This is a genomic window from Acidocella aquatica (assembly GCF_030160635.1).
GTDB classification, from domain to species: Bacteria; Pseudomonadota; Alphaproteobacteria; order Acetobacterales; family Acetobacteraceae; genus Acidocella; species Acidocella aquatica.
Window position 1 is genome coordinate 112,182 of record NZ_BSOS01000007.1, and the last position, 189,814, is coordinate 301,995.

The window sequence follows — 189,814 nt, forward strand, 5'->3', positions numbered from 1 at the left end:
TAGGAGAGCGCCATCACCAGCGTCAGCCGGGTGTTATTCGCCGTTTTCGCCTCGGCGGCGGCCAGTTCTCCGGTCAAATTCGGGCCAAAGCGCTCCCGCTCGCCGATAATCTTCAGGCACACGCCCTGCTCATGCATCTCATTCAGTTCGCTGCGCAGATAATGCTTCAGCAAAAAGGTCAGGTCCGCGACCTCTCCCGGCGGGCGCTGCCAGTTCTCCGAGGAAAAGGCGAACAGCGTGAGATAGCGCACCCCCTGCGCGATCGCCGCTTCCACGATGCGGCGCACAGCCTTCGCACCCTCCCGGTGGCCCGCGACGCGCGGAAGAGCGCGCGCGGTAGCCCAGCGCCCGTTGCCATCCATGATGATCGCCACATGCTGCGGGACCGGGCGTGGTAAAAGATCCGGCATCAGACTTGGCGGATGTCCTTCTCTTTTTCGGCCAGGCTGGCGTCGAGGCGCTTGATGTACTCATCCGTCAGCTTCTGAATCTGCTCCAGCCAGTCGCGCTCATCGTCCTCGCTGATCTCGTGTTTCTTCTGCAGCGCCTTGGTCTGCTCCATGCCATCGCGGCGCACGCCGCGCACGGCGATGCGCGCGTTCTCGGCGTATTTGGCGGCGGTCTTGGCCAGTTCGTTGCGGCGCTCCTCGGTCAGCATCGGCAGCGGCACGCGCACCATCTGGCCGTCGGGCTGCGGGTTGAGCCCCAGCCCGCAATCGCGGATGGCGGCAACCACTGAATTGACCATGGAGCGGTCCCACACCTGCACGGTGAGCATGCGCGATTCCGGCACGGCGACGGTGGCAACCTGGTTGATCGGCATCATCTGCCCATATGCCTCGACCTTGATCGGGTCGAACAGCGCCGGGCTGGCGCGCCCGGTGCGCAACCCGCCAAACTCGCGGCGGAGGGCTTCCAGCGCGCCATCCATGCGGCGGGTGAGATCAGCTTTAAGCGCGGAGATATCGGCGGGCATGTGTCAGTCCTTACTGGTTCGGTTCCACGATCCGGGTGAACAGCCCCTCGCCGCGCATCACGGCGGCGAAGGCTCCTGGCGCATGGATGTTAAAAACAATGATCGGCAGCTTGTTCTCGCGCGAGAGGCTGATGGCCGAGGCATCCATCACGTTCAAATCGCGTGACAGCACGTCCAGATATGTCAGCGTCTCGAAACGCTCGGCATTTTTCACCTTGCGCGGATCGGCGGAATAGACGCCGTCCACCTGCGTGCCCTTGAGCAGCGCGTCGCATTTCATCTCGGCCGCGCGCAGCGCCGCCGCCGTGTCGGTGGTGAAAAACGGGTTGCCGGTTCCGGCGGCGAAAATAACCACCCTGCCCTTCTCCATATGCCGCTCGGCACGGCGGCGGATATAGGGTTCGCAGACCGAGGCCATGGGAATCGCCGACTGCACCCGAGTCGGCACATCGCGCTTCTCCAGCGCTGACTGCATGGCCAGCGCGTTCATCACGGTCGCCAGCATGCCCATGTAATCCGCCTGCGCCCGGTCCATGCCGCTGGCCGCCCCCGCCACGCCGCGGAAGATGTTGCCCCCGCCGATCACCAGCGAAACCTCCACCCCCATGGCCACCACATCGCCCACATCAGCGGCGATGGCGTTCACCGTGTCGGTGTCCAGCCCGTATTCCCGCTTGCCCATCAGGGCCTCGCCGGAGACTTTGAGCAGCACGCGCTTATATTGAGGGATCGAGGTCATGAAACATCCATACAGGTGAGCGGCTTCTAAAGAAAAGGGGCGGTCCAGGCTAATTGCCCGAACCGCCCCTGATTAGTCCAGCCGGGAGTAGACTTAAACCCCGGCCGCCGCCGCGACTTCCGCCGCGAAATCGGTGACTTCCTTCTCGATGCCCTCGCCAAGGTGGAAGCGCACGAAACGGGTGATCTTCGCCCCGGCCTTCTCGACGACAGCCTTCACCTTGCTCTCGCCATCATGCACCCAGACCTGCTCCAGCAGCACCACATCCTCGTAGAATTTCTTCACGCGGCCTTCGACCATCTTCTCGATGATGGCTTCGGGCTTGCCTGACGCGCGCGCCTGGTCGGAGAGCACGTTCTTCTCGCGTTCCAGCGTCGCCGGGTCCACCTCGGCAATGCTCAGCGCCTCGGGGCGAGTCGCGGCCACATGCATGCCGATCTGGCGGCCCAGAGTCTCAATCGCCTCATCCGCCTTGCCCGACAGCCCGACGATCACGCCGATCTTGCCCAGGCCCGGCTTCAGCGCGCCATGAATATAGGCCGCCGCAACGCCACCCGGCACTTCGATGACGGCAACGCGCCGCACGGTCATGTTCTCGCCGATGGTGGCGACCAGATGCACGATCTCCTCGGCAACGCTGCGCCCGGTGCCGGGATAAGCGGCGGCCTTCAGGGCCTCCACATCCTCACCGGTCTCCAGCGCCAGCTTCGCCACGGTCTCGACGAATGCCTGGAAGGCCTCGTTGCGCGCCACGAAATCGGTCTCGGCGTTGATCTCGACCATCGCCACCTTGCCGGGGGCCATGGCAACACCAACCAGGCCCTCAGATGCCACGCGGCCGGATTTTTTGGCGGCGGCGGAAAGCCCCTTCTTGCGCAGCCAGTCGATCGCGCCCTGAATGTCGCCATCGCTCTCCACCAGCGCCTTCTTGCAATCCATCATGCCGGCGCCGGTTGTCTCGCGCAGGTCTTTCACCAGCGCCGCGGTAATTTCAGCCATGTTTTTGCTCCTTAGATCAATATGCGATTAGCTTGAACCAGAAGGTTCGCGCTAATCGTATGAAATTGATCGCTAAAATATAAATTTAACATTCATCTAAAAGATGAATGTTAGGCTTGAACGGAAGACTCAATGGGTTCCGGCAGCGCTTCCAGGATCGGCTCGGCGGCGGCGCCAAGATCAACCCCCGAAGACCCCAGCTCGGCGCTGATGCCATCCAGCACCGCGCCGGAGATCAGGTCGCAATACAAAGTAATGGCGCGGATCGCGTCATCATTGCCCGGAACCGGGAAGGTAACGCCCGTCGGGTCAGAGTTGGAATCAAGGATCGCGATGACCGGAATGCCGAGCTTGTTGGCTTCCTCAACCGCGAGCTTCTCCTTGTTGGTGTCGATGATGAACAGGATGTCCGGCAGGCCGCCCATGTCCTTGATGCCGCCCAGCGCGCGTTCCAGCTTCTCGCGGTCGCGCGTCAGGTTCAGAATTTCCTTCTTGGTCAGGCCCTGGACTTCGCCAGCCAGCATCTCGTCCATCTGGCGCAGGCGCTTGATGGAGCCGGTGATGGTCTTCCAGTTGGTCAGCATGCCGCCGAGCCAGCGATGGTTCACATAATACTGGCCGCAACGCTGCGCGGATTCAGCCACATAATCAGCCGCGGCGCGCTTGGTGCCGACGAAGAGCACGCGGCCACCGGCGGCGGTCACGTCGCGCACCTGCTTCAGGGCGCGCTCAAGCAACGGCACGGTCTGCTGCAGGTCGATGATGTGCACCTGGTTGCGCACGCCAAACAGGTAGGGCGCCATGCGCGGGTTCCAACGGCGGGTATGATGCCCGAAATGGACGCCCGATTCGAGCAGATGACGCAGGGAAACTTCAGGTAATGCCATGGCAAAACTTCTCCAAAAATCCGGTTAAAACCTCCGCAGGGCTGAGCCTCTCAGCACCGGACCTAAGGGAAAACCCCAGGATAAGCGCCCTGCGTGTGAATTATCGGCACCATGCCGACGCGCGGCGTATCGCAAATCACCCGCCAAATTGCAAGCCACGCGCGCAAAAAAGGGCTGAACCGCGCGGTCCAGCCCCTTCTTTTGGCTTAAGCCTGGGCGCGCGGGCTTAAAACAGATAGCCCACGCCAGCGCCGACAACAGTGGGGTCGAGCTCGGTATGCGCGCCGATCAGCCCGTTATCCACATGCGTGCCGGTGACGATGAAAATCTGCTTCACGTCGACATTGGCGAACCAGTTGCCGGCAATCGGCACGTCAAACCCGGCATCCAGCGCCGGGCCAATGCCCGTCGACAACCCGCCGAACTTGGTGATGCCCGCCGCCGCATGCTGGTTATAAAAGAACGCCACGGTCAGGCCGACACCCGCATACGGGCGGATGCCATCAATCTCCGGCAGGTGATATTGCAGCGTCACGGTCGGCGGCAGAACCCAGGCGCTGCCGACCTTGGCGTCCAGCGGGCCGGTCACCTTCACATTATGCCGGCTGGTCGCCGCGATCACCTGCACCGACCACTCCGGCGTGAAGAAATACGAGCCATCGAGCTCGGGCGAGATGCCGGAGGAAACGCTCACATGCTCATTGGGCACAACAGTGTTGCCCACCCTGACAGCACTGTTCAAATCCTCGGGGATCACCCCGATTAAACTGACATGCACCATTATGTCGCCAGCCTGATAGCCGGTCGGCTGGCTGAAATAGCCCTGCGCCGCGGCAGGCGTGACCATGGCCGCAGCCAAAAGGCCCGCAAGGCCCAGGCGGAATGAAGTTGTCATAGCATAGTCTCCCAGTTTTATTGACGATAAGCCTGGGTACGACGCCTCACTTTTCTGAAATTTGATATTAATCAAATGAGTCAGGCGTCCATCGCATATCCGTCCTGCGCAACGCGCACAAAAAAGGGGGCGATTGCGCGCCCCCTTTTAAAAAATTCTTAAAAAATAACCAGTTACGCCAGCAGCGGCCCCCAGGCCGGGTCTGATGCATAAGAAGGCGTCGGCACCAACCTCTCGTTGAAACCATCGATGCCGATGGTCACCAGGCGCGAGTCATGCCCGTCAGCGGTCGGGGTCGAACGGGAGAACATGACGACGCGGCCGTTCGGGCAGAAGGTGGAAGCCTCCACCAGGAAGCCCTGGGAGAGAATGCGCTCGCCCGAACCATCCGGCGCCATCACGCCGATGGTGAACCCGCCGACATCGCTGCCCCAGAACGTATAGCTGATAAGGTCGCCACGCGGCGACCACGCGGGCTCGGCATACCGGCCCGCGCCAAAGCTGATCCGCTTAACGCCCGAGCCATCGGCATTCATCACGAAAAGCTGCTGATTACCATCGCGGTCGGAGTTGAAGACAATCTGCGAACCATCCGGCGAGTAACAGGGGGTGACGTTGATCGAGGAGGAATCGGTCAACTCAACCATGCCGCCCCCGCTCAGGTCCACCTTCACAATCGCGGCCCCGCCATTGCGCGAGACCGACATCAGCAGCGAATTGCCGTCCGGCGAGAAACGCGGGCCGATGGTCAGGTCGCCATAGGAGCCGATCATCCGCTGCGAGCCTGTCTGCAGGTCGAACAGATAGACGCGCGGGGTGTTGCTCTGGAAGCTCACGAAGGCAAGCTGCTGGCGCGTCGGGTTATATTGCGGCGAAAGCGCCATAGAGGAGCCGTCAGTCAGGAACTGGTTGTTGGCGCCGTCGTAATCCATCACCGCCAGGCGGCGTATCCGGCTGGTCACCGGCCCGGCCTCGGAGATATAGGCCACCCGCGAGTCAAAATAGCCCTTCTCGCCGATCATCTGCTGATACACCACATCGCCGATGATATGCGCGATCCGGCGCCAGTTATCGACGGTGGTGGTATAAGCGGTGCCCTGCACCTGGCTCTGCTGCGCCACGTTCCAGAGCCGGAACTCCACGCGCAACTGCCCGCCGCCCTGGTCCGCCACATCGCCGGTCACCAGCGCCTGGGCCCCCAGAATATTCCAGTTCTGCCACACCGGCGTGCCGTTGGCGACCGAATTGGGCACGAAGCTGGCTGGGTCGATGGCGCGAAAGAGGCCCGAATGGCCCAGATCGTCACTCAGCACGCTGGTGATCTGCCCGCCATACTGGGAAGCATTTCCCGATGGATCGGTGAAAGGCGCAATCGCGATGGGAATGGGCGCACTCTGCGCGCCGGACACCGTGATGGCCGGCCCGTTGTTGGCGTTGGCGCCGGCCGGGGCCGGGGCCGTATCAGTGCCGCCGCCCAGAACGCTCTGCGCGAAGGCGCCCGGCGCGATCGCCGAGGCCGCGCCTGCACCAAGAACACCACGGCGGGAGAGTAGCGGAATTTTAAAACGCGTCATGGAGACCCCTTACGGCGTAAAATTGAACAGGAATGTCTGATTTTTGCCCAGCATATAGGAGGGCAGCGGCAGCGTCGCGCATTGCACGTTCATCACCGCGTTAATGGCATCGTTGGCAAAAGCGGCAAAAATAGGGTCGCCGAGCTTGTTCTGGTCCTGCGGCGCCACCACGGCCATGCGCACCGTGCCGGTGGGGTCGGTCGTCACCATCAGATTAACGCTGAAGGTCGCAAGCCCCGGCGCCCCGGCGTCAACATTCCAGCAGGGCCGCACGTGGCTGCCGATCGCGGAGCGGTCCGCCCCGGTCAGCCCCGAGTTGGCCGTGCTCTGCGTGCTGCCCCCGCCATTGGGCGCGCCGCCCTGGTCAGGATTATACTGCGCCGTCGGCGCCTTCGTCTGCGGCTGCAACGCCTGCAATTTCAACAGCGTGTTGAGCACGCTCTTGCTTAAAGGCGCCGGATTCTTGGTGATGTTCTGCTGGTGCGTCGGACTCTGCGACGGCGCCGGCGGCTGCGGCACCGGCGGCAGCGGCAGCTTGGGCTGCACGACTGTGCTCGTCGTCGGCTTGGGCGGCTGCGGCGGCGGCGGCGGCATCGGGGTTGCGTTGGGGCTCAGCGTTGGCGGCGGCGGTGGCGGCGCGGGCGCGGGCGGCTTGGCCGCCGGTTTCTGGTTGGGCGAGGGTGGCGGTGGCGGCGGCGGCGGCGGCGGCGCCTCGATCGGCTGCGGCTTGGGCTGCTTCACGGCCAGCGCCGATTTGTCCACCACCGGCGTGTTCGCCGGTGCCGCGACCTTGCCGGCCTGCATCGCCTCCTGCGGCGCGGAAGGGCCGATCAGGTCAACGCTCACGCTATCATCGGCCGATGAATTAAGTTTCATCGGCGGCAGCGAAAGGATCGCCGCCAGCACAATGGCCAGATGAATGCCAAATGAGATCAGCGCGCTGCGGCGCATATCCCGTTCCAAAATACTATCCCCTCTCCGCTCGGGTTACTGGCCCGCCCCAGGTGGCTGGGCAAGCAGCGCCACTTTGGTGAAACCGCCCTGGGTGATGGTCGCCATCACCTGCAACATGTCGCCATAGCTCACATCCTTGTCGCCGCGCACGAACACCCGCTCATCAGGGTTATTCTGCGAAATCTGCTGCAAGGTCGCCACCAGCCCGGTCAGCTGCACCTGTGAATTCTGCAGAAAAATCTGCCCCTGCGCATTCACCGTGATGGTGATCGGCTTGGAATCATTGCTCGCCGCCTTGGCGCTGGCCTGGGGCAGGTTCACGTTAACCGACGAGGTGATCATCGGCGCCGTGATCATGAACACGATCAGCAGCACCAGCATCACGTCCACCAGCGGGGTGACGTTGATCTCCGCCATCGCCTTGTAGCGCCTGCGGCCATTGCCGCCGCCGATCATGCCCCCGGCCATTTATTTACGCTCCTCGGCCTGGCGCGAGAGAATGGCGGAAAACTCCGAGCCAAACCCCTCCAGCCGCGCGGCGAAGCGCGAAAGATCGTTGCTGATCTTGTTATAAGCCAGCACCGAGGGAATCGCCGCGACAAGGCCCATGGCGGTGGCGAACAGCGCCTCGGCAATGCCCGGCGCCACCACCGCAAGGTCGGTATTATGCATGGCGGCAATGGCCGAGAACGAGTGCATGATGCCCCAGACCGTGCCGAACAGGCCCACGAACGGCGCGGTCGCGCCCACCGAGGCGAGGAAGATCATCCAGCGCTCCAGCCGGTCCATCTCGCGCATGATGGTCACGTTCATCGCCCGGTCGATCCGCTCCTTCACCGCGGTGTTCACCACATCCAGCCCGGCGATGCGCACGCTGCGCTTCCACTCGCTCATCGCAGCGCCGAACACGGCGGCGATCGGGTGAGCCGGGTCGGCGCCCTCACTGGTGTACAGATCATCCAGGCTGCCGCCGGACCAGAACGAATCCTCAAACGCATTCGCCTCGCGGTTGACCCGGCGCATGGTGATGGTTTTCTCGATGATGATCGCCCAGACCCAGACGCTGGCCAGCAGCAAAATCAGCATCACCAGCTGCACGACGATATCGGCCTGCGTGAACAACCCCCATAGCGACAGATTCGATGCAGGCGCGGCCAATGCCGCCGTGTTCACCGTTTGATCCAAAATACTATCCCCTTATGCCCTTAATTTTCTCGCCCAATCCGCCGGTATCCGCGCGGCTCTGCCGTCGGACACGCGAATGCAACCCAGGCCCAGCTCCAGCACGGCCAGCGAGTCGCTGTCTCGCCAGAAATGTTGAAGTAGTGTTACCGATGCGCCGCTGACCTCGTGAAACACGGTTTCGACCCTGATCACATCCTCCAGCCTCGCCGGGCGCTGATAATGCAAATTGACGCGCCGCACCACAAACATAACGCCATGCTCGGCCACCATTTGCGCATGCGGGGTGCCACGCTCGCGCAGAGCCTCGGTCCGCGCCCGCTCGGCGAAGGCCAGATAATTGGCGTGATACACAATGCCGCCCGCATCCGTGTCCTGGTAATACACGCGCAGCTCGTAGGAATGCTTCAAATCTCGTCACCACCCAATAAGTCAGGCTGATCGGGGCGATTCTGTGGCGGCTTCAGGCCCAGGTGCCGCCACCCGGCCTCGCCCAGCATCCGCCCCCGGCTGGTGCGCAGCAAAAACCCCTCCTGGATGAGATAAGGCTCCACCACATCCTCCAGCGTGTCGCGCGCCTCCGCCAGCGCGGCGGCCAGCGTCTCCACCCCCACCGGCCCGCCGCTGTGATGCTCCGCCAGGCGCCGCAAATAGCGGATATCCATGGCATCCAGCCCCACATGGTCCACATCCAGCCGGCTCAACGCCGCATCGGCCACCTCGCGGTCGATAATTTTCGCCCCCGCGACCAGCGCGAAATCGCGTATCCGCCGCGTCAGCCGCCCTGCCACACGCGGCGTCCCGCGCGCGCGCCGGGCAATCTCGCCCGCCCCCTCGCGCGTCAAATTCATCTCCAGCTTGTCCGCCAGCCGGGCGATGATTCGCGTCAGCTCCTCGGCGGTGTAGAAGATCAGCCGCAGCGGAATACCAAAACGGTCCCGCAAGGGGGTCGCCAGCAGGCCCGAGCGCGTGGTGGCGCCGACCAGGGTGAAGGGCGGCAAATCAATGCGCACCGTGCGCGCCCCCGGCCCCTCGCCGATGATCAGATCGAGCTGGAAATCCTCCATCGCCGGATAGAGTATCTCCTCGATCGCCGGTTGCAGCCGGTGAATCTCATCGATGAACAACACGTCGCGCGGTTGCAGATTGGTCAAAATCGCAGCCAGATCGCCAGCCTTCTGGATGACCGGGCCGGAGGTCGCGCGGAAGCCCACCCCCAGCTCGCGCGAGACGATCTGGGCCAGCGTTGTTTTGCCCAATCCGGGCGGGCCGTGCAGCAATACATGATCAAGCGCCTCACCGCGGGATTTCGCGGCGGCGATAAATACCTTTAAATTCTCGCGGCTGGCTTTCTGCCCGGTGAAATCTTCGAGAGATTGCGGCCGCAGCGCGGTCTCGCCCGCATCATCGGCCAGACGCTCGCCCGAGGTGATCCGCTCGTCATCGCTCATTTCGCCAGCGCCTTCAGCCCGGCGCGGATCAACACATCCAACGCCGCCCCCTCGCCATGTTCATCAGCCGCCCGCGCCAGCGCCGCCTCCGCCTCCGCGCGCCGGTAGCCCAGGTTGGTGAGCGCCGAGAGCGCGTCCGCCACATTGCCTCTCATGACTGTTAGGTTTGCCGCGAGAACCACGCCGCCGCCGCCCGGCATCCCCCCCGCCTTCTCACGCAATTCCGTGCAAATGCGTATCGCCAGCTTCGGCCCCACGCCCGGCGTGCGTGTCAGCGCCGCCTTATCGCCAGTGGCGATCGCCGCGATCAACTGGTCCGGCGAGAGCGCCGAGAGCAGCGCCAGCGCCACCTTCGCCCCCACGCCCTGCACCGTGGTCAGCAGCCGGAACCATTCGCGCTCAGCCGAAGTGCCAAACCCATACAACGCGATCGCATCCTCGCGCACCTGTGTCTCTATCAAGAGCGTCGCCACCCCCGCGGCCGGCAGCGCCCCCAGCGTCCGCGACGAGCAAAACACCAGATACCCCACGCCCCCCACATCCATGATGCAGCGCCCGTCCTCAATCCCCTCCACAATGCCGCGCAGCCGGGCGATCATGCCGGCACACTCCACGCCGCCTGGCTGGCCCGCCGGTGCGCATGGCAGATCGCCACCGCCAGCGCATCCGCCGCATCAGCGCGCTTGCTCACCGCACCGGGCAACAGGCGGCGCACCATCAGCCCCACCTGCACCTTATCGGCATTGCCCGTGCCCACCACCGAGAGCTTCACCGTCTTCGCGCCATACTCAAACACCGGAATCCCCACCCTTGCAGGTGCGAGCAGCGCCACCCCGCGCGCATACCCCAGCTTCAGCGTGGCGGTGGCGTTCCGGTTCACATAAGTCTCTTCCACCGCCGCCTCATCGGGCTGATAAACCGCCAAAATCCGCGCCAGCTCGTCATCCAGAGCTTTCAGCCGCAGCGGCACATCCGCGATATCCGCCGTGGAGATCACCCCATCGGCGACATGGCGCAACCTGTTCCCCTCGGACTCCAAAATCCCCCAGCCCGTAAACCTCAGGCCCGGATCGATGCCGAGGATACGGGTCAAGCTGAGAGTTTCGCCAGAACCTCGTCGGGCACCTCAAAATTGGCGTAAACATTCTGGACGTCGTCGTCATCTTCCAGAACATCAAGCAATTTCAGCACCGAGGCGGCTTTGTCCTCGTCCAGCGTCACGGTCATATTCGGCTGCCACTCCACCCCCGCCTCCGCCGGATCACCGAATTTCGCCACCAGCGCGTCGCGCACGGCAAAGAAATTCTCGATCGTGGTCTGCACCTCGTGGCCATCCTCATTGCTCACCACCTCGTCGGCCCCCGCCTCGATGGCGGCTTCCAGCATGGCATCGGCCGAGGCGGTGGCCGCCGGATAGCGAATTGCCGCCAGGCGGTTGAACATGAAGGAAACGGAGTTGGTCTCGCCCAGCGCCCCGCCGGACTTGTTGAACGCGGCGCGGATGACGGATGCCGTGCGGTTGCGGTTATCCGTCAACGCCTCCACGATAACCGCCACCCCCGCCGGGCCATACCCCTCGTAGCGCACCGCTTCATAATGCTCCTGCGCCCCGGCGCCCGTCGCCTTCTTAATGGCGCGGTCGATGGCGTCGCGCGTCATGTTCTGCTTCAGCGCCGCGCCGATGCCCGCGCGCAATCGCGGGTTAAAGGCCGGGTCAGGCAACCCCTCCTTCGCCGCCACGGTGATCTCACGAATGAGTTTCGCATAAATGCGCGCGCGCTTGGCGTCCTGCGCACCCTTGCGGTGCATGATGTTCTTAGCGTGTGAATGTCCAGCCATTTACACCGTTTAGCAGCCTCCGCGCCGCGCCGGAAGAAGGGGGGCCCCGTCGCCTTGACAGGCACCGCCGCCCCGTCCTATCCCCTGCCCCACCGGGCGCGTAGCTCAGCGGTAGAGCATTCGCTTCACACGCGAAGGGTCACAGGTTCAATCCCTGTCGCGCCCACCATTTTCCAGCCCAGGAAAGCAGCAGCTTTTTGAAAAAAGCTGCACCAAAAATTTTTGATTTTCTGGGCTTGGGCGTTGGCGGCTTTTTAGCCCCATACCTAATCTCCGCCACGGTCTTTGATTTTTGTCAGCAGACGGTCAGGCCGCGAATAGCAGATTACCGGAAGCTAACGTGATGTTTTGGAAGTGGACCTCTCGGAAAGGTCATCCAGCTTTAAAAATGGTTCAAATTTTTCAGCTAAGACCGGTAAAACCTTGGAAAGCGTTCCGAAATTTTGAATTTTTTTTACCTCAAGCCGACGAAAATCATCTGTTGGAATATCTTTTTTCCCTCTATGCCTCCCCTCTTCCATATACATTACAAATACATTTGTTTGGAGTTCTTTTAGATATTGCTCCATTTCAGAGTTTAATACGAACGAACTCTGGAGTGACGCTACAAATACTTGATCCAAAGCTCTTTTAATCTCATCCGAATTTTCCTTCCCAAGATATGAACTGATCATATTTTCAAAGGCCATATAAATTGCAAAACGACGGTCATAAAGATCATGTCGCAGTTTCTCTTTTGAGACCCGCGTCTGATCTTTCGCATTACGGATGCCAAAAAACGTTAAAGCCAACGCAAATAGCGGCAAGCCGAGCGCCTGGACATACATAACCCAAAGAGGAAGGGACTGTTGCGACGATTGTAACATTACGGCCTCTTGGCTGAATTCCTAATCAGATCGCCTCAAAGATGCACCGCCCATAAAATTAACGCGAATCCCAACAATATTCCAACGCCCGCAGCTATCAAAAAAACGGCGCCCCACCCAGAGCGCCGTTCTTTGTAATCGGGGTCAGGGGCCAGCCGGCCCCTGTGGGGTTCCAAGGGGCAGCGCCCCTTGGTGGGGTTCTTAGGGGCGAAGCCCCTAAGCGGCAGCCGCCATACCGCGCAGCACGTACTGCAGGATGCCGCCATGCTTGTAATATTCCACCTCGTCGGCGGTATCCACGCGGCAGAGCAGTTCCACTTCCTGTTTGGAACCATCGGCGCGGGTGATCACCATGGTGATATCCATACGCGGCGAGAGCTTGTCCAGGCCGACGATATCGATGGTCTCATCGCCCTTCAGCCCGAGCGATTTGCGGGTCACGCCATCCTTGAACAGCAGCGGCAGCAGCCCCATGCCAACGAGGTTGGAGCGGTGGATACGCTCGAAGCTCTCGGCGACAACCGCCTTCACGCCCAGCAGCATCGTGCCCTTGGCCGCCCAGTCACGCGACGAGCCGGTGCCGTATTCCTGCCCGGCGAACACCACCAGCGGCACGCCCTCGGCCTTGTACTTCACCGCGGCGTCGTAGATCGACATATCCTGCCCGCCGGGGAAATGCTTGGTGTTGCCGCCCTCGGCGCCGCCCATCATCTCGTTCTTGATGCGGATGTTGGCGAACGTGCCGCGCACCATCACGTCATCATTGCCGCGCCGCGCGCCGTAGGAGTTGAAGTCTTTCTGCTGCACCTGATGCTGGCTCAGATACTCGCCAGCGGGGCTGGATTTCTTGATGTTGCCGGCCGGGGAGATATGGTCGGTGGTGATCGAGTCACCCAGCAGAGCCAGCACGCGGGCACCCTTGATGTCGGAAACCGGCTTCGGCTCCATGGTGATGCCCTCGAAATAGGGCGGGTTCTTCACATAGGTGGAGCCGGACGGCCAGGCGTAGGTGTCGGTCCCGCCGGTCACCTCAATCGCCTGCCACTGCTTCGGCCCCTTGAACACATCGCCGTAGCGCTCCAGGAACATCTCACGCGTCAGCACGGAATGCACGGTATCCGCGACTTCCTGGGTCGAGGGCCAGATATCCTTCAGATACACCGGCTTGCCGTCCTTGGAAGTGCCGATCACGGCGGTGGTGATATCCTCGCGGATATTGCCGAGCAGCGAATAGGCGACCACCAGCGGCGGGCTGGCGAGGTAGTTGGCGCGCACGTTGGCATGCACGCGGCCCTCGAAATTGCGGTTGCCCGAGAGCACCGAGGCCGCGACCAGCTTGTTGGACTCGATGGCGTCCACAATCGCATCGTCCAGCGGGCCGGAGTTGCCGATGCAGGTGGTGCAGCCATAACCCACGGTCTGGAAGCCCATGGCATCCAGATCAGTGCTGAGACCAGCCTTGTTCAGATATTCGGTGACAACCTGCGAACCAGGCGCCAGCGAGGTCTTCACCCAGGGCTTGGGCGTCAAGCCCAGCGCGTGCGCCTTGCGCGCCACCAGCCCGGCGGCCACCAGCACATAAGGGTTGGAGGTGTTGGTGCAGGAGGTGATCGCGGCGATCACCACATCGCCATGGGTAATCTCATAGCCCTTGCCGGCAACGGCGGCCTTGGTGCCCACGGCATCAGCGGCAACGCCCAGGCCCTTGGTCAGCTCCTTGGCGAATTCCGCCGCCGCATCCTTGAGCAACACCCGGTCCTGCGGGCGCTTTGGCCCGGCGAGCGAGGGCTGCACGGTGGAGAGGTCGAGTTCCAGCGTATCGGTGAACACCGGGTCTTCCTCGGTGCGCCACAGGCCCTGCGCCTTGCAATAGGCTTCCACCAGCTTGATCCGGTGTTCATCGCGCCCCGAGAGGTGCAGATAGCCCAGGGTGATATCATCCACGGGGAAGAAGCCGCAGGTCGCGCCGTATTCCGGCGCCATGTTGGCGATGGTCGCGCGGTCGGCCAGGGCGAGGTCAGCCAGCCCGGCGCCGTAGAACTCCACGAACTTGCCGACCACCTTCTTGGCGCGCAGCATCTGCGTCACGGTCAGCACCAGGTCGGTCGCGGTCACGCCCTCGGAGAGCTTGCCGGTCAGCTTGAAGCCGATGACATCGGGGATCAACATGGCAATCGGCTGGCCGAGCATCGCCGCCTCTGCCTCGATGCCGCCAACGCCCCAGCCCAGCACGCCCAGGCCGTTCACCATGGTGGTGTGGCTGTCGGTGCCATACAGCGTGTCAGGGTAAACATAAGTGGAACCGCCGTTCTCCGAGGTCCAGGCGACCTGCGCGAGATACTCCAGATTCACCTGATGGCAGATGCCGGTATCGGGCGGCACGACGCGGAAATTGTCAAACGCCTCCTGGCCCCAGCGGAGGAAGCGGTAGCGCTCGCCGTTGCGGTCGAACTCCATGGCGATGTTCTTCTCCAGCGCATCGGCCGAACCGGCGTAATCCACCATCACGGAGTGGTCGATCACCAGATCCACCGGCACCAGCGGGTTCACCTTCTCCGGCTTGCCGCCCAGGCGCAGAATGCCGTCGCGCATCGCGGCGAGGTCAACCACGCCGGGAACGCCGGTGAAATCCTGCATCAGGATGCGCGCGGGCTTGAAGGGCACTTCCTTGGCAGAGGAGGCTTTTTCCAGCCAGCCGATGACCGCCTTGGCGTCATTCACCGTGTAGCTGCCGCCGTTCTCGAAGCGCAGCACGTTTTCCAGCAGCACTTTCAAGGTTTTGGGCAGCTTGGAGATATCCCCCAGGGCAGCGGCGGCCGCGGCCAGCGAGAAATACTTATAGTCCTTGCCCTCGACGGTCAGGGTTTTCAGGGTTTTCAGGCTGTCGTGGCCGATGGCTGTCATGATAAATTGACCCTTTCTGATATACGGCTTGCGAATTGTGACGGCTTAAACCATAGCCGTGCCACTGCGTCCATTCATGGGTTAAGGATTTTTGCACCTGCTCACTGCATCCAATTTATCGGTATTCCGGGGGGAGCGGCTGGTCCTGAGCAATGTCAGCTTTTCGCTGCCCGCCGGGGGAATCCTGGTGTTGCGCGGCGAAAACGGCGCCGGCAAGTCCACCCTGCTGCGCACCCTGGCGGGGTTAACCCCCCTGGCCGCCGGTGCGCTGAAATGGGACAATGAAGACGCGCTGAATGATCTGCCCAGCCATGCAAAGCGCATCGCCTGGCTCGGCCATCTGGACGCGGTGAAACCCGCCCTCACCGCGGCCGAGCATGTTCCGGCCGCCGCTTTAGCCGCCGTCGGGCTTTCGGCCTATGCCGAGCTTCCCGCCCGCCTCCTCTCCGCCGGGCAAAAACGCCGCCTCGCGATCGCCCGCGTCGCCGCCTCGGCCAAACCGCTCTGGCTGCTCGATGAACCCACCACCGGGCTGGACGCCGCCTCGGTGCTCCGCTTCCTCGCCTTGTGCGAAACCCACCGCCAGGGGGGCGGCATGATCATCGCCAGCACGCACACCCCGCTGGAGCTCTCAGGCGTAGAGGTCCTCACGCTATGATCGCCCTTATCCTGCGTGAACTGAAGCTCTCGCTGCGCCACGGCGCCGACACCACCGCCTCGCTGCTGTTTTTTATCATAGCGGGAACATTATTCCCCTTCGCGCTCGGCCCCGGCCCCACCACGCTCGCCGCCATCGCCGCCGGCGTGGTCTGGGTCTGCGCCCTTCTCGCAGCCTTGCTGCCGCTGGACCGTCTCTTCGGCGCCGATTACGAGGACGGCACGCTAGACCTCCTCCTCCTCTCCGGCCTGCCCGCCTATGGCGTCGCCTTCGCCAAAACCGCCGTCCACTGGCTCACAACGGGCCTGCCATTGCTCATCATCGCCGGGCCGCTCGCCATCATGCTCCGCCTGCCGGCCGAGCACGTGCCATTGCTGTTATTAACCCTGCTGCCAGGCACCATGCTGCTCTCGCTGCTCGGCACCCTGGCCGCCGCCATCACCCTCGGCGCGCGCCGCGCCGCCGTGCTGATGCCGCTCATCACCCTGCCGCTGATGATCCCCACACTGATCTTCGGCGCTGCCGCCGTGACCTCGGCGCATCCCTCCGCGGCATTATACATGCTCGCCGCGATGTTCTGCGCCGCCTTGCCGCTAGCCCCGCTAGGTGCCGGCGCCGCCCTGAAAGCCGCCGCCGAATAGCCTAAACGTGGAAACTCTCGCCGCAGCCGCAACGGCCTTTTTCGTTCGGGTTCTCAAACGTAAACCCGGCGGTCAGCTTGTCCACCTTATAGTCCATCGTCGTACCGATCAAAAACAGCGTCGCCTTGCGGTCCACCAGCACGGTGAGCCCATGGCTCACCACCACCTCATCCTGCGCCGTCGGCGCCGCCACCCACTCCATCTCGTAAGACATCCCCGAGCAGCCCTTGGTGGAAACCGCGATGCGCAGCAGCTTGCCCGCCTCGCCGCCCTCATACAGCGTCTTCAACCGCGCCGCCGCGGCCTCGGTCAGCTGCATCAGCTGCGGCAAGGCCCGGCGGGCTTTTGGCTCGATTGTCGTCGTGCTCATGCTCGCCTCCTTAAAACATATTCAGCGAAAGACGCGCGTCCTCGCTCATCCGGCTCGGGTCCCACGGCGGATCCCACACCGTATCCACCACGATATTCCCCACGCCCTCCACCGCGGCGATGGCGCTATGCACCGCCTCCGGCAGTTCCTGCGCCGCCGGGCAGCCGGGCGCGGTCAGCGTCATCTCCACGCGCACATCGCCGTTTTCCGCCAGCTCCACCGCGTAGATAAGCCCAAGCTCATAAATATTCACCGGAATTTCCGGATCGAACACCGTGGAGATCGCCGCGATCACCGCTTCTTCGGAGACCACCGCCTTCGTCTCGCCATCGGGCGTCCAGCTCGTCACCGGGACCATTTTTACCTCATCCATGAACCTGCCCCTCCTTGAGAGCTTCAGCCAGCGCCACCCACGGCAACGTCGCGCAGCGTATCCGCGAACGATACTGCGCCACGCCCGCCAGCGCGTTCAAATCTCCCAGCGCGGGATTTTCCCTGCCGCTGGTTACAACTTCCTCAAATGCTCCGCGCAAGGCCGTCATCTGCGACGGGGTTTTCTCCGCCACCGCCTGCGCCATCAAATCCGCGCTCGCGGTCATGATCGCGCAGCCATGCGCCTCATGGCGCACCACGCCACCACGCTGCCAGAACACCTGCACCCGATCCCCGCACATCGCATTCTCGCCTTGGCCCTGCGCGTCAAACGCCTCCGGCCTTCCGGCAAAGTGCGGCGCCTTGCTCCGCTCCATGATCAACGCCTGATAAAGCTCTTGGGATTCGCTCATCATTTGAACATCTGCCTGATCCGCAGCAGCCCCGCGCCCAGCGCGTCGATCTCCTCGCGCGTGGTGTACAACGCGAACGATGCCCGCGCCGTCGCCGTCACACCCATCCGCCCCATCAGCGGCTCAGCACAATGGTGCCCTGCCCGCACGGCAATCCCCTGCCGGTCCAGCAAGGTCGCGATATCATGCGCATGCGCATCGGGCATGGTGAAGGAGAGCACCCCGCCGCGGTCCTGCGCCGCACCCAAAACCCGCAAATCTTCAATCCCCGCCAGCACTTTCAGCCCATGCTCGGTCAGCGCGCGCTCATGCGCCGCGATCGCCTCGAAGCCGAGCGCCTGCACATAATCAATCGCCGCCCCCAGCCCGATCGTCTCAACAATCGCGGGCGTCCCCGCCTCGAAACGGTGCGGCGGCTGCGCCCATTTGGTGCGCTGATAAGAGACGGATTCAATCATCTCCCCGCCCGCCATGAACGGCGGCATCGCATCCAGAAGCTCCCGCTTGGCATACAACACGCCAATGCCCGTCGGGCCGTAGAGCTTGTGTCCGGAAAACACATAGAAATCCACATCAAGCGCCTGCACGTCAACCGCGCGGTGCACAATCGCCTGGCATCCATCGAGCAGAACCTTCGCCCCGCGCGCATGCGCGAACGCCACCAGCCGCTCCGCCGGCGTATAGCTGCCCAACACGTTGGACATATGCGTGATCGCCAGCAATTTCACCTTGCCATCAGCAAACTGCGCCTCGAGTGATTCCCAATCGATCTCGCCGGAATCAGTAATCTTCGCAATCCGCAGCTCCACGCCATGAGCATCGCGCAGCATCTGCCACGGCACCAGATTCGCATGATGCTCCATCTCGGAGACCACAACGGCATCCCCCGGCCGCAACGCCGTGCGGCCATGGGTGTATGCCACCAGATTGATCGATTCCGTCGCATTGCGCGTGAAAACAATTTCCTCGCGCGCCTGTGCATTCAAAAACGCCGCCACCTTGTCGCGCGCCGCCTCATATGCATCCGATGTCCGCTCCGACATCCAATGCAGCCCGCGATGCACATTGGCATATTGCGCCTCCATCACATGCACCATGGCATCGATCACCGCGCGCGGCTTCTGCGCCGAGGCCGCTGAATCCAGAAACACCAGCTTCCTGCCGTGAACCTGCTGCGCCAAAATTGGAAAATCCTTGCGGATTTCGTCAAGATTAAACTCACGCACGCTCATTTTCTGGCCCACCACGTCTCAATCGCCGCCTCAAAGAGCGCATGCGCCCCCTCATGCGTCACCGGTTCCAGCGCCTCGGTCAAAAATGCGCGGATCAGCATGGAACGCGCCGTATCCTCGGGAATTCCCCGGCTACGCAGATAAAACACCTGCTCCTCATCCAGCGCGCCGATGGTCGCGCCATGGCTGCATTTCACGTCATCAGCATAAATCTGCAACTCGGGCTTTATATCCATCTCCGCCGTTGGCGAGAGCAGCAACGCCTGGCTCATCTGGTAACCGTCAGTCTTCTGCGCGACACGCTCAACCTCGATCCGCCCCTGAAAAACCCCGCGCGCGGAATCACAGAGTACGGATTTCACCGTCTGGCGCGAGCTGCAATCCGGCGCCTTGTGGCGCACCACGGAGGTAAAATCCCCATGCTGCGAACCACCCAGCAATTGCGCCGCGTTCAGATGCGTGTGCGCCTTCGCGCCGGTTAGTTCCACATGAAATTCCGCGCGTGAAAGCTTTGCCCCCATCACCGCGGTAAAACTCTCATAAGCCGCATCCGCCGCGACAGTGGCGCGGATCGTCGCCAGATGAAACGCCTCCTGGCTTTCATCCTGCAAGCGATAATGCGCAAGGCTCGCACCTTGCGCCAGCACAATATCCGTTACCGGGTTATGCCAGTAAACACCGTCGCCTTTTACAACTTCAAGCAGCGTCAGCGCCGCACCCGCCCCCAGTGAAACCCGGTGGCGCGGATGCAACGCTCCGCCATTGGCATAAGAGACCAGCAGCACAACCCCGGCATCTACACCGTCAGGAATCTCCAGCGTCACCCCATCATGCGCGTGCTCGGCGTTGATACGCGCCAGCGGCAGATCAGACACTTCATCCACGGCGGCAAAATTGCGCGCGAACGGCAGCGCGGAGGACGCTGCCTCATCAAAACGCCCATTCACAAAAACCAGGCGCGGCACGCCGATATCGGGCAGACCATCTGGAAGGGACGCCGCCGGCGCCTCAGCGAAACTCATCGCATTCAGCGCGCGCAAATCTGTGTAGCGCCAGGATTCCAGCCGTTGGGTGGGAAGTGCTGTCATCGCTCAGGCCGCTTCCAGCCCGGCATAGCCACGGGCTTCCAGTTCCAGCGCCAGCTCCGGCCCGCCGGAGCGCACGATTTTACCCGCTGCCAGCACATGCACTTTATCGGGCACGATATAGTCCAGCAGGCGCTGATAATGCGTAATCACCAATGCGGAAAATGTCTCGCTGCGCAGCGCGTTGACACCTTCAGCGACAATCTTGAGCGCATCGATATCCAACCCGGAATCCGTCTCATCGAGAATCGCCAGCCCCGGCTGCAACAGCGCCATCTGCAACACCTCGTTGCGTTTTTTCTCACCGCCCGAAAACCCGACATTCACATTGCGCTTGAGCATGTCATCCTGCATCGAAAGCTTTTTCAGTGCTGCCCGCGCAAGTTTTAAAAACGCCACGGCATCCAGCTCCGCCTCGCCGCGCGCCCGCTTCACAGCGTTCAGCGCCGTGCGCATGAAATTCGCATTGCCCACGCCCGGCAGTTCCACCGGATACTGAAATGCCAGAAAAATTCCGGCGGCGGCACGCGCCTCAGGCGTCAGCGCCAGAATATCCTGGCCGTTATAAATCGCCTCGCCACCTGTCACCTCATAGCCATCGCGCCCGGAGAGCACATAGGAGAGCGTGGATTTTCCCGCACCATTCGGCCCCATGATGGCGTGAATCTCACCATCGGGGACACTCAGCGTAACACCACGCAGAATTTCCTTATCACCAATCCGCGCCGACAAATTTTTAATCTCAAGCATTTTAACCAACCGACCCTTCAAGTGACACAGCCAGGAGTTTCTGCGCTTCCACAGCAAACTCCATCGGCAATTCCTTCAACACATCCTTGCAGAAACCATTCACGATCAACCCCACCGCATCCTCCTCGGAGAGTCCGCGCGAGCGGCAATAAAACAGCTGATCCTCGGCGATCTTCGAGGTTGTGGCCTCATGCTCCACCTTGGCGGAGGCATTCCGGCTCTCGATATAGGGCACCGTGTGCGCGCCGCACTGATCGCCGATCAACAATGAATCACACTGCGTATAATTACGCGCGCCTGAGGCTTGGGGAAGTATTTTCACCAGCCCGCGATAGGTATTATTCGAGTGCCCGGCGGAGATCCCCTTCGAGATGATCGTCGAAGTGGTGTTTTTGCCGATATGGATCATCTTCGTGCCGGTATCCGCCTGCTGATGATTATGCGTCAGCGCCACGGAATAAAATTCTCCCACCGAGCCATCGCCCTGCAGCACGCAGGAAGGATATTTCCACGTAATCGCCGAGCCGGTTTCAACCTGCGTCCAGGAGATTTTCGAATTCCTGCCCCGGCAAGCGCCGCGCTTCGTCACAAAATTATAAATACCGCCCTTACCGTCGGCATCGCCCGGATACCAGTTCTGCACGGTGGAATATTTGATCTTCGCATCATCGAGCGCCACCAGCTCCACCACCGCCGCATGCAGCTGGTTTTCATCGCGCTGCGGCGCGGTGCAACCTTCCAGATAGGAGACGCTGGCACCTTCTTCAGCAATAATCAGCGTCCGTTCAAACTGCCCGGTGTTGCGCGCGTTAATGCGGAAATACGTGGAAAGCTCCATCGGGCAACGCACCCCCTTGGGGATGTAGACAAAACTCCCATCGGAAAACACAGCCGAGTTCAGCGCCGCGAAAAAATTATCGCCAATCGGCACCACGCTGCCCAGATATTTGCGCACCAGCTCTGGGTGCTCGCGCACCGCCTCGGAAATTGGGCAGAAAATGACACCTGATTTTGCAAGTGTCTCGCGGAATGTGGTGGCCACGGACACTGAATCGAACACCGCATCCACCGCCACGCCGGCCAGCGCCGCGCGCTCGCTCAGCGGAATGCCAAGCTTCTCATACATGTTCAGCAGTTCAGGATCGACCTCATCGAGCGACTTCGGCGCCGGCCCGGAGGGGGCTGCGTAATAATACAACTCGTTATAGACGATCGGCGGGTGCTTGATATGCGCCCACACCGGCTCTTCCAGCTTCTGCCATAACGTAAAAGCCTTCAACCGCCACGCCAGCAGCCATTCCGGCTCGTTTTTTTTCGCCGAGATCAACCGCACGATATCCTCGTTCAGCCCCTTGGGAAATTCTTCCATCGCGATATCGGTGGTGAATCCGTATTTATATTTATCGGCCGCCAGCGCCTCGACAGTATCGCGGGTCTCAATAGAAGCAGACATCACACAACCTCGCTTATAGACGCGGAAACAGGCACGCGGAACGCAACAGGAATACTCGCCGCCTCCATATCCGCCAGGGAAATCCGGCTCAACGCCGTTCGGATCGCATTATTCACCGGGTCCCAGCGTCCGGCCACGGGGCAAAGTGACTGGCTCTCGCAGCCCACCGCGCCATCCACGCAGGAGGTCAGCGCAATCGGTCCGTCAATGGCCATGATAACCTCTGAGACGGCAATCTCACTCAGCGGCCGGCCCAGCCGGTAGCCGCCCCGCGCCCCGCGCGATGACACAACCAGCCCATGCCCGGCCAGCGCCTTCAGCACCTTGGCCACGGTTGGCTCCGGCACGCCGATGGAGGCGGCAATGCCGGGTGAGGTTTCCATGCCGTCAGCGGCACTCAGGCGGACCAGCGCCACCACGGCATAATCGGTCAAACGGGACAATTTTAACATATGCGCTCCGATAGTGGACCTAAACGGTCCTGATTGGCAAATGGGCCATGGCAAGCCCCTCGTCAAGCCATATCGGCACATAATGAAACACGAATTGATGCCCCGGCCTTTGACACGGAGCGGCAGCGGACGCTACCGGCTGAAGAAGGTTTTCGGAGTAGCGAATCATGTGCGGAATCGTGGGTGTGGTGGGTCTGGCGCCGGCGGCGCCTCTGCTTCTGGATGGTCTGCGCCGGCTGGAATATCGCGGGTATGACAGTGCAGGCATCGCGACGCTGGTAAACGGGCAGATCGAGCGCCGCCGCGCCGAGGGCAAGCTGGCGCAGCTGGCCGCCGCGCTGGAGCGCCTGCCCCTGGCCGGATGCACCGGCATCGGCCACACCCGCTGGGCGACTCATGGCGCGCCGACTGAGACCAATGCGCATCCGCACGGCACCGCGCGCGTCGCGGTGGTGCATAACGGCATCATCGAGAACCATTTGCTGCTCCGCGCCGAACTTGAGGCCAAAGGCCAGGTTTTTTGCTCGGAGACCGATACCGAGACGGTCGCGCAACTGCTGGACCTGCTGCTGGCGGAGGGCATGAGCCCCGTTGAGGCCGCCAAGGCCGCGTTTGGGCGGCTGGAGGGGGCTTATGCCCTGGCGTTGATTTTCGCGGGGCATCCTGAGCTGATCATCGGCGCGCAGCGCGGCGCGCCGCTGGCGGTGGGCTACGGGGCTGACGAGATGTATCTGGGCTCCGACGCGCTGGCCCTGGCGCCGTTGACGCGCCAGATTGCGTATCTCGAAGATGGCGACTGGGTGGTGGTGACGCGCGAAAAGGCGGTGTTCTACAATAGCGAAAGCCAGGAGATCACCCGGGAGAAGAAACTCACCAACCTGACCGGGGCTGCCATCGGCAAAGGTAATTTCCGCCATTTCATGGAAAAGGAATTGCACGAGCACCCGGTGGTGATCGGCGATGTGCTGCACCGGATGATCGACGCCACCACCCGCATGCCGGTGCTGCCCGCCCTGCCCTTTAATCTGGCCCGCGTGCCGCGCATCACCTTCAGCGCCTGCGGTTCGGCGTATTACGCGGGGCTGACCGGCAAGTTCTGGCTGGAGAGCCTGAGCCGGCTGCCGATGGATGCTGATGTGGCGTCGGAATTTCGCTACCGTGCGCCGCCGCTGCCCGAGGGTGGGTTGGGGTTGCTGGTCAGCCAGTCCGGTGAGACGGCGGATACGCTGGCGGCGCTGCGCTATATGCGGGCCGAGGGGCAGAAGATCCTGACCATTCTCAACGTGCCGGAGAGCACCATGGCGCGGGAATCTGACGCCATGCTTGAGACCATGGCCGGGCCGGAGATCGGGGTTGCCAGCACCAAGGCGTTTACGGCGCAGTTGACCGTGATGGCGGTGTTCGCGCTCGCGGTGGCGCGCGCGCGCGGCAGCCTGGCGGATGCCGAGATTGCCCGGCTGTGCGATGCGCTGCTGGAAATTCCCGCCAAGGCAGCGGAGATTCTGGCGAGCGAGGCGCAGATCAGGCGTTTGGCGCCGCGGATCGCCGAGGCGGCGGATGTATTGTATCTGGGCCGGGGGGCGTGTTTCCCCATAGCGCTCGAAGGGGCGCTGAAACTGAAAGAGACCAGCTATATTCACGCGGAAGGCTACGCCGCCGGTGAGTTGAAGCATGGGCCGATCGCGCTGATCGACAAATCGGTGCCGGTGATCGCGATTTGCCCCTCCGGGCCGTTGTTTGAGAAAACAGCGTCCAACCTGCAGGAGGTCGCGGCGCGAGGGGGACAGGTTATTGTGTTCTCCGACGCCGCTGGGGCTGCGAAGTTGCAGGGGATTGCAGCGGAGACGCTGATTTTGCCGGAGATCGATCCGTTCGCGGCGCCTATTTTATATGCGATTCCGGTGCAGATGCTCGCGTATCATGTCGCGGTGATGAAGGGCACGGATGTGGACCAGCCGCGCAATCTGGCGAAGTCGGTGACTGTGGAATAGGCGCGCTCCACGTGGAGCGTTTTTGAGGATCGCTCCACAAACGTTTGATTATAAAGTTTAACTTTTTACTTGCATCCCAATCTGTGCGGGTTTGGTGCGATAAAACAACGATTATCGTTTCAGCAATGACCAGTAGACTGGCTGGCGGCCGGCCAAAATGGCTTTGGCCTCGTAGCGGGTTGGCGGCCAGCCTTGTGGCCTTATGGTGGCGCGGGTGACGGCAAAAGCGCTTTGGGCGGCCAGAACTTCATCGGTCCAGGCTTGGTAGGTGGGATCATCCGAGGCGATGCGCCACTCGCCGCCGGGTTTGAGGACGCGGGCGGCCTCGGCCAGAAGTTCGGGATGGACGAAGCGGCGTTTGGCGTGGCGGGCCTTGGGCCAGGGATCAGGGAACATAAGGAAAAGCTTGCCCAGCGAGGCATCAGCCATGCCGCGCAGGAGGGGGCGGGCGTCATGGGTGAAGAGGCGCAGGTTGGCGGGGACTTCGGGCACCGCGGCATCCTCCGGCGCGAGGCGCGAGAGCAGCGAGCAGATGCCGGTCTCGAACACTTCGGCGGCGATGAGGCCGATATCAGGGTTGGCCTGGGCCAAGGCGTAAGCGTGCTCGCCGCCGCCAAAGCCGACTTCGAGCCAGATTTCACGCACGGTGATGCCGAAGGGGATTTGCGGCCACGAGAGGCGGGGCAGAAATTCGGCCAGCAGAAATTCCTGGCGGGGGCGCAGTTTTTTGCCTTTGGTCCGGCCGTAGAGACGGTCAGGGGATGGTTTGACGCCGGGGCCGGACATTTTGGGGCCTTTGTGCCTGGAAAAAGAGATGCCAGCTTTCGCTGGCATGACGGGGACTGCTGGTATGGCGGGGGCCGCTGGTGTGGCGGCGGCCGCTAGCATTGCAGGGGCCGCTGGCATTGCGGGGTGGTGTCACGAGATGCCAGCTTGCGCTGGCATGACGGGACCCGCTGGCAAGAGGTGGTTAGCGGCCGAAGGCGGACTTCAGGGCGGGAACGAGGTCGGTTTTTTCCCAGGTGAAGGTGCCAAGGTCGGGGTCCGGCGTGCGGCCGAAATGGCCGAAGGCGGAGGTGGGGGCGTAGATCGGGCGGTTGAGCTGCAGGTGCTCGCGGATGCCGCGCGGGGTGAGGTTGACCAGCTCGCGCAGGGTTTTCTCGAGCTTGACCTCATCGACATCGCGGCCGGTGCCGTGCAGCTCGACATAAAGCGAGAGCGGCTGCGAGACGCCGATGGCATAGGAGAGCTGCAGGGTGCAGCGGTCCGCCAGGCCGGCGGCGACCACGTTTTTGGCGAGGTAGCGGCAGACATAGGCCGCGGAACGGTCAACCTTCGTGGGGTCCTTGCCCGAGAAGGCGCCGCCGCCATGGGGGGCGGCACCGCCGTAGGTGTCTACGATGATTTTGCGCCCGGTCAGGCCGCAATCGCCATCCGGCCCGCCGATGACGAAGATGCCGGTCGGGTTGACGTAGAATTCAGCCTCGGTGGGCATCCAGCCGGGGGGGAGCGCCTCGTTGACGATCGGGGTGAGCATTTCGCGCACGCGGGCCAGCGAGACATCAGCGTCGTGCTGGATGGAGACCACGACAGAGGTGGCGGTGACGGGTTTGCCGTCAATGTATTTCAGGGTCACCTGGCTCTTGGCGTCGGGCTGCAGGCCCTTGGCGCGGACATCGCCGGCGCGGCGCAGGTCTGAAATGCGGCGCAGGATGAGGTGGGAGTAGTAGATGGGGGCGGGCATCAGCGCCTCGGTCTCGGTGCAGGCGTAGCCGAACATGATGCCCTGGTCGCCGGCACCTTCGTCCTTGCTGCCGGCGGCGTCCACGCCCACAGCGATGTCAGCCGATTGGGCGTGGAGGTGAACATCAACCTCGGCGTTCTTCCAGGAGAAGCCTTCCTGGTCGTAGCCGATGTCATGCACCGCCATGCGGGCGAGATGCGCCAGATGTTCCTTGGTGATGGTCTCGGGGCCACGGACCTCGCCCGCCAGGATGATGCGGTTGGTGGTGACCAGGGTTTCGCACGCGACGCGCGCGTAGGGGTCGGCCGCCAGATAGGCGTCAACAACGGTATCGGAAATCCGGTCCGCAACCTTGTCCGGGTGGCCTTCCGAGACGGACTCGGAGGTGAACAGAAATTCGCCTTTATCGCGCATGCACAAATATCCCTTATTCGAGGCGGCTCGGATGACTTATCTGATTGCCGGGGTCAATACCCTGCCTGGGTTAACAAGAACTAGAGGTTGAGAAAGTCACGCATGGTGTAGAGGCCCGGCTTCTGGTTTTGCAGCCAGAGGGCGGCGCGCACGGCGCCCGTAGCGAAAACCCGGCGGTCCAGCGCATGGTGGGTAAGCGAAATCTGCTCGTCCGCGGCGGTGAAGGAAAGGGTGTGGCTACCGATGATCTGGCCGCCGCGCAGTGTGGCGAAGCCGATTTCGCCGTCGCGGCGCGGGCCGGTGTGGCCGTGGCGGCCGCTGGCGATCACCTCGTCCAGATTAACCCCGCGCCCGGCGGCCACCGCGCGGCCCAGGGCCAGGGCGGTGCCGGAGGGGGCGTCAACCTTTTGCCGGTGGTGCATTTCCAGGATTTCAGCGTCGTAGCGGGCGGGCGGGAGCGTGGCGCCGAGTTTTTCGGCAAGGATAAGCAGGAGGTTGACGCCGGTGCAGAAATTGGGCGCGGCGATGATGGGGATGGTTTGCGCCGCGGCCTCGATGGCGGTTTGGTCATTTGCCGAGTAGCCGGTGCTGCCCAGCACCCAGGGGGTTTTGGAGGTGGCCAGGGCGGCTGCGTGGGCGCTCACGGTGCTGGCGTGGGTGAAGTCGATCACCACGTCGCAGGTGGCCGCCAGGGCGGCGATGTCAGGGTATAGCAACGCATCGCCCGGCGCGGCGCCGGAGCGGCTGGTGCCGCCGGTGAGCTGCGCGGCGGCGGCGGCTTCCTCGGCCAGCAGGCGGCCCATGCGGCCGGAAATACCGGCGATTCCGATTCGGTTGGTCATGGCAGGAGTATAGCGGAGATGGCGCAAAACACCCAGCGCGCGAGGCTGCTTAGGCGGGGAGCCAAAGAACATCCTCATCGCTGGCGGTCACGGGGAGCGGCTGCGGGTTTTCCCCGGCGGCATCATGAGGGTTGAAGCCCAGCGCCAGCAGCTCGCCCCAAAGCGCGGCACGCGAGGAGCCTGCGCGGCGGAGGAATTCGTCATTCATTTCAAGATAAACGGCCGGGCGGAATGTCTTGAGCACATGGTGCGCGCCACGGATGAGTTCGGCCTCGAAACCCTCGATGTCGGCCTTGATGAAATCAACCCTGGTGAGAGCAAGCTGTTCTGCCAGACTGTCGAGCGTGACGAGGGCCACCGGCTCACAAATTGAGTTGGCGCCGCCCTCGATCAGATTGGCGAGGCCGTAGCCCATGTCGCCCCGGCGCTTGAGCGGGGTGCGGATAAGCATGGTGCCAAAATTGGAGCCCAGGGCGGCGGCGAAGACCACTGTATTGGTGCAGCGGCGCAACCAGAGGGCGGCGCGCAGGATAGAGCGGGTGTAGCCGCTTGGTTCCACCGCCACGACGAAGCCATCAGGCGCGAGGCCGGCCAGCAGACGGGTGATCTGCCCGCCATGCGCGCCAACATCGATGGCCACGCCGTTAAGGGGCAGATAACGGCGGATAATGGGTTTGAGGTGGGAATGATCCTGGCGGGTTACCGATTTATAAAGATGCGCGAGATAACCGATGGTGAGGCGGAATTTATAAAATTGTTTCATTCCGCAAACTAATGGTTTCCGTTTCGATTGTGAAGGGAGCGGGGGGATGGCTCAGTGCGATTTGGCCGCGAACTGTTCCAGCCATTGCGCGGTGGAATTCACGCGCGGAAAGGGCGTGGCGGGAACGGGAACGCCCAGGAAACGGCAGAGCGGCTCCCAGCCTTCGGCCACGTTGAAGACCAGGAGGCGCGCGGGTGCGATGGCGGCGCGCACCTGATCGAGGCGGCGGCGGTAGGCGGCAAGCGCCGCGTCACGGTTGGTGAAGGCGGCGCCAAAGGTTTGTTCGCCGATCATGCGGCCGGCCGCGGCCATCATCGCGGCGGCATGGGGCGGCAATGAAATTTCACGATAGGTGTTGAGCAAGCCGCCGATGGTCGCGGAGAAGCTGTTCCACCAGTCATCCTCGGGCCGCTGGGTATGGATGATTTTGGCAGCGGGATAGGCGAGGCTGAGCTCGCGCCAGACATGCGCGCCGGGCCAGTCCACCTGGGCGCGGTAGCCGGCGAAAACATCATCCCAGGTGACCGGCTGGCCAGCCGCGACAGCCTGCCAGTGCGCCACCTGCCCGGGGTGGGCGAGGACTTCCTCCATGTGATGGCAGGGGCCGAAACCGAGTTGTTCGAGGGCGAGCTTGAGCGATGCCGTGCCGGTGCGGCCGAAGCCGGAACCAATGATCTCGAGGCTCATGGCCGATCAATCTCCTCCGCAGCGGTTTCCCAGAATTCAGGTTTGTTGCTGTGATAATGAGGGACAATCGCGGGCAGGGCAAGGGTTTGGTCAGCGGTTGAAGTAGCCTCCGTAGCGGGGCTGGTAAATCTCGGCATCGGCGTAGCCGGAGCTGCCGTGGGCTTTTACGTTCACGCGGGTCAGCGCGGCGCCGGCCAAGGTTACCCCGGCTTCGCGCAGCAGCAGCATGGCGGCGAGGACGACGCGGCGCGGCGTGTGGCCCCAGCGCACGCAGAGCAGAGCTGAATCGGCCAGGCGGGCGAGCACCCTGCCCTCTGCCAGCGCGAAGGCGGGGGGGACATCGAGGAGAATGACGTCAAAACGGGAACGCAGGGCGTTGAGGCAGGCGGGGAGCGCGGGCGAGAGAAACAGCGAGAGCGCGGCGCGCGTTGGCGTCCCGGCGGGGATGATGGTGAGCGGGCTGAGGGGGTCGGCGAGGAAGATGGCCTCAAGCGTGGCGGCACCTTGCAGGTGGTCGGTGAGGCCGGGCGCGGCGGCGCAGTTGAAGACAGGGTTGAAGCCGGGCTGGCGGATATCGCCGTCAATCGCCAGGACACGCAGGCCCGCGGCGGCGAGTGAGCGGGCCAGGGCGATGGTTGCCGTGGTTTTGCCCTCGCCGGGGCGGGCGGCGGTGATGGCGATGATCCTGCCCTCCCCCGCGGCAAGGCCAAGCCCGGTGCGCAGGGCGCGCAACTGCTCGGCGAACAGGGAAAACGGGGCATCGAGCGCCGCCTGTTTTGGCGTGGCGGTTTCGGGCAGCAGGGCAAAACAGGCAAGCCCGAGGGCGGCGCGCAGGGCTTCGCCGGAGCGCAATGATGTGTCCAGCGCGTCTACCAGCCCGGCGAGGAGCAGACCGGCGCAAAACCCCAGCGCGGCGGCGGCGGAGAGGATGAGTGCGCGGCACGGGGTATCGGGCTGGGCTGGCGGCGCGGCGGCGGAGAGGATGCGCGCATCGGGCCGGGTGAGTGAGGCGTCCTGCGCCAGTTGCCCGGCCTGTTCAGTCATGGAACGCAGCATGTCGCGGCTGGCCTGGGCGCCTTGTTCGAGGGCACGGATGGGGGCGGATTGGGCGTCCTCCGCCTGCGATTGCGTGCGGGCATTGGCCAGCGCGCCGCGCAGGGTGGCGACCTCTGCCTTGCTGGCGGCGACTTCGGCGCGGGCGGCGTCCAGCTCGCGGGCGGTCTCGGCGTTGATCTCGCCGGTGATAGCGGCGAGCTGGGTGCGGGCGGTTTGCAGGTCGGGGTAGTTGGGCCCGTAGTCCTGGCTCAGCGATTGCGCCTGGGCGGTGAGGTCGGCCTGCTCCTTGCGCATGGGCAGCAGGTTGGGGGCGATGGCGGCGTTGGCCGCGGCATCGCCTGAGGTGGCTGACGACAGGCGGGCCTCGTTCATCGCCAGATCAGCCTGCGCCTGCACCAGAGAGGCCGTGAGGCGGCTGGCGGTTTCGGTTGTGAGGGTGCCTTGGGTCCCCTGCACCACCCCGGCCGCGGCACGGGCCTGGGCCAGGGCGGCCTCGGTGGCGTCAAGCTGAGACTGCACATCGCCGGCATGGGTTTCCAGCCAGGATTGCGCGCCAGTGAGCGCGGCGAAGGATTGGTCACGCTCATGGTTCAGGTAGAGCTGCATGGCGAGGTTGGCGGCGGCGGCGGCCAGGGCGGGGTCTGTGCTGGTGAAGGCGACGGTGAGTACGCGCGAGCCAGGTTCAACAGTGACGCTGAGGTTGCGGCGGACCTGTTGCGCGATGGCGCCTGCATTGGGCGGCTTGGTGGTGTGGAACAGGTTGAACGGCCAGGGGCGGGCCGCCAGGGCCGGGTTGTATTCCGGCCGTTGCGCCAGATTAAGCTGGGCCGCCAGCACGTTGGCGGCGGGCAGGCTGGCGATGACGGCGCTTTGGCTGGCGGTGATTTCGTCCTGGTTCTGTAGATCCTGCGGGGGGGCGGCGCCGCCGGGGGGGGTGGCGCTGGCGGGGTCGTAGAGAAGGGTGCCGGTGGCGGTGTAGCTGGGGGGCATCCATAGCAGAGCAAGAAGCGCGAGACCGGGGATGAGCAATGTGCAGGCGGCAACGAGACGCCAGCGGCGGCGCAGGCTGAGAAGCTGTTCGGCCAGACCCGGGCTGGCCGGGAGGGCGAGGCTGGGTAGAGCGAGACTCATGATTTCAGGTTAGTTAACAAAATTACAAAAAGTCAACCTATAGTTGTTTTATTTTGGGTAGAAGACGACCCAGGGGCGTGCGCCCTGGACCGCGCGGTCGGTAAGCAGGGTGAGGCTGCGCCCGGTTATCCAGGCGGCGGTGGCACCGTTGCGGTAGACGGAGAGACGGTCAATGACCGGCGTGTTGCCGCAGGCGCCGCGCAGAGGCTCAGGCGAGACGGCCACCACAACATCGCCGCAGCCGCCCGGCGGGGGCGAGAGGGCAAACAGCACGGCGCCGAGGCGGCAGGTGTTTTGTGTGCATCGCGCCGGGGTGAGCGGCGTGCCGGCCCAGACCGGCGCCCATTGTGCGAGGGTGTAGGATTGGGGCTTGCCGCGGCTGATCAGGAAAATCCGTGGCGCGGCGCGGATGGCGATGAGTTCGGCGCCGGGCGAGACCAGAATGTCAGGCGGGCGGGCGGCGGCATAGACGGCGAGGCCGGCAAGCATGAGCACCAGGCCCGCGAAACGCGGCGTGCCGCGCCAGATGCAAAGCCAGATCAGCCCGGCGGCAATGAGCAGGATGGCGAGGCTGGGCATCGGCTGGATGCGCAGCATGGCGGCGGGCCAGGTGGCGATGCGGGCGGTGACCCAGAGGATGATGGCGATGCCGCGCGCCATGGGCAGAAGTGCGAGGGCCTGCAGGCCAAGCGGCATCAGCGCCAGCGCCAGCAGGCCGAGGGGGAGGATCCACAGCGCGGTGAGCGGCACGGCGAGGAGGTTGGCGGGAATCCAATAAGGTTGCACCTGCTGGAACTGGTAGGCGGCAAAGGGCATGGAGGCGCCGCCCGCCAGCAGGCTGGTGTAGGCCAGCGCCGCGCCGTGCATCGCAAAGCTCCCGGCGCGCGAACTGGCGGCGTGGAAACGCGCCATGGCATGCTGAACCGCGGCAAACCCCGCGATGAGCGCCAGCACGGCGGAGAAACTCATCTGGAAGCTGACCCCCAGCACGGCTTCGGGCGTGACCAGCATGATAAGCGTGGCGGCAATGGCGAGGCCACGGAAGGAGATCGCGCGCCGCCCCATGAAAACCCCGAGCGTGACCAGCGAGGCCATGGCGAGGCTGCGCAGGATCGGCAGATGCGCGCCGGTGAGCGCCGCATAGGCCGCCCCGCCGAGCAGCGCGGCGGCGGCGGCGAGAGGTTTGACCGGGAGGCGCAGGGCCAGACGCTCGTGCCGCGTGAGCAGGAAGCGGGTGGCGCTGAAAAACAGCCCCATGACGATGCCGGCATGCAGCCCCGCCACCGCGAGAATATGCGCCAGCCCGGCGGCGATGAAATTATCATGCTCGGCGGCGGGGATGGCCTGCTCGTCGCCGGTGAGCAGCGTGACGGCGATGGACCCGGTGGAGACCGGCAGCACCCTGAGGATACGCAAGGCGATGCCCGCGCGCAGATTTTGCAGCCAGGCGGCCAAGGCGCCGGGCGGGGCCGGGGCGGTGATGCTGACATCGCCCAGCGCGAAGCCGGAGGCGGCGAGACCGGCGAAGAAATCCTGGCGCCCCTGATCCCAGCCACCGGGATAGGCCGGGCGGTCCGGCGGGAAGAGCATGGCATAGGCGCGCACCGCCTCGCCCACGCTCAGCGGCGTTGCATCGGTGCCGCGCAGGCGCAGGCGGATGGTGCGGGGGAGCGGGGCGGCGCCGTCCAGGCTGGGGTGCGCCAGGGTGAGGCGGCGCGCGCCTGGGAGCAGGTCTATCCGCGCGATGGTGCCTGAGAGGCCGATGGGGCCAGAGGGGATGGTGATGAGGGGCGGCTGGGCGGCGGTGCGCCACTCGGCGCGGGCGAAGCCAAGCGAGGCGGCCAGGGCCAGGGCGGCGGCAAAGCGCCAATAAGGGTGGCGCCACCCGGCGGCGAGGGCGATGAGGCTGAGGATGGGCAGTGTTATCCCCAGCCAGGGCGGCGGCTCGGCGGGCAGCGCGAAATAGACCAGGATCGCAGCCCCCATGGCAACGGGCAGCAACAGCGAAAACCGGCCCCGCTCGGCCTCGGCCCATTTGGCGAATGCGTCGCGCACCAACAACCTCCAGTTGTTGGTTGACGTTAGGCGGTTGCCCCGTCTGGCACAATGCGGCGCAAGAATGCTAAACGCTGGGCATGAAAATCCGTACCCGTTTTGCCCCCTCCCCCACCGGCCTGCTGCATATCGGCGGCGCCCGGACGGCGTTGTTCAACTACCTGTTCGCCAGGCATCATGGCGGCGAGTTTCTGCTGCGCATTGAGGACACCGATAAGGCGCGCTCCACCCAGGAAGCGGTGCAGGTGATTTTGGACGGGCTGGAATGGCTTGGTCTGAACGCGGATGCGCCGCCGGTGTATCAATCCACCCGCGAGGCGCGGCATGTGGAGGTGGCGCTCGAGCTGCTGGCGCAGGGGCGCGCGTATAAATGCTATTGCACCGCCGAGGAGTTGCAGGCGATGCGCGAGCAGGCGGCGGCTGAGAAGCGTCCGCCGCGCTATGACGGGCGCTGGCGCGACCGCGACCCGGCGGAGGCGCCCGCCGGGGTGAAGCCCGCGATAAGGCTGAAGGCGCCGCGCGAGGGCGAGGTGGTGTTGCAGGACCTCGTGCAGGGCACCGTGAAAGTGCAGAATGCGGAGATGGATGACATGATCATCCTGCGCTCCGATGGCACGCCGACCTACTTGCATGCCGTGGTGGTGGATGACCATGACATGGATATCACCCATGTCATCCGCGGCGATGATCACCTCACCAACACGTTCCGGCAGATTCAGATTTATGACGCCATGGGCTGGGAGAAACCGCAGTTCGCGCATATCCCGCTGATCCATGGCGCGGACGGGGCCAAGCTCTCCAAGCGCCACGGCGCGGTGAGCATTCTGGAGTTTCGCGAGGAAGGGTTTCTGCCCGAGGCTTTGTGCAACTACCTGCTGCGGCTGGGCTGGGGGCATGGCGATGCGGAGTTTTTGACGCGCGCCGAACAGGTGGAGCTGTTTACGCTGGAGGGCGTGGGCCGGGCCGCGAGCCGGATGGACTACGCCAAGCTGACCCATTTGAACGGGGTATGGCTGCGCGGGGCGGATGATGCGCGGTTGCGCGAGGATGTGGTGATGCGGCTGGCCAAGGCCGGAATTGTGGTGGATGCGGCGGCGATGGGGCGGATTCTGCGCCTTATGCCAGGGCTGAAGGAGCGTGCGAAAAATCTGGCGGATCTGGCCGTGTCGGCGGCGTTTCTGGCGCGCGGCGTGCCGCTGCCCTTCGAGCCAAAGGCTTTGGCGCTGCTGACCGATGAGGCGAAGGCGATGCTGGGGCGGCTGATACCTGTGCTGGCGGCCACGGATTTTTCCGCCGCGGGCGTTGATGCGGCGCTGCGCGGGTTTGCCGAGGCGGAGGGACGCAAGCTCGGCCAGGTGGCGCAGCCTCTGCGCGCGGCGCTGACCGGCAGCACGATGAGCCCGGGGATAGACGCGACGCTGGAGGCCTTGGGCGCGGAGGAAAGCCTGGCGCGGTTGCGCGCGGTTGTTTGACCTTGGTTTGAAAATCCCCCGCTGAGACCAGCGGGGGATTTTATTTCAGAAATCCGCCGGGGTGCAGCGATGACCGGCGGCCTGAAGCTCGTTGCAAAAATGCGCAGCGGCGACTTTGTTTTCGAAACCGCCGACACGCAGCCGGTAAAAGGTTTTGCCGCCCAGCGTAACAGGGGCGATTTGCGGCGAACGGCCCACAAAAAGAGCCGGTGAGGATTTGGCAAGATGTGACCAGGCGCGCTGCGCGTCATTACGGGAGTTGAGCGCTCCGAGCTGCACCGTGGCGGCGGATGGGACGCTGGATGATGCGGCCTCAGCCGCCATGATGGCGCTATAAGGCTGCGAATAAGGCGCGGGTGTTGGTGTGGGCGCCGTAACGGGGGAAATCTGCGCCACCACGGGAGACGGCGGCGGCGCGGCGGCGGCCAGCGGGGTTGGCCGCGCCAGTGGCGCCGCGGGGGTGGTGGCCGATTGCGGCAAGGGCGTGGCTGTCACCGGGGCGGGCGCCGGCACCTGCTGAACGGTCGGCGGCGGCGGCGCCGGAGGTGGCACGGACTGCGACTGCGCGATCAGGGTGGAGAAACCATCGAGGGCGCTGTTCACCTGATCAGGGGGCAGATCAATCGCCAGCACCTGACGGGCTTCATCCTTGCGGCCGGAGGCGACCAGGGCGGCGGCGTAATCCTCGCGGATTTTGGGCGTGGCCTGCGGGCTGGTGGCGAGCGGGCCGAGATATTGCAGGGCAAGCGGGCCGTTGCCGGAAAGGGCCAGCGAGAGGCCGAGGTTCACCTCGACGGCGGTAAGGCTTGGGTCGGCCAGCAGCGCCTTCTGGTAGGGGTCGACCGCGCCGGCGAAATTACCCTGCAGGTCACGGGCGATGCCAAGGTCGTTCAGGGCGTTGGCGTTGCCCGGATCGTCCTGCACGGCCCGCATGAAAGCAAGTTCAGCCGCATGGGGATCGGTTTTGAGCAGGCAGCGCCCCTGCCCTGTTTCCGCCACGGCGGATTTGGGGTCATGCTGCAGCGCCAGCTGATAGGCGGCCACGGATGCGGGGCAGCGGTTCAGGGCGTAATAAGCATCGCCTTCATGCTCCAAGGCCTGAACATTGCCGGGATCAGTCGCGAGGATGGACTGGCTGACCGAGAGCGCCATATTCGGGTCGCCGCCGGCGATCGCGGCATCGGCGACATTCAGCGTGTTCGTGCCGATCTGCGCATTCGCCACCGCGTTGTTCGCAGCGCTTTGCTGTGCGCAGGAAGCCAGAAGCAAGACCGGCACCAGCCAGATGGCGCTTGGCCGCCTCAGTGACAATCTGTTGAATTGGGCCATCTCAAACAATCCGGCTCTGTGAAAAATTTTCATGGTTTACTCTACTTTTGCCCATGGAGGGTCGCCAAGACATTGATGATCGCAGGCCCTGCCACGACCAGAAAGACGCACGGCAAAATAAAAAGAATCATCGGGATGGTCATTAAGGTCGGCAAGCGGCCGGCGCGTTCCTCGAATTTGATGAGGGCCTCCTGGCGCAGCTCCCCCGAGAGCGAGCGCAACGCCTGGGTGAGCGGGGTGCCATAGTGCAGGGATTGTATCAGCGTCGTCGCCAGGCGCTTCAGCGGGTCCAGCCCGGTGCGCTGGCCGAGCGATTCCATCGCCTGGCGCATGTCCGAGCCGATCTGCAATTCGCGTGAAGTCTGGGTCAGCTCTTTCGCCAGGGCAGAATTGAGTCCTTCCAGCTCCTGCGCCACGCGCGCCAGCCCGGCTTCCAGAGCCAGGCCTGCATCCGCGCAGATCACCATCATGTCCAGCGCATCCGGCACGCCGGCTTCAACCTGCTTAAGATGGCGGGTACGGATATTGGTTGCGATTGTCTCCGGCAGGAGCAGGCCGGCCATCGCGGCGCCGCCGATTTTGACCACCATCCACAGCAAGCCGCTGCCGACATCGCGCAGGGCAAAAAAGACCAGCACCGGCAGCAGCAGCCCGAGCATGATTTTCGCGCCGATGAACAGGCCAAGCCCCCGCCCGCCGCGGAAGCCGGCACCTTCCAGCGTCGCGGTCATTTCCGCCAGCGTCTTGCCCGAAAGAAGGCCGCTGCGCGCGATGAACATACCAAAGGCGGAGAGTATCCGCAGCAGCAGGGCGCCCTCGGGCTTGTGTGCCACCGGTTGCTGCGCCTGGCCGCCTGATTTGACGAATTCGATACGGCTGGCAAGCCGCCCGGAGCGGGCAAGCTCGTTTGCCAGATAGAAGCCCGCCACCACGACGAGAAGGAACAGAAAAACGACGGCTAAAAAGATATATGTTTGGGGCATGATATCGCGCTACTTCAAAACATTGCTGATCATGTATTGGATCGTTCCCATGCCGATCCCCATCAGCAGGATGGCGACGCCAAGTACGGATTCACCGCTTTTCGTGGTGAACAGCATCATGATGTATTCGCGCTGCATCACAAAGATCGCGCCGGCAGCGATAAAGGGCAGAACCGAGAGGATCAGCGCGCTGGTGCGCGCCTCCGCGGTGAGCGCATAACCACGCGCCTTCAGGCCGACACGTTTGCGGATCACCTCGGCCAGGGTTTCCAGCGTCTGCGTGATGCCGCCGCCCGAACGAGCCTGCAATGTTAGCGCGGTTGCGAAAAACTGATATTCGGTGAGTTTGATCCGCTGCGAAAGCTCCCGCAGGGCGATGTCGAGCGGAATGCCGATCGAAACTTTGTCGGCCAGAACGTCGAACTCTGTCTTGGTCGGCTCCTGCGCATCGCGCGCGACCGTGCGCAGGGCTTCACCGATGGGAATGCCAACGCGCACGCAACGCACGATGGTGCTCAGCGCATCTGGAAATTGTTCCAACAGCTTGGCGTTCCGCCGGTTGGTGAACCAGTTGAAGACGAATTTGGTCAGCACCAGCCAGATAACGGGGGAGGCAAAATAAGTCAGCAGAAATACGAGAGCCTTGTAACCGCTCAGCGGATGCGAGGCCATCAAGACCACCACGGCGGTGAGCACCAGGGTCAGCGGCGGGACCAGCCACCATTTGATCGGGTAGGTCTCGGCCTGGCGCAGGTCGACGCCGATAAATCCCGCTGCCCTTTCCTTGAGCTCCTGGATTCTCGAGACTTTATGGGTCAACGAGATTTCCTCAACCGCGGTTTTTATCGATCGCTCCCCTGGAGCAACAACATCCTGCATACGGAGCTGAAGCTTCTGTTGCCGGTCATAGCTTTGCAGAATCGAAACGAGAACAATCCCCGCCAGAACCAGCAGGACGACGATGATGGCAAACAGAAAAACAAGTTCGTGGAAAATCATCCGATGTCATCCAGAGCGGCCATCCAGGAACGGTCAAGGCCGAAATATTGCAGCCGTTCATGGAAGGCGGAGCGGATGCGGCTGACCTCGTAACGGCCGGTCAGCTTGCCGGTGGCGGTCTCGCCCGTGACCTCGAATTTGAAGATGTCGTTGAGCAGCTGGGTCTCACCCTCAATGCCCGCGATTTCAGTGACCTGGGTGACGCGCCGGCCACCGTCGCGCTGGCGTTCCACCTGCACGATGATGTTAACTGCCGCCACCACCTGCGTGCGGATGGCCTTTGGCGAGAGGCCCATGCTCGACATCTGCACCATGTTCTCGATACGCGCCAGCGCGTCGCGCGTGTTGTTGGCGTGAATGGTGGACATCGAGCCATCGTGGCCGGTGTTCATGGCCTGCAACATATCGAATGCCTCGGCGCCGCGGACCTCACCGATGATGATCCGGTCAGGGCGCATACGCAGCGCGTTACGCACGAGATCGCGGGCGTTGACCTCGCCCTTGCCCTCCAGGCTGGCCGGGCGGGTTTCCAGGCGCACCACATGCGGCTGCTGCAATTGCAGTTCGGCGGCGTCTTCCACCGTGACGACACGCTCGGCGGGATCGATGAAGCGGCTCATTGCGTTCATCATCGTGGTCTTGCCCGAGCCGGTGCCGCCGGAGACGATGATGTTCAGACGGGTGCGGGCCGCAATTTCGAGAATACGGGCGATCGGCGGCGTGAGCGAGCCGTATTGGATCAGCTTCTCGAAGTCGATCGGCTTTTTGGAGAATTTACGAATGGAGAGCGAGGGGCCATCAATCGCCAGCGGGGGGAGGATGATGTTGACGCGCGAGCCGTCCTTCAAGCGCGCATCGCACATCGGGCTTGCTTCATCGACACGGCGGCCAACGGAGGCGGCGATGCGCTGGCAGACGTTGGTCAGATGCGTCCAGTCGCGGAAGCGCACCGGCACCTGCACCAGCTTGCCGCCACGCTCCACGAAGGTATGGTCGGGGCCGTTGACCATGATGTCGTTGATCGAATCGTCAAGCAGCAAAGGCTCCAGCGGGCCGAGGCCCAGCATGTCGTCAACCAGCTCTGTTGCCAGGCTGCGCTGCTCGCGGCCATTCAACTGAACGCGCTTCTCGGTTGCCAGATCGGAGATCAGACGTTCCACCTCGATGAGCAGGCGATCAGGATGCAGGCTGGCGACAGCCGTGGCATCCATGCGCGCGAGGCAAAGCGCGCGCAATTCAGCGATATCGGAACGGGTGGTGATGGCGGCCGCGTGCGCGGCTGCCGCCGCGATTGTGGCGCTGGCCGCCGCGTCGGAGGTAGTGCGCGCGGAAACCGGCGTTGAAGCGGCCGTAGGCGCCACAGTGCCCCCCCCCTGCGCCGCCAGTATGTTGCTGGCCTGCTCGTTACGGCGCCGGCCGAAAATGGGGATGTTGGCGTCAGTCATCGCCTTAACCTTTTTGTAGGCCGAACATCTTGAACAGCCCCGACACGGCGCCCGTTGAGGAGGAGCCGGCAACGCCGCCATCCTCACGGCCGCCGACGAAGCCGATTTCACGCGACAGATCGATGATCGCCTGCCGGAACGGACCGGAGCTCGTTACCGCCGGGTCGCCAAAGCTGGCGCTCTCATTCAGTTGTTTGGGGATATCGGGGATCACCACATCGATCTTCACCTTCAGCGCCTCCTCAATCTGCTTGCGGGTGAGACCGCCGGGGCGGCCCTGGCGGTTGAGCACGATGGTCGGGCTTTGCGGCTGCCACGGCCCGTTGGGCAGGCCGAGCAGGCGCAATGTGTCGCGCACACTGGCCAATGAGGGGTCCATGACGATTACGCGGTGATGCGCGTATTCGATCAGTTCCCGGTTGCATTGCATGGGCAGGAACGGCACGTCCATGATGATGAAATTATAGCGCACGCGCAGGGTCTCGATCAGGCGGCGGGCCGCGCCTGGCGCATAGTTCAGAGGATCGTTCAGTTTTTCCTCCGAGGCGAGAACCTGCAGCCGCTCGGCCACCGGCTGCGCCGCGCGCTCGACGAACAGCGGGTCGATACGGTCCGGCGTTTCCAGCGCCATGCGCAGGCCGGGGCCGGTTTTGGCGCCGAGCAGCAGGGCGCCGGAGCCCATGTGCAGGTCAGACTCGAGGAACACCGTATGGCGCTTGGCGATGACCCCCAGCAGCCACGCAAGATTGCCGGCGATGGTGGTGCTGCCCACCCCGCCGCGCGCACCCATGACCGCGATGACGCGGCCGCCGCGCGTGGCATCCTGGCCGACGGTTTTGCGGGTAACCAGCGGCGCGAAATAGCGGGCGACCGCCTCGCGGGTGATTGGCTTGAAGATATATTCCATCACCCCCATGCCGCGGGTGATATGGCGGTAAAAATCCACATCGTCGGTATCGCCGATAACCAGCACCCGCACGCCGGGCTCCACGACATCAGACAGTTCGCCAAGCGCGTGCAGCGGCTGTTCCTCGCCCGCGATGTCGACAATCAACACTTCCGGCGTTTGCAGCTTGGCCATGGCGGCAATGGCGGTGCGGACCGTGCCGCGCCTTATATCCATGCCATTTGCGACCTGATCGCCGAGACCGTCCCGCAACACCTGTTCGGTCGCGGGGTCTCCCAGAAATGCGAGCACGGTCAGACGATCGGGGCGATTGGTCAGCCCGCCGTCAGTAGAGGTTACGCGTGGACCCTGTTGGCTCATGCCGCAGTCCTTGTGTTAAAATGTCTTGCCGTGAAATCAAACATTTTTAGTTACCCACCGTCGTGCTGATGAAAACGGAGGTCGGGTTGACCTGGGTCTGCAGACCAGCCGCGGTGCCGGCGCCGTTGGCGCCAAGCGCCTTGTCAACGCCCGCCGCAGCGGCCACTCCGTTGGCATAAGGTTCAGACTTGCCGCTTATCAGATCGGACGGATCGGCCACCTGCTGGGCAATATCCTCCCTGCTGGCGCCTGTCGCCGACCAGGTTCCTGGCCGCTGATACGGGTCCAGCACACAGCCGCTCAGGCTGAGCAGCATCACACAAAATGAGAAAAAAGCCAGCGAGCGCAAGGGGAATGATCCTTTCACTGTACGATGAACCCGGCATCGCCTGGAATGGTGGTGCTGGCTGTGTTGGTGCCGTTGTCGCGCAGCATGAAGATCCGCTGCAGATCGTTGGGCGGGGTCCAGCCATCATCGGGTGATGCCAGGGCGCCGGGGTTGCTGACCGGGTTGACCAGATAGGGTGTGACCGTGATCACGACTTCCTGCTGCTGACGCTGAAAGGCATCGCCCCGGAAGAGAGCGCCGATGATCGGCGTCTCGCTCAGGCCCGGCACGCCGTTATCAACCTGATTGGACTGATCCTCCAGCAAGCCCGCAATGGCCATGCCCTGGCCGCTACCCAGGATGACGGTGCTGGATGCCGCGGTGACATTGAGCGAGGGGACGCTAAACACCTGGCCACCCGTGGCGCCCGAGGAAATATTCGCGGAGTTGGCTGAGTTCAGTTCGCTGAGCTGCGGCGCCACCTGCAGGGAGATCCGGCCATCGGAAAACACCGTCGGAATGAAGGTGAGCAATACGCCGTAGTTTTTAAACGTGACCGTCACCACGCCGTTCGCCGAGCTGACCGGGATGGGAAACTGCCCACCGACCTGGAAGCTGGCCTGCGTGCCGCTTAATGTCGTTAAAGTTGGCTCGGCCAGAATATGCGCCAGATTGTCGGTGGCCAGGGCGTCGATGACGCCTTCGAAATTGCCGCCGGGGAAGATGACGCCAAGCCCGCCCTGCGTGGTGGGAGAGAGTGAAGCGGCTGCGGAGCCTGTTGATCCGGTTAGCACGAACTTGCCGATATTGAAGCCAGCACTCGTGACCGCACCCCAGTTGATGCCGAGTTCACGCGTCGTGTTGCGCGACATGGAGGCGATGCGGACCTTCAGTTCAACCTGGATCGGCTCCTGCACCTGCAGATTATTAACCACGGTGCCGCTGGGAGAGATCAGCTTGGCCTGCTCAACGACATTGGCCGCCTGCTCTGGCGTGCGCACCGTGCCGCGCACAACCACACCGCCAGGCTCGGTCTCGGAGGTGACGCTGTTGCCAGGGGCGGCTTTATCGACCTGGGACTGGAGCCGGTCGTTAACGAAGGAGGAGGGATGAACCGAGACCGAATACTGGGCAATGGTGTTGCCCGCCGTGTCGGTGGTGACGATGGTGGTCTCGCCCGTGTTAGTGCCGAACACAAACATGGTGTTCGGGCTGGCCGGGCGCACCTCGACGATGCTGGGGTCGGCGGCAAAGATATTCGCCACCGGGTGCGGCAATTTGACCAGCTGGCCACTGCCCTTGGCGAGCGATATGCCGCCGAAGAACGCCGGCCCGGTGGCAACGACCGGTGGCGAAACACCAGCAGCCGCTGAGCCGTCAAGCGGTTGGGGCTGGTCCTGCGCCAAGGCGAGAACAGGAACCAGACCAATTGCGGCCGATAGAACAAGCGGGACGTATCCGCGTTTTGATGGGGCGGTCATCAGAAGCTATAATCCTGTTCGTTGGGGGTGCCCTGGAATACCTTGACAGTTGAAACTTGCGGCACTGATGGATGCTGGTTGGCCAGGGCCGGCGAGACATCCCCCGCCCAGACAGGTTGGGCGGGCTGCGCGTTCAACTGTACCGCTCCTGCGCGGGCCTGCGAGGAGTGGACGATGAGCGAAAGTTTTCCAAGATTGGTCGCCACCAGAATGCGGGCGGCCTGATCCTGGGTTACCTCCAGCGTGACGGTCTGCGCGGGAGGCCCGCCGTTAGGGGCGTTTTCCGCGGTTTTCACCAATTCGGCGCCGGTCGCGATGACGCGGACATCGCTGAGCACCACTTCGGCGGCAATGCTTTTATCGCTCGGCGCGCCGCTGATCGACTGCGTGAGAAGCACGTCGACATTATCGCCCGGCCAGATCAGGCCGTTGGCGCCGGAGATATTATCAACGCCAACGGTGACAGCCCGCATGCCGGGCATCAGCACCGCCGCGAGAAAGCCATGGTCGCCGGGGCGAATGACTTCTGAGTCCAGAATGGGCGAGCCGGGAGCCAGCGAAGTGCGGATCATGGCGCCGGTAAGGGCCGCGCGGTTCTGCGGCGTGTCCTGCTCGGCGCCCAGCGGCGAGGTACCGGCCGCGACAGCCCCTGCCGAAATATCCGCCGGTTGCAAAAGGCTGCCGCCCTGCAGCTGCACGGCCGCGACCAGAATTTGTTCAGTCGCCGGCGGCGCCACCACTTGCTGCTGCTTCGACTGCTTCAGGATGGAGAAGCCGAACAGCGCGACCGCGATCAGCGCCACGACCAGAACCCCGAATACTCCAAGACGAAAAATCATGTTCTACCTAACGCTGAAAAGAAAGAGGTAAAAGAGTTACGATGGCACTGCCCGCGATTGCGCAAGCATAAGGCAAAGACGCGCGCCGGCTGATCCGCCAGGCTTCCGCCCGCAGCAGGCGCCGCAGCAGCCCGCCGGTTTTCAGCCCCTGCGGCTTGTGGACGACAAAGCCCAGAGACAGATAAAACAGCGCAAGAATACCGCCGAAAACCACGACACGGAGAAAAAAAGCCAGTTCGGGTTGCAGCAGCGGCGGGATCAACAATGCCGTCGCGGCCCACAGCTTTACATCGCCCCCACCCATGGCGCCGAGCAGCCAGACGATGAACAGGACAAAGAATGCCCCGCCGGCCACGGCCAGCCCGGTGAACAGGGTGTGGTCAGCCAAGCGCGCGCAAAAACCTAAAGCCAGCAAGGTGAGAGGCAGCCAATTGGGAACCGTCCGCGCCGCAAGGTCATGCAGCGCCGCATAAACAAGCAAACCCGCCGCCCCGATGGACAGAACCGCCGTTAACATGCTGTTGCCCCTACAAAACGCCGCATCACCAAGATATTCCTTATTTGCCGGTCTTCATCTCACTGCCACATGTTCGCAAACTAACCCAGGCATTCAAAAGTATCTTTGCAGGATCAAACGGAAAAATCGTAACAACAGGTAAAGTTTTCATGCCGCCTTGCATCCCCCGGAAAAAATTCCCCCCAGCAAGAACTCACGGGCCAGAAACCGGCCTGATTGTACAACTTTCAAACAAATGAGCGATCAGCTTTTAAATCCTTGTTCCCAGCCTCAGTTCCAAAAAAACGACCCCGCCAACCCGCCATCTCATTACGAACGAGGTGAACCGGACCAATCTTCACTGGGCCGCGCCGTTCAATTATAGTTGTTCTGTAATACACGGAATTTAGGGCATTTTGTCAAACAATCTTTCGCCGCACGTAATTTTATCTCAATGTTCATGTAATTTTATTTCAATGCAGCAAAACGCGTTGTGCGGATACCAGGCCCCGGGGCTGACCACCAGCATATGATTCCGCCAAAATCCACGCGGGAAGGACGGCGCGGCGGGCCTGACAGCCCCTGCACGGCAATTAAATGAGGTTAAACGCACGAACGCTTCAGGCACGATTCACGTTTGCGGCCCGCTCAGGTTAAGCGAACTTCAAGCGGCCAGGCTCTGGCAGCCAAGGCAGACGAGACTGCCGCGCGCCGGGCAGCAAAACGGCCGGTGAACATCACCGGCCGTTACACTATCAAGAGATAATCGACTCTTGGATATTAGAGCTCGGAGGCAACCGAGTTGAAGGTTTTGGATACGTTAGACCCGAGGGTGGTGACGGCGCCAATGATGACGACGGCGATGAGAGCCGCGATCAGCGCATATTCAATCGCGGTCACGGCGCGCTTGTCGAACTTCAGTTCGTTGAGCTTCAGGGCGACGGCGGTGCGGACATAATTAACGAGCATGATATAGATCCTTTTCAACGTTGAGACAAAACCGCGGCAAGACGGCTAGGGTCAAATGATAAACACAAAAAACAGTTTCACGTTTGCTTTTCACGTTAACCCTATCAGGGTCGGCTTCCACTACACGGAATCTAGGGGATTTTGTCAAACAAATGTTTCCATAGCATTTACGCCTTTTCATGTCGGCCGCGGCAAATTTTATGGGACATTTTAGCGTGTGAACAATAAAAAATTTAATTAACTTTTTTTGATTTTATTTCTAATAATTAAGATGATTTAGTGCTAACTAAACGAGTCGACTGAGTGATAAATATGTTTTTTGTACTAAAAAATTTTTTTTAGCATTTTTCGGTTTTTGACATTGTCATCAAAATTTCGTGATCCCCGGAATATGTCGTGAAAAATCCACGCAAGCCAAGCGAATCCTGACCGCACATATCCCGGACTGTCAAAAATTGACAACCAGCAGCCCATGTTGCCCAGGCAGCGCAGTTTTTGCCGCAAACGCCACACCGGGGGCGTCCGCCCGTGGGAAGCCCCCATTTATCCAGCCTGCCTACAACTCCGACGATACTGAATTGAAGGTGACGGTCAGAGAATGACCGATGCTGCTGGCGCCCCAGATTATTCCGATAACGATGATTAACGCGATCAGCGCATACTCGATGGCGGTAACCGCCCGGCGCTCGCGCCACAAGGCCAAACTCCTGCCCCAGAGGTATCTACCCCGCACAAACTGCCAGCAACTGCTTAGGACCATTTCAATCCCCCGCATAAAGGGCACTCACAAAAAGCGTCATGTATGATTACACATTTAAATTAAATAGACACCCTCTCACGACACAAGCTCACGAGATTGTGTCAGCGGAATGACCGTTTCTGCAAGAAAAATCGCCCCCTTCCCCTGAAACGACGACAAAATGCCGAACATGCGGGTCCATATATTATGATTTATTCCATTTATTGGGCAAACTGTACTTTTTCAACGCAAGCACAAAAAAGCTCCACTCAAGGTGGAGCGCTCCGGTTATTCTCCCCCAGGCATCCAGCGCCATACCCACATCCCGGCCCGCGATTCAGGGGGGCCAGGCATGGCATGTTAGCGTATGATGACATCAAATTCATCCGCGCCGCTGGTGAACCTGAAATCATCGTGCGCTCTCATGCCATGCGCTGCCCGGGCTTCTTACTGGTTTGTCGAGAGTTTTACCGTCAGGTCGAACGTGATCGGGTGCTGAGCCATTCCAGCGGAAAATGCGGGGAGTGAAACAGAGCGCACGGCCGACTCGGCGGCCGCGTCGATCGGGGGGGCACCGGAGCTTTGGATGATGGCAACTGAAAGCACAGCGCCGCTCGGTGCGACGGTGACGGCAAGAACGGTTGTGCCTGACAGCGCCATAAGCTGCACGGCGGAGGGAACCACCAGCCCAGCCTGAACACGCGCGTTCAATGCCTCGCCGTAGAGCTGTTCGGCGGTGGCCTGCATTTGGGCATTTGGCGGCACGGGAGCGGGCTCAGGCGGCGGTGGCGGTGTTTGAAACACCGGTTTGGCCGGCACCACTGGTTTGATGACGGGCATTTTCCGCATGATCGGCCTTGGCGCCGGCCTTGCCACGGGCTTTGGCGGCGGCGGCGGCGGCGGCGGCGCGGGCTGAGGCAATGCCTGGGGTGGGGGCGGCGCCGGCGGGGGCGGCTTGGCCACGGGAGGCGGGGGAACTTGCTGGATGGAAATATTCATCACGCTAGGCTGAACAGCGGCCGCTTTGTGACCGATCGTTGCCGAGACATAGGCAAAGCCGAGGACCAGAAGGCCCTCGACAATAACCGCCGCGATCAACGCCTGCCAGAAATGCCCGCCGCCGTGATAATCGGCCATGACGGCCGGGCCGGGGTTCGCGTTTTGTACGTTCATCCCTAGGAACCTGGAGAAATCGATTTGAGATAGGCTATCACATTTGCCCTGGCGGTGGCGCTGGCCAGGCCGCTGTAGGGCATGATGGTGCCGTGCATATCGGCGCGCGGGTTTTTAAGAAACGCATCGAGCGTGGCGGCGTTCCACACGAGATGCGAATCGGCCATCGCCTTGGAGTAGCGATGCCGCGGCGCCGTGCCTGACATGCGGCCATAAACCCCGGCGAGGGTGGGACCGAAACGGTCCACACCTGCGCGGTTACTGTGACAATCCGAGCATTGGCCGCGATAGACGGCGTAGCCGGCCTTGGCGTCCGGGGCCGCAGCATGCGCTGCGAACAGCGGCATGCCAACGGTTGCGAGGACGGCAAGAAGGAGGTGTTTTTTAATCATGACCCTACTCTCAGAACTTCATGCTGACCGTGCCGAAGATGGCGCGGCCCTGGCCGGGGTTGGCGATGACCGAACCGGCACCGGCGCCGCCGAAATAGCCGCCGGAGGAGACGTATTCGGTGGAGTTGTAATGACGGTCGAGAATGTTGGAACCGCTGACGCCAAAGGTCAGGTCACCCAGCCCCGGGACGAGGTGGTTGAAATAAGGCGTGCTCATGGTGACGTTGAAGTTGACCAGGTTATAGGCCTGGATCTTCTGCGTCGTGGGCGCCTGGATGAGGTTGTTGAACATGTAGCTATGACCGAAATACTGGTCGAAGACGCTGGCCTTGACGAGGTTTTCACCGACGAAGCGCTGATAGGTGAAGCCGATGTTGCTGGTCAGGGTTGGCGTGTTAGAGACCGGAACGCCGTTGTAATAAGTTCCCGAGCCGGGCGAGAAATAAGAGGTATAATGGCCGTCGAAATAGCCGGCGTTGGCGAAGAATTCCCAATTGAAGTTCACCTTGCCGTCAAATTCGGCGTTGACACCCTGCAAAATGGCCGAGCCGTAGCCGAAGGTTGTCACATTCGGCTGGTTGGCGAGGCTGATGGGGATGGTCTGGTCGCTCAGAACATCGTGGTAATAGCCCAGGGCTCCTGAGACTTCCTCAAAGCCCATGAAATTATCCTGCAGCATGCGCACGCCGATTTCGTAATCGGTGCTCTTTACCGGCTTCAGGGAGGGCAGATCAGTCTGCGCGTTGTTGAAGACGCCGCCGGTGGGGTTTTGATAGGTGACAGCAAAGTTGGCATAGGGGGTGAGCCAGGGGAAAATGTCATAGGTCGCGCCAATCGAGAATTCAGGACGCTGGAAATCCTTGTTCACGCTGGGGTTGGTGTTGCCAGGCTGCACCGGCGGATATTGCAGCGCGTAGCTGGCATTGTTGTTGTAGAAGCTGGTGCCGTAGTTAACGAGCTGGATGCCGGGCACGATATGCAGCGCCGGGATGGGTGAAATATCATCCTGCAGGAAAACAGCGGCGAAGAGATTGTCGTAAATGCTTTGCGTGGCCTGATAGGGCAGCAACTGGCTGGTTGGGGTGGAGCCTTGATAGCTGAGCTCCTGGTAGCCACGATAGGAATCCACCGTGTGCGAGGCGATCACATAACCGCCGTAGCTGACCGTGTTGTAGGGCAGGCTGGTGTCGAAGCTGAGCTTGTCGCCGATGGTGTCGGAATGCGGGTTGTAGAATTCGCTGTCATTCAGGCTGGCAGCCTGAAAACCAGGATTCACGCGATAGTGGATCACCTCGCCGTGGCGATACCAGAGAAGATTGGTGAGGCTGGTGTTGGTATCCAGCTGATCAAAGAACTTGGCGTAACCGATATAATTCTGAATCTGGTTCTTCTTGAACCAGACCGATTGCGGCAGATCGGAATAGAAGCCCGAGGTCTGCTGGCTGTAGAGCTGCGCGCCAGGAACATTGAGCCCGGCGACAGTAACGCCCGCGATCGGGTTGACGGGGATGTCATTGGGGCGCTGCTCGGTGCTGTGCTGCCAATAGGCGCCGATGCTGATATGGCCGCCGGTGAAATCCTTACGCACCTTGGCGTAGAGCTGGGTGGCGTGAGCGGGGTCGTTATATCCGCCCGTGCGGAAAGTGTTGCCTTCTCCGTAGGCGTAGCCAAGAACGGATGACCAGCCATCATGCACGCCGCTGGAGGCATAAAGCGAAACGTTTTTCTGCTCGTTGCTGCCGTAGGAAGCGCTGATGCCGGCCTCGGGCTTCTCGGTGGGCTGCACCGGAATAAAATTAACAGTGCCGCCGAGGCTGTCATACCAGCGGTCACGCGGGTTGCCGGGGCCAAAGATGATGTTGGTGCCGCTTAGCAGCGTGCCCATCGGGATTTCGGTGGAGTGCCAGCCGGTGCCCTGGATCAGGCTGTTGAGAGGAATGCCGTCAAGCAGCATGGTGACGCCGTTGGTCTCCAGATCGCCTGGCACGGAGTTCCAGCCGACCTTCACGCCGCGCATCGAGACGGTTGAGCGCGCGGAGCCGCTGGTGGCGTTATAGCCGTTGATGCTGATGCCGGGCTTGACCGTGAGAGTCTGCAAACCTGAAGTCTGCGGCGTGAACAAATTTGTTTCAGCCTTGGTGATCGTGGACACCGACTGACTTTGGTGCTGCACTGCCTTCTTGCTCAAAACCGCATCGGCGAATCCTGTATTCGCCCCGATGGTTGTGGCGGAAGCGCTCACTGTGCCAGCGTTCACCGATTGCGCCATCGCGGACGCAACGCCGGTGCCGGCAAGGCCAAAAGCCGCCAGCGCCGCGCGCATAGCGAAGCACGAGCAAGCAGCGCGAAGCGCGTTTTGTAACGATTGATTGGTATCCATGTTATGAAGTCCCCAGTTGCCATGCGTATCGGGTCATGCGTTTGCTCGCCGCCCTTTAGCGTGGGACTTAGTACCGCAACACATGTTGGGTTGCTATTTCTGTTTAGTGATAATTCCGTGGCAAATATAAGACAAAGATGGAGCGGCTGACGCAGGGGGGGGCGGGTCGTTTATAACGATACCAGCGCACATTGGCACCGGTAGCCGAAGCACCGTAATGCAACGGCCGCGCCAATTCCAGCCCTATTTAATCCACAGGCTTCGGTAAGGCCGCCGTTTCGCGACCAAAAAAACCACGATGATAATGACAAAGCAACGTCATATCCGATGAAATCATTTGATCGGATAAAGTTGCCCGCCAAAACAAACCGCTAGAATATTTTAGCCAGCATTTCCGCGGCCGGAACATCTTCCATCACATCCCAGTGTTCAACCGCCTTGCCGTCCTTGTTGAATCTGAACAGGTCGAACGTGTTGATTCTGTTGACCAGCGGATGCGGCGGATTTGAATCGTAGAGCCGGTGGCACATGATGAAGTCGCCGTCGACAAGTACCCGCTTGGGCTTCATGACCATCTTGATGCCGGCCGCCTGCATTTTTTTAAGAATATCCACCAGCCCTTCCAGACCATCGGCGCCCTTCGGGCTGTGCTGCTTATAGCCGGGCGTTCGGCTCTCGTAGAAGGCTTCTATCTCCTGGCCATCGAAACCCTTGAGATCAAGCGCCTCAAATCTGGCGACGCTTTTGCGCGCATAATCCACGCTGCGGTCGGGTTGCGGGCCATCGAATGTGCCGTTTGAGTTCTTGCGGTTTTTTTCGTCGAGAACATGCGAGCCCCAGTGTTCCGCAATCTTCTTCCCCTCGATCCGAAATAACTCGGCGCGCGCGATGTCGATATTATGCTCGAGTTTTTCTTGAACGAGAAGAAAGACGCAATCGGCATCACGGATGATTTTGTGAATCACAATCCGGTGTTGCGGATATTGCTGAAGCCGGTTGCGAACATATTCGGCCAGGCCAGCCTTGCTAAAATTCGCCGTATATTGATGCTCGATGTAATCATCGGCAAGATAGGTTGAGATCGCCGCCTGGTAATTTTCTGAATAGAGCTTCTGGTAATAGCTCGATATCAGTTCTTCATTTTCGCTGCTCATAATCAAATGTTCCTGATACAAATATTTTTCTCGCAAGCTCTCAATCATCAATCCAGTCGAAGGAACGCTGCACTGCTTTCTTCCATGATTTTAAATGTTTGGCACGCTGGGCTTCATCCATTTTGGGCATCCAGATTTTGTCCACGGCCCAGTTGGCGCGAAGTTCATTGATATCGCGCCAATATCCCACGGCGAGTCCCGCGGCGTAGGCGGCCCCTAACGCTGTGGTTTCGGATATTGCCGGCCGCACCACCGGAACGCCCAGCATATCGGCCTGAAATTGCATCAGCAATTCATTCGTGACCATGCCGCCATCGGTTTTTAAAACAGCAAGCCTGATGCCGCTGTCTTCCTCCATGGCCTCAACCACATCACGCACCTGGTAGGCCGTGGCTTCCAGAGCCGCGCGGGCGAAATGCGCGCGCGTGGCGTAGCGCGTCAATCCGGCGATCACCCCGCGCGCGCCATCCTTCCAATACGGCGCATAAAGGCCGGAGAAAGCCGGCACGATATAAACATCGCCATTATCCGCGACACTAGCCGCCAGTTCCTCGATTTCCCCCGCCGTGGCAATGAGTTTCAAATTGTCGCGCAGCCATTGCACCAGCGCCCCGGTGATCGCGATTGCCCCTTCAAGCGCGTAATGCGGCTTGCCGCCGCCAAATTGATAGGCGATCGTCGTCAGCAACCCGGCCTTTGATTGAACAGGCTCAGTGCCGGTGTTCATCAGCAGAAAGGAGCCGGTGCCATAAGTGTTTTTGGCCTCGCCCGGGGCAAAACAGGCCTGCCCCACCAGCGCCGCCTGCTGGTCGCCCAATATGCCCGAAAGACATACCCCTGATAGAGGCCCGCCCGTGATCGTCGCGTGCATGGCGGAGGAGGGAACGATTTCCGGCAGGCAGTTGCGGGGAATGTTGAAATGCGCCAGCATCTCGTCATCCCAATCGCAAGTGGCGAGGTTGACCAGCATCGTGCGGCTGGCGTTGGTCACATCGCTCATATGCCGGCCGCCCTGCGTGCCGCCTGTCAAATTCCAGGCGAGCCAGGAATCCATCGTGCCGAACAGCGCATCGCCGGAGGTGGCCTTCTCGCGCGCGCCAGGAACATTCTCAAAAATCCAGAGCAATTTCAGCCCGGAGAAATAGGTTGCCAGCGGCAACCCTGTTTTGGCACGAAAACGGTCCTGTCCGCCATCTGCCGCAAAGCGATGCACCAGCCGCTCGGTCCTGGTATCCATCCAGACCAGGGCATTGCAGAGCGGCAGGCCTGTATGGCGGTCCCACAACAGAGTGGTTTCGCGCTGGTTGGTGATGCCGGCGGCGGCGAGGCTGCCCGCATGAAGATTGGCTTTCGCGAGCGCGGCGCCCACAACCTCGCTGGTGTTCGCCAATATCTCCATCGGGTCATGTTCCACCCAGCCCGGCTTTGGGGTGATCTGGCGGTGTTCCTTCTGCGCCATGGAGATGACCGTGCCCCGCTCATCGAAAACGATGAAGCGGGTGCTCGTCGTGCCCTGGTCGATGGCGCCGATGTATTTTGGCATGGCCCTCTCCTGCGCTGGCGCGGCGCGTGTTACCCCTGCAGGGCCGCGCTCTGCGCCGCGAAGAGCTGTGCCGTGCCCGAGCGCGCCAAGGCGAGCAGGGCCGCGAAGGCCGCATCATCAAACGTGGCCTTTTCGGCGGTGGCCTGAATCTCGATGATGCCGCCAGCCCCGGTGAGGATGAAATTGGCGTCGGCGTCGGCGGCGGAATCCTCCACATAATCAAGGTCGAGCACCGGCACGCCCTGGTAGATGCCACAGGAGACCGCCGCGACCTGGCCGATGACCGGGTTGACCTTCAGCACGTTCTTCTCCCGCAGTTTTTTCACCGCCAGGCAGAGGGCGACATAGGCGCCGGTGATGGAGGCGCAGCGTGTGCCGCCATCGGCGTTGAGCACATCGCAGTCCAGCGTGATGGTGATCTCGCCCATCAGCTTGCGGTCCACCACGGCGCGCAGCGAGCGCCCGATGAGGCGCTGAATTTCCTGTGTGCGGCCCGATTGTTTGCCGCGCGCGGCTTCGCGGTCTCCCCTGGTGTGGGTGGCGCGCGGCAGCATGCCGTATTCGGCGGTGACCCAGCCCTCCCCCTGGCCGCGCATGAAGCCGGGGACCTTGCCCTCGACGCTGGCGGTGCAGAGCACCTCGGTGCGGCCCATGCGGATCAGCGCGGAGCCTTCGGCGTGGTGGGAAAAGCCGGTCTCGATGCTGACTTCCCGCAACTGGTCAAATTTTCTACCCGATGGGCGCATGGTTAAACTCCTGTGTACTTTGGCTGTGGCGTGCTATTAGCCGAGGCTGTGCAGATGGACCATAGAAGCAAATTGAACCCGAAACAGCCGCCACGCCTCCCCCCGGGGCTGGATGTGCGCTCGGCCGCGGTGTTGCGCGAGATTGTGGAGCAATATGTGGAGACCGGGGAGCCGGTGGGCTCGCGCACGCTCTCGCGCCTGCTGCCGCTCAACCTCTCTCCCGCGACCATCCGCAATGTGATGGCGGATCTGACCGACGCGGGGCTTTTGTTCGCGCCGCATACCTCGGCGGGGCGGCTGCCGACCGACCGGGGGTTGCGGCTGTTCGTGGACGGGCTGTTGCAGTTTGGCGAGCTGAGCGAGGATGAGCGCAGCACGATCAATGTCGCGCTGGCGCAGTCTGGCCGGAGTTTGCAGGAGACGCTGGCACAGGCATCCTCGATGCTCTCGGGGCTTTCGGCCGCCGCGGGGCTGGTGCTGGCGCCCAAGGGCGAGGGGCCGGTGAAGCATATTGAGTTTGTGCCGCTCTCGCCGGGGCGCGCGCTGGTGGTGCTGGTCTCGGCCGACGGGCAGGTGGAGAACCGGATTATCGAGACCCCGCCAGGGCTGCCGCCTTCAGCCTTGCAGCAGGCGAGCAATTATCTGAACGCGCAGCTCTCGGGGTTGTCGCTGGCCGAATTGCGGCAGCGCGTGGCGCTGGATTTGTCAGCTGACCGGACGGCGCTGGATGCGTTGACGAATTCGGTGATCGAGGCCGGGCTGGCGACCTGGGGGAGCGAGGGGCGCGCCGGCTCGCTGATTTTGCGCGGCCAGGGGCGGCTGCTGGCGGATGTGGACCAGTTGGAGAAGCTGGGCGCGATCCAGGCGCTGTTCGAGCGGCTGGAGACCGAGGAGACGATGCTGCGGCTGCTGGACCTGGCGGAGACGTCTGACGGGGTGCGGATTTTTATCGGGGCGGAGTCCGGGTTGTTTGGCTCGGCGGGGGTCTCGATGATCGTAGCGCCAGCGAGGAATACGCAGGACAGGATTGTGGGGGCGATTGGGGTGATTGGGCCGACGCGGATTAACTACGGGAAGATTATTCCGGTGGTGGATTATACGGCGCGGGTGATTGGGCGGTTGTTGGGGTAGGTGGGAGAATAAAAGCCGGAAGAAGAAATCAAAACAACCGCGGAAGCATTTCTCCGATTATAGAGTGTTGCTCACAAGAACGTATCCCTACGAAGTTTGGGGAAGGAAGCAACCGCCTCAATTATTTTCTTAATCTGTATAGAGTGGATTTCGGAAAGTATATTTTTCACTCAAAGGAATAGCATGAATTTCTACCAAGGAGTTGTTTTCGAATATCTTCGATCAGACCGGTCACTTTTTATAAATACTGAGTGTTGCATTCAACTCAATGAAGGCAAAAACCCCGACACAAGTGGCCCACACTGGTATTGTGACGCACTGGCGTGCGATTTTCGTCATGAATCCGCGTTCCTATGTGAGATCACATATAGTGCGTCGTTAAGCGCTTTAATAAGCCGCCTAACTGATTGGCATGAGAGTTGGCCTTTATTGAAAGAAGCACTCCGTAGAGATAGCCATGTGCCTATGGGTTGGCCGATTAGGCCGTGGCTATTCGTTCCCGAGCAATCCATCCCGCGACTGTTAAATCGGCTGGCAGACATCCGCCCCTCAGACGACGCTCTTTTTACCCCAAGAATCACTCCATTAGAAATGGTACAACCCTGGCGCTACAGGTCATGGAACCGTGATGGCGAGGCAGAAAAGCCAGCGTCGATACCAGAAATGATGCAGCGTTGAACTCCAACTGATCCTATCCAATCGTCACGGCCAAGCGCTGTCACGCCTCACTACTGGCCCGGCAATGGCGGAATGCGCTGCGCTTTTCCACCCTACGGGTGTTGTGGTGGCCTCGCCAAAGGCAGCGGCTTTAGAATTCGTTGCAAGAAATCTTATTAATGCGTTCGAAGGGCGCGGCCCTTCGCGGGGGTCCAGGGGGCGGAGCCCCCTGGCCTTGCCTACCTCAAGCCGACAGCGCCGCTGGCTCCGAGCGGGTGCGTTTGGTGATTAGTTTGTTCAGGGCGTGGACGTAGGCGCGGGCGGCGGCGACGATGGTGTCGGTGTCGGCACCTTGGCCGTCGACCATTTTGCCGTCTTCCTCCAGGCGCACGGTGCAGCGGGCCTGGGCGTCGGTGCCCTCGGTGACCGCACCTACGGAGAAGAGCAACAAATTGGCGGTGTGGGGGAAGAGCGCGTGGATGGCGTTGAAGGTGGCGTCCACCGGGCCGTCGCCCAGGCAGTCGGCGGATTGGATAACGCCGTCAATTTCCAACTCCAGCAGGGCGCGGGGTTTGGCTTTGGAGCCGCCCCAGGTTTCCAGCGAGACGAATTTGACGCGCTGGTGGCCGCGGGTGACCTCATCGTCAACCAAAGCCACGATGTCTTCGTCGTAGACGATCTTTTTGCGGTCGGCCAAGTCCTTGAAGCGGCGGAAGGCGTCGTTAAGGGCGTTGTCGCCAATGTCGCCGTAGCCCAGCAGCGATAATTTGTCGCGGAAGGCGGCGCGGCCGGAGTGTTTGCCCATAACCAGGGAGGTTTTCTGCCAGCCGACGCTCTCAGGGGTCATGATCTCGTAGGTGGCGGCGTTCTTTAACATGCCGTCCTGGTGGATACCCGATTCATGCGCGAAGGCATTGCGGCCGACGATGGCCTTGTTCGGCTGAACATCAAACCCCGTGATGGTGGCGAGCAGTTTCGAGGTGCGCAGGATGCGGGTGGTCTCGATGTTGTGGTGGTAGGGGTTGGCGTCCGGCCTGGTGCGGATGGCCATGACGACTTCTTCCAGCGAGGCGTTGCCGGCGCGCTCGCCGATGCCGTTGATGGTGCATTCAATCTGCCGCGCACCGGCGCGCACCCCGGCCAGGGTGTTGGCGACAGCCAGGCCGAGGTCGTTATGGCAATGGCTGGATAAAATGATCTGGTCCGCGCCGGGGACTTTTTCGCGCACGGTGGTGAAGATGCGGGTCATGTCCTCGGGCACGGCGTAGCCCACGGTGTCCGGGATATTAATCGTGGTTGCGCCTGCCTTGATGGCGGCTTCCACGCAGCGCAGCAAAAACTCCATATCGGTGCGGGTGCCATCCTCGGCGGACCATTCCACATCATCGGTGAAGTTGCGCGCCAAAGTGACGGAGGCGATGACAGCTTCCAGCACGGCATCGGGCTCCATGCGCAATTTGTACTTCATGTGCAGGGGGCTGGTGGAGATGAAGGTGTGGATGCGCTTGCGCTCGGCGGGGCGGATGGCCTCGCCGGCGCGGGTGATGTCCGCCACGCCGGAGCGGGCCAGGCCGCAGATGACGGGGCCTTTGATGGATTGGGCGATGCGGTTCACAGCCTCGAAATCGCCGGGGCTGGCGACGGGGAAGCCAGCTTCCAGCACGTCAACGCCCAGCTCGGCCAGGGTTTCGGCCATGCGCAGTTTTTCGTCCAGGTTCATCGAGAAGCCGGGGGATTGCTCGCCGTCGCGCAGAGTTGTGTCAAAAATGATGACGCGACTGGCGTCCATGGTGCCGAAATTCGGGTGGATGATGGTCATGGTTTGGTTCCGTTTAAAATGCCGGTTTGTGGATTTTAGGCATTCCCCTGAGCGGTGTGGCGCGGTGTTTGGGCGCGCGCGGAAGAACTTATGCGCTCAGGGGCGGATAAGTCGAAGGAGCAGCCCGGCAAGTTTGGGGGCAAAAGCCATGAGCAGGAGATAGGTGAATTTTAGCGCGAGCGCAAGGTTTTACCCGCGCGCGGCGAATTTAAAGCCCTCTGGCGATGTCACTGAAGGCCGCGCCCAGGCCGTTGCCGATGTTGGTGGCGCCGTCGATGATGACGGTGGCGACCAGAGAAGCGATGAGAACATATTCGATAGAGGTGACGGCCCGCCGGTCCTGCCTCAGCCGTTGCATTTCAGCCCATAACGATACCAGCACCGCGTATCCTCCACGCCATATTGGCTGGAAAATACGCGGGAGAGTTTAATGTCCGGTAAAATTACGGCAGGCGCAGGTGAAAAGACTGCGGCCGGGTGAGTTGCTCGTAACCCCAGATGGACAGCGTGTGGCCACGGCCGGTGTCTTTCACCCCGGTCCAGGGCAGCGCCGGGTCCAGATAGTCGCAGCGGTTGAGAAAGACCGTGCCGGTTTCGATCTGGCCGCCGATGGCTTCGGTGGCGGCGACATCGGTGGAGAAAATGGCGGCGGTGAGGCCGTATTCGCTGTCGTTCATCAGGCGGATGGCCTCCTCGTCGGAGCTCACTTTCATGATGCCGACCACCGGGCCGAAGGTCTCCTCGGTCATCACGCGCATGCCGTGGGTCACATCCACCAAAATCTGCGGCGCCAGATAGGGGGTGCCGGGCTGGTTGGCCGGGAAGGCGCTAGGGTCAATGAGGGCGCGCGCGCCTTGGGAGACGGCTTCATCAATCTGGCCGCGAATGAACGCCGCCGCCTTGGCGGAGACGACCGGGCCAAGGTTGGTTTCCGGGTCGGCCGGGTTGCCCAGGCGGTATTGGCGGGTGACCTCAACGGCCTTGGCGACAAATTCATCGTACACGGCCTCATGCACATAAATGCGCTCGATGCCGCAACAGGACTGGCCGGAGTTGAAGAACGCGCCGTCCACGAGGTTTTCCGCCGCGAAGGCGACATCGGCATCGGCGCGCACATAGGCGGGGTCCTTGCCGCCGAGTTCCAGGCCGACGGAGATGAAACGGTCCGCCGCGGCGCGGGAGACGGCATGGCCGACCGGCACCGAGCCGGTGAAGGCGACATGGGCGATGCGGGTGTCCTTCACCAGCGCCTCGGCGGTGGCGCCGGAGATGTGCAGGTGCTGGAACACGCCCTCGGGCAGGCCCGCTTCGTCAAACGCCTGCTGGAAGCGCTCGGCGATGAGCTGGGTCTGCGCCGCGTGTTTGAGCATCACGGTGTTGCCCGCCATGATCGCCGGCATGATCGTGTTGATGGCGGTGAGGAACGGGTAGTTCCACGGCGCGATGACGAAGACAACGCCGAGCGGGACGCGCCTGACATAGCGCTTGAAGCCAGATTTTGGGCCGGGGTCGAGCGGGGCGAGGCCCTCGGCGGCGGCATCGATCATGAAGCGGGCGCGCTCGACGCAGCCGCGCACCTCGCCGGGCGCCTGGGAAACCGGGCGGCCCATGGACCAGGCGAGGTCGAGGGCGATCTCATCGCTGTGGCGCAACAGGGCCTCGCAGAATTTATGCCCCAGGGCGGCGCGCTCCTCCAGGCCGCGCGCGGCCCACAGGCGCTGCGCGGCGGCTGATTTGTCAAGCACCGCGTCAATCCGCGCCGCGTCCGCGAAGGGGCGTTCGGCGTAGACGCTGCCGTCCACCGGTGAAATCGTCTGCTGCATGCTCATGATTTTCGTTTCCTCGTATTGGTCCACAACTCGTTGCCAGCGTAACATAAAGCCGCGGCGCAGGCCGGGGCCAGAAAATAAAGCACACGGAACAGCAGGATAGCCCCCAGCGCCGTGGCGGGTGATAAATAGACCGAGAGGCCCAGCAGCAGAACGGAGTCGAACACCCCGACCCCAGCCGGCAGGCCAGAGAAAATACCGGCGGCGAAGGCTGCCAGATAGACTCCCAGCACATGCGCGTAGCTTAGGCCCGGCGTGTCGGGGAGCACAACATAGAGAATGGCGCAGGCGGTTGAAATATCGGCACAGCCGTAGAACACCTGCAACAATGCCAGGCGCGGGCCGGGGAGCGCCAGCCGCTGGCGGAAAATGACGACCGAGGTGCGCCCGCCCACCGCGGCGACATAAAGCGCCATGGCGAAGACCAGCGCCGCGCCAACCGCCCGCAATGCCCAGGCGGGAACGGCATGGCCAAACAGCGGCATGGCCACCGGGTCGAGCAGCAGCAGCAGGCCGAGCAAGGTGAGCAGGCCAAAGGTGAACATGCTGCCGGAGATGGCGACGATGCGCGCGATGCCGGCGGCGGGCACCCGCCATTGCGCGTAGAGCCGCAGGCGGATGGCGGCGGCGGAAAGAGCGGGGGCGCCCAGCACATGGCTGAGCGCGTAGGCGCAGAAGGAGGTGAAGGCGATGTGGAGGGCGCCGATGCGAGGCACGCTCTCGCGGCGGCGGGCGAAAAGGATGCCGGGGAGGTCGTAACCCGCCATGAGGCAGAGCGAGACCGCGAGCAGCATCAGCGCATGGATGAACTCAACGCGCGGCGTGGCGCCAACGGCGGCCAGAACATCGCCAAGGCCGATGCGCCTGAGTGCGCCGCGCAGACCGATGACAACCCCCGCCAGGACAATAAGACCCAGCACAGGTGGCACATATTTGAGCGCGCGCTGTTTCATGGCGGGGGCCGGGCTGGGGGCTAGGCTGCCTCCACGTCGCGGGCCAGCGCGCTCTCGACCAGGGCGATCGTGCGCTCGATGCCATAGAGCGCGATGAAACCGCCGAAACGAGGGCCTTCGACCTGCCCGAGCAGAACCTGATACAGGCAGTCAAACCAGGATTTTAGCGGCGCGAAGGGGTGGCGCTTGCCGATGGCGTAGACCAGGTTTTGCAATTGCTCCGCCGGGGTTGCGCCGGGGTATTGCACCATCTCGTTCGCCTTCAGGCTTTCGGCGAGGTCGATCAGCGCGCCGCGCTCCACATCGCTCGGCGCGCGGAACTGCTTTTTGGGCGCCACGAAGTCGCGGTTGTAGACGATGGCGTGGTGCACGAGCCGGGCCAGGAAGGGGTAGGTCTCGGCGTTCGCGCCGGGGATATAGGCGCGGATGAAGCCCCAGAGCATTTCCGGGCTGTCGGCGTTGATGACCGAGGCGAGATTGAGCAGCATGGTGAAGCCGATGGGCGAGCCGGCGTGTTCGGGAACTTCACCGCCATGAATATGCCAGGCCGGGTTTTCATATGGTTTTTCGGCCGTGGGCAAAGCGGCGACGCTGGCGATATAATCGTCGGTCGCGCGGGGGATGACATCAAAGAACAGGCGCTTGGCGCGCTGCGGCGCGTGGTACATGAACTGGCCCAGGCTCTCCTTGGGCGCGTAGGTGAGCCATTGCTCGACCGAGAGGCCGTTGCCCTTGGATTTGGAGATTTTCTGGCCCTTGTCGTCCAGGAACAGCTCATAGGTGAGGCAGACCGGCGGCTCGGTGCCCAGCGCGCGCACGATGGCGGAGGAGAGCTTCACCGAGTCGATGAGGTCTTTGCCGGACATCTCATAATCAACGTCCAGCGCGTGCCAGCGCATCGCCCAGTCGGCCTTCCATTGCAGCTTGGCGGCGCCGCCGGTGACGGCGGTCTCATATTTCGTGTTGGTGTCCGGGTCGGTCCAGAACACGGTGCCGTGTTCAACGTCCACCTGGTCAATGGGCACCTGCATGACGATGCCGGTGCGCGGGTGGATGGGCAGGATGGGCGAATAGCTGGCGCGGCGCTCCGGCCCGAGGCTCGGGCGGATGATGTCGACGATGGCGCCGTGATGCGCGAGCACATGCAGCAGCGCATTGTCGAACCGGCCGGAGGCGTAATAATCAGACGAGGAGGCGAACTCGAACTCGAAGCCGAACTCGTTCAAAAAATCCTGCAGCATGTTGTTGTTGTGCTCGCCGAAACTGTCGAACTTGCCGAAAGGGTCCGGCACTTTGGTCAGCGGCTTGCCGAGGTGCTGCTTGAGCATCTCCTTGTTGGGCACATTGTCGGGGACTTTGCGCAGCCCGTCCATGTCGTCGGAGAACGCCAGCAGGCGCGAGGGCAGGCCGGTGAGATCAGTGAAGGCCTTGCGCACCCAGGTGGTGCGGGCGACCTCGCCAAAGGTGCCGATATGCGGCAGGCCGGACGGGCCGTAGCCGGTCTCGAACAACGCCTCGGTCTTGCCTTTTTGCTTCAAGCGCGCGGCAACACGTTCGGCTTCACGGAAGGGCCAGCTCGGCTGGGTAGAAATCTGTTCGCTCATAGCCCCGCTCTATGGTCAAATTTCCGCCGCGTCTATACGGAGAGCAATGCCTTTCCTGCCGGACTCCCCCGCCCTTGTTGCCGGTCACGGCCGCGCCGTGCTGCTGACGCATGGCGGCGAGGCTGTGGAAATTAGGCCGGGGAGTGTCGCCAAACAGCTCGGCGGCGCGGTGCCGCTGCTGGTGCATGGCCCGGCGACGCTGAAGCGGCTGGGCAATCCGGCCGTGCAGGTGCTGGATTTGTTGGAATTATTTGCCTTCGTGTGCCCGGCGCGCGGCTTGGCGCCCACACCCGCCGGGCTGGCGCGCGCGTTGGAGATGGAGGTGCCGGAAACGCTGGAGGAAGGCGCGCGGCTGCTGGCGCCGATGGCCGAGGCGCTGCTGGCCAGGCTGGCGGCGGGCAAAAATGTGCCCGCGAACCAGGACGCGGCGGGGCTGGCGGCGCGCATGGGGGCCGCCGGCTGGGGCTGGGCGCCTTATGTGCTGGCGGCGCTGGGGCAACCCGCCGCAAGGCCCGACGGCATGGCGATGCGGCTTTGGAAGCGCCTGCCGAAATGGGAGGAATCCGCCCCTCGCCCGCCGCCCTCGGCATTTGCGGTGACCTCCGGGCAGGCGCGGGCACGCCTGGCCACGCTGCTGGGGCCGGAGGCGGAGCAGCGCCCGGCGCAGGCTGATTATGCCTCGGCGGCGACGGCGGCATTCGAGCCCCGCCAAGCGGAAGGCCAGCCGCATGTGGTGCTGGCTGAAGCCGGCACAGGCACGGGCAAGACGCTGGGCTATCTGGCCCCCGCCAGCCTGTGGGCGCAGCAGAACAAGGGCGCGGTGTGGGTTTCCACCTTTACCCGGCATTTGCAGCGCCAGATCGAGCAGGAGGCGGGGCGCCTGCCGGAGGGCACCAAGGTGGTGCTGCGCAAGGGGCGGGAGAATTACCTCTGCCTGCTCAATTTCGAGGACGCGATGGGCGTGGAGCGCTACGCCGTGCCGCTGGGGCTGGTGGCGCGCTGGGCGATGGCGAGCGCGGATGGCGATTTGTTCGGCGGCGACCTGCCGGGCTGGTTCGCGGAATTGTACGGCCATGGCCTCTTGGCCCAGATCGCGGACCGGCGGGGCGAGTGCATCCACGCCGCCTGCCCGCATTTTTCCGCCTGCGTGATCGAGCGGGTGATCCGCAACGCCCGCGAGGCGGATTTGGTGATCGCCAACCACGCGCTGGTGATGGCGCAGGCCGTCTGGGGCGGGCTGGATGATGATTATGTGCCCACGCGCTATGTGTTCGACGAGGGGCACCATATTTTCGATGCCGCCGACAGCGCGTTCGCGGTGGAGCTTTCCGGCGCGGCGATGGCGGAGCTGCGGCGCTGGCTGCTGGGGGCGGAGGGTGCGCGCTCACGCGCGCGGGGGCTGGCGCGGCGGCTGGAGGATTTCGCCGCCACGGACGATGCCATAAAGCGCACGCTGGACGCGGCGCTGCTGGCGGCCAAGGCGTTGCCCGCGCCAATGTTCTCCACCCGGCTCGACCCTGAGCTGGAATCTGACAAAAACCCGGCGGAGGCGTTTTTGCGGGCGCTGCGGGTGCAGGCGCTGGCACGCGGCACGGAGGCGGAGATTAAAGGGGCGATGGGGTTCGAGGTGGATCTGCACCCGATCGACCCGGGGATTTTGCCGGTGGCCGCCGCGCTCTCGGCCGCGCTGGAGAAGCTGCGCCTGCCCCTGGTGGCGTTGCGGCAGCGCTTTCTGGAGCGGCTGGAGGCCGAGGCGGAAACGCTGGAGGAGACCTCGCGCCAACGGCTGGAGGGCACCGCGCGCAGCATCAAGCGCCGGGCGATTGACAGCATCACCGCATGGCGGCGGATATTGGACGGGCTGGCGGCCGAGGCCAAACCTGGCGAGCGGCCGGGGCGAATCGAGTTTTTGCGCCTGGACCGCGAGGCGGGAACCGACCGCGACGTGTTGCTGCTCTCGCACCTGCTCGACCCGACGGAGGCGTTCATCGAGACCATCGCCCGCCCGGCGCATGGCATGCTCATCACCTCCGCCACGCTGCGCGACGGAACCGACAACGAGACCGCCTGGGAGGGCGCGGAAGCGCGCACCGGGGCGGCGCATCTGGCCGCGCCCGCCATCCGCGCGGCGTTCGGCTCGCCGTTTGATTATGCGGACCGCACGCGCATCGCGCTGATCACGGATGTGAACACGCAGGACATGGGGGCGCTGGCCGGGGCGTATCAGGCGCTGTTTCAGGCCGCGGGCGGCGGCGGGCTGGGGCTGTTCACCGCCATCTCGCGGCTGCGCGCGGTGCAGGCGCGCATCGCCAAACCGCTGGAGGAGGCGGGAATTGCGCTCTACGCCCAGCATGTGGACGCCATGGACAACGCCACGCTGGTGGATATTTTCCGCGCCGAGGAACACTCCTGCCTGCTCGGCACCGATGCGATGCGCGACGGCGTGGATATTCCCGGCAACGCGCTGCGGCTCGTGGTGTTCGAGCGCACGCCCTGGCCGCGCCCGGATATTCTGCACCGCACCCGGCGCACGCATCTCTCCGGCGGGGCGCCCAAGGATTATGACGATGCAATCGTGCGCTTAAGGTTGCGCCAGGCGTTCGGGCGGCTGATCCGCCGGGCCGATGACCGGGGCGTGTTCGTGCTGCTGGACCGGCAGATGCCCTCGCGGCTGCTGAGCGCCTTCCCCGAGGGGGCGCCGGTTATCCGCTCTGGCCTGGCCGAGGCCGTGGCCGGGATACGGCGGTTTTTGCAGGGATAGGGCGCGAAATTTCTTTTCCGGCGCGCAAGCTTGTTGTTAAAACCAACACAGCCGCGCCACAACCTGAACGCGCGCGGACGCAAAAGGCAGACCGATGGATATTCAACTGGTTTTTGATGCAAGTACGAGCTTTGCTCCCGCCGGTTTCATCACGGCCATGGATTATGCGGCCAGCCAGCTCGACGCGCTGATAACCGACCCCGTGACGGTCAGCCTTTCGGTCTCCTGGAACCAGGCCGTGTTCGGCGAGGGCGGGCCAAATATGGGGCAATACAGCTACGCCGCCGTTGCCGCCGCGCTGAAGGCCCATGCCTCAACCCCCGCAGGCATAGAGGCCGCCGCCAACCTGCCCGCCGTGGACCCGACCGGGACCGGGTATCTATTGATTTCCGATGCGCAGGCCGAGGCGCTCGGCCTTATGACAGGCTCCGCCGGGCCGGGGCAGGACGGGTCAGTTACCTTCGGCACCGCAGGCCAGACGCTGGATTTCAGCACCACCGGGACCAGCGTGCCATCCAACCAGTATGATTTTGTCGGCATCGCCGAGCATGAGCTGACACATGCGCTGGGGCGGATCGACGCGAATTCCGGCCGGCCGCAGTTCATCATGGATTTATATAAATATGCGTCGCCCGGCACGCTGCAGACCAACGGCGCGAACCTGACATATATCTCGGTCGACGGCGGCACCACGGCGGTCGACACGCTTTCAACCGCGTCCGACCTCTCCGACTGGGCGTCCAACGCCGGGAACGACGCCTTCACCGCCTATGCCAATCCGGGCGTGCTGAACACAATTTCATCGGCTGACATGACGCTGATGAGCGCGCTGGGGTTCAATGTGCTGTGCTTCGCGGCGGGGACGCGCATCGCCACGCCGGATGGCGAAGTGGCGGTGGAGAGCCTGGCGCTCGGCGATGAGGTGTTGAGCCTCTTCAAGGGGCGCCAGCGGGTTAAGTGGATCGGGATCAGCCATTATGACGGGCGGTTTTTAAAAGGAAACCACCTGATGCTGCCGGTTTGCATCAAGGCCGGGGCGCTGGGCGATGGGGTGCCCGCGCGGGCGCTTTGGGTCTCGCCCGGGCATGGGATTCTGGCCGGTGGCGGGCTGGTGCCGGCATGGCGGCTGGTGAACGGCGTGAGCGTGACGCAGGCGCAGAGCGTGGAGCGGGTCAGCTATTATCATATCGAGCTGGCGGCGCATGATGTGGTGTTCGCGGAAAACTGCCCGGCGGAGAGTTATCTCGATATTGGCGAGCGCCAGAAATTCCATAACGCGGCGGCATTTGAGGCGCTGTATCCAGGTGAAGAGGCGGCGCCCTTGGCCTGTATGGCGCGGCTGGAGGATGGTTTTGGGCTGCGCGATGCGCAGGCAGCGGTGAACGCGCGGGCGGGGATTGCGCCGGTGGCCGAATTGGCCGGAGCGTTGCGCGGGGCGCTGGAGGTGGCCGGGCCGGAAGTTTGCGCGGGCTGGGCGGTTTGCGAGGCGTGCCCTGAGGTGCCGGTGGAGCTGCTGGTTTTCGCCGGGGCCGAGGTAGTGGCGCGGGTGGTGGCCAACGGCTACCGGGCGGATGTGCGGGCGGCGGGGCTGGGCAGCGGATGCTGCGGATTCGCGGTGGCGATTCCGGCGGGGGCTAAGGGCGCGGTTTCGGTGCGCCGCGCGTTGGATGGGGCGGAAGTGGGGGTTGGGGGTGAGGTGGCGCGGGTGGCTTGAGGGGGGAGCCTAAGCCGAACCGGCCAGACGCTTATAAAGGAAGATCATGTTCAAGGTTATATATAAAATCACATGGCCAAATGGAAAAATTTATGTTGGCAGCGATTTAACTGATACGATCAGATACTTCGGAAGCCCGAATTGCAGACTCATTGAAGCCGATTTTCCTACCCGCGAATCAAGGCGCGACATAACGATCCGCCGGGAAATTTTGTGGGAATCAGAAACTGCTACGAATGCTGAAGTGCTTAAACTAGAACACGAAACGATCGTTTCCTTGCGGGCTAACGACCCAACTGTCGGTTATAACCGAAACCCCAGATTCAGAGCGAAGCAAGCGTAGGATGGGTGAGCGCAGCGCTACCCATCGCTATCTCGGAAGGCCGGGGGATTGATGGGTTACGCTGCGCTCACCCATCCTACGCTATGTCAGCGTTCGGGATGCCGCGCCCTGACGATCAATGACTGAACTGGGTGCAAACGCCCCCTGCCCCGCCCCCCGCCTTGACTTTGCCGCCCCCCGGCTCTACGGGGTGCAAACATTCGTCCGCCGTGCTGCGAGGGTTCGCACCACGGCGCGTTTTGCGTTGTGAGGTAGGTAGAGCATGTTCGACACGCTGTCGGGCAAATTAGGTGAGGTTTTCGACCGGCTCCGCCGCAGGGGGAGCTTGTCCGAGGCTGATGTGACCGAGGCGCTGCGGGAGATCCGTCTGGCGCTGCTGGATGCTGACGTCGCGCTGCCGGTGGTGAAGGATTTTATCGCCACGGTGAAGGAAAAGGCTGTCGGCGCGGAAGTGCTGCGCTCGGTCTCGCCGGGGCAGATGGTTGTCAAAATCGTCAACGATGCGCTGGTTGAAGCGCTCGGCGGCGCGGTGGTGCCGGTTAATCTGCTGGCCCCCTCGCCTATTCCCATCCTCATGGTTGGCTTGCAGGGTTCGGGCAAAACCACCACCTCGGGCAAGCTGGCGCTGCGGCTGCGCACGCGTGAGCGCAAAAAGGTGTTGCTGGCGAGCCTGGATACGCAGCGCCCGGCGGCGCAGTTGCAGCTGGAGCAGCTGGCGCAGCGGGCCGAGGTGGCGAGCCTGCCGATTATCGCCGGGCAGACACCCCTGCAAATCGCGCAGCGGGCCATGGATGTGGCGCGGCGCGAAGTTTTCGACGTGGTGATTCTGGATACCGCGGGGCGGCTCTCCATCGACGCGGCGCTGATGGAGGAAGTCAAATCCATCCGTTTCGCGGTGAATCCGGTCGAGACTCTGCTGGTGGTCGATGCCATGACCGGCCAGGACGCGGTGACCACCGCCACCGCCTTTAATCAGGCGCTGGGCATTACCGGCATCGTGATGACCCGCCTCGACGGCGATGCCCGTGGCGGCGCCGCGCTCTCGATGCGCGCGGTCACCGGCGCGCCGATCAAACTGGCAGGCACTGGCGAGAAGCTGGATGCGCTGGATGAGTTCAACCCCGAGCGGATCGCCGGGCGGATTCTCGGCATGGGCGATATCGTCGGCCTGGTGGAGCGGGCGGCGCAGAATATTGACCAGGCGGAGGCCGAGAAACTCGCAAAGCGCATGGCCAAGGGCAAGTTCGACCTTGACGATTATGCCTCGCAGCTCAAGCAGATTTCCAAAATGGGGTCGCTGTCGGGGATTTTGGGCATGCTGCCCGGCGTCGGCAAGATCAAGAAGCAGATCGAGGATGCGAATCTCGATACCACCATGTTCAAGCGCCAGGCCGCGATCATCAGCTCGATGACCAAGGCCGAGCGCCGCAACCCGGACCTGCTGAAGGCCAGCCGCAAGAAGCGGGTGGCGGCGGGGTCTGGCACGTCGGTGCAGGAGGTCAACAAGCTGCTGAAGCAGTTTGATGACATGTCCACCATGATGAAACGCATGAATAAAGCCGGCGGCCAGGAGGCGATGATGCGCCAGATGCAGGCCGCCATGGGGGGCGCCAAAGGGGGGCGCCGCCCGTTCTGAAGATTTTTACCGTTTAACCTTGAGGAGTTACCATGTCTGTTAAAATTCGTCTGTCGCGCGCCGGCGCCAAGAAGCGCCCGTTCTACCATATCGTGATCGCTGACGCGAACAGCCCGCGCGATGGCAAGTTCATCGAGCGCGTCGGCACCTATAACCCGATGCTCCCCGCCGAACACGCCGACCGCGTGACGCTGGTGAGCGAGCGCCTGACCCATTGGATCGCCAATGGCGCGCAGCCGACCGACCGCGTTGCCAAATTCCTCGGCAAGGCCGGGCTGATCGCGATGCCGGTGTATCCGGAGCAGCCCAAGCAGTCCGCGCCGAAGAAGAAGGCGCAGGAACGCGCCGCCGAGCGCGCGAAAGCCGCCGCTTAATTAAAGGCAGTTAGGTGAACGAACGGTTGATCCTGATGGGCGTGATCGGCAAGCCTCATGGCGTGCGGGGGCTCCTGCGCGTCAACTGCTTTGCCGAGGATTCCGGGGCACTGGCGGAGTATCCGCTGAGCGACCGCACCGGGCGCCGCTTCTCGCTGGAATGGGTGCACGACAATGTCGCGCAGCTGAGCGAGATCACGGCCAAGGGAAACCGTGCGATCACCGACCGCAACGAGGCGGAAAAGCTCACCAACACCGAGCTATTCGCGCCGCGCGAAGCGTTGCCGGCGCTTGAGGAGGAGGAATTCTACCTCACCGACCTTATTGGCCTGAAGGCCCGTAACGAGGCCGGGGTGGAAATTGGCAGCATCACCGCCGTGCATGACTATGGCGGCGGCCCGAGCCTGGAGATTTCTCCGGGCGCGCTGCTGGTGCCCTTTACCCGCGCGGCCGTGCCGGTGGTGGATATTGCCGCCGGATATGTCGTGGTGGTGCCGCCGGTTGAAGTGGTGGTGCCGTCATGAGCTGGCGCGCCGATGTGCTGACCATTTTCCCGTCCATGTTTCCTGGGCCGCTGGGCGAGTCCCTGGCGGGCAAGGCGATGGAAGCGGGGACCTGGAGCCTGAAAGTCACGGATATTCGCGACTTTGGGCTGGGCCGCCACCGCAGCGTGGATGACACGCCCTTTGGCGGCGGAGCCGGAATGGTCATGCGGCCGGATGTTTTGGACGCCGCCATCGGCTCGGTGGCGGATGCCACCCCCGGTTCATCGGCGGATGCCACCCCCGGTTCAGCGGCTGACGAACGCCCGCTCATCGTGCTCACACCGCGCGGCAAGCCGCTGACTCAAAAACGGGTGCGCGAACTGGCCGAAGGGCCAGGGGTTATCCTGCTCTGCGGGCGCTTTGAAGGCATCGACCAGCGGGTGATCGACGCCCGCCAGGCGGAAGAAATTTCCATCGGAGACTATGTGCTCTCCGGCGGGGAAATTGCTTCCCTGGTGCTGCTTGATGCCGCCATCCGCCTGCTGCCGGGCGTTATGGGGGCGGCCGATAGCGCCGTGGAGGAGAGCTTCTCCGCCCCGCTGCTGGAATACCCGCACTACACCCGCCCGGCCATTTGGGCGGACCGCGCCGTGCCGGAGACACTCACCTCCGGCAACCACGCCGCCATCGCCGCCTGGCGGCTGGCGGCTGCCCGCCAAACCACCAAAACCCGCAGACCGGACCTGTACAACCAATACATTGCATCTGGTGCCCAGGCACCCTAAACACCGCTTTCGAAAAGGACCCGACCATGAACATTATCCAGACCATCGACGCCGAACAGATCGCCAAACTCACCGCCGGCAAACCCATCCCGCCGTTCGCCCCCGGTGATACCGTGCGCGTCAGCGTCAACGTTAAGGAAGGCGAGCGCTCGCGCGTGCAGGCTTTTGAAGGCGTCTGCATCGCCCGCTCCAACCGCGGCATCAACTCCTCCTTCACCGTGCGGAAAATCTCCTACGGCGAAGGCGTGGAACGTATCTTCCAGCTCTACGCGCCCACCATCTCGGAAATCCACGTGATGCGCCGGGGCGACGTGCGCCGCGCCAAACTCTACTACCTGCGCGGCCGCCGCGGTAAATCCGCCCGTATCGCCGAAAAAGCCCGCGAAGTCGAAGCCGCTCCTGCGGAGTAAGGAAGCTGAGGGGGCTTTGCCCCCTCAACCCCCACTAAGGGCTAGCCCTTAGAACCCATTAATTAGGGTTTTGGGAGGGAGGGGTAAGGCGCAACTCCGGTCATCGGGTATAACTCCCGTCCGCGATGCGCCTTACCCCTCCCTCCCAAAACCCTTAACTATCGCGGATCGAAGGGCGCGGCCCTTCGCGGGGGTCCAGGGGGCGTCGCACCGAAGGTGCGCCTGTTAGCTAATAGGCGGCCCTTAGGGCCGACGCCCCTTGGCCTTCCTTAATCAGAAGGAGCCGTCTCGATGTCACGGACTTTATTTGACAAGATTTGGGATGCGCATGTGGTGGAGCGTTTGGAGGACGGCACGTGCGTTCTCTATATTGACCGGCATTTGGTGCATGAGGTGACCTCGCCGCAGGCGTTTGAGGGGTTGCGGCTGGCGGGGCGCAAGGTTCGGCGCGTGGATGAGACGATTGCGGTGGTAGACCATAATATCCCCACGGATGCGGACCGGCTGAACGGCATCAACGAGCCGGAGAGCAAGCTGCAGATTGAGACGCTGGAGGCCAATGTCGCGGCGTTCGGGGTGCCTTATTTTCCGGTGAGCGACGCGCGGCAGGGCATTGTGCATGTCATCGGGCCGGAGCAGGGGATTTCGCTCCCGGGCTTCACCATTGTTTGCGGGGATTCGCACACCAGCACGCATGGCGCGCTGGGGGCGCTGGCGTTTGGCATCGGCACCTCCGAGGTTGAGCATGTGCTGGCGACGCAGACCTTGTTGCAGAAGCCGGCCAAGAACATGCTGGTGCGGGTGGACGGCGTGCTGCCCCCCGGCTGCACCGGCAAGGACATTGTGCTGGCGATTATCGGCAAGATCGGCACCGCGGGCGGCACGGGGCATGTCATCGAGTTCGGCGGCGAGGCGATAAGGGCGCTGGACATGGCCGGGCGACTGACCGTCTGCAACATGAGCATCGAGGCGGGCGCGCGTGCCGGGCTGATCGCACCGGATGAGACGACGTTTGAATACATCGAGGGCCGGCCGTATGCGCCCAAGGGCGAGGATTTCGAAAAGGCCGTGGCGTATTGGAAGACGCTGCCGAGCGACGAAGGCGCGCATTACGATAAAATCGTGGTGTTGAACGCCGCTGAGATTGTGCCGCAGGTGACATGGGGGACCAGCCCGGAGGCGGTGATCCCCATTACCGGCACGGTGCCCGACCCGCAGGCCGAGCCGGACGAGGCGCGCCGCGCGCAGCTGCAACAGATGCTGCGCTATATGGATTTGCAGCCAGGCCAGAAGATTGCTGGCACCAAGGTGGATGTTGTGTTCATCGGCTCCTGCACCAACTCGCGCATTGAGGACATGCGCGCCGCCGCCGCGGTGGCCAAGGGCCGCCATGTGGCGCCGGGTGTGCGTGTGCTGGTGGTGCCGGGCTCGGGGCTGGTGAAGGCGCAGGCCGAGGCCGAGGGGCTGGCGAAAATCTTCACCGATGCGGGGTTTGAATGGCGCGAGGCCGGGTGCTCGATGTGCCTGGGCATGAACCCTGACAAGCTGACGCCAGGGCAGCGTTGCGCCAGCACCTCCAACCGCAACTTTGAAGGCCGCCAGGGGCCGGGCGGGCGCACCCACCTGCTCTCCCCCGCCATGGCCGCCGCCGCCGCCGTCACCGGCGTTCTTACCGATGTCCGGGAGCTTGTGTAATGGATAAATTCACCCGCCTCACCGCCCCCGCCGCACCGTTGAATCTGGCGAATGTGGACACCGACAAAATTATCCCGGCGCGGTTTTTGAAGACCATCAAGCGCAGCGGGCTGGGCAAGAGCCTGTTCGCGGATATGCGCTACAATGCCGATGGCTCGGAAAATCCGGCGTTCGTGCTCAACCAGCCGAAATACCGCCAGGCGCAAATTCTTGTTGCCGGGGATAATTTCGGCTGCGGCTCGTCGCGCGAGCATGCGCCCTGGGCGCTGCTGGATTTTGGCATCCGTTGCGTGATCGCGCCGAGTTTCGCCGATATTTTCCATGGCAACTGCTTCAAGAACGGCATTCTGCCGATCGTGCTGCCGGCGGATGTCTGCGAGCAGTTGATGGACGACGCGGCGCAGGGGACGAATGCACGCCTGACCATAGACCTGGAAAAGCAGGTGGTGGTGCGCCCCGACGGCGAGGAAATCCATTTCGAGGTGGATGCTTTTCGCAAGCACTGCCTGCTGAACGGACTCGACGATATCGGCCTGACGCTGGAGCATGCCGCCGCGATTGATGCCTATGAAGCCAAAACCCCGAGCTGGAAGCCGGCCATTAACGGAGTCTGAAACCATGAGTGAGCGTAAAAACCTGTTGCTGATGCCGGGCGACGGCATTGGCCCCGAAGTGATGGCGCAGGCCAAGCGCGTGCTGGACTGGCTGCAAAAAACCGGCCGCGCGGATTTTGCGATCACCGAGGAGCTGGTCGGCGGCGCTTCCATCGACGCACATGGCGTGCCGCTGACCGAGGCGGCCCTGGCGCATGCGCTGGCGGCGGATGCGGTGTTGTTCGGCTCCGTCGGCGGGCCGAAATGGGACACCGTGCCCTTCGATATCCGCCCCGAGGCGGCGCTGCTGAAACTGCGCAAGGAGATGGGCGTGTTCGCCAACCTGCGCCCGGCAAAGGTGTTCGATGCGCTGGTGGATGCCAGCTCGCTGAAGCCGGAACTGGTGCGCGGGCTGGATATCATGATCGTGCGCGAGTTGATCGGCGGGATTTATTTCGGCGAGCCGCGCGGCATCGAGACCCTGCCCGATGGCAGCAAGCGCGGCGTGAACACCGAGGTTTATACCACGGGTGAGATCGAGCGCGTGGGGCGGGTGGCGTTCGAGCTGGCGCGCAAGCGGCAGAACCGCGTGTGCAGCGTGGAGAAAGCCAATGTGATGGAAAGCGGGCTGCTCTGGCGCCAGGTGATGACGGCGCTGCATGCGGCCGAATATCCGGATGTGCAGCTCAGCCATATGTATGCCGACAACTGCGCCATGCAGCTGGCCAAAAATCCGCGGCAGTTTGACGTGATCGTGACTGGGAACCTGTTTGGCGACATCCTCTCCGACCTCGCGGCCATGCTCACCGGCTCGCTCGGGCTGCTGCCCTCGGCCACGCTGGGCGCCGTGGAGCCTTCCGGGCGCCGTGCGGGGTTCTATGAGCCGATCCACGGCTCTGCGCCCGACATCGCCGGCAAGGGCCTCGCCAACCCGCTGGCGCAGATACTGAGCCTGGCGCTGATGCTGCGCTATTCCTTCGGCCAGGGGGCGAACGCCGCGCTGATCGAGCAGGCCGTGGAGAACGTGCTGGCGAAGGCCGGGCGCACGCCGGACATCGCCATGCCCGGCCGGGCAAAAATTTCCACCTCGGAAATGGGCGATGCGCTGCTCGCGGAGCTGGAAGCGCTGTAAACTTTCGCCGCCACTATTGCAGTGCGGTGAAGCTTCAGCTAAACCGCGCCGCACGACGCGCCCGTAGCTCAGCTGGATAGAGCATCAGACTACGAATCTGAGGGTCAGGAGTTCGAATCTCTTCGGGCGCGCCATTTTTCCTGCTGTAATCAAGGGTTTACGGTCATTCCCCTCCAGGGTGAGTGGCCGTTTCTTTTTGGCGGCCCACGGTATCCCCGCCAGGGCATTGGTGATCTTTGCGTTTTAGAATGCGATCGTTTGAGGTTCGCTCAACCGAGCGAGCCGAAAGCGTGAATCGCCCTCAGAAAAACGGCTAGAACCTGATCGCGCTGATAGGGGCCGCCGCCCGGCTTAATACCTCGCTCCGGCCGGAGGCTGGGATTTGGTTCTTTCCCTAATCTCAAGAATTTCCGAGGCACGCGGCAAATCCGCGCCGACGCGGGTGCAGGTCAGCGCGCCAGCGGCGGCGGCGAGGTTCAGGGTTGCGCGCAGGGCATCGAGCGGCAATACCTCCAATGTTGCGCGCGAGACCGCGCCTTGCTGATGCAGCCCATGCAGCAGCGCCGCCTGGAAGGAATCGCCCGCGCCTACGGTGTCAACCACGGTGATCGCGGGGGCGGCGACTTCAACCTGAGCGCCGCCCAGAAATGCCACCGCCCCTGCCCCGCCGCGCGTAACCACCACAAGGCCCGGACCCCGCGCCGCCCATTCGCGCGCTATCTCTCTTTCATCAACACCGGGATAGAGAGATTGCAGATCTTCCTGCGAGACCTTCACGATATCCGCGATGGCCAGCCATTCGGCGACCCGCGCGCGCCAGAGCGCAATCTCGGGGACCACGCTCAGGCGGATATTCGGATCATAGGAAATAAGCCGCTGCCCCGCCATCGCGCGGCCAAATTGCAACAACGTATCGGCGACTGGCGGTACGGCCAGGGCGAAAGAGCCGAAATGCAAGGCTGTCACCGTGGGGGGCAGGCTTGGAATGTCCGCGGGAAGCAGGGCGCGGTCGGCTGCGTCATTGCCAAAAAAAGTGTAACGCGGCGTGCCGGTGGCGTCCAGCAACACGAAACTGAGTGTTGTCGGGTTTGGTTTACGCACGAGGTAATGCGGGGAGACGCCCTCGGCGGCCAGCGCCTCACACAGCATGTCGCCAAAAAAATCAGTGGAAATACCAGCAAAAAATCCAGCGGAGCTGCCCAGGCGCGCAAGCCCCACCGCGACATTATAGGGTGATCCGCCGCGATGGGCCGAGAATGTTAACGCGCCATCGGTGCTGCGGTTCGCAAACATGTCAAACAGCGCTTCCCCACAGACAAGAAACATTTCAACTCCCTTGGATATTAAAAAAACTACCGCAAGCGTCACATTTTTTTGTCAGCTGACGCGGTGGTGCATGATCGTGTTGAACGCTGTCAATCATTAAAACAAATTGATTCAAGTGTCGCATCGAAGAACGCGAGACGGCCGGCATTTAAACATTTCCGCGTAGAAATGGCCGTGCGGCAACGTGGAATTTATTAGCCAGCACCTCGTTATTGGGCGCGAAATTGGCATAAAAGGGGAGTACCGCCGCACCTATCGCCGCCGCGGAGGGGCCGAGTTCGCCCTGGCGGATTGCGGGGGCGACAAAACCTTCCGGCGCCAGTGCCGCCACGCAGGATTGCACCAGAGAGACTGTGGTGGCGAGCGGCCCCGGAGGGAGGATGCCGTCAATGATAATCGCCTCAACATCAACCACGGATGCAGCGCCGATGATGGCCTGGGCCAGCGCATCCGCGCAATCCTCCTGCCACTCACGCAGATAAGGCTCGGCGAACGCGCCCAGCTCAGCCAGCTGGCTGGCGCGTTCGATCTGCACGCCGTTTGCGCGCAGATGTTTGAGAAGCACAAAAACAGAAGCGCGGCGCTGCAATAATTCAAAATGTCCCTTCGGCGGAGTGACGCTGGAGAGCTGTGAGGGGCTTACGGGAAATGTATTAAACGCGGCGGCGTTGCCGTGCGGGCCGGTCTCGATATTGCCCCCCAGAACAAGGCCGCCGCCGATGATTGTGCTCAGGTAGAGATAGATGAAATCGCGCTCGGGGGTGCCGCGCCCCTGAAGCAGTTGCGCCGTCGCGGCAGCGGATGAGTCATTCTCGAAAAACACTTCATATTCGGTATGTTTAATGAGGTAGTCGGGCAGGTTGAACTGCCCCCAGGCGGCGGCAATTGTATCGGGGAAGCCAAGATCGCTCTGCCAGGAGCCCAAAAAATAGGGGATGGAAACGCCAATGCCGACAAGGCGCTCGCGCTGGGCCTGGGGCAGGCGGGATTCCAGCTCGGCGATGCCAGCCAAGGCCATGGCGGCAACCTCGTCAGGTATTGGGTAGGCGTATTCATGTGTGAGCCGGTGCAGCACCTTGCCGGAGAGGTCGATCATCAGGCAATTCAGCGCCCGCCTGCCGACATGCAGGCCTATGGAGAAGGCGCGCTCGGCGTTGGGCATGTAGAGCACGGAGGGCTGGCCGATCTGGCCATGGCGCTTGCCGGCCTGCACCACATATCCCGCCTCGTGCAGCGAATCCACAATGCCGGCCACGGCCTGCGGCGTGAGGTTGGCGCTGCGGGCTATCTCCGCTTTCGAGGCTCGCCCAAGCTTGCGAATGGCCTCCAGCACGACACGCTCGTTGAATTGGCGGATTTGTAGCGAGTTGCTGCCCTTACGTGACATTGCGCCCTGGCCCGCGTGTGGCGCCTTGGTTGCGAACAGGAGAAAGGACGGCGTGGAACGGCATGAAACCCTTGCTTTTCTGATGGTATCGATAACGTGAGCGAGGCAGCAATTAAACCAATCTGTTCAGCTTTGGATAGACGGCGCGAAAACTGGCATAGCGCGGCGCCCAGCCGGTGCTGGCGGGCGTGAATACATGTTGCGCGGCAGGCTGCCGGCAAACGCTGTCAAGCGCGCCGCCATCCGCGAGCCAGGCCAGCCGGGCCGCGCCCAGCGCCCCGGCGTTCTCGCCGCCTTCGGAAAATATCAATGTCATACCCAGAATATCGGCCAGAAGCTGGCACCAGAGCGGACTGCGCGTGCCGCCGCCAACGAGGATGAACCTGCCGCCCGGCGCGCCGCCCCCCAACGCCAGCAGGCCATCACGCAAGGCAAAGGCAACACCTTCCAGCACCGCGTAGCCCAAAGCCGCCGCGCCGTGCGCATGGGTGAGGCCGAGGAAGGCGCCGGTCGCCTCCGCGTCGTTATGGGGCGTACGCTCGCCCGAGAGATAAGGCAGAAACAGCGGCGCCGTGGCGCGCGCCTCGGGTGGCAGCAGAGCCACCTGGGCCAGCAGGCTCGCCTCATCGGCGCTGCCGGTGAGCCGCGTGACCCAGCGCAAGGCGCTGGCGGCGGAGAGGATCACCGCCATCTGATGCCAGGTGCCGGGCAGGGCGTGGCAGAACGCATGGATGCAGGCGGCGGCGTTGGGCTGGAACCCATCCGTCACCCGGAAAATGACACCCGACGTGCCCAGCGAGACAAAACCATCCCCCGGGCGGACCACGCCCATGCCGATTGCGCAGGCGGCATTGTCGCCCGCGCCACCGGCGAGGATCACGCCCTCGCCCATGCCCCAGCGCCGCGCCATCTGGGGCAGCAGCGTGGCGGCGGGGGCGCTGCCCTCAACCAGCCGGGGCAGCTGGGCGGGGGTGAGGCTGCAGGCGGCCACCAAGGGCGCCGACCAGGCGCGCGCCGCGACATCCAGCAGGAACATGCCCGAGGCATCGGACATGTCAGTCACTGCCTCGCCGCTCAGCCGCAGGCGCAGGAAATCCTTCGGCAGCAGCACCAGATGGATTTGCGCGAAAACCTCCGGCTCATGGCGGGCGAGCCAGAGCAGCTTGGGCGCGGTGAAGCCGGGCATGGCGCGGTTGCCGGTGATCGCGGGGGCATCGGGCACCGCCGCATCCAGCGCCGCGCATTCGGCGTGGCTGCGCCCGTCGTTCCATAAAATCGCGGGGCGCAGAGGGCGGCGGGCGGCATCGAGCACCACCGCGCCGTGCATCTGCCCGGCCAGGCCGATGGCCCGCACCCGCGCCATCTCGCCCGGGTGGGCGGCGGCCAGCTCGTCACAGACGGCGAACAGCGCCGCCTCCCAGTCGGCCGGGTTTTGCTCAGACCAGAGCGGCCGCGGCTGCGCGATGGCGAGGCTGGCGCTGGCCTGGCCCGCCACCGAATGATCCGGCGCGAGCAGCACCGCCTTGAGCGCGGAGGTGCCGAGGTCTAGGCCCAGATACATGACGCTTCAGCCGAGCCAGGCCAGCGCGCGGGCATGCGCCGCCGTGATAGCCCGCACCAGCCGCGGATCGCCCGCGAGCGCGCCCCAGAGCAGTTTATCAGCGCAGAAGGCGGCAAGCGGCGCGGGGGCGGCCAGCATAGCGCGCGTGGCCGCTTCGTCCATCGCCTGATCCTGATACTGATACGCGACGCGCCCCGCCGCCCAGCTTTGCAGGAAGAGATAGAACAAGGCCGGGATCATCGCGACGCTGTCGATCGCCTCGCCGCGGGCCAGACGCTCGTTGATGGTGGGGGTGACCCAGCCGGGGATTTTGGCGAAGCCATCAGCCGCGACGCGCTGGTTGGTGTCCTGGATGTAGGCGTTGGAGAAACGCTCCAGCACTTTGTCGCGGTAGGCGGCGAGGTCCACCGGGCTTGGTTGCAGCACGGGGAGGACGTCGCCGGTCACATAATCATAAGCCATGCGGGCGATGGCGGCATCCTGCGTGCCTTCGTGGATGAACTGATAGCCGCGCAGCGTGCCGGCCCAGGCGATGAGCGCATGGGTGGCGTTGAGCAGGCGGATTTTCGCCTCCTCATAGGGCAGCACCGAATGCACCAGCGAGGCGCCGGCGCGCTCCCAGGCGGGGCGCCCGGCGATAAATTCATCCTCGATCACCCATTGAATGAAATCCTCCGCCATGACCGGGCAGGCATCAGCGCCGCCGCAGGCCGCGCGCACGCGCGGCGCCAGTTCGGCCACCGGGCGGGGGGTGATGCGGTCTACCATCGAGCTGGGCATGGTGGTGTTGGCCGCCACCCACGCCAGCAGCGCGGCCTCGCCACGCCGGCGCAGGAAGGCGGTGAAGCCATCATGAAAGCGCGCGCCGTTGCTGCGCAGATTATCGCAGGAGAGCAGCGTGAGCGGACCGGCGGCTGCCACCATGCGCGCATGCAAAATCGCCGCCAGGGCGCCGTAGATCGTCAGGCGCGTGCCTTGTTCCAGGTCGCTCACCAGATCGGGGAAGCCCAGATCCAGCTCATGGCGGGGGGTGAGGTAATAGCCCGCCTCGGTGACGGTGAAGGAGATGATTTTAACCTCCGGGCGCGCGCCAAAGGCGATGAGCCCCGCCAGACTTTGCTCCCAGGGGATGATCTCGCCGATGGAATGGATTTCCTGATAGGCGCGCACGCCCGCGGGCGTTACAGTCTCGACATGATAGACCCCGCCCTGGGCGATGAGCTGGGTTTCAACCGCCAGCATATCGGCGCGGATATTGGCCCCCGCGAGGCGCCAGCCGGTCTCCCCTGCGTCCATGAGGTTTTGCAGATAAACCGCCTGATGCGCGCGGTGAAACGAGCCCAGGCCGATGTGCAGGATGATTGAGACGTCTGCCATGACTAACCCCCCGCCTGCGGCTGGGTCCAGCCCAGCGCGTGACCATCCTCACCGAACAGCGAGACCGCGTGGCCGTTGAGCGCCAGATGCAGCTTGTCACCCAGGGCGACCGGCGATTGCGGCGGCAGCTTGACGGTGAGCGGCAGGGAGGCGCCGATGCCGACATAGGCGATGCTCTCATTGCCCAGCCGCTCGACGGCTTCCACATGGCCGGAGATGGGGCCTTGCGGGTCCACCACGATATGCTCCGGCCGCAGCCCGATGGTGAGTTTTGCTCCCGCCGCGATGGTGGCCGGCTGCACGCTGACCAGACTGGCGCCATCGAGCGTGAGCACCAGCGCGCCCGGTGTGCTCTCGCGCACCACGGCGCCGATGAGGTTCATCTTGGGCGATCCGATGAAGCCCGCGACGAAGAGATTGGCCGGGTTGTGGTAGAGCTCCAGCGGTGTTCCCACCTGCTCGATGCGCCCGGCGTTGAAGACGACGATGCGGTCGGCCAGGGTCATCGCCTCGATCTGGTCATGCGTGACATAGATCATCGTGGCCTGAAGGTCGCGGTGGAGCTTGGCGATTTCCAGGCGGGTCTGCACGCGCAGGGCAGCGTCAAGGTTGGAGAGCGGCTCGTCGAAGAGGAATGCCTTGGGCTGACGCACGATGGCGCGCCCGATGGCGACGCGCTGGCGCTGCCCGCCGGAGAGATTGGCCGGTTTGCGGCCCAGCAGCGCCTCAAGCTGGAGGGTTTTGGCGGCAACCCGCACGCGCTGCTCGCGCTCGGCCTTGGGCACACCCGCGAGGCGCAGCGCGAAGGCCATGTTCTCGGCCACGGTCATATGCGGGTAGAGCGCGTAGCTCTGGAACACCATGGCAAGGCCGCGCCGGTCGGGCGTGATCTCGTTCATGCGCGCGCCATCGATGAGCAGCTCACCGCCGCTGATCTCCTCCAGCCCCGCGATCATGCGCAGCAGCGTGGATTTGCCGCAGCCCGAGGGGCCGACGAAGACGATGAACTCGCGGTCCTCGATTTTCAGGTCGATGCCCTTGATGATTTCAGCCGCGCCGTAGCTTTTGCGTAATTGCTTGATTTCGAGTGTCGACATGAGAACTCCTATTTCACCGCGCCAAAGGTCAGGCCACGCACGAGCTGGCGCTGGGTCATCCAGCCGAAAACCAGGATAGGCGCGACGGCCAGGGTGGAGGCGGCGGAAAGCTTGGCCCAGAACAACCCCTGCGGGCTGGAGAAGGCGACGATGAAAGCGGTGAGAGGTGCGGCATGCACCGCGGTGAGATTGAGCGACCAGAAAGCCTCGTTCCAGGAGAGGATGACGGCCAGCAGCCCGGTGGAGGCGATGCCGGGGCCAGCGAGGGGCAGCAGCACGATGCGGATCTGCGCCAGCGCGCCGGCGCCGTCCATGCGGGAGGCCTCGATGATGTCACCTGGAATTTCCTTGAAGAATGTATAGAGCATCCAGACGATGATCGGCAGGTTGGCGAGTGTCATGATCGCGATGAGGCCGGTTTTGGTGTCCAGCAATCCGGTGGATTTGCTGATGAGATAGATCGGCATCAGCACGCCCACCGCGGGCATCATCTTGGTCGAGAGAATCCAGAGCAGCAGATCCTTGGTCCAGCGATTGGGGAAAAACGCCATGGCATAGGCCGCGGGCATGGCAAGCGCGATGCCAAGCGCGGTCGAGCCAAACGAAATGGCGATGGAATTCCACACCGCGCCGGCATAGTCGCCGAGTTGGTTGACCTGGGCGTAATTCTCCAATGTGGGATGAAAAAACAGCAGCGGCGGCGTGGCGACGGCGTCGATCTCGGTTTTGAAGGAGGTCAGCACCATCCACGCCACGGGAAAGAACATGGCCAGCGCCACGCCCCAGCCGAGCAGCGAGACCCAGATGCGAAAGGCGAATGAAGCTTTCATTGGCGGACCCTAGATGTCTACGTTGCGTGCGATCGTGCGCACCAGGAAAAAGGCGATGATGTTGGCCAGGATGATCGCCAGAACGCCACCGGCGGAGGCGCCGCCGACATCGAAATTCACCAGCGCGCGCAGATAGATCAGATAGGTCAGGGTTGTTGTGGCGTCACCCGGACCGCCGGATGTGGTGATGAATATCTCGGCAAAGACCGCGAGCAGAAAGATCGTCTCGATCATCAGCAAAATAGAGATCGGCCGGGCGAGATGCGGGAGAATCACAAAGCGCAGCAATTGCGGGCCGCGCGCGGCATCCATGCGCGCCGCCTCCATCTGCTCACGGTCGAGCGACTGCATGGCGGTGAGTAGAATGAGGGTGGCGAAGGGTATCCACTGCCAGGCGACGATGATGACAATGCCGGCCATCGGATAATTGGTGAACCAATCAATGGCGCCAAAGCCGAGCTTGGTGGTGATCCAGGCGAACACGCCACTCACCGGATTCATCAGCAGGTTTTTCCAGATCAGCGCGCTGACCGTCGGCATGACAAAAAATGGCGCAATGACCAGAAGGCGCGCAACGCTGCGGCCCCAGAACTCCTGATCAAAGAGAATCGCGAAGGCGACACCGAAGACGATGGTGATTGCGAGCACCGAGCCGACCAGCACCACCTCGTTGAAGAGGGCTGCCAGCATCGCGGGGTCTTCAAGCAGGAACTTGTAATTATCAACACCCGCAAAGCCGGTGATGGTCGGGTCGACAAGGTTATAGCGCTGGAAGGAGAACCAGAGCGTCATGACCAAAGGGACGATCGCCCAGACCAGCAGCACAAAGACCACCGGTGTGAGAAGCGGCCAGGTGCGCATCAATTTGGCGTTGCGATGCGGCACGAGGGTTTGCGTTGCGGACATCACGCTCATCTCCTTTCCATAAAATCAGGAGGAGGCTGCCCTCCTCCTGATTTTGCCGATGCTTACTTCAGGTAACCGGCCTGTTGCATGGCCGCTGTCGTACTGTCCTGCGCGCTTTGCAGCGCGGCGCTTACGGTGCTGCGCCCGCTCAGCGCACCGGCAATATCCTGGCCCACCACCGTGCCGACCTGCTGGAACGGCGGAATGGCAACAAACTGCACGCCGGTATAGGGCACCGGATTCAATGTCGGGTGGTTCGGGTCCGCCGAGTTGATCGCCGCGATGGCGGCTTTCGCGAAGGGGGCGGCGTTCAGATAATCGGCGTTCTCATAAGTGGAGGTGCGGGTTCCCGGAGGGGCCACAACCCAGCCCTGCGTCTTGCCGACGAGATCGACATACTGCTTCGAGGTTGCCCAGGCGATGAAGGATTCAGCCGCCGCCTCATGCGTTGAGGTTGTCGGCACCGCCAGGGACCAGGCCCAGAGCCAGCTCGCACCATGCGTGGTGACAGCGACCGGCGCCTTGACGAAGCCGATCTTGCCAGCGACCTGCGATTGCGACGGATCTTCAAGCTTGCCGGCGGCGGCGGTTGAATCGATCCACATCGCGCAATGGCCGGTTGAAAAAAGCGCCTGGTTTTCATTGAAACCATTTGAATCTGCGCCCGGGGGGCCATCTTTCTTCATCAGATCGACATAGAAATTAATCGCGGTCTCCCACGGCGCGCTGGTCAACTGCGGTTTCCAGTTCATATCAAACCAGCTGCCGCCATTGGTGTTGACCAAGGTGCTCAGATACGCCATGTTTTCGCCCCAGCCTGGCTTGCCGCGCAGGCAGATGCCGTATTGCTGCTTCGATTTATCGGTCAATTTATCAGCAAATTGTTCAATCTGGGCATAAGTTGGCTGGTCTGGCATGGTGAGGCCGGCCTGCGCAAAAAGGTCCTTGCGGTACATGGTAAAGGAGCTTTCCGCATAGAAGGGCGCCGCGAAAAGGGTCTTACCAACGCTCAGCGCGGAGCGCACCTGCGGCAGCAGATCGTCGTAATCATACGATGCCGGAAATTCATTCAGCGGCGCCAGCCAGCCTTGCTTCGCCCAGATCGGGGTTTCGTAGGAACCGATCGTGATAACGTCAAACTGGCCGCCATGCGTTGCAATATCCGTGGTGACACGCTGACGCAGGACATTTTCCTCCAGCACCACCCAGTTGATTTTGTTGCCTGTCTGCTGCTCCCATTGCGCCGACAATTTCTGCATGACGATCATGTCTGAATTGTTCACCGTGGCAATGGTGATCGTGGTCGCGGATGCCGCGCAGGGCGCAGCAAGAAGAAATGCGGCAAGAGCCGCGCCGGTAAGCTGACGCATATTAAGGTTTCCTCGTTTAATTGTTGTTTTATACATACCCCGGCACGCCAGGGTGAACTCCAGCCTTGAGCGCGGTACGATTGCAAGACAAACCAGCCTGTTGGACTTCAGCTTGGCCAGAAACCGGACACGCAAGAAATTTTGTTGCCATCGCGCATTGCCGCCAGCCCACGTTCGCGCTCGATTAAAAATCCGGCGGCACGCTCAGGCTGACATCCACAATGAATGAATTTTCGCTCACCCAAATCCGAATGACGAATGAACGCTCTTAACCTCAACCTCCGCAACTGGTTAACGGCGGCTCTTACCGGCCCCCATATTGAAAAAAAAGTCCGGCCAAAACCCAGCCCATGGCCCGATCCGGACGCGCAGCCAGACAAAGCCAGCTAAGCATGAATCAATTATTAAAGCAATTAGATATAATTAGTAGCCACCCAAAAAACTGTCAAGAGACCGTGTGCGGGGGGATAAAATCAGCCCCCCGATCCGGGCGGGCCGCTTTGGCCGCCCGGCGGCTCGTGGCATGAACGCTTCAATTCACCGCAAAGCCCGGCATGGCCTCTGAACGTGAAGGTTATGGCATATCAGGATCATAAATCCGCAGCCCCTCGCGGACGGCGATCAACTCCCCCTCCTGAAGGGGGTTCCATGCTTCATCCGTTAGCGGGACGCTGGCAAACAGCATCAACGCCTGCGGGGTGTCTCCGATTCCAATTCTGACACCGGAGGCTGGTGCCAGCTCATCGCTGGCGCCGCAGGTGCGGACCAGCCAGAATAAGCCCGGCGGGGTAATCATGCCATCCTGCTGTATGCGCCGATGCCCATGCGCGAACAGGGCATCGCCATCCGCGTAAATGAAGTTCGCTGGCCCAAGCTCACGAAACTCAGCCGCGAGACCTTGGATGACCGATCGTCTCGCGGCAACAGAGGGCACCGCGCCGCCTGCCCAAAGCGGGGAGAGCGCTTCCAGCAAAATGCAGAAGGCTATTTCGGAATCGGTCTGCCCAATTGGCTGAAACCGCTTCCAGCGTCCGGCCATCCGCTGGCCGATCCCGGCAAGATTGCCATTGTGCGCGAAAACATGCGCCTGCCCGCCCAATTCGCGCATAAAGGGCTGGGTGTTGCTCAACGAGATGCCACCCTGGGTCGCGCGCCTGATATGGGAGAGAACGAGGCTGCTGAGCTGTTTGCGTTGTTCGATGAATGATAGCCAGTCGCTCTGCCCCGCCGGCTCCGGCTCCTTGTATAGCCGGACATCACGGCCATCATAAAATGCCAGCCCCCAGCCATCGACGGTTCGCCCGCCAACACTGCCATGCCGGGCAAAAATATTCAGCGAAAAATTGACATTCGTTGATATTTTACTCGACAGCGCAAACAGCTCGCACATCCAAAAATTTTCAGGAAAATTCTAGGAACCTGCAGGGGGGAGCGATTTTTTCGAGAAATACCAGTCGGTGTAATCATACCCCTTGCTCTGGCGTTCTTCAGCGTCGGCCTGAGTCTGCGGCGGTGGCACGATAACCTTTTCCCCAGGCTTCCACGCCTCCGGCGTCGCGATGCCGTGCTTGTCGCTGGTTTGCAGGGCTTCGAGCAGGCGGAGAAATTCCTCTATGCTGCGCCCGTTGCTCATCGGGTAATAGACCATGGCCCGCAGCTTGCTCTCCGGATCGATGAAGAATGTGGCGCGGACCGCCGAGGTGTCGCTGGCGCCGGGCTGGATCATGCCATAGGCATGCGCCACTTTCATTGACAGATCTTCGATGATCGGGAACGGAACCTTCACGCCGAAATTATGTTCGATGCTGCGTGCCCAGGCGATATGGGCGAAATTGCTATCGATCGAGAGGCCGAGCAGGTCGCAGTTCAGCGCCTGGAACCTGGGATAATTCTTTGAAAATGCCACAAACTCCGTCGTGCAAACCGGCGTGAAGTCGGCCGGGTGAGAGAAGAGAACCAGCCACTTGCCCTTATAATCCGAAAGTTTCCGGACCCCGTGGGTCGTCTTGGTTTCAAATGCGGGCGCCGCCTCGTTTAGCCTTGGCATGGCGGGCGGTTGCGCGGATTGGGCATCGGTCATGATTGTTTCTCCCAAATTCAAGTTTCAACCACGGATTCCGGCCTCCGGCCTGGCATTCATTCCACAGCCTTCCCCGCCGGCAGATATCACGTAGCTGCCTCATGATGCGTTTATAGCCAGAAGCCGGGCAACCGGCATTGATTTGAATCAAGCTGTGGGCGCATCCGCCGGGCTGATCCGGCTGGTCGAGCCGCGAACCACGCAGCGCCCGCCCAGAACCACCTTGCGCGCCGGGGCGTCCGGGGTGTCCAGCCGTTCCAGCAGCAGTTTCATCGCGGTCCGGCCGATATCAGCCACCGGCTGCTCGATCACCGTCAGCCCCGGCCCGGCCAGCTCAGTCCAACTCTCATTATCAAACCCGGCAATCGCCATGTCCTGCGGAATCCTCTTGCCCGCCGCGCGCATGGCCCGCACCACGCCCATCAGCATCAGGCCGTTGCTGGCAATCACCGCTTCGGGCACCGTGCCTTGCGTGAACCAGCGGCGGGCCTCGGCTTCGGCGGCCTCGATGCTGGGGGCGATGAAACGCGCCGCCGGGGCGAGACCGGCCAGCCGCATCGCCGCCACGTAGCCATCGTGCCGCTCAACGCCGGTGGTACTGGCATTGCCAAACAGCCCGGTGATGCGGTGATAGCCCTGCGCCACCAGATGCTCCACCAGCATGCCGGCGGCGGCGAAATTATCGAGCACCACCGCATCCTGCCCGCTGGCGCGCCCGGCACGGTCGATCAGAACTATGGGAAAATTATAGGTTCCGCGCGCCAATTTATCGACCGAGGCGCGGGTGGGGGCAAAAATCACGCCGGTGACGCGCTCTTCCTCCATCAGTTGCAGATACATCGCCTCTTTCTGCGGATTTTCATCGGTATTGCAAAGGATCACACGCAACCCAGCTGTATAGGCAGCATCTTCAACCGCACGGGCAACAGCTGTGAAGAACGGGTTGGAAATATCGGCGACGATCAGCCCTATGGTCTGCGAATGGCGCGAGCGCAGCCGCCGCGCCGAGAGGTTCGGCCTGTATCCGGTCGCCTTCACCGCCGCTTCCACCTGCCCGCGCAACTCCGCGCTGACCGGCCCGCCGCCGAGCGCCCGCGAGACCGTGGCGGGGGACACACCCGCCGCGCGCGCTACATCTTTAATGCTGACTGTCATGGTTCCTAATGCTTTTCACAGAAATCGTTCTCACAAACATCAGCATAATAACCTATTATAATGCAAGCAATTCGCATGAAGACGCTAAAAAATCTCAAAATAGGCAGCATAGTGCTTGACAAGCACCTATGAAATCGTTTTCAGTGTCAACAAGGTTACGGGGAAAACATCCATGTCATCAAATCTGCCAAATGCCCTTCTGGGGCGCGAACTCGTCCGTCTTAACGCCGCACCGGCGAACAAGGAGGCCGCCATCACGGAGGCCTGCCAGCTTCTGGTTGCCGCAGGTTGCGTGGCGCCGGATTTCGCCGCCAGCATGCTGCGGCGCGAGGCGGTGGCGAACACCTACCTCGGCCATGGCGTCGCCATCCCGCACGGGCTGGTCGAGGACAAGGATATGGTCCGCCGCGACGGCATCGCCATTTTGCAGGTGCCGGGCGGGATTGAGTGGAACCCTGGGCAGACCGCGCAGCTTATCGTCGCCATCGCGGCGCGCGGGGATACCCACATCGCCATCCTGCGCCGCCTCACCCGGCTGATCCAGGACGAAGCACGGCTGGCGGCGCTCTGCACCACGCGCGACGCGGGCGAAATCGTCCACGCCCTGACGCAGGACACGCCGATGGTTGCCGCCGCGCCGGTCGCGGATATGGACCAGAAATTTGACTGGGTGGTGGATTACCCCACCGGGCTGCACGCCCGCCCCGCCGCCGCCTGGGTGGATACGGTGCGTGCCACCGGCCTGCGCGTGCAGGTGCGCCACGGCAACGAGGCCGCCGATGCGCGCAACCTGGTCGCTCTGCTGCAGCTGGGCCTGCGCGCGGGCGATACGGTGACAATCTCCGCCGAGGGCGAGGACGCCGCCGCCGGGCTGGCCCGGTTGCGCGCGCGCATCACCGGCCTCACCGCGCAGGAGGTGGCGGATGCCGCCAAAGCCGCCGCCCGCGCCGCCGCCCCGGTGCATGGATGGACGCCACCAGGCCAGCCCCACATCATTGCCGGCCTTGCCGCCAGCCCCGGCATCGCCATCGGCCCGCTGCATGTGCTGGCGGCCGCCGAGGTCGTCATCCCCGACGAGCCCGTCTCCCTCACCGAGGGCGGCAACGCCCTGCACGAGGCGCTGACCGCGACCCGCCAGCAGATGACCGCGCTGGTGGACGACACCACGCGCCGCCTCGGCGCCTCTGACGCCGCCATCTTCAAGGCGCAGGCCGAATTGTTGAACGACAGCGACCTTATCACCCTCACCTGCCAGCTCATGGTTGAGGGCCATGGCGTGGCCTGGGCCTGGAACGAGGCGATCGAGCGCATGGCCGCCAGCCTCTCCGCCCTGGGCAACCCTGTTCTGGCCGGGCGGGCCGCGGATATGCGCGATGTCGGCCGGCGCGTGCTCACCTGGCTGGCGCCTTCGGTCACCTTCGGCTCGCTGCAGGACCTGCCCGAGCAGCCCTGCATCCTCGCCGCCGCCGATCTCTCGCCGTCCGACACCGCCGGGCTGGATATGAGCCGAGTCATCGGCCTCGCCATGGCGCTGGGCGGCCCGACCTCGCACACCGCCATTCTGGCGCGCACGCTGGGCCTGCCCGCGATCGTGGCGGGCGGCAACGCCGTGCTGGAGGCAAAATCGGGCACCATGGCGATCCTCGATGGCCAGACCGGGCGGCTGTATCTCGACCCATCGGCCGATGACATCGCCTCAGCGCAAGCCTGGGCCGCCGAGCTTGCCGCCAAACAGGCGCTGGCAGCGCAAAAGCGCGGCGAGCCCGCCACCACCACCGATGGCCACCGCGTCGAGATCGGCGCCAACGTCAACCGGCCGGACCAAGTGCCCATGGCCATTGCCGAGGGCGGGGAGAGCGTGGGGCTGATGCGCACCGAGTTCCTGTTTCTGGAAACCGGCGCCACCCCCACCGAGGAGGAGCAGTTCGCCACCTATCGCGGCATGATCGACGCGCTCGCGGGGCGCCCGCTCATCATCCGCGCGCTCGATATCGGCGGCGACAAGCAGGTTGCGCATCTGCACCTGCCGCATGAGGAAAACCCGTTCCTCGGCGTGCGCGGCGCGCGGCTGCTGCTGCGCCGGCCGGATTTGCTGCACCCGCAGCTGCGCGCCATCTACCGCGCCGCCGCTCAAGGGGGGGATGTCTCGATCATGTTCCCGATGGTCACCACGGTGGATGAAATCCTGCGTCTGCGGCAAATCTGCGAGGAAATCCGCACCACGTTGAACGCCCCCGTGCTGCCGCTGGGCATCATGATCGAGGTGCCTGCCGCCGCCATCCAGGCGGACAATCTGGCGCAGCATTGCGACTTCTTCTCCATCGGCACCAACGACCTGACACAGTACACGCTGGCGATCGACCGGCAGAACCCGGACCTGGCCGCCGAAGCTGACAGCCTGCACCCGGCCGTGCTGCGGCTGATCGCGCAGACAGTGGCCGGGGCGCGCAAGCATGGCCGCTGGGTCGGCGTGTGCGGCGGCATCGCGGGCGACCCGTTCGGCGCCGCGCTGCTCGCCGGGCTGGGGGTGAACGAACTCTCCATGACCCCGCGCGATATCGCGGCGGTGAAGGCCCGGCTGCGCGAGGCTGATTTCGCCGCGCTGCAGTCCCTGGCCGCCAACGCCCTTGCCGCCGCCACCGCCGCGCAGGTGCGCGCCCTGGATGGAGCCGGCGCATGACCCGCGTCGTCACCCTCACGCTCAACCCGGCCATCGATGAGACGGTGATGCTGGATCGCCTGCGCCCCGGCCATGTGCATCGCGCCAGCGGTGTTGCCTTCCATCCCGGCGGCAAGGGCGTGAATGTCGCGAGCTGCCTCGCCGATTGGGGGCAGCCCGTGATCGCCACCGGTATTCTCGGGCGCGGCAATGCCGGTACGTTCGAGGCGCTGTTCGCCGCCAAGCATATCACCGATGCCTTCCTGCGCGTGGCGGGCGAGACGCGCACCAACATCAAGCTCAGCCACGACGGCGAGACGACCGATATAAACCTGCCCGGCCTGAAGATTTCCTCCGAGGATAGCGCACGGATTTTTGAGCAGACGGTTGCGCTGGCGGATCTGGATACGCTGGTGGTGCTGGGCGGCAGCCTGCCCGAGGGCATCGCCGAGAATATCTACGCCGGTCTCACCATGGCCTTGCAGGAACGCGGGGCGCGCGTGCTGCTCGACACCAGCGGCCTGCCCCTCACCCGCGCGCTGCAGGCCACGCAACTGCCTTATTGCATCAAGCCGAACCGCGCGGAGCTGGAATTTTACGCAGGTTGCACCCTGAATTCCGACGAATCGCTGATCGAGGCCGCGCACCGGCTGATCGCCCGTGGCGTGACCCTCGTGGCCATCTCACTGGGGGCGGATGGCGCGTTGTTCGTCACCGCGCAAGCCGTGTTGCGCGCCGCCCTGCCCGCCTTGCGCGTGACCAGCACGGTCGGCGCCGGGGACGCCATGGTTGCGGGCATCATCGCCGCTTTATCTGAAAACGCCGGGCTGGAAGCCACCGCCCGCCTCGCCACCGCCTTCGCCACCGCCAAACTGCAACAGGCGGGCGCGAATCTACCCGCGCGCCAGATCGTTGAGACGCTCTGCGCGCAAGTACAAATTACCAAACAGGGAGACGACAAACCATGAGTGAGATTATCGCGTCGGTTACCGCCGGCGATGTTACCGTAAACGGCGTTCTCGCCGCCGAGGCTTTGCGCAAGGCTGCAAAATCCTCCGGCAAGAGCATCGAGGTTGAGGTGCGCACCAATGAGGGCGTGCTGAACCCGCTCGGCGCCCAGCAGATTGCCGGCGCCAGGCTTGCCGTGCTGGTCGGCAACACCGACGCCGCCGACAGCCGTTTCGCAGGCATCAAAAGCATCCGCGCCACCATCGGCGAAGTGCTGGCCGACGCCGGCGCCGTGCTGAGCGGCAGCAAGCCCGTGAGCGTGCCGAAGAAGATCGTCGCCATCACCTCCTGCCCCACCGGCATCGCGCATACGTTCATGGCGGCCGAAGGCTTGCAGCAGGCCGCCGCCGCGATGGGCCATGAGATCCGCGTGGAGACGCAAGGCTCCGTCGGCTCGCAGACCCCGCTGACCGATGCCGAAATCGCCGCCGCCGATCTGGTGGTCATCGCCGCCGACAAGCAGGTGGACCTTGGCCGCTTCGCCGGCAAGCGCGTGTTCCAGAGCGGCACCAAGCCCGCGATCAACGATGGCCAGAACCTCATCACCAAGGCCTTCGCGGAAGCCGCCATGCAGGGCGGGGGCGCAAAAGCCGCCAGCGCGGCGCCGCAGAAAACCGGCGCCTACAAGCATCTGATGTCGGGCGTCTCGTTCATGATCCCCTTCGTCACCGCGGGCGGGCTGCTCATCGCGCTCGCCTTCGCCTTCGGCGGCATCTACGCAACCGACCCCTCGCACGCCAACACCTTCGCAGGCGCGCTGTTTGAGATCGGCGCCAAATCCGCCTTTACGCTGTTCGTGCCGATCCTGGGCGGGTTTATCGCCTATTCCATAGCCGACCGCCCCGGCCTGGCGCCGGGCATGATCGGCGGCCTGCTCTCCTCGCTGCTCGGCGCAGGGTTTCTGGGCGCCATCGCCGCCGGGTTCCTGGCCGGTTACAGCACGCTTTATCTCAACCGTTACATCAAGCTGCCGCGCAGCATGGAAGGCTTGAAGCCGGTGCTCATCCTGCCGCTGCTCGGCACGCTGATCACCGGTCTGCTCATGGTCTATGTCATCGGCACGCCGATTGCTGAAATCCTTGCCTTCCTCACCAATTTCCTCAAATCCATGCAGGGTTCCTCGGCCATTATCCTCGGCCTGCTGCTCGGCGCGATGATGGCGTTCGACATGGGCGGCCCGGTGAACAAGGCCGCCTATACCTTCGCGGTCGGCCTGCTCTCCGCCCAGGTCTACACGCCGATGGCCGCGGTGATGGCCGCTGGCATGACCCCGCCGCTGGCCATCGCGCTGGCGACCCGCCTGTTCCCTGCCCGCTTCTCCGAGGAAGAACGCGAAGCGGGGCTTTCCACCGGAGCGCTCGGCCTCTCCTTCATCACCGAAGGCGCCATCCCCTTCGCGGCGCGCGACCCCTTCCGCGTCATCCCCTGCACCGTCGCCGGGTCTGCCGTCGCCGGGGCCATTTCCATGGCATCAGGCGTGCAGCTGAAGGTTCCGCATGGCGGCATCTTCGTGCTGCCGATCCCCGATGCGGTCACGCATCTTGGTTTCTACGTCATCGCACTGGTGGCGGGAACCGCCGTCACCGCGCTGATGCTTGGCGTGGTGAAGAAAAACTTCGTCGAAAAAACCGTCTAACCCACGCATAAAGTCAACAGGATACAGGATAATGCTAAAAAAATTCATCTACACCGCTGGCGTCTCCATGCTGGCCCTCGGCACCGCACAGGCACAAACCAGCACGGCGCCAACCCTTGGCCAAAAATTGTTCGATGATGGCGTGTCGATCTCGCTGAACTACACAGGCGAGGCCGCCGCCAACCCCTCTGGCGGTATCCGCCAGGGGGGAGACTACGCCGGGCAGGTGTTCCTCGGCGGCGATTTTGACATGAGCAAAATCGCCGGACTGACAGGCACCAGCGTGCATATCGCGCTCACCCAGCGCCACGGCCGCAACCTCGCGGCTGATTACATCGGCAACAACACCTCGGTGCAGGAGGTGTTCGGCACGCAGAATGTCCACCTGGCCTATTTCACCATCGAACAGAAACTGTTCAATGACCGGCTGGATATCACCGCGGGCCGCACGGTTGCCAACATCGCCTTCCTCAACTCGCCGCTCTATTGTCAGTTCCAGTCCAACTCGGCCTGCGGCAACCCGACCTTCATCTTCAAGGACAGCAATTTCACCTACTTCCCCGCGTCCAGCTGGGGCGGCGATGCGAAATTCCTGTTCACGCCCGATAGCTACATCCATGCCGGGCTGTATGAGGTGAACCCGGTCGACAAAACCTTCCTGGCGCATGGTTTCGATCTCTCCGGCAACCATGCCACCGGCGTCGTCGTTCCGGCCGAGCTTGGCTACACCCCGGATGGCAATCTCTACGCCATTGGCGGCTGGTATGACACCGGCGCCTATTCCGACCCGCTGAACGATGCCACCGGCCAGCCGGCCCTGCTCGCCGGCCAGCCCTACGCCACGCACCACGATCGTTCCGGCATGTTCCTGCGCTTCAACCAGACGGTTGACTCCACCGGGCTTGCCGTGTTCGGCGTGTTCATGACCAAGCTCAGCGGCGAGGTGAACGAGAACCAATATTACGAGCTGGGCGCCGTGCAGACCGGCACCTTCGCCGGGCGCAGCCAGGACACCATCGGCTTTGTCGTCAACGATCAGGAATTCTCCAACGCGTTCCTGAACAACATTGCCCTGGCGCGTGAATCTGTGGGCGGAACAGGCAATATCGCGCACCGTGAGATCATGATGGAGCTGAACTACGACGCCAAGCTCACCCCATGGATGACCGCGACGCCGAACGTCCAGTACATCATCAACCCGGATCAGTCCGCTGAGCCGTACCGCAAGACCAACATCAAGAACGCCTTCGTTGTCGGTCTTAAATTCACCGTCGACCTCGCCCGTCTAGGCGGCTTCGCACCGCCGCAGTAAGCGGGGGATCCGGGACCGCGCCGTGGCGCGGCGTGGTCCCGGATGTCTATTTGCCTTCACAGGCATTAGCGTACAATTTGCCCGCGCCACCGTGAACAAGGAATTGCCATGACCAGCCGCGTCATCCCCGTTGTCCCATTTGTACTTGTGGTATTCGGCGCCACCGGCGACCTGGCCCGGCGCAAGCTGCTCCCCGCCATGTTCCACCGCGACATGGCGGGACAATTGCCCGAGGCTGCAAAAATCATCGGTGCCGCGCGCGGCAAGCTCACCGCGGATGCCTTCATTGCCCTCGCGCGCGAGTCGATCATCGAGCATGTCCCCGCCGAGGAGCGCAGCGAAGCCGATGTCGAGCGTTTCATCGCCCGGCTGGATTATCGCGCCGTGGAGGCTGATGACGATGGCGGCTGGCAAGAGCTGGCCCAGGCGCTTGCCTCCTACCGTGAGCGCGTCAACGTATTTTATCTCGCCACCGGCCCCGCCCTGTTCGGGCCCATCTGCGAGCGGCTTGGCCGCTTTGGCATGGCGCATGGCAATGCCCGTGTGGTGGTGGAGAAGCCGATTGGCAAAAACCTTGAATCCGCCAAGGAACTGAACGCGGCCATCGGCAAGGTCTTCCCCGAGGACCGGGTTTATCGCATCGACCATTACCTCGGCAAGGAGGCCGTGCAGAACCTCATGGCGCTGCGTTTCGCCAACGGGTTGTTCGAGCCGTTATGGGATGCCGCGCATATAGACCATGTGCAGATCACCGTTGCCGAAAGCCTGGGCGTGGAAGGCCGCGCCGGGTATTATGACACTGCGGGCGCCCTGCGCGACATGGTGCAAAACCATATTTTGCAATTGCTGTGCCTGGTGGCCATGGAACCCCCCGCGCGGCTGGACGCCGATGCCGTGCGCGACGAAAAACTGAAGGTGCTGCGCGCGTTGAAGCCGATTGCCGATGCGCTCTCCACACAGGCGGTGGTGCGCGGCCAATACCGCGCGGGCGCCTCCGCCGGCGGCGCGGTGCGCGGATATCTCGACGAGCTGGGCGCGGAGACCAGCACCACCGAAACCTTCGTGGCGCTGAAGGCCGAGGTGCAGAACTGGCGCTGGGCCGGGGTGCCGTTTTATCTGCGCACCGGCAAGAGAATGCCCGAGCGTGTGTCCGATATCGTCATCACCTTCCGCCCGCCGCCGCATTCGGTGTTCGACGCCTCCGCCGGGCCGATCGAGGCCAATAAGCTGGTCATCCGCCTGCAACCTGACGAGGGGGTGAAGCTCTGGCTGATGACCAAGGACCCCGGGCCGGGCGGCATGCGCCTGCGCTCCGTGCCGCTGGACATGAGCTTCGCCAACGCCTTCCAGGTTCGCAACCCGGATGCGTATGAGCGCCTGGTGCTCGATGTAGTGCGCGGCAACCAGACGCTCTTTATGCGCCGCGACGAAGTTGAAGCCGCGTGGACGTGGATCGAGCCGATTCTCGAAGCCTGGTCGAACGCGGCGGAGCTGCCCAAACCCTACACCGCCGGCACCTGGGGCCCCTCGGCGGCGGTGGCGCTGATCGAGCGCGATGGCCGCACCTGGCTGGATGGCGGCGCATGATGCATGAATTCTCCTCCCCCGCAGCGCTGGCTGACGCACTGGCCGATGCCGTGGCGGCCGCGCTCGCCGCGCGGCTGGCGCGCGAGGGCGCGGCGGCGCTCGCGGTTTCCGGCGGCACCACGCCGGTGAAATTTCTGCAGGCGCTGTCAGCGAAAGCCATCAATTGGTCACGCGTGACCGTGACCCTTGTGGATGACCGCTGGGTGGCGGAATCTTCCGCGCGCTCCAACGCCGCGCTGGTTAAAAACCATCTGCTGCAAGGCCCGGCGGCGCAGGCGGCATTTGTGCCGCTGGTGAACGGCGCGGCCACGCCCGAGGCCGGGCTTGCCGAAGTGGAACAGGCGATTGCCGCTCTGCCCCTGCCCTTCGCGGCGATCGTGCTCGGCATGGGGCTCGATGGCCACACGGCCTCCTTCTTCCCCGGCGGCGACCGGCTGGCCGAAGCCCTTGCCCCCAGCCACGGCCAGCGCGTGGAGAGCATGCGCGCACCCGCCGCCGTTGAACCGCGCATCACGCTTACCCTGCCGGTATTGCTGCAGGCCGATTTCGTGGCGCTGCATATCGAGGGCGCCGCCAAGCGCGAATTATTGCAAAGCGGCGCGGCGAAACTGCCGGTCCGCGCCGTACTCGCCCGCAACCCCGCACCCGCTATTTTCTGGAGTCCCTAAGCATGGTTCACCCCCGTATTCAGGACATCACCAGCCGCATCATCGCCCGCAGCGAACCGGCGCGCTCTGCCTATCTGGCGCGCATAGCGGCGGCAAAAAGTGAAAAGCCCCAGCGCCGGGCGCTGGGTTGCGCCAATCAGGCGCATGGCTTCGCCGCCTGCGCGCCAGGTGACAAAGCCGTGCTGCGCACCGGCGATGGCGCCAGCCTCGGCATCGTGACCGCCTATAACGACATGCTCTCGGCCCATCAGCCTTATGAACATTTCCCCGACATCATCCGCGCCGCCGCGCGCGCCGCCGGTGGCGTGGCGATGGTGGCCGGCGGTGTGCCCGCGATGTGCGACGGCATCACCCAGGGCGAGGCGGGAATGGAACTCTCGCTGTTCTCGCGCGATGTCATCGCCCTTTCAACCGCCGTGGCGCTCTCGCACAAAACCTTCGATGCCGCGGTCTTCCTCGGCATTTGCGACAAGATCGTGCCGGGTCTGGTCATCGGCGCGCTCTCCTTCGGGCATCTGCCCGCCGTCTTCATCCCCGCCGGGCCCATGACCTCGGGCCTGCCGAATGACGAGAAGTCGCGCATCCGCCAGCTCTATGCCGAAGGCAAGGTGAGCCGCGAGGAGCTGCTGGACGCCGAGGCAAAATCCTACCACGGCCCCGGCACCTGCACCTTCTACGGCACGGCGAACACCAACCAGATGATGATGGAGATCATGGGTCTGCATCTTCCTGGTGCTGCCTTCATCAATCCGAACACGCCGCTGCGCGATGCACTCACCACCGCCGCCACGCAACGCGCCATGGCCATCACCGCCGCCGGAAATGATTATACGCCGATCGGCCTGATCCTGGACGAACGCGCGTTCGTGAATGGCATCGTGGGCCTGCACGCCACCGGCGGCTCGACCAACCATACGCTGCATCTCGTCGCGATGGCGGCGGCGGCGGGCATCACCCTCACCTGGGATGATTTCTCCGATCTGGCCGAGGTCACGCCGCTGCTCACGCGCATCTACCCCAACGGCTCGGCCGATGTGAATCACTTCCATGCCGCCGGCGGCACCGGATTTGTCATCCGGGAATTATTGTCTGCTGGTTTGCTGCATGAGGATGTGCGCACCGTGGCGGGCGGCGGCCTTGGGGCCTATGCGGCGGAGCCAAAGCTGGTGGAGGGCCAGGTGGCATGGTTCCCCGCCCCCGAGGCCAGCGGCAACGCCAGCGTGCTGCGCGGCATCGCTGATCCCTTCCAGCCCACCGGCGGCCTGCGCGTGCTTGATGGCGCGCTCGGCCGCGCGGTCATCAAAACCTCCGCTGTAAAGCCGGAGCGGCATATCATCGAGGCTCCCGCGAAGATCTTTCATTCGCAGGAAGAGGTGCAGGCGGCGTTCAAGGCGGGCGAACTCAACCAGGATACGGTGGTCGTCGTACGCTTCCAGGGGCCAAAGGCCAACGGCATGCCCGAGCTGCACAAGCTGATGCCGCCGCTGGGGGTGCTGCAAGACAAAGGCTACCGCGTGGCGCTGGTGACCGATGGCCGGCTCTCCGGCGCCTCCGGCAAGGTTCCGGCGGCCATTCATGTCACCCCGGAAGCCGCCGATGGCGGGGCTATCGGCAAGCTGCGCGATGGCGACATGATCCGCGTGGACGGCACCAACGGCCATCTCACCATTCTGGTGGCACCCGATGTATGGGCCGCGCGCACACTGGCAACCGCCGATCTTTCCGCCAACCATTACGGTACCGGGCGCGATCTGTTCGCCGCCTTCCGCCACGCTGTCAGCACCGCCGATACGGGTGCGAGCATATTCACAAAGGGCCTCGCATGAACCTCGAAACCATTTTGCGCGCAGCACCGGTGATCCCGGTTGTCATCATCGACCATCTCTCGCAGGCGGTGCCGCTCGCGCGCGCGCTTGTCGCCGGGGGATTGCCGGTGATTGAAATCACCTTGCGCACCGCCGTGGGGCTGGAGGCCATTCGCGCCATCGCGGCGGAAGTGCCTGATGCGATCGTTGGCGCCGGCACCGTGCTGAGTGGCGCGCAGTTTGAAAAAACCGTGACGGCGGGCGCCAAATTCGCGGTCTCGCCCGGCGCCACCGAGGCCCTGCTTGATGCCGTGGCCGGGGCGCAGGTCAAACTGCTTCCCGGTATCGCCACCGCCTCCGAGGCGATGCGGCTGATCGAACGGGGCTATGAGTTCGCCAAGCTCTTCCCCGCCGAAGCCTCCGGCGGGGCTGCGTTTTTATCGTCCATCGCCTCGCCGCTGCCGCAGCTTAAATTCTGCCCGACCGGCGGGATCACGCCGGATTCAGCGCCCCGGTATCTGAAGCTGCCCAACGTGATCTGCATCGGCGGCTCCTGGATGGTGAACCGCGCGATGATCGCCGCCGGGGACTGGAGCGGGATCACCGCCGCCGCCGCGCAGGCCGCGGCGTTGAATATCCACCGGAGGAGTGCGGCGCATGGATAAACTATGGACCGAGCTGGCGGCGGCGCAGCAGGCCACCCCCTCCCTGCGCGCGTTGTTCGCGCAAAACCCTGACCGTTTCGCTGAATTTTCCGCCGGGCTGGATGATCTGCTGCTCGATTATTCGAAGACCGGCCTGACGGAGACAACCCGCGCGCTGCTGCTGCAACTCGCCGAGGCAACTGAGGTTGCCCAAAAGCGCGACGCGATGTTCGCGGGGGAGAAGATCAACACCACGGAGAACCGCGCGGTGCTGCATACCGCCCTGCGCAACATTGCCAATACGCCGGTCTATGTGGACGGCGCGGATGTGATGCCCGAGGTGAACAAAACCTTCGACGCTCTGTTCAAGTTTGCCCAGGCCGTGCGCGCGGGCGAAATCACCGCCGCCGATGGCGGCGCGTTCAGCGATGTCATCAACATCGGCATCGGCGGCTCAGACCTCGGCCCGGCCATGGTCACCGGCGCACTGGCGCCTTATCATGATGGCCCGCGCGTGCATTTCGTCTCCAATGTGGATGGCGCACATCTGGCCGACACCATCCGCCCGCTCGACCCCGCGCGCACGCTCATCATCGTCGCCTCCAAAACCTTCACCACCATCGAGACCATGACCAACGCCCATTCGGCGCGGCAATGGATTGTGGAGGCGCTGGGCGAACAGGCGGTGGCGCGGCATTTCGCCGCTGTGTCAACCGCGCTGGACAAGGGCGCGGTGTTCGGGATTCTGCCTGAGCGGACCTTCGGATTCTGGGACTGGGTGGGTGGGCGCTATTCCATCTGGTCGGCCATCGGCCTGCCGGTGATGCTGGCCATCGGCCCAGAAAATTTCCGTGAATTCCTCACCGGCGCGCATGAGATGGACCAGCATTTCCGCACCGCGCCCTTTGCTAACAATCTGCCCGTGCTGCTCGCCCTCACCGGGATATGGCACCGCAACATCTGCGGCCACGCGGCGCGCGCGGTGTTGCCATATGATCAGCGCCTCGCGCGCTTTCCCGCGTATCTGCAACAGCTTGACATGGAGTCCAACGGCAAGCGCGTGCGCAAGGATGGCAGCGCCGTGACGCAGGCCACCGGCCCGCTCGTGTGGGGCGAACCCGGCACCAACGGCCAGCATGCCTTCTACCAGCTTCTGCACCAGGGCACCGCGGTTATTCCTTGCGAGTTCCTCATCGCGGCGCAGGGGCATGAGCCGGCCATGCGTGAGCACCATAATCTGCTCATCGCCAATTGCCTGGCGCAGACGCGCGCCTTGATGCTCGGCCGCACGCTGGAGGAAGCCCACGGCAACCCGCACCGCGTGTTCCCCGGCAACCGCCCCTCGGTCACCATTGCCTATAACAAGCTGACCCCGCGCACCCTCGGGCGGCTCATCGCATTATACGAGCACCGCGTGTTCGTCGAAGCCGCCATCTGGGGCATCAATGCGTTCGACCAATGGGGCGTGGAACTCGGCAAGGAGCTTGCCACCGGGTTGCTGCCCATCGTCGCCAGCGGCCGGCCCGACCAAAGTGCCGATTCCTCAACCGCAGGGCTTGTTCTGCATCTTACCAAAAAGGATACCGCGCCATGATGAAGACCAACCCCACCGTATGGGACAGAAACCTGGCGCTTGAGCTGGTGCGCGTGACCGAGGCCGCCGCCATCGCCGCCTCGCGCTGGATCGGCCGGGGCAAAAAGAACGAAGCCGACGGCGCGGCGGTGGAGGCCATGCGCAAGGCGTTTGACACCGTGGCGATCTCGGGCACCGTGGTCATCGGCGAAGGCGAGATGGACGAGGCGCCGATGCTCTTCATCGGCGAGAAAGTCGGTTGCGGCGGCCCGGCGATGGATATTGCGGTGGACCCGCTCGAAGGCACCGAAATCGCCGCCAAGGGCGCGCCCAACGCGCTCGCCGTGGTCGCACTCGCAGAGCACGGCAATTTTTTGCACGCGCCGGATGTGTATATGGACAAGATCGCCGTCGGCCCCGGCCTGCCGGAAGGCATCGTCTCCCTCGCCGCCCCGGTGGCCGAGAACCTGCGCAACCTCGCCCAGGCGAAACGTTGCGAGATTGCGGATCTGATGGTGTGCATACTGGAGCGTGAGCGCCACCAGGAGATCATCGCCCGCTGCCGCGAGGCGGGCGCGCGGATCACCCTGATCGGCGAAGGCGATGTGGCGGGCGTTATCGCCGCCTCCCAGCCGGAGACCGGCATTGATATGTATCTCGGCTCCGGCGGCGCGCCGGAGGGCGTTCTGGCGGCGGCGGCGCTGCGCTGCACCGGCGGGCAGATGCAGGGGCGCCTGCTCTTTGAGGACCAGGCGCAGATAGACCGCGCAAGAACCATGGGCATCACCGATCCCAGCCGCATCTACAGCATGACCGATATGGCCAAGGGAGATGTGATGTTCGCGGCGACCGGCATCACCTCCGGCCAGATGCTGCGCGGCGTGCAGCGCTTTGGCCATGGCGCCAGAACGCATTCCATCGTGATGCGCAGCAAATCCGGCACGGTGCGCTTCATCGAGGCGCACCATAATTTCCGGACCAAAACCTGGGGCAATGAATAGTAGCGCAACAGAGGTACACGGCGCGGCCGGTTCAGCTTAACCCGCGCCCCGATATGCCGCCGCGGCGAAAGCGCCGGAGCACCCACGCCACCAGCTCATTCACGGCAAAGCTACCGGCGGCGGCGGCCATGGCGAGCACGATCTGGCGCGCGCCCAGCGGCCCGAACCCGAAGAGATGGCGCAGCCACGGCACCGCCAGCGTTGCGATCAACGATGGCAGCGTGATCGCAACAACAATCCCCAATGCCTGGTTTGGCTTCAACAAGGCGCGCACGGCGCTGGAATCCAGCCCCTTGTTGGTTAGCACCAGCCCCAAATTACCCAGCACCAGCGTAACAAATGCCATCGCCCGGGCCGTGGCCTCACCCCCCGGCCCGCCCGCGCCCGCCAGAAATATCAGGAGCGCCATGGCCAGCACCACAACGCCCTGCCCAAGCCCCCGCAACAGCAACGCCAAATTAAACAGCGACGCGCCGGGCAGCCGGGGAGGCCGGGACATCACGCCATCGTCTTCCGGTTCCGCCTCAAACACGATGGAGGATGCCGGATCGATGATCAGCTCCAGGAAGACCACATGGATCGGCCCGAGCAGCGAGGGCCAGCCCAGCAGCACCGGAATGAGCGACATGCCGACAATCGGCACATGCACGGCGAGGATATAGGCGAAGGCCTTGCGCAAATTGCCGTCAATCCGCCGCCCGAGGCGGATGGCCGCGACCAGGCTGGTGAAATCATCATCGAGCAGCACCAGCGAAGCCGCTTCCCGCGCCACATCGGTGCCGCGCCCGCCCATGGCGACGCCGATATGCGCGGCTTTGAGCGAGGGGGCGTCGTTGACACCATCGCCCGTCATCGCCACGATCTCGCCATTGGCGGCGAAAGCCTGCACCAGCCGCAGCTTTTGTTCCGGCATGATACGGGCGAACACCCGCGCCTGCGCGACGCGCTGGCGCAGCGCCGGCTCATCCAGCATCGCGATTTCCTGGCCGGTGAGCACGCTGGCGCTGGCGATGCCGGCCTGCCGCGCGATCGCCAGCGCCGTCGCGGGGTGGTCTCCGGTGATCATGGCAACATCGATGCCAGCGCTGCGGCATGCCGCCACCGCCTCGCTCACGCCGGGGCGCAGCGGGTCGGCGAGGCCGGTCAGCCCCAGAAACGTATAGTCAAAATCATGCTGCGATTCTGGCCAGCCGGGCGCGGCATGCACCCCCTTGGCGATGGCCAGAACCCGCAGGCCCTCGTCCGCCATCCGCGCCACATCCAGCCGGAGCGCCTCCAGCGCGGGCGCCCCCATATGGCAAAGGTCCGCAACCGCCTCCGGCGCCCCCTTCGCCGCGATGACATAAGGGCCGCCGGGGCTGGCGCGCCACGCCTGAGACATCGCCAGCAGCCCCGCCTGGAGAGGATAGTGCCGCGCCAGCTCCCAGCCCGCGTGCAGATGCGCCGTATCGGCCAGAAACCGCTGGCCCAAGCGATGAAACGCCTGTTCCATCGGGTCAAACGGGTCCGCCTGGCTCGCCAGGATGGAGAATTCCACCAGCTCATGAAACGCCTCTGGCAGGGCCGGGGCCGTCTCCCCCATAGCGAGGCGCTGCTCCCCGGCCTTGAGCGCCGCCACCGACATGCGGTTCTGCGTCATGGTGCCGGTCTTGTCGGCGCAAAGCAGCGTCGCGGTGCCCAGCGCCTCGATCGCCGCCGAGCGGCGGGCCAGCACATGCCGCTGCGACAGGCGCCAGGCGCCCAGCACGAGGAAGATCGTGAGAACCAGAGGAAACTCCTCCGGCAGTGCTGCCATGGCGAGGGTGATGCCCGCGAGAACGGCCTGCAGCCACTGACCGTGCAGCAGCCCATAAACAATGGCCAGAACAATGGAAGCGCCGATACCCGCGGTGGCGAACACCCAGACGAGGCGGCGCATTTGCAGTTGCAGCGGCGCCGGTGCGGCCTCCACAGTCGCCAGGGATTTGCCGATCCGGCCGATGGCGCTACGCGGCCCCGTGGCGGTGACACGCGCGGTGCCGCTGCCACCAACAATCAGGCTGCCAGCCCAGACATAGGGGCTGTCATCGCCGCCGGGGATGGCTTGCGCGGTGCTTGCGGCACCGGCGCGCTTGCGTACGGGCACGGATTCGCCGGTGAGCAAAGCCTCGTCCACCTGCATGGCCCCGGCCTCAAGCAGCAGAGCATCCGCCGGAACCCGCTCACCCTCGTTCACGCTGATCAGATCCCCGCGCACCAGCTCGCGGGCGGGCAGGCGCAGGCGCTGCCCGCCGCGCCAGACCAGCGCCCGTGGGCTTGCGAGGTCGCGCAGCGCCGCCAGGGCATTTTCCGTGCGGGTTTCCTGCACCACCACCATGCCGACATTGAGCAGGGCAAAGCCCAGCAGGATCAGCGCCTCCGCCAGATTGCCGAGCAGCAGATAGATGACACCCGCACCCAGCAGCAGTTGCAGCATCGGCTCGCGCACGGCATCCCACGCGATGCGCGGCAAATGGCGGCGCTGGTCCTGCGGCAGTTCATTCGGCCCATCCAGGCGCAGCCGTTCCAGCGCCTCGGCCGAGGACAGCCCGGGGCCGCTACCGGACATAGCTGGGTCAATCGGTTTCGTCATATGGCGAGCCTAGAGCCAATCGAAACTGCCGCGCAATGTTACGCGCATTGATCTGGCTCAATATGCCTGCGGCCTGGGCGATGCTATAAGCGCGCCGGAAAAGGAATTTGACGCACATGATCGTACATATCCACACGGAAAACCATCTGATTGAGCGGACCGGCTGGCTGCGCGCCGCTGTTCTGGGCGCCAATGATGGCATTATCTCAACCGCCAGCCTTATCCTCGGCGTGGTCTCCGCCGGGGGAACACAGCACGATGCCCTGGTTGCGGGCGTCGCCGGGCTGGTCGCGGGCGCGATGGCGATGGCCGCTGGCGAATATGTCTCGGTAAGTTCACAGAGCGACACCGAGAACGCCGCGCTGGCCAAGGAGCGGCATGAGTTGGCGACATCCCCCGCCCATGAGGCGGAGGAGCTGGCGCAGATTTATGTCAACCGTGGCGTCGAGCCCGAGCTTGCGCGCGAAGTCTCGCGCCAGCTCATGGTCAAGGATGCGCTGGCCGCGCATGCCCGCGATGAGCTGGGTATTTCGCACACAACGGGCGCCAACCCCATTGAGGCCGCGCTCGCCTCGGCGCTGACATTCTCCGCCGGCGCCGCGGCGCCGCTGATTATCGCCGTGGTCTCACCGCTGACATTGGTGATGCCCGCCATCGGCATCGGCGCCATGCTCTTCCTGGCCGTGCTCGGCGCGGTGGGCGCCAAGGCGGGGGGCGCCGCGCCGCTGAAACCGGCCCTGCGCGTGCTCTTCTGGGGCGCGCTGGCCATGGCGGCGACAACCGGCATCGGCCGGCTGTTTGGCACCGTGGCCTGAACCCGGAGCACCCCGCGAACATGAATAACGCAACGGCCCCCGCCCGTTACGACGGCGTCTCCATCATCCTTCACTGGGCCACCGCGGCGCTGGTGGTGCTGCAATTCGGCTCGGCCGAGACCTGGGATTTTTTCCCCAAGGCCGTGCGGCATGTCATGATTACCGGGCATATGTCCTTCGGCGTGATCCTCACCGCGGTCATCGCGCTGCGCGTTTTATGGCGCCTGACCCCCGGCTACAGCGCACCCGCCGCCGGCTCTGAGCTTATGGACCGCGCCGCGAAGGCGATGCACCATACGCTATATGCGCTCATCGCCGCCGAAGTGCCCCTGGGCTTTTTCACGCGCTGGACCGATAATCACGCATTGAGCTTTTTCGGCCTGCTCATCGCCTCGCCCTTCGGCACCTTCTCAAAGGCGGCCGGCGGCTTTGTCGACGAAATTCATGATCTCAACGCCTGGCTGATCATGATCCTGGTTGCTGGCCACGCCCTGGCGGCGCTGTATCACCACTACCTCCTGCGCGACGATATTCTGCGCCGGATGCTGCCGCGGCGGGCGCGATAGAGCGTGATTGCCTCACGTCAATCACGCTCTATCTTATGTTTTACGGTCAATTTCATTGGTTTAGCTTGAATCGGCTGATTCAAGCTAAACCAATATTGATCTAATCCTGAACGCTCGCGCAGGAGAGTCCAAACTGCGCGAGCGCCTCCTCCAGGTAATCGGCCAGCAACGGAATGCCGAGCAGATAATCCGCCGTGCGCGCGTTATGGTCGCGCGCCGCCTCGCCCCGCAGCGCGTTCCAATCGCTGATATCGCCATCGCCTCGGCCGAGCCAGGTCATCGCCACCAAGTCTATCTGCGCATCCTCGTTCAAGGCCCATATCACGCTGGAAAGCTCCGTGCGCACCGGATCGTCAGAATGGTCCTCCAGCACGGCGCGCATATCATCATCACTCGCGTTGGAACCGGGGTCCGGGTCGGTCACCTCGTCCTTGGCGTCAAACTGCCGCGCCTTGGCGATAATGAAACAGATCGTTTCGAGAGCAATCGACAGGTTCGGTTCTTCGGCCATTTTTCCCTCGCTGTGTATAGAGCCTCTCTGCACGCAAGATTACTGCAAATCAGCAACAATTGCACGCCAAACCGTCATCCCGCCGCGGGCGTGAAACGCAGCGCCACGCCGTTCATGCAGTAGCGCAGGCCCGTCGGCGGCGGCCCGTCGGTGAACACATGCCCCAGATGCCCGCCGCAGCGCCGGCAATGCACCTCGGTGCGCTCCATGAAGAGCGAGTTGTCACTGGCGGTGAGCACGGCATCAGGCAGCGGCGCCCAGAAGCTCGGCCAGCCGGTGCCGCTGTCATATTTGGTTTTGGAGGAGAACAGCGGCAACGCGCACCCGGCGCAGCCAAAAATGCCCGCGCGGTGCTCGTTCAGCAGCGGGCTGGAAAACGGCGCCTCGGTGCCTTGTTGGCGCAGCACGTCATACGCCGCCGCGGACAGCAATTTTCGCCATTGCGCGTCGCTATGCGTCACCTCATAGGTTTGCGTGGCCCCGGCGGCGGTGCCGCCAAACAATACCGCGGCGGTGCCGCCAAACAATACCGCGGCGGTGCCGCCAAACAATACCGCGGCGGTGCCGCCAAACAATGTGGCGGCACCGCCGGAGAGAAAAAGATTACGCCGGTTCATGAGACACTCCTGTTTTCGGGAACGGACGCAGCAACGCCATCAGCGCGTCCGGGGTTGTCACCGGCAGGGCGCAGGTGCCGCCCCGGCAGACGAAAGCGGCGGGCGCTGCCGAAGTTTTGCCGTATGCCGGATGATCGGGTGGCAGCACGGCGTCCGCCGCAACCTGCAACACCACCACGGCGGGGTCGGCTGCCACCAGGGCGGCGCGGGCCAGCTCCCTGGCGCCGCCGGTCACCACCACGCAGCTGGCGTTCTGCAATATATCCAGCGCCGCGAGCAGCACCGGCGAGGCCGCCAGCGCCTCCACCCGCCCGCCATAGGAAGCCAGCACCGCCTCGGCCCTGGCGCGGTATGCCGCATCGCCGGTGAGATGAAACAAAATCGCGTAATTCTCCGCCATCAGCCCGATGCCCGAGGGCGTGGGGCCATCGGTGACATTGCGCCCGCGCGGGCCGGGCACATCCGCCGCGTCATGCGCCGCCATGTAGAACGCCCCTGCCCCATCGCTGAAGTTCTCTTCCGCCGCGCGCAAAATGCGCAAGCCCTGGGCAAGGCGCGCGGCCTCGCCGGTGGCCTGATACAACGCCAGCGCGGCGCGCAGCATCGCCGCCTGGTCCTCCAGCAGCCCGGCGGCGGAGATTATCCCGCCCAGGTAGGCATGGGCGATGCGGCCATCCGGCCCGCCCATTTTCTCCAGGAGGAAATCAAACACCCGCGCCGCCTCGTCCAGCCAGCCGGGCTCGCCGAATACAAAGCTCGCGCGCGCCAGCGCCGCGATGACCAGCGCGTTCCAATCGGCCAAAATCTTGTCATCCCGGCCGGGGCGTATGCGCGTGCTCCGCCGCGCCAGCAGCTTCTCCCGGCAATCGGCCAGCGCCAGCTCGGTGGCGGCATCACCCAGCGGGGTCTTGCGCTCCAGGATGATCCGCTCCTCCCAGTTGCCATGCGGGGGCAACGGGTAATGCGCGCCGAATAACTCTGTCTGCGCGCCCAGAACCTCGCTTATTTCCTCCGCTTCCCACACATAGAACCTGCCTTCCACCCCCTCGCTGTCAGCATCTTCAGAGGCGGCGAACGCGCCCTCCTCGCGCATGTCGCGCCGCAGCCAGGCCACGGTTTCGCGCGCGCGGGCCGCATAGAGTTGCGCGCTGGTTTGCGCATAGGCGAGCGCTAATAAATCCAATATCAGCGCGTTATCATAAAGCATCTTCTCGAAATGCGGGATCAGCCAGGCCTGATCCGTGGCATAGCGGGCGAAGCCGCCGCCAACATGGTCGTAGATTCCGCCCTGGCAGATGGCGTTCAGCAACAGCGTCACCGCCTCGCCCGCCCGCGCATCGCCAGCGCGAAAAGCCTCCTGCCACAGGAAGCGGAAAATCGGCGTGTTAGGGAATTTCGGCGCGCTGCCGCTGCCGCCATGCCGCCAGTCGATGCCGCGTAGAAACCACCCGCGCACATCCTCCAGCGCTTGCGGGCCGGGAAGCGCGCCGGGGCGCGCGGCAGCGCTGGCCGCCAATGCCCGGTTCATCGCGGTGACGGTCTCGCCGATGCGCGCGCGGTCCGTCTCCCACGCTCTGGCCAGCGCGCTCAGCACCTGGGTGAAACTCGGCCGGCCGAAACGCGGCTCGGGCGGGAAATAGGTGCCGCCCCAGAACGGCTCTCCCGCCGGGGTGAGTACCATGGTCAGCGGCCAGCCGCCCTGCTCGCCCATGGCATGCAGGGCGCTCATGTAAATCTGGTCAATATCCGGCCGCTCCTCGCGGTCAACCTTGATGTTCACGTAATGCGCGTTCATCAGCGCGGCGACGCGTTCATCCTCAAAGCTCTCATGCGCCATCACATGGCACCAGTGGCAGGCGGCATAGCCGATGGAGAGCAGGATCGGCACATTGCGCGCCCGCGCCTCCTCCAGCGCCTCAGCCCCCCAGATGTGCCAATGCACCGGGTTGTCCTTGTGCTGCCGCAAATAGGGCGATGACGCCTCGCCCAGCCTGTTACCCATGCCCGCCACCTCCACATTATACCGGATAGATGGGAACGCGCAGGCAAACACACCAGAACACAAGCCAAAAGAAAACGGGCAAAATAAAACCGGCTGCCCCCCTGAGGGAGCAGCCGGTTAAATTGTATCCTTCCAACGCGGAAGGATCGCCAAAAGCTTAAGGAAATTTCTTCCTTGTATAAAGATAGGCCAGACCGTAAAGCCCCAGATAGAGGAACGGGATGAAGATAATCAGACCTTCAAGATCGCCAAGCATGGGTTAACCTCCGTTCTTCAGGGTTTCGAGCTGGGTCTCAAACAACACCCCGCCCGCCACCGCAATGAGAATAATCATGGTGGTACCGACCAGCCAGGCGAAGTACCAGGGGCCATAGTCGCCGCAGAGAACCGCCAGCGCGATGGCGACAAACAGCACCACCGCCAGGCCAAGAAATTTTGCAAAGGTTTTCATCTCAAAACTCCTAATAGCTATGCGGATCGTTAACGACGGTCTCGGTCTTCACCTTGCCGCGCATCACATAAAACGCCCATGAGGTGTAGGACAGAATAACCGGCACGAAGACCACGGCAAAAAACAACATCCAGCCAAGGTTATAGGCGCTGCCTGTTGAATTCCAAACCGTCAGGCTCTGGCTCGGGTTGGTGGAAGACGGCATGAGGAAGGGGAACATCGCGATCCCGACCGTGCTGATGGTGCCCGCCCAGGCGACGGCGCCAAGCCACCAGGCCAGCACTTTAAGGTGCAAGCGCAGTGCCAGCGTGCCCACCAGCATGCCAACAAAACCAAGCACCGGCGCCAGCCAGAGGATGGGGTAGCTGTGGTAGTTGTTCAGCCAGGCGCCAGCCTGCACCGCCACCGCCGGCCCGCCCAGCGGCGTTGCCTCCATGCCGGGGTTCACCGCGCCGGTGAACACATACCCGTTGAGATGCGAGACCCAAAGACCGCCCACAGCGAAGATCACCGCCGCCAGCAGGCCGCCGCAGGTCGCGAACAGGCGCGCGCGGCTATAGATCGGCTCAACACCGCGCAGCATCAAAAAGGTGCCGCCCTGGTAGATGCTCAAGGAGAGCGACATCACACCGCACATCACCGCGAAGGGGTTGAGCAGATAGCTGAGGAAGGATTCGTCCTGGTAGTACTGGCCGGTCCAGCCATAATGAAAGCCGACACCTTCAAGCACGTTACCAAAGGCCGCGCCGTAGACGATCATCGGCACCGCGCCGGAGATCAGGAAGGCCCAGTCCCAGGTGCCGCGCCAGGTTTTGGTATCCACCTTGGAGCGGTATTCAAAAGCCACGGGGCGCATGATCATGCTGAACAGCAGCAGGATCATCACCACATAGAACACCGAGAACGAGGTGGCATACAGCGTGGGGAAGGCGGCAAAAATGGCGCCGCCACCGAGGATGAACCACACCTGATTCCCATCCCAGTGCGGGCCGATGATGTTAAGCGCGGTGCGGCGCTCGGCATCGTTTTTGCCGACAAAACGCAGCAGCGTGCCAACCCCCATATCCATGCCCACCATCACGGCCAGGCCGGTCAGCAGAACACCCAGGAGCACGGCCCAGATAATTTTCAGAGCAACGTAGATTTCCATTTGTCAGTCTCCTTCCTATTCCCAGGACTTGGCGGCAAAGCCGGGTTTGGCGAACATCGGCGATGCGCCCGTGCCGGCAACCGGGGCTGCGTGGTCATGGGATTGAGGGCCAAGGCGTGCGAATTTGAACATCAGGTAAAGCTCGGCGGCGATGAAGAGGCTGTAGAGCAATGCAAAGCCGATGAGCGAGAAGACCATGTAGCCAACATTATGGCTGGAGGCGGCCTGGAACGTCGGCAGCCAGCCATACACCGACCATGGCTGGCGCCCGGCCTCGGCCGTGATCCAGCCGAATTCGGAAGCCAGAATGGGCCCCGGAATGGAGTATACGCAGAGTCTGAGCAGAAACTTGTGGCTCTCCAACTGGTTTTTCAGGCTGAAAAAGGCAACGAATGCGAACAGCCCGATGAAGTAGAAGCCGAGGAACATCATGATCCGGAATGCCCAGAACGTGACGAACACATTCGGAATGGTCTCCTGCTCCGTCTGCTGCACCACCGTTGGCATTTCGGCCGGGGTGATCGCATTCAGATCCTGGTTCGGCGCGTTCTGCTGCGCCAGGAAGCCATAGCCCATATCGTTCTCATATTGCTGGAACGTGGCGAGCGAGGCCGCATCATGCGTCGTGCCGTATTGCTGCAACGCGTTGATCGCCTTGATGCCGTTGAGAATATGCGGCCCCGCGGCGGATTCCAGATCAATCAGGCCTGGAATCGGCTTGTCGAACGTGTGCGTGATAAGCGGCGTCAGTACATAGGGGATGCCGATTTCAAGCGAATTGCTCTGCGTTTTATCATTCGGCAAGGCCGCCACCAGCCATGGCGCGGAGGGCGAGGTCGTGGTGTGCCACAGACCTTCAATCGCCGCGATTTTGGTTGGTTGCAACAAATCATCCAGCCGCCCGAGCGCATCGCCCAGCGTCACCACGGCCAGCGTCGAGATCAGCCCGAACACCGCGGCCATGCGGATGGAGCGCGCCGCGAATTCCTTGTGCCGGTTGGTGAGCAGGTAATAGGCGCTGATGCCCATGATGAACATCGCCCCGGCAACGAAACCGGCGATCGAGGTATGCACGAATTTCGCCTGTGCATCCGGGCTGAACACGAGCTGCACAAAGCTGTTGAACTGCATGCGCATGGTGTCGGGGTTGAAGCTGGCGCCTTCCGGGTCCTGCATGAAGCCGTTTGCGATGAGAATCCATAATGCCGAAAGATTGGAGGCCAGTGCGACCAGATAGGTCACGGCCAGATGCGCCGGCCGGCTCAGACGGTCCCACCCGAAGAACATCAGGCCGATAAAGGTCGACTCCATGAAAAAGGCCATCAGCCCTTCAATGGCCAGCGGCGTGCCGAACACGTCACCGACAAAATGCGAAAACATCGACCAGTTGGTGCCGAATTCAAATTCCATGGTCAGGCCGGTGGCGACGCCGATGGCAAAGTTGATGCCAAACAGCTTGCCCCAGAACTGGGTCATGTCCTTGTAAACCTGCTTGCCGGTGATGACGTAGGTAGTTTCCATTGCGGCAAGCAGGATGGTCATGCCGAGCGTCAAAGGCACGAAAATAAAATGGTAGAGGGCAGTCAAGGCAAATTGCAGACGCGAGAGGTCTACAATCGTTGGGTCTATGAGCGGCATTATTGGTGCTCCTGCTGCGTTTAGTTCATAATTCAAAAAATTCAGACAAACATACCGAAATACTATACATGCGGGCGGTTTAGAGTGAGTTGATCTATATCAAAGCCTGTTCAGAAAATAAATTATGCGTAACCTCGCGGCTGGCAGTATCATTCTACTCTTTTGGCCGTATCTCCTGATTTCCTGCAGGATAATTCCGCACCAATATACCCTTAATTGGATTCACGCAGCATAATTCTGCCATCTGTGAGTGTATAAACCCTGTCCATGGCCGCCAGCCCGGCGCGGCGATGGGTGATATAGAGCACAGTTTTACCGGCCATCAGCGGTTGCAGGTCGCGCAACAAAGCGTGTTCGGTCACCGTGTCCAGCCCTTCGGTCGGCTCGTCGAGAATCAGCCACGGCGTATCCTTCAGCACCGCGCGCGCAATGGCCACGCGGCGCGCCTGGCCGCCGGAAAGCCGCACCCCCGCCTCACCCACAATAGTATCCAGCCCCAGCGGCAGCCCCCGCACGAAACCGGCCAGTTGCGCCACTTCCAGCGCGTGCCACAGCTCATCCTCCGCCGCCTCGCCCTTGGCGATCAGCAGATTGTCGCGGATCGTGGTGTGGAACAAATAGCTGCGCTGGGAGACCACGCTGAAATAGGCCGCAAGGTCTTCGGCGTGGAAATCGCGCAGCTCCACCCCGCCAAATTTCGCGCTTCCGGCCTGATATTCATGGAAGCGTAACAGCAAATTGATCAGACTGGTCTTGCCCGCTCCCGTGCCGCCCATGATCGCGACGTGGCTGCCCTGGCTGATGTGCAAATCCAGACCGTTCAGCGCCCATGGCGCATCGGCGGCATAGCGCAGACACACCCCGCGCAGGTCGAGATCAAAGCTCCCGGGGCGCGGCGAAGGATGCGCGGGCGGCACGATCACGGATTTTTGATCCGCGATCTGAAAAATCCGTGCCGCCGCGGTGCGGATCTGGCCCAGAAACTGGAACGCCACCGGCAGCGGCGCCACCGCCTCGAACGCCGCCATGGTGCCCAGAGCGAGCATTGGCAGTTCCGGCGCGGAGAGCTGCCCGGCGCGCACCGCCGGAATCACCGCAACCACCACCAGCAAGAGTGTGAAATTGGTCAGCAGCCCGGCGGCCGCGCTGCCCAGCCCGGTGATGCGCGCCATTTCCGCCTGCCGCCCGATCAACCGCGCGTTCAGCCCCGCCACGCGCGCCTGCAAGGCGGGGGCGGCATTATAGCTCAGCAACTCGCCCATGCCCTGCACGGCATCGACCATTTCCGCGCGCAAATCCGCATTCAACCGCGTGATTTCACCCCCCGCGGCGGCCCCGCGCCGTTGCGTCAGCCACGGCAACGCGCCGCCGGTGAGCACCAGCCCCACCAGCAGCGCCAGCGCCGCCGGCCAGGAGAACACGCCGAAAAACACCACCATCGCCGCCCCTGCCCCGCAGGCCACGGCAAACGGCAAAAACACCCGCAGATAGAACATGTTCAGCGTGTCGATATCCGCGACAATGCGCGACAGCAGATCGCTCGCCCGGTAGCCCTGCAACACCGCCGGGGCCAGCGGCTCCAGTTTTGTGTAGAACCACACACGCAACTGCGCGAGCAGGCGGAAGGTCGCATCATGCGTCACCAGCCGCTCCACATAGCGCGAGGCCACGCGCACGGTCGCGAAAAACCGCACCCCCGCCGCGGGGCTAAAAAAATTAAACGCATTCTGCGCGGCAAAGCCCGCCAAGCCGGTGACAGCCGCCGCGGCCAGAAACCAGCCGGAGAGCGTCATCAACCCAAAATTCGCCAGCACGGTGATGCAGGCCAGAGCAACGCCGCCGAACATCCACCCCCGTGAGGACCCGAACAAACGCAGCAGGCGGATCAAATCGCGCATGAGATTTCCTCCGCCTCTTCGCGTCCCGCATTCCGCATGGCGGCATACAGCCCGCCGCTGGCCCGCAATTGCGCCGGCGTGCCGCTCTCGGCCACCCGCCCTGCCTGCAGCACCACCACAGTGTCAGCGCGCTCGGCCATGGCCAGACGATGCGCGATCATGATGACCGTGCGCCCCACGGCAAGGTCCATGATCGCATCCAGCACCAGCGCCTCGCTCTCCATGTCGAGATTCGCCGTGGCCTCATCCAGGATCAGCAGTTTTGGATTTTTTAAAAACGCCCGCGCCAGCGCAATGCGCTGTATCTGCCCGCCCGAAAGCCCCTGCCCCAGGCCGCCGATCACGGTCTCAAATCCCTGTGGCAGCGCCTCGATAAAATCCAGCGCCCGGGCTGCTCGGGCAGCCTCCCGCAGGGCCGCGCTGTCTGCATCGGGCCGCCCCAGCCGCACATTGGCGGCAATCGTGCCATGAAACAAACGTGGATTCTGCGGCACCCAGGCCAAACTCTCCCACCAGCCCTCCGCCGCCATCCCGGCCAGATCCAGCGCGCCGTTAATCCGCACATGGCCCGCTTGCGGCTGAATGAACCCCAGCAGCACCCGCGCCAGCGTGGTCTTGCCCGCTCCGCTCGGCCCGACCACCGCGGTGATCCGCCCGGCCGGAAACACGCAGCTCAGCCCATCGAGCACCTTCTCTCCGTCCGCATATGAAAATTCAAGATTTTCGCATGAAATTTCCAAACCACCGGCCATCGGCGGCACCACGCCCTCCACCGCGGCGGGAGCTGGCGCGTCCAGCACCTCGAATATCCGCCGCGCCGCCGCAATCGCCGTCATGCGCGCATGATAATGCGTGGAGAGCCCGCGCAAGGGCACGAAATATTCCGGCGCCAGCAGCAAGACGAGAAATGCCGGAAAGAAATCGATATGACCGTGCAACAACCGCACGCCGAAAATCACCGCGACCAGCGCAATCGCCAGGCTGGCGAAAAACTCCAGCGCCGCCGAGGTGAGGAATGCAATGCGCACCCCTGCCATCGTCGTCTTGCGATAATCATCGGAAATGCGCGCCACAATCGCGATTTCATCACGCGCGCGGCCAAACAGCTTCAGCGTCGTGATGCCTTGCAGCATATCAAGAAAATGTGAACTCATCAGCAGCAGTTTCTGCCATTGCCGCTGGTTGATCGCCTCCGCGCGGTAGCCGATGAACACCATGAACACCGGGATCAACGGGCCGGTGACCAGCAGGATCAACCCGCTGATCCAGTCCAGAGGAAACACCAGCGCCAAAATCGCCAGCGGCACCGCCACCACCAGCGCCATCTGCGGCACGTAGCGGGAGAAATACGGTTCCAGCGCCTCCACGCCCTCGATCATTGTGCCGGCCAGATCGGCGCTGTTCTCACCCGCCGCCGGCACCGGGCCGCGCCGCAGAATATGACCCAGCAGTTCCTGGCGCAGATACGTCTTGATCTCACCTGCGGCCTTGAAGGCGATGACCTCGCTCACATACGAAAGCCCGGCGCGCAGCAGGAACAATCCCGCAAGCCCCCATAACAGCGGCGCCACCATGGCCAGCGATTGGTGCCTGAACGCCACACCATCAATCACCCGCGCCAGCAGCACCGCCTGCGCGATCACCAGCAGCGCCGCCACCACCCCCAGCCCGATGCTGGCATACAGCGCGCCGCGCGTGCGCCGCCCTTCGGCCATCAAGCGGGGATCGATCCGCGCGCTCATATTGCGGACCGGCACGGGCAAGCGGCGCAAATCGTTCTCATGCCCCCTCTTAGCCCGGATAATCCACCAAGGCCACGCTACGGCCCAGCCTCTGGCGGCGGCAGGTTCAGCGGCGCGCCTCCGGCATTTTCCGCCGCCGCGCGCAGGGCTTCTGGCAATGCATCATATAGCACCGCCTCAAAATCCGGATCGATGAAGCGCGCGCCGTCCCACCCCATGGCGACCTGGCCGAACTGCTCCTTCAGGTCCCGGCGGGGCAGCAAATGCCGGTAAAAGTGGAAGCGCCGCGCCGCTGCGTTCACCTGGCGGAGCAGGTCTCTGTATTGCGGCGCCGCATGCCTGCCCTCCGTAAAAATCATCCCCACGCCCGGATGCAACACCTCGATCGTCTGGCGGGCCAGCAGGGTCGCGATGTTGCGGAACTGGTCACGCGAGCGCGGCGAAAGCCTGCCCCAGCGATGCGCGATGCAGATGTGAAATTCGTTCCCCAATTGATGAAAGCTGACCAGACAATCCACCGGCTCAGCCCCCATGCCGGCCGGATAGCGGCTCAGCTCGGCCGGAGAAAAACGGCGCCAGGAGGATAGCACATCGCGCGCCGGAACAAATGCCGCCAACCCGGCCGGCTGGCGCACCGGCAGCGACATTGCGTCAATCAGCGGGGTTTCCACCTCCTGGTGGACAACACGCCAAAAAGCCGCGTCCACAGCTTCAACGCTACGAAACCCTTCAAAATCGGGCAGCGCCGCCACCCCCTCGCGGGCCGGCGGCAAGGTGGCAAAACGCCAGGCGGCGTAATCCGCCACGCTGCGAAATTGCCCGCGCCGCGCCGCATCCTCCAGCGCCTTCGCCTGCTCGTGTTGCGCCAGCGCCCGCAGATGCCGCGGTGCGCCAAAGCCGTCCCGCGCCGCGATCCGCGCGCAAACAAACCGCCATTTTTCGCTTATCGCGGCGCGCTTCCGGTATTTTTGCTCCCAATCCGGATCATAATACGGGTTCGGCGTGCCAGCCATCTCATGCCTCTATATGGAGCCTGCCTGCATCGGTTCCCGTTTCAGGCCTTGCGCAACAAAAACAGCCCCTGTTCACCAAACAAATTCGCCAGCGCCGGCCAACGGCGCCAGGGCGCGCGGGCACCCGCCTCGTCGGCCGCCAGCCATTCTTCCACGATATACCCATCGGCCGCGCAAAGGTCGAAAAAATCGCGGATCGTGCAGGGGTGGATGTTCGGTGTCTCGTACCACATCCGGCTCCAGTTCTTGGTCATCGGCATCCGCCCGGTGAACAGGAGTTGCAGCCGCAACGTCCAATGGCCAAAATTCGGAAAGCTCACGATCGCGTGCGTGCCGATCCGCAACATCTGGCGCAGCACCTCGCGCGGCTTCTCCACCGCCTGCAGGGTGCGCGAGAGCACCACATAGTCAAACGCGGCGTCGGGGTAGCTGGCAAGGTCGGTATCGGCATCGCCCTGCATCACCGGCAGCCCATGCGCCACCGCCAGGGTCACCGTCGCCATGTCGATCTCCAGCCCCCGCGCGTCACAGCCCAGGTTACGGAACAGATGGTCAATCAGCGCGCCATCGGAACAGCCGATATCGAGCACCCGCGTTTTAGGCGCCACCATGCCCGCGATCAGCGCCAGATCAACGCGCATCTTTTTGGAGCCGCTCAACTCAACCCCGCATGCTCGGCGCAGCCCGCCAGAAACCCGCGCAGCGTCCGGTGAAAATCCGGCTCGTCGAGCAAAAACGCATCATGCCCCTTGTCGGATTTTATCTCAACGAACGAAACGTTCGCCGCCACATGGTTGAGCGCCCGCGCGATCGCGCGTGACTGCTCGGTGGGAAACAGCCAGTCGGAATCGAATGAGACCAGCAGAAACCTTGTTTTCGTGCCCGCAAAGGCCGATGGCAGCACGCCGCCGTAATCCGCCGAGAGATCAAACAGATCCATCGCGCGGGTGATGGTCAGGTATGAATTGGCATCGAACCGGCGCACGAAGCTGGAGCCCTGGTATTGCAGGTAGCTCTCCACCTCAAAACGGTCGCCCAGCGCTGAAATCTGCGCGGTATCCTGTAGTTTGCGGCCAAACTTGCGCGTCAGCGCCGCTTCGGAGACATAGGTAATATGCGCCGTCATCCGCGCCACCGCTAGGCCGCGCTCGGGTGTCACCCCATGCTCCCAGTAGCGCCCGGCCCAAAAATCCGGGTCAGCGGCAATCGCCTGCCGCCCGATCTCATGGAAGGCGATGTTCTGCGCCGAATGATACGCCGCCGCCGCCACCGGCACGGCCGCGAACACCCGCGCCGGGTATAACGCCGCCCAGGCCAGCACCTGCATGCCGCCCATGGAGCCGCCAACCACGGCGAATAATCTGCCGATCTCCAGATGGTCGATAAAGCGCTTCTGCGCGCGCACCATATCGTTGATTGTCACCGGGGGGAAATCAGTGCCCCAGGGCTGCCCGGCATGTTCATCATGTTGGCTGCGCGGCCCGGTTGTGCCCATGCAGCCGCCCAATACATTGGTGCAGATGACGAAGAATTTTTCCGTGTCCACCGGGCGGCCAGGGCCAACCACCTGCTCCCACCAGCCTGGCTTGCCGGTCTCGGGGTTGGTCTCCGCCACATACTGGTCGCCGGTCAACGCATGGCAGATGAGAATCGCGTTGCTTTTGGCCGGGTTCAGCGTGCCATAGGTCCGGTAGGCGATGGTGAGGCTGCCCAGATGACGGCCGCAATCCAACGTCAAACCTTCGGCAAAGGTCACGCTCTGGTGCTGGGTCTCGGGTCGGGCGGTCGTCTGGTCCATTTGTCGTCACGGGATATGCGCTGGCAGGCCACATGGTGCAATCCCCGCGCCGGTTTCAAAACGCACCGGGACTGCAGGGTGGCCGCGCGCTTGGCGGCGGCAAGGCAATTAGGGTATCAACGGCACAATGAATGATTTTACCCCCCCTCCCAATGCGCTGAACCAGTTGCGGGCCCAGCTCGACGCCATTGACGACCAGATTCACGACCTGCTCATGCGCCGCGCCGCGGTGGTTGAGAGTGTCGCGCGCGACGGCGGCAAGGTCGGCACCAAAATCCGCCCCGGGCGCGAGGCCGCCATTTTGCGCCGCCTGCTGGCCCGCCACACGGGCGCCTGGCCGGCGCAGGCGATCATCCGCATCTGGCGCGAAATTTTCGGCGCCGCGCTCATCATCGAGGGCGGCCAGACCATGGCCGTTTGCGATGGCGACGGCGGGGCCGAGCGCCTCGCCCTGGCGCGCGAACATTTCGGCCCCCTCACCCCGGTGCGCCGCCACCACAACCCCTCGCAAACCCTGGCCGATCTGGCGCGCGACTCTGCCCAGATCGCGATTCTCCCCCCCCCGTCCGAGGATGACGACGGGCAGGGCGGCTGGTGGCAGATGCTCACCGCCAAGGCGCCGCACCGGCTGTTCATCATCGCCAAAATCCCCTTCTGGACCAAGCGGGCCGAAGGTCTGCCGCTGGGCGAGGCCTTTGTTGCCGCCGCGGTCAAACCCGACGCCTCCGGCCATGACCGCAGCCTGATCGTGCTGGAGCTCAGCGCCGACACCTCGCGCGCGCGCGTCACCGTATTGCTCAAGGACAGCGGTTTTGCTCCGGGCCAGATCTGGGTCAAACGCATCCCCGGCGATAGCGCCATCCTTGCCCTGGCCGAGGTCGAGGGCTTTGTGGAAGATACCGACCCGCGCCTCGCCGCCATTGCCGGGCTGAACACGCCGCCGGTGGTCATCGGCGCCTTCGCCGTGCCGATGGGCGACACACCATGAGCGCCCCGCAACCCCGCCCGGAGGTGTTTTCCGTCGCCTCCTATGTCGGCGGCGAATCCGTGCTGCCGGGCTTTGAGAAACCCATCAAGCTCTCCTCCAACGAGGGCGCCTTCGGCCCGCCTCCCAGCGCGCTGGCCGCCCTTGCCGCCACGGGGAAAAAACTGCACCGCTACCCGGACGGCAGCTCGGCCAGGCTACGCGCCGCCATTGGCGAAAAATTCGGCCTCGACCCCGCGAAAATCGTCTGCGGCAACGGCTCGGATGAGCTGCTGACCCTGCTGATCCAGGCTTATGGCGGCCCCGGCACCGAGCTGATCATGAGCGTCCACGGGTTTTCGATCTACGAGATCGCGGGCAAGCTGGCCGGCTGCACGATTTTAAAGGCGGCGGAGCGGAACCTCACCACCGATGTTGACGCCATGCTGGCGCTGGTGACCCCGCAAACCAAAATGCTCTTCCTCGCCAACCCCAACAACCCAACCGGCACGCTCCTGCCGCAGTCTGAAATGTTGCGCCTGCGCGCCGGGCTGCGGGAGGATATCCTGCTGGTGATCGACGCCGCCTACAGCGAGTATGTGGACCGTGAGGACTACGACCCCGGCACAGCCCTGGTGGACGCGGGCGAAAACACTGTGATGACCCGCACGTTCTCGAAAATATTCGGCCTCGGCGGCGCGCGGCTCGGCTGGGCCTATGCCCCGGCCCCCATCGTGGATGTGCTCAACCGCATGCGCGCGCCCTTTAACGTCAGCGTCACCGCCGCCGCCGCCGGCATCGCGGCATTGGGCGAACCCGGATGGCTGGAGGCTGGGCGTGAGCACAACACCCGGGCGCGCACCCGGCTGGAAGCACGCCTCGCGCAGGTCGGACTGAAAACCCACCCTTCGGAGGCCAATTTCATTTTGGTGGACTTTGGCAGCCCGGAACGCGCGGCCGCGGCCGACATGTTCCTGCGCTCACGCGGCCTGATCGTGCGCAACGTCAAATCCTATGGTCTGCCAAGCTGCCTGCGCGTCACCATCGGCACCGATGACGAATGCAACCTGGCCGCCGAGGCGCTGAACGCTTTTGTTCATGGTTGAGCGCATGGTTGAGCCCATCTTCAAGCGGCTGGTCATCATCGGCATCGGGCTGATCGGCAGTTCCATCACGCGCGGCGCCAGAGCCTATGGCGGCATCGCGGATAAAATCGTGATCTGCGACACCAGCCCCGCCGCCCTGGCCCGCGCCGAGGAGCTTGGCCTGGGCGACGAGTACACCAGCGACCCCGCGAAGGCCGTGGCGGGCGCCGATGGCGTCATCCTCTGCGCCCCGGTCGGCACCTATGCCGCGCTGGCCCAAGCCATCGCGCCGCATCTGGCGCCGGGCTGCGTGCTCTCCGATGTCGGCTCGACCAAGCAATCGGTCATGCAGGATATCACCCCCTTCGTCCCCGCCAACGTCGCCTTCGTCCCCGCGCACCCGATCGCGGGAACCGAGTTCTCCGGCCCCGACGCCGGTCTGGCTGATCTCTTCAGGGGCCGCTGGTCGCTGCTCACCCCGCCCGCCGGAACCGCCGAAGCCGCGATTGTCAAAATCGAGACCATGTGGAAAATCCTCGGCGCGCAGACCGCCCGGATGGACGCGGCCCATCATGACCGCGTGATCGCCATCGTCAGCCATCTGCCGCATCTCATTGCCTTCACCATCTGCGGCACGGCGGACGATCTGGCCGGCGAGACCCGCGGCGAGGTGCTGCAATTCGCGGCTTCCGGCTTTCGCGACTTCACCCGCATCGCCGCCTCCGACCCAGTGATGTGGCGCGACATCTTCCTCAACAACAAGGATGCGCTGCTGGAAATGTTCGCGCGTTTCTCGGAGGATGCTCAGGCCATGGCGCGCGCCGTGCGCAAGGGCGACGCTGACTACATCGAAGACAAAATCAACCGCAGCCGCAAAATCCGCAAAAGCCTCATCGACATCAAGCAGGCGTAACCACCATGGAAAATACCGCTGTCATCATCGCCGCCGGGCTCGGCACGCGCATGAAATCCAGCCTGGCGAAAGCCGCCCATAAGCTCGCCGGGCGCGAAATGCTGCGCCACCTCACCATCGCGGCCGAGGAGGTCTTCGCCCGCGTGGTGGTGGTCGTGGGGCCGGATATGCCGGCGCTGGAGGCCCTGGCCGCTCCGCATGGCGTGGTCGTGCAGGCCGAGCGCCTGGGCACCGCCCACGCCGCCAGACAGGCAGAGGAACAATTCGGCGAAGGTCTGGTCGCGGTCTTCTATGCCGACAACCCCTTGGTCTCCCCTGCCACCATGCGATCCCTGCTCGCCCGCGCCCAGGCGGGTGACGCCGGGCTGGTGCTGCTTGCCATGACCCCGCCGGATGCCGGGAAATATGGCCGCCTGGTGATGGAGCACGGCTACGTCTCCCGCATTGTGGAATATGCCGACGCCACGCCCGAAGAGCGCCGCATCGCCTTGTGCAATGCGGGTGGGCTGGCCGGCAAAGCAGCGGACATGCGCCGCTGGCTGGCAGCCGTGAAAGCCGAAAACACCAAGGGGGAATATTACCTGACCGACATCGCCGCCATCGCGCAGGCCGAGGGAGTTAAGGTCGCCGCCCTGGAAGCACCCTACGCCGAATGCCTGGGCATCAACTCCCGCGCCGAACTCGCCGCCGCCGAAGCCGCCCTGCAAACCCGGCTGCGCGAGGCGGCGCTGGAGGCCGGTGTCTCCATGCTCGCCCCGGAAACCGTGTTTTTTTCCGCCGATACCCTGCTCGGCGCCGATGTCATCGTGGGGCCGTATGTCGTCTTCGGCCCCGGCGTCACGGTGGAATCCGGCGCCGAGATCAAGGCGTTCTCGCATCTGGAAGGCTGTTTCGTGGCTGCGGGCGCGCTCATCGGCCCCTACGCCCGGCTACGCCCTGGCGCCAATATCGGGCCCGGTGCGCATGTCGGCAATTTTGTTGAAATCAAGGCCGCCACGCTGGGCGCGGGCGCCAAGGCCAACCACCTCAGCTATATCGGCGATGCCGAAATCGGCCCCGGCACCAACATCGGCGCCGGCACCATCACCTGCAATTATGATGGCAAGGCCAAACATAAAACCAAAATCGGCGCGAAGGTGTTTATCGGCTCCAATACCGCGCTGGTCGCGCCCATCACCGTGGGCGATGGGGCGCTGGTCGCGGCCGGCTCGACACTTACGGGGGATGTGGCCCCCAATACGCTGGCGCTGGGCCGCGCGCGGCAGGTAAACAAGCCGAAGCGGGCAACGTAAACGCCGCGCGGGGGCATCCCGCGCGGCGTTTATCTTGTTAGAGCGCGATCGTTTGAGTTTCGCTCAACCGATCGAGCCGAAAGCGTGAATCATCCTCAGAAAAACGGCTAGAGCCTGATCGCGCTTAAAACGATCAGTCTCTAGGCGGTGATGTCGATCCCGGCGAAGAAGAAGCTGATCTCCTGCGCGGCGGCTTCCGGGCTATCGGAGCCATGCACGGAGTTGGCTTCGATCGACTCTGCGAAATCAGCCCGGATGGTGCCGGCATCGGCCTTCTTCGGGTCGGTCGCGCCCATGATGTCGCGGTTCTGCATAATCGCGTTCTCGCCTTCGAGCACCTGCGCCACGACCGGGCCGGAGATCATGAAGCTGACCAGATCACCAAAGAACGGGCGGTGCGAATGCACGGCATAAAACGCCTCGGCCTGGGCCTTGGTGAGCTGCAGGCGGCGGGTGGCGATGATGGAGAGGCCGGCGGTCTCGAACTTGTCGTTGATCTTGCCGGTCAGGTTGCGGCGGGTTGCGTCGGGTTTGATGATGGAGAGGGTGCGTTCGATTGCCATGATACGATCTGCCTTTAAGTGAGTGTGGCCGGGCAATAGCGGGGCTGGGCGGGGTGGGCAACCCCCCGGGGAGTTACGCACCCTTGGGGTGGGCAACCCAGGGCGCGCACTGTAGAGGGGGCGCATGAGCGTTTTAAGTTTAGAGAACCTTTCCTACAGCATCGCCGGGCGCACCCTGCTGGATCGCGCCACCCTCATGGTCGACCCTGGCCGCCGCATCGGCCTCATCGGCCGCAACGGCGCCGGCAAATCCACCCTGCTGAAGCTGATCGCGGGTGAGTTGCACCCCGACGGCGGTAACATCCGCTTTGGCCAGCGCGTGCGCCTGGGCTATGTCGCCCAGGAAGCCCCCAGCGGCGATGTAACCCCCCTGGAAGTGGTGCTGAAGGCTGACACCGAGCGCACCGCCTTGATGGAAGAGGCAGACCATCACGAGGTCGACCCCCACCGCATCGCCGAAATTCATGACCGTTTGCTGACAATCGAGGCCGACGCCGCCCCGGCCCGCGCCGCCGCCATCCTCTCCGGCCTCGGCTTCTCCACCGAATGGCAGAGCCGCCCCATGAGCAGCTTCTCCGGTGGCTGGCGCATGCGCGTCGCCCTGGCCGCGGTGCTGTTCTCCAACCCTGACCTGTTGCTCCTCGATGAGCCGACCAACCATCTCGACCTGGAAGCCACCCTCTGGCTGGAGCAATATCTCGCCAAATTCCCCGGCGCCGTGCTCCTCGTCAGCCATGACCGCCAGTTGCTGGACCGCGCGGTGGAAGCCATCGCCCATCTCGATGGCGGCAAATTGACGGTAACCCCCGGCGGTTTCGCCGAGTTCGTGCGGATAAAGACCGAAAAAGCCCTGCAACAGGGCCGGGCCGCCGAAAAAGCCGCCGAGCAGCGCGCCCATATGCAGAAATTCGTCGACCGCTTCCGCGCCTCAGCCGCCAAGGCCAAGCAGGCGCAGAGCCGCATCAAGGCGCTGGAGCGCATGCCGCAGATTGAATCGGTGGTGGAAGACCGCGTTACCCGCTTCTCCTTCCCCGAGCCCAACAAGCTGGCGCCGCCGATGCTGAGCCTCGACAATGTGGACATCGGCTACGACGGCAAGGCGGTGCTCAAAGGGGTTTCGCTGCGTATCGACATGGAAGACCGCATCGCCCTGCTCGGCACCAACGGCAACGGCAAATCAACGCTCGCCAAGCTGCTGGCCGGGCGGCTGGAGCCCTTGCACGGCCGCCAGTTCCGCACCGGCAACCTACGCGTCGGCTACTTCGCGCAGCACCAGGAGGAAGACCTGGTGATGACCGAGACCCCCTATGAGCATCTCTCGCGCGCCTTGCCCAAGGCCACGCCGCCGCAGGTGCGCGCCCAGGCTGCCCGCTTCGGGCTCGATGCCGACCGCGTGAACACCAAGGTCGGCGCCATGTCCGGCGGTGAGAAGGCCCGCCTGTTGCTGGCGCTCGCCACCCGCGATGCCCCGCATCTGCTCATCCTCGATGAGCCGACCAACCATCTCGACATCGACGCCCGCGACGCGCTGGTGCGCGCCTTGGCCGATTTCGAGGGCGCGGTGGTGCTGATCTCGCATGATCCCTACCTCGTCGACCTCGTCGCCGACCGGCTGTTGCTGGTGGCAAACGGCAAGGTCACGGCACTGGAGGGCGATCTCGCCTCCTACGCCGCCAGCGTCACCGAAGGCAGCACCAGCAGCGGCGGCGGCTCGCGCGACAATTCACGCAAGAACGAGCGCGCCGAAGGCAAAAAAGAACGCGCCGAGGCCCGCGGCAGAACCGCGCCGCTGCGCCAGGCAGTGAAAGACGCGGAATTGCGCATCGCCAAGTTGACCGCGGAGAAGGGGTTGCTGGAAAAAAAGCTCGCCGACCCTGGCATGTATGCCGCCGGAAAGGCGAAAGACCTCGCCTACATCAACCAGCGCATCGGTGCGATCAAGCGGGAAATGGACGTGGCGGAACAAGCCTGGCTGGAAGCCTCGGCGGCGTTGGAAGCGGCGATTTAGCATGCGCGGCGAAACCGCCCAAGACAAAGAGCCAGAGCATTTTGCGTGAGTCTGTGCGAAGGGAAAAAACTCTAGGAAAAATGGCCGGACCATGCCAGCGCCTCGGCATGCACGCGGTTGAATGCATCCAAATCCGGCAGGCCCAGCCGCGCCATCAGCGATATCGTTGATTCGCCGCCAATGCGTTCACTGGCCTCGATCAGCCGCAACATCACCCCCAACTGGCCTTCACGCCCCAGCAATGCCTGTTGTATCGTGGTCTCCAGATTCAACGTGGCCAGAATTTCTCCAAGCGGCTGCTGAAACAACGCATCCATCAGGCTGAGCATCCCGGTCATGAAGGCCTGGTTGCGGATCGCGCCGCAGCCGATCAAATCCGCCAGCCCCTCCATCATCCGGCCGCGAATAACCGCCGTCTGCAACAACGGGTTCGCGGCAACACCGATATCGTTCTGTTGTGAAAACATCATGATCTGCACCAGCCGGTTCAGCTGGATACGGCCCAGCCTGGCAATCGCCCCACGCACGCTGGAAATTTTGCGCGACAGGTTAAATGCGGCCGAGTTGGCTATTTTGAGCAGATGCACCGTCAGATCGGGCGCCTGTTTCAAGGCCTCCTCAATCTCCTCGATCTCGGCATCTCTTGCGATCAGGCCAAGTAGATTCAACAATCCCAGCGCCGATGGCTGCACCGTCCGGCCTGTCAGCATCACCGGGCGGGCGAAGAAAAACCCCTGGAATAAATCGAAATCCAGGCCATGGCAGAATGCATGTTGCGCCATGGTGTCAATTTTTTCCGCCAGCAGCGTAACTTCAAAGGGTTTGAGCTCAACTACCATAGCGGCAATCTGCTCCGGCGGCATTCCCAATACATCCAGCTTCACCACATCAATCAGCGGCATCAAATTCCGGTGCGCCGGGGTCAGCTCGGTAATATCGTCCAAAGCCAAGGTATAGCCAAGGTTTTTCAACTCCCCGCAGCGCGCGGCCACACGCGGGGTGAGTGGAACGGTTTCCAAAATTTCCAGCACCACCTTGTCTTGCGGCAGCAGCTCGATACTCTCGCTCATCAGCAATTCTTCGGACAAATTAATAAAGCCGCGTTTGCCGCCAAGTGCCGCATCCATGCCAAGCCCGGAGAACAGATATTGAATGACCGCCGCGCTGGCCATCACATCATCCGCTATCACCGCGGCATTGGTCTCATTCGAGCGGAACAGAAATTCATAGGCCACCAGTTCATTGTCTCGTCCGACGATCGGCTGCCGCCCCAGAAAAAATTGGTTCCCGACCATATCAAACTTTCTTTTTAAACAGAGAAACGCTTACAAATTTTTATCCATTTTTCACGGCTCGCTACTTCACGGCCGAACCGTCACCGCGCGTGAACTGAGATCACCCCCCTCTCTAGGCTGTAATTCCTAACCATATATTACCCTAACCCCGGCATAACCGCCGCGCTCACCCCAGCGGGTTAATCCCCATCGCCGCCAGCCCCGCCCAGGCGGTGGTGCTCAACGCGGGGCGGCGGAAATAATTGAACGCCTGTTCCGGCACGCCCTTTTGCAGGCTCGGGCCAGTGGTCAGCCCGGTGGCAAGCTCAGGCGCGACGGTGGCGTAAACATACCCCTGCGGTGAAAGATTTTGCGCCAGCGCCGCAAAAAAAATGGCTGCCAGCGGGTCGCGCATCTGCCGCAATGCCAGCGCGGCAAAGGCCGTGCCTTCCAGCCAGATGCTGGCACTGGCATCGGAAAACCCGATCCCCGCGCCGCGCCGCAATGCCTTGATCGCCGTCAGCGCCGACTCCGCCGTGCCCAGCCCTGCCAGATATGGCCAGATACCCGCATCCGCCGCCCCCAGATGATTGACCGCGCCATCCGGCGCCGTCCCGGCATCAAAACGGCCTGAGCCCGCATCCCACATCGCGGTCACGAATTTTTTTGCCTGCGCGGCATCCTCGGCGCGGCCAAGCCTGCTGAAGGCGGCATACAAATCAGTATTCTGCTCGGTGCTCTGCCAGGTCAGTTTCAGCGGTTTTGGCTCAAAACCATAAAATCCGCCGTAATAGCCCGCATCAGCGCGCAGCTGGTCATCAAGAAAATCACCCGCCGCATCGGCCGGCGCGCGCATCCCCAACGCCGCCCACAGCAACATCGCCCAGGCCATCGGCCCGCTCTCGCTGCCGATCTGATACGGGTCTTCCGCCCAGCGCCCGGCCTGTGCGTCCCACCAGCCGGGCAGCTTCGCGGGTGCCGCCACCGCCCCAGCCATGTAGGCATTGCGCAAACGGCCGTCATTATAAAATGGGTCATGCCCCTGGGCAATTTCCAGCGCCGCGCCGATCCGCCGCGCGCCGTCCTTATCGCCGGCGGCGAGCAGCAACAGCCCGGCCAGGGCGTTGTCATACACATAGGCCGCCGCAGCCTGCGTCAGATCAAAATCCGCCGCCCCGGTCTCGACCAGATAGCTATTGAGCAGCACCGGCCCATCAGGCAGCGCCGCCATCTGGCCACGGATCGCGCGCACGCAACCGGCGGCGAAATCATCCGCGGCAGCATCGCCAAAAGCAATGGCCGGCGTGAGCATCCCCACGCCGGCCATTAAGCAAAGATCGCGGCGGCGCAAAGCTACCCCAGCAGCTCGGCCAGAAGCTCCGCCGTGCGGCCGTTGGCGATCACCGCGGCGCGCGTATCAAAATGCACGCCGCCAACCCGCGCGAAGGCATGTTGCACACCGGGGTAGATGAACGCATCAATCCACTCGCTCTCCTCGGCGCCATCCAGAATGGTCTCCACCGCTTCCTGGGACACATATTCATCCCTCTCGGCGATATGCAGCATCAGCGGCGCCTCGATCTTATCAAACTCGGGCACCAGATTATCGATGCCCACGCCGTAGTAGGAGACGTTCACATCCGCGTCGGAGCGGGTGGCCATCATCACCGCCAAACGTCCGCCAAGGCAGAAGCCCAGCGTCCCGGCGATCCCGTTGGCGCCCGGCAGCTGGCGCGCGGCCGCCAGCGTCACCTTCAAATCCTCAACGCCCTTGTCCTGGTCGAAGCCGTTCATCAGGGCAAACGCCTTCTGCCATTCGGCATCGCTCTTGTCGGATATGTTGACCCCAGCCTCCTGGCGCCAGAACAAATCTGGCGCGATGGCGATAAAGCCCATATCCGCCAGGGTCTGGCAGGTCGCGCGCAGCGAATCGTTGACGCCGAAAATTTCCTGAATCACCACCACCGCGCCGCAGGTGTCCTGCGTTTGCGGCGCGTAGACAAACGCCGAAAACTCACCCGAACCATCCGCCGCCTTCAACTTGATCTCTCGCATCGCCGTCTCCCTGAATAATGAAGACCTAGATGTAATGCTCCGCCAGCGGTGCAAAACCATTAAAGCTCTGGCTGGCGTAACTCGTCACATAGGCCCCGGTATCATGGATCAGTACACGCTCCCCCGCGCTCAGGTCCAGCGGCAGGCGATAGGGGGTTTTCTCGTACATCACGTCCACGCCATCGCAGCTCGGCCCGGCCAGAACCACCGGCCCGCTGGCGCCCCTGCCCGCGGTAATGCGGTAGCGGATCGCCTCGCCCTCGGTCTCCGCCAGCCCGCCGAAACGGCCGATATCCAGATACACCCAGCGCCGCTCATCCTCTTCCATGCGCTGGCACACCAGCACCACCTCTGAGACCACAACCCCGGCATTGCCGACAATGGCGCGCCCCGGCTCGATCAGCATATCGGGCAGGTCGTTGCCAAAATGCTCGGTCATGGCGTTCATGATGGCATGACCAAACACGCCCGTCTCGGGCACATCATCCTGGTAGCGCACCGGGAATCCCCCGCCCAGGTTGAGCATCTTCAGCTCCAGCCCGTGGTTCTTGAGGTCGGTGAACAGCAGCGCCACCTCGGCGATCGCCATCTCATACGCGGGCGTGCCGGTCTGCTGGCTACCGACATGAAACGACAGCCCATGCGGCTGCAATCCCAGCCGCGGCGCTGTCAGCATCAGCTCCTTCGCGCGCGCGATGCTGGTGCCGAATTTCTTCGAGAGCGGCCAATCAGCGCCCACATTGTTCACGGCGATCCGGCAATAAACCTTCGCGCCCGGCGCATGGCGGGCAATTTTTTCCAGCTCTTCGATGGAATCGAACGCAAACAGCGGCACCCCATGGGCATGCGCGGCGGCAATGGCGGCCGGTTTTTTCACGGTATTGCCATAACTGATCGCCTCCGCCCGCGCGCCCGCGGCCAGACATGCCTCGATCTCCGGCAGGCTGGCGGCATCAAAGCACGCGCCCTTCTCCACGAGCAGGCGCAAAATCTCCACCGCCGGATTGGCCTTCACGGCATAATAAATCTTTGCCGCCGGCAAGGCGGCGCGCAACGCGGCGTAGTTCCGCGCCACGGTGTCCAGATCCAGCACCAGGCACGGCGTGGCCAGGGCGGAAGAGTCGAGAAATGATGCGATTTTGGGATTCACCGCAGTCACCTTTCATATGAAGGCCCGCCTGATAAAGGCGGCGGGCGCGGTTGCGAAACGGTCCAACGAACCAGCCACTTCCGGGTTTCCCCGGCAGTGCTGCCAGAACGCTTGACGTCGTTGCGTAACCGATTCACTCTAAGGAGACCGGCAGAGGCACGTGCGTTGCTGCGTGACGCGCAAATAGGGCCAATTGCGCCCCGGCGCAAGTATTTTTTTACCCCCGGCGCGCGCCTGGGAAGATTGTCACCAATTGCAACATCCCCTGCACAACCCTGCGGAAACGCCCTATTGTAACAGCCATGGAAACGCTTCCCCACATCCTGGTCGTGGATGACGACCGTGAGATCCGCGACCTGATCGCCCGCTTTCTGGAACGCCAGCGCCTGCGCGTGACCACCGCGCGCGACGGCAAGGAGGCCCGCCGCGCCTTCGCCAACGGGCATTTCCAGCTCGTGGTGCTGGACCTGATGCTCCCCGGCGAGAGCGGGCTCGACCTCGCCCGCTGGATGCGCGCCGAAGGCAAGGTGCCCATCATCATGCTCACCGCCATGGCCGAGGAGACCGACCGAATCGTCGGCCTGGAACTCGGCGCCGACGATTACGTCACCAAGCCCTTCAACCCGCGCGAGCTGCTCGCGCGCATCCGCGCCGTGCTCCGCCGCACCGGCGATTCGGAGGACCGCACGCCTGAAAGTGCCGCCCAGAGCTACCATTTTTCCGGCTGGACGCTGGAGACCGCGCGCCGCCGCCTCTCCGACCCCTCCGGCGTCGAGGTGGCGATCACCGGCGGCGAATATGATCTGCTGGTTGCCCTGCTCGACCGCCCCAACCGCGTGTTGACGCGCGATATGCTGCTCGACCTCCTGCGCGGCCGCCAGGCGGGCCCGTTTGACCGCGCGATCGACGTCGCCGTCTCGCGCCTGCGCCGCAAGCTGGAGGATGACGGCCGCCACGCCCAGATCATCAAGACCGTGCGCGGCGGCGGCTATGTGCTCTCCACCCCCGTGGAGCGGCGTTGAAGCTTTTCATCTGGCCAAAAAGCCTGGCCAGCCGCACGATCCTGATCCTGCTCGCAGGCTTCGCCTGCATCCAGCTGCTCGGCCTGCTCATCCATACCCTCAACCAGATCAAGCTGGAACGCATCCAGCAGGAGCAGGTCTTCGCCACCCGCGCGGTCATCATCTACCGCCACATCGCGATGGCGCCGCCGGCCGAGCGCCCCGCCCTCGTGGCCAAGGAGGCGCTGCCCAAAGGCGACACGCTGAGCATCAGCGCCAGCCCGCCGGTGCTGGTGAACAGCTACGACCTGCCGCTCGCGGCCCGCGACATCATCCGCGCCAGTATCTTCGCCTATGGCATCCCCATGCGGCTGCACCCGCGCGGGCTGCTGCTGCAGGGCACCGGCATTCCCATGCGCATCATCATCAGCTTTGGCATGTCCGGCCCCGGCGAAAGCAACATCCCGCCCCCGCCGCCGCCTGATGAAGCGCCACCCGGCAGCCTGCCGCCCCCGCCATTTTTCTCCCGGCCATCGCCCAATGCGTGGCTCACCATCACCTCTTCCCTCACCCCGCCAAAACCCTGGCGCTCACCCGGCTTCGCCTCCGCCTTCATCGTCATGACCCTGCTCGGCGCGGCGATGATCTTCTGGGCGGTGCGCAAGCTGCTGATCCCCGTGCGCACCCTCGCCCAGGCCGCCGAACGGCTGGGACGCGACGTGGTGAACGCCCCCGCTTTGCCTGAGCGCGGCCCATCGGAGATCGTCACCGCCGCCATTGCCTTCAACACCATGGCCGCGCGCATCCGCCGCTTCGTCGAGGACCGCACCTTTCTCCTCACCGCCATCGGCCACGACCTGCGCACGCCCATCACCCGGCTGAAGCTGCGCGCGGAATATATGGAGGATGAGGAGCAACGGCAGAAAATGCTGGCCGACCTGGACGAGATGGAGGCCATGGTCGCCGCGGCCCTGGCCTTCGGCCGCGACATCACCACCAGCGAACCGCTCACCCGCATCGACCTTGCCACCCTGCTGCGCACCATCCTCGACGAAGCCGCCGACGGCAACCCGCCGCTTGCCGGAGCACTGACCTTCACCGGACCGTCACACCTCACCATCAACGCCCGCCCCCTGGGGCTGAAACGCGCCTTCACCAACCTTATCGGCAATGCCCTTAAATATGGCGGCGCGGCACGCATCACCCTGCGCCAAACGCCGAGGGACCGCGCCCAGATCGACATCGAAGACAACGGCCCAGGCATTGCTCCGGCGGATATGGAAACCGCGTTCGAACCCTTCCGCCGGCTGGAGACCAGCCGCAACCGCGAGACCGGCGGCTCGGGCCTCGGCCTGTCCATCGCGCGCAATATCTTCCACGCCCATGGCGGGGATATCGTGCTCCACAACCTGCCCAGCGGCGGCCTGCGCGTGCGGGTGACACTGCCGGTATAACCAACCAAGTTGTCATTTGCCCGCCTGCGCGCCTTGTGGCAGAGCGGGCACCATGCTCCGTAAAACCTATGACCATGTGATCGCCCTGGCCGAACGCCCCGCCGCCCCCTTCTGGCTGTTCGCCATCGCCTTCGCCGAGGCCAGCTTCTTTCCCATCCCGCCCGACACGCTGCTGATCCCCCTCGCCCTGGCGCAGCCGCGCAAGGCCTTCTGGTTCGCGCTCATCGCCACGCTGGGCAGCGTCCTCGGCGGCGCGCTGGGCTACACCATCGGCTTCTTCCTGCTCGCCAAGCTGGCGCAGCCGATCATCCATTTCTACCATTACGAGGCGGCGTTTACCGCCTTCCAGCAGAAATTCGCGCAATACGGGCTATGGGTGATCCTCATCAAAGGCCTCACCCCGATCCCTTATAAAATCGTCACCATCGCCGCCGGGGCCGCCGCGTTCAACTTCCCGCTGTTCATGTTCGCCAGCCTGGTCACCCGCGGCGCGCGCTTCTTCCTTGAGGCCGTGCTGCTCCGCAAATTCGGCGAACCCGCGCAGGCGTTCATTGAAAAACGTCTCGGCTTCGTCACCGGCCTGGTCGCGCTCGGCATCGTCGGCGGGTTTTTAATCCTTAAATTCGCATAAACCCGCCGCTCATCCAGGGGGCTGCCCCTGGATGGCTTGCGCGTTTACTTATCGCGGAAATGCGTTTCCGTGCGTTCAATCGCCGCCTGCGCCGCCGCCAGGCGGGCCACCGGCACGCGGTAGGGCGAGCAGGAGACATAATCCAGCCCAACCGACTCACAGAACGCGATGGAAGCCGGGTCGCCGCCATGCTCGCCGCAGATGCCAAGCTTGATGCCGGGCTTGGTCTTGCGGCCCTTCTCGGCGGCAATGCGCACCAGCGCGCCGACGCCATCAACGTCGATGGAGACGAACGGATCCTTCGGCAGAATGCCCTGCTCCACATAATGCGGCAGGAACTTGCCCGCGTCATCGCGCGAGAGGCCGAACACCGTCTGCGTCAGATCGTTGGTGCCAAAGGAGAAGAAATCCGCCGCCTCGGCGATGGCATCGGCGGTCAGGGCGGCGCGCGGCAGCTCGATCATGGTGCCGATCGAGTATTCAACGCTCTTGCCGGTCTCGGCGAACACCTCTTTCGCGACCTTCTCGATCTGCGCGCGGGTGATGTCCAGCTCACGCTTCACGCCCACCAGCGGGATCATGATCTCGGGCACCGGCGCCTTGGCGGTCTTGGCAACCTCGATCGCCGCCTCAAAAATCGCGCGGGCCTGCATCTCATAAATCTCCGGGTAGGACACCCCAAGCCGGCAGCCGCGATGGCCCAGCATCGGGTTGGTCTCGGAGAGTTCTTCCGCCCGCGCCTTGATCTCCGCGGCGTCCATGCCGAGCGCCTGCGCCACTTCGGCGAGTTCCGCCTCGCCATGCGGCAAAAATTCGTGCAGCGGCGGGTCAAGCAGGCGGATGGTGACCGGCAGGCCTTCCATGATCTTGAACAACGCCACGAAATCGTTGCGCTGGAAGGGCAGCAGCTTGGCCAGCGCGGTGCGGCGCCCGGCTTCGTCCTTGGCCATGATCATCTGGCGCACGGCGGAAATGCGCGCGGGGTCGAAGAACATATGCTCGGTACGGCACAGGCCGATACCCTCGGCGCCGAACTTGCGCGCGGTGTCGGCATCCAGCGGGGTTTCCGCATTGGTGCGCACCTTCAGGCGGCGCACCTCGTCCGCCCAGCCCATCAGCGTGCCGAACTCGCCGGAGAGCTGCGGCTCGATCATTTTCACCGTACCGGCGAAAACCTCGCCGGTGGCGCCATCAATGGTCAGGATATCGCCCGCGCGGATGACAACGCCAGCGGCGGAGAGCGTCTGCGCGCCGTAATCAACCGAAATACTGCCAGCCCCGGCGACGCAGGGCCGCCCCATGCCGCGCGCCACCACCGCCGCGTGGCTGGTCATGCCGCCGCGCGTGGTCAAAATGCCGCGCGCCGCGTGCATGCCGTGAATATCTTCCGGGCTGGTCTCGATGCGCACCAAAATCACCGACTCGCCCTTCTGCGCGCGCATTTCCGCCTCGTCGGCCGAAAACACCACCGCGCCGCAGGCCGCCCCCGGCGAGGCCGGCAGGCCCCTGGCGAAGAGTTTCGGCGTCGCCTTGGGGTCCAGCGTCGGGTGCAGCAGCTGGTCCAGCGAGGCCGGGTTGACGCGCATGATCGCCGTGTTCTTGTCGATCAACCCGCTTTCCGCCATCTCCACCGCAATGCGCAGCGAGGCGGCGGCGGAGCGTTTACCCGAGCGGGTTTGCAGCATGTACAATTTGTTCTGCTGCACGGTGAACTCGATGTCCTGCATGTCCTTGTAGTGCTTCTCCAGCACATCGCGGACCTTGTTCAGCTCGGCATAGGCTTCCGGCAGGGCCACTTCCATGCTCACCTCGCCCGGCTTGGCATAGGCCTGGGAGAGCGGGCGCGGCGTGCGGATGCCGGCCACCACATCCTCGCCCTGCGCGTTCACCAGATATTCGCCGTAGAACTCGTTCAGCCCGGTTGAGGGGTCACGCGTGAAGCACACGCCGGTGGCGCAATCCTCGCCCATGTTGCCGAACACCATCGCCTGCACGTTCACAGCGGTGCCCCAGCTCGCCGGAATGTCGTGCAAACGGCGGTAGACATTGGCGCGCGGGTTCATCCACGAGCCGAACACGGCGCCGATGGCGCCCCAGAGCTGGTCCTGCGGGTCCTGCGGGAAGGGCCGGCCGATCTCCTCGGCGACCATCGCCTTGTAGCCTTCCACCACCTGCTGCCAGTGCTCGGGCGTCAGCGCGGTATCCTCGATCACATCGGCGTCCAACTTGGCCTGCTCGATGATTTCCTCGAAGCGGTGATGGTCGACGTTGAGCACGACCGAGCCATACATCTGGATGAAGCGGCGGTAGGAATCCCAGGCGAAACGCGGGTCGCCGGAGCCCTCAGCCAGGCCCTGCACGGTCACATCGTTGAGACCGAGGTTGAGCACGGTATCCATCATCCCCGGCATGGAAACACGCGCGCCTGAGCGCACGGAAACCAGCAACGGCTTCTCCTTGTCGCCAAACTTCCGGCCCACGGCGGCCTCAATCCGCGCCAGCGCGGTTTCCACCTGGCCCTGCAGATCGGCGGGGTAGGTCTCGTTATTGTCGTAATAGGCGGTGCACACCTCGGTGGTGATGGTGAAGCCGGGGGGCACGGGCAGATCAATGCTCGCCATTTCGGCCAAATTGGCACCCTTGCCGCCAAGCAGGTTGCGCAGGGTGGCATTGCCGTCGTTAACGCCGGCGCCAAAGTTATAAACCCATTTGGTCATAATTTTACTCCCTCAACCTTCAATTCTAGAAAAATCAGCAATGATGTTAACCGTATCCCGGAAGCGGGCGAGCAACCGCAAACGATTCCGGCGTAATTCCGGCTCCGGGTCGTTCACCGTCACCTTGTCGAAAAACGCGTCGATCGTGGTCCTCAGGCTGGCCAGCCCCGCCACCGCAAGCCCGAAATTCTCCTGCCGGAACGCGCTCAGCGTCTCCGCCTCGATATAAGGCAGGGCATCGCACAGTTGTTGCTCCTCCGGCAGCGGCAAAACCCCCAGCACCAGTTCAGCGGTGTGCGGGCCGTCCTTGGCATCCTCGATCTTGAGGATATTGGCGGCGCGTTTATAGGCGGCGTGCAGGTTTTTGCCGTCCTCGGTGCCGAGCAACCCGCCCAGCGCCTCGACGCGCTTCATCAGGCGGACGAGATCATCATCAACGCCGGCCGCCAACACGGCGTCGAGAACATCAAAACGCTTGCCCTCGCCGCGCAGTTTTACGCGCAGGCGTTCGATGATGAAGTCAAACAGGCTCTCATCGCCGCCCAACAGCGGTTTGAGCGGAAGGCGCAGGCCGTTTTCCAGAATGATGCGGATGACACCGAGCGCACAGCGTCGCAGCGCATAGGGGTCGCCCGAGCCAGTGGGTTTTTCACCGATGCGGAAGAAATTTGTCAGTGTATCGAGTTTGTCAGCCAAGGCGACGGCAATGGCGACGGTGCCGGTGGGCACTGCGTCCGACGGCCCTTTCGGCTGGTAGTGGGTTTTTATCGCCGGGCCGACGATTTTGCCATTCCAGCCGCGATAGCTGCGCTCCGCATAGTAGCCGCCCATGATGCCTTGCAGCTCGGGGAACTCGCCGACCATGCCGGTGACGAGATCCGCCTTGCATAACACCCCAGCCCAACGCGCTTGCTCACTCTCAGTGCCATCAGCATTGAGCGCATCGGCAATTTTCGCCGCCAGCGCGCCAATCCGCTCCGCGCGCTGCCGCTGCGTGCCGATTTTGGCGTGAAAAGTGATCTTCTCCAGCTTGGGCAGCAGCTCATTCAGCGGCGTCTTCAGGTCCAGATCCCAGAAATGCCGCGCATCGGCCAGCCGCGCCCGCAGCACCCGCTCATTGCCTGAAACAATCGCCACACCGCCATCCGTTGCCTCCAGATTCGCAACAAAGGCGAAATACGGCGCCGGGTTGCCCGCCGCATCGCGCAGGGCGAAATATTTCTGGTTCACCTTCATCGAGAGTTCCCGCACTTCCGGCGGCAGGTCCATGAATTCGGCGCCGATTTTCCCGATCAGCGGCACTGGCCATTCCACCAGCCCGTTGACCTCATCGAGCAGGTTTTCGTCCGGCGCCACTGTGAGGCCAAGCTCGGCCGCCTTGGCGGCCAGGCCGTCGGCGATGGCTTTGCGGCGCTCGTCCTGGTCAACGATGACCTTGTGTTCACGCAGCTTTTCTTCCCAGACTTCAAAGGAAGACACGGCGATGGGGCCGGGGCCGTGGATGCGGTGGCCTTCGGTCTCGTTGCTCGCGGTCACGGGGCCGAGGGTGATGGGGATCACCTCGCCATCAAGCAGGCAGACAATCCGGCGCAGCGGGCGCACCCAGGTGAAGACTCCCCCCTGGCCCCAGCGCATGGATTTGGGCCAGGAGAATTTGGCCAGCTCTCCGGGCAAAGCCTCCCGCAGCAGCTGCGCGGCGCTCACGGCGGGCATCATGCGCCGAAGCACAAAATAACCCCCCTCGGCCACCACATCTTCACGCTTCGCGCCGTGTTTGCCAAGAAACCCCTGAAGGGCTGCTTCCGGTGCGCTGTCGCGCGGGCCACGGGCTTCCACCACCCCGCCAGGCTTTTCGCTGGCAATGGAGGCGGCAAGTACAATCCGGCGGGGACCATAAAAGCCGCGAATATGGCTGGGTGCGAGTTCTCCGAAAATATTCACGCAAATATTGCGCAACTCCTGCGCGGCGGCTTTTTGCATCCGCGCCGGGATCTCCTCGGAGAAAAGTTCCAGAAAAAACTCAGCCATCACGCGGTCTCCCCGGCAACCCAGGTCTCGGCGCAGGCCTTCGCCAGCGCCCTTACCCGCCCGATATACGAGGCGCGTTCCGCCACCGAGATCACCCCGCGCGCATCCAGCAGATTGAACAGATGGCTGGCCTTGATGCACTGGTCATACGCCGGCAAGGCCAGCTTGTGACCCACCAGCGCCGCGCATTCCGCCTCGGCATCGGCAAAATGGCGGATCAGCATGTCGGTGTTGGCGAACTCAAAATTATGCGCGGAAAACTCCTTCTCCGCCCGCAGGAACACATCGCCATAGCTCACGCCCGCACCGTTGAAGTCGAGGTCATAAACATTCTCGACCCCCTGCACATACATCGCCAGGCGCTCCAGCCCGTAGGTCATCTCAAAACTCGGCAAATCCACCGCGATGCCGCCAACCTGCTGGAAATAGGTGAACTGCCCGACCTCCATGCCGTCGCACCACACCTCCCAGCCCAGGCCCCAGGCGCCCAGCGTCGGGCTTTCCCAGTCGTCCTCCACAAAGCGGATATCATGCTTGGCGCGGTCGATGCCGATGGCATCGTAGCTCGCCAGCAGCAGCTCCTGCGCGTCAGCGGGACTCGGCTTCACGATCACCTGATACTGGTAATAATGCTGCAAGCGGTTCGGATTCTCGCCATACCGCCCGTCGGAGGGCCGCCGCGAGGGCTGCACATAGGCCGCCCGCCAGGGTTTTGGCCCCAAAGCGCGCAATGTGGTGGCGGGGTGGAAGGTTCCCGCCCCCATCTCCACGTCATAGGGTTGCAGAATCACGCAGCCCTGCCTGGCCCAGAAGCCATGCAGGGTGAGGATGATATCCTGAAAACTTTTTGCGGCCGTCGGGCTGGTGGGGCGTGTCATGTACCATGTATGGGTTAGGCGTTATGCGGCGCAGCAATACGGCCCCAAAGGCCAGAGAGCAACCACGCCGCCGATGTTAAAACAGGTGAGTGTCTTATGAGCAAAAGCTTTCGCTGGTCAGCCGGGGACTGGATGGGCCTCTGGATGGTGGCAATCCTGGGCGGCGGCGCCTTCGCCTTCCGCCTGCTGGCCATTGCGCCCCGCGCCACAGTGGGCATGTGCGCCGCCGCCAACGCGCCTCCCATCTGCGTCCCGCGCCATGCCGTGCTCACCCTGCAATATTACCAGGGCTTCGGCTGGGCCGCCCTGGCGCTCGGGCTGGCGGCGTTTTTCCTGGGCAAACGCACCCCCGCGGTGCTCGCCCTGGGCATCGGCATCGCCGCGGTGGTCAACTACAACGCCACCACCGGCATCATCGGCGCCGCCTTCGGGCTGGTTACCTGGCTCAGCCTGGCGACCGGGCGGTATGCAGGCAGGGCCTAAAGCCCCAGCTTACCCATCGCTAAAAATTTATCGCGGCGGCGGGCCTTCAACGACTCCGGTGTAAGACCTTTCAGCGGGGCCAGCTGCTGCGCAATGGCATCGCCAAGCGCCGCCAGCGCCGCCTCCGGGTCCCGGTGGGCGCCGCCCAGAGGCTCATGCACGATCTCGTCGATCAGCCCCAGTTTCTTCAAATCCTGCGCGGTGATGCGCATGGCCTCGGCCGCCACCGGCGCCTGCGCGGCATCGCGCCACAGGATGGAGGCACAGCCCTCCGGCGAAATCACCGAATAAATCGCATGCTCGAACATCAGCACCGCATTGCCCGCCGCCAGCGCGATTGCGCCGCCCGAGCCGCCCTCGCCGATAATCGTCGCCACCAGCGGCACCGGGGCGCTCAAACAGCCCTCAATCCCGCGCGCAATCGCTTCCGCCTGCCCCCGCGCCTCGGCCTCGATGCCGGGGAACGCGCCCGAGGTATCAACAAAGGTGAGAATCGGCAGGTTGAACCGCCCGGCCAGCTCCATCAACCGGCGCGCCTTGCGGTAGCCGTCCGGCTTGGCCATGCCAAAATTATGCTTGATCCGGCTTTCGGTGTCGGTGCCCTTTTCGGTGCCGATCACCATCACCGCCTGATCGCGGAACCGGCCCATGCCGCCGATAATCGCCGCATCGTCGGCAAACGCGCGGTCGCCGGCCAGGGGGGTGAACTCGGTAATCAGCGCCGCGATCACCGAAGCTGCCTTCGGCCGCTCCGCATGGCGCGCCACCTGGGTTTTCTGCCAGGGGGTCAGCCGCGCATAGATGGATTTAAGCTGGCTGTCCGCCTTGGCGGAAAGCCGCGCCACCTCATCGGCGATATTAATCTCGCCGGGCTGGGTCATTCGCCGCAGTTCCTCGATCTTGCTCTCGAGTTCGGCGACGGGTTTTTCAAAGTCCAGAAATTGACGCATGGGACCCGGCGTTTAGCACATATCTCAGGCGAGGGAAGCAGGGCGTATGTTTGCCTGCGCGGCCGCCCCGCCAGCCCCGCGCATTATTGCCCACTTCTATCCCAGGGCGCATTGCCCAGATCCACCTGTTTCGGTGTGGTGTTGCTGGCGCTCATCGCCCCTATCCCAGCGCCGATGCCCGCCCCCACAACCACGCCAATCGGTCCGCCGACCAGGCCGATGGCAGCCCCAGTCGCCGCCCCCCCGGCCGTGGTGCCGGTAAGCCGGCCCGTACCCGAGCCGCAACCCGTCAGTGCCAGCAGCAAGCCCAATAAAATGAATCTGTTGCGCATCTCGCCCTCCAAACAATCTCCCCTTGTGCCAGAGCATCCCCGCGCCGGGCAACAACCATCCCAATAACCACCAAAACGAAACATCTGGCGTCCCCGCGCCCCTTCTTTTATGGTGGAGCCGTACCGAGTTTACCCGCGCACGGAGGAATTGCATGTCCGATCTACTAAAAACAAAACTACCCCTTAAAAAACCCGGTTGGGTCGATGATTTCAAAGCCTTCGTCATGCGCGGCAACGTCGTCGATCTGGCCGTCGGCGTGGTGATCGGCGCGGCCTTCACCGGCATCGTCGGCAGCCTGGTGAAGGACATCATCACCCCCTTTATCGGCCTGGCGACCGGCGGCGTGGATTTCTCCAACCTGTTCATCATCCTCAAGGGCGCCCCCGCCGCCACTCTGGCGGAAGCCCAAAAGGCCGGCGACGTCACCATCAACTACGGCATTTTCCTCAACGCCGTCATCAACTTCCTCATTGTCGCCTTCGCGATCTTCTGGATGGTGCGGCTGATCTCCAAACTCTACAAAACCCCTGCTCCAGCGCCAGCCGCTCCCGCTCCCTCGCCGACTGAAACCCTGCTTGGCGAAATACGCGATCTGCTAAAATCAAAATAATTTAATTTCCCGAGGGCGGATCAGCCTGAATTTCCCCAACGGCGCCCCCTCCAGGGCGCCGTTTTCGTATCCGGGCCAAACCAAACCGGCGAATACCGGGGCTGGCGCCATCACCGGCATCTTTTCCAAAATCTGGCGCTTTTTCGCCATTTTTACGGCCTGCGGCGATTCCGGCATCCACCCGCGACGACTCCGAGCGGGCTGGTTTTGTTTATAAATTCTTAATTTTAACACGTTTCACGCGAAGGTTAAACAAATTTATTGACGAATACTTCCTGTAGTTGTATCTCTGCCTCAATGCCTGGAGGTTTAAATGAAAATACTATCTTTTGAGACTGTATCCAATAAAAAAGACTTACTGACCGCATTTCTGCGCTCCCGCCTCGCTATCGTCGATGAAACGAATGACCCTGAGGAAGCCCTCGATTTGGTGAAATTCTACGATTACGATGCGGTTCTGCTCCGCCTGTCGGAAGAGCGCCTGGGTGATTTGGATATTGTGCGTAAACTCCGCCTGGCACGGCTCCGCGCGCCAATCGTGGCTGTCGCCCGCACCATGAACGAGGCAGCGCGGCTGCGCGTGCTGCAGGCCGGGGCGGATGACCTGATCGTCGACGCCCTCTCACATGAGGAAATTTTCATGAAAGTGCAAAACCTCATCCGCCGCAGCCGTGGCTTCCAGGAAAATGCCCTGCGCATCGGTTCTGTTGAAATCAACATGAACGCGAAAAAAATCTACGCGAAAGGCAAGCCCGTCACGTTGACAAAAAAAGAATATCAGATCGCCGAAATTCTGGCCTTGCGCAAAGGCGTGGTCCTGAGCAAGGAGGCCATTCTGGATCATCTTTACGGCGGGCTGGACGAACCAAACCCGAAGATCATCGACGTCTTCATCTGCAAAATCCGCAAGAAGCTCCAGGCGATGGGCGTTGAGGATTTTATCGAAACCAATTGGGGCCGCGGCTACATGGTGATCGACCATCGCCAGGAAATTCAGCCAGACGCCAACCCGCGCACGCTCTCCACTTTGGCAGACACGCACGCCCGGGCGATCGCCTGACCATCTCCTTTAACAGATCATCCCAAAAGCGTAACTTTTAGTTCCTCCGGCAGCACTCCGGCGTTGGTTCAACGCCTCAAGGCTTGGCCCTGTGGTTCAACCTGATTATGGTGGTTTCACTGACAGGGAGGCATAAAATGCTGTTGATCACCCGCAAAACACCACCCGCCGTGGCGATGCGCGCGGCGAGCGAGCACGAAGTTCGGCAGCTTGATCTGGAAGGGGCGTTCAACCCGGCAATGTTGCTGGAAAACCTCGACGGGGTGGATGCAATTTTATGCACACCTGCCGATAAATTCGACGCCGCGCTGATCGTGCAACTTCCCGCAAGCATAAAAGTAATCGCAACCTATAGCGTCGGGCTCGAACATATTGACCTGGCCGCCGCAGCGGCGCGGGGAATTAAAATTTGCAATACACCTGATGTTCTCAGCACGGCCACGGCGGAACTTGCATTGGCCCTGATGCTGATGGCCGCGCGCCGCGCCGGTGAAGGCGAGCGGTTGCTCCGCGCGGGGAAATGGCGGGGGCTTTCACCGACATTTCATCTGGGCCGCGGCGTGACCGGGAAAGTTCTGGGCATTTTTGGTATGGGGCGCATCGGCCGCGAGCTGGCCGGCATGGCCAGGGGGTTGGAGATGCAGATACATTACCGCAACCGCAACCGCCTGCCACCCGAACTGGAATGTGGGTCGATATATCATGGAAATGACTCAAGCTTTCTAGGCGCGCTCGACTTTCTCTCGATCAACGCACCGGGCGGAGATGAAACCTTGCATTGGCTGAACGCCGAGCGGATCGGGATGTTGAAGCCTGGCGCCGTGGTGGTGAACACCGGGCGGGGGAGCAGCGTGGATGACCAGGCGCTGATCGCGGCACTTCGCTCCGGCCAAGTGCTGGCGGCAGGTCTGGATGTCTATAATAACGAGCCCAATATTCATCCCGGATATCTTGAGCTGGAGAACGCCGTGCTGCTGCCGCATATCGGCAGCGCCACTGTGGAGACGCGCGATGCCATGGGATTTTTGGCGCTGGATGGCATAAAAAACGCGCTTGGGATTTGAAGCATCAAACCGTTCTCATTGTCGCACGGGTTGCGGGGAAGCGCCCGGCTCACGAGCCGCACGCCACCAAATAATGGAGAAGCAATAATCGTGTAACATCCCTGCGCTACTTTTCAGAGCGCCATATAATTTTCTCCCCGCATGTTTTCCGGCAGGTAAAGCCGGAACTCGCCTGGCCCAACGCCACTTGCGGATGACTCCGACATTCCAAGCGCCATCAACACATGTTGCAGCGCCATGGTCGCTTGGCCATCAGGGTCCTGGTCAATAACCAGATCCAGAATCCCCAGACGCAGATATTCCTGGTGATCATCGGAGAGTTCATGTGCCACCCAGCACACCTTGCCGTGATCGGCAAATCGCCGCAGCGCGGCCTCAATCCCTGGAGAGCCGCCGCCCGTGTTATAAATGCCGGCAATACGCTCGCCATGTTTAAATGCCTCGCTAACGGCCATATAGCACCTGTCTGAATCGTCGCTGGTTTGGCCCGGCAGATGCTCGCAGCGCAAATGCGCAAAGGCCTCGCCCATGATGTCAGTACAACCAGTAACGCGTTCAAGATGCCCGCGATAATCCGCGCGGCCGGACAACAAAAGAACGCGTCCAGGTTTGTGGCAGAAACGCCCGAGCAGATAGCCGGCGGTTCGCCCCGCCGCATAGTTATCAATACCAACATAGCGCGCCTGCGCAAGTTCCGCGACATTGGTTACGACCATGGCAACATGCTCGCCGCGCGCCAATACTTCTTGCAACGCGCACCGCATCGCAATTGTGTCCGGTGCTGCTATAATCAGACCTTGCCGCGGATAGGGGCACCGCAACACCGCTCTAATCATCGCGGCTTCATCCTGCTCAGGCAAAATTTTCCGGTGCACAACAATGCGCTTGTTCAGCAACGGAATTGCGCGCTGCAGCGCCTGATTAAGCCTGCGAAAAAACGGCGTTCCGTTATCGGGCAAAAGGATATCCAAATGGATCAACCCATGCCCCACCTCCGGCAGAACGCGCGGAATTGCAAGCTCCTTCGCCGCGGCCACCACGTTGGCGCGCGCACGGGAAGACACACTGCCACGCTCATTGAGCACCCGATCGACGGTTGACGGGCTTACGCCGGCCAATGCTGCAATATCTGTAAATCGAGCCGTCTTTTTGCGCCGTGACGACGTTTCCACCCGGCCCCCTCCTCCGATATTGATAATCAGCGCCTCAACCTTTTGATCTCTTGCGCTTTGAACCGCCCCGGTGGCGGATGTTCTCTGGCGGGTCATAATACCCGGCATCAAAACGCCCCTCACCCGCCAGCACGCATTATTTTGACGATTTATCGTCAAAATAGCAACTGCAAATGCGCCCTTCCATCCCTAAACTCAATTCAATCGCACAGGTGAACCGCCAGATTTTTATCTGGTGCGGCACAAAATTAGGAAACGACGATGAAAATTGCGCTTGACCCATACATGCACCGCCACCTCAGCCTGCCGGAAATTGCGCGCAAGACCGCCGATCTCGGATACCGATACATCGAGCTGTCCCCGCGATGCGATCTTCTGGATTGGTGGGTGATGCCACGTGCCTATCCTGAACGGATAACGGAGTTTAAGCGCGCAATGAAAGAGAACAGCGTTGAACTCGCCACGCTTCAGCCGATGTATCGCTGGTCCAGCCCCTTCGAAGACGAACGGCAGGCGGCAATCCGATATTGGAAAAAAGCCATCGAGGTCTCCCTGGAACTTGGCTGCGACACAATGATCTCGGAGTTTGGCCGCGGCGCGTCGCCTGATCGGACGCAAAACCATGCGCCCGGCGTCAACAATCCTGAATTATGTGAAGCTGCGTTCTGGCGTTCCATGGATGAACTCGTGCCCATCTTCGAACGTGAAAAATTAGTTTTATCCATCGAACCTCACCCCGAGGATTGGATCGAGGACTTCAATCAAGCGCTTGACATTGTTCGCATGATCGGATCGCCACAAATTAAAATATCATACATTTCGCCTCATACATTTTACTATGGCGAAGACATGGCGGCGATGCTGCGCCGCGCGGCCCCTTGGCTGGCGCATGTGCGGGTTGCGGACACATTCAACCATAAAGCGTCATCTGGTTTACGCTATATCGTAAACCCCCCGGGCGCACAGGTGCGGGTGCATCAGCATCTCGATATCGGCCAGGGCGAGATCGACTGGGACGTCTTCTTCAATACGCTGGCCGAGATCGGTTTCGACGGTGTTTTGTCATCCTGCGTGTTCGCGTGGGAAGAACGTGCCGACGAGTCCTCAAAGTTTATGCTCAGCGAAATGCAGCGCTACCTCGACAAATATCGCCGGGGCTGAAGCCCCCGGCGAGAGCAACTCTTTATTTTTATCAACCAAAAGCAAAACTGGTTCACCTCATGTCACATAGCCTCGAATTCTCCATCAACCGAATCAGCGCCCCCCGCTTATCATTTCCTGATTTTCTTGCCATGTGCGGCCGGCTCGGCGTATCGAACATCGAGATTCGCAATGACCTGAAAAACGTCGAAATCGACGATGGCAGCGACGCCCGGCAATTGCGGGCCGCCACCGCCGCTGCCGGCATCGCGATCCGCTCGATTAACGCCCTGTACCCATTTGATATCTGCGACGCCGGCCTGGAACAGCGCGCGGTGCAACTGGCCGCCTATGCGCAGGAATGTGGCGCGGAGGCTCTGGTGATGTGCCCCCTCAATAGTCGCGACGACCACCGGAGCGCCGGCACGCGCTACACCGATCTTGTGCACGCGCTAAAGACTCTGCGGCCCATTCTCGATGATCATGGAATCATTGGTCTGGTCGAGCCACTCGGCTTTGAGGAGAGCGCTCTCCGACACAAGCCCGAGGCTATTAAGGCAATTTTCGAGGCTTCCGGCGAACGCCACTACCGGCTGGTGCATGACACTTTCCACCATTTTCTCTCCGGCGATGAGACGTTCTTTCCAGAACTAACAGGCCTGGTGCACATCTCGGGGGTCGAGGCGCCCGATCTCAGCCCTGAGCAAATGCGCGATGGCCACCGTGTATTCGTAGGTGCGGCCGACCGGCTTGGCAACATCGCGCAGCTTCGTACCCTGCTGGCTTGCGGCTACACCGGGCCAGTCTCCTTCGAGCCATTCGCGGAGCAGATCATGCGCATGGATAACACCGAGGCCCTGTTGAGCGGCAGCATGGCCTATATCGGCGCGAACCTGGCCTGAGACACTCGCTTCAACCAATTGGAAATATGATAAAATGACACTTCAAATCGGTGTAATCGGTACAGGCGCAATCGGCCAGGACCATATTCGCAGACTTACCCAGACCCTGTCAGGCGCGAAGGTGATCGCGGTCAACGACATCGACGCGCAACGCGCGCGCGGCACAATCGCCAAATACGAACTTGACGCCAAATTGCACGAAGACCCGCACAGCCTGATCGCAGATGCGGGCGTCCAGGCGGTTTTGGTTACCTCATGGGGCCCTACGCATGAGGCGTTCGTGCTCGCGGCCATCGCACAGGGTAAGCCTGTATTCTGCGAGAAGCCGCTTGCGGAAACCGCCGCTGGCTGTCTGCGAATCGCGGATGCTGAGCAGGCCAGCGGCCGCCGCCTGGTGCAGGTCGGTTTCATGCGGCAGTATGACAAGGGCTACCGGGCACTGCGCGAAGTGATCCGCAATGGCGGCATCGGTGAACCGCTGATGTTACATTGCGCACATCGCAACCCAACGGTAGGCGAGAGCTACACGGCAAGCATGGCCATAACCGACACATTGATCCACGAACTCGATGTGCTGCGCTGGCTGCTTGATGATGACTACATCTCCGCGCAGGTCGTCTATCCGCGCAGGACGCGCAACGCCCATGCCGGGTTAGCCGACCCACAAATCGTGTTGTTGGAAACGGCCCGTGGGGTTCGCATTGACGTTGAGGTATTCGTTAACTGCCAATACGGATACGACATCCAATGTGCCGTGATAGGCGAAACCGGCACGGCAAGCCTGCCGGAGCCGTCGAGTGTGCTACTGCGCAGCGAGGCAAGGGTCTCAAGCCGCATTCTAACAGATTGGAAAGAGCGTTTCATAGATGCCTATGATTTCGAACTTCAAGCGTTCGTTGACGGGGTTAAAGGCCGCGGGCTGAGCGGGCCAACGGCCTGGGATGGCTATGCCGCCGCGGTGGCAGCCGATTCCTGCCTGCTGGCGCAGAAATCAGGCAAGGTTGAAACCATAGCCATGCAGAAACGCCCGGCGTTTTACGCGCCAGATTAGCGCCTTTACCTATTCGTCAAAGCGATCAGCATTCATCACCTTGTTCCAGGCCGCCGCAAAGTCTTGCACAAACATCTGCTGCGCGTCGTCGCACGCATACACCTCCGCGAGGGCTCGAAGCTGAGCGTTTGAACCAAAGACGAGATCAACCACGGTGGCGGTCCACTTGACTTCACCTGTCGCCCGATCATGCCCCTCAAACACACCTTCCGATGCGGTGGATTTTTGCCAGTTCGTTCTCATGTCAAGAAGATTCACGAAGAAATCATTGCTCAATGTCTCGGGCCGTCCGGTGAAAACACCATGCTTCGACTGCCCGGCATTTGCCCCCAGAACACGCATGCCGCCAATGAGAACCGTCATCTCAGGAGCCGTCAACGTCAGCAATTGTGCTTTGTCGATCAGCCGTTCAGCGGCAGTTCCCTCCTCCCCCTTGCGGATATAGTTGCGAAACCCATCCGCTGTTGGCTCCAGCACGGCAAAAGAGTGTACATCGGTCTGTTCCTGCGAGGCGTCCATGCGCCCCGGCGTGAATGCAATTTTCACATCCTCACCAGCCTTGGCCGCGGCGGCCTCTACAGCCGCGCAGCCGGCGAGAACGATCAGGTCGGCGAGCGAAACCTTTTTGCCGCCCGCCGCCGTGCTGTTGAACGCCTTCTGGATCGCCTCCAGCCTCGGCAAGACCTTTGCCAGCTCAGCCGGTTGATTAACCTCCCAATCCTTTTGCGGCGCCAGGCGAATGCGGGCGCCATTCGCGCCGCCGCGCTTGTCGCTCCCGCGAAACGTCGCGGCCGATGCCCAAGCCGTCGTGACCAGTTGCGAGATGGACAACCCGGCCGCGAGAATCCTGGCCTTCAGTGTGGCAATGTCCTGTTCGTCGATCAATTTATGATCCACGGCCGGTATGGGATCCTGCCATAGCTGCGGTTCGGCGGGAACGAGCGGGCCGAGATAGCGCGCGTGCGGCCCCATGTCGCGGTGTGTCAATTTAAACCACGCCCGGGCAAATGCATCCGCGAATTGATCGGGATTTTCGTAGAAGCGCCGGGAGATTTTTTCGTAGGCAGGGTCAAACCGCAACGCGAGATCGGTTGTCAGCATGGCCGGCGCGTGACGTTTTGAGCGGTCATGGGCATCGGGGATCGTACCCGCGCCAGCCCCCCCTTTCGGCTGCCACTGGTGCGCTCCCGCCGGGCTCTTGGTCAGTTCCCATTCATAGCCAAAGAGGTTCCAGAAAAAATTGCTGCTCCACTTCGTGGGCGTGGTGGTCCAGGTGACCTCCAGGCCGCTGGAAATCGCGTCAGCGCCTTTGCCTGTGCCAAAGCTGCTTTTCCAGCCAAACCCCTGCTCCTCGATACCGGCCGCTTCCGGCGCGGGCCCCACCAGCGCCGCATCGCCGGCCCCGTGGGTCTTGCCGAAGGTATGGCCTCCGGCGATGAGTGCCACCGTCTCCTCATCGTTCATCGCCATGCGCGCAAAAGTCTCACGAATATCACGCGCCGCGGCGAGCGGGTCCGGGTTGCCGTTCGGGCCTTCCGGGTTGACATAAATCAGCCCCATCTGCACGGCGGCAAGCGGATTTTCCAGATCCCGGCCTGCGGCGTGGCGTTTGTCATCCAGCCAGGCCGTCTCCGAACCCCAGTAGATATCTTCCTCGGGTTCCCATATGTCCACACGCCCGCCGGCAAAACCGAACGTCTTGAACCCCATCGACTCCAGCGCGACGTTACCCGCGAGAATCATAAGGTCCGCCCAGGAGATTTTGCGGCCATATTTGCGCTTGACCGGCCAAAGCAGCCGGCGCGCCTTGTCGAGATTGACATTGTCAGGCCAACTGTTGAGGGGGGCAAACCGCTGAGCGCCGGAGCCAGCACCACCGCGGCCATCGCTAATGCGGTACGTGCCAGCGCTGTGCCATGCCATTCGTACAAACAACGGCCCATAATGGCCGAAATCAGCGGGCCACCAGTCCTGCGATTCCGTCATCAGCGCATGGAGATCCTTGATAACGTCATTCAGCTCAAGCCCCTTGAACGCCTCGGCATAGTTGAACGCCTCGCCCATGGGGCCCGACTTGGCGGAATGCTGGTGCAAAACGCTCAACTTCAGTTGGTTGGGCCACCAGTCTTGGTTCGATTTGGCCCCAATTGTCATACGCCTGGAGGCCCCGCCGATCACAGGGCACTGGTTGTCGCTGTCCATGTTCTCTCCGTTCAGGTTTCGCATTCTATCTTTCGTGAACAACTTCCACGCTCTGGAAAATATGACCCAAAATCGCGTTTGTAAGTCACCGAATTAACCAGATTGGGCCGGCCGGATACATCTTCAAGGATTGTTGGCCTTGCAAGGGGATCAACAATCACGTCTGGACGGTCCCACATGGCTTTTCTCCGGTAAAATTTTCCGCCCCGAAGGATACATTGTCAATATATGCGCCTCACTTGTGATGAAGACGTAAAAATCCGCAACGCCACCCGAGGCCAAGCCGCCGTATATTGAGAGGAGCCCGAATTTAATACACGAGCGGACTATATAATTAACTATAATACAGTTACAAATGCTTTAAGCCGACGAAGCCACGGGAACAGACGTGATGCCAGAGTACACTTTAGGCGCGAACATTAAACGGCACGGCGCCCGATTTTGAAATAGGCTGCGCGCAAAACCGCCAGGAGCCAACGCGCTCACCAACACTGCCTGCCAAACCTATTGCACACCAGAACATAACGCCCCTGTTTCGCTTCGCATCCGTGCCGCGGCATGGCTCCCCCACAATAACTTCAACAATTTCTTGACATTATACGGAAATACGCGTAGCCAATGTTGCTACTTCGCCCGTAGATTTGTCTACCGGTTCCATACAGATTGAGTATGGGCGGCAAAGTTTTAACACGTGGTTTTTAGATACGCGATTTGGAGCTCAGCAAGTGGGAGCGACATTGCATATTTGGATTCTGGCCCTGTATTTTGCTGCCGTTCTTGCGCTTGTTACCGCAATGATCGGGAGTTCATTTTTTCTTGGTCAGCGGCACATGACACGTTCCACCGCGCAACCGTTTGAAAGCGGCATGCTCCCGCTCGGCGATGCGCGTCTGCGATTTCCAATCCAGTTTTACCTTGTAGCCATGCTATTCGTACTCTTCGATTTGGAAAGTGTGTTTATTTATACATGGGCAATCGCCATCCGGCCTGCCGGGTGGAATGGCTATATTGCCATGCTTATGTTCATTGGCGTTCTGTTAGCAGCGCTTGGCTATTTATGGCGCCTCGGCGCGCTGGACTGGGGACCAAAATCGCGCCTGCGCCCACTGCCCGCGCCACGGTGAAGCGCCATGCCCTTCCCGCCTGTCAAAACAAACAACCAGGCAGCCAACGCTGGAAGCATGGACGCCGGCCCGCAAAGCACATTTACCGATGCCGTCCGCCGCAATCTGGTGCTTGGAAAATTACAGGATTTGGTGGCATGGGGCCGCAAGAACTCACTCTGGCCTTTCAATTTCGGACTTTCTTGTTGTTATGTCGAAATGGCAACCTCATTCACCAGCAAGTTCGATATCGCGAGATTCGGATCGGAAGTATTGCGGGCGACCCCGCGTGAAGCAGATGTGATGGTTATTTCCGGCACCGTATTCATAAAAATGGCGCCAGTCATCAAGTATCTTTACGAACAGATGCTGGAACCTCGCTGGGTAATCTCGATGGGAGCGTGCGCGAACTCTGGTGGAATGTACGATATATATAGCGTGGTCCAAGGTGTTGACACATTTCTCCCCGTCGATGTTTACGTGCCAGGTTGCCCGCCCCGGCCCGAGGCGCTGCTTGAGGGACTGATCCTCCTCCAAAAAGCCATCGCCAGCGATAAACGCCCGCTAAGCTGGATTGTCGGACCGCAGGATGTTGTACGCGCGCCACGCCCGAGTATGCGCGATATAAAGCGCGATATACGGCGGCAAGCCACAACACTTATTCCACCCGATCGAATTTGAACAACAGGTGGAAAATGCTCCAAGAAAAATCTCAGATTTACGAAGATAAAATCATAATTGAAGAACTTTCAAAACGGTTTGCATCGCGTTTTATTACGCCACAACCAACCAGTGATAGCATACCCACAATTTGGACAGATTCCACTCATCTGCGTGAGATATTGAATTTTTTGAAGTCTGAAATTCCTGCCCCATATCGCATGCTCTACGACCTGACAGCGCTTGATGAACGCACCAGAACACATCGCGGCAATCAACCGAAATCTGACTTCACCGTCGTCTATCATCTACTGTCATTTTCCAGAAACCATGATATACGCATCAAAGTCGCACTAATCGGCGAAGCTCCCGCCATTCCCAGCGTTACCAGTTTATGGCCAAACGCCAACTGGTATGAGCGCGAAGTATGGGACATGTTTGGTATCACCTTCACAGGACACCCACACCTAACCCGCATATTGACACCACCAAACTGGACCGGCCATCCGTTACGCAAAGACCACTATGCGCGTGCAACAGAGATGGATGTTTACGATCTCACTGAGGAAAAAGAGTTCGCCCAGCAGAAGGCGCTGGAATTCAATCCCGAGCAATGGGGCATGGTGCGTCACAGTAAGTCCAGTGACTTTATGTTTCTCAACATGGGGCCGAACCATCCCAGCGTGCATGGTGTTTTCCGCCTCGTGCTTCAGCTCGAAGGCGAAGCGATCGTCGATATCGTGCCTGAAATCGGTTTCCATCATCGCGGGGCCGAGAAAATGGGGGAACGGCAATCCTGGCATAGCTTTATTCCCTATACAGACCGGATCGACTATTTGAGCGGCGTAATGAACAATTTTCCTTATGTGATGGCGGTGGAAAAGCTCGCCGGAATCGACGTGCCCGCCAGGGCACAGGTCATCCGCATCATGCTCGCCGAATTATTCAGAATTGCCAGCCATTTGGTTTTCTTCGGCACCATGTCACAAGATGTCGGCCAGCTTTCTCCCGTCTTCTATATGTTTACCGACCGTGAGCGCGTGTTCGAAATCATCGAGGCTATATGTGGATTTCGGATGCACCCGGCCTGGTTCCGGATCGGTGGCGTTGCGGCGGATCTGCCGCAAGGCTGGGATAGGCTGATCCGCGACTTCTGCTGCTATTTACCGAAAAGACTCGATGAATATGTAAAACTCGTAATAAAGAACCGTATCTTTAAGGCACGCGCGGTTGGTATCGGCGCATATACATTAGACGAAGCAATTGACTGGGGCGTGACCGGCCCAGGCTTGCGTGCCTGCGGAATGAATTGGGACTACCGCAAAGCCCGGCCGTATTCGGGTTATGATCAATTCGATTTTGATATCCCGATCGCCAGCCACGGCGACTGCTATGACCGCGTTATCGTGCATGTCGAGGAGATGCGCCAAAGTTTACGGATCATCCGCCAATGTCTTGAGAACATGCCTGGTGGCCCATACAAATCTGATCATCGTTCAGCAACGCCTCCCAGAAAGGAGCGAACGATGCACGACATTGAAACATTGATCACACATTTTCTGAATGTGAGCTGGGGGCCAGTGATCCCTCCTGGAGAAGTGTGTTGTGCAATAGAAGCAAGCAAAGGCATGACCTCGTATTATCTTACCAGTGACGGCGATACAATGTCATACCGTACACGAATCCGCACACCCTCATTTCCACATCTGCAAATGATCCCACTGATCAGCCGCGGCAGTTTTGTCGCCGACCTGATCGCGCTGATCGGCAGCATCGACTTCGTGATGGCCGATGTCGACCGCTGAATCAAAAACGGGCCTCACGGCCACCGAGCGTAGCAAGATCGAGATGCTATCCCAGCACTACGAGGATAAACGTTCTGCATGCATTGAAGTGCTGAAGTATGTGCAAGGCCAGTACAGGTGGATTTCGAATCATCATCTTAGTGAAATTGCGGCGTTATTGAATATGTCGCGCGCCGAGCTCGAAGGAGTTGCAACATATTACAATCTGATATTTCGTCAGAAAGTAGGCGAACATGTGATATTTCTATGCGATAGCGTTTCATGCTGGATCATGGGCCGGGATGTAATATGCGAGCATTTGCGCCGGCGGCTAGGTATTGAACCTGGCGAGACAACGGCGGATGGTGCTTACACATTACTGCCAATCGTTTGTATCGGCCATTGTGATCATGCGCCCGCAATGCTGCTGGATGATGAGCTTCATGGCGATCTCGATATAAAACGCATTGACGCACTCCTTGCCAGCCCAACGGAACGGGGGCTCTGATGGAAACACCACTGACCGGAAATATCCACCCTGGCCGCGAGCCGTTCCAAATCGCGGATTACATGAAGGCAGGCGGTTATCGCGCGATGCGCAAATCGCTCAGCACAATGTCCCCCGCAGATGTGATCAGCGTCATCACAAAGTCAAAATTACGCGGGCGCGGGGGAGCAGGATTTCCAACTGGCGTTAAATGGAGTGTCGTACCCAGCAAGGAAACCTCTCCTGGGCCGCGGTATCTGGTCGTCAATGCTGATGAAATGGAGCCCGGAACATTCAAGGACCGGTTGCTACTCGAAGGCGACCCTCATCAGTTAATTGAAGCAATCATCATTGCCGCTTATGCGATTCAGGCGAATATTGCCTATATTTTTCTGCGCGGTGAATATCATTTGGCGGCGCGTTACCTACAGCAGGCCATCGGAGAGGCTGAGGCTCAGGGCTATCTTGGCCGGAATATCGTTCACTCAGAATTTGACCTCTCCATTCATGTTCATACCAGTGGCGGACGTTACATTTGTGGCGAGGAAACCGCATTGCTGACAGCGCTGGAAGGAAAACGCGCCATACCTCGCGCTAAACCTCCTTTCCCGCAAATAAGCGGTCTCTTAGGCAGGCCAACGGTTGTAAATAATGTAGAGACACTCTGTAATGTTCCACATATCATCAACAATGGAGTCGATTGGTTTACCAAGCTCGGAATAGGCGACGATGGTGGTACGAAAATTTATGGAGCAAGCGGCCATGTCCGCCGCCCCGGCGCCTGGGAGCTTCCTCTCGGAACACCATTGCGCGAAATTATTGAAATCCATGCTGGCGGAATGAGGGACGGATACGAACTTCGCAGTGTTTTGCCTGGTGGTGCATCAACTTCATTTCTTATGCCCTGCGATCTTGATGTGGCAATGAACTATGCCTCTGTCGAAAAGCTTGGCAGCCGGCTTGGCACGGGTGCCGTTATCATACTCGATCAGAAAACCTGTCCCGTCGGGATGATCCATAACCTGGAACATTTCTTCGCTCAAGAATCCTGTGGTTGGTGCACGCCTTGCAGGGAAGGACTGCCCTGGGTGGAGCGGCTACTCTCGGCTATTGAGGCTGGGGAAGGTGAGACCGATGATCTCATGGTTCTTGAACAACATGTCGGCTTGCTCGGACCAGGACGGACTTTCTGTGCCCATGCGCCCGGTGCGATGGCACCACTTGCCAGCGGATTAAAATATTTTCGTGCCGATTTTGAACAACACATTCATGAAAAACATTGTCCGTGGAGCTGAAAATGGCAATTATCCATATTGACGGCAATGAATTTATAGCTAACACGCAACATAATTTGTTGCAGACATGTCTCGAGGGTGGATTGGATCTTCCCTACTTCTGCTGGCATCCGGCACTTGGGTCAGTTGGTGCCTGCCGGCAATGTGCTGTAAAGCAATTCGCCAACCCGGATGATAAAACCGGGCGAATCGTCATGGCCTGCATGACACCCGCGGTGGAGGGAACACGTATCTCGATTGCTGATCCTGAGGCAAGGAAATTCCGTGCCAGCGTGATCGAATGGATGATGACAAACCATCCGCATGACTGTCCAGTGTGCGAAGAAGGCGGCGAGTGCCACCTCCAGGATATGACCGTCATGACAGGGCATACCTACCGCCGTTATCGCTTCACAAAACGTACTCACAAAAACCAGTACCTTGGCCCATTCATCAGGCATGAAATGAATCGCTGCATCGCCTGTTACCGCTGCGTGCGATTCTATAAGGACTATGCTGGTGGAAGCGATCTCAATGTCCAAGGCGCGCACAATAATATTTATTTTGGACGCGATGAAGATGGAGTTTTGGAAAATGAATTCAGTGGAAATCTTGTGGAAATATGCCCCACTGGTGTGTTTACCGACAAAACCTTGTCTTCAGCCTATAAGCGGAAATGGGACCTACGCAGCGTACCCTCGGTCTGCGTCCATTGTGGTGTCGGCTGCAATACATGCGTCAGTGAACACGGCGGTCAAATACGCCGGATTCTGAACCGGTTTAACGGGAAGGTAAACGGATATTTTTTATGTGATCGTGGCCGCTTCGGTTATGAATTCGCGAATGCTCCCCACAGGTTAAATGCATCCGCAATTCGTGACTCGAGCATGATCGCGCGGCCAGCGGAGCAAGCGGAGATACTGGAGGAGATCGCAAAGCAATTTGACGGTTCTGGAAGCGTTATCGGAATCGGCTCACCACGCGCTTCACTTGAAGCAAATTTTGCGTTGCGAGCGCTCGTTGGAGCTGATTCATTTTATTCCGGTGTTTCCGTACAGGATGCAATATGTCTCGAAGCAATCGTCAATATATTGAGTTCCGGAACTATTAAGACCGCTACTCTGCAAGATGCTGAAACAGCTGATGCCATCCTGATACTGGGTGAGGACGTCACAAATACCGCTCCACGCCTGGCTCTGGCATTGCGGCAGACGCTGCACGCACGTGCAACAACCAGCGCAGCACAACTCAAGATCGCTCCCTGGCAGGATACAGCGATTCGTTCAGCGGCCAGCAATACCCGTGGTACATTTTTCATTGCGTCGCCGGCCGCAACACATCTTGATGACGTCGCAGCTGAAGTTTATCGCGCCGCACCTGATGACATAGCAAGACTTGGCTTTGCTATCTGTTACCAGCTTGACAACAGCCTCCCCTCAGTCGATGGACTCTCCGCCGATATACAAGCCATTGCGGCACGGATTGCGCGCGCACTGCAAACGGCAAAACACCCGCTAATTGTTGCTGGATGTCAGTTAGGCAGCTCGCCAATCCTGAATGCTGCAGCGGCTGTTGCACAGGCGCTAAATCACGGAGACCGCACTCCAAACCTTATGTTGGCTGTGCCTGAGTGCAATAGCCTGGGCCTGGCACTCATGAAGGATGGTAGCATAGAAGATGCGTTTGCTGCCGCAGCCAATGGAGCCTCTACGACGGTGATCGTACTTGAAAATGATTTATATCGCCGCGCACCTCGCCAGGCTGTCGATATATTTTTCAACAATATTACTAATCTAATTGCACTCGATCATGTCTCTACAAAAACCACCTCTGAAGCAAATTTTGTCCTCCCCTGCACAAATTTTTCAGAATGTGAAGGCACACTCGTCAATAATGAAGGACGCGCGCAACGATCGTTTCAGGCTGTTATTCCAAAGGATGACGTGCAACCAGGTTGGCTTTGGCTACACAAGATTGCAAAAATAACTGGCCGCAATGCTTCGGCCGACTGGAAATTCTGTGACGACGTCGCTCGAACCATCGCAGCTACACTGCCCATCTTCGCTGAGATTTGCAAAGCTGCCCCATCGGGTGATTTCCGTATCGCGGGAAGCCGCATACGCAGCGAGCCGCATCGCTATAGTGGCCGCACTGCCGTTGATGCAGCGTGGACCATGCACGAGCCAAAGGCGGCGGTGCAAAACGGGTCTCCATTTAGCGGCACGATGGAAGGCTATTACGGCCAAATGCCGGCAGCACTCATTCCATTTTTTTGGGCTCCTGGGTGGAACTCAGGCCAATCCCTCCATAAATTTCAGGACGAAGCCAGCGGCTCACTGCGTGGGGGTGACTCTGGCATACGGCTTCTGGAACCGTGCGCCAGCAATACCGCGAAGTACCCTCTCTATACGATACCCGCCGCGTTCAAGCGCGAAGACAGCAGATGGCTTGTCATCCCCAGCCAACATATTTTTGGCAGTGAGGAGCTAAGTGCTCTCGCGCCATCGATTGCGGAGCTGTGTAAACTGCCATATTTGTCGCTGAACGTTGAAGATGCAAAAATTTTAGGTGCGCAGCCTGGTAGCACACTTAAAGTCACGTTTGACTCCGGACAGGCGCTTTTACCAATCTTGCTGGCTCCTGAGCTGCCATCCGGCGTTGCGGCAATAGGCGCGGGTTTGCCTGGAACGGTTGAATTTTCGCTCCCCGGTTGGGCAACGATATTGCGTGCAGCGACAGAGGAAGCAACGCCATGAATCTGCTTCTTTTCGGTCTGCTCAATATTATAGGCATTCTACTCGCGTTGGTTATTGGCGCCGCGCTATTAACCTGGATTGAACGGCGATTGCTTGGTTTCTGGCAAGATCGCCGCGGCCCGAATCGAGTTGGTCCATTTGGATCGCTTCAAGTGGTTGCTGATATGATAAAAATTCTTTTTAAACAGGATTGGATTCCACCATTTGCGGATCGATATGTCTTTGTGCTCGCCCCGGCCGTGGTGATGGTTGCGGGCCTTCTGGGCTTTGCCGTAATCCCTGTAACGCCCTCGATTGGAATTGCTGGAAATTGGAATATCGGCGTCCTATTTTTTCTGGCGATGGCGTCCTTGTCCGTCTATAGCGTCGTGCTGGCGGGTTGGGCGTCAAACAGCAAATATTCGTTGCTGGGCGGCATGCGCGCGGCTGCGCAAATGGTAACCTATGAAGTTTTCATGGGTCTTTCGCTTATTGGGGTTGTGATGCTATCCGGTTCATTCAACCTTACCGACATCGTCCGGGCACAACGGAATATATGGTTTATCATACCGCAATTTATTGGCTTTATCGTATTCCTGATGGCCGGAATTGCCGAAACGCACCGCTTGCCGTTCGACCTGCCCGAGGGTGAAAACGAGCTAGGCGCGGGTTTCCATACCGAATATTCGGGCATGAAATTTGGCATGTTCTTTATTGGCGAATATATCGGAATTCTGCTGACCGCGGCCATGATCACTGTGTTGTTTTTTGGCGGGTGGGAAGGTCCATTTCTCCCGCCGATTCTATGGTTCATGCTGAAGTTATCGGTCTTCGTCATATTTTTTATTTTGCTGCGCGCCGCCCTGCCACGTCCGCGTTACGATCAGCTGATGTCATATGGGTGGAAAGTCTTGTTACCGTTATCACTGTTAAATGTTGTCATCACCGGTGCCGTGATGCTTGCGAGCGGACCGGCTGGATAGAAGATAATTAGTGAGGACTTTGCAATGCTGAGTTCCATACGCACGCTTTGGCTTACATTCCTCCATTTGTTTCACCGGAGTGAGACGGTGGAATACCCTGAACAGATGCCTTATCTTGCCCCCCGCTATCGCGGACGAATCGTGCTCTCGCGCGATCCAGACGGCGCCGAGCGTTGCGTCTCCTGTTACCTCTGCGCCGTCGCATGTCCAGTCTCTTGCATAAGCCTGCAAAAGACCGAAGATGCAGGGCGCTGGTATCCTGCGTATTTCAGAATCAATTTTTCACGATGCATATTTTGCGGATTTTGCGAGGAAGCATGCCCGACCTACGCGATTCAACTGACACCTGATTTCGAGATGAGCGAATATGAACGGCATAATCTTGTGTATGAAAAGGAGGATCTACTGATCAGCGGCACAGGAAAATATCCCGAATATAGCTTCTATAATGTCTCAGGTCTCGCGATCCCGGGCAAGGATAAAGGGGAAGCGGAACATGAGCGTCCACCAGTCGATCCACGCACGCTGCTGCCATGAATGGAGTCCGGCCATGAACGATGCATTTTATGTTGCCTCCGGCATTGCCGTTCTATCCACCGCCCTTGCCATAACAAGGGCAAATGGTGTGCATGCCTTGCTCTATCTGGTCATCTCGCTGCTGGCCGTCGCACTCGTTTTCTATACGCTCGGCGCCGCCTTTGCGGCCGCGCTTGAAGTGATCGTCTATGCAGGTGCGATCATTGTTCTAATGGTCTTTCTCGTGATGATGCTCAATCTCGGTGGCGCCGCGGCGGCGCGCGAGACACAATGGATGAAGCCTCGGGTCTGGATTGGTCCCGCTATTTTGGGAATCGTTCTCGAAGCTGAAATTGTATCCATACTGGCCAGGGGCGATGCCGGCGTGCCGAGCCTTGCGGTTATTCTACCGCGCGACGTTGGCATAGCCATGTTCGGGCCTTATCTGCTCTGCGTCGAACTGGCATCGATGCTGCTTTTAGCCGCATTGGCCGGCGCTTATCGCCTGGCATACCTCGAACGGGCGGAAGGATAATCCAATGCTGACGGTTCCTCTGCTGCAACCTTTGCTGCTCGCGGTTCTACTGTTTGCTCTTGGACTCACCGGCGTTCTGGTACGGCGAAATTTTGTATTCATTCTGATGTCAATCGAGATCATGCTGAATGCCGCCGGTCTTGCCTTTATCGTCGCGGCCACGCGCTGGGGCCAGGCCGATGGTCAGGTCATGTTCGCATTCATACTGGTCCTGGCGGCCTCTGAAGTTGCCGTCGGCTTGGCGTTAATTCTACGTATCCGCCACCGGTTAACCACCCTCGATGCCGACGCCGCCGATTTGTTGCGAGGATAAGGGAATGTTGCACGCAATTTGGCTTGTTCCGGCAATTCCTCTTCTCGGCGCGGTGATTTTAATCATCGGCTGCGGCCGCTTGCCGTCCCTCCTCGTCAGCATCATCGGCGTTGGTTCCGTTGCTTTATCCGCAATCATCGCATCATTCATCAGCATCGGCTTCATCACAACACCTCCGCCCGGAAATGCCTTCACGATCATCCTGTGGCACTGGATGGCCATCGGCTCCTTCAGCCCGGCGATTGGGTTCTATCTTGACCCGCTGTCGCTCATAATGATGCTGGTCGTCACCATTATAGGCTTCTTTATCCTGCTCTACTCGTCTGAGTTCATGGCGGGAGATGAAGGATATAGCCGGTTTTTCGCGTATATGAACCTGTTTGTCGCGGCGATGCTGGTCCTTGTGCTCGCCCGTGACCTATTGTTCCTCTATGCCGGGTGGGAGGGCGTGGGCCTGTGCAGTTATCTATTGATCGGCTTCTGGTATCAGGATCCGGCCAACGGCCTCGCCGCGCGCAAGGCCTTCATCGTCACCCGCATTGGTGACACCGGCCTGATGATCGGCCTGTTTTTATTGTTCACCCATTTGGGCACGCTGGAGATCCAGCCGCTCATGCTGCGCGCCACCCAATCCTGGCCAGCGGGTTCAACAATGCCAACGCTGGCTGCTGTCCTTATACTCATCGGCGCCATCGGCAAATCCGCGCAGATTCCGCTACAAACCTGGCTGCCCGATGCCATGGCGGGGCCCACACCTGTTAGCGCCCTGATCCATGCCGCGACCATGGTGACCGCCGGCGTCTACCTGATCGCCCGGACCCACATGTTATTCGCCCTCGCGCCGGCCGTGCAAATGGCCGTGGCGGTTATCGGTGCGGCCACGCTTCTCGTCGCGGCCTTCGCTGCGCTTAACCAGCACGACATCAAACGCATTCTCGCCTATTCCACGATCAGCCAGATTGGCTACATGTTTCTTGCCCTGGGCGTCGGCGCCTGGAGTGCTGCCATTTTCCACTTCATGGTACATGCTTTTTTCAAGGCATTATTATTCCTCGCGGCCGGTGCCATCACCATGCGGCTGCATCATGAGCATGACATCTTCCGCATGGGCGGGCTGGCCAGACGCTTGCCAGTGGCATTCTGGAGTTTCTTTATCGGCGCCGCGTCGCTCGCCGCGCTGCCACTGATAACCGCCGGGTTTTACAGCAAGGAGATGATCCTCTCCGCAACCTGGGCGGAAGGGGGCCGCATCCCCGTGTTGTGGGCGGCTGGCGTGATCACCGCTTTCCTCACCTCGCTCTACATTTTCCGGGCGGTCTTCATTGTGTTCTTCGGAGACCTGAAAACGCCGGTCAGCGGGCATTACGGCCCCAGGATCACACTGCCCCTGATCGCGCTCTCGTTACTGGCGCTGATCGGCGGCTTCGTGGAAACGCCTGAGGGGCTGGGCGGCATAACATTATTTTCAAAATTCCTGGCGAGCGTTTTTGGTGAAGCGCCTGTCGTGTCCGGCAGCGCGGCCAACTTGCGCCTGCTGGCGGCGTCACTGGTTTCGCTGGCGGGCGCAGGTCTCGCCTATGCGCTCTACATGCGCTCCTCCCCTCGGTTCACAGCCTGGGCCGCCACCCCCGCCGTCTTGGGCTGGCGCCGGTTTTTGTTTACCGGCTGGGGCTTTGACAGGCTCTACAACGCCCTCGCCGTGCGGCCTTTTTTAGCCATCGTCCGCGTCAACCGGAATGACGCGGTGGATTATGTCTACCAAATCATCGCGCTGACATGCCGAATGGCGCACCAGTTTCTCCACCAGTCACAAACCGGGCGCATCAGATGGTACGCCGGGTGGCTTGCCGCCGGGTCTCTCGTCACAATAGCCATCTCGGTGCTCCAATGATGCTGGCATGGCTCATGGCGCTTCCCGCCATCGGCGGCCTGCTGGCTTGGCCCGCCGCACTTTGGCACAGGGCAGCGCCGCGCTGGATCTCGCTGGCGGCGCTGACACTCGACCTTCTGGTTCTCTTGCACCTCTGGAGCGGCAGCAGCGCGCCGATCGACATAACCGGGCGCGGCCAATGGATCGCCATATTGCAACTCCCCTGGATTCCGCAGCTTGGCATCTCCTTTCAACTCGGCCTGGATGGATTGAGTCTGCTCCTGGTTCTGCTCACCCTTGGGCTGGGCATCATCTCCGTCATCATTTCCTGGACCGAAATCACCGAGCGAACCGGCTTCTTCCATTTCAATCTGCTCTGGACACTTAGCGGCACAATCGGCGTTTTTCTGGCGCTTGACCTGTTTCTGTTCTTCTTCACCTGGGAAATCATGCTGGTGCCCATGTATTTCCTCATCGCCCTCTGGGGACACGAGAATCGTACCTACGCGGCGATCAAATTTTTCCTCTTCACGCAGGGCAGCGGCCTGGTGATGCTCCTGGCGATTCTTGCGCTGGCCTTTGTGCATCAACGCGAAACAGGGACGTTCACGTTCAGCTACTTCCAACTGCTCGGCACCAAGATGCAACCGGCAACCGAAATGTGGATCATGCTCGGCTTCATCCTGGCTTTCGTTGTCAAATTGCCGGCGGTGCCATTCCACACCTGGCTGCCCGATGCACACACGCAAGCGCCAACGGCGGGGAGTGTCATTCTGGCGGGCGTTTTGCTCAAAACCGGCGCCTATGGGTTATTGCGCTTCGTGGTGCCATTATTCCCCCTCGCGGCGAGCCGCTTCGCGCCCGTGGCCATGCTGCTCGGCGTCATAGGCATCATCTACGGCGCCCTGCTTGCCTTTGGCCAAAACGACATCAAGCGGCTGGTTGCCTATAGCAGTGTCAGTCACCTCGGGTTTGTCCTGCTCGGTATCTTTGCCTGGAACACACTGGCCCTGCAGGGCGTTGTCGTGCAAATGCTGGCTCACGGCATCAGCACCGGCGCACTTTTTATCACCGCCGGCGCGTTGCAGGAGCGGCTGCATACCCGCGACATGAGCCGCTTCGGCGGGTTATGGGCCAACCTGCCCCGGCTCTCCGCCATCGGCATGTTCTTCGCCATCGCCTCGCTCGGCTTGCCGGGGCTTGGCAATTTCATCGGCGAATTCCTTATCCTGCTCGGCACCTATCAGGCGCATCCGGCGTTCGCCGTGGCCGGAACCCTCGGCGTAATCACAGCCGCCGCCTACGCGCTGATCATGGTGCAAAAAACCTTTCACGGCCCCCCGCGCGCAGCGGCACCGGCGGCGGACCTCCACGCGCCCCATATGGCTGTGATGGCCGTGCTGATCGCCGCCATCATCTGGCTTGGCCTCTATCCGCAACCGGTATTCGATGTTGCCACATCCGGCCTGGCAAACTTGCAAGCGGCAACGCCAGATGGCCTGCTGCTGGCTGACGGAAGACCGCCATGAGCCCCGAACTGTTCGCTGCCCTGCCCTTTCTGGCGCTATCCGTCACCGCGGTGGCCGTCATGCTGTTGATTGCGGTGCGGCGCGATCACCGGCTCATCGCCGCGATAACGCTTGCCGGGCTTCTGCTGGCGCTCATTGCCACAGGCGCCACGGCGCCGCCTGCCCCGGTCACCTTAACGCCCATGTTTCAGGTCGATGGCTTCACGAGCTTCTTTCTGGCACTTATCATCGCCGTCTGCATCGCGGTGGTGCTATTGTCCTATACCTACCTCAACCAAATGGATGACGGCGGCCCCGTTGAGGAATATTACCTCTTGCTCCTGCTCGCCACGCTCGGCGCCGCGGCCTTGCTGGCAAGCATGCATTTCGCCTCGTTTTTCCTTGGGCTGGAAACACTCAGCATTGCCCTGATCGGGCTCATTGCCTACCCGGTCAAACGGGCCCGCGCGATCGAGGCCGGGCTCAAATATCTGGTGCTCGCGGGCGTCTCCTCGGCATTCCTCCTGTTCGGGATCGCGCTGATCTATCTTGATTTCGGCACCATGTCCTTCACCGCGCTGGGCCGTATCTGGGATACAAATCCCCCCCACGGCGATATTTACGCCCTCGCCGGCTTTGCCATGCTGCTCACCGGAATCGGCTTCAAGCTCTCGCTCGTGCCGTTCCATATGTGGGCACCGGACATCTACGAAGGCGCCCCCGCCCCGGTCACCGGCTATGTCGCCGTGGTCTCAAAAGTTGCGGTCTTCGCGTTGTTGCTGCGCTATTTTGCGCTCATCGGCGGATACCGTTTTCCATCCCTGCTCTGGGCTATTTCCCTTCTGGCCATTCTCTCAATGCTCGCAGGCAACCTGCTGGCCCTTTTGCAGGATAACATCAAACGCATTTTCGCCTATTCTTCGATTGCCCATTTCGGCTACGTGCTGGTGGCACTTCTGGCCGGCACCCCGATCGCCCTTCAGGCCGCCAGCTATTATCTTACAGCCTATGCCGTCACCACCATCGGCGCTTTTGGCGTTATCACCTTGCTCTCGCGCCCCGGCATCGGGCACGATGCCGACCGGCTGGAGAGCTATCGCGGCCTGATGTGGTCGCACCCCTGGCTGGCCGGCGCGCTCACGGTGCTGCTGCTTTCGCTTGCGGGCCTTCCGCCCACCATGGGCTTCGTCGCGGAAATCTACGTAATCGCCTCAGGTGTGGGAATGCAATTGCTACTGCCCCTGGCCGCGCTGATCGCCGGCAGTGTTATCGGCCTCTACTACTACCTGCGCATTCTCGCCGTGCTGTTATCGCCAGCGCCCAGCCTGGCCAGCCCCCCCGCCACGCCAAAAACCTCCCCCACCGGCGGCGCCATGCTGGGCGTATTGGTCATACTGCTCTTCGCCCTGGGCATATATCCCGCACCGCTGATCTCCGCCATACAACACGCAACGGCCGGATTAGCCCGCTCCCGGGCAATTTACCTGGCCGAGGACAACACCGCGGTGACACAAAGCCCCGGCATGCCGCGTTCCCCCGGCTACGATCAATGAAGCCTAACACTTAAACACAGGGTGTAGCTTTGATTAAATTTAACTACCTATTTGCCTAATATTCGGTTAAATTAAATCGTTAACGTTTTGAGCGCCGATATAAATTACGGCTCAACATCCAGATGCTCGCCAGCTATGATCGCCTCGGGTGAGCAACCTCTGGGATTAGTGCATGCACAACGTGCAATATCCAGGAGTATCGCAGTGGAGACAAGAGTTTATTCAATTCTGAAACATAAGGGCAGCGATGTCGTCACGGCCGTCGCGGATCAGAGTATCTCGTCCTTGGCGGCTGTGCTTTACGCCCACCGGATCGGCGCGGCGCCGGTCGTTGATGCCGGCAATAAGGTGATCGGCATTATTTCCGAACGGGATATAATTCGCGGCATCGTCGAGCATGGCGCGTCGGTACTCACAATGCCCGTTAGCGCGTTAATGACCAAGCTGGTCTCCGTCTGTACACTCGAAGACAGAATTGGAGACGTCCTGGAAATGATCACGTTGAACCGCACCCGTCACGTGCCCGTTATCGCTGACGGGAAGCTTGAAGGTATCATCTCAATCGGTGACGTGGTGAAACAGCTTCTCGAAGAAGCGCAATTTGAGGTCGCGGCGTTACAAAACTACATCACCCGCCCATAACGGCGCATTGCCCTGGCGTATTCAGCAAATGGCCGAATACGCCAGGCTCGTGCTTAAGCAAGCAATTTCATGCCTATTGCTCTCATATGCGGGGCCGCTATTCCATCCCCAGCCTGAAGGCGGCCGCCCTGCGGTGCCCCTCCAACCCTTCGGCCGCACTTTGGCGCATCGCGGGAGGCGCCACCACGGCGACGCCCTGTTTCTCCATCCATTGATGCGTGCAGACCTTCACGAAAGACCCGGCCCACAACCCGCCGGTGTAGCGGCCTGCCCCCATGGTCGGCAAAGTATGATTCGTCCCGCTGCATTTATCCGAGTAGACCACGCTGGCGAGCGGTCCGATAAAAAGCGATCCGTAATTTCTGAGTTTCTTCGCCATCATATGCGGGTCCACCGTATGAACCTGCAAATGCTCAGCGGCGACGATATCCGAATAGGCAACCATGGCCGCCTCTGAATCACACAAGGTGATCTCGCCATAATCATGCCATGCCGGCTGCGCCACATTCGCGGTTGAAAGCCCCGTCAACTGACGTTCCACTTCCTCCAGCACGGCCTCGCCCAATGCACGATCCGTCGTAATCAGGCCAACCCTCGTCCGTACATCGTGCTCAGCCTGAGCCAGAAGATCCGTCGCGATCATCCGCGCATCCCCGCTTGCATCTGCCACTATGAAAATCTCGGACGGGCCGGCAAGCTGGTCAATCCCAACGGGGCCAAACACCTGCCGCTTCGCCTCGTTGACAAAGGCATTTCCAGGCCCGACAATTTTATCAACAGCAGGAATTGTCTCCGTACCGTATGCCATCGCGGCGATGGCCTGCGCGCCGCCAACACGAAAAATCCGGTCAGCGCCCGCGAGGTGGCAACCAGCGATCATCGCCTCATGCGCGCCGGGCGGCAAACACGCAATCACCTCCTCGCAGCCGGCCACTTTCGCAGGCACAATGGTCATAACCGGCGCCGAGAGAAGCGGATAACGCCCACCGGGGACATAAGCGCCCACACGCCGGATAGGTATAATGCTGTGCCCGAGATGCACTCCCGGCAGCAACTCAACCTCCAGATCGCCCATGGTGGCGAGCTGCGCTTGCGCAAAGGCGCGTACGTTTGCGATTGCAAATTCGGTATCCTGGCGCGTCTGCGGATCAAGCGCTTTAACCGCGGCCTCCCGCTCCGCCTGGCCGACCTCGAAGCTCTCCAGGCTGGATCTGTCAAACTCCAAGGCAAACCGCCGCACGGCGGTGTCACCCAAACGCCGCACCGAGGCGATGATTTCCTTCACCTTCGCCTCAATTTCCACATTATCGGTGACGGCATTGCGCCCCGGGGCTTTAATGAAGCTTACTCCCGGCGGCAGCCGGACCTTTGGACCTGTCATGGGATTTCCTATGCCTTCAAAGACGTTCCCCCAACATCGGACGAGCAGATGCTCTTCACAATCGGGAAATTTGCGCTAGTCTAGTATTCTCACCATCCCACCAGGAGGGCTGCCGGGCAGCCAAAACGAACCATGCCAAAAATAGGTGAAAAATTGCGGGAACTTCGCGGGCGGCGGCACCTTGGCGTGCGCGAGCTTGCGGTTCGCTCCGGCATCTCGCATTCGGCAATCTCCCTGATCGAGCGCGACCGGATGAGCCCGTCGGTTGAAACACTCAGCGCCATTCTTGATGCGCTCGGCACCACCTTGACCGGATTTTTCTCGGATCTTCAGTCCAGGCTTCCGCACACTCCATTTTACCGGGCCGATGAATTTGTTGAAATTGGCAACGTGAATTCCATTTCTTACCGCATGATCGGGATCAACCATCCAAACCGGCAAATTCTGATGCTGCATGAGACCTACGCAAACGGCGCCGACACAGGGGATGCCTTCCATCATTCCGCTCAGGAAGCCGGCATGGTCCTGAAAGGTAGCCTCGAAGTAACGGTCGGCACCCATTCACGCATACTCAACAAAGGTGATGGTTATTATTTTGATAGCCGTGACCCGCACAGGTTTAAAAACATCGGCGCTGAACCAGCCGAAATTCTCAGCGCGGTGACGCCGCCAACCTATTAACCCTCCCTATTAACCTTCCCTATTAACCCTCCCAAATTAACCTTCTGGAAACTATTCTCACCACAACGCATTTTATGCATTTCTCATACAAAAAACTGTGCTTCTGTGCGTCAGGGAATTTAACCGGTAACACGTAACTCAACACAATCTTAATACAACATGCGTGCTTTACAGGGGCAAAAGACCCCCGATCGCCGCGACATAGGGGAAATTGCAATGACTGCCTCGTTGATGAATGCGGACCGGCTGAGCCGAAACCAGTTGGGATTACCACAAATTGTGGCCTCCACCCTCGCGAATATCGCACCCGCGGTTAGCTTCTATTTCGGCTTCGGCGTCATCGTCGGCGGGGCGGGGGTGGCGGCGCCACTCACGATCATCGTCGCCATGGTCGTGGTTTTATTCTTGAGCAATACGCTCGCCGAATTTTCCAAATACCGGCCAAGCACCGGATCATTCGTCACCTTCATCGGCATGGCTTTCGGGCCGACCGCAGGTGCCGCCGCATCTCTCTTCACGGTTGTCGGCTACGCCATCGCGGCGGCGGCCATTGTCGCCATTTCAGGCGGCTGGGCGCATGACACGATCAAGCTCTATCTCGGCATCAACATACCCTGGCAGTTACTCAGCATCCTCGCCACCGGCATCTGCGGCTTTCTGGTCGCCCGCGGGGTTAAAATCTCCACCACCTGGGCAGCCATATTTTTCTACTTTGAACTTACATTGCTGCTGATCGGCGCCGTCGTGATGCTGGTTGTCAATTGGAGCTCTCTCAGCTGGGCACCTTTCCTGCCCTCCAACCTTTCCGGCGGGCTGGCAGGCATTGGGCTTGGCTTCCCCCTCGCCATATACTCCTTCGTCGGCTGGGAAAACTCAGCGACCCTGGCTGAAGAAACCTCCGATCCCCGAAAAAATATCCCCCGCGCCCTGGTGATCGGCACAATCGCGATCGGCATCGTCTACGTATTCCTCGCCTACTCAACGGAGATTGCCTTCCATAATGATGCCAAGGCAATCGGCAACTCAACCCTGCCCTATATCGACGCCCTCAAAGGCTCAGCCGCGGGCCTTCTCATTGTCGCTTATCTCGCTGGCATGACCAGCATTTTCTCCTGCCTGCTGGGTCTCACCAATTCGCAGGCGCGCATCCTCTTCAGCGCCGGGCGGGAGGGACTTCTTCCCGTATTTTTTGGCAAAATCCATCCCCAGCACAAAACGCCCCACATCGCCATGTGGGCTTATATTCTCACGGCCCTGGCCATCACCCTGCTGTGCTGGAATCTCGATCCCGTAACGATCTTCGGCGATACCGGAACATTGGGAACCATCCCGATCATCATGGTTTATCTAGCCACTACCATCGCCTTGCCGGTCTACATTCTGCGCTTCCATAAATCTGACTTCAGCATGCTGAAACATGGCATCATTCCAGTGCTTGGCGTGGTTCTAACACTCTTCCCGCTCTGGGGCCTGGTTCAGCCGGGGCAGCCCGCACCGTTCAACCTCTATCCGGCCATGGCCGGAGCCGGGCTGTTGGTGGCTATTATCTACGGCATCATTCTGGCCCGGCGGATGCCTGATCTGGTGCAACGTATCGGCAGCTACGTAGCTGACGAGGATTATTGATCCCATGAAAGTCGCGGCGCTACAGATGCAACCCGCCGGCTCGGCCGCCGCCAATCTGGCACGGATCAGCGAGGCTGCACGATCCGCCGCGGCATTCGGCGCAAAACTGCTGGTGACACCTGAAATGGGTGTCACCGGCTACGCCATCTGGGACGATATCCCCCGCCTCGCGCAAGGCCGCGACGGGCCGATGATACAAAGCATCACCGAAATATCACGTACTTACGACATCGCAATCGCAGCCGGCTTTCCCGAGCGGGATGGCGAGACCATTTATAACGCCGCAGTTTTTGCCCAACCTGATGGCACTTGCACTTTTTACAGAAAATGCCATCTGTTCGGTCCACTGGAAAATAAGGCGTATACCCGCGCCTCCGCGCTCTCGCCGGTCATTGAATACGCCGGCATCAAGCTCGCGATGCTGATCTGCTACGATGTCGAATTCCCTGAAATGGTGCGCTCGCTGGCGCTCGCCGGCGCTGAACTTCTCTTGGTTCCCACGGCTCTGCCGCGGGGGACACCCGCAGCACATGTCGCACAGATGATGCTACCTGCCCGCGCTTTTGAAAATCATGTATTTATCATCTACGCAGATCTCTGCGGCTCCGAAAATGGCACATCCTATCAAGGAGACTCCGTGATCGCCGGCCCCGATGGCAGCATTTTCGCACGGGCCGGCGCCACGGAAACATTGCTCCTGACCGTGATAGACCCAAAAAACCCTGGCTACACCGCTCTGGACCCCTATCTGACCGACCGCCGGCCAACACTATACCGCCTTTAATATTACGAGAGCCTGATCGCCTTAAGTGCGCCCAGGCTCTCTGGTTGGCAGCGCAGCCTTCAACATGGTGATTCTCCCTTTCATCCCGGCCTGCACAGGTCTTGCAAATAACCCGCGTATTTCTTGAAAATTTCGCTTTGCCCCACTCAGTATTGCCATTTTAAATGAAACCAGGCCCGATGTTAAAAATCAAACGCCCTTTGCGTCTTGACGCGGCATAAAATGCAACTTCAAACCCTGCACACTCCGAAAAATTAAACCTGGCGTGAATTGCGGTTCTTCCAGAATTTCCACACCGTCGAAGCGCTGCACAACTGCGTTAAAAAACTCACTTACCTGTAATTTAGCAAGCAGATGCCCGATACAATGATGAAGCCCCGGACCGAACATCAATGCGCGATCATTGTTCTCACGGGCAAAATCCAACGTCTCGGGATTTTTATAAAGGCCAGGATCGCGATTGCCCCCGGCGATCATCAACATAAGGACGTCCCCCTTCTTCATCCGGTGCCCCTTCCACTCAAAATCCTCCGCAACGATCCGGAACATGGCAGCCGACATCGCGATATAACGCATTAACTCAATTGAGCACTCAAGACTTTTCTCCGGATGGCTGCGCCAATACCGCCAAGCGGCCGGGTATTGGGCCAAGGCGCGGATGCCAAGTGTCAATGAATTGGTCGTCGAGTCATGACCCGCGATGATTACCTGGATCAACGTCGCCAGCATTTCATCCTCCGAGAGACGGGCATCTCCATCCACGGCGCCTATAAGCTGGGTAATAAAATCCTCCTTTGGAAAACGGCGGCGGCTTTCAATTTCCTTCCGAAAAACATCCAGCATATCCGCAACAACCACTTCCAACTGATCGAGCCACGCCGGTTCCGGGTTGAAAGATGTGAGCGCCGTGGTAACACCATCCGACCAGCCTTTCAGCCGCGGCAAAAACTCCTCGGGCAACCCCAGAAGACGCAGAATAACCGCCCCCGGCAGCATGCGCGAAATACTTTCATGAAATTCTAGCTCCTCAAGCCGCGCAGCTTTATCAAGCAACACCGAAATACGATTCCGCACATAAGGCCTCAGACTTTCAACGAGCTTGCGATTTAGCGCCTTCACCAACAAGCCCCGCACTCTTGCATGCTCAGCACCATCGAGATTGGTCGAAATTTTCTGCATGTAATAGACAGAGTTAACCAACCGCACATCGGCTTCCACCGCTGGCATGATATTATATAGCATCTCAGGAAAGGCATGACTCGAGATTGGCAAACTACCACTAAAACCTTCAGTAACCTCAGCATGACCCGTTATTATCCAGCAATGAGATTCCTCACTCCAGTAAATCGGATCATACGCGCGCAACTGGTTCAGTTCGCGCAGCAGAGCATCGCCTTTAATCGCTAGAAGCGAAAGATTAACGTCTTGAGCAGACATGGCGCTGGGCATATCATCCTCCTATTCGCAAAACACGACGGCAATCAACGGCCGCGGAATATGGGAGGCCGCTTTTCCCTTGCGGCCGCCATCGCCTCAACAAAATCATCAGTCGCAGCGCATTTCTTAACAACGGCCAGTTCCTCAGCAAATTGTTGTTCAAGTGTATTATGAAAGCAATTGCGCAGCAGCTCCTTCATACCGAAAACCGCCGCCGGCGGACTCGCTGAAAGTTTGCCAACAATCCCATCAACTTGCGCATCCAATCCCATATCCGGCACAACCCAGTTTGCCAGTCCAAACTGTCCGGCCTGCGCAGCCGTAACAAACTCACCCAACAGCAAAATCTGCATAGCCCGTGCGGAACCGACCTTGCGCGGCAGATAATAAGACTCTCCATGATCGGCAGTATGCCCCAACCGGACTTGCGGCACCGCAAGCTTGGCGGTCTCCGACACCGCCACCAAATCCGCCGCAAGAACAAACTGCATGCCAGCACCTATGGCATAGCCGCGCACACCCGCCACAATCGGGGCATCAACTTTATGCAGCGCAGTAAACAGAACCTGCGAAACATCAAGAACATTAAGCCCGACTTCCGCAGCACGCGCTTGTGGCGTAACAGCCGAAATATCCGTCATCTCGCGCAGATCCGCACCCGAACAAAAATCTGGACCGTTACCGCGCAACAACAACACACGCGTTTGCTCATCGCCATTCAGGCCACTGATGAACTCTATCAGATCTCGGCACATTTGCATGGTCAGAGCGTTACGGCTTTTCGGCCGATTAAAGGTAATCGTTGCAACACCTGCAGATTTTTTAAAAATAATGGGTGCACTTATGTTCATATTCCGGCTCCGGTCAATTTCTCAAAGGCTGCATGCTCATTTCCACGGCAATCCCCTCAGCCAGCACCGCGGCTTGATATCTCTAATTTCAAAAAGACCCTGCAAAATACATACTTTCTTTCAACGACCGTTGAATCAGCATCGGGCCATTAACGCCGCCAGATCATCTAATGCTGCATAATATTCATGGCATGCAACCGTCGCAAAAATGAAGTTGTCATGCTCAGCCCTGGCATAACCCGCGTAGGTAGAAGCCGCCATGCTGGTACGCCAAACATTGCTCCAGACCTGGAAATAATGCAACGCCTCGTCACTGACCGGCCGCCCTCCATGTGCCAGGTACTGCACCATGAATTCCTCCCAAGACATGACCTTCTCGATGTCGGGCCGGATATAGCCAAGATCCTCCGCTGCGTGCCCAGCATGGGCAAGCTCCCAATCAAGGAACACAGAGACTCCCTCATCATGAATGAGGATGTTACGAAAATTACAGTCGCCATGCACCAATGAGAGATCGTCGCCCAGACAGCCGGCGTTTGCACGCATCCATGCATAGGCCGCTTCCAACGCCATCGACGGCTCAAGCCGTTCCGCAACCCAACGGGCGTAATAGCGATCCAGCACAACTAACATCTGGTTACGCAATGAACCGTCAACCGGCTGGTACGGTTCGCTGATGGTCCAGACATCGATTTGATGAATGGCCGCGAGATATCTCGCCACATCGGCAACAATTTTTCTCCCTGCATCCCCCAGATGCTGCGCACCGAACGTCTCCCCCCGAGATCGCTCCATGACGATGAATGCCCCTCCCATGAACTGAGGGTCGCGTTCTTCCAGAAAAACACGTGGCACCGCAATACCAGCCTCATGCAGGCGCCTTAAGAGATCAAACTCATCGGCGACTGATGCACGTGTAACATTGAAGGCCGGTTCACGCCGCAACACCATGTCTTCTGGCCAACCCGGCAAACCAGAGACACGAAAAAAATAGATATCCTTGGAATTCACCCCTGGTAGACGGCGCAACTCCAGCACCTCAATTGCATCCACCTTCGGAAAACGCCGTCGTAAATATCGCGTCAGCTCAACCGCCTGCGGATCCGGTGTCAGCGCCGGCAACCGTTTATCCCGCTCCACGCTCTCGGCCCTTATTTTGGCCAATTCAATATTATATCTTTTACGAAAACCATCTTCTATCGACGCTGCTTCCCGGCATACGTCAGCCAAAATCTCTGGGTAGTTCGCCGGAAAATCACGCGACCAAATGTTGATGTAGGAGCCAATTTCAGAGGCCAAAAGCTCATATTTTTGAATCTCGGCGCCAACGCCAAACGTCTGCAACGGGGGAGGAATTTCTATTTTCATTTCGCGCAAATAAGCCAATATCTTGTCCAGCAGAACAACCTGACGCGGTTGAAATTCTGCGGCAATGTCTGAAAGTCTTTCGTGTCTTAACGCGAGATGTACCAGCGTCTCTCCCGCTCGCGCGGCCAGAATCGGCGAAAGTCCGGATTCCAGTTTTGCCGAGAAAAAATCCACAGCTAAAATTTCACGCCTAATGGCCGCCAGGAAGAGTGATGGATCTGGCTGCATGCTACAAATCTTCCCTAATGATATTTACGAAACAAGCCAACCACCATCCATATACATGGTTTGCCCGGTCATATAATTCGACGCACGGCTTGCCAAAAATACAAAAGCTCCAATGATTTCCTCAGGCTCCGCCACTCGTCCCATTGGTATCTTAGCAACCAGAAGCGCTTCGAGTTTCGGCTCATTTTTTACAATCTCTCTCCATTGCGTGGTCACATGCGCGCCAGGGCCAATACAATTCACCTGAATATTTATACCATCCCTGGCCAACTCAACCGCGAGTGACCGAGATAGTTGCGTGAGTCCACCTTTGGTCATCCCGTAAATACCGCTTCCGGGATCAGCAATAACAGCGCATAAGGAAGTAACATTAATGATTTTTCCAGAACCTGATTGCTTCATATAAGGAATGGCAGCCTGGGAGAGAATAAGAATACTCTTGAGATTAACATCAACCATGTAGTCGAAATCATCCATACTTGCACTCACAATTGGCGCGCGAATAGAAATACCCGCGTTATTCACCAGGACATCAATTTTTCCCCACGCTTTCATCATATTTTCAATCAGGATTGGAAGTGTATCAAATTTGCTCATGTCAGCTGGCAATACAAGGGCACGACGGCCAAGAGATTGAATCCTCGCCGCCACGTCCTTCAATTCGCTTTCCGTGCGCGCCACAAGTGCAACATCGGCACCAGCCTCAGCAAGCCCAATCGCCACGGCCCGCCCAATGCCACGACTGGCCCCCGTTACAAGGCAGGATTTTCCCTCAAGCCCGAACAAATCATTTAACATTTCCACGCCCCTGTACGCAGCCAGTTATAGCGCTGGCTACCCTTAAAGTTCGTCAAGCTCCTTGACCATAAAAATTTGACGATTGCTCCGCGCATGCTCAGCTTCAACTTCCTGACCATTGATCTCTTCTGTGAGTGCTATTTCAGCCAGCGAAAGTATAAGTTTCATCAGACGGTCCGTCTCAGGTTTCTTCGATATATCATCTAAGGAAATCGGATTCAAATAATCCAGAGCAGCCTGCGCGCGCGGCGCCATCGCGGCATAAAACCCCCGGCGTTCGCGCGCTGTACTGGTAACTCGGCGATGAAGGCGCGCCTTCATGGTCGTAATCGCCCAATCAGTAACAAATGGCTCCAGATCCGCAAAGCCTTCCGGCAACAAAGATGCATCGTCTGACATGATTACTTCCCTCAATCCACCGCCTGATTTGGAGATTGCTCAATATATTTATTCAACATCATATAACTATGCCGGCACATTGTCTCGCTCAATTGGAAATTAAAATATTTCTTGGCGCCAGAACGAATGGCTCTCTGCTGGGTACGCAACACAGCAAGATCCTCCGCCACCGTATCCCTAAACGCGGCGACACTGTATTCCTGACTGAAACGTTGCGCAGCATTGATAGCTTTTGGAAACCACACAGTGGAATGCCAGCGCGTTTGATCCACCGTAACCGGGAAAAATTCGTGGATGAAAAAGAACGTTGGCGCCACATCGAACAAAAGAGTTGGAAAAATGCCATGCACGTCAAGTTGCCAATTCGGATGTCGCAGGAGCTTGTGGGAATCATTCTGCTGAACAGCACCCTGCGAGATTACGCCACCACCCTTTATGGCGATGCCTTCAACAAGGTCCGGCTTGCGATGAGGATTTCCCCAGACGCCCATAAGCCGGTGCAAACCGAAAAATTCAAAGCTGATTGGGTGAGCCAGTGGATTCTCACTACCTACAGAGCGGTCTGCGACGCTGAGCCGGTGGACGGAGGCGAGATGATAAGTCTCCTGAAAATTATCAATCAAACATTTCCAGTTAACCGGAACATCGCCCCCAATAGTCACAAACGACTCAAACCCCTCAAGCGAATGTTCGAGAATTTTTGTCTTGATTGGCCCAAGAAACTCCAGCAGTGTCTGTTCGGGCGCGGCACTCAGATTAATAAAGATAAGACTATTCCACACCTCAACATGAACTGGCGTCAGTCCACAGCTCTTAATATCAAGACCAAAAAAACTCTCGGAATCAGGGATGCTTACGGCAGCGCCGTCCAATCCATAGCGCCAACCGTGATACGGGCAACTAAATCCAAATGCACTTCCCCGATCCTCCCAAACAACTTTTACAGAGCGATGCGAACAGACGTTATGAAACGCCCGTATCTGGCTATCCTTACCGCGCGTGATTAGAATGTTCGCGTCGCAGATATCCCACTCCTTCGCAAAAAAATCACCCGGCTTTGGAATTTCCACATCACGGCCGGCAAATAGCCATGCCCTGGAAAAAACCCGCTCACGCTCAATTTTAAACTGTTCTTGAGAATAGTAGAGTTCAGTCGGAATCAATTCACTACCCAACTCCGCTACATTTTCTTTCTGCACGAACGTCACAGCTTCTTCCATTATCGCCATGCGATGCCTGCCTTTTTCTTAGCTAACAAGAGGAAAGTATTACTTTTATCCTACCAGTTGCGGCCATGCGCCAAGCGGCCCGCCCGTCGCATGAACTGACCATCATGAGCAAGCGAACAAAGTTCCTGTGCGCGCCACGCGTTCACGAATACCAGATCCATTTTCACCATTCCACCGCAACTTTACGGGCGCTTCACACATTTGGATACCGTCGGGACGCGTGAGGTCCGTACCGAGAAACTCTTCAACCGGCGCGAAATAGGTAATTGCGTGGCTATGCTGCAGCTCACCTTCAATAACCTCGATTCCCTGTCTTGACTTCAACACAATTTTAAAATTTCGTGCCGCTTCAGAGAGCGGATCCGCCGCGAGACTTTGCGGCCCTGCGTCCCTGGAGTTAACGTGTGGATGCTCGATAATTTCAACCATCTCCAGAGGCGTTCCATCTCCACGAAAAATATAGGCCGTTTTTATCTCAAAACTTTCAAAGCGCACAACCTGCGTCTGCACAATTTTACCGCTGGGGAAGCAGCCGTGAAACCAGATGTCGCCTATCACCGGCCCATAATCTCGCGGGCCGGATGAATGATCGCGCACCCCAGTTCCTGAAAGTTCAATGCGTTTACCTTGATAGACAATGTGACCGCGCATACGGCAAATTTGTTCAGAGTGGAATGTGCTGGACGAACGCCCCTCTCCATGGTCATCCGTCCGGCCAAAAATCGGTCCTGCGGCTTCAAGCAGCATGTGGAATTTAACTGGTTCGGCTGGGCCATCACGCAATACTTCACGCATGATCTCCTGACGCGTCGTCGAGAAGGCCGCACCATCAAATTCTACCGCCCAAAGACGAAAAGGATCGATACACGACGCCTTGAAAGGCCCCGCTCCAGGCCCGCGCGCGTGCCCATCACGGCCATGATATTTTGCAACCAACAGCTTTTCACCTGGGAGATATATCTGTATCACAGCACGCCATATGGTCGGGTCCGCTGGCAACCGCCCGACATGGACGCAGGCGCCGAACCCAGCCTCAATGTCGTAGCCAGCAAAAAAATAGTGCTCTGTCCAATTCTCCATAACAACGATTTCATGAGGCAACTCCAACTCTTGGAGATGGTTGAACGGATTAACCAAATTGTCGGCGATCATTAAAATCTCCCCAAACATAGGAGCACAGCCGCGCTCATTTCACGGGCTTCTCCTTCTTCTTCCTTTTACAATAGGAAAAATACAAACTGCGTGTCAACTTTTATTTATATAGTGATCGCTAATAATTATGCCTAACGCGGCCGTCAGGTTGACGCAAATCCGGCTCGCGCTATGTTCTTGTTATGCCCCCAAATACCAAACTTAGTGACCGACCTGCCGATACCTCGCCTGCGCCCGTTCGCAAAAAGCCCGGCAGAAAAACCGGCGAGCAGACCGAAGCAACGATCCTCGAAGTTGCAACCTCGGCCTTTACAAAATACGGCTACGACCGCGTCTCCACCCGAATGATTGCCGAACAGGCAGGTATCACGGTTCCCTCTATCTACCTCCATTTCAAGGACAAGCGGACACTATACCTCAAGTGCTGCCTGGCCGTCTTTAAGGGAAGCTCCGAGACGATCGGCAAGGAACTCTCCAAGCCCGGCACAATCGATGAAAAATTGTATCGCTTCGTCCTGACTTTGGCGACTGTTTTAATAAATGATCCGCATTTGCTAAAGCTTTTTCAGCGCGAACTACTCGAAGCAGACAATGAAGGTCTGGCATTGCTCGAGCGGGAAGCTTTTTACGATGGCTACGAAACCCTCAAACAATCCATCGCCAAAGCCGTTGATAATCCGCCCCCCCTCGCGGCACTCTCTATTTACGCACTCATGTTCGGTCTCGTACAATACATGCATGTCGGCAACGTTATCGGCGAGGACATGCTGATCGTCGATCGCCAACCGGAACGGCTGACAAAAAATGTGTTGCAGATTGTATTGCCGGAAGTATATCAGCGCCTATTCGGCAATCCAAAACGCAAAAGGGAAAAATAAAGCGCGGCTCAGAATCAAAGTCAAAATATTTGCCAAATATCCATGTTGCTATACCGTTCCAGAGTACACGGCGAACCCGTGGCTTCGCTCCAGCCCAGCGAACAGCAGCAACCAGTCAGTTAGCCATCCGCGGGCGAAACCGCACATTCAGCGCCGCTACACTACGAAACACAAGCGCATTGGTGAATTGCGGCTCTTCTATGATTTCTACGCCGTCAAATCGTTCCACCATCGCGTTAAAAAACTCGCTCAACTGCAACTTTGCCAGCAAATGGCCAATGCAATGATGCAACCCAGGACCGAATGTCAGTGACCTGTCATTGGGACGATTAAAATCCAATACTTCAGGTTGTGTATACACTTTCGGATCACGGTTGCCCCCAGCGATCATCAACATCACCAATTGCCCTTGTTTCAGCCGGCGTCCATGCCATTCAAAATCTTCTGATACAATCCGTGGCAACGCGGTTGACATGGCGATATAGCGCATTAATTCCACTGCATTATCGACGCTTTTTTCCGGATGCGCCCGCCAATAGGCCCAGGCCTGCGGATGCGCCGCGAGCGCACGAATCCCAAGAGTGAGCGAATTATTCGTCGTGTCATGGCCCGCAATTATGACCAGAAGCAAAGTCGCCAACACTTCATCCATGGTCAGGCGTGCATCTCCTTCCGTAGTGTTCAGCAACTGGGTAATTAGATCTTCCCTTGGGTTTATTCTCCGGTCCTCTATTTCTTTTTGAAAAACCTGCAACATATCCGTTGTAATAACTTCCAGACGGTCCAGCCACGCCGGCTCCGGATTAAACGAGGTCAGTGCCGCGGTAACACCATCAGCCCAGCCCTTCAGTCTGGATAGATACTCAGGCGCCATTCCCAGCAATCTGAGAATCACAGCGCCAGGCAACATGCGTGAAATTCCTTCATGAAATTCAATTTGTCCAAAGGCTTCAGCCTTATCCAACAACTCGCTCACCCGTGCCCGCACATAAGGGCGCAGGCTTTCAACCAGCTTGCGATTAAGTGCCTTCACCAATAGCCGGCGCAAATTAGCATGCTCGGCACCATCCAGATTCGTCACAATCTTGGACATATACCTCAGCGTATTAGGTAACCGCTTCGGAAACTCCTCCGGCGGCACGGCGCGATAGAGAGAAGCTGGAATATGCGTGCTGGATAGTGGCAACTCTCCGCTAAAGCCTTCAGTCGCTTCCGCATGCCCCGAGACAATCCAGCACTGAGATTCAATGCTCCAGTATAACGGGTCAAAGTCACGAAGTTGATTAATCTCGCTTAATATCACATCACCCTTCGTCGGAAGCGACGACAAATTAATATCATGGCCTTGGGATTGAACCTGCATATTTTTCTCCATTAGCTATTTTCTGCAATCTTTTGCCAGGCACCAAATTTAAACGAACCTCACCAATTGCCTCATACCCACAGCGAACATCTACTTCATCAACGCTCGGGCAATCGAGACTTTCTGAAGTTCAGACGTTCCGGCATAGATTCGTTGAATCCGCGCCGCCGTATACATGTGGGCGATCGGCATATCCTTCATTTGCCCCGCGCCGCCGAACAATTGCTGACACTTGTCGACAACGCGATTCTCCATCTCTGTCATCCACAGCTTGAGTACTGCACCATCCTCGAACGTAAACCTTTTGTCTCGTAGCTTCATGACTGATTGATCGAGAATGGCGCGGCCAACTTCAATATCAGTTTTCACCTCAGCGAGCACGAACTGGCTATTCTGAAAATCAATCACACGTTGTCCAAAAACTTTTCGTTCCTTCGTATAATCGAGGGTAAGTTCCAATGCACGCTCTGCGGCTCCCAGAGACCGTGCGCCAATCTGAATACGATCTTCCAGAAACACACTCATCAGAATTTCCATCGCGCCGCCTTCCTTGCCAAGAAGGTTCGAAACAGGAACGTGAACATTATCAAAATTCAACGCCCCGGTGTCGCCCGCCGGCCACCCGACCATCGGGATCTTATGGCGCGACACACCCTTGGTCTCAGCGTCGACAATAATGATACTCATCCCGCCACCACGTTTCGCCGGGTCGGTTTTCGCGACTACATACAAAACGTCAGCATTGGTGCCGTTTGAAATAAAATATTTCTCACCATTGATGACATAGTCCTCGCCGCTACGAATCGCCGTCGTTTTAATTGCGGTCGGATCGCTTCCAGCATCTGGTTCTGTCAGCGGCATCGCCTGCGAAACTTCACCAGCCAGAATTCCCGCCGCATACCTAGCCTTTTGCGCCGGCGTGCCGTGTCCCATGAGAATATATGTGGCGATATCCGCCATCAGCGAACTGCCTGTAACAGCCGAACCAACCGACCTTCCAAGTTCTTCAGCGAGGATGACGTTAAAGACAAAATCGCCACCCGGCCCGCCAAACTCTTCAGGAACGCCAGAGCCCAAAATTCCCGCCTTGCCGGCCTTGCGCCAAAAATCCTTATCCAGCCCGCCTTTTTCGCCATACTGCCGGTAATGCGGCTCAAGTTCCCTGTCTAAAAACGCACGCACCGTACGGCGGAATAATTCGTGCTCTTCATCATAACCATAACGAATGCTCATTCGAGTTTCCCCTCTTTTATCGGCAATTTCTACAACGCTATATTTATGGCAGCAGTCCGCTCGCTCAAACGTCAATGCCTCCGGTTTCCCCCAAACGCCGCACTTCCGCCGCTGTTTTTTCATCGATTATTTTTAACAGGAACTGCTTCAAATTCCCTACCTCAGCTTCAAGCTCCGCCGATGAGATCCCCGCATGGTATGCATCCTCAATCAATCGATCACACTTCAACGCCGCTTCCGCGCAAGCCGTTCGCGTATAGGGGCCGGGCGTAACATAATCGCGCATCCATTCATCCAAAAATATTGCCGCTCTCGCCGTCATGGCGTTATCTCCATATTTTTGCGCGAATATGTCCGCAATAGTGACATTCGTCATATAGTCTGTGCGTTGAAATCACCTGGTTCAATCGGCAACTCCAGCGCGCCCTCGGGCGCATCGTTATATTGGTAAAAATTATGCAAATCAGCCTCTGAGATCGTTCTCGGGCGATCATGCTCATCCAGTGAGAACCGCGGCGCTTTTGCAAGAACTTCGTGGGAGAGGTCAATCACATACGCCGTCTTTTGTTCTGAATATTTCAGCATCAACCACGGCAGCGGGTGCGCCGCAACGGCGGCGCCGGCTGGCTGTTCAAGTAACATGACAGCATAGGCCACCTTCCCTGTACGCTTGTTCAGCATCACGGAATGCAGCGCGCCAAGTAACTCATCCTGCCTGTTATAAACCCGTGTCCCCTCTATCCTGGCCGATGAAATCAAATCATGCGCTGAGTCGAGAATACGCGAAATCAACTGCTCCCTCATGAGACGCTTCCTTATCAACTGGTTTGCACGCGTTCCACTCTCAATATGCATCGCCATCCCGAATTGCGAATGCCTATTCGGCTTGGGTCAATAAAATCACGGCCTGACCAGCCCTCTGGCACAATATCAATCCGAGCGTATAGTTGAGCGCGCCCAATATACACCGCGCCACAAAATTTTGATAGAATGAATTCCAGTAGCCCTCAGGTTCATCCACAGGGCCGCTCAAACACCAACCACTCTGTGGCCGTCGCTAAATCCGGCGTGCAGTATCATATGCCTGGGCAATATTCGCGAAAATCGTGCCCGCGTCTTCAGAAGTCACGTCAAACGCATCTCCGATGACATGCGTATCATACCCTTTTGACTTTGCGACTTCCACCAACATACGGGCCGAGCGGCGCTCACTGGCAAAAACAATTGTACCAATCTCGGGAAGTTTTTCCCGGCCCGTTCTGGTTACCAGCGTCACGGTTCCATTTTCCGCAATTTCGATATCATGCACATTCTTAAAGCGCTGTACTCCTTTCTCAATTGTGCGCGCGACCAGATACCAGCGGTCATTTGCCGCAAGTTTCTGCGCAAAATGGTTATGCGCCTCCGCCACATAAACCTTGGCGCCCCCTTCGGAGAGATAATCCGCGGCCTGCATGCCAATCTGGTCGCCACCAATGACCAGAATATTGCCGCGTGTTTCAATCTTCTCTTCCAGCAGATCGTCAATTAACAGAATATCGATGTTCTCCGCATTGCCTATGCTCTCGATCATATTCTGCGGCACCTGCGGCACGCTGCCAGTGGCCACAAACACCACATCAGGCTTCAGAGACTCCAGCAAAGCCGCGTCCACCGTGGTATTCAACCGCACATCCACACCATATTTTTTAATCTGCCGCTCATACCAAGGGAGCATGTCCGCAATTTCCCGCCGGCCGGGGATCATCGCGGCGTAGCGAATCTGTCCGCCGAGCCATCCGCGGCTCTCACATAACGTAACATGATGCCCCGAAAACGCCGTGCGCCGCGCCGCCTCCAGCCCGGCCAGCCCGCCGCCGATAACCAGCACTTTTTTCGGATTTGCCCTGGCACTACCTTCAATATCAATACAAACAGATTCACGTTGCATACGCGGATTCACCACACAGCTTACCTGTCCAGCAATGCCGCGCTTGATCGAGCGCATCTCCTGGTCCGCGCAGCCACGGCAATCCGCAAGGCAGAAGCGAATATCCTCGAAATCGCCGCGCCGCGCCTTGCTAACAATTTCAGAGTCCGCAATCATCGCACGGCCCATACAAATAATATCAGCCTTGCCATCCGCTACCAGCTCGTTCGCCATCACCGGATTTTTGATCCTGCCGATGGTTGCCACCGGAATCGTAACGGTTTTCTTCACCGCTTCGGCGAGGTCCGTAAAACAACCCTGCTTTTCATACAGCGGCGGAATTGTCAGGCGCGGCGCGCCCATCACACCGGCGGTCACCGAGATATAATCCGCCCCTGCCTGTTGCAGCATCGGCGCGAACCTGCAGGCATCGGCCAAGCTCCAGCCATGCTCACGCATAAAATCATCACCGTTGATTTTAACCCCAACGCCCATCTCCGGCCCCACGGCTGCCTTCACCGCGCGCAAAATTTCGATCATGAAGCGCACGCGGTTCTCAAAGCTGCCGCCATAGTCATCTGTTCGCCTGTTAAAAAAGGGCGAGAGAAACGCACTGATCAGATAACCGTGTCCGGCATGGATTTCCACAAAGTCAAACCCCGCGGCCTTGCAGCGCCGGGCAGCCGCCGCGAAATACCCCACAACCTGTGCAATATCCTCCGCCGTCAATATTTTTATCACCGGCTTATACCGCGCATCCCCCACCGCGGCGGCATTCGCGGGCACGCCGGAGGGCGAAAGCTGAACCAGATCCGCGCCCTGCACACCACCGTCATAAAGCTGAATCCCAAATTTCGGCCCGTACGCGCGCACCGCATCGACCAATCTTTTAATCGCCGGAATCCGCTTGTCGTGATCGAGCGCAATCGAAGTTTTACGCGGTGGTTCCTGCGGCACCACGGTTGAGGCGCCAATGGCCATCAACCCTGGCCGGGCTTTCGCGCGCTCCACAAAATATGCAATCATCTCATCCGTCGGCTGCGCATCGCCATCCAGCATCGTCCCCGCCGACATGCCCGGCAGCATGATGCGATTCTCGACCTCCATCGAGCCGATCCTGAAGGGTGAAAAGAGCGACGTTAGCTGGCTCATGCATGATCTCCTGATTTCGCTGCCAGTTCGTTCAAAACCGCTTGCGTATCCGCGCCATGCTGCGGCGGCGGGCACGATACAGCCCCCGGCGTGCGGCTGAATTGTGGTACAGGCGACGCTTGCAACACATCGCCCTGCCGGAAAAACACTTTCCGCGCGGCGATATGAGGATCATTTTCCACTTCCGAGAGCGAAAGCACCGGCGCCACGCAGGCATCCGGGGAGAAAATCTCCATCCATTCACTGCGCGTCCTGGTGGCGATTTTGCGCGCCACTTTTTCCTTCAGCTCCGGCCAGGCGCGCTCGTCCATCTGGTTGTCGAACTGCGGATCATCCAGCCCCGCTCCCTCGCGGAAGGCTTTGTAAAATGCCGGTTCAATTGCCCCCACCGACAGATATTTGTGGTCGGCCGTCTCATAAACTTCGTAGAAATGCGCACCGCCATCACCAAAATGCGTGCCGCGCTCATCATCAAAGCGCCCCGCCGCGCGCACGGTCAAAATCGCCGAAAGCTGCGATGCCGCCCCTTCGATCATCGCCGCGTCAACCACCTGGCCCTTGCCCGAGCCTTTTGCCTCGATGATCGCGCAAGCAATGCCAAACGCAAGCAGCATGCCGCCGCCCGCCATATCGCCAACAAAATTCTGCGGAATCGCGGGGCGCTCACCCGCGCGGCCACAAATATGCAAGGCGCCGGCGAGGGCGATGTAGTTGATATCATGCCCCGCCTCCCGCGCCTTCGGCCCGGTTTGCCCCCAGCCCGTTACCCGCCCATAAACCAGCCGCGGATTACGCGCGAGGCAGACTTGCGGGCCAAACCCCAACCGCTCGGCAACACCAGGCCGGTTGCCCTCAATCACCGCATCGGCGCCGTCTATCAGTTGCAGCGCCTGCTCAAGTGCCGCCGGGTCCTTCAAATCCAGCACCACGGAGCGCCGCCCGCGATTCAGAATATCCCGCGTCGGATCAAGACCATAAGCCGCGGTCGCTCCCGCCGGGCGATCAATCTGGATGACCTCCGCCCCCAAATCCGCCAGCAACATGCCACAATACGGCCCCGGACCAATGCCCGCGAATTCAACAATACATAAGCCTTTAAGCGGCCCTTGACGGTTTACCATTTCCTGGCGCGTTCCCCTCTATATAACAACGGTTACATAGGGGGCCGCGCACTGTCAATCTTGAACTTTTCCCGAGTTCGGTCCCACCTTCCGGCACTTCTGGTCCACAGCCTTCCAATCGATTTCCGGCAACGCCAACGTAAGCGTGAATTGCGCCAATTCGCTCGGCGATCCGCCCGTGGCAAACTGCAAATCCGGCGCCCCGCCCCAGAGCGGGCTCAACTGCGTCGCCCCATAGATGAGTGAATACAGCGCCACCGTAATCCTGGCCGCCGTTTGCTTTGGCCGAAGGGCCGCGATGGCATTTTCCAGCGCCGTAAAATTCTGCGACACGCTTTTATGCACATGCGTGCTCAACTCTTCAGGCGAACACTCCAACAACTGGCGTTGCATCAACTTGCTGAAATTCACGTCGTTCATATATGAGTCGAACATATACAGAACATACAGATACAACCGCTGTTCAACCGGCCCATCCTGGCTGATGACCACCATGGCGTATTTGGAGGCCCGCTCAAAACAAACCGAACAGGCGGTGCGGTAGAGCGATTCCTTATTGCCAAAATAGTGGTAGATCGTCGGCGCCTCGGCGCCCGCCTCAGTGGCAATATCGCGTATCTTCACATCCGCGAAGCCGCGTTCAGCGAACATCGCAATCGCCACCTGCAGAATTTTCTCCTTGCGCGGAGAATTAGCGCCCTCGGCCGGCGCTTGCGCCTTCACCACTACCGGCCGCCCAGCCGCTTTAACCGTATTCATTTCACCGCCTGCCCAGAATAAGGCTGTATCCTAGAGCAACATCCGATCAGATGAAAACATTTGATCGGATAAATTTGCGCGCCAAAACAAAGAGCCAGTACCCTACGTCATTCATGACGCAGGGCGCTGCGCGCGGGTTGGCCAACGGCGCGAACGGTTTTGGCCAAACCGGCTACAGCGTCCGCTTGGGCATGAAGGGCGTGCCCGGCAAATTCCATCCCCCCTCGGCCACCGCCGGAAAAAACCCATCCCCCACCAACCCGCGCAGCATCTTGCTCGGTGCCCGGTGGCCATGGTGATAGTTGGAGGAGCTCTCAAACATGCCCGCCCCCAGCCGGCCGTTGCATCTGGCCACGCACAGCGTGTTCAGGTTCGGCATGTTATGGAAGTAGTTCATCAGCCCCGGCGCCGCGGCGCTCAGCTCGCAATCCACCACCTCGCCACCCGGGAGCGTGAACACAATCCGCCCGCCGCGTGTCGAGGCGGAGTCGATTTCCATATACGCGACGATGTCGATATCCTTCGGAAATATCACGGTATCGCCTTTAACAACCCAGCCGAACGCCTCCACCGTATCATTCACGCCGTTGTGGATCGCCCAGGCGCAAAAAGCAAAATCCGGACCGAATGTGCCAGATACATAGCGGTGCGAGAGCATGGTATGCAGATCGCGATGCCCCCAGCCATGGTCGCGCGAGCCCATGCCGTTGGCCTGGAACGTGCCGCCCTGCATGGTAATCGTGCCGGTCACGCTGCCGGCAACGTCAATATGGTCGGGCGCAATGTCCTCCGAGGTCCGGCCAGAACTGGGAAACCCCCTGAACGCACCATGAAAATCAGAAAAATGCAGCCGCGCGGAAACGCCATGCTCCGGGTCGTCGATAATCCATTCAGAATCGCCCTTATCATCAAACTCAACCCGCACGGTATCATCGCCACCGCCCCAGCCCATGGGCAGCTTGTCCGCCTCTCGCAACGGCAGATAGCGTATCCGCCGGTACACGCCTTTCGGCGTCACCAGATTTGTCCAAGCTGCAACCTTGTCGGGCTGCCCATCGGGCTTGCCATACTCATGGCCAATGCGATGCACGCCGCCTACCTTGCCCTCGACGTCCCACCAGTTCAGCCAGGCGCTGTCCTGCCACAACACACCATGCGGTTCCTGCCGGATAAAATCGGCTTTCGTATATTGCTTTACACTGTCTCTTCCGATGAACTTCATGGCCGCCCCCTTGCCGTCATCACACGCAGCTTCAGCGGCCCCGCCAGACCGGCTTGCGCCGTTCCATGAATGCCGCCATCCCTTCCCTGAAATCCTCGCTTGCCATCACGCGCGTCCGCGCGGCGGCTTCCTCGCGTTCCGCCTCCTCGGGCGGCGCGGCGCGCAATGCCAGCGCCGCCATCTGTTTGGTTGCCCGCAAAGCCACCGGCGCGCAACGCATGATTTTTGCCGCCACCGCCTTCGCCGCATTCAGCGCTTCACCCGCCGGCACAACCTGATTCACCAACCCGTGGCGATGCGCATCCGCCGCTGAAAGCCGGTCGCCCGTCAGCAGCAGATTCATCGCAATCGCATAAGGCAGTTTGCGGCAAAGCTGGAAAATCCCGCCACCCAGCGCCGCGGCGCCCACCAGAGGTTCCGGCAACGCAAATGCCGCCTCCTCCGAGGCAATCAGCAGGTCGCAGGCCAGGGCGATCTCAAATCCACCGCCCATTGCCACGCCATTTACCGCCGCGATAACCGGCTTGGTCAGACCATGATTATGCGTCACCCCCCCACCGCCTTCGGGCGGCAGCGGCCGGTTGGTGCCCGCAACATAGGCCGAAATATCGGAGCCGCTACAAAACCCCCGCCCGGCGCCGGTGAGAATCGCCACATCCAGCGTATCATCAGCCTGGAATTCGTTGAAAATCGCCGCCATTTCGTCATGCGATTCCGGGATCAGCGCGTTCAGCCTATCCGGCCGGTTCATCGTCACAATCAGCAGCCGGCCTTCGCGCTCGACTTTACAAAAATCCATGACGCCCATTCCTCTCAATTATCCGCTTTCAGGCTTTGCCGCCCCGCCCGGCTTGCTCCTCCGGCCCGGTGCCTAATCATCCCGCGCGAAATTTTTATCTGGTTTAGCCAAATCCCTAACTTGATCGGCTCAAGGCGTCAAACAATTTATTAGCGGTCGATATACAATCAACCCACCAGCCATCCGCGCGGGGTCATGCCCCGCCGCATGGCGCGCAAGGCCGCTAAATCTGCCCCACGAGCATCGCCAGTCCGATCGCCAGCCCAACCTCGCGGTTGGATTTGAACAATTGCAGACACAACGCCGGGTCATTGATGTCGAGTCGCATGATCTGGCGCAGCAGCAGCGCCGCCGGCAGGGCCAGCGTCAAAATTCCATAAATATTGAGCCCCGCCAGCGCCATCGCGGTGGCCAGCAGCAGAATCATGCCGCCGTAACACACCCATAACAGCCCGCGCGTATTATCCGCGAACAGCCTGGCTGTGGATTTCACACCGATCAACGCATCATCCTCACGGTCCTGGTGCGCGTAGATGGTGTCATACCCCAAAATCCACAGAATCGCGGCGGCATAGAGGCAGAGCGCGGACCACGACCAAAAAACCCCGCTCGCGGCGGCATAGCCCATGGGCGCCGCCCAGCCGAAGGTAAAGCCCAGCACCACCTGCGGCCACCAGGTCACCCGCTTGGCCAGCGGATAAACAATAACCGGCGCGAGACTGACGACCCCCAAAATCCGCGCCGGGAAATCCAGCTGGCTGAGGATGAGCAGCCCCACGGCGCCGAGCAGCACCAGGAACACCAGCGCGTCGAGGGGCTTCAGCGCGCCCGAGGCCAGCGGCCGGGTACGGGTGCGCTCCACCTGCGCATCCATCCTGCGGTCCCATAAATCATTCACCACGCAGCCCGCGCCGCGCATCACCACAGAGCCCACGGCGAACAGCAACAGCAGCCACAGCGCCACACCCACGCCACGCGCCCCCAGGATGATCGACCACAGACCGGGCAAAAACAACAGCCACGCGCCAATCGGCCGGTCAAACCGGGCGAGAATCGCGTAGGGGCGCATCGAGGGCGGAAGATGACGGACCCAGCCGCCGGCGCGTATATCGGTAAATCCAGTCATGGATGCTAATGTGCCCGCCATGAGCACCACGTCAATTCGCCTGTATGTTGAGGCCCCGCTGCATGAAGGGGCGCAAATCCCGCTGCCGGAGGCGCAATCCCACTACCTCGCCAATGTCATGCGCCTGGCCCCGGGTGACACGTTGCGCCTCTTCAACGGCGCCGCGGGCGAGTGGCGCGCCGGTGTCACAAAAATTTCGCGCAAGGCAGTGACGCTGGAGATTTCGGCGCAAACCCGCGCGCCCGCGCCCGAGCCTGACTGCTGGCTCTGCTTCGCCTTGCTGAAACGTCAAAAAACCGACCTCGTGGTGGAAAAGGCGACCGAACTCGGCGCCTCGGTCATCCAGCCGATTCTCACCGCGCGCACCCAGGCTGACCATGTGAACCTGGACCGCCTGCGCGCCATCGCCATCGAGGCCGCCGAACAATGCGAACGCCTGATCGTGCCCGAGGTCCGCGCACCCCTGCATGTGGAAAAACTCATGGCCAACTGGCCCGCGCGGCGCCTGTTCATCGCCGATGAGCGCCGCAGCGCCGCCCTGCTCGCCCCCGCCCCCGGCCCCAGCGCGCTGATGATCGGCCCCGAGGGTGGCTTTACCGATGGGGAGCTTGAAGGTATCGCACGGACACCCCTTGTTACACGCGTATCATTGGGGCGCCGCATCCTGCGGGCCGAAACCGCCGCTATCGCAGGGCTCGCACTCCTGCTCGCGGCGGAACCATAAAAGGGAGCTGAAGTTTGTCGAACCCCGGAGACGCCGATGACCGGCCGATTACCGATATCCGCGATCTGGCGGCCTATTTCTCCTCCGGCGCCAAGCCGCCGGCGCAATGGACCATCGGCACCGAGCACGAGGCCTTCGGCTTCGGCCTGAGCAGCTTCGCGCCGCCAAGTTATGAGCAAAAGGGCGGCATCGGCGAATTGCTGGCTGCCTTTCAGGCTGCCGGAGGTCTTAGCCCGATCCTCGACCACGGCAACACCATCGGCCTGAAGGGCGAGGGCGGCGCCTCGCTCTCGCTGGAGCCCGGCGGCCAGTTCGAGCTTTCCGGCGCCATGCTGGCGGATCTGCACGCCACCAAGGCGGAGCTGGACGGCCACATCGCCCGGTTGCACGCCATCGCCCCCGGGCTTGGCCTCGGCTTCGCGACTCTGGGCTTCCACCCCACCGCCACCCGCGCGGACATGCCCTTCATGCCCAAGGGCCGCTACAAGATCATGCGCGCCTACATGCCCAAGGTCGGCACCCGCGGGCTGGACATGATGCTGCGCACCTGCACCGTGCAGGTGAACCTGGATTTCTGCTCCGAGGCCAACATGGTGAGCAAAATGCGCGTCGCCAGCGCCTTGCAGCCTTTGGCCACCGCGCTGTTCGCCAACTCGCCCTTCTATGAGGGCAAGCCCAACGGGCTGCTCTCCAACCGCGCCCAGGTATGGACCGACACCGACAACGCCCGCTCCGGCATCCCCGCCGCGGTCTTCGAGCCAGGCTTCGGCTTTGAGGCCTATGCCAACTGGCTGCTCGATGTGCCGATGTATTTCGTCTACCGTAGCGGCGAATTCATCGACACGGCGGGCGCATCCTTCCGCGACTTCATGGCGGGCAAGCTGCCCGCGCTGCCGGGCATACACGCCACTTTGGGCGATTTCGCCGATCATTGCACCACGGCCTTCCCTGATGTCCGCCTGAAAAAATACATTGAAACCCGCGGCGCCGACGCCGGCCGCCCGGAAATGATGCTGGCGCAATCAGCCCTCTGGACCGGTATCTTCTACGACCCCGCAGCCCTCGCCGCCGCCGAGGCCCTGGTGAAACATCTCACCTACGCCGAAATACTGGCCCTGCGCGCCGCTGTGCCGGTCAGCGGCATCAACACCAGATACGGCGCGGGCACCCTGCGCGACCTCGCGCGCGAGGCCGTGGCGATCGCCCGTGACGGGTTGAAGAACCGCGCCCGCAAAAACGCCGCCGGGGAGGACGAACAAGCCTATCTGGCGCCGCTGGCGGAAATCGCCGCCGGCGCGCCAACCCAGGCGGAACACTGGCTGGAACGCTACCACGGTGCATGGGGCGGAGATGTGACGCGGATTTTCGCCGAAGCAGCACTCTAGTGTCCCGATTCTAAAGTTCTTAACATCAAAATATCTTCCCTCGCGGGACCCGAGCGCTTTGTTTTCAGTGGCCTGCTTGTCCCTTCCGCCCGCTGCGAGATGCAGCGGACTTCAGGGGCAGGACACTGGGGTGTTTTTCATCTGATGAAAAACACCCCAGCTCTGTTTGAACGAGCAATTTCATACATTTATAGTGATTCACATTAACAACATTACGTGCTAATATTTGCCACCTTGTGAGGGGCGAATGATGAGCTATAGCGTTGATTTACGTGAGCGTGTTGTCGGCTATGTGCGTGGAGGCGGCGGGCTGACGGAAGCGGCACGATTGTTTCAGGTCAGCCGGCCAACCCTTTATCGCTGGCTTGGTGCGCGGGATTTGCACCCGAGACCTGCCAAAGAGCGCAGACGCAAGTTGGATAAAGCGTCCCTTTTGGCTCA

At 61.3% G+C, this 189,814-nt stretch carries 169 protein-coding genes, 2 tRNA genes and 1 pseudogene (1 of these 172 running past the window's edge); 65 read left to right on the forward strand and 107 right to left on the reverse strand.

The features are described from left to right. The 15 genes from uppS to QQJ84_RS02715 all read right to left on the reverse strand — a co-directional run. Positions 1 to 410, reverse strand: the 5' portion of a protein-coding gene (gene uppS / locus QQJ84_RS02645; RefSeq protein ID WP_284256406.1) for a polyprenyl diphosphate synthase. 301 nt of this gene lie to the left of the window's left edge; the window shows 410 of its 711 coding nt (coding positions 1-410); its start codon is at positions 408 to 410; its stop codon lies beyond the left edge, outside the window. Next, positions 410 to 976 (reverse strand): ribosome recycling factor, encoded by a 567-nt coding sequence (frr, locus tag QQJ84_RS02650; RefSeq protein WP_284256407.1) that lies wholly within the window; start codon positions 974 to 976, stop codon positions 410 to 412. Before frr ends, uppS begins: the two co-directional genes overlap by 1 nt. 10 nt (positions 977 to 986) lie before the next feature. Continuing rightward, positions 987 to 1,715 carry a UMP kinase gene (gene pyrH, locus QQJ84_RS02655; protein ID WP_284256408.1) on the reverse strand — a complete coding sequence of 243 codons (729 nt, stop codon included), beginning with the start codon at positions 1,713 to 1,715 and terminating at the stop codon, positions 987 to 989. Between the two features lie 93 nt (positions 1,716 to 1,808). Further along, positions 1,809 to 2,714 carry a translation elongation factor Ts gene (gene tsf, locus QQJ84_RS02660; RefSeq protein WP_284256409.1) on the reverse strand — a complete coding sequence of 302 codons (906 nt, stop codon included), beginning with the start codon at positions 2,712 to 2,714 and terminating at the stop codon, positions 1,809 to 1,811. A gap of 110 nt (positions 2,715 to 2,824) precedes the next feature. Further along, positions 2,825 to 3,601, reverse strand: coding sequence for a 30S ribosomal protein S2 (gene rpsB, locus QQJ84_RS02665; RefSeq protein ID WP_284256410.1), 777 nt, complete (start codon positions 3,599 to 3,601; stop codon positions 2,825 to 2,827). A 226-nt stretch (positions 3,602 to 3,827) separates the two neighbouring features. After that, positions 3,828 to 4,496, reverse strand: coding sequence for an OmpW/AlkL family protein (locus QQJ84_RS02670; RefSeq protein ID WP_284256412.1), 669 nt, complete (start codon positions 4,494 to 4,496; stop codon positions 3,828 to 3,830). A 173-nt stretch (positions 4,497 to 4,669) separates the two neighbouring features. Next, positions 4,670 to 6,070 carry a Tol-Pal system beta propeller repeat protein TolB gene (gene tolB / locus QQJ84_RS02675; protein WP_284256413.1) on the reverse strand — a complete coding sequence of 467 codons (1,401 nt, stop codon included), beginning with the start codon at positions 6,068 to 6,070 and terminating at the stop codon, positions 4,670 to 4,672. Between the two features lie 9 nt (positions 6,071 to 6,079). Then, positions 6,080 to 7,033 carry a hypothetical protein gene (locus QQJ84_RS02680; protein WP_284256414.1) on the reverse strand — a complete coding sequence of 318 codons (954 nt, stop codon included), beginning with the start codon at positions 7,031 to 7,033 and terminating at the stop codon, positions 6,080 to 6,082. A 24-nt stretch (positions 7,034 to 7,057) separates the two neighbouring features. Then, the gene (gene tolR / locus QQJ84_RS02685; RefSeq protein ID WP_284256415.1) at positions 7,058 to 7,492 is read right to left on the reverse strand and encodes a protein TolR; all 435 of its coding nucleotides are present in this window, start codon (positions 7,490 to 7,492) and stop codon (positions 7,058 to 7,060) included. Next, complete coding sequence (tolQ, locus tag QQJ84_RS02690) at positions 7,493 to 8,209, reverse strand: protein TolQ (protein ID WP_284256416.1); 717 nt, start codon at positions 8,207 to 8,209, stop codon at positions 7,493 to 7,495. Between the two features lie 12 nt (positions 8,210 to 8,221). Beyond that, positions 8,222 to 8,617, reverse strand: a complete 396-nt coding sequence (gene ybgC / locus QQJ84_RS02695) for a tol-pal system-associated acyl-CoA thioesterase (RefSeq protein ID WP_284256418.1) — start codon at positions 8,615 to 8,617, stop codon at positions 8,222 to 8,224. Then, positions 8,614 to 9,657: a Holliday junction branch migration DNA helicase RuvB gene (gene ruvB, locus QQJ84_RS02700; RefSeq protein ID WP_284256419.1), complete on the reverse strand. Its 1,044-nt coding sequence runs from the start codon at positions 9,655 to 9,657 to the stop codon at positions 8,614 to 8,616. Before ruvB ends, ybgC begins: the two co-directional genes overlap by 4 nt. Beyond that, positions 9,654 to 10,256, reverse strand: coding sequence for a Holliday junction branch migration protein RuvA (gene ruvA / locus QQJ84_RS02705; protein ID WP_284256420.1), 603 nt, complete (start codon positions 10,254 to 10,256; stop codon positions 9,654 to 9,656). The genes ruvB and ruvA overlap by 4 nt, the downstream gene beginning before the upstream one ends. After that, entirely contained in the window at positions 10,253 to 10,750 is a 498-nt protein-coding gene (gene ruvC / locus QQJ84_RS02710; protein ID WP_284256422.1) for a crossover junction endodeoxyribonuclease RuvC, read from the reverse strand. Before ruvC ends, ruvA begins: the two co-directional genes overlap by 4 nt. Further along, on the reverse strand, positions 10,747 to 11,496 hold the full coding sequence (locus QQJ84_RS02715; protein WP_284256424.1) for a YebC/PmpR family DNA-binding transcriptional regulator: 750 nt from the start codon (positions 11,494 to 11,496) through the stop codon (positions 10,747 to 10,749). The genes ruvC and QQJ84_RS02715 overlap by 4 nt, the downstream gene beginning before the upstream one ends. A gap of 94 nt (positions 11,497 to 11,590) precedes the next feature. On the opposite strand from QQJ84_RS02715, the gene QQJ84_RS02720 reads away from it, so the two are divergent. Beyond that, a tRNA-Val gene (locus QQJ84_RS02720) sits at positions 11,591 to 11,665 on the forward strand. Between the two features lie 166 nt (positions 11,666 to 11,831). Here the strand turns inward: QQJ84_RS02720 and QQJ84_RS02725 are convergent. Beyond that, a complete protein-coding gene (locus QQJ84_RS02725) occupies positions 11,832 to 12,362 on the reverse strand; it encodes a hypothetical protein (protein WP_284256426.1) in 531 nt (176 codons plus the stop codon). A 216-nt stretch (positions 12,363 to 12,578) separates the two neighbouring features. Continuing rightward, a complete protein-coding gene (acnA, locus tag QQJ84_RS02730; RefSeq protein WP_284256428.1) occupies positions 12,579 to 15,266 on the reverse strand; it encodes an aconitate hydratase AcnA in 2,688 nt (895 codons plus the stop codon). Positions 15,267 to 15,357: 91 nt separating this feature from the next. On the opposite strand from acnA, the gene ccmA reads away from it, so the two are divergent. Together ccmA and ccmB are read left to right on the forward strand one after the other, a co-directional pair. Then, positions 15,358 to 15,924 carry a heme ABC exporter ATP-binding protein CcmA gene (ccmA, locus tag QQJ84_RS02735; RefSeq protein WP_284256429.1) on the forward strand — a complete coding sequence of 189 codons (567 nt, stop codon included), beginning with the start codon at positions 15,358 to 15,360 and terminating at the stop codon, positions 15,922 to 15,924. Continuing rightward, positions 15,921 to 16,565, forward strand: a complete 645-nt coding sequence (gene ccmB / locus QQJ84_RS02740) for a heme exporter protein CcmB (RefSeq protein WP_284256430.1) — start codon at positions 15,921 to 15,923, stop codon at positions 16,563 to 16,565. Before ccmA ends, ccmB begins: the two co-directional genes overlap by 4 nt. A gap of 1 nt (position 16,566) precedes the next feature. Here the strand turns inward: ccmB and QQJ84_RS02745 are convergent, their stop codons facing one another. The 8 genes from QQJ84_RS02745 to QQJ84_RS02780 are packed head-to-tail and all read right to left on the reverse strand — an operon-like array spanning position 16,567 to position 22,692. Further along, positions 16,567 to 16,935 (reverse strand): HesB/IscA family protein, encoded by a 369-nt coding sequence (locus tag QQJ84_RS02745; protein WP_284256431.1) that lies wholly within the window; start codon positions 16,933 to 16,935, stop codon positions 16,567 to 16,569. Between the two features lie 10 nt (positions 16,936 to 16,945). Then, positions 16,946 to 17,308 (reverse strand): SUF system Fe-S cluster assembly protein, encoded by a 363-nt coding sequence (locus tag QQJ84_RS02750; RefSeq protein ID WP_408861689.1) that lies wholly within the window; start codon positions 17,306 to 17,308, stop codon positions 16,946 to 16,948. Next, on the reverse strand, positions 17,301 to 17,723 hold the full coding sequence (gene sufU, locus QQJ84_RS02755) for a Fe-S cluster assembly sulfur transfer protein SufU (protein WP_284256432.1): 423 nt from the start codon (positions 17,721 to 17,723) through the stop codon (positions 17,301 to 17,303). The genes QQJ84_RS02750 and sufU overlap by 8 nt, the downstream gene beginning before the upstream one ends. Then, the gene (locus QQJ84_RS02760) at positions 17,720 to 18,952 is read right to left on the reverse strand and encodes a cysteine desulfurase (protein WP_284256433.1); all 1,233 of its coding nucleotides are present in this window, start codon (positions 18,950 to 18,952) and stop codon (positions 17,720 to 17,722) included. Before QQJ84_RS02760 ends, sufU begins: the two co-directional genes overlap by 4 nt. Then, positions 18,949 to 20,040 carry a Fe-S cluster assembly protein SufD gene (sufD, locus tag QQJ84_RS02765; protein ID WP_284256434.1) on the reverse strand — a complete coding sequence of 364 codons (1,092 nt, stop codon included), beginning with the start codon at positions 20,038 to 20,040 and terminating at the stop codon, positions 18,949 to 18,951. Before sufD ends, QQJ84_RS02760 begins: the two co-directional genes overlap by 4 nt. 3 nt (positions 20,041 to 20,043) lie before the next feature. Further along, positions 20,044 to 20,787 carry a Fe-S cluster assembly ATPase SufC gene (sufC, locus tag QQJ84_RS02770; protein ID WP_284256435.1) on the reverse strand — a complete coding sequence of 248 codons (744 nt, stop codon included), beginning with the start codon at positions 20,785 to 20,787 and terminating at the stop codon, positions 20,044 to 20,046. Position 20,788: 1 nt separating this feature from the next. After that, positions 20,789 to 22,240, reverse strand: a complete 1,452-nt coding sequence (sufB, locus tag QQJ84_RS02775) for a Fe-S cluster assembly protein SufB (protein WP_284256437.1) — start codon at positions 22,238 to 22,240, stop codon at positions 20,789 to 20,791. Then, complete coding sequence (locus QQJ84_RS02780) at positions 22,240 to 22,692, reverse strand: SUF system Fe-S cluster assembly regulator (RefSeq protein ID WP_284256438.1); 453 nt, start codon at positions 22,690 to 22,692, stop codon at positions 22,240 to 22,242. The genes sufB and QQJ84_RS02780 overlap by 1 nt, the downstream gene beginning before the upstream one ends. Before the next feature lie 167 nt (positions 22,693 to 22,859). Between QQJ84_RS02780 and glmS the strand changes: the two genes are divergently transcribed. After that, the gene (gene glmS / locus QQJ84_RS02785) at positions 22,860 to 24,683 is read left to right on the forward strand and encodes a glutamine--fructose-6-phosphate transaminase (isomerizing) (RefSeq protein WP_284256439.1); all 1,824 of its coding nucleotides are present in this window, start codon (positions 22,860 to 22,862) and stop codon (positions 24,681 to 24,683) included. A gap of 111 nt (positions 24,684 to 24,794) precedes the next feature. Here the strand turns inward: glmS and trmB are convergent, their stop codons facing one another. The 7 genes from trmB to QQJ84_RS02820 all read right to left on the reverse strand — a co-directional run bounded on the left by trmB (position 24,795) and on the right by QQJ84_RS02820 (position 33,375). Then, positions 24,795 to 25,469, reverse strand: a complete 675-nt coding sequence (gene trmB, locus QQJ84_RS02790; protein ID WP_284256607.1) for a tRNA (guanine(46)-N(7))-methyltransferase TrmB — start codon at positions 25,467 to 25,469, stop codon at positions 24,795 to 24,797. Between the two features lie 184 nt (positions 25,470 to 25,653). Further along, a complete protein-coding gene (metK, locus tag QQJ84_RS02795) occupies positions 25,654 to 26,841 on the reverse strand; it encodes a methionine adenosyltransferase (protein WP_284256440.1) in 1,188 nt (395 codons plus the stop codon). An 80-nt stretch (positions 26,842 to 26,921) separates the two neighbouring features. Next, a complete protein-coding gene (dapB, locus tag QQJ84_RS02800; RefSeq protein WP_284256441.1) occupies positions 26,922 to 27,683 on the reverse strand; it encodes a 4-hydroxy-tetrahydrodipicolinate reductase in 762 nt (253 codons plus the stop codon). Between the two features lie 49 nt (positions 27,684 to 27,732). Beyond that, a complete protein-coding gene (locus tag QQJ84_RS02805; RefSeq protein ID WP_284256442.1) occupies positions 27,733 to 28,446 on the reverse strand; it encodes an FkbM family methyltransferase in 714 nt (237 codons plus the stop codon). A gap of 51 nt (positions 28,447 to 28,497) precedes the next feature. After that, positions 28,498 to 29,133, reverse strand: a complete 636-nt coding sequence (locus QQJ84_RS02810) for a sulfotransferase family protein (protein ID WP_284256443.1) — start codon at positions 29,131 to 29,133, stop codon at positions 28,498 to 28,500. 90 nt (positions 29,134 to 29,223) lie between these two features. Beyond that, complete coding sequence (locus tag QQJ84_RS02815) at positions 29,224 to 31,320, reverse strand: GumC family protein (protein ID WP_284256444.1); 2,097 nt, start codon at positions 31,318 to 31,320, stop codon at positions 29,224 to 29,226. Between the two features lie 48 nt (positions 31,321 to 31,368). Further along, the gene (locus QQJ84_RS02820) at positions 31,369 to 33,375 is read right to left on the reverse strand and encodes a ComEC/Rec2 family competence protein (protein ID WP_284256445.1); all 2,007 of its coding nucleotides are present in this window, start codon (positions 33,373 to 33,375) and stop codon (positions 31,369 to 31,371) included. 80 nt (positions 33,376 to 33,455) lie between these two features. Between QQJ84_RS02820 and gltX the strand changes: the two genes are divergently transcribed. Beyond that, entirely contained in the window at positions 33,456 to 34,847 is a 1,392-nt protein-coding gene (gene gltX, locus QQJ84_RS02825) for a glutamate--tRNA ligase (protein WP_284256446.1), read from the forward strand. Positions 34,848 to 34,892: 45 nt separating this feature from the next. Here gltX and QQJ84_RS02830 read toward each other — a convergent pair whose 3' ends face one another. The 17 genes from QQJ84_RS02830 to rph all read right to left on the reverse strand — a co-directional run bounded on the left by QQJ84_RS02830 (position 34,893) and on the right by rph (position 53,110). After that, the gene (locus tag QQJ84_RS02830) at positions 34,893 to 36,209 is read right to left on the reverse strand and encodes an SPOR domain-containing protein (RefSeq protein WP_284256447.1); all 1,317 of its coding nucleotides are present in this window, start codon (positions 36,207 to 36,209) and stop codon (positions 34,893 to 34,895) included. An 8-nt stretch (positions 36,210 to 36,217) separates the two neighbouring features. Next, positions 36,218 to 37,159: a type II secretion system F family protein gene (locus QQJ84_RS02835; RefSeq protein WP_284256448.1), complete on the reverse strand. Its 942-nt coding sequence runs from the start codon at positions 37,157 to 37,159 to the stop codon at positions 36,218 to 36,220. Positions 37,160 to 37,168: 9 nt separating this feature from the next. Next, positions 37,169 to 38,158, reverse strand: a complete 990-nt coding sequence (locus QQJ84_RS02840; protein WP_284256449.1) for a type II secretion system F family protein — start codon at positions 38,156 to 38,158, stop codon at positions 37,169 to 37,171. Next, complete coding sequence (locus QQJ84_RS02845; protein ID WP_284256450.1) at positions 38,155 to 39,603, reverse strand: CpaF family protein; 1,449 nt, start codon at positions 39,601 to 39,603, stop codon at positions 38,155 to 38,157. The genes QQJ84_RS02840 and QQJ84_RS02845 overlap by 4 nt, the downstream gene beginning before the upstream one ends. Positions 39,604 to 39,607: 4 nt before the next feature. Beyond that, complete coding sequence (locus tag QQJ84_RS02850; protein WP_284256451.1) at positions 39,608 to 40,870, reverse strand: AAA family ATPase; 1,263 nt, start codon at positions 40,868 to 40,870, stop codon at positions 39,608 to 39,610. Positions 40,871 to 40,916: 46 nt separating this feature from the next. Then, positions 40,917 to 41,219 carry a hypothetical protein gene (locus QQJ84_RS02855; protein ID WP_284256452.1) on the reverse strand — a complete coding sequence of 101 codons (303 nt, stop codon included), beginning with the start codon at positions 41,217 to 41,219 and terminating at the stop codon, positions 40,917 to 40,919. 14 nt (positions 41,220 to 41,233) lie between these two features. Then, positions 41,234 to 42,679, reverse strand: coding sequence for a type II and III secretion system protein family protein (locus QQJ84_RS02860; protein ID WP_284256453.1), 1,446 nt, complete (start codon positions 42,677 to 42,679; stop codon positions 41,234 to 41,236). After that, positions 42,679 to 43,518 (reverse strand): Flp pilus assembly protein CpaB, encoded by an 840-nt coding sequence (cpaB, locus tag QQJ84_RS02865; RefSeq protein ID WP_284256454.1) that lies wholly within the window; start codon positions 43,516 to 43,518, stop codon positions 42,679 to 42,681. Before cpaB ends, QQJ84_RS02860 begins: the two co-directional genes overlap by 1 nt. A 7-nt stretch (positions 43,519 to 43,525) precedes the next feature. After that, a complete protein-coding gene (locus tag QQJ84_RS02870; protein ID WP_284256455.1) occupies positions 43,526 to 44,035 on the reverse strand; it encodes an A24 family peptidase in 510 nt (169 codons plus the stop codon). 759 nt (positions 44,036 to 44,794) lie between these two features. Next, the gene (locus QQJ84_RS02875; protein ID WP_284256456.1) at positions 44,795 to 44,983 is read right to left on the reverse strand and encodes a Flp family type IVb pilin; all 189 of its coding nucleotides are present in this window, start codon (positions 44,981 to 44,983) and stop codon (positions 44,795 to 44,797) included. Between the two features lie 556 nt (positions 44,984 to 45,539). Then, a complete protein-coding gene (locus QQJ84_RS02880; protein WP_284256457.1) occupies positions 45,540 to 45,680 on the reverse strand; it encodes a Flp family type IVb pilin in 141 nt (46 codons plus the stop codon). A 489-nt stretch (positions 45,681 to 46,169) separates the two neighbouring features. After that, a complete protein-coding gene (locus QQJ84_RS02885; protein ID WP_284256458.1) occupies positions 46,170 to 46,895 on the reverse strand; it encodes an energy transducer TonB in 726 nt (241 codons plus the stop codon). 2 nt (positions 46,896 to 46,897) lie between these two features. Beyond that, entirely contained in the window at positions 46,898 to 47,287 is a 390-nt protein-coding gene (locus tag QQJ84_RS02890; RefSeq protein ID WP_284256459.1) for a c-type cytochrome, read from the reverse strand. 10 nt (positions 47,288 to 47,297) lie between these two features. Further along, on the reverse strand, positions 47,298 to 49,667 hold the full coding sequence (locus tag QQJ84_RS02895) for a TonB-dependent receptor (RefSeq protein ID WP_284256460.1): 2,370 nt from the start codon (positions 49,665 to 49,667) through the stop codon (positions 47,298 to 47,300). Between the two features lie 371 nt (positions 49,668 to 50,038). Beyond that, on the reverse strand, positions 50,039 to 50,821 hold the full coding sequence (locus tag QQJ84_RS02900; protein WP_284256461.1) for a nuclear transport factor 2 family protein: 783 nt from the start codon (positions 50,819 to 50,821) through the stop codon (positions 50,039 to 50,041). A gap of 40 nt (positions 50,822 to 50,861) precedes the next feature. After that, positions 50,862 to 52,364 (reverse strand): glycerol kinase GlpK, encoded by a 1,503-nt coding sequence (gene glpK, locus QQJ84_RS02905; protein ID WP_284256462.1) that lies wholly within the window; start codon positions 52,362 to 52,364, stop codon positions 50,862 to 50,864. A 29-nt stretch (positions 52,365 to 52,393) separates the two neighbouring features. Further along, complete coding sequence (gene rph, locus QQJ84_RS02910; RefSeq protein WP_284256464.1) at positions 52,394 to 53,110, reverse strand: ribonuclease PH; 717 nt, start codon at positions 53,108 to 53,110, stop codon at positions 52,394 to 52,396. A gap of 54 nt (positions 53,111 to 53,164) precedes the next feature. On the opposite strand from rph, the gene hrcA reads away from it, so the two are divergent. After that, positions 53,165 to 54,241, forward strand: a complete 1,077-nt coding sequence (gene hrcA / locus QQJ84_RS02915) for a heat-inducible transcriptional repressor HrcA (protein ID WP_284256466.1) — start codon at positions 53,165 to 53,167, stop codon at positions 54,239 to 54,241. 901 nt (positions 54,242 to 55,142) lie between these two features. Here the strand turns inward: hrcA and QQJ84_RS02920 are convergent. The 5 genes from QQJ84_RS02920 to QQJ84_RS02940 all read right to left on the reverse strand — a co-directional run bounded on the left by QQJ84_RS02920 (position 55,143) and on the right by QQJ84_RS02940 (position 61,103). Continuing rightward, positions 55,143 to 56,717 (reverse strand): 2-isopropylmalate synthase, encoded by a 1,575-nt coding sequence (locus QQJ84_RS02920; protein WP_284256467.1) that lies wholly within the window; start codon positions 56,715 to 56,717, stop codon positions 55,143 to 55,145. A 208-nt stretch (positions 56,718 to 56,925) separates the two neighbouring features. Continuing rightward, entirely contained in the window at positions 56,926 to 57,099 is a 174-nt protein-coding gene (locus QQJ84_RS02925) for a Flp family type IVb pilin (RefSeq protein WP_284256468.1), read from the reverse strand. 61 nt (positions 57,100 to 57,160) lie between these two features. Beyond that, complete coding sequence (locus QQJ84_RS02930) at positions 57,161 to 58,546, reverse strand: aldehyde dehydrogenase family protein (RefSeq protein ID WP_284256469.1); 1,386 nt, start codon at positions 58,544 to 58,546, stop codon at positions 57,161 to 57,163. Continuing rightward, positions 58,543 to 59,499: a lysylphosphatidylglycerol synthase transmembrane domain-containing protein gene (locus tag QQJ84_RS02935; RefSeq protein ID WP_284256470.1), complete on the reverse strand. Its 957-nt coding sequence runs from the start codon at positions 59,497 to 59,499 to the stop codon at positions 58,543 to 58,545. The genes QQJ84_RS02930 and QQJ84_RS02935 overlap by 4 nt, the downstream gene beginning before the upstream one ends. Before the next feature lie 20 nt (positions 59,500 to 59,519). Continuing rightward, a complete protein-coding gene (locus QQJ84_RS02940; RefSeq protein WP_284256471.1) occupies positions 59,520 to 61,103 on the reverse strand; it encodes a lysine--tRNA ligase in 1,584 nt (527 codons plus the stop codon). Between the two features lie 46 nt (positions 61,104 to 61,149). Between QQJ84_RS02940 and QQJ84_RS02945 the strand changes: the two genes are divergently transcribed. The 11 genes from QQJ84_RS02945 (at position 61,150) to QQJ84_RS02995 (ending at position 73,165) form a co-directional block, all read left to right on the forward strand. Further along, positions 61,150 to 63,864, forward strand: a complete 2,715-nt coding sequence (locus tag QQJ84_RS02945; RefSeq protein WP_284256472.1) for an ATP-dependent DNA helicase — start codon at positions 61,150 to 61,152, stop codon at positions 63,862 to 63,864. Positions 63,865 to 63,958: 94 nt separating this feature from the next. Beyond that, entirely contained in the window at positions 63,959 to 65,578 is a 1,620-nt protein-coding gene (locus QQJ84_RS02950) for an NF038122 family metalloprotease (protein ID WP_284256473.1), read from the forward strand. 605 nt (positions 65,579 to 66,183) lie between these two features. Beyond that, positions 66,184 to 67,557, forward strand: coding sequence for a signal recognition particle protein (gene ffh / locus QQJ84_RS02955; protein WP_284256474.1), 1,374 nt, complete (start codon positions 66,184 to 66,186; stop codon positions 67,555 to 67,557). Between the two features lie 32 nt (positions 67,558 to 67,589). Then, entirely contained in the window at positions 67,590 to 67,931 is a 342-nt protein-coding gene (gene rpsP, locus QQJ84_RS02960; RefSeq protein WP_284256475.1) for a 30S ribosomal protein S16, read from the forward strand. Between the two features lie 14 nt (positions 67,932 to 67,945). Beyond that, positions 67,946 to 68,455 (forward strand): ribosome maturation factor RimM, encoded by a 510-nt coding sequence (gene rimM / locus QQJ84_RS02965; RefSeq protein ID WP_284256476.1) that lies wholly within the window; start codon positions 67,946 to 67,948, stop codon positions 68,453 to 68,455. Next, positions 68,452 to 69,201, forward strand: a complete 750-nt coding sequence (gene trmD, locus QQJ84_RS02970; RefSeq protein ID WP_284256477.1) for a tRNA (guanosine(37)-N1)-methyltransferase TrmD — start codon at positions 68,452 to 68,454, stop codon at positions 69,199 to 69,201. The genes rimM and trmD overlap by 4 nt, the downstream gene beginning before the upstream one ends. Positions 69,202 to 69,227: 26 nt before the next feature. Then, positions 69,228 to 69,611, forward strand: coding sequence for a 50S ribosomal protein L19 (gene rplS, locus QQJ84_RS02975; protein WP_284256478.1), 384 nt, complete (start codon positions 69,228 to 69,230; stop codon positions 69,609 to 69,611). Positions 69,612 to 69,902: 291 nt separating this feature from the next. Beyond that, complete coding sequence (gene leuC, locus QQJ84_RS02980; protein WP_284256479.1) at positions 69,903 to 71,306, forward strand: 3-isopropylmalate dehydratase large subunit; 1,404 nt, start codon at positions 69,903 to 69,905, stop codon at positions 71,304 to 71,306. Next, entirely contained in the window at positions 71,306 to 71,920 is a 615-nt protein-coding gene (leuD, locus tag QQJ84_RS02985) for a 3-isopropylmalate dehydratase small subunit (protein WP_284256480.1), read from the forward strand. Before leuC ends, leuD begins: the two co-directional genes overlap by 1 nt. A 4-nt stretch (positions 71,921 to 71,924) precedes the next feature. Next, the gene (gene leuB / locus QQJ84_RS02990) at positions 71,925 to 73,031 is read left to right on the forward strand and encodes a 3-isopropylmalate dehydrogenase (protein WP_284256481.1); all 1,107 of its coding nucleotides are present in this window, start codon (positions 71,925 to 71,927) and stop codon (positions 73,029 to 73,031) included. Between the two features lie 57 nt (positions 73,032 to 73,088). Then, positions 73,089 to 73,165, forward strand: a tRNA-Arg gene (locus QQJ84_RS02995). Positions 73,166 to 73,382: 217 nt separating this feature from the next. On the opposite strand, the gene QQJ84_RS03000 is transcribed toward QQJ84_RS02995, so the two are convergent. From QQJ84_RS03000 to QQJ84_RS03050, 11 genes are all read right to left on the reverse strand, one after another. Next, on the reverse strand, positions 73,383 to 74,357 hold the full coding sequence (locus tag QQJ84_RS03000) for a carbohydrate kinase family protein (protein WP_284256482.1): 975 nt from the start codon (positions 74,355 to 74,357) through the stop codon (positions 73,383 to 73,385). A gap of 148 nt (positions 74,358 to 74,505) precedes the next feature. Further along, the gene (locus QQJ84_RS03005; RefSeq protein WP_284256483.1) at positions 74,506 to 75,744 is read right to left on the reverse strand and encodes an ROK family transcriptional regulator; all 1,239 of its coding nucleotides are present in this window, start codon (positions 75,742 to 75,744) and stop codon (positions 74,506 to 74,508) included. Positions 75,745 to 75,856: 112 nt separating this feature from the next. Further along, positions 75,857 to 77,305 carry a xylulokinase gene (xylB, locus tag QQJ84_RS03010; RefSeq protein ID WP_284256484.1) on the reverse strand — a complete coding sequence of 483 codons (1,449 nt, stop codon included), beginning with the start codon at positions 77,303 to 77,305 and terminating at the stop codon, positions 75,857 to 75,859. A 6-nt stretch (positions 77,306 to 77,311) separates the two neighbouring features. Beyond that, positions 77,312 to 78,682: a D-arabinitol 4-dehydrogenase gene (dalD, locus tag QQJ84_RS03015; RefSeq protein ID WP_284256485.1), complete on the reverse strand. Its 1,371-nt coding sequence runs from the start codon at positions 78,680 to 78,682 to the stop codon at positions 77,312 to 77,314. A gap of 2 nt (positions 78,683 to 78,684) precedes the next feature. Continuing rightward, the gene (locus tag QQJ84_RS03020; protein ID WP_284256486.1) at positions 78,685 to 79,779 is read right to left on the reverse strand and encodes an ABC transporter ATP-binding protein; all 1,095 of its coding nucleotides are present in this window, start codon (positions 79,777 to 79,779) and stop codon (positions 78,685 to 78,687) included. Positions 79,780 to 79,787: 8 nt separating this feature from the next. Beyond that, positions 79,788 to 80,609 carry a carbohydrate ABC transporter permease gene (locus QQJ84_RS03025; RefSeq protein WP_284256487.1) on the reverse strand — a complete coding sequence of 274 codons (822 nt, stop codon included), beginning with the start codon at positions 80,607 to 80,609 and terminating at the stop codon, positions 79,788 to 79,790. A 9-nt stretch (positions 80,610 to 80,618) separates the two neighbouring features. Continuing rightward, on the reverse strand, positions 80,619 to 81,515 hold the full coding sequence (locus QQJ84_RS03030) for a carbohydrate ABC transporter permease (RefSeq protein ID WP_348522657.1): 897 nt from the start codon (positions 81,513 to 81,515) through the stop codon (positions 80,619 to 80,621). 62 nt (positions 81,516 to 81,577) lie between these two features. Continuing rightward, on the reverse strand, positions 81,578 to 82,885 hold the full coding sequence (locus QQJ84_RS03035) for an ABC transporter substrate-binding protein (protein ID WP_284256489.1): 1,308 nt from the start codon (positions 82,883 to 82,885) through the stop codon (positions 81,578 to 81,580). Positions 82,886 to 83,459: 574 nt separating this feature from the next. After that, the gene (locus QQJ84_RS03040) at positions 83,460 to 84,275 is read right to left on the reverse strand and encodes a class II glutamine amidotransferase (protein WP_284256490.1); all 816 of its coding nucleotides are present in this window, start codon (positions 84,273 to 84,275) and stop codon (positions 83,460 to 83,462) included. Positions 84,276 to 84,296: 21 nt separating this feature from the next. Then, positions 84,297 to 84,965: a peroxiredoxin gene (locus QQJ84_RS03045; protein WP_284256491.1), complete on the reverse strand. Its 669-nt coding sequence runs from the start codon at positions 84,963 to 84,965 to the stop codon at positions 84,297 to 84,299. A 147-nt stretch (positions 84,966 to 85,112) separates the two neighbouring features. Then, positions 85,113 to 86,120, reverse strand: coding sequence for a LacI family DNA-binding transcriptional regulator (locus QQJ84_RS03050; protein ID WP_284256492.1), 1,008 nt, complete (start codon positions 86,118 to 86,120; stop codon positions 85,113 to 85,115). A 172-nt stretch (positions 86,121 to 86,292) separates the two neighbouring features. On the opposite strand from QQJ84_RS03050, the gene ptsP reads away from it, so the two are divergent. The 10 genes from ptsP to glpX all read left to right on the forward strand — a co-directional run bounded on the left by ptsP (position 86,293) and on the right by glpX (position 100,013). After that, positions 86,293 to 88,800: a phosphoenolpyruvate--protein phosphotransferase gene (gene ptsP, locus QQJ84_RS03055; protein WP_284256493.1), complete on the forward strand. Its 2,508-nt coding sequence runs from the start codon at positions 86,293 to 86,295 to the stop codon at positions 88,798 to 88,800. Continuing rightward, positions 88,797 to 89,747 carry a 1-phosphofructokinase gene (gene pfkB / locus QQJ84_RS03060; protein ID WP_284256494.1) on the forward strand — a complete coding sequence of 317 codons (951 nt, stop codon included), beginning with the start codon at positions 88,797 to 88,799 and terminating at the stop codon, positions 89,745 to 89,747. The genes ptsP and pfkB overlap by 4 nt, the downstream gene beginning before the upstream one ends. Beyond that, positions 89,744 to 91,423: a fructose-specific PTS transporter subunit EIIC gene (locus QQJ84_RS03065; RefSeq protein WP_284256495.1), complete on the forward strand. Its 1,680-nt coding sequence runs from the start codon at positions 89,744 to 89,746 to the stop codon at positions 91,421 to 91,423. The genes pfkB and QQJ84_RS03065 overlap by 4 nt, the downstream gene beginning before the upstream one ends. A gap of 31 nt (positions 91,424 to 91,454) precedes the next feature. Next, a complete protein-coding gene (locus QQJ84_RS03070; protein ID WP_284256496.1) occupies positions 91,455 to 92,735 on the forward strand; it encodes a carbohydrate porin in 1,281 nt (426 codons plus the stop codon). Between the two features lie 108 nt (positions 92,736 to 92,843). Further along, positions 92,844 to 94,322, forward strand: a complete 1,479-nt coding sequence (zwf, locus tag QQJ84_RS03075; RefSeq protein WP_284256497.1) for a glucose-6-phosphate dehydrogenase — start codon at positions 92,844 to 92,846, stop codon at positions 94,320 to 94,322. Next, positions 94,319 to 94,990 carry a 6-phosphogluconolactonase gene (pgl, locus tag QQJ84_RS03080; protein WP_284256498.1) on the forward strand — a complete coding sequence of 224 codons (672 nt, stop codon included), beginning with the start codon at positions 94,319 to 94,321 and terminating at the stop codon, positions 94,988 to 94,990. Before zwf ends, pgl begins: the two co-directional genes overlap by 4 nt. Before the next feature lie 2 nt (positions 94,991 to 94,992). After that, on the forward strand, positions 94,993 to 96,816 hold the full coding sequence (edd, locus tag QQJ84_RS03085; RefSeq protein WP_284256499.1) for a phosphogluconate dehydratase: 1,824 nt from the start codon (positions 94,993 to 94,995) through the stop codon (positions 96,814 to 96,816). Next, a complete protein-coding gene (gene eda / locus QQJ84_RS03090; protein ID WP_284256500.1) occupies positions 96,813 to 97,460 on the forward strand; it encodes a bifunctional 4-hydroxy-2-oxoglutarate aldolase/2-dehydro-3-deoxy-phosphogluconate aldolase in 648 nt (215 codons plus the stop codon). The genes edd and eda overlap by 4 nt, the downstream gene beginning before the upstream one ends. Then, positions 97,453 to 99,033, forward strand: a complete 1,581-nt coding sequence (pgi, locus tag QQJ84_RS03095) for a glucose-6-phosphate isomerase (protein WP_284256501.1) — start codon at positions 97,453 to 97,455, stop codon at positions 99,031 to 99,033. Before eda ends, pgi begins: the two co-directional genes overlap by 8 nt. Continuing rightward, the gene (glpX, locus tag QQJ84_RS03100) at positions 99,030 to 100,013 is read left to right on the forward strand and encodes a class II fructose-bisphosphatase (RefSeq protein ID WP_284256502.1); all 984 of its coding nucleotides are present in this window, start codon (positions 99,030 to 99,032) and stop codon (positions 100,011 to 100,013) included. The genes pgi and glpX overlap by 4 nt, the downstream gene beginning before the upstream one ends. Before the next feature lie 31 nt (positions 100,014 to 100,044). Here the strand turns inward: glpX and QQJ84_RS03105 are convergent, their stop codons facing one another. Further along, a complete protein-coding gene (locus QQJ84_RS03105; RefSeq protein WP_284256503.1) occupies positions 100,045 to 102,624 on the reverse strand; it encodes a cation-translocating P-type ATPase in 2,580 nt (859 codons plus the stop codon). A gap of 116 nt (positions 102,625 to 102,740) precedes the next feature. On the opposite strand from QQJ84_RS03105, the gene QQJ84_RS03110 reads away from it, so the two are divergent. Next, positions 102,741 to 103,439, forward strand: a complete 699-nt coding sequence (locus QQJ84_RS03110) for a VIT1/CCC1 transporter family protein (protein WP_284256505.1) — start codon at positions 102,741 to 102,743, stop codon at positions 103,437 to 103,439. 20 nt (positions 103,440 to 103,459) lie between these two features. Then, positions 103,460 to 104,005, forward strand: coding sequence for a cytochrome b (locus tag QQJ84_RS03115; RefSeq protein WP_284256506.1), 546 nt, complete (start codon positions 103,460 to 103,462; stop codon positions 104,003 to 104,005). Positions 104,006 to 104,105: 100 nt separating this feature from the next. On the opposite strand, the gene QQJ84_RS03120 is transcribed toward QQJ84_RS03115, so the two are convergent. The 11 genes from QQJ84_RS03120 to metX form a co-directional block, all read right to left on the reverse strand. Further along, entirely contained in the window at positions 104,106 to 104,516 is a 411-nt protein-coding gene (locus QQJ84_RS03120; protein ID WP_284256507.1) for a DUF3775 domain-containing protein, read from the reverse strand. 74 nt (positions 104,517 to 104,590) lie between these two features. Beyond that, on the reverse strand, positions 104,591 to 104,977 hold the full coding sequence (gene msrB / locus QQJ84_RS03125) for a peptide-methionine (R)-S-oxide reductase MsrB (protein ID WP_456304807.1): 387 nt from the start codon (positions 104,975 to 104,977) through the stop codon (positions 104,591 to 104,593). Between the two features lie 142 nt (positions 104,978 to 105,119). Next, the gene (locus QQJ84_RS03130; protein WP_284256508.1) at positions 105,120 to 107,135 is read right to left on the reverse strand and encodes a thioredoxin domain-containing protein; all 2,016 of its coding nucleotides are present in this window, start codon (positions 107,133 to 107,135) and stop codon (positions 105,120 to 105,122) included. A 259-nt stretch (positions 107,136 to 107,394) separates the two neighbouring features. Further along, positions 107,395 to 107,586, reverse strand: coding sequence for a hypothetical protein (locus tag QQJ84_RS03135; RefSeq protein WP_284256509.1), 192 nt, complete (start codon positions 107,584 to 107,586; stop codon positions 107,395 to 107,397). A 10-nt stretch (positions 107,587 to 107,596) separates the two neighbouring features. Beyond that, a complete protein-coding gene (cydB, locus tag QQJ84_RS03140) occupies positions 107,597 to 108,736 on the reverse strand; it encodes a cytochrome d ubiquinol oxidase subunit II (protein ID WP_284256510.1) in 1,140 nt (379 codons plus the stop codon). Between the two features lie 15 nt (positions 108,737 to 108,751). Next, positions 108,752 to 110,374: a cytochrome ubiquinol oxidase subunit I gene (locus tag QQJ84_RS03145; RefSeq protein ID WP_284256512.1), complete on the reverse strand. Its 1,623-nt coding sequence runs from the start codon at positions 110,372 to 110,374 to the stop codon at positions 108,752 to 108,754. A gap of 212 nt (positions 110,375 to 110,586) precedes the next feature. Beyond that, a complete protein-coding gene (cydC, locus tag QQJ84_RS03150; RefSeq protein ID WP_284256513.1) occupies positions 110,587 to 112,272 on the reverse strand; it encodes a thiol reductant ABC exporter subunit CydC in 1,686 nt (561 codons plus the stop codon). Then, positions 112,260 to 114,044, reverse strand: a complete 1,785-nt coding sequence (gene cydD / locus QQJ84_RS03155; protein ID WP_284256514.1) for a thiol reductant ABC exporter subunit CydD — start codon at positions 114,042 to 114,044, stop codon at positions 112,260 to 112,262. Before cydD ends, cydC begins: the two co-directional genes overlap by 13 nt. Positions 114,045 to 114,091: 47 nt before the next feature. Continuing rightward, on the reverse strand, positions 114,092 to 115,027 hold the full coding sequence (locus QQJ84_RS03160) for a hypothetical protein (protein ID WP_284256515.1): 936 nt from the start codon (positions 115,025 to 115,027) through the stop codon (positions 114,092 to 114,094). 41 nt (positions 115,028 to 115,068) lie between these two features. Then, positions 115,069 to 115,668, reverse strand: coding sequence for a methionine biosynthesis protein MetW (gene metW, locus QQJ84_RS03165; RefSeq protein ID WP_284256609.1), 600 nt, complete (start codon positions 115,666 to 115,668; stop codon positions 115,069 to 115,071). A 14-nt stretch (positions 115,669 to 115,682) separates the two neighbouring features. After that, complete coding sequence (gene metX, locus QQJ84_RS03170; protein ID WP_284256517.1) at positions 115,683 to 116,825, reverse strand: homoserine O-acetyltransferase MetX; 1,143 nt, start codon at positions 116,823 to 116,825, stop codon at positions 115,683 to 115,685. Between the two features lie 127 nt (positions 116,826 to 116,952). Here metX and QQJ84_RS03175 point away from each other — a divergent pair, with 127 nt between their 5' ends. From QQJ84_RS03175 to glmU, 4 genes are read left to right on the forward strand one after another with little or no spacing between them, the layout of a single operon-like run. Next, entirely contained in the window at positions 116,953 to 117,813 is an 861-nt protein-coding gene (locus tag QQJ84_RS03175; protein ID WP_284256519.1) for a chorismate mutase, read from the forward strand. After that, positions 117,810 to 118,895 carry a histidinol-phosphate transaminase gene (gene hisC, locus QQJ84_RS03180; protein WP_284256520.1) on the forward strand — a complete coding sequence of 362 codons (1,086 nt, stop codon included), beginning with the start codon at positions 117,810 to 117,812 and terminating at the stop codon, positions 118,893 to 118,895. The genes QQJ84_RS03175 and hisC overlap by 4 nt, the downstream gene beginning before the upstream one ends. 4 nt (positions 118,896 to 118,899) lie before the next feature. Then, on the forward strand, positions 118,900 to 119,787 hold the full coding sequence (locus tag QQJ84_RS03185) for a prephenate/arogenate dehydrogenase family protein (protein WP_284256522.1): 888 nt from the start codon (positions 118,900 to 118,902) through the stop codon (positions 119,785 to 119,787). A 5-nt stretch (positions 119,788 to 119,792) separates the two neighbouring features. Further along, positions 119,793 to 121,079: a bifunctional UDP-N-acetylglucosamine diphosphorylase/glucosamine-1-phosphate N-acetyltransferase GlmU gene (gene glmU, locus QQJ84_RS03190; RefSeq protein WP_284256524.1), complete on the forward strand. Its 1,287-nt coding sequence runs from the start codon at positions 119,793 to 119,795 to the stop codon at positions 121,077 to 121,079. 140 nt (positions 121,080 to 121,219) lie between these two features. Here glmU and ndk read toward each other — a convergent pair whose 3' ends face one another. After that, positions 121,220 to 121,642 (reverse strand): nucleoside-diphosphate kinase, encoded by a 423-nt coding sequence (gene ndk / locus QQJ84_RS03195; RefSeq protein ID WP_284256525.1) that lies wholly within the window; start codon positions 121,640 to 121,642, stop codon positions 121,220 to 121,222. A 124-nt stretch (positions 121,643 to 121,766) separates the two neighbouring features. Between ndk and QQJ84_RS03200 the strand changes: the two genes are divergently transcribed. Continuing rightward, entirely contained in the window at positions 121,767 to 123,650 is a 1,884-nt protein-coding gene (locus tag QQJ84_RS03200; RefSeq protein ID WP_284256526.1) for an ABC-F family ATP-binding cassette domain-containing protein, read from the forward strand. Positions 123,651 to 123,721: 71 nt separating this feature from the next. On the opposite strand, the gene QQJ84_RS03205 is transcribed toward QQJ84_RS03200, so the two are convergent. The 4 genes from QQJ84_RS03205 to QQJ84_RS03220 all read right to left on the reverse strand — a co-directional run bounded on the left by QQJ84_RS03205 (position 123,722) and on the right by QQJ84_RS03220 (position 128,129). After that, positions 123,722 to 124,945, reverse strand: coding sequence for an EAL and HDOD domain-containing protein (locus QQJ84_RS03205; RefSeq protein WP_284256527.1), 1,224 nt, complete (start codon positions 124,943 to 124,945; stop codon positions 123,722 to 123,724). A 166-nt stretch (positions 124,946 to 125,111) separates the two neighbouring features. Beyond that, positions 125,112 to 126,236: a hypothetical protein gene (locus QQJ84_RS03210; RefSeq protein ID WP_284256528.1), complete on the reverse strand. Its 1,125-nt coding sequence runs from the start codon at positions 126,234 to 126,236 to the stop codon at positions 125,112 to 125,114. 41 nt (positions 126,237 to 126,277) lie between these two features. Beyond that, positions 126,278 to 126,979 (reverse strand): dienelactone hydrolase family protein, encoded by a 702-nt coding sequence (locus QQJ84_RS03215; protein WP_284256529.1) that lies wholly within the window; start codon positions 126,977 to 126,979, stop codon positions 126,278 to 126,280. Between the two features lie 25 nt (positions 126,980 to 127,004). Then, entirely contained in the window at positions 127,005 to 128,129 is a 1,125-nt protein-coding gene (locus QQJ84_RS03220; RefSeq protein WP_284256531.1) for a type III PLP-dependent enzyme, read from the reverse strand. Positions 128,130 to 128,431: 302 nt separating this feature from the next. On the opposite strand from QQJ84_RS03220, the gene QQJ84_RS03225 reads away from it, so the two are divergent. The 3 genes from QQJ84_RS03225 to QQJ84_RS03235 are packed head-to-tail and all read left to right on the forward strand — an operon-like array spanning position 128,432 to position 131,215. Continuing rightward, positions 128,432 to 129,151 (forward strand): response regulator, encoded by a 720-nt coding sequence (locus QQJ84_RS03225; protein ID WP_284256532.1) that lies wholly within the window; start codon positions 128,432 to 128,434, stop codon positions 129,149 to 129,151. Beyond that, complete coding sequence (locus QQJ84_RS03230) at positions 129,148 to 130,584, forward strand: ATP-binding protein (RefSeq protein ID WP_284256533.1); 1,437 nt, start codon at positions 129,148 to 129,150, stop codon at positions 130,582 to 130,584. Before QQJ84_RS03225 ends, QQJ84_RS03230 begins: the two co-directional genes overlap by 4 nt. A 52-nt stretch (positions 130,585 to 130,636) precedes the next feature. Next, positions 130,637 to 131,215, forward strand: a complete 579-nt coding sequence (locus QQJ84_RS03235) for a YqaA family protein (RefSeq protein ID WP_284256534.1) — start codon at positions 130,637 to 130,639, stop codon at positions 131,213 to 131,215. Between the two features lie 44 nt (positions 131,216 to 131,259). Here the strand turns inward: QQJ84_RS03235 and ppdK are convergent, their stop codons facing one another. From ppdK to QQJ84_RS03250, 3 genes are read right to left on the reverse strand one after another with little or no spacing between them, the layout of a single operon-like run. Further along, positions 131,260 to 133,932 (reverse strand): pyruvate, phosphate dikinase, encoded by a 2,673-nt coding sequence (ppdK, locus tag QQJ84_RS03240; RefSeq protein ID WP_284256535.1) that lies wholly within the window; start codon positions 133,930 to 133,932, stop codon positions 131,260 to 131,262. A 12-nt stretch (positions 133,933 to 133,944) separates the two neighbouring features. Continuing rightward, a complete protein-coding gene (gene glyS / locus QQJ84_RS03245; protein ID WP_284256536.1) occupies positions 133,945 to 135,960 on the reverse strand; it encodes a glycine--tRNA ligase subunit beta in 2,016 nt (671 codons plus the stop codon). Further along, a complete protein-coding gene (locus QQJ84_RS03250; RefSeq protein WP_284256537.1) occupies positions 135,960 to 136,838 on the reverse strand; it encodes a glycine--tRNA ligase subunit alpha in 879 nt (292 codons plus the stop codon). Before QQJ84_RS03250 ends, glyS begins: the two co-directional genes overlap by 1 nt. A gap of 96 nt (positions 136,839 to 136,934) precedes the next feature. Here QQJ84_RS03250 and QQJ84_RS03255 point away from each other — a divergent pair, with 96 nt between their 5' ends. Beyond that, complete coding sequence (locus tag QQJ84_RS03255; RefSeq protein ID WP_284256538.1) at positions 136,935 to 137,321, forward strand: hypothetical protein; 387 nt, start codon at positions 136,935 to 136,937, stop codon at positions 137,319 to 137,321. On the opposite strand, the gene QQJ84_RS03260 is transcribed toward QQJ84_RS03255, so the two are convergent. Both QQJ84_RS03260 and QQJ84_RS03265 read right to left on the reverse strand, forming a co-directional pair. After that, positions 137,318 to 138,271 (reverse strand): acetyl-CoA carboxylase carboxyltransferase subunit alpha, encoded by a 954-nt coding sequence (locus QQJ84_RS03260; protein ID WP_284256539.1) that lies wholly within the window; start codon positions 138,269 to 138,271, stop codon positions 137,318 to 137,320. The genes QQJ84_RS03255 and QQJ84_RS03260 overlap by 4 nt on opposite strands. A gap of 83 nt (positions 138,272 to 138,354) precedes the next feature. Next, a complete protein-coding gene (locus tag QQJ84_RS03265) occupies positions 138,355 to 138,603 on the reverse strand; it encodes a hypothetical protein (protein WP_284256540.1) in 249 nt (82 codons plus the stop codon). Between the two features lie 152 nt (positions 138,604 to 138,755). Between QQJ84_RS03265 and mscL the strand changes: the two genes are divergently transcribed. The 3 genes from mscL to QQJ84_RS03280 all read left to right on the forward strand — a co-directional run bounded on the left by mscL (position 138,756) and on the right by QQJ84_RS03280 (position 141,338). After that, positions 138,756 to 139,214: a large conductance mechanosensitive channel protein MscL gene (mscL, locus tag QQJ84_RS03270; RefSeq protein ID WP_284256542.1), complete on the forward strand. Its 459-nt coding sequence runs from the start codon at positions 138,756 to 138,758 to the stop codon at positions 139,212 to 139,214. Positions 139,215 to 139,527: 313 nt separating this feature from the next. Then, positions 139,528 to 140,274, forward strand: a complete 747-nt coding sequence (locus tag QQJ84_RS03275; RefSeq protein ID WP_284256543.1) for a response regulator transcription factor — start codon at positions 139,528 to 139,530, stop codon at positions 140,272 to 140,274. A 137-nt stretch (positions 140,275 to 140,411) separates the two neighbouring features. Further along, entirely contained in the window at positions 140,412 to 141,338 is a 927-nt protein-coding gene (locus QQJ84_RS03280; RefSeq protein WP_284256544.1) for a 2-hydroxyacid dehydrogenase, read from the forward strand. A 113-nt stretch (positions 141,339 to 141,451) separates the two neighbouring features. Here QQJ84_RS03280 and QQJ84_RS03285 read toward each other — a convergent pair whose 3' ends face one another. Then, a complete protein-coding gene (locus QQJ84_RS03285; protein ID WP_284256546.1) occupies positions 141,452 to 142,618 on the reverse strand; it encodes a LacI family DNA-binding transcriptional regulator in 1,167 nt (388 codons plus the stop codon). Positions 142,619 to 142,771: 153 nt separating this feature from the next. Between QQJ84_RS03285 and QQJ84_RS03290 the strand changes: the two genes are divergently transcribed. From QQJ84_RS03290 to QQJ84_RS03300, 3 genes are read left to right on the forward strand one after another with little or no spacing between them, the layout of a single operon-like run. Further along, positions 142,772 to 143,671 (forward strand): sugar phosphate isomerase/epimerase family protein, encoded by a 900-nt coding sequence (locus QQJ84_RS03290; protein WP_284256547.1) that lies wholly within the window; start codon positions 142,772 to 142,774, stop codon positions 143,669 to 143,671. A gap of 59 nt (positions 143,672 to 143,730) precedes the next feature. Further along, positions 143,731 to 144,552 carry a TIM barrel protein gene (locus QQJ84_RS03295; protein WP_284256548.1) on the forward strand — a complete coding sequence of 274 codons (822 nt, stop codon included), beginning with the start codon at positions 143,731 to 143,733 and terminating at the stop codon, positions 144,550 to 144,552. A gap of 34 nt (positions 144,553 to 144,586) precedes the next feature. Beyond that, on the forward strand, positions 144,587 to 145,603 hold the full coding sequence (locus QQJ84_RS03300; protein WP_284256549.1) for a Gfo/Idh/MocA family oxidoreductase: 1,017 nt from the start codon (positions 144,587 to 144,589) through the stop codon (positions 145,601 to 145,603). Positions 145,604 to 145,612: 9 nt separating this feature from the next. On the opposite strand, the gene katG is transcribed toward QQJ84_RS03300, so the two are convergent. Further along, on the reverse strand, positions 145,613 to 147,805 hold the full coding sequence (gene katG / locus QQJ84_RS03305; RefSeq protein ID WP_284256550.1) for a catalase/peroxidase HPI: 2,193 nt from the start codon (positions 147,803 to 147,805) through the stop codon (positions 145,613 to 145,615). Positions 147,806 to 148,542: 737 nt separating this feature from the next. Between katG and QQJ84_RS03310 the strand changes: the two genes are divergently transcribed. The 14 genes and pseudogenes from QQJ84_RS03310 to QQJ84_RS03375 all read left to right on the forward strand — a co-directional run bounded on the left by QQJ84_RS03310 (position 148,543) and on the right by QQJ84_RS03375 (position 163,768). Continuing rightward, entirely contained in the window at positions 148,543 to 148,929 is a 387-nt protein-coding gene (locus QQJ84_RS03310; protein ID WP_284256551.1) for an NADH-quinone oxidoreductase subunit A, read from the forward strand. Between the two features lie 57 nt (positions 148,930 to 148,986). Next, entirely contained in the window at positions 148,987 to 149,589 is a 603-nt protein-coding gene (locus tag QQJ84_RS03315; RefSeq protein ID WP_284256610.1) for an NADH-quinone oxidoreductase subunit B, read from the forward strand. A 14-nt stretch (positions 149,590 to 149,603) separates the two neighbouring features. Beyond that, the gene (gene nuoC, locus QQJ84_RS03320; RefSeq protein ID WP_284256552.1) at positions 149,604 to 151,373 is read left to right on the forward strand and encodes an NADH-quinone oxidoreductase subunit C/D; all 1,770 of its coding nucleotides are present in this window, start codon (positions 149,604 to 149,606) and stop codon (positions 151,371 to 151,373) included. After that, positions 151,360 to 151,860 carry an NADH-quinone oxidoreductase subunit NuoE gene (nuoE, locus tag QQJ84_RS03325; protein WP_284256553.1) on the forward strand — a complete coding sequence of 167 codons (501 nt, stop codon included), beginning with the start codon at positions 151,360 to 151,362 and terminating at the stop codon, positions 151,858 to 151,860. The genes nuoC and nuoE overlap by 14 nt, the downstream gene beginning before the upstream one ends. Further along, complete coding sequence (nuoF, locus tag QQJ84_RS03330; protein ID WP_284256554.1) at positions 151,860 to 153,134, forward strand: NADH-quinone oxidoreductase subunit NuoF; 1,275 nt, start codon at positions 151,860 to 151,862, stop codon at positions 153,132 to 153,134. The genes nuoE and nuoF overlap by 1 nt, the downstream gene beginning before the upstream one ends. A 2-nt stretch (positions 153,135 to 153,136) precedes the next feature. Continuing rightward, positions 153,137 to 155,869 carry an NADH-quinone oxidoreductase subunit NuoG gene (gene nuoG / locus QQJ84_RS03335; RefSeq protein WP_284256555.1) on the forward strand — a complete coding sequence of 911 codons (2,733 nt, stop codon included), beginning with the start codon at positions 153,137 to 153,139 and terminating at the stop codon, positions 155,867 to 155,869. After that, positions 155,866 to 156,831, forward strand: coding sequence for an NADH-quinone oxidoreductase subunit NuoH (nuoH, locus tag QQJ84_RS03340; RefSeq protein WP_284256556.1), 966 nt, complete (start codon positions 155,866 to 155,868; stop codon positions 156,829 to 156,831). The genes nuoG and nuoH overlap by 4 nt, the downstream gene beginning before the upstream one ends. A gap of 24 nt (positions 156,832 to 156,855) precedes the next feature. Next, complete coding sequence (gene nuoI / locus QQJ84_RS03345) at positions 156,856 to 157,368, forward strand: NADH-quinone oxidoreductase subunit NuoI (RefSeq protein ID WP_284256557.1); 513 nt, start codon at positions 156,856 to 156,858, stop codon at positions 157,366 to 157,368. Between the two features lie 13 nt (positions 157,369 to 157,381). Continuing rightward, positions 157,382 to 157,882 carry an NADH-quinone oxidoreductase subunit J gene (gene nuoJ, locus QQJ84_RS03350; protein WP_284256558.1) on the forward strand — a complete coding sequence of 167 codons (501 nt, stop codon included), beginning with the start codon at positions 157,382 to 157,384 and terminating at the stop codon, positions 157,880 to 157,882. Positions 157,883 to 157,886: 4 nt separating this feature from the next. Further along, positions 157,887 to 158,195, forward strand: a complete 309-nt coding sequence (nuoK, locus tag QQJ84_RS03355) for an NADH-quinone oxidoreductase subunit NuoK (protein WP_284256559.1) — start codon at positions 157,887 to 157,889, stop codon at positions 158,193 to 158,195. Between the two features lie 4 nt (positions 158,196 to 158,199). Then, positions 158,200 to 160,086, forward strand: a complete 1,887-nt coding sequence (gene nuoL, locus QQJ84_RS03360) for an NADH-quinone oxidoreductase subunit L (protein WP_284256560.1) — start codon at positions 158,200 to 158,202, stop codon at positions 160,084 to 160,086. Beyond that, complete coding sequence (nuoM, locus tag QQJ84_RS03365; RefSeq protein ID WP_284256562.1) at positions 160,083 to 161,594, forward strand: NADH-quinone oxidoreductase subunit M; 1,512 nt, start codon at positions 160,083 to 160,085, stop codon at positions 161,592 to 161,594. The genes nuoL and nuoM overlap by 4 nt, the downstream gene beginning before the upstream one ends. Further along, positions 161,591 to 163,018: pseudogene (locus QQJ84_RS03370) on the forward strand (NADH-quinone oxidoreductase subunit N); the annotation flags it as partial. The gene nuoM and the pseudogene QQJ84_RS03370, both read left to right, overlap by 4 nt. Before the next feature lie 312 nt (positions 163,019 to 163,330). Further along, the gene (locus QQJ84_RS03375; RefSeq protein WP_284256564.1) at positions 163,331 to 163,768 is read left to right on the forward strand and encodes a CBS domain-containing protein; all 438 of its coding nucleotides are present in this window, start codon (positions 163,331 to 163,333) and stop codon (positions 163,766 to 163,768) included. A gap of 97 nt (positions 163,769 to 163,865) precedes the next feature. Here the strand turns inward: QQJ84_RS03375 and hisD are convergent, their stop codons facing one another. Beyond that, on the reverse strand, positions 163,866 to 165,149 hold the full coding sequence (gene hisD, locus QQJ84_RS03380) for a histidinol dehydrogenase (protein WP_284256566.1): 1,284 nt from the start codon (positions 165,147 to 165,149) through the stop codon (positions 163,866 to 163,868). A gap of 132 nt (positions 165,150 to 165,281) precedes the next feature. Between hisD and QQJ84_RS03385 the strand changes: the two genes are divergently transcribed. The 3 genes from QQJ84_RS03385 to QQJ84_RS03395 all read left to right on the forward strand — a co-directional run bounded on the left by QQJ84_RS03385 (position 165,282) and on the right by QQJ84_RS03395 (position 168,240). Continuing rightward, positions 165,282 to 165,830, forward strand: a complete 549-nt coding sequence (locus tag QQJ84_RS03385; protein ID WP_284256568.1) for a cupin domain-containing protein — start codon at positions 165,282 to 165,284, stop codon at positions 165,828 to 165,830. A 216-nt stretch (positions 165,831 to 166,046) separates the two neighbouring features. After that, on the forward strand, positions 166,047 to 167,456 hold the full coding sequence (locus QQJ84_RS03390; RefSeq protein WP_284256569.1) for an APC family permease: 1,410 nt from the start codon (positions 166,047 to 166,049) through the stop codon (positions 167,454 to 167,456). 4 nt (positions 167,457 to 167,460) lie between these two features. Then, positions 167,461 to 168,240 carry a nitrilase-related carbon-nitrogen hydrolase gene (locus QQJ84_RS03395; RefSeq protein WP_284256570.1) on the forward strand — a complete coding sequence of 260 codons (780 nt, stop codon included), beginning with the start codon at positions 167,461 to 167,463 and terminating at the stop codon, positions 168,238 to 168,240. 189 nt (positions 168,241 to 168,429) lie between these two features. On the opposite strand, the gene QQJ84_RS03400 is transcribed toward QQJ84_RS03395, so the two are convergent. The 7 genes from QQJ84_RS03400 to QQJ84_RS03430 all read right to left on the reverse strand — a co-directional run bounded on the left by QQJ84_RS03400 (position 168,430) and on the right by QQJ84_RS03430 (position 175,702). Beyond that, entirely contained in the window at positions 168,430 to 169,689 is a 1,260-nt protein-coding gene (locus tag QQJ84_RS03400) for a cytochrome P450 (RefSeq protein ID WP_284256572.1), read from the reverse strand. A gap of 32 nt (positions 169,690 to 169,721) precedes the next feature. Next, positions 169,722 to 170,528: an enoyl-CoA hydratase/isomerase family protein gene (locus QQJ84_RS03405; RefSeq protein WP_284256573.1), complete on the reverse strand. Its 807-nt coding sequence runs from the start codon at positions 170,526 to 170,528 to the stop codon at positions 169,722 to 169,724. Positions 170,529 to 170,663: 135 nt separating this feature from the next. Continuing rightward, complete coding sequence (locus QQJ84_RS03410) at positions 170,664 to 172,124, reverse strand: phosphotransferase family protein (protein WP_284256574.1); 1,461 nt, start codon at positions 172,122 to 172,124, stop codon at positions 170,664 to 170,666. 24 nt (positions 172,125 to 172,148) lie between these two features. Next, on the reverse strand, positions 172,149 to 172,922 hold the full coding sequence (locus tag QQJ84_RS03415; protein ID WP_284256575.1) for an SDR family NAD(P)-dependent oxidoreductase: 774 nt from the start codon (positions 172,920 to 172,922) through the stop codon (positions 172,149 to 172,151). Positions 172,923 to 172,964: 42 nt separating this feature from the next. Beyond that, positions 172,965 to 173,321, reverse strand: coding sequence for a hypothetical protein (locus tag QQJ84_RS03420; RefSeq protein ID WP_284256577.1), 357 nt, complete (start codon positions 173,319 to 173,321; stop codon positions 172,965 to 172,967). Positions 173,322 to 173,332: 11 nt separating this feature from the next. Next, positions 173,333 to 174,550, reverse strand: coding sequence for an aromatic ring-hydroxylating oxygenase subunit alpha (locus QQJ84_RS03425; RefSeq protein ID WP_284256578.1), 1,218 nt, complete (start codon positions 174,548 to 174,550; stop codon positions 173,333 to 173,335). A 102-nt stretch (positions 174,551 to 174,652) separates the two neighbouring features. Further along, positions 174,653 to 175,702, reverse strand: a complete 1,050-nt coding sequence (locus tag QQJ84_RS03430; protein WP_284256579.1) for a hypothetical protein — start codon at positions 175,700 to 175,702, stop codon at positions 174,653 to 174,655. A 182-nt stretch (positions 175,703 to 175,884) separates the two neighbouring features. Between QQJ84_RS03430 and QQJ84_RS03435 the strand changes: the two genes are divergently transcribed. Continuing rightward, positions 175,885 to 176,580 carry a TetR/AcrR family transcriptional regulator gene (locus QQJ84_RS03435; protein ID WP_284256580.1) on the forward strand — a complete coding sequence of 232 codons (696 nt, stop codon included), beginning with the start codon at positions 175,885 to 175,887 and terminating at the stop codon, positions 176,578 to 176,580. Between the two features lie 115 nt (positions 176,581 to 176,695). Here QQJ84_RS03435 and QQJ84_RS03440 read toward each other — a convergent pair whose 3' ends face one another. The 10 genes from QQJ84_RS03440 to ubiA form a co-directional block, all read right to left on the reverse strand. Beyond that, positions 176,696 to 177,943: a cytochrome P450 gene (locus QQJ84_RS03440; protein ID WP_284256581.1), complete on the reverse strand. Its 1,248-nt coding sequence runs from the start codon at positions 177,941 to 177,943 to the stop codon at positions 176,696 to 176,698. Positions 177,944 to 178,033: 90 nt separating this feature from the next. Continuing rightward, positions 178,034 to 179,176: an acyl-CoA dehydrogenase family protein gene (locus tag QQJ84_RS03445; RefSeq protein WP_284256582.1), complete on the reverse strand. Its 1,143-nt coding sequence runs from the start codon at positions 179,174 to 179,176 to the stop codon at positions 178,034 to 178,036. A 64-nt stretch (positions 179,177 to 179,240) separates the two neighbouring features. Then, positions 179,241 to 179,552, reverse strand: coding sequence for a hypothetical protein (locus QQJ84_RS03450; RefSeq protein ID WP_284256586.1), 312 nt, complete (start codon positions 179,550 to 179,552; stop codon positions 179,241 to 179,243). Next, complete coding sequence (locus tag QQJ84_RS03455; RefSeq protein ID WP_284256587.1) at positions 179,549 to 179,980, reverse strand: PRC-barrel domain-containing protein; 432 nt, start codon at positions 179,978 to 179,980, stop codon at positions 179,549 to 179,551. Before QQJ84_RS03455 ends, QQJ84_RS03450 begins: the two co-directional genes overlap by 4 nt. A 253-nt stretch (positions 179,981 to 180,233) precedes the next feature. Then, positions 180,234 to 182,237, reverse strand: coding sequence for an oxidoreductase (locus QQJ84_RS03460; protein ID WP_284256588.1), 2,004 nt, complete (start codon positions 182,235 to 182,237; stop codon positions 180,234 to 180,236). Continuing rightward, the gene (locus tag QQJ84_RS03465) at positions 182,234 to 183,358 is read right to left on the reverse strand and encodes a CaiB/BaiF CoA transferase family protein (RefSeq protein WP_348522659.1); all 1,125 of its coding nucleotides are present in this window, start codon (positions 183,356 to 183,358) and stop codon (positions 182,234 to 182,236) included. Before QQJ84_RS03465 ends, QQJ84_RS03460 begins: the two co-directional genes overlap by 4 nt. A 54-nt stretch (positions 183,359 to 183,412) precedes the next feature. Further along, complete coding sequence (locus QQJ84_RS03470) at positions 183,413 to 184,117, reverse strand: TetR/AcrR family transcriptional regulator (protein ID WP_284256590.1); 705 nt, start codon at positions 184,115 to 184,117, stop codon at positions 183,413 to 183,415. A 172-nt stretch (positions 184,118 to 184,289) separates the two neighbouring features. Beyond that, entirely contained in the window at positions 184,290 to 185,339 is a 1,050-nt protein-coding gene (locus QQJ84_RS03475; RefSeq protein ID WP_284256591.1) for a DUF7065 domain-containing protein, read from the reverse strand. A 31-nt stretch (positions 185,340 to 185,370) separates the two neighbouring features. Further along, positions 185,371 to 186,138, reverse strand: coding sequence for an enoyl-CoA hydratase-related protein (locus QQJ84_RS03480; protein WP_284256592.1), 768 nt, complete (start codon positions 186,136 to 186,138; stop codon positions 185,371 to 185,373). A gap of 223 nt (positions 186,139 to 186,361) precedes the next feature. Then, positions 186,362 to 187,264 carry a 4-hydroxybenzoate octaprenyltransferase gene (ubiA, locus tag QQJ84_RS03485; protein WP_284256593.1) on the reverse strand — a complete coding sequence of 301 codons (903 nt, stop codon included), beginning with the start codon at positions 187,262 to 187,264 and terminating at the stop codon, positions 186,362 to 186,364. Positions 187,265 to 187,283: 19 nt separating this feature from the next. Here ubiA and QQJ84_RS03490 point away from each other — a divergent pair, with 19 nt between their 5' ends. The 3 genes from QQJ84_RS03490 to QQJ84_RS03500 form a co-directional block, all read left to right on the forward strand. Next, entirely contained in the window at positions 187,284 to 187,988 is a 705-nt protein-coding gene (locus QQJ84_RS03490) for a 16S rRNA (uracil(1498)-N(3))-methyltransferase (RefSeq protein ID WP_284256594.1), read from the forward strand. Positions 187,989 to 188,002: 14 nt separating this feature from the next. Continuing rightward, positions 188,003 to 189,373, forward strand: coding sequence for a glutamate--cysteine ligase (locus QQJ84_RS03495; RefSeq protein ID WP_284256595.1), 1,371 nt, complete (start codon positions 188,003 to 188,005; stop codon positions 189,371 to 189,373). 247 nt (positions 189,374 to 189,620) lie between these two features. Further along, the coding region (locus QQJ84_RS03500) for an IS630 transposase-related protein (protein WP_408861714.1) at positions 189,621 to 189,814 on the forward strand (194 nt) is incomplete at its 3' end.

Excerpts from the sequence above, each read along its gene's own strand:
- cpaB (WP_284256454.1), bottom strand. The coding sequence starts at position 43,518 with ATGATTTTTCGTCTTGGAGTATTCGGGGTTCTGGTCGTGGCGCTGATC.
- ruvA (WP_284256420.1), bottom strand. The coding sequence starts at position 10,256 with ATGATCGCCCGGCTGCGCGGCATTGTGGAGGGGATTGAGGACGGGCGC.
- QQJ84_RS02840 (WP_284256449.1), bottom strand. The coding sequence starts at position 38,158 with ATGATTTTCCACGAACTTGTTTTTCTGTTTGCCATCATCGTCGTCCTG.
- QQJ84_RS03120 (WP_284256507.1), bottom strand. The coding sequence starts at position 104,516 with ATGGCCGAAGAACCGAACCTGTCGATTGCTCTCGAAACGATCTGTTTC.
- glmS (WP_284256439.1), top strand. The coding sequence starts at position 22,860 with ATGTGCGGAATCGTGGGTGTGGTGGGTCTGGCGCCGGCGGCGCCTCTG.
- QQJ84_RS02760 (WP_284256433.1), bottom strand. The coding sequence starts at position 18,952 with ATGAGCGTGCGTGAGTTTAATCTTGACGAAATCCGCAAGGATTTTCCA.
- hisC (WP_284256520.1), top strand. The coding sequence starts at position 117,810 with ATGAGCGCCCCGCAACCCCGCCCGGAGGTGTTTTCCGTCGCCTCCTAT.
- QQJ84_RS03315 (WP_284256610.1), top strand. The coding sequence starts at position 148,987 with ATGGACGCCGGCCCGCAAAGCACATTTACCGATGCCGTCCGCCGCAAT.
- nuoE (WP_284256553.1), top strand. The coding sequence starts at position 151,360 with ATGTCGACCGCTGAATCAAAAACGGGCCTCACGGCCACCGAGCGTAGC.
- hrcA (WP_284256466.1), top strand. The coding sequence starts at position 53,165 with ATGGACCATAGAAGCAAATTGAACCCGAAACAGCCGCCACGCCTCCCC.
- QQJ84_RS02850 (WP_284256451.1), bottom strand. The coding sequence starts at position 40,870 with ATGAGCCAACAGGGTCCACGCGTAACCTCTACTGACGGCGGGCTGACC.
- QQJ84_RS03480 (WP_284256592.1), bottom strand. The coding sequence starts at position 186,138 with ATGGATTTTTGTAAAGTCGAGCGCGAAGGCCGGCTGCTGATTGTGACG.
- QQJ84_RS03145 (WP_284256512.1), bottom strand. The coding sequence starts at position 110,374 with ATGCCGCTCATAGACCCAACGATTGTAGACCTCTCGCGTCTGCAATTT.
- QQJ84_RS02830 (WP_284256447.1), bottom strand. The coding sequence starts at position 36,209 with ATGAAAATTTTTCACAGAGCCGGATTGTTTGAGATGGCCCAATTCAAC.
- nuoG (WP_284256555.1), top strand. The coding sequence starts at position 153,137 with ATGGCAATTATCCATATTGACGGCAATGAATTTATAGCTAACACGCAA.
- zwf (WP_284256497.1), top strand. The coding sequence starts at position 92,844 with ATGACCAGCCGCGTCATCCCCGTTGTCCCATTTGTACTTGTGGTATTC.
- QQJ84_RS03045 (WP_284256491.1), bottom strand. The coding sequence starts at position 84,965 with ATGACCGATGCCCAATCCGCGCAACCGCCCGCCATGCCAAGGCTAAAC.
- edd (WP_284256499.1), top strand. The coding sequence starts at position 94,993 with ATGGTTCACCCCCGTATTCAGGACATCACCAGCCGCATCATCGCCCGC.
- QQJ84_RS02860 (WP_284256453.1), bottom strand. The coding sequence starts at position 42,679 with ATGACCGCCCCATCAAAACGCGGATACGTCCCGCTTGTTCTATCGGCC.
- QQJ84_RS03490 (WP_284256594.1), top strand. The coding sequence starts at position 187,284 with ATGAGCACCACGTCAATTCGCCTGTATGTTGAGGCCCCGCTGCATGAA.
- QQJ84_RS03115 (WP_284256506.1), top strand. The coding sequence starts at position 103,460 with ATGAATAACGCAACGGCCCCCGCCCGTTACGACGGCGTCTCCATCATC.
- QQJ84_RS03410 (WP_284256574.1), bottom strand. The coding sequence starts at position 172,124 with ATGCAGCCAGATCCATCACTCTTCCTGGCGGCCATTAGGCGTGAAATT.
- QQJ84_RS03440 (WP_284256581.1), bottom strand. The coding sequence starts at position 177,943 with ATGCAGGTTCAATCCCAAGGCCATGATATTAATTTGTCGTCGCTTCCG.
- nuoL (WP_284256560.1), top strand. The coding sequence starts at position 158,200 with ATGTTGCACGCAATTTGGCTTGTTCCGGCAATTCCTCTTCTCGGCGCG.
- ccmB (WP_284256430.1), top strand. The coding sequence starts at position 15,921 with ATGATCGCCCTTATCCTGCGTGAACTGAAGCTCTCGCTGCGCCACGGC.
- nuoM (WP_284256562.1), top strand. The coding sequence starts at position 160,083 with ATGATGCTGGCATGGCTCATGGCGCTTCCCGCCATCGGCGGCCTGCTG.
- QQJ84_RS03105 (WP_284256503.1), bottom strand. The coding sequence starts at position 102,624 with ATGACGAAACCGATTGACCCAGCTATGTCCGGTAGCGGCCCCGGGCTG.
- QQJ84_RS02745 (WP_284256431.1), bottom strand. The coding sequence starts at position 16,935 with ATGAGCACGACGACAATCGAGCCAAAAGCCCGCCGGGCCTTGCCGCAG.
- QQJ84_RS03470 (WP_284256590.1), bottom strand. The coding sequence starts at position 184,117 with ATGAATACGGTTAAAGCGGCTGGGCGGCCGGTAGTGGTGAAGGCGCAA.
- pgi (WP_284256501.1), top strand. The coding sequence starts at position 97,453 with ATGGATAAACTATGGACCGAGCTGGCGGCGGCGCAGCAGGCCACCCCC.
- QQJ84_RS02815 (WP_284256444.1), bottom strand. The coding sequence starts at position 31,320 with ATGAGTCTCGCTCTACCCAGCCTCGCCCTCCCGGCCAGCCCGGGTCTG.
- QQJ84_RS03175 (WP_284256519.1), top strand. The coding sequence starts at position 116,953 with ATGAATGATTTTACCCCCCCTCCCAATGCGCTGAACCAGTTGCGGGCC.
- ffh (WP_284256474.1), top strand. The coding sequence starts at position 66,184 with ATGTTCGACACGCTGTCGGGCAAATTAGGTGAGGTTTTCGACCGGCTC.
- QQJ84_RS03395 (WP_284256570.1), top strand. The coding sequence starts at position 167,461 with ATGAAAGTCGCGGCGCTACAGATGCAACCCGCCGGCTCGGCCGCCGCC.
- ppdK (WP_284256535.1), bottom strand. The coding sequence starts at position 133,932 with ATGACCAAATGGGTTTATAACTTTGGCGCCGGCGTTAACGACGGCAAT.
- nuoK (WP_284256559.1), top strand. The coding sequence starts at position 157,887 with ATGCTGACGGTTCCTCTGCTGCAACCTTTGCTGCTCGCGGTTCTACTG.
- QQJ84_RS03000 (WP_284256482.1), bottom strand. The coding sequence starts at position 74,357 with ATGTTTCTTGTCTGTGGGGAAGCGCTGTTTGACATGTTTGCGAACCGC.
- QQJ84_RS02780 (WP_284256438.1), bottom strand. The coding sequence starts at position 22,692 with ATGTTAAAATTGTCCCGTTTGACCGATTATGCCGTGGTGGCGCTGGTC.
- sufC (WP_284256435.1), bottom strand. The coding sequence starts at position 20,787 with ATGCTTGAGATTAAAAATTTGTCGGCGCGGATTGGTGATAAGGAAATT.
- QQJ84_RS03050 (WP_284256492.1), bottom strand. The coding sequence starts at position 86,120 with ATGACAGTCAGCATTAAAGATGTAGCGCGCGCGGCGGGTGTGTCCCCC.
- QQJ84_RS03110 (WP_284256505.1), top strand. The coding sequence starts at position 102,741 with ATGATCGTACATATCCACACGGAAAACCATCTGATTGAGCGGACCGGC.
- QQJ84_RS03405 (WP_284256573.1), bottom strand. The coding sequence starts at position 170,528 with ATGAACATAAGTGCACCCATTATTTTTAAAAAATCTGCAGGTGTTGCA.
- QQJ84_RS03030 (WP_348522657.1), bottom strand. The coding sequence starts at position 81,515 with ATGTCCGCAACGCAAACCCTCGTGCCGCATCGCAACGCCAAATTGATG.
- QQJ84_RS02885 (WP_284256458.1), bottom strand. The coding sequence starts at position 46,895 with ATGAACGTACAAAACGCGAACCCCGGCCCGGCCGTCATGGCCGATTAT.
- leuD (WP_284256480.1), top strand. The coding sequence starts at position 71,306 with ATGGATAAATTCACCCGCCTCACCGCCCCCGCCGCACCGTTGAATCTG.
- QQJ84_RS02725 (WP_284256426.1), bottom strand. The coding sequence starts at position 12,362 with ATGTTACAATCGTCGCAACAGTCCCTTCCTCTTTGGGTTATGTATGTC.
- QQJ84_RS02670 (WP_284256412.1), bottom strand. The coding sequence starts at position 4,496 with ATGACAACTTCATTCCGCCTGGGCCTTGCGGGCCTTTTGGCTGCGGCC.
- QQJ84_RS02920 (WP_284256467.1), bottom strand. The coding sequence starts at position 56,717 with ATGACCATCATCCACCCGAATTTCGGCACCATGGACGCCAGTCGCGTC.
- QQJ84_RS03020 (WP_284256486.1), bottom strand. The coding sequence starts at position 79,779 with ATGTCGACACTCGAAATCAAGCAATTACGCAAAAGCTACGGCGCGGCT.
- QQJ84_RS02930 (WP_284256469.1), bottom strand. The coding sequence starts at position 58,546 with ATGAGCATGCAGCAGACGATTTCACCGGTGGACGGCAGCGTCTACGCC.
- QQJ84_RS02895 (WP_284256460.1), bottom strand. The coding sequence starts at position 49,667 with ATGGATACCAATCAATCGTTACAAAACGCGCTTCGCGCTGCTTGCTCG.
- QQJ84_RS02870 (WP_284256455.1), bottom strand. The coding sequence starts at position 44,035 with ATGTTAACGGCGGTTCTGTCCATCGGGGCGGCGGGTTTGCTTGTTTAT.
- sufD (WP_284256434.1), bottom strand. The coding sequence starts at position 20,040 with ATGACAGCACTTCCCACCCAACGGCTGGAATCCTGGCGCTACACAGAT.
- sufU (WP_284256432.1), bottom strand. The coding sequence starts at position 17,723 with ATGATGAGCGAATCCCAAGAGCTTTATCAGGCGTTGATCATGGAGCGG.
- QQJ84_RS02950 (WP_284256473.1), top strand. The coding sequence starts at position 63,959 with ATGGATATTCAACTGGTTTTTGATGCAAGTACGAGCTTTGCTCCCGCC.
- QQJ84_RS02900 (WP_284256461.1), bottom strand. The coding sequence starts at position 50,821 with ATGAGCAGCGAAAATGAAGAACTGATATCGAGCTATTACCAGAAGCTC.
- QQJ84_RS02935 (WP_284256470.1), bottom strand. The coding sequence starts at position 59,499 with ATGAAACAGCGCGCGCTCAAATATGTGCCACCTGTGCTGGGTCTTATT.
- rplS (WP_284256478.1), top strand. The coding sequence starts at position 69,228 with ATGAACATTATCCAGACCATCGACGCCGAACAGATCGCCAAACTCACC.
- QQJ84_RS03275 (WP_284256543.1), top strand. The coding sequence starts at position 139,528 with ATGAAAATACTATCTTTTGAGACTGTATCCAATAAAAAAGACTTACTG.
- metK (WP_284256440.1), bottom strand. The coding sequence starts at position 26,841 with ATGCGCGATAAAGGCGAATTTCTGTTCACCTCCGAGTCCGTCTCGGAA.
- cydC (WP_284256513.1), bottom strand. The coding sequence starts at position 112,272 with ATGCGCGATTTGATCCGCCTGCTGCGTTTGTTCGGGTCCTCACGGGGG.
- QQJ84_RS03065 (WP_284256495.1), top strand. The coding sequence starts at position 89,744 with ATGAGTGAGATTATCGCGTCGGTTACCGCCGGCGATGTTACCGTAAAC.
- rpsP (WP_284256475.1), top strand. The coding sequence starts at position 67,590 with ATGTCTGTTAAAATTCGTCTGTCGCGCGCCGGCGCCAAGAAGCGCCCG.
- QQJ84_RS03450 (WP_284256586.1), bottom strand. The coding sequence starts at position 179,552 with ATGACGAATGTCACTATTGCGGACATATTCGCGCAAAAATATGGAGAT.
- glpK (WP_284256462.1), bottom strand. The coding sequence starts at position 52,364 with ATGCCAAAATACATCGGCGCCATCGACCAGGGCACGACGAGCACCCGC.
- QQJ84_RS03205 (WP_284256527.1), bottom strand. The coding sequence starts at position 124,945 with ATGGTCGGGAACCAATTTTTTCTGGGGCGGCAGCCGATCGTCGGACGA.
- rpsB (WP_284256410.1), bottom strand. The coding sequence starts at position 3,601 with ATGGCATTACCTGAAGTTTCCCTGCGTCATCTGCTCGAATCGGGCGTC.
- QQJ84_RS03465 (WP_348522659.1), bottom strand. The coding sequence starts at position 183,358 with ATGGTAAACCGTCAAGGGCCGCTTAAAGGCTTATGTATTGTTGAATTC.
- QQJ84_RS03255 (WP_284256538.1), top strand. The coding sequence starts at position 136,935 with ATGAGCAAAAGCTTTCGCTGGTCAGCCGGGGACTGGATGGGCCTCTGG.
- QQJ84_RS02805 (WP_284256442.1), bottom strand. The coding sequence starts at position 28,446 with ATGAAACAATTTTATAAATTCCGCCTCACCATCGGTTATCTCGCGCAT.
- metW (WP_284256609.1), bottom strand. The coding sequence starts at position 115,668 with ATGCGCGTTGATCTGGCGCTGATCGCGGGCATGGTGGCGCCTAAAACG.
- QQJ84_RS03185 (WP_284256522.1), top strand. The coding sequence starts at position 118,900 with ATGGTTGAGCCCATCTTCAAGCGGCTGGTCATCATCGGCATCGGGCTG.
- hisD (WP_284256566.1), bottom strand. The coding sequence starts at position 165,149 with ATGACAGGTCCAAAGGTCCGGCTGCCGCCGGGAGTAAGCTTCATTAAA.
- QQJ84_RS03455 (WP_284256587.1), bottom strand. The coding sequence starts at position 179,980 with ATGAGGGAGCAGTTGATTTCGCGTATTCTCGACTCAGCGCATGATTTG.
- QQJ84_RS03225 (WP_284256532.1), top strand. The coding sequence starts at position 128,432 with ATGGAAACGCTTCCCCACATCCTGGTCGTGGATGACGACCGTGAGATC.
- QQJ84_RS02945 (WP_284256472.1), top strand. The coding sequence starts at position 61,150 with ATGCCTTTCCTGCCGGACTCCCCCGCCCTTGTTGCCGGTCACGGCCGC.
- pgl (WP_284256498.1), top strand. The coding sequence starts at position 94,319 with ATGATGCATGAATTCTCCTCCCCCGCAGCGCTGGCTGACGCACTGGCC.
- katG (WP_284256550.1), bottom strand. The coding sequence starts at position 147,805 with ATGGACAGCGACAACCAGTGCCCTGTGATCGGCGGGGCCTCCAGGCGT.
- QQJ84_RS03040 (WP_284256490.1), bottom strand. The coding sequence starts at position 84,275 with ATGTGCGAGCTGTTTGCGCTGTCGAGTAAAATATCAACGAATGTCAAT.
- QQJ84_RS03300 (WP_284256549.1), top strand. The coding sequence starts at position 144,587 with ATGACACTTCAAATCGGTGTAATCGGTACAGGCGCAATCGGCCAGGAC.
- nuoI (WP_284256557.1), top strand. The coding sequence starts at position 156,856 with ATGCTGAGTTCCATACGCACGCTTTGGCTTACATTCCTCCATTTGTTT.
- trmB (WP_284256607.1), bottom strand. The coding sequence starts at position 25,469 with ATGTCCGGCCCCGGCGTCAAACCATCCCCTGACCGTCTCTACGGCCGG.
- dalD (WP_284256485.1), bottom strand. The coding sequence starts at position 78,682 with ATGGCAGACGTCTCAATCATCCTGCACATCGGCCTGGGCTCGTTTCAC.
- glpX (WP_284256502.1), top strand. The coding sequence starts at position 99,030 with ATGATGAAGACCAACCCCACCGTATGGGACAGAAACCTGGCGCTTGAG.
- nuoJ (WP_284256558.1), top strand. The coding sequence starts at position 157,382 with ATGAACGATGCATTTTATGTTGCCTCCGGCATTGCCGTTCTATCCACC.
- QQJ84_RS03005 (WP_284256483.1), bottom strand. The coding sequence starts at position 75,744 with ATGTCACGTAAGGGCAGCAACTCGCTACAAATCCGCCAATTCAACGAG.
- QQJ84_RS03445 (WP_284256582.1), bottom strand. The coding sequence starts at position 179,176 with ATGAGCATTCGTTATGGTTATGATGAAGAGCACGAATTATTCCGCCGT.
- QQJ84_RS02890 (WP_284256459.1), bottom strand. The coding sequence starts at position 47,287 with ATGATTAAAAAACACCTCCTTCTTGCCGTCCTCGCAACCGTTGGCATG.
- tsf (WP_284256409.1), bottom strand. The coding sequence starts at position 2,714 with ATGGCTGAAATTACCGCGGCGCTGGTGAAAGACCTGCGCGAGACAACC.
- QQJ84_RS03265 (WP_284256540.1), bottom strand. The coding sequence starts at position 138,603 with ATGCGCAACAGATTCATTTTATTGGGCTTGCTGCTGGCACTGACGGGT.
- QQJ84_RS02940 (WP_284256471.1), bottom strand. The coding sequence starts at position 61,103 with ATGAGCGAACAGATTTCTACCCAGCCGAGCTGGCCCTTCCGTGAAGCC.
- glyS (WP_284256536.1), bottom strand. The coding sequence starts at position 135,960 with ATGGCTGAGTTTTTTCTGGAACTTTTCTCCGAGGAGATCCCGGCGCGG.
- QQJ84_RS03415 (WP_284256575.1), bottom strand. The coding sequence starts at position 172,922 with ATGTTAAATGATTTGTTCGGGCTTGAGGGAAAATCCTGCCTTGTAACG.
- QQJ84_RS03235 (WP_284256534.1), top strand. The coding sequence starts at position 130,637 with ATGCTCCGTAAAACCTATGACCATGTGATCGCCCTGGCCGAACGCCCC.
- QQJ84_RS03430 (WP_284256579.1), bottom strand. The coding sequence starts at position 175,702 with ATGATCGCCGACAATTTGGTTAATCCGTTCAACCATCTCCAAGAGTTG.
- QQJ84_RS03400 (WP_284256572.1), bottom strand. The coding sequence starts at position 169,689 with ATGCCCAGCGCCATGTCTGCTCAAGACGTTAATCTTTCGCTTCTAGCG.
- cydB (WP_284256510.1), bottom strand. The coding sequence starts at position 108,736 with ATGGAAATCTACGTTGCTCTGAAAATTATCTGGGCCGTGCTCCTGGGT.
- QQJ84_RS03280 (WP_284256544.1), top strand. The coding sequence starts at position 140,412 with ATGCTGTTGATCACCCGCAAAACACCACCCGCCGTGGCGATGCGCGCG.
- QQJ84_RS03460 (WP_284256588.1), bottom strand. The coding sequence starts at position 182,237 with ATGAGCCAGCTAACGTCGCTCTTTTCACCCTTCAGGATCGGCTCGATG.
- trmD (WP_284256477.1), top strand. The coding sequence starts at position 68,452 with ATGAGCTGGCGCGCCGATGTGCTGACCATTTTCCCGTCCATGTTTCCT.
- QQJ84_RS03435 (WP_284256580.1), top strand. The coding sequence starts at position 175,885 with ATGCCCCCAAATACCAAACTTAGTGACCGACCTGCCGATACCTCGCCT.
- mscL (WP_284256542.1), top strand. The coding sequence starts at position 138,756 with ATGTCCGATCTACTAAAAACAAAACTACCCCTTAAAAAACCCGGTTGG.
- pyrH (WP_284256408.1), bottom strand. The coding sequence starts at position 1,715 with ATGACCTCGATCCCTCAATATAAGCGCGTGCTGCTCAAAGTCTCCGGC.
- QQJ84_RS03200 (WP_284256526.1), top strand. The coding sequence starts at position 121,767 with ATGAGCGTTTTAAGTTTAGAGAACCTTTCCTACAGCATCGCCGGGCGC.
- QQJ84_RS03070 (WP_284256496.1), top strand. The coding sequence starts at position 91,455 with ATGCTAAAAAAATTCATCTACACCGCTGGCGTCTCCATGCTGGCCCTC.
- QQJ84_RS03385 (WP_284256568.1), top strand. The coding sequence starts at position 165,282 with ATGCCAAAAATAGGTGAAAAATTGCGGGAACTTCGCGGGCGGCGGCAC.
- QQJ84_RS03250 (WP_284256537.1), bottom strand. The coding sequence starts at position 136,838 with ATGACACGCCCCACCAGCCCGACGGCCGCAAAAAGTTTTCAGGATATC.
- xylB (WP_284256484.1), bottom strand. The coding sequence starts at position 77,305 with ATGTATCTGGGCCTAGACCTCGGCACCTCCGCGCTCAAGGCGGTGCTG.
- QQJ84_RS03285 (WP_284256546.1), bottom strand. The coding sequence starts at position 142,618 with ATGCCGGGTATTATGACCCGCCAGAGAACATCCGCCACCGGGGCGGTT.
- QQJ84_RS03130 (WP_284256508.1), bottom strand. The coding sequence starts at position 107,135 with ATGGGTAACAGGCTGGGCGAGGCGTCATCGCCCTATTTGCGGCAGCAC.
- QQJ84_RS02810 (WP_284256443.1), bottom strand. The coding sequence starts at position 29,133 with ATGAGCCTCGAGATCATTGGTTCCGGCTTCGGCCGCACCGGCACGGCA.
- leuC (WP_284256479.1), top strand. The coding sequence starts at position 69,903 with ATGTCACGGACTTTATTTGACAAGATTTGGGATGCGCATGTGGTGGAG.
- rph (WP_284256464.1), bottom strand. The coding sequence starts at position 53,110 with ATGCGCCCATCGGGTAGAAAATTTGACCAGTTGCGGGAAGTCAGCATC.
- QQJ84_RS03260 (WP_284256539.1), bottom strand. The coding sequence starts at position 138,271 with ATGCGTCAATTTCTGGACTTTGAAAAACCCGTCGCCGAACTCGAGAGC.
- ndk (WP_284256525.1), bottom strand. The coding sequence starts at position 121,642 with ATGGCAATCGAACGCACCCTCTCCATCATCAAACCCGACGCAACCCGC.
- QQJ84_RS03135 (WP_284256509.1), bottom strand. The coding sequence starts at position 107,586 with ATGAAAACCTTTGCAAAATTTCTTGGCCTGGCGGTGGTGCTGTTTGTC.
- frr (WP_284256407.1), bottom strand. The coding sequence starts at position 976 with ATGCCCGCCGATATCTCCGCGCTTAAAGCTGATCTCACCCGCCGCATG.
- QQJ84_RS03290 (WP_284256547.1), top strand. The coding sequence starts at position 142,772 with ATGAAAATTGCGCTTGACCCATACATGCACCGCCACCTCAGCCTGCCG.
- tolB (WP_284256413.1), bottom strand. The coding sequence starts at position 6,070 with ATGACGCGTTTTAAAATTCCGCTACTCTCCCGCCGTGGTGTTCTTGGT.
- ubiA (WP_284256593.1), bottom strand. The coding sequence starts at position 187,264 with ATGACTGGATTTACCGATATACGCGCCGGCGGCTGGGTCCGTCATCTT.
- ruvB (WP_284256419.1), bottom strand. The coding sequence starts at position 9,657 with ATGAGCGATGACGAGCGGATCACCTCGGGCGAGCGTCTGGCCGATGAT.
- QQJ84_RS03035 (WP_284256489.1), bottom strand. The coding sequence starts at position 82,885 with ATGCGTCAGCTTACCGGCGCGGCTCTTGCCGCATTTCTTCTTGCTGCG.
- QQJ84_RS03160 (WP_284256515.1), bottom strand. The coding sequence starts at position 115,027 with ATGGCTGGCACGCCGAACCCGTATTATGATCCGGATTGGGAGCAAAAA.
- QQJ84_RS03025 (WP_284256487.1), bottom strand. The coding sequence starts at position 80,609 with ATGAAAGCTTCATTCGCCTTTCGCATCTGGGTCTCGCTGCTCGGCTGG.
- QQJ84_RS02750 (WP_408861689.1), bottom strand. The coding sequence starts at position 17,308 with ATGGATGAGGTAAAAATGGTCCCGGTGACGAGCTGGACGCCCGATGGC.
- ptsP (WP_284256493.1), top strand. The coding sequence starts at position 86,293 with ATGTCATCAAATCTGCCAAATGCCCTTCTGGGGCGCGAACTCGTCCGT.
- nuoC (WP_284256552.1), top strand. The coding sequence starts at position 149,604 with ATGCTCCAAGAAAAATCTCAGATTTACGAAGATAAAATCATAATTGAA.
- sufB (WP_284256437.1), bottom strand. The coding sequence starts at position 22,240 with ATGTCTGCTTCTATTGAGACCCGCGATACTGTCGAGGCGCTGGCGGCC.
- QQJ84_RS03475 (WP_284256591.1), bottom strand. The coding sequence starts at position 185,339 with ATGAAGTTCATCGGAAGAGACAGTGTAAAGCAATATACGAAAGCCGAT.
- gltX (WP_284256446.1), top strand. The coding sequence starts at position 33,456 with ATGAAAATCCGTACCCGTTTTGCCCCCTCCCCCACCGGCCTGCTGCAT.
- leuB (WP_284256481.1), top strand. The coding sequence starts at position 71,925 with ATGAGTGAGCGTAAAAACCTGTTGCTGATGCCGGGCGACGGCATTGGC.
- QQJ84_RS02835 (WP_284256448.1), bottom strand. The coding sequence starts at position 37,159 with ATGCCCCAAACATATATCTTTTTAGCCGTCGTTTTTCTGTTCCTTCTC.
- QQJ84_RS03420 (WP_284256577.1), bottom strand. The coding sequence starts at position 173,321 with ATGTCAGACGATGCATCTTTGTTGCCGGAAGGCTTTGCGGATCTGGAG.
- metX (WP_284256517.1), bottom strand. The coding sequence starts at position 116,825 with ATGGACCAGACGACCGCCCGACCCGAGACCCAGCACCAGAGCGTGACC.
- nuoF (WP_284256554.1), top strand. The coding sequence starts at position 151,860 with ATGGAAACACCACTGACCGGAAATATCCACCCTGGCCGCGAGCCGTTC.
- acnA (WP_284256428.1), bottom strand. The coding sequence starts at position 15,266 with ATGACAGCCATCGGCCACGACAGCCTGAAAACCCTGAAAACCCTGACC.
- QQJ84_RS03390 (WP_284256569.1), top strand. The coding sequence starts at position 166,047 with ATGACTGCCTCGTTGATGAATGCGGACCGGCTGAGCCGAAACCAGTTG.
- QQJ84_RS02715 (WP_284256424.1), bottom strand. The coding sequence starts at position 11,496 with ATGGCTGGACATTCACACGCTAAGAACATCATGCACCGCAAGGGTGCG.
- pfkB (WP_284256494.1), top strand. The coding sequence starts at position 88,797 with ATGACCCGCGTCGTCACCCTCACGCTCAACCCGGCCATCGATGAGACG.
- tolR (WP_284256415.1), bottom strand. The coding sequence starts at position 7,492 with ATGGCCGGGGGCATGATCGGCGGCGGCAATGGCCGCAGGCGCTACAAG.
- QQJ84_RS03425 (WP_284256578.1), bottom strand. The coding sequence starts at position 174,550 with ATGGCGATAATGGAAGAAGCTGTGACGTTCGTGCAGAAAGAAAATGTA.
- nuoH (WP_284256556.1), top strand. The coding sequence starts at position 155,866 with ATGAATCTGCTTCTTTTCGGTCTGCTCAATATTATAGGCATTCTACTC.
- glmU (WP_284256524.1), top strand. The coding sequence starts at position 119,793 with ATGGAAAATACCGCTGTCATCATCGCCGCCGGGCTCGGCACGCGCATG.
- QQJ84_RS03210 (WP_284256528.1), bottom strand. The coding sequence starts at position 126,236 with ATGCTCACGCCGGCCATTGCTTTTGGCGATGCTGCCGCGGATGATTTC.
- QQJ84_RS02875 (WP_284256456.1), bottom strand. The coding sequence starts at position 44,983 with ATGCTCGTTAATTATGTCCGCACCGCCGTCGCCCTGAAGCTCAACGAA.
- QQJ84_RS02845 (WP_284256450.1), bottom strand. The coding sequence starts at position 39,603 with ATGACTGACGCCAACATCCCCATTTTCGGCCGGCGCCGTAACGAGCAG.
- eda (WP_284256500.1), top strand. The coding sequence starts at position 96,813 with ATGAACCTCGAAACCATTTTGCGCGCAGCACCGGTGATCCCGGTTGTC.
- QQJ84_RS03215 (WP_284256529.1), bottom strand. The coding sequence starts at position 126,979 with ATGCGAGAGATCAAGTTGAAGGCGGCGGATGGTTCGGGTGAGTTTTCG.
- dapB (WP_284256441.1), bottom strand. The coding sequence starts at position 27,683 with ATGACCAACCGAATCGGAATCGCCGGTATTTCCGGCCGCATGGGCCGC.
- QQJ84_RS03295 (WP_284256548.1), top strand. The coding sequence starts at position 143,731 with ATGTCACATAGCCTCGAATTCTCCATCAACCGAATCAGCGCCCCCCGC.